The following is a 221282-nucleotide window of genomic DNA, read 5'->3' as shown; positions in this document are numbered from 1 at the left end:
TGGTCCCCGAGACCGCGATCTGGAACGTCGAGACGTACAACGCGGTGTTCACGACCCACGGGTTCACGATGCTGTTTTTCTTCGTGACGCCGGTGTTCACCGGCATCGCGAACTACGTGTTACCCCTGTTGCTCGGCGCCGACGACCTCGCGTTCCCGCGGATCAACGCGATCGCGTTCTGGCTGCTTCCCCCGTCGCTTCTACTGGTTCGGGGCGGGCTGATCACGGACGTTATGGGGATGGTCCTCGGCGTGCTTCCGCTCGACGTCTCCGCGCTCGAGGCCCTCGAGCCGGTCGGGATGGGGTGGACGATGTACACGCCGCTATCGGTCGAGATGGCGAACCCCCAGATCAGCGTCGCGTTGCTCGGGTTACACCTGAGCGGCGTCGCCACCACCATGGCGGCGATCAACTTCATCGTCACCGTCCTCACGGAGCGGCCGGACGACCTGGGCTGGGACAGGTTGGACATCTTCTCGTGGAACATCCTCGTCACGAGCGGGCTGATCCTGCTTGCGTTCCCGCTGCTCGGCAGCACGTTGATCATGCTCCTGCTCGATCGGAATTTCGGGACGACGTTCTTCGCGATCGAGGGCGGCGGGCCGATGCTCTGGCAGCACCTGTTCTGGTTCTTCGGTCACCCCGAAGTGTACATCCTGGTGTTGCCGGCGTTCGGGCTGATCAGCCTCATCCTCCCGAAGTTCTGCGGCCGACGGCTCTTCGGCTTCCGGTTTATCGTCTACTCGACGATCGCGATCGGGGTCATGTCGTTCGGCGTCTGGGCCCACCACATGTTCGCGACGGGGATGGACCCGCGGCTGCGCGCCAGCTTCATGGCCGTCTCGCTGGCGATCGCGATCCCGAGCGCCATCAAGGAGTTCAACTGGATCGCTACGATGTGGAACGGCCGGCTCCGGCTCGACGCCCCGCTGATCTGTATCATCGGCGGCCTGAGTACGTTCGTCGTCGGGGGGATCACGGGCGTCTTCCTCGCGGCCGTGCCGGTCGACCTGGTGCTGCACGACACCCACTACGTCGTGGGCCACTTTCACCTCATCGTCGTCGGCGTCATCCCGCTGGCGATGATCGCGGCGAGCTACTACTGGTTCCCCCTGATCACCGGCCGAATGTACAACCAGCGGCTCGCGAGGGTACAGTCCCTGCTGCTCGTCGTCGGGAGCTTCGTCACGTTCCTGCCGCTGCTGGTGCTCGGCTACGAGGGGATGCCCCGCCGGTACGGCGTCTATCCCGCGGAGTTCATCACCCTCAACCAGATCGCCTCGCTCGGCGCCCTCGTCCTCGGCGTGAGCGTGGTGCTCTGGCTGGTGAACATGGTCCAGTCGGCCCGCGTCGGTCCGGTCGTCCGCGACGCCGACGTCTGGAACCTGAAAGAAACCGGCCAGTTCACCCGCGAGTGGCAGTGGTTCGAGGAGCGCCTCGAGGACCGTCGCGCGGATTCGACGCGGCCCGAGTCGAGCCCGGAACGGACTCGAGCGGGGGAGGGCACCGATTCCGACTCCGGGACCGACTGAAAGCGCCCGCCGACCCGCGCTACACGGAGTGTTGGGGGACGTACGCGAGCCGCTGCATCACCGATCCGAGCACGTAGCCGTAGACCCAGTGGGCCGCAAGCGACAGTCCGAGGAACAGCACGCCGGCGTACTCGCCGGGCCAGAAGGCGAGGACGAAGCCGGTCCACATGATCGTCGCGAAGGTGATCCCGCGGGCGGCGCGGGGCTGTCGCGGCGGTAGGAACGCGCCGGCGACGACGAACAGCAGCGGCAGGGCGATGGTCCCGCCGGCGACGAACACGAGAACCCCGAGCAGGAGGTTCGGCTCGAGGCCGAGCACCCGGCCGAGTTCGGCGACGTCGACGAGCGCCTCCGCCCGGAAGAGGTCGAAGAAGAAGGGCGGGACGAAGAGGATCGGCACCATCGCGACCAGGCCGACGGCGCCGCCGACGAACGCCGAGAGCACGACGCGGAGGGTGATGTCGAGTTCCGCGCCCAACTCGTCCCGGTCGACCGGCGCACCCGAGACCGCCTCGGCCTGCTCCGCGGACGCGTCCGGACCCGGCTCGTCGGCTCCGCTCATCGGTTTCCGGATGTACCACGTTGCGGGTAATAACTGTCGGGCAGTCCGTGGCCTGCCGGGCGGACGCTTCGAGTTCGGTATTCCGGCACGAACGACGGCAACCGCGGGAACGGTGACGACGGCATCGTTTTACGTCGCCGCGTTGGAGCGCCGGTATCGGTATGCCTCGGAAGGAAACGCTCGGACTACTGCTGGCCGGCGTCGCGCTCGGCGTCTTCGCGACCGCGTTCGTCGTCGCGTTGCTCTGACGGCGGCATGGCGGGTCGAACTCACTGCTCGAGATCCCCGTACGATCCCCCGCGGCGACTCGAGACCGCGGGTCCGGCGACGCCGGCGACGATCAACAGCGCTGCCGCGGCGAGGACGACGGCCGCCCGGACGGCGATCCCGTCGGTTGCGGCGGCGTCGACGAGTGCCGCCGGCGTTACCGCGGGTGCGACGGCGATCCAGACCGCCCCACTGAGGCCGGCGACGGCCACGCCGACGAGCCGCAGCGGCCGCCACGGATCCGCCGCATACCCGGTTTCGTGGAGCAGGCCGGCGACGCTCGCCCCGACGGAGAGGACGCCGATCACCGCGATCACCATCAGCCCGAACAGGACGCCGGCCTCGGTCGCCACGATCCCGATCGCCGCGACCAGCGGCCACGCGCTCGAGCGCTGCTCTGTCTCGCGGTCCCGGTCGTGTTCCATGCTCCGGCCGACCACGCGAAGGGGTATGAAGCTACTCCCGGCCGACCTCGCGCGGCCTCTCCGCTCGATTCGCCGGCCGGACGTTTTTGCGAACGGTTCCCGTATTCGGCGGTATGGGGTCCGCCGTCGACGCCGAGGGCGAACCGAACGCGCAGGGGGATCGCGAACACGGACACGGCGACGGACACGACGGTGACGGCGGCCACGACCCGCCGGCGCCCGAGGACTGGCCGCGGGGGTTCGGCGAGGCGAGCTGGTGGCCCCTCGTCACCGCCGTCGGGATCGCCGGGCTCTATTTCGGCGTCGCGCTCGTCCTCCTCGCCCGCGGCGACGACCCGCTCGTCGGACGGCGGCTGCCGCCCGTCGTACTCGTCGGCGGTACCGCGCTCTTTCTCGCCGGCCTGTACGGATGGACCTACCACGGGTTCGTTCGCTCCTACTGGGAGCGGGCCGAGCCGGCGGTCGGCGAGGCCATCGACCTGCGCTGGGGGATGGTCCTCTTTCTGGCCACCGACGTCATGACCTTCAGCGCCGGCTTCGTCTACTACTTCTTCGTTCGAACGGGGTCGTGGCCGCCCGGCGAACTCCCGCCGCTGCTCTCGTCGCTCGTGCTCGTCAACACCGCCGTTCTGATCGCCAGCAGCGTGACGTTACACATCGCACACGAGGGGATCCGCGACGGTCACAGGCGGCGGTTTCTCGCCCTGCTCGGGCTAACAGTGCTGCTCGGACTCGTCTTCGTCGGGGGGCAGTTGCTCGAGTACTACGAACTCCTGGTCGTCGAGGGGACGGGCGTTACCGACGTCTTCGGGAGCGCCTTCTTCGCCCTGACGGGGTTGCACGGGCTCCACGTCGGCCTGGGCGTGGCGTTGCTCTCGATCGTCTTCGTCCGGGCCCTCGCGGGCCAGTTCTCCACGGAGCGGCACACGGCCGTCTCGACGGTGTCGATGTACTGGCACTTCGTCGACCTCGTGTGGGTGATCCTGGTCGCGACGCTGTACGTCGGGTCAGTCGCGTAGCGTGTCCCCCTGGTCACCCCCTCCCCGTTCGGGCGACCCGTGTGACCGCAGGCGACCGTCGCCGGCCTGAGTTTCTATACCCCCCGCGTGGTAGGCCGGCACGTCACCCGCCATGACGGCGTGTACCCTCTGCGGACTCCCCGTCGGCGACCGCCCCGTTCGCGAGGACGATCTCGAGGGAGCGTTCTGCTGTCGCGGCTGCCTCGAGGTCCACCGGATTCGAGACGGCGCCGACGACGGCCCGTCGCCGGACGAGGTCGACCGCGAGGGATCCCTCCTCCCGGCGGACACGAGCGATGCCGATGGGCCCGGGACCGGCGACGGGGACGAGACGCTGGAGACCGCCTTCCTCGCCCTCGAGGGGATGCACTGTACCACCTGCGAGCGGTTCCTCGAGACGGTCGCCGTGGGAACGGCGGGGATCCGTGAGGCGCGGGCGAGCTACGCTACCGAGATGATCCGGCTCCGGTACGATCCGGAGACGATCGACCGCGAGGAACTGCCGGCGGCGCTCGAAGGGGTCGGCTACCGGGCTCACGACCCCGGGGACGACCGGGAACGGGAGGGAAGCGGCTTCGACTTCGGGGAGTACCGGACGGCCTTCGCCGTCCTCCTCGCGATGCCAGTCATGGCGCCGTACCTGCTTTTCATCTACCCGACGTACCTGGGGCTGTACCCGCCGTCGTTCCTCCATGGCTCCACGATCCGGACGATGGTGTTCGTGCCGCTCGCCCTCTGGAGCACGCTCGTCCTCCTGGGGTTGGGGTATCCGATTTTCAGGAGCGGCTACGTCAGCCTGGCCGTTCGGCGGCCGAACGTCGACGTCCTCGTCTCGATCGCCGTACTCGCGGCGTACGCCTACTCGCTCGCGGCCTTCGCGGTCGGTTCCCGGCACGTGTATTTCGACGTCGCGGTGATGGTGCTGGTCGTCGTCACCGTCGGCAACCGCCTCGAGACGGCGGTCAAACGCCGGGCGGCCGACGCCCACTCCGACCTCGCCGCAGCCCGCGAGACGACGGCCCGGCGGGTCGCGGGGGACGGCTCGCTCGAGGAGGTTCCGCGGGAGGCCTGCGACCCCGGCGATCGGGTGGTCGTCAACTCCGGGGACCGGCTCCCCTTCGACGGGACGGTCGTCGACGGGACGGCGACGGTCGACGAATCGTTCGTGACCGGCGAGTCGATCCCCCGGTCGGTCGCGAGCGGCGACGCAGTCGTCGGCGGAGCCGTCCTCACGGACGGAACGCTCACCGTCGCCGTCGACGACTCGAGCACGCTGGATCGGCTCGTCGAACTGCTCTGGGAGGTCCAGAGCACCGAGGTCGGCCCCCAGCGGCTCGTCAACGGGTTCGCCCTGGCGTTCGTCCCGCTGGTGATCGTGCTGGCGGGCGTCGCCGCCGCCCTCTGGCTCGCCGCCGGAGCGTCGGCGGAAACCGCGCTGTTGATCGGCCTCTCCGTCCTCGTGGTTTCCTGTCCGTGTTCGCTCGGGATCGCCACGCCGCTCGCGCTTGCCGCCGGAAGCGGCCGTGCGGCCGAGGCGGGAGCCGCCGTACTCTCGGCGAACGCGCTCGAGCGGATCACGGACTCCGAGATCGTCGTCTTCGACAAGACGGGAACGCTCACGACCGGCGAGATGACGGTCGAACGCGTCGCCGCCGACGACCCGGAGGCGGTCCTCGAGCGAGCGGCCGCCGTCGAGTCGCGGTCGAGCCACCCGATCGCGGAGGCGATCGTCGAGGTGGCCCCGGCGACGGACCGGGCGGTCGACGGATTCGAACGGGATCCGCGGTCCGTCTCGGCGACCGTCGACGGGCGACGCGTGACGGTGGGACATCCGGCGGCGTTCCGCTCGGACGGGGCGTGGACCCTCCCCGACCGCTTCCGCGAGGCGATCGAGTCCGCACGCGAGGACGGCTGCCGCCCGACCGTCGTCGGCTGGGACGGCGTCGTCCGCGGCGTCGTCGCGGTCCGCGACCGGCCGCGGGAGAACTGGGCGGACGTCGTGGCCGCGCTGGCGGCCGACGGCCGCCGGATCGTCGTCCTCACCGGCGACGACGAGCGCGCGACGGGGTGGCTCCGGAACCACCCGGACGTCGACGACGTGTTCGCCGGCGTACGCCCCGCCTCGAAGGAGGCCGTCGTCAGGGGACTCCGGGAGGACGGCACGACGACGATGATCGGGGACGGCACGAACGACGCGCCGGCGCTCGCGCGGGCCGACATGGGCATCGCGCTCGAGGAGGGCACGGACGTCGCGATGGACGCGGCCGACGTCGTCGTGCGGGGCGACGACCTCGAGGCGATCCCGACGGTGTTCGCGGTGTCGCGATCGACCCGTCGCCGGATCCGAACGAACCTCGGCTGGGCCGTCTGTTACAACCTCCTCGCGATCCCGCTGGCGATGGCCGGCGCGATCAACCCGCTCGTCGCCGCGCTGCTGATGGGGGCAAGCAGCCTCGTCGTGGTCGCCAACTCGTTCCGGAGCGCGGGCGGTTTCGGGCCGGGTTGGCTCCGAAGATCCGAGCCGGAATCCGCGACCGAGTCAGGACCCGAGCCTGGGATCTCGGCCCGGTAACGGCTGCCGATTCGGACGTCGTCGGTGTTCGTTGGGTGGAAGCCGGCGGTATCGCGGGACGAACTGCACGCCCGGGAGGTCGGGGCGTCGGGGCCACCGATGATCGGATCGACGCCGCCGGCCGGTCAGTATCCGCCGGGAAGCGAGAGCACGAGCCCCAGGACTGCGAGCGGGACGGCAAACAGCGCCGCGTACCAGGCCCCGCCCGCACCGAGGAGCGCCCACGTGGACGCGTCGTAGCCGTGTGGGTCCCAGTCGATCCCCAGCCGTGGCAGCGCCAGCGCGCCGACGAGGGGCGTCCCCGCTGCGTAGCCGACGAACAGCACGGCGGTCACGCCGAGTATCGCCGGCCCCCAGAGGGCGTCGGGCCCGGCCCTCGTCACGGCGACCAACGGCCCGAGAACGAACGGCAGCGACGCGGCGACGCCGACGAGCGCGTAACTCGGTAGCAGCGAGCCGGACGGCGGCAGCCGGACGAACAGGGTCCGGATCCGACTCGAGAGCAGAAACGGCGTCCACAGCAGAGCCGCTATCGCGCCGGGAACCAGCAGGGACGCGGCGAGAAGTAGCCACCCGACCGCGTTCTCGACCGCCGTTCCCGAAAGGAGGAGCGCGTCGTCCACTACGACACGGAAGTCACTTCAGTGACAACTATCTTCCGGTCCGCCGACGGGATCGGCGATTCGGCGGCGGGACCGCCGTCGAACTCGAGCGGCGGCCGGGTCGAGTCGGTGTCCGAAGGCAGGGAGTACGGACCGGGAACCTAGAGACGAAGACGACTGGGCGGTCACCAGCGGACCGATTCCGCGCGTTGTCCGACTCTTCACACCCGCTCGATCACCGTCGCGATCCCCTGCCCGAACCCGATGCACATCGTCGAGAGGCCGATCTCGCCCCCCGTCCGCTCGAGTTCGTGTGCCAGTTTCCCCAGCAACGCCGCGCCGGTCGCGCCCAGCGGGTGGCCGTGGGCGATCGCACCGCCGTTGACGTTGGTCCGCTCCCAGGGGGCGCCGGTCTCCTCGAGCCAGGCCGCGACGACCGAGGCGAAGGCCTCGTTGACCTCGAAGAGATCGACGTCCTCGATCGTGAGTCCGCTCTTCTCGAGGACCTTCTCGGTGGCCGGAATCGGCCCGGTGAGCATGGTGGTGGGATCGACACCGACGACCGCGGTGTCGACGATCCTGGCCATCGGTTCCCAGCCGTGTTCGGCGGCTGCGTCCTCGCTCGCGATCAGCAGCGCAGCCGAGCCGTCGACGATTCCCGAGGCGTTGCCGGGGTGATGGACGCCCTTGCCCTCCTCACGGAAGGACAACGGGAGGTCGCCGAGCGTCTCGAGGTCGGTGTCGGGCCGCGGGTGTTCGTCCTTCTCGACGACGACCGTCTCACGGGCCGGTTCACTCCCCGTTCGACCGTCCTCGCCGTTCTCCCGCTCGAGTTCGGTCTCGACGGGGACGATCTGGTCGTCGTACCGTCCGTCCTCCCAGGCTTCGGCCCACCGCCGCTGGGAGTCGACGGCGAGTTCGTCGACGTCGCGCCGGGAGAGGTCGTACTCCTCGGCGATCCGTTCGGCCCCTTCGCCCTGCGTCGTCAGTTCGTCGAAGTGCTCGAAGTAGGTGTCCGTGACGGTGTCGTCCCCGGCGAGGCCGTCGACGCCGTCCGACCCCAGCGGTACCCGGGTCATGTGTTCGACGCCGCCGGCGACGAGGACGTCGTGCTGGCCGGCCATCACGTTCGTCGCGGCGAAGTTGACCGCCTGCTGGCCCGAGCCGCACATCCGGTTGAGCTGGACGCCCGGGACGCCGTCGCCCCAGCCGGCGACCATCGGCGCGATACGACCGACGTTCAGCCCCTGCTCGTCGACCGGCGTCACGCAGCCGTAGATCACGTCCTCGATCGTCTCCGGGTCGAAGCCGTTACGCTCCTCGAGGGCCTCGAGCGGTTTCGCCGCCAGATCCTGCGGGTGGGTGTCGCGAAAGGATCCGTTCCGGTCGCCGAACGGGGTGCGGACCGCGTCCACGATGACCGCGTCGTGCATACTCGATAGCTGTCGCCGTGCCGATATAGGAGTTCCGCAGCGTTCGACGCTCGGGACCGAGAACACGTGAAACCGCTCGAGCGGAGCCGCCCCGTCCGTCACCGAACAATTATCCGACCGCCGACCGAACGTCCGGCGATGACCGAACCCGACGTCTCCGACATCCGCGAACAACTCGTCGACGCGTTCGACGGGGCCGACTATCCGGTAACGACGCCGATGGACCTGTTGCCCGCCCTCCCGAACGGGCCCGCGACGACCTTCGAATCGGGCGAGTTCTCGATGTCGATGATGCAGATCCACAGTACGGCCGACGTGGATCCGAAAGAACGGTTCCCCTACGAGAGCCCGGAGGCGCTGGCGGACGACATCATCGACGGACTGCAGGACGCCGGAGAACTGCCGGAGTGAAGGGACGACCCCCGTACTGACCGATCGTCACCGATCAATACATCTCAATATCACAACTAGCAGCTGCTTTTACCGTCCGATCGGGAGTCGTATCCGTCGAAACAGTCATGACGGGACCCTCGAGCGGACACGACGGACGCGATATCGACGGGGACTGCCACCGCCGGCGCCAGCGAGACCGGCGATCTCGCTCGACCGACACCCCCTCTCGACCGGTCGAGTCGGATCTCGAGGCCGTCGTCGTTCGGTACGAGGACGGTCCGGACCGTCGGACGATCACCCCCCGGGAGTGCGACGACGCCGAACGGCTCACGACGTGGCTGTCAGCAAACGCTGACGCGTTCGTGGAACTGGGGGCCGTACGATAACGGGGCCGTAGGCGACGATCGGCGACGGCTCGCTCCCGCGAGCGGACGACGCTCGCGGGTCGCATCCGGGTGGGTTACTTCAGTCGCTCCTGCAGGAAAGAGGGGTGTGCCGCCGTGACCCCCTCGATCTCGAGCAGTTCCTCCGAGATGAACTCGCCGAGGGAGTCGCCGTCCTCGGCCCGTACTTCGGCCATCAGCATGTGGTCGCCGCTCGAGCTATACAGTGCCTCGATCTCGTCGAGTTGCTTCAGCGCCTTCGTCGCCTCGACGTAGCGTTCGCTCGCGACGTCGAGTCCGACCATCGCGATCGTCTGACTCGAGAGCTTCTTCGGGTCGATCTCGGCCGAGTAGCCGACGATGACGCCCTCGTCCTCGAGTTGGTTGATGTACTTGCGAACCGTCGGCTTCGAGACGCCGGCCCGCTCGGCGATCTCGGCGTACGAGGCCTGGGCATCCTCTTCGAGAACCTCGAGGATGCGATCTTCCGTCGCCTGGGTACTCATGTGAGACAGTTTTGCTCCGACAGGAAAATATCTTTTGTATACGAAAACGTTGGATCTCCTAACGGAAGCCCCCGAGAGCTGCCGGTTTCGGGCCGTCGACGGCGGCGTCATCGTCGGACTTATTCGAACCGTCGCACCAGTTCGGAACGAATGGTCGATCCCAACTACGTCAGCGGCGGCGTCTGGCTCGTCTGTGGGCTCGTGATCTGTTACCTCGGCTATCTCATCGGGATCCGGGGACGGGCGGACCTCCACACGGATTACGACGAGGACAGCGGCGTCGATCCGGCGTACGTCTCCCGCTGGGCCGGCGGCACGGCCCTGGCGATGGGGCTGCTGGTCGTCGGCTACGGGATCCGTGAGGCAATCTATGGCTTCCAGCCGTACGCACTCGGCGCGTTACTCGTCGCGTTGCTCGTGTTGAGCTACGTGACGAGGTTGTTCGCTCGCGGGTACGGCTACCGCGAGTGAGACGACCTGTTTCTCACCGCGCCCGTCAGGGATCCGTCGCCCTCGTCCCGAGGAACGATCCCGTCGGCGTCTCGAGGCCGTCGATCTCCGCCCGCAGATCGCCGCTCTGGGCGTCGAAAACGAGGAGTTTCCCGGCGTCCCAGAGGCTGACGTAGACCGAGTCGCCGTCGCGCGTGAACTCGGGATGAAGCGACCGACCCTCGCCCCACTTGCTCGTGTCGATCACGTCCGCGACCTCGAGGGTGTCGGGGTCGATCCGGTAGAGCAGGTCGTTCCGATCGCCGGAGTCGAAGATGACATCGCCCCAGACGGCGTCGCAGTCGGGGTGAGAGTTGAGGAACATGCCGTCCCCGGGGACCTCTATGTCGGCGACGGGTTCGAACCGTTCCAGGTCCCAGGCCGTCACGGCGTCGGTCATCACGGTCGCGGCGAACCCCAGGCCACGGTCGCGGTCGATCGCGCCGGGACTGGGATGGGGTGGCCCGGCGGTCGGGATCCGGTCGACGACTTCGCGTCGTTCCGTATCGAGCACGAACAGGCACTCCTCGCCCTGCGATGCCAGGACGCAGTGCCGCCCGTCGGGTGCGAACAGCGCGTCGTGGAGCACGGGACCGACCGGAACGTCGTCGACGACCGGGAACGAGTCGGAACCGTCGTCCGTGCCGTAGTCGACGAACCAGACCCGACCGGCGTCTTTCAGCGCCACCAGGAAACACCGCTGGCCCGGCACGTCGAGTACCGTACAGACTCGAGAGGGAACGCTTTCGCCCTCCGGGTCGATCCCGTGGGTCCGGATTCGCGTTAGCGGCTCGAGGGTGTCGGCGTCGAAGACGACGACGTGGTTCGGGTTGTAGTACCCCGCACAGACGTACCGCGAGTCGGCCGAGACGGCGATCGACCGCCCGGATGTTCCCCCGCGGGCGCGGGCGACGAGGCGGCCGCCGTAGAGGTCGATCTTCGACACCCACCCCTGTCTGGACTGGACGTAGGCGTAGGCCCCCTCGCGGGTATTCTCGGGGAGCGATCGGTGAAAGGCGATCGAGTGGGGCGCACGGCCGACGCCCTCGACGCGGGCGATCCGCTCGTGGCGGACCGTATCGACCAGTGAGACCGCACCGGGTCGGCGTTCGGCGACCGCGAGCAGATCCCGGAGATCCGCGAGGTCGTGTCCGTGTCGCGGCGTCGCCGGAAGCGCACCGTTCGCGTCGTCGACCGGCCGCTCCCGCGATTCGGCGATCTCCTCGAGGCTCCGATCGCCGAACGACGGGGGTCTGACCGTGCTGGCGGCGAGTTGCTGGCTCATCGCTGTGGTCGGTTCCGGTTGCCACCGGAGGGGCAAATAGTCGGGCCGGAACACGTTCGCCTCGCTCGCTCCTTTCCCGAGTCGTCGCCCTTATGACTCGGCCTGCCCTACCGCGACCAATGGCAGAGCCCCGCGTACCGGGTTCGGATCCCGATCGCTCCCTCGAGCTTCCCTGCGGGAAGACGCTCGATCCTCACGACGTCGGCCTCGGGATGCGCGACTACGACTGTTCCTGCGGCGCGTCCCACGCCGTCGTCACCGACGCCCACCCGCCGTCGCGGTTCTTCCCCGAATCGCTCGTCGCGGTCCTCCAGGAGACGATCGAGACCGACGACGAGTTCGAGCAGTTCGGCACGCCCCACCTCATGGGCGTCGCCATGGAGGAGTTGCCCGAGAAGACCGTCACCTACGACGGCAGCGACGACGGCGCGGTCGGCTACGCGATGCTGTGGGTCTTCGACTTCGACTCCCGGCGGCTCCACGAGATCGTCGTCGAACTCGTCGTCGAACTGATGGAGCACGCGATCAGCCACGCCGAGGACGACGACGCGATCACCGAGTTCGAGTCCCAGATGCTCGAGTTCGACGTCGCCGAGTTCGTCGAGCAGTACCGGGCCCAGCGGGACTTCGAGAGCGCACACGACGGCCCGGTTTGACGGTCCAGGCGAGACGGGACCGCGACCCCGAACGGAGAGGCTCGTAACCAGACCTTTGTTCGTCGGGTCGAAATCGTACTCGTATCACGATGCCATTCGATCTCGATCCGACCCGGATCGTACTGGTGCTCGCGGCCCTGCTCGCTCTCGGCTTCGTCTGGTACGCCGAGGGGCGGGGACGGTGGCGGGCGCTGGTCGCGGACCGATTTCTCTACGGCGTTCCGTGGGGGACGCTGGTTACCGTCGCGCTTCTCGTCGCGTTCTACGCCGTCGTCCAGGCCGGCCTGCGGACGTGGAGCGAACCGCTGACGCTGCCGTTCATCACGTGGTCGTACTTCTACCCGACGGGGCTGCTCACGGCGGGCGTCGCCCACGGCTCGCCGGCCCACCTGGCGTCGAACACCGCCGGGACGGTCGCATTGGCTCCGATCGCGGAGTACGCCTGGGGCCACTACCCGCCGGGGAGAACCGATCGCGGAGGCCGCGACGCCGGGACTGCGGCGGGCGGCCCGCTGGCCCGACCCTGGTTCCGCGCGGTCGTCGTCTTCCCGGCGGCGTTGCTCCTCGCCGCGTTGCTGACGGCCGTCTTCGCGCTGGGTCCGGGACTGGGGTTCTCCGGGGCCGTCTTCGCCATCGCCGGCTTCGCAGTGGTGAACTACCCCGTCGCGACGGTCGTCGCCGTCGTCGCCACGAGCGCGCTCCAGGTCCTGTACGAGGCCCTGACCCAGCCGGTCGTTCGGGAGGTCCTCGAGGTCGGGCCGCCGAGTCCGCCCGCGTGGGCCGGCGTCGGCTTTCAGGCGCACCTCCTCGGGTTCCTGCTCGGCGTCCTCGCGGGACTCGCGCTGCTCCGACGGCGCGGCCGTCGACCTGCGGGGGATCGGATCTTCTTCGGCGTCCTGCTGTTCGGGATGGCCCAGGCGCTGTGGCTGCTGGTGTTGACCGACGACGACGTGTTCTTTCTCTACCGGGGGGCCGGCGTCGTCATGGTCTTCGGGCTCGCGGCGGTGACGATGGTCGCCGTCGCCGGGAGCGAGCGACCTGTACCGCAAGTCCTCGCGGCGCTGCCGACGTCCCGGGTGCCCAGTCGCCGACGCCTCGCCGTGGGCTGGCTCCTCGTGCTCGCCGTCGGCTTCCTCGCCGGCGTCGTCGGCGCGTTCCTCGACGAGTACTCCCCCATCGTAACGATCGCGCCGCTCGCACTGCTCGTCGGCCTGCTCGCGCTCCCGGCCTTGCCAGCCGTCCTCCCCGACCGCTGGATCTCGAGTCCGCTCTCCCGGCGACAGGCCGCGGTCGGCGTCATTCTGGCGTTTACGGTGCTCGTCGCGGTGCCGAGCGTCCCGCTGAACATGCTCGTGGTCGACGGCGGCCCGCCCGGTGACGGCGAAGTCGAGGTCGGCGGCTACGCCGTCACCTACGAGCGAAACGCGACGGTCGGCCAAACGCCGGTCATCGATCCGGGTCCCCTCCCCGCCGAAGACGAGACGGAAGACCAGTTCGAGAGCGAACTGAGCGGCGTGATCGTCGTCAACGACGACCGCGAGATCTGGACTCTCGGCGCACGGGACTACACTCTCGAGCACGGCGGGAACGCGACGGTCGAGGTCGGCGGCCTCGACTGGCGCGAAACCGTCGCCGTCTCGCGAACCGGCTGGGACGTAATCGGGAACGACACCGCGTACGCGGTCGACCTCGAGGTCGGGACCGACACCGTCTCGGAATCGGGCGACGCGACACGCTCGTTCGCCTCCGAGCCGATCGAAGCGGCGGTCCGGATCGACGGGCGCTCGGTCGCGCTCGCTCCGGGCGACGGCGCGGGCGACCCGTTCGAACTGCGCGTCGACGACGGGGACTCCGTCGACGCGGTCGCGGTGCCGTCGGTCAACGAGACGGCGACGATCGGCGACCTCGAGTTCACAGCGGAAGAGGGCGAGGACGGGATCCGCCTGTTCGCGACGCCGGACGCGAGCGATACCGAGGTCCTGGTCGCCGAACGGGAGACCTACGAGTAGCGCACCCACTGCTTCGATATTCGTACCGGGTCGCGACGCACGAGTTTGCCTGCGACTCGAGACGGCGACTTCACTGCGTTTTCTCGCGGTTTCACGGTCCGGACAGTTCGGTAGCCGAGCGACTGTCGGTGTCCGGGCCCCGTCGTCCGTCGTCACCGCGCGATCGGATTCCTGCCTCCGACCGTTCGTGCGGGCCGAAACGCGGACGATCGCGCAATCTATTCGAAATTCGAAATTCGATTGCGAGATTCGTACTGTATCGTGGGGCTTATTACGATGTACGAACTCCGGACGAACAAGACAAATGAGTACGGACACCGACGAAGCGACAGGGGACGGCCGCAAGATCCTGCTCATCGGCAGTGGACCGATCCAGATCGGGCAGGCTGCCGAGTTCGACTACTCCGGCGCACAGGCCTGTCGCGCGCTCCGGGAGGAAGGCGCGGAAGTGGTCCTCGTCAACTCCAACCCGGCGACGATCATGACGGACCCGGAAATGGCGGACCAGGTCTACATCGAACCGATCACGACCGACGCCATCGCCGAGATCATCCGGGAGGAGAACCCCGACGGGGTCATCGCCGGCCTCGGCGGCCAGACGGGGCTGAACGTCACCGCCGAACTCGCCGAGGAGGGCGTCCTCGAGGAGCACGACGTCGAGATCATGGGGACGCCGCTCGATACGATCTACGCGACGGAGGACCGCGACCTCTTCCGTCAGCGCATGGAGAAGATCGGTCAGCCGGTTCCCGGCTCGACGACCATCTCGCTCGAGGAGGGCGAGTCGGTCAGCGAGCTAACCGAGGAAGACCTCACGGAACGTGTCCAGGCGGCCGTAGACGAGGTCGGCGGCCTCCCCGTGATCGCCCGCACGACCTACACGCTGGGCGGGAGCGGTTCGGGCGTCGTCGACGACTTCGACGAACTCGTCGAGCGCGTCCGCAAGGGACTGCGCCTCTCCCGCAACAGCGAGGTGCTGATCACCGAGTCGATCGCGGGCTGGGTCGAGTACGAGTACGAGGTCATGCGCGACGCCGACGACTCCTGTATCATCATCTGCAACATGGAGAACATCGACCCGATGGGGATCCACACCGGGGAGTCGACGGTCGTCACGCCCTCCCAGATCGTCCCCGACGAGGGCCACCAGGAGATGCGCACCGCGGCACTCGACGTCATCCGCGAACTCGGTATCCAGGGGGGCTGTAACATCCAGTTCGCCTGGCGCGACGACGGTACTCCCGGCGGCGAGTACCGCGTGGTCGAGGTCAACCCGCGCGTCTCCCGCTCCTCCGCGCTCGCCTCGAAGGCGACGGGATACCCGATCGCCCGCGTGACCGCGAAGGTCGCCCTGGGCAAGCGCCTCCACGAGATCGAGAACGAGATCACCGGCGAGACCACGGCGGCCTTCGAGCCGGCGATCGACTACGTGGTCACGAAAGTTCCGCGCTGGCCCAAGGACAAGTTCGACGACGTCGACTTCGAACTCACCACCGCGATGAAGTCGACCGGCGAAGCGATGGCCATCGGCCGCAGCTTCGAGGAATCGCTGTTGAAGGCGCTGCGCTCTTCCGAGTACGAACCCGACGTCGACTGGGCCGACGTCTCGGACGAGGAACTCGAGGAACAGTACCTCGCCCGCCCGTCGCCGGACCGTCCGTACGCGATGTTCGAGGCCTTCGAGCGCGGCTACACGGTCGAGGAGGTCGTCGAACTCACGGGCATCTTCGAGTGGTACACTGAACGCTACGCACGCATCGCCGAGTCGACCCGCGCGGCCCAGGAGGGCGACTTCACCGAGGCCGCGGTCGCCGGCCGCACGAACGCCGCCATCGCCTCCGCGGCCGGGGCGGACGTCGACACCGTCGAACAGCAGGTGCCCGGCCGCTCGTACAAGCAGGTCGACACCTGCGCCGGCGAGTTCGAGGCCGAGACGCCGTACTACTACTCCGCCCGCAAGAACGAGTTCGAGTCCGGCCCGCTCGAGGGCCAGGCCGCCGCGGGCGAACTCGAGGTCGATCCCGACGTCGAGAGCGTGATCGTCGTCGGCGGCGGCCCGATCCGCATCGGCCAGGGCGTGGAGTTCGACTACTGTTCGGTCCACGCGGTCCGCGCGCTGCGCGAACTCGGCATCGACGCCCACGTCGTCAACAACAACCCCGAAACGGTCTCGACCGACTACGACACCTCCGACGGACTGTTCTTCGAGCCGATCACCGCGGAGGAGGTCGCCGACGTCGCCGAAGCGACCGGCGCGGACGGCGTGATGGTCCAGTTCGGCGGACAGACCTCCGTCAACATCGGCGAACCGCTCGAGGCGGAACTCGAGCGCCGCGGCCTCGACTGCGAGATCATGGGGACCTCGGTCGAGGCGATGGACCTCGCCGAGGACCGCAACCGCTTCAACGCCCTGATGGACGAACTCGGAATCGCCCAGCCGGAGGGTGGCACAGCCTTCTCGAAGGAGGAAGCCCTGCAACTGGCCCACGAGATCGGCTACCCCGTGCTCGTGCGTCCCTCTTACGTGCTCGGCGGCCGCGCGATGGACGTCGTCTACGACGACGACGAACTCGAGACCTACATCGAGGAGGCCGTCCGCGTCTCCCCCGAGAAGCCGATCCTCGTGGACGACTTCCTCGAGGACGCCGTCGAACTCGACGTCGACGCCGTCTCGGACGGCGACTCGACGCTGATCGGCGGCATCATGGAACACGTCGAGAGCGCGGGTGTCCACTCGGGCGACTCCGCGTGTATGATCCCGCCGCGCTCGCTCGACGAAGCCACCCTCGCCCGCATCCGCGAGGTCACGGAGGACATCGCCGAGGCGCTGCAGACCGAGGGACTGTTGAACGTCCAGTTGGCTGTACGCGACGGCGAAGTATACGTGCTGGAAGCGAACCCGCGCTCCTCGCGTACCGTCCCCTTCGTCTCGAAGGCGACGGGTGTCCCGATCGCCAAACTCGCGGCGAAGGTCATGGCCGGCGAGACGCTCTCGACGCTCGAGGCCGGCGAGCAGATCCCCGAACACACCTCGATCAAGGAGGTCGTCCTGCCGTTCGATCGCCTGCCGGGGTCGGATCCGCGTCTCGGCCCGGAGATGAAATCGACCGGCGAAGTGATGGGCACCGCCGAGGAGTTCGGCACGGCCTACTGGAAGGCCCAGCAGGCCGCCCACAACGCGGTCAGCGAGGGGACCGCCGTCGTCGACCTGGACCTGGACGTCGACGGCTTCGAGGAGCACTTCGAGGTCGAAACGTTCGACGACGTGCCGGGAGCGATCCGCGAGGGCAAGGTCGACTTCGTCGTCAGCCGCGACCGCGACACCCTCGAGATGGCGGTCGAGGAGGAGATCCCTTACCTCTCGACCGAAGCGGCCGCGGAGGCCTACGCCGAGGCCCTGGCGTCGTTCGACGGCGAACTCGAGGTCGACTGCGTGAGTGACCGTCCGAAACGCGCCGCGCAGTGGGGCGACGAGTAGCGACGGACTGATCGACCCGCGGTTTTTCTCCGTTCTCCGTTCTCCGTTCTCCGTTCTCCGTTCTCCGTTCTCCCGTTCTCCGTTCCCTGTCACTCCAGGACGTACCGGTCGAACCGTTCGACAGCGTAGAGGTAGGCGACCGGCGGCGCGACCAGCCCCGCGACGAGGACGACCCACGCGGCGGTCTCGACCCCGGTCGGCGAGACGGTCGCTGCTTCCCCCAGCGGCGTCACCGCGAGCAGGGCGGCCGAGACCTCGGCGATGAGCGGCGCTGCCTCGGTGTAGAGCAGGCCGGCCGCGCCGGCGGGGAGGACGATCCCCGCGGTGTAGACCACGAACGCGGACTTGCTCGGCATCACCGCCTCGCGGTTGTTGGTCACCGTGACGCTGCCGAACCGGGGGAACGCGGCCCCGATGCCGGCCGCCAGCGCCGGTGAGGCGACCGCGCCGATCGACGTTCCGACGAGCAACGCGGCGGTCACCTCGAGCGAGAGGGGGCTCGCGACTCCGGCACCGAGCGCGACGAGGACTGCGAGCGGGACGCCGACGAGCGAGCCGGCCAGCATCCGGCCGCGAACGGCGTCCCGCCCGGAGAGGGTCGAGGTCAGGACCGCGGGTAACGCCCGTCCGAGGTCGCCCAGCGGGTTGAGAGCGAAAAGGACGCCGGTGCCCCAGACCGCGTACAGACACAGCAAAACGGCGACGTACGCCGGCAGTCGACCCATCCGGATCACGTCCTGGACGAAAAACAGCGCGCCGAACAGCGGGTAGGCCGCGTAGGCGAGCCGGATCGGTGCTCGCCGCGTTCGGCGGATCGCGGTCACCGCCACGGTCCGCGCCGGCCGCGAGATCACACGCGAAAGGGTACGCTCGAGGCGACTCGAGCCAGCCGTGCTCGAGCCGGAGACCGTCCCATCGTCGGTTCGCGCCGGATCGGCGAACCAGTGGACGCGGGCGGAGGGGACGGCGGCCGCGACGGCGACTCCAGCGATCCCCACTGCCCCGACGACGGCAGCTGCTGCAGCCACGCTCGAGCCACCGACGTTCGGGACGGCGAGCAGGACGAGGTGCCCGGGCCAGCCGAGGGGGCCGTCGCCGAGCAGCGAGAACAGCTCCGCGGTGACGACGTCGAACCAGCCCGTCGCGATCGAGCCGAAGTAGGCGACCGCGAGGACGACGAGCAGGGGCGTCCGGAAGCGAGCGATCGGCTCGTAGACGGTGATCAGGTGCCGAAACCAGATTCCGACGAGGAAGCCGACCGGGAGGGAACCGGCGAGCAGGACGACCACGAACACCGGCACGACGACGACCGGAAGCACCGTGCCGGCCCCGGACGCGAACGCGGCGGCGAAGACGATCGCCGCGGGCAGGAACCACAGCGAAAACAACACCAGTTCGGCCCCGATCACGCCCACGACGACGGAACGGAGCCGGGTCGAGACCAGCAGACAGGCCGGCTCGTCGACGTCTGCGACGGTTGTCACGGTCCGGATGGCGGCCATCAGGGTCAGGAAGAGCCAGCCGATGGCGGCCCCGCTGGTGGCGACGTCGGTCGCGGTCGCGACCGCCTCGGCGTCGAACTCACCGGCAGCGATGGTCTCGCCCAGCGCGGGCAACAGAAGGAGACTGATCGCCATAATCGGGCCGAACGCCACCACCGCGATACCGGCCAGTACGAGGAGCTTCGTTCGGTCGCCAGCGACGGTCCGGATCGTCCGGCGACACTCCGTGCGGGTGACCGCCGTCGCCGGGCCGCTCACTGTCGACCACCGCTGGGGCTCCGTCCGTCACGTTCGGGGACCGGTTGCATGATCGCTAGCGCGTGATGCTCCCAGTAAACGTTTTGGATCGCTGTCACTCCTCGAGCGGTCCGCTCGAGTTAGAACGCTGAAACTATACGGGTCGGCCGCCAATCCCCGGTCGATGGCCGGCTGGCAGATCGCCGCTCGGATCGGCGCGTACTCCGCGGGAGCGACGCTCGGGAGCCTCCTCGTCGCGTACGGGATTCGGGAGGTGCTGTTCGCGACGGGGCAGTCCTGGTATCGGTACGCTGCCGTTCAGGGAAGCGGCGCGTTGATCACGTTCGTGGGCTGGGTGATCCTCTTGCTGACGTTTGTCAACCTGTACGGGGACCTGGCCGAATCCGGGGTCGAGCGACCGAAGCGCTCGAGTCGGTGAGCCGCCGGACACCACAGGAGCTGTTCTCGGTGTCTCATTGGTTCGGTACAGGTTGGCTGTTCTCGACAGGCTTCGTCCGGCTCCGGGCGATTCCGTCGAACACCCGGCGAGGCTTTCAGTACGCTTCGCTCGAGTCGAGTACCACCGTCTCGCCGGCCGTCATCGAATCGCCGGGTTCGACCGCGAGATCGTCGGGGTCGACGGACGGTGGGAACACGAGGTCGACCCGGCTGCCGAAGGCGATGTGGCCGAGTCGGTCGCCGCGCTCTAAGTCGTCTCCGGGGTCGACGTAGGGGAAGATACGGCGGGCGAACGCGCCGGCGATGAGGGTGAGCGTGGCGTCCCCGGCTGTGTCGCCGTTTCCATCCGCCTCGACGTCGTCCATCCCCTCGTTTTCGTCCGTCTCGGGCCTCGGTTCGATCGCGACCGACGGCAACTCCGGTGAGTCCGTCTCGAGGCGCACGTGGACCCGTTCGTTGCGGTCCGACTCCTTCGAGAACGCGGGGCGGTTCGCCCCGGAGACGTGCTCGAGATCGGTGACGGTGGCTGCGAACGGCGAACGGACGACGTGGACGTGCCAGACGTTCATGAACACGCCGAGGCGGACGCGGTCGCCTTCCTCGCGGAGGACCGACACCGTGCCGTCCGCCGGTGAGACGACCCCGGTCGGGGGCGGCGTCCGCTCCGGGTCGCGGAAGAACGCGAGCGTGCCGACGCCGACGGCCAGCGCGAGCAGGCTCGCGGCGACGCTGTACAGGAGCGCGAAGGGGGCGGCGAGCAGCGGGAGGATCGCGTACTTCCAGCCGCCCGGCGCGACGTTCATGTCCCAAACGAGGGGAGCGATTCGTATGGTCGTTACGGACGGCCCCGGTTCGGTGGCGGCCGAGATTCACACCCGCTCGCCCGATCACTCGGCGGCCTCGATCGCCAGCCGGATCCGGTTCGCGAAGACGTTCATTTCCCCCGTCGCGTGGTTGCTCTTGCTGACGAACGCCGAGACCCCTGCCTCGAGCGCTTCCTCGACCAGCGGTTCGAGCGGGTTCCCGGTAAAGAGGATGAACGGGACAGACGCCCCGTCGACCGCCTCCTCGAGCGACGCCGCGAGGTGGATCCCGCTCTCGTTGAGGAGTTCGTAACTCGAGATGACGCAGTCGAACGTCGACGTATCGAAGACCGCGCGCGCTTCGTCCGCGGTCGCCACGGCTTCGACCTCGAACCCGTGTTTCCCCTCGAGCGCCTGGCTCACGTGTTCGATCATGAACTCGCTGTCTTCCACGAGGAGAACGGAGTACGATGACATTGAAAGGATAACTCTGCCGACTTCTCATAAATCGTTTGGCAACTCGAATTCCCTCTTCGTGTGCCTTCTACGGCCCGAGATACGTGAATGCGGTGGAAAATTTCACCGATGATTACGGGATCGAATCGGGGCCGGACTCGACCCCGGGCAGCGTAACGGTCACCGCCGTCCACTCCCCGGGTTCGGACTCGACGCTGATTTCGCCGCCATGTCGGTCGACGATCCGTCGCGAGATCGCGAGCCCGATTCCGGTGCCGTCCTCGACGTCGTGGCCACGGTCGCCACGCTGGAACACCCGGAAGATGCGGTCTCTCGCGTCCGGTTCGATGCCGATCCCCTCGTCGCGGACGGTGATCGCCCAGCGGTTCCCGTCGCGGGTTGCAGTCACGTCGATCCGCGGCGGCTCGTCGCCGCTGTACTTGATCGCGTTGCTCACGAGGTTCTGGAAGAGCTGCCGGAGCTGACTGGCGTCGCCCTCGACGACCGGCAGCGGCTCGACCGCAAGCTCGGCATCGCTGTCGGCGATCAACACCCCGATGTCCGTCGTTACGTCCTCGAGAACGGCCTCGAGATCGACGGGTTCGAACGGCTCGCCCCTGGTGTCGATCCGCGAGTAGGCGAGCAGGCCGTCGATCATCTCCTTCATGCGATCGGCTCCGTCGACGGCGAACTCGATGAACTCGCGGCCGTCGGCGTCGAGTTCGTCGCCGTACCGGCGCTCGACGAGCTGGAGGTAACTCGAGATCATCCGCAACGGTTCCTCGAGGTCGTGGGAGACGGCGTATGCGAACTGCTCTAACCGCTCGTTCGACGCCTCGAGTTCGTCGACGGTTTCGTTGAGCCGGCGTTCGTACTCGCGGCGCTCGATCCCGGTCGCCAGCAGCGAGGCGACGCTCTCGAGGAAGTCCAGGTCGTGGTCCGCGAACTCGTCGGGATCGGTCTCGGCGTCGTAGATCTCGAGGACGCCCCAGGGATCGGCCGCGGAACCGATCGGGACGGCGACGGTGCTCGTCACCTCGGCCGCGGTTCCGGGCGGCTCGGGACCGCTCGCGTCGAGGACGACGGGCTCGGTGGCCTCGAGCGCTTCGCGGGCGAGGGCCATTGCCGGGCCCGGGGCCGGCTCCGGCTCCGGCTCCGGCTCCGTCCCACTCGCACCCGCGCTTACGCCCGCTCTTGCTGTCGTGCCCTCGTTCGTGTTCGCGTTTGCGTTCGAGCGCTCGAGAAGATCCGTACGGCCGGCGCTCGCACGCAGGGAGAACCGCTCGGGGTCGATCCGGTCCGCGTCCCCGCCGAGTTCGAACACCGCACAGCAGTCCGTGTCCAGCCCCGCGTCGACGAGTTCGGCCGCCTCCTCGAGGAGGGAATCGACGTCCGACGGATCCAGCGCCCGCTCTCCGAGGTAGGCGACCGACTCGAGTTGGGCGACCTTCTCCTTCAGGGAGCGTTCGGCCTCCCTCCGCGGCGTGATGTCGCGGAAGAGCCCGACGAAGTACCGCTCGCCCTCGTAGACGAAGTCGTTGATCGACACGCCCAGGGGGACCTCGTGGCCGTCCGCGTGCTGGCCCGGAAGTTCGACGTACGGCCAGTTCAGGTTCCGCTCGCCGGTCTCGAGGTACCGCTGCAGGGCTTCGAGGTGAGTCCGGCGCAGCCGCGGCGGAATGATGGTGACCTTGCTCGAGCCGACAAGTTCCTCGGGCGCGTGGCCGAGAATGCGCTCCACGGCGGGGTTCGCGTACCGGATGTCGCTGTCCGTATCGAGCACGATGATCCCGTCCGGGAGCGCGTCGGCCAGCGCACGGAACGTCTTCCCGTACGAGAGGTCGGCGTCCGACGTCTGGCTCGGCGCGGTCGCCGCGTTCGGGGAACTCGGATCGGGGTCGACGGTCCCGGCGATCCAGGGCTCGTCGCCGTCCGGGCGGAACGGCTCGAGGTGGACCTCGGCCGGAACGACGGTGTCCGTCGCGGTCCGTATCGAAAGACGTCGCGACGCGGGCTCGGCCGGGTCGTCGATCAGGGATCCGAGCGGGAGTTCGTCCTCGTCGAGGATCGACTCGAGCGGCCTGCCGCGGAGTTCGGCGCGGTCGTAGCCGATCAACGACGCGAACGCCGCTGTCGCCTCGACGATCGTTCCGTCGGGCGTCGCGCGGAACCCTGCGACGTCGGCAGCCGACAGTAATCTGTCTACTCGAGCGGGCGCGACCGCGGGAGCGGAGCGATCCGACTCGGAACGGTCGTCCCGCTCGTCCGACGGTCTCGAGGGTGGCCCGAATCCCATCGCCCCGGTTTGGGAACGGTCGCAGGAAAAGAACACGGGTGCGGTTTCAAGCAACCGGGTCGTCTCCTGCCGTCGGGAGTTCAGTCCCAGAACGACTGTGTCCGCGCGTACTCCCGTTCTTTCGAGAGGATATCGCGGTAAAACGCCGATTCGTCCTCCCGGAGCTTGTTGATGATCTGGGCGGCGTTGTGCGGCCCGACGCCGCGGGCGGCCATCGCGATGACCGCCTGCTTGCCGTGGCTCTGGACCAGGCTCGCCGCACGATAGGCCCGCTCGGTCATCTTCTCCTGTTCCTCGTCTTTCTCCTCGGCGCGGACCGCCTGCACGACCTCGTCGGCCCACGGGTTCAACGACGCGATTCGGGTCGACCCACACTCGGGGCACTCGGGCTGGTCGCGGACGCGTTTGACCTTCGTCTTGACCTTCCAGTCCTTGCAGTGGGTACACAGGAGGATGACTCGGTCGTTCTGCAGTCGCTCGCGGACGGTCTCGATGACGCTCGCGTCGGCGTTCTCCGGCGCGAGCAGTTCCTTGCCGCCGGAGGAACGCCCGCCCTGTCCGACCGGGGTCCGGCCGCGGTGGGTCACGAGATCGATCTCGCCCGACTGGATCCCCTCGAGCACCGCACTCGCGCGCTCGGCGTCTAAATCCTCGTGGAAGACCTCGCGGATCGCCTCCTCGTACATCGGGGTGTCCTCGAGGGCGGCCAGCAGCCGTTCGTTGGAGATCCGGCCCGACCCCTGGCCCTGCCAGCGCTTGAGCGCGCCGAACTTGGCGGAGACCTGTGCCAGCCGGAACGCCAGGGCATCCGAGTTCTTCAGCCCGAGTTCGACGATCGTCTCGACGTGGTCGGGGTCGGTCCCCTCCAGTACCTCCAGGACGTCGCTTGTCGCGATCGAGGTCGGGACCTCGAGTTCGATCCGGTAGGGATCGGTCTCGAGGCCCACGGAGGAACCGGCCCGTTGCCCGAGCAGCGACGAGAGGACCCGCCCCAGCGTCTCGTTGGCGGTATGGCCGAACGGCGCGTTGAGGACGATCGTCCGACCCTGTCGCTCGAGAACGAGTCGCTTCGCCGTGGGCATCGGCGACTCGCTTTCGACCTGACGCTCGAGTTGTTCGCAGGCCTCGCCGAGGGTGTACTCGTCGGCCGGGTATCGGTTCGACAGTTCGCGGCCGACGGCCGTCGCGTCCGCGCCCGCCTCGAACTGGGGGCGCGCGACCTCGCGGATCTCACCGACCTCGCCCGCGACGGCGGCGGGGACGGGGATCTCCTGGCCGATCCAGGAGGGGACCTCGCCGGCGGGGTCCTCGATCGGGCTGACCTTCACCCGGCCCTCCTCGTCGTCGATCTCGCTGATGCGCCACATCTCCCCGCGCTGGACGAAGACCTCGCCGGGTTCGGCGAAGTTGACGACGAACCGCTCGTCGAGGGTCCCGATCTGTCCCCCGGAGGCGATGTCGTGGACCTCGTAGGTCTCCTCGTCGGGGATCATCGAGAGGTTGGCGTAGACGTACTGCCAGGTGCCGCCGGTCGTCTCGATCCGATCTTCGCCCTCGTCGAACCAGACGATCCGGTTGCGGTCGAGTTCGGAGACCACTTCCCGGAATGTCTCCTCGCGGAGGTTCCGGAACGGGTACGCCCGGGAGACGGTATCGTAGGCCTCCCGGAGGTGCGTGTCCCCGCGACTCTGGACGATCCCCGGCACCTGGTTCGCGACGACGTCGAGGCTGCCCTCGTGGATCGCCGCCGGTTCGACCTCGCCCTCGCGGGCGCGGCGCGCGATCGAGAGCGCCTCGAAGGTGTCGTCCGGCCGGGTCGTGACGATGGTCCCGCGCGAGACCTCGTCCTGGCGGTGGCCGGCGCGCCCGATCCGCTGGAGCAGCCGGGTAACCTGACGGGGGCTCTTGTACTGGATGACGTGATCGACGCTGCCGACGTCGATCCCCAGTTCCATCGACGAGGTACAGAGCAGGCCGTCCAGTTCGCCCGACTTGAACCGGTCCTCGACGTCGATCCGGGCCTCCTTCGAGAGCGAGCCGTGGTGGACGCCGATCGGCAGGTCGAGTTCTTTGAACCGCGAGCCCACCGCCTCCGCCGTCTGGCGGGTGTTGACGAAGATCAGCGTCGACTCGTGTTCCGCGACGAGATCGCGGATCAGCCGGACGTGACTCGCCGTGTCGGGTTCGGTCATCAGTTTCCCGGCGAGTTCCTCGTCCTCTTCGGTGATTTCGGGCTTGCGGACGTCGACGTCGACGTTGCTCCCGACGTCGATCTCGCGGATCTCGCAGGGCCGACCGCCGGTGAGGAACCCGGCCACCTCATCGGGGTCGCCGACCGTCGCCGAGAGTCCGATACGCTGCATCTCGCCCGCGAGGTCCCGCAGACGCTCGAGGCCGATCGCAAGCTGGGCGCCGCGTTTCGAGGCCGCGAGTTCGTGAACCTCGTCGATCACGACGTGGGAGACGTCCTGCAGGGCCTCCCGCAGGCGTTCGCCCGTCAACATCGCCTGCAGCGTCTCGGGGGTCGTGATCAGGACGTCCGGCGGGTCCTCGGCCTGCTTGCTCCGCTGGTAGTCGGTGGTGTCCCCGTGGCGGACGTCGACCTCGAGGTCGAGGTAGTCGCCCCACCACTCGAGGCGCTCGAGCATGTCGCGGTTCAACGCCCGCAGCGGGGTGATGTAGAGCGCGCCGAACCCCTCGGGTGGCCCACCGTCGGGGGTTTCCGCCGACGAGGGTCGCCTCGCCGTCCTCGGCTCACTCTCGCCCTCGCCCTCGCCCTCGCCGGCGACGAGATCATCGAAGACGGGCAACATCGCCGTCTCGGTCTTGCCGCTCCCGGTGGGCGCGATCACGAGGGTGTTCTGCCCGGCGGCAAGCGGCGGAATCGCCACCTGTTGTGGTGCCGTCGGCGTGGAGAATCCGCGTTCGGAGAGCGCACCGCGGACCGTCGATCCGAGGCGTGTAAAGGCCGCGACGTCCCCGTCTGTCATCAACCGGCCTACGGGCGAGCGGCGGATAAGGGCCACGCTCTCGGGGGATTACTCGTTTTTCCCTTGCTCGCCGCCTTCTTCCTCGTCGCCGTCGCTTTCCTGCTCCCCGTCCGCTCCCTCGAGGTCGTCCTCGTCGATCAGTTCCTCGGCGACCTCCTCGTCGACGGCCATCTCGCCCGGTTCCGGTACCTCCTCGTCGGCTCGCTCGGCGATCTCCTCGGCGGATCGCTCGCCCTCGGTGACGTCGATCGAGGTCTCCACGTCGTCGATCGGATCCGTTCCGTCGGTGTCTTCCGTTTTCTCCCGTGCTCGCTCCTCGTTCTCGCCCCGATCACCGATGGGGATCGGACGGAACTCGTCGGAGACGGCGTCGGCAGTCTGTTCGCGGAGTTCCTCGGCCGACGGCGCGCGGTCCCGCACCTCGTCGACTGACGGCACGGCACGGTCGCTCACGTATCGCGAGACGAGGTAAGCGACGGCAACGGTGCCGGCCGCGAGGAGTAGCAGGCGTCGGAGACCTGACCCTGACGCTGACCCCGATCCCGACCGCTCGCGATCGTCTATCGATTGCCCGCCGGTCGATTCCTGTTCCCGTGCTGGGAGTCGAATACGCATCGACGTCCGTACACCCTCGAGCGGAAAGTCGATTGGGGTGGGGACGCAAGGATCCCGAAATTCTCAATTCTCGAGAAATCGGTCGGTATGCGGTGACTACGCGCCGTTACGCGGCTCATATATAGGACGAATAACTCGGTATTTCGTTCACATGATAGTTCCCCAACGACGACTGTCACGGATCCCGAACGATCCCCCGACGCTCCCGGATCGACGCGTTCCGTCCGCGACCGGCAACGCTCCCCCGTCGGTCACGCGAGCCGAGGTGATCACGAAATGAGATCGGCCTTCTCCGATCGCGCGCAGTCGACCCTCGCGACGGCGCTTTTCGTGGGTCTCGTCGCTGTCGTTTTCGCAGGCATCGTCGCGATCGGTGCCGTCGCCGGCGCACCGGCACCCGACTCGAGCGCGGACGACGGGGCGTCGCTCCCGGCCGCGGCCCAGGTGCAAGACGGCGTCAGCGAGGAGGAGTACGTCGAAGAAGTCCCCGAGGAGGGCGACCCGTACTTCGAGGCCGCCGCCAACGACGGCAGCTGGATCAGCTACATCAACCCGCGCGACGAGTACCGCAGCCCGTATCTCGGCGACGGCTCCGGGAAGATGTGTGCCACGCTGCTGAACGAGAACGGCGACCCCGTCGTCGGCGAGAGCGTCCCGGACGCGACGGTGACGGTCCCGACGGGCGACTCCCTCGAGTGGCACGACGGAGCCGACCCGTTCACGGTCGAGTACCCGCTGACCGAGAACTACGAGCGGCCGCTCGACGCCGACCAGTTCGGCACGAACGAGAGCCTCCCCCAGGGCAGCGGCTACCTCGATTCGCACTGCATCGAGTTCCACGGCCTGCCGGAAGACGGGACGATCGAGTACGGCGAAGCGCAGATCGAGGGCGAGGACGCGGAAGACATCGAACTCGTCGGGTACATCCAGAGAGCACACGACACCTGGGAGACCGACATCGACCCGCTCGAGGCCGCCGAACCGTACGAGCAAGCGGGCGGATGGACCTACCACGAGGGTGGTTCGCACGGACAGGCGGTCGTCGTACTCCAGCTAGACGGTGACATCGACGAGGACGGGAGCAACGGTGCGGGCGACGGGAACGACGGATCGAACGGCGGTGATAACGACGAAGATACCGACACCAGCACCGGCACCGACGACGGTGACGGCGACGAGAGTGACACCGACGACGAGTCGACCCCCGCGAACGCCGAAGCCGACGACGTGCCCGGATTCGGCCCGCTCGTTGCGGTCGTCGCCCTGGCGTCGGCCCTCCTCGCCCGCCGCGTGACGGGGTGAATCCATACCCATCTGCGACCGGGACCGCGCACACGACGACCGGATGGGCCGGGCGGAACCAATTAGATTTTGACGGTAGCCGCGAGACATCCGTCAAATGGCTCCCACCGATACCGATCCCGACGGGGACGGGTCCGAGGACGATCCGCGCGTCCCGGTCGTCTGCCCCGAGTGCGAAACGACTTCCCGGGTCCCCCTGTCCGATCTGGCCGACTCGATCGAGCGCCACAATCAGCAGCTGCACGACGGCGAGGACGTCGCCGAGGTCGACCCCGACGTCGCCGAGAGCATCGCCGACCTGATCGCGACCGACCTCGGACTGCTCGAGGACTCGGACTGAGACCGATCGGTTGGCCGAATCACGCGGCGAGTTCCGGACGCTCCTTCGCCGCGGTCTCGAGTTCGTGATTCACTCCTGGCACGGATCCGGCGCTGTAGACTTGGGTAAGGTCATCTCACGAATTGACTGATGACACGACTGATTCTAGTCATTCAAATGTCATTACCGGGTTCCAGCTATACATCCTTCGATATATTATAAATCTGATACATTCTACGACCCTCAGTCACTAATCTGGCCCGGACTTTAACACCATAAGTACAGATTGAACAGGCCAGAAAAGAATCCAAATACAGCACCGTTGAAGACTCTCCTAAGATGACCAACCTCACTGGGTTCCAACGCGACCTCCTGTACGTGATTACAGGAGCCGATCGCCCGTCAGGCCAGGACGTCAAGGAACGAGTCGAGCAGCCCTGGATTATCCTCTACTAACAATAGATCAAGACATTGACTCGGCTGTGAAGACGAATTGTGCATAGGTATCGTCATCGGGTTGTAGATACACGAAATTGAGGAACTATACTGCGAAAGAAGAGTTAGCGTCTGCTGGCCGGCTATCTACTGGTATTATTCTACCGCGTACTCTTCGAACCGATCGGTGACTGCCGGCAGCGTGACCGAGAACGTCGATCCTTCACCGGGTTCGGATTCGACCCAGATTTCTCCACCGTGTCGTTCGATGATCCGTTCACAGACTGCAAGACCGATCCCCGTACCCGTATAGTCATCGGCGGCGTGTAACCCCTCGAAGACCTCGAAAATCCGGTCCTGATCCTTCGGATCGATACCGATTCCGTTGTCAGAGACTGAGACTGTCCAGTCCGTCCCGTTCCGTCCAGCGGAGATATGCACCTTGGGTGGCCCCTCACCACTGTATTTGATCGCGTTGGAGAGGAGATTCTGGAATACCTGCCGTAACTGCTCCTCATCTCCGGTGACCCGGGGAAGCGACTCCGCGGTGATCTTGGCATCGCTCTCCTCGATTTTCATCCGTAGATCCTCACGGACGTCGTCGAGAACGTTCTCGAGATCCACTGGCTCGAATTCGCTTCCCTGTGTTTCGACCCGTGAGTACTGGAGCAGGCCGTCGATCATCGATCGCATCCGATCAGCGCCATCCACGGCGAATTCGAGGAACTCCTCGCCGTCCTCATCGAGTTCATCACCGTAGCGACGCTCGATCAACTGGAGATAGCTGGAAACCATCCGCAGCGGCTCTTGCAAGTCGTGTGACGCTGCGTACGCGAACTGTTCGAGACGTTCGTTGGACTCCTCCAGGTCAGCTACCAGCTGTTCGAGATCGTTTTGATATTGATTCCGTTCGATCGCATCTGCGAGAATCGTCGCCACGCTCTGGACGAACGTGACGTCCTCCTCGGTGAACGTCTGCGGATTCGTATCGTACGCGGCGATGAGACCCCATGGATCGTCGGTCGTCCCGATAAGCGTACTAATACCACTGCGAATATCGTGGCTCGTCAGCAGTTCAGAGCCGCTAAATCGTGTTTCTGTCTCGAAATTTTCGACGACGACTGGATGATCGTTCGCCAATGTATATGCAGCCTGAGAATCCGTCTCATCAGTCGAGATCGATACGTCCACAGTTCCTTCGTCGTCCCAACCAACACCTTGTCGAAGCTGGAGTTCTTCACGGGAAGAATCAAAATCGAGTACCATGCAGTACTCGTTGTGAAGAGCCGCTGCTACCTGCTGGGCCGCTTCAGCCATCACTTCGTCGAGATCATCCCGTTCAAGCGCGAGTTGCCCGATCTCTGCCACCACTTCCTGCTGTTTGACTCGATTCTCGAGTTCACGTTCCCATTCTTTCCGTTCGGTGATATCTCGTCCAATGCCCGCCAGCACGCTCTCGTTATCGGGATTTTCGACCGTTGACGCGACAAATTCGTACGGAATAGGCTCTCCTTCCTTGGTGAGTAGCTCTGCTTCAAGCTGAATACTGCCCGTTTCGAATCCGTCCGCGATCGTCTCCGCTATCAACGGGTGCTCATCGTCATCGAAAAAATCGACCGCCGTCATCGACGAAATTTCGGCCTCCGAATAGCCTGTTACCTCACAGAGACTTTCGTTCCACCGTCGAAGCGAGCCCGCGTCGTCAAGCACATAGAAGATATCATCGATCGCATCCAGCACGTGATCCGTGTACTCTCTGTAGCGCTCGAGGCGTTCGTTCGCGTCTTCGAGTTCGTCCACCGTCTCCTCGAGTTCTACCTGTGTTTCTTCCAGTTCCCGATTACGTTGCTCGAGCTGATCTGTTCGCGTCTTCGCTTGGGCATCGTGAATCCCTACTCCGAACCCTGCAACAGTGCTAAGCGCCGTCAGGATCGGTGGAGATGTTGCTGGCGTGGAGATTCCGCCTTCCGGCTGGAGATGGTAGAGAAGGAGGATGATTGCCATTGCACCGAATCCAATCAGACACCAGCGAGCGATATCAGAGTAGAACTTCGATCCGATATCAGTGTGAGAGAGCCAGTAGCTACCGTATATGAGACCGAACCCGGGAAAAGCAATCAATAGGGTTACGACAAGGATGTTGCCAGGCGGTACATCTCGAGTAAACCGGACAAACCCCCGTCCGACAGCGAGTACGACATACAGCCCGCCGAGAACTGCGATGATCCGTCTCGGGCCGAGGGCCTCGAGAAGATGTTTCTGAAAACTCACTGGGTGGCCAGTAGGACAATCCCATTAATGGACGTTACGGTGAGGGGATTCTCGTCTCGCGGACGAGCTGCATAATGCCTGGCACCTGTCCGAGCATTCTTTCCATCTCCTGGATCGTTTGTTCCGATGCCAGTTTGGAACGTCCCCTCGCAGCGATACCACGACTGGGGAGGGGTAAAAACCATCTCGCGAAACTCTCGCACCGTCCGCCGGTGACGTAGCCACTGAAAATCAGTCAGCACCGACGACCGGAACGCACACCATCACGTTCGTGAAAATCACCGCCTCATCCGGCGTGAACAGGGGACTGTACTTTTCAGTCATTGATTCTCGAAGGCGACCACGTTGGCGAACTCGAAGACGCGAAGAACAGGGAGCAGGCCGTCGTTGACCGTACCCCCGGCCGTAATCGGATCCCGGCACACTGGGTCAAGGGGCGAAAGCCGGCATCGAGGGAAGTCCTCACGGACCCACGCGACGACGGCAAACTGGGGGAAGGCATGACCGGTGGTGGAGAACGATCTTCGACAATGGCCAGTGCTACGGGACGCCTCCGCCGACGGCACGCTCGTCGATCGACTCGGCCTCGGGACCGAACTCCCGCTCGAGCAGGTCGGGGACGTCCGCAGGCGTCACGTCGGAGTACCACTCGTCGCGGGGCTGGATCGCGATCGCCGTTCCGTCCTCACTACAGAGGCCGAGACACGCTGTCTCGATGACGGCGATCGGCGACCAGAAAGCGTTCCGGTCGCGGAGCCACGACTTGACCGCCGCGACGACCTCGTCGGCACCGACGTCCGCACAGCAGGCGTACTCCGAGTCGCGATCGTTCGTACAGACAAGCACCTGTGCCCCGATTCGATCGCGCTGTTGCTCGGTGCGTCTGTTCATGCCGCCACTGAGTGGTCGTCCTCGAGGGCGGCCGTTCCGTCGGTCGATTCCACGTGGTCGGTGAGCCACGAGAAACTCCCCGCCACGATCGCCCAGACGGCGGCCTGACTCAGGACGGTGAGCCCTCTGAAGGCGGTGACGAGCTCGGCCGGCATCGTGCCGGCGGTCGTAATCGTCGGCGTTACCGTAGGGAGGATCGCGACGGTTGCGACCACCGGCACTGCTGCGGCGGCGACGCCGTAGTACCGGTTCCCGGTTCGCGCCGTCGTTCGGTCGTAACCGAGGATCGCCGTGGCCGCGACGACGGCACCGAGGGCCATCAGCCCGGCATAGATCACGAGCCGTGGGTTCGGCCCGAGCGACTGTTCGGCTCCCGGTGTCGCCGGCGGGAGGACCAGCCACGGGGTCACGGAGACGGTCAGGAATCCAGCACCCGCGAGTACGTACGCGGAGACACGCTCCGCCCCAGGTAGTGCCGGCTCGAGGAAGTAGAACCCAAGCGCGAACAGGCCCCCCAGGAAGATTCCCCAGAGCACCCCGCTGCCGACGCTGACGACCTCCGTCGTGGCCTCGCTGACTGCGTGGGCGTGTGCGGGATCGGCCGCGTGCCCGTGATCGTGTTCTCCGGCGTGGTGGGACACGGTTTCCATATACTCGATCAAGGGGTTCGCCACGACGGCCATGTAAACTCCGTAGAGGAGGCCTGCGATAGCCCCCGCGACGACACCTCGCTGGAGGTAGTTGACCAACATCAGTGGCAGGTGATCCCGGCACCGTGGCGGAAGTTGTGCATCGCGTCGTGAGCGATCGGTTCCTGCAGGAACAGGAGCGTGAATCCGATCGCGGCCGCGAAGACGAGAATCGTCGCTAGTTGCATCGGTGTGAGATCCGTCCGGGCCGTTTCGATTCGATCGTGAACGGTATCGTTCGTCGCTGTCATAAACTCAGCTTGCACTACAGAAAGTTAGATTGTAAAAGTTCCGGTGCCTCCCGTCCGGGCCGTTCCGCATCGGGGCGGAGTACCCATCGGCCGTCGGCTCGATGATCCGGTCGCTCGAGCACGAACCTCCAAAAGCTGGATTCCGCTCGGTCAGGCTAGAGAAATATCCTTCTCCTAACACATAACCCGATCCCGCCGCTACTATCATTCGCCCGTCTCAGGGCGCGACCACGCGACGTAGTGGTCGGTGAGCGACGAAAGAAGCGGAGACGGGGAACCGGCGAACCGGCGAACTGGGTCTCATGGGTGGCACCAATGCTCACAACGAGCCACACGAACAGCAAGCCCGAGCGCACCGGGCCGGAGAGGACAGCATGACGGCCAAAGAACACAGGGAACCGAACCGCGTGCTCGATTTCGGGGAGTTTCCCGGCCGCTGGGAGATCACGCGTTCGACGGAGGACACGAACGGCGAGCTACTGGAGATGCGATTCGAGATCGAGTCCGTCCCCGAGGAGGGGCCGTTCGTCCATACGCATCCACACGCCGAAGAGCGCTATGAAGTGCGCTCCGGCGTGCTGGAAGTGTACGTAGACGGGGATTGGACGGACGTGTCGGCCGGTGAAGAACACACGGTTGCGCCAGGAACGCCGCACACCTTCAGGAACAAGACGCCCGTGGAACTCATCAACGTCCACGAGCCCGCGTTACGGCACGAGGAGTTCTCCGGCGGTTCCATCGCCTCGTTACGGAGCGAGGCGTGTCGTTCCCTCCGGATGGCTTCGACGACGTCGTACTGTTGGCGATGCTGACGACGGAACACGAGGGGGATATCCGTGCGGTCAACCCACCACACTGGGCGTTCAAGGGCCTGGCTGGCCTCGGGCGCTTGCTCGGTTACGATCTTCCCGAGTGATCGGCGACGCCGACGCTGGCCCGCGCCGACGCCTGCTGCCCGCCACACCGGTGCCCTCCGTTTTCAGCAACGGGAACTGCGGGCAGACGTTTTATCGCCTCGAGTCCGTACGGAACGGGTATGACCCGTTCCACGCACAGGTGCGTCTGCGGCGCCCGACTCAGGTTCAGGCAGGACATGGAGAAGGAACCGGGTGCGGCTTCCCCGACCTGGAAGTGCAAGGACTGCGGGACGCCCGTTCCGGGGACGGTCGCGGAGAAGATCAGCCACCAGCACCCGTCCTGACGGGGCGCCGGTGCGGCGATCCCGATGCTTCTTGAGCGGTCGCCGACTAGGGACGCGTATGACTCCGGATGCGAACGAGAACGATAGCGACGCTGGTTCCGGGGCCGATGGCGATTCCGACCTCGACCCCGACCCCGACCAAACGACTGGCCGGTCCCCCACACCCACCGGCTTTCGGAGCTTCGAGGCGGAGTCGCCCGGCCCCGACTGGCTCGAGCCGGAGGACGAGGAGATCCTCGCGGTGCTGCGGGAGGACCACAACTTCGCGCCGAGCCACGCGGCCGAGGCGGACGTCTGTCGCGGCCCAGTGGCCAGCCACCGCTGTCGCGAACTGGCGAAACGGGGGCTCCTGAAGAAGGTGGCGACGGGGATGTACGACGTGACGGAACTGGGGGAACGGTTCCTCGACGGGGAGGTTTCGCTCGAGAAGTTGGCCGCCGAAGCCGACGATGTCGACGTCGACGTCGACGCCGACGAGTAGCGTGACTCGGGCCGACCGATCGACGTTTCCTCGAACCTCGTTCGAGCACTCCGGTCAGGAGACCGACGCCGGCGGCCGACGCCGCTCCTCTTCGCTCTCGCTCGTCTCCTCCGAGGCGGCCGTCGGCTCGAGATCGGCCAGCTCCGCCCCGCGTTCGCCGAGCAGGGCGTCGATCACGTCGGTCGCTGCGGGGCCGTACAGCGGCCGGTTGTCGTTCCCACAGCGGTCACTCATGAGACAGGCCGGACATCCCTCGTCGCGGCCGCAGTCGCAGTCGACGATCAGCTCTCGAGCGCGGCGGGCGACGTCCTCGAACTCCTCGTAGATCCGCCGGGAGAACCCCAGTCCGCCCTCGACGCCGTCGTAGATGAACCAGCCGCTGGTGTCCGGCGCGTCGGGCAGTCGGTTCGTCGCGAGCCCGCCGAGGTCGTTCGAGTCGACGGTCAACTCGAGGGGCGCGACGCCGATCATGGCGTGTTCGATCGCGTGGATGCCGCCGAGATAGCCGTGCAGCCGCGGCGGGAGGTCGACGCACTCCTCGTTGCGATAGTCGGAGTGGGTCTCGGTCACCGCCCGTTCGACCCCGGTCGGCACCTCCGCCCAGCACAGTTGGGTTCGCATCTCGACCGGCAGGGTGCCAGTCTCGAGGCCGGTCTCGAGTACCTCGCCGGTTTCGACGTCGCGTTTGGTGTATGTGGGGTAGCGGACGGTGACAGTGCCGTAGCCCCTGTTGAGTTGGAACCCGTTTTCGGCGGCGGCCTCGACCGCCCGCGACTCGCGGACCTCGGTGTCGTGGATCGCCACCCGCCGCTGGGACTGGGTGTAGTAATCGACGTCGACCGGCTCGAGTTCGACGGACGGCTGCGGTCGATCGGCTCGGAGTTCGCGCACCTCGTACCGGTCGCCCCGGTGGAGCACCGTCGCACCCTCGTGGTAGTCACGGTACGCGCGGGCTTCGCCGATCGGTTCGTGGTCGATCGATCCCTCGCCGGCCACGCGGACGTCGAACGTCGTACCGCCGGTGGCGTAGAGGCTGATATCGTCCTGGGGGCGGTCCCGCCGGGCGTAGGTTACCCCGCCGGCGAGCGATCCCTCGAGGTCGCCCGTCTTGCGTCCGTACGCGACGGCCCGCTCGAGGCGGTCGCGTCCGCCGAAGGTGTCCGCGTCGTCGCGGGTGACCGGCAACTCCTGGGCCGCACAGCGGAGGTGTTGCAGGAAGACCGGGTGGTTCTCGAGGTCGACGACGGCGTCCTCGGGGTCGTTCTCGAGGAGGTACTCGGGATGGCGGCTGACGTAGCCGTCGAGGGTAGCCTGATCGGGGACGAAGACCGACAGGGCGTCCCGGGTTCCGCGTCCGGCGCGGCCGATCCGCTGCCAGAAGGAACTCCGCGAGCCGGGATAGCCCATGAGCAGGGTCCCGTCGATCCCGCCGACGTCGATCCCGACCTCGAGGGCGCTGGTGGTCGCGACCCCGTCGAGGTCGCCGGACTTCAGCCGGCGTTCGGTCTCGCGCCGCGCGCGTTTGCCGTGGCCCGCGTTGTACGGCTCGAGGGCGACGCTCCCGGCGTAGGGAAACGTCGGGTTCTCGACGAAGTCAGTCGCCCGGTCGACGGCCAGTTCGGTCGCCTTCCGCGAGTCGCAAAACAGCAGCGAGGGGACGCCGTGGTAACAGCAGTGGGCCCACAGCTCCGGCGCTTCGACGGTCGCGGGCCGCTTGCTGGGGATCTCCCCGTCGTCCCCGCTTCGCTCGGGCGGCTCCCAGAACACGAGGTGCCGGCGACCCCTCGGGGAGCCGTCCCCGTCGATCACCGTCGCCGGTTCGCCGGTCAGCGCCGCGGCGTGCTCGCCGGGGTTGCCGATCGTCGCGCTGGTCAGGACGTACTGGGGATCGCCGCCGTACCAGTCGATCACGCGCCGGGCCCGTCGGAGAATCCAGGCCGCGTGCATACCGCTCACCCCCGTCCAGGAGTGGGCTTCGTCGACGACCACCAGTTCGCAGTTCGCGTGGAACCCGGCCCAGCGGTGGTGACCCTCGAGGTACTGGTTCAGCCCTGCGACGTTCGTGATGACGACGTTCGCCTCCTCGCGGATGCGGGCCTTGTCGCCGGGGTCGGTGTCGCCGTCGTAGACGCCGACGGTCAGGTCCAGTCCGAGGTCGTCGAACAACTCCGCGAGTTCTCGCCGCTGGTCGCGGCTGAGCGCCTTGGTCGGGTAGACGAGCAACGCGCGGACGTCCGGGTTCTCGAGGGCGCGACGGGCGATCTCGAGCCCGTAAACGTAGGTCTTCCCCGACGAGGTGGACGTCGAGACGCAGACGTTCTCGCCATCGGCGAGCGCCTCGAGGGCCTCGGCCTGGTGGCTCCAGAGGTCGACGGGGAGCCGCGCGGCGAGCGTCGCGGGGAGGACGTCGTCGGGCGGGACGTGATCGGCCGACCGTGTGGGGATCGTGATCCGCTCGCGGATCTGGCCGCGATAGCGGTCGGTCGGGTAGCTGTCCCGGAGGTTCGCTGGAGTGAGCGCGAGATCGGTGGCGTCAGTGCGGTCGTCCATGGCTGGTGTCAGAAGTCGGTGAGTCCGGTCTGGGTCGTCTCCCGCTCGTCGTGCGATTCGTCCGTCGGTTCCGCTGCTGCGATGGCGTCGTACACAGCCGCCAGTTCCCGAACGTCGGCCTCGCAGTAGCGGCGGGCGCGGGTCCAGTCGACGCCGACGGCATCGGAACCGTCCGCAGTTCCGTCACCGTCGGCCTCGAGCAGCCGACGGATCCGTGTCCCCAGCGTTCGGCCGTCGATCGCTGCGACCTCGGGGCCGCAGTCGCAGTCCAGCGCCGCGGCCACGTCGCCGAGGCGGTTCGTTCGCCCCGGCAGGACGGCGTTGTCGCGCCGGACCGCCCAGTCGTAGGGGTCGTACGTCGAGACGTGCTCGCGCCAGTACTCCCGGAACGTGGGCGCGAATTTCGCGACGAACCGCTCGAGGTTGGGGAAGTCGAACTCGTGACCGTTCCAGGCGACCAGCGCGGGCCGGTCGTACTCGGCGGCCAGCCAGTCGACGAACTCGCGGGTCGCGCGGCCGGGGTCGTCCCGCGAGGGATCGCGGTCGACGAAGTCGACGTAGGCGTCGCGGTCGGGGTCGTAGACGCCGATCAGGGGGATCACCGTCGGGTGGAGCCCATCGGTTTCGATGTCGACGAACAGCGGCGTGCCCTCGGCGGGCGGGACCGACTCCCCGGTGCGGCGTACGACTCGGCCCTCGGCGACGGCCCGTGCGCTCCCGCGGATCGTCTCGGCCGTCGCAGTCCCGATCCCGTGGACCGATCGGAGGTCCGCGAGCGCGGCGTCGGAGACCGCCTCTCGGTCGTCGTACCCCGCTGCTCTGAGTCGATCGGCCGTTTCGGGACCGACGCCCTCGAGGGCCGTCAGGCCGAACCGGTCGGCCGGAACGGACGAGACCGCGACCGACCCGTCCGGACGGCAGGCGAGGCAGGCGAGTTCGGCGGCCGCGGCACGACGGATCGGGCCGACGCCGCGGACCGGGAGGCGCACACGGCTCCCGTCGACCGTCGCCGTCCACACGTGGTCGTAGGTTGCCTCGAGCGCGCCGGTGAGGACGGTCGGACCGCCGTCGCCCGCCCGCTCGTCCGCTACCCGTGCTCGGTACGCCGCGATCGCCGCCCGCCCAGCGAGGTCGACCTCGAGCGAGACGGCGTCCGTGCGAGTCTCGATGGCGTCACAGACGACGTAGTCGACGTCCGCTGGCGGGTCGTCCGCAGAGTCCGTCAACTGCTCGGGAGCGTCCGCGAAGAGAAAGCGGATCCCGGCGACGGCCTCCACTCTCCAGCCGTCCCGCCGAGGGTCGTCGGCGCGGACGACGGGGCCGTCGAACGTGCGCCGGAACCGGCTCGCGATCCGTGGGTCGAACTCTTCTCGGAGCACGTAGACGAGGTCGGGGTCGAAATACTCGAGGGCGTCCGACAGCGCCGGGTCGCCCCGCTCGGCGAGGGTCTCGCAGCGAACGGCGAGCAGGGTCGCGCCGCCTCGAGTCGTCACACGTGGTGGGTTCGGGCGGGGACGCTTAAGATTTCGTGGACGCGGGCGCGGTTAGACTGTACTCGCCCCGTCGACCGCGTCCGGGGCGTGGTCCGCGAGAAACGAGGTGAGTTCGTCGCCGCCGACGAAGCCGTCGGCCAGGTGGGCGACACGTTCCCCGTCGCGGAATACGACGAGGGCAGGCACGGACTGGACCTCGAATCGCTCGACGAGCCGCGGGTCGTCGCCGAGGTTGACGAGGCCGACGGGGACGCCCGTCGAACGGGCGACGTTGCCGAGTACCGGCTCCATCGCCTGGCACTTCGGACAGCCGCTCGTGAACAGTTCGACGAGCGCGACGTCGTGGTTCGCGACGAACGCGTCGAGTTCGTCGGCGTCCTCGAGTCGCTGTGGTCTGGTCCTGGGGTCGGTCATACCCAGTGTAGGGGACGACCGCTGAAACGGCTGACGGGTAGCGCGACGAACCGGATTAACCGTTATAAAAAGGGCCTATACCGCTCGAGCCCGTACTATCGGTTATGACACGATCCGCCCCTTCGACCGACGACGCCGCCACGTCGGATCGTCGCAAATCGGTCCTGTTCTGCTGGGCGTGCGCTCACGCGAGCACCATCGACGGCGACTGGGTTCGCCGCTCGAGCGACGGCGTCGTGGAGTACGTCTGTCCGGTCTGTGATACGACGATCGACGAACGACCGGGCCACGAACGCACGGACGGCGGCTCCCGGCACCCAATCGCGTCCGGATAGATCCGGCCGATCAGCGACTCGGCGAGACGTTTCTCGAATTTCGCGCCTCGTTTTCCGACGCACTCCGACCGCGCTCGCAGATATTGCCACACGGGTTTACAGTCGTCCACTCTCTAGCAGATTGTCGGATATTCGCCCACAACAATAGAGCTTTAATAGTAGAAGTCGATGCACTACTCGAGCAAAAGATGGCAAACGGAAAACTGACTTCGGCGGAACAGGACGTACTGGACGAAATCGAAGAGCAAGACGTCGACTTCCTTCGGTTACAGTTCACCGACATCCTGGGAACGGTGAAAAACGTCGCCGTCCCCGCCCGCCAGGCGGAGAAGGCGTTCACCGAGGGGATCTACTTCGACGGCTCGTCGATCGAAGGGTTCGTCCGCATCCAGGAATCGGACATGCGTCTGGTTCCCGACCCGGAGACGTTCGCCGTCCTCCCGTGGCGCCAGGACGAGGAGAGCGCCGCGGCCCGGATGATCTGTGACGTCTACGACACCTCGACCGGCGAGCCGTTCGAGGGCGACCCACGGTACGTACTCCGCCAGGCCCTCGAGCGGGCCAAGGAGATGGGGTACGAAGTCAACTTCGCGCCCGAACCGGAGTTCTTCATGTTCGAGGAGGACGAGGAGGGACGGGCGACGACCGAGACCGCCGACCACGGCGGCTACTTCGATCTCGCGCCGAAAGACCTCGCGAGCGACGTCCGCCGGGACATCATCTACGGCCTCGAGGACATGGGCTTCGAGATCGAAGCCAGCCACCACGAGGTCGCCCGCGGCCAGTACGAGATCAACTTCGAGTACGACGACGCGCTGGCGACGGCGGACAACGTCGCCACCTTCCGCACCGTCGTCCGCGCTATCGCGGCCCAGCACGACCTTCACGCGACGTTCATGCCCAAGCCGATCCCGAAGATCAACGGCTCGGGGATGCACACCCACATGTCGCTGATGGAGGCCGGCGGCGAGAACGCCTTCCACGACGAGGACGACGAGTTCGACCTGAGCGACACCGCACGGTCGTACCTCGCCGGCATCCTCGAGCACGCGCCGGCGATTACGGCGGTCGCGAACCCCACTGTGAACAGCTACAAGCGCCTGGTGCCCGGCTACGAGGCACCGGTGTACGTCGCCTGGTCCGACCGCAACCGGTCGGCCCTGGTCCGCAAGCCTGCGGCCCGCGTCCCGGCCGCCTCGCGCATCGAACTGCGCTCGCCCGACCCGTCGTGTAACCCCTACCTCGCGTTCGCCGTCATGATCCACGCCGGCCTCGACGGCATCGAGAACGACCTCGAGTGCCCCGAACCGATCCGGGAGAACATCTACGAGTTCGACGAGGAGACCCGCGAGGAGTACGGTATCGACACGCTGCCGTCGAACCTCGGCCAGGCGGTCGACGCCCTCGAGGAGGACGAAGTCGTCTACGACGCGCTTGGCGACCACGTCGCGCCGAAGTTCGTCGAAGCGAAGAGCCAGGAGTTCGAGGAGTACCTGGTCGACGTTTCCGAGTGGGAACTCGACCGCTACCTCGAGACGTTCTAAGCCGACACAACGGCCTACTCCCGTTCGGCCTTCCGACCGCTCGCTACTGTGTGCCGCGTCCGTCAGCGGTCGCGCCGAAAACCGACTGCGCCTCAGGACGCGACGTACTCGTCGCCGTCCCGTTCGATCACGCCCGCGGTCGACAGCGAGTTCAGCACGCTCAACACGTCGATTTTCTTCAACGTTAGTCCGTCAGCCAGTTCGTCGACCGTCGCGCCGCCGACCGCCTCGAGGTAGATGTAGACGAGTTTCGCCTGTGCCGACTCGACTCCTTCCGGGACCGGTTCGATCCGTTTCTCGGAACGGTGCTCCTGTGATAGCATTGTCACTACGACCGGACCACGTTCCGGTATATAGGCGCACCGGCCATTGTGTTTAAATGTAACGCTACGTCCTAGTAGGACCGTTGTCACCGTCTCTCGTGACACGCCGTCGCTCGTGGCCCGGAGGACGCGACCGTTTTACGGCCGCACCCATCGAACGACGAGACGCATGACCGATCCCGGCGACGAGGAACCGACGGTGCCCGCGACGATCACGGACGAGGATCTGCGGAGCGCACTCGAGGAGTTACGGGAGTACGATCCGGAAACGATCCGGGACGTCGCGCTGTACGCCGCCGACCTCGCGGACTGGCTCGAGGCGGGCGGCGGTTCGGGAGACGGTGATGGTGACGATGACGGTGACGGTGACGGTGACGACTACCCGCCGGGCGTCCCCGAGCGAGCGACCGTCACCGAGACCGAGATCGCCGGTACCGAGTACTGGTACTACCAGTGGCGCGAGGGCGACGAGATCAGGTCGAAAACGGTCGAGCGCTAGGCCTCGCCGTAGACCGGCACCGCCGCGCCGCTCGTTACCGCCGCGCCGTCGCTGCAGAGAAACGTCATCGTCTCGGCGATCTCGCCCGGTTCGACCCACGAGTCGTGGTCCGCGTCGGGCATCATCTCCCGGTTCATCGGCGTATCGATGACGCTCGGCATGACGCAGTTTGCACGGACGGTCCCGAGGTTCTCCTCGGCGAGCGTCTCGGTGAGTAGCCGAATGCCCGCCTTCGAGATCCGGTACGGGCCGTCCCCCTCTCCGCCCTCGAGCGACGACCGGGCGCTGACGTTGACGATCGATCCCTCCGTCTCCTCGAGGTGCGCAAGTGCGTGTTTCGAGGCCAGGAACGCGGTTTTCAGGTTGACGTCCAGCAGGAATTCGAACTCCTCGAGGTCGGTGTCGGCGATCGGATCGCCGCCGCGCCAGGTACCGGCCACGTTGAGCAGGTGATCGATTCGCCCGTGATCGTCGACGATCGTCTCGACGAGGCCGGCGACCTCGCTCTCGTCGGTGAGGTCGGCCTCGTAGAAGTGGGTCCGGTTGTCGGGCTCGAGCAGGCTGTCATCGTCGTCGGGTTCGACCACGTCGACGGCACAGACGGTTGCGCCCGCCTCCCGGAACCGGTCGACGGCTGCGCTTCCCAGGGCTCCGCTGGCACCCGTAACGACGGCGACGGTTCCGTCGAAATCGACGTCGAAGTCGGTAGACGGCATGCCGGAACGTACGGGCCCCTGACGCATCAATAGCGGGGGCTATAGTCGCTACTGGAGTCGGTGCGCACCCGATCGCGTGACAGCTGTGCGATCAGTGTGCAAACAGTTTCAGTTGGTACTATAGAGCGGATGTATGGCCGGGACGCCGACACGCGAGACGATCAGTTAGGCGGACAGCGTCGGCAGTGCGGCGCGTTTGAACCAGAACTCAGCGACCGACTGTACCATCGACGCGTACTCGCCCGGATCGGTCGGCTTGGTCAGGTAGGCGTTGGCCGACAGTTCGTAGCTCTCGAGGACGTCGTCGCTGGCCTCCGAACTCGTCAGGACCAGGACGGGAACCCGTGCGAGGTCCGAATCGTCCCGCACGGCCTCGAGGAACTCGAATCCGTCCATTCGCGGCAGGTTCAGGTCCAACAGGACGAAGTCGGGTACAGACGCGGCCGCGTCCTCGACGCGCTCGTACAGGAAGTCGAGTCCTTCGTCCCCGTCGGAGACGGCCTCCAGCGTGACGGTAATCGAGAGTTCCTTGAACGCCTCTTCGATGAGTCGAACGTCCCCCGGATTGTCTTCGACGAGAAGGATCTCGACCCGTTCCCCGTTCCCCGTCATCGTCGACCTCTCACTGTAAGGTTCCCCATTTTGATACTCGTGATGTGGTCACTGCGACCGAATCCGTTCCAACGTAGCGACCGTACACGGTTAAAGATAGTTACTAAAATCTTTGGAGCCCAGCAGGAATCGACACCCGCGACGGGGGCGTGGTTGCGTGTTTCGATCGCCAGCGAGCAATATAACCCCGGTGCCCCCGTTTGTGCGGTCGAATGCGACTCATCGCCCATCGAGGGTTCGCGGCGACGGCACCGGAGAACACGATCGCCGCGGTTCGCTCGGCGGCCGCCCGCGCCGACGCCGTCGAATTCGACGTCCGCCGCTGTGGGTCGGGCGAACTCGTGGTCGTCCACGACGAGACGATCGACCGGGTGACCGAGGGCACCGGCCCCGTCGCGGAGAAATCCCTCGAGGAACTCAAGCGATACACCGTCCTCGACTCCGAGGAACGGATCCCGACGCTCGAGGAGATGCTCGCGGCCGTCCCCGACACCGTCGAGATCAACCTCGAGATGAAATCGTCCGGGATCGCCGCCGACGTGCTCGATGCCCTGACCGACGCCGGTCTCGACAACCGCGTCGTGACGACCTCGTTTCTCGAGTCCGAGTTGCGGGCGATCCGCGAACACGACCGCAGCCAGCCGACGGGCCTGCTGGCCAGCCGCCGGCTCGAGACGCCCGTGACGACCGCGATCGAACTCGACTGCGACGTGATCGGCGCGAACTACGGACGCTGCCTGACGACGCGGCTCGTTCCCCGCGCGAAGCGGCTGGGGCTCGAGATTCACGCCTGGTCGCTCGAGCGGCGACTCACGGCGAGGGTGCTCGGCGTGTGGGGCGTCGACTGCGTCTCGGCGGATCGACCGCTCCGGGTGTGATCCGGGCTCTCGGTGGTCCGAACCGGCCACTTAGTCCCCGACCGTCGTCACCGACACCGTCCGGGTGCGTGGCCCGTCACACTCGACTAGCAGGAGCGACTGCCAGGTGCCCAGCGCGAGGTCGCCGTCAGCCACCGGAAGCGTCGCCTCGGGACCGAGCAGCGTCGCGCGGAGGTGTGAGTCCGCGTTGTCGTCTATCCGGTCGTGAGCGTGGCCCTCGTCCGGCACGAGATCGGCGAAAAACGACTCGATGTCCTCCCGGAGCCGGGATTCGTTCTCCTGGACGACGAGCCCGGCCGTCGTGTGCTCGAGGAACGCCGTGCAGGTTCCCGACGAGCGGTCGTCGGGCACGGCGTTTGCGACCCGATCGGTGACGTCGACGGTCGTCAGCCTCGCGTCGGTCTCGACGGTGAACGTGGTCCGCATACCGTCCCCTACGGACGCGAGTGAGGCGTCTCTTGCGGTCGCCGAGATCGAGAAATCCGCCCGCTACGCTTCCGGGAATCGCTCGAGCGCCCACTCCGCCCGTTCGCGAACCGCGGGCACGGAATCCCCGTCCGCCAGCCCCGCGAGTCGGTCCCGGACGGTGCCGACCTCGACTTCGATCCCCAGTTCGGCCGCGAACCCGATCGCTCGACACGCGTTCTCCCGGACGCGTGCCAGGTCGTCCTCGAGGGACTCGAGCACGCGCCCCCACGGGAGGGTCGCGTCGACGTCCCCGGCCTCGATACTGGCTACGTCGTCGTCGCTCGCTCCCTCCGCGACGCGGCTCAGCGCCGCCGCGGCGTCGGCCCGCGCGGCGGGCGACTCGTGGTCGAGACCGACGGCGAGGGTCTCGAGGTGGTCGCCGACCGCGGCGGGCCGCTCGGCGGCGACGGCGGCGAGACAGCGAAGCAAGTCGGGCGTCGCCGCGTGCGAGTCGTGAGCGTCGACGAACCCGGCGATCGCGTCGGTCGACGGCGCGACGTCCGTCGGCGACTCGGCGGCCAGTTCCGCCAGACAGTACGCGACCTCGTCGTGATAGTCGATCTCCGCTGTCGATTCCTCGAGTAGCGTTCGTAGCTTCGGGACGGCCGGCAGACAGCGTTCGGGACGCTCGTCGTGGTCGATGGCGTCCCGGATCCGGTCGACGGCCTCGCGGCGCGTTGCCGGCGTCGGATCGTCGAGTCGAGCGAGGACCGACGGCAGGTCGAACTCCGACGCCCCTGGCGAGACGTCCGCGCTCGAACCGACGCTGGAGTCGGCGCCGGCCCCCGAACCGGCGTCTTCCTCCCCTTCGGAATCGCGGTGCTGTCCCACGGCGTTTCCCCCTTCCCCGTCCATGGTGTCCGCTCAATGTTCCATCGTAAAGAAAAACCTTCCGTCAGTTCAATCCGAACTGCAATCGAAGAAAGATATTTCAGGCGAGCCAATCCTCGGGCTTCGTGTCGTAGTCGACGTCGTCGGCCGCCAGATGTTCGACTTCCTCCCAGGGGACGGTCTCCGTCGTCACCTCGTCGCCGTCGTAGCGGATCAGTTTCCCGCGTTCCTCGGCCTCGGGTTCGCGGTTGCGTCGCTTCGCGACCTCGACGTCGTGTTCGTCGACTTCCTTGACGATCGTCAGGAGGTTCACGGGCCGACCCCACAGCTCGAAGATCCGCTTGAGGGTCTCCTGGGCCTGCCCGATGTCCAGCATGACGCCGTTGTACTGGTGTCCCAACAGGAGTTCGTTGGCGTTGTTGTAGTTGCCGTCGTAGACGGCGATCGTCGGCTTCCCGAAGTTGGTGAACTGCAACAGGAGCTTCTTCTTGACGTCCTCGGCGGCGTCACTGGCGACGTGGAACTGGCCGGTCGCCTTCGAGTGCTCGTAGGTGAAGTAGTGGTTCTCGGTGATGAACTCCTCCGTGAGGAACTCGTCGAGGAAGGTAACGTCGTTGTGGCTCTCCCGGACGTCGAACATACGATCCCAGCCCGCGGTGTACTCGACGTCTTCGAGGGCTTCCTCCACCGACGCGTAGCGGGCGTCGTCGAACAGGTAGCGGCCGATCCGCTCGAGTTCGTTCTGGGAGACCCGCGAGAGGAACCCGCGGTGCTGGCGCTTGACCAGCGAGTAATGTCGACGGGCCAGCCCCTCGTAGGTCAGCACCTTCCAGGGGTACTTCGCGACGTCGATCTCCCCCTCCTGGGCGGCCTCGAGGGCCTCGCGGTCGATCCACTCGTCGGGGAGTTCCTCGAGGTCGTCCAGGGTTTCCGGCGTGATCTCGGCGATCGCTGCCGGCGGCTCGAGCGTCTCGAGGACGTCGTCGAAGTCGACGACGTCGGTGAGGTTACGCCAGGAGATCCCCTCGACGCGCAGCAGGCGCTCCAGAACCTCGCGGCGGTTCGTCGTGTTCTCGACGTACTCCCACAGCTCCATGCCGAGACTGTAGGGGTTGAGTCCGCCGGAGGCGAGCACCTTCGCCATGTGGTCCGCGTAGTTGAGGAACTCGTCGTCGCCGGCGAACCGTTCGTCGGTCATCATCGTCGACTCCCAGTAGGCGGCCCATCCCTCGTTCATCACCTTCGTCATCTTCTGGGCGGCGAAGTAGTACGCCTCGGCCCGCATCATGTCGAGCACGTCGCGTTGCCACTCGGCCATCTCGACGGCCCGTTCGGCCTCCTCGTCGTACTGCTTGCCGTGCTCGCGGACGAACGCCAGCAGGTCCTTCTGGGGCTGGTCGGGGAACGTGACCTGCTCGTCGCGTTCCTCGAGTTTCTCGACCCACTCCTCGTCGAACACTTCGCCTTTGATCTCGTCGGAGAGTTCGAGTTCCTCCAGTTTCGCCGCGAGGTCCTCGTCGAGGTCGTCCGGCGGGCCCTCGACCTCGAGGCGGCGCTCGAAGACGCGGTGTTGATCGATGTTGTCCTCGAGCGAGAGGCAGTGGTCGATCCACTTCTCGACCTCCGCGCGGTCGATCTCGGGATCGGACATGTAGTCGTCGATCGCTCGCGCGTGGCGCTCGAGCATGGCGGCGGCGTTGACCTGCTCCTCGTCGGCCCGGCCGTCGGTGAACAGGCCGAACCACTCGTTCTTCGCGAAGAAGTCGGAGTGGGCCTCGACGTGGGTGATGACGGCCTTCTGGTCGGCCAGCGTGTTCGACTCCTGGAGGAAGGCGTGGGCCGGGTTGTCGTTGTTGACGATCTCGAAGGCCTTGCCCCCGCCGTACTGGCCCTGTTTGCGCTGCTTGTCGTACTGCATCCCCCACCGCCAGTGTGGGTAGCGACTCTGGAAGCCGCCGTAGGCGATGAGTTCGTTCATCTCGTCGTAGTCGATGATCCAGTACTTGACCGGGTAGGGCTCGAGGCCCAGTTTTCTCGCGAGGTTGCGGGCCTCCGCGACTGGCTCCTCGAGGTCGCCCGCGATCGCCTGTTTGCGGAACCGATCCGCGTTGGAATTGCGCTTACTCATGACAACCACCGGTTTTCGTGGGTTCGATGCGCGCTTCGCGTGCCATCGAAAGGGTCCTCGCGCTTGCGCGAGGGCCGAAGCGAACGAAGTTCGCTTCGTTACTCATCGGTCTCACCCTCGGTACTGAGGATCTCGTAGATCGCGTCCGTCACGTCCCCCTTGCTGTTGACGTAGGCCACCGCGACGTCGTCAGCGTCGGGGCCGAAGTGGCGCTCGAGTTCCTCGGCGTGGGTGGCGTTGATCGCGTTGCCGCTGGGCTGGGTCTCCACGTATGCGTGGAGGTTCGCCGGGATCTCCTCCATCAGCGGGATCACCCGCTCTTCGGTGTCGTTCGAGGAGTTCTCCGAGTCGCCCGCGGCGAAGACGTACCGGTTCCAGTCGGTCCAGGGGTACTCCTCGAGCAGTTCCTGGGCGAGTTCGTACGCGCTCGAGATCTTCGTCCCGCCGCCGCTGCGGATGCCGAAGAAGTCGTCGCGTTCGACCTGCCAGGCGTCGGCGTCGTGGGCGATGTAGACGAACTCGGCATTGTCGTACTTCCCCTGGAGGTACCAGTCCAGCGGGGTGAACGTCCGCTCGACGAGTTCGCGCTTCTTCTCGCGCATCGAGCCTGAGACGTCCCGGATGTTGACGACGACGACGTTCTTCTCTTTCTCCTCGATGATCTCCGGGTAGCGGTACCGCTCGTCCTCGCGGCGGAAGGGGACGTGTTTGATCCCCTCCCGGCGGATCTGTTGCTGGATCGATTCGCGTTCGACTTCGGACTCGAGTTCGTCGACCGACGACCACTCGTCGCGCTGCTCCTCGGGAATGTCGGCGTAGGCCTCCTCGATCCAGGCCATCGAGACGGGGATGCTCTCGCTGCGGGCCCACTCGAAGACGTCACGGGGGCCGAAGCCCTCGACCTTGCAGACCTCGCGCAGGAAGTCCTCGTCGAAGTCCATCGCGAGTTTGCGCTTGAGCCCCTCTTTGAACATCCGCTCGAAGTCGAGCGTGCTGTCGGGGCCCGTCCGGGTCATATCGGTGAACGGGCCTTCCTTCTCCTCGATGACCTTCTTCCCCTTGGGATCGAGATCGAGCCCGAGTTCCTCGTCGAGTTCCTCGGCGAACTCCTCGGGGTCCATCTCGTAGTACTCGTGCTCGCCGCCCTCCTCGCCGGGTTCGCCGTCCTCGTCACCGTCGCCGTCGCCCGGCTGGGGTTGGGGCTGGCCGACCGGCTGGCCGGTGTCGGGCGTGTCGCCGTCGCCCTGGCCGACGCCGCCCTTGTCACGCTGATCGTACTCGAACTCCGGCAGGGAGACGATCTTTACCGGGATGTTGATCTGGCTCGCGCCGCTTCCCCCAAGGTCGCCGTACTGGATGAAGTCGGCCAGGTCTTCGCGGCGCTTTTCGCCCACTTCGCGGAATCGTTCGAGGTCGTCTCTCAGTCCCATGGTCGGTTCTCGTTGTTCAGTCCCATCGGTAGCTCACCTGTCCCATGACGTGTCTGCTGGTCAGTTCGGCCGACGCCTCGGAGTAGTCGAACTCCTCGACCAGCGTCTCGATCGTATCCGCCTTGACCGACGCCGTCTCGGTCCCGCTCGGCGGGTCGTCCCACTGGCGAGGATCGAAGTCCTCGAAGGTCCGCTTGACGTCGTCCCAGTCGTGGCTCTCGAGGACGCTCTTGATGACCGGGATCGCCGTGAGGTCGACGTCCTGGACTGAGAAATCCTCGTCGCGGTGCTCCCAGGCGTGGCGGTTCAGCGAGGTGATGACCTTCTCGCGGCGGAAGTTCCGGACGCTCTCGCGGGGGAGGTTCCCCTCGTAGTCGTCCTCGGAGAACCGTCCGAGGTGTTCGACCTCGAACAGCTTCATCTTCAGCGGGTCCGGTTCGACCTCCTCGCCGCGGTCGTTGTACAGCGGTTCGTCCGTCTCCCACGCGTAGACGTGTTCGACGTACTCCCCGACGGTCTCCTCGTCGACGCGTTTCTCGTGCATGATGGCCTCGATGACGTCGGCCTCCTGTCGGTCGTAGATGTAGTTTTTCACCGGCACGACGCGGTTCTCGAACTCCGAGCGCTCGCCCGTCGAGAAGACGGGCGCGTCGCCCAGTCCCTCCGCCATCGTGTTCAGCACGTCGCGAGGCATGACGACGTTCTCGACGGGGAGTTCGGCGTGGTGTCGGTCGCGGTCGGTCTGGAGGAGTTCCGCGAGGGTGTCCCGGGTGTAGGTGACCGGGATCCCGTGTTCGCCGTCCTCGCCGTCGTCGTCGAAGTCGAACTCCTCTTTTTCGCGGCGGGTGTCGCCCTCCTGGAGGTAGCCCTGATCGTAGATCTTGGCTTTGTCGACCAGGTCCAGCCCATTGGGCAGGTTCTCCTCGTCCAGCCGGGTGACGACCGCGTACAGCGCGGCCGCCTCGATGGCGTGGGGCGCGAACTCCTGGGTCCGGACGTCGCCGTCCTGGTCCTTGATCGTCACCCTCACCGGCTCGCGGATGCGATTCTCGAGTTCGTCGTAGCTGTCGGCCTCCCAGACCTCCGTCTCGTTTGTCAGTTCCCGGCGGATCAGCTCCGTCTCGAGGCTGAGGTTCGTCAGGTAGCCGAAGCGGTGTTTGTCGAGCCGCCGTTTGAGCGCCTTCAGCGGGTCCATCCCGTTGCGATCCGAGTGCTGGTTCAACTGGGCCTCGAGGTCGGGGTTCGAGATGATCAGCATCTGGGTGTCGACGTCCATCCCGATCCCCTTGTCCAGTTTCACGGACTGTTCGTCGGGGACGTTCAGCAGCTTCTGGAGCAGGTCGGCGTGCTGTGCGGCGTCCTCGACGATGGTGAGGACGCCGTTGCCCTGCGAGAGCACGCCGTCGTAGCTGAACGCCTGCGGGTTCTTGCGCCCCCGCGAGTCGAGTTCCTGGAGCATGCCGTGCATCCAGGAGCCGACGAGTCGCTCCTTGGGGCGACCCTCGTCCTCGCTGTGGAGGACGCCGACCCCCTGCCCGACGTCGACGACGTAGTTCTTGACCCGGAGGTGGTTCTCGTCGGCGATGGCCGAGAACAGTTCCTCCTCGCCCTCCCGACGGTACCGCTCCTCGAGGTAGTCGTAGGCCTCCCGCGAGAACGGGTCGAGTTCGGCGTCGACCCTGACGGGGACGTGGTCGTCGAGGCCGTCGTTCAGGTCGTCGAGCAGTCGCTCGCGGACCTCCTCGGGGAACACCGAGAGCGGGTGGGCCTGGACGGGACTCTCGTACCAGTTCTGCTCGTCCGTGGCGGTCGGATCGCTGCCGTAGCTCAGTCCGCGTTCGCCGGCCTCGGCCGTCGCGACGTTCCACTCGAGGGTGTACCGTCGACCCTCGGGGGTCTTCGAGTACTCCCGGAGGCCGTTGACCAGACAGCGCTTGAGTTCGGACTTGCCGGTTGCCGTAGGGCCCTCGAACCAGATGATCTTCTCGTCTTTCGCCCGGCCGGCGGCGATCGACCGGAGGTCGTCGACGAACCCGTTCAGGACCTCGGTGTTGCCGAGGATGGCGTGCTCGCCGTCGTTGTGTGGGTCGTCGAAGAAGCGATAGCGCTCTTTCTCCTCGCCTTCTTCGACGACGGTCCGGGTACCGGCGGCCTCGATCGCCTCGAGCAGATATTTCGAGGCGTGGGAGGCGATCGTCGGGTTCTCGAAGATCCGGTCGACGTACGCCGCGAGGCTCATCGGCTCCTCGTAGGTCGCCTCGAGTTCGCGGTCGGCCTCGGTGACGTAGTCGTTGCCGGTCATGTTAGTCTTCCATCTCTGCCTTGGCGACCTCCGCGCCGGCGAACTCGAGCACTTCCTTCGCGCCGCCCTCGGAGTAGCCCTGTTCCATCAGGGCGTCGATCCACGAGGACCGTTCGTCGTCGTCGAACTCGTTGGCCGACACGAGCGCGGAGAAGTTGATGTTGTGCTTCTTGTCCTCCCAGAGCTTGCGCTCCAGGGCGCGGCGCAGGCGCTCGTTGTCCTGCGGGTTGAACGCCTCGCCCTCGCGGGCCCGACGGGAGACCCAGTTCGAGACCTCCTGGCGGAAGTCGTCCTTGCGGTCCTCCGGGATGTCGAGTTTCTCCTCGACCGAGCGCAGGAACGTCTCGTCGGGCTCCTGTTCCCGGCCGGTCAACTCGTCCTCGATCGTGTCGTCGTCGATGTAGGCCATGACGTGGTCCATGTACTTCTCGCCCTGGCGCTGGATCTCGTCGACGTCGTAGGCCAGCGCGTGGCGGACGTCCTCGATGGCGCGTTCCTTGTACTCCTCGCGGACCGTCTCGAGGTAGCGGTAGTAGGTCTGGAACTGGTCTTCGGGGATCGAACCGTGGTGCTCCAAGTTCTCCTCGAAGAAGTTGAACACCGTAAGCGGCGAGAGGAAGCCCCGGGAGCGGTGTTTCGAGTCCATAATTGCCTCGGCGATCTCGTCGCCGATGAACCGCGGCGAGACGCCGATCATGCCCTCGCCGATCTCGGCCTTCCCCTCGGCCTCCTCGCGGAGTTTCTTGACGTCGATGTCGTCGCCCTCGTCGATCTCCCCGTTGTAGGCCTTGGCCTTCGAAAGCAGGTCGACGGTCTCGGCGTCGGGCTCCTCGACCCGGGTGAGGACGCCGAACAGCCCCGCCATCTCGAGCGTGTGGGGCTCGACGTTGATGTCGGGGACGTCGGCGTTGTTGAGCATCTTCTCGTAGATGCTTGCCTCGTCCTCGTAGGACAGGACGTACGGGAAGTCGATCCGCTTGGTACGGTCGTTGAACGCCTCCATCTTCTCGTCGCCCTTCTTGTCCTTGTACTCGGGCATGTTCGTCCGGCCGACGATCACCTGGTCGATGTCGATCCGGGGGTTGTTCTTCGGCTTGATCGTCTGCTCCTGGGTGGCGTGCAGGAAGTCGTAGAGGAACTCCCGCTGGAGCTTCAGCAGCTCCTCCCCGGAGAATATCCCCCGGTTGGCGTTACAGAACGCCCCCGAGTAGTCGAACGCCCGCGGGTCCGACTCGCCGTAGATGGCGATCTTCGAGTAGTTGACGTCGCCCGTTAGCTCGGTCTCGTCCTGGTTCTTCTTGTCCTTGGGCTCGAAGGTCTCCAGGGCCTGGCGCTTGTTCTCGTCGGCGACCAGGCGGACGATCTCGACGTGGTTCTCGAGGACCTGCTGGAGGTCGTCCTCGTAGTACGCCAGCAGCTTGTCCATGTAGAACTCGCTTTCGGGGTCCAGCGACTGCTCGTTCTGGATCGTGTACGGCGCGTCGAGTCGCTCGTTGAGGTCGTCGATGACCCGCTGGCGCTGCTCCAGTGGGAGAAGCACGAGCGGGTCCTGGTTCATCGGGGAACGGACGGTGTCGTCGGCCGGGTCCTGGTCCTGGACGACGTCACAGAGGTTCCGCCACTCGAAGGTGTACATCCGCCCCTCCTCGCGCAGCGTGTAGTCCTCGAAGTACTGGCGGACCTGCTTGTCGAAGTGGGACTTCCCCGAGCCGACCGGCCCGAGCAGGAGCTTGATGCGCCGTTCGGGACCGAGTCGCCTCGCACCCGACTTCACCTTGTTGACGAACTCGTGGATCGACTGGTGGATCACCCGTCCGTAGAACGTATTCTCGCCGTCGTTGAGCGGGTCCTCGCTCGCCAACTGGTACTCGACCACCCCTTCGGTCTCGTCGTAGGTGGTCCCGTAGTAGTCGAACATGTCCGCGACGCGCTGGTGCGCGTTGCGGGCGATCTTCGGGTCCTCGTACACCTCCTCGAGGTACCAGTCGAAGGACTTGGTTTCCCGCAGGTCAGCGGGCATCGATTCCTTGTATTCAGTGCTCAGCTCTTCGAGCGTCTCGATGTCACCGGTCATGGTATCGTTGAAGTTGTCTCCCCCGCCTGTCGGTCGTCCGCCTGCGCGCCTCGGTCGTTCGCGGCTCCGTCACGTCGCCCGGATCGCGGCCGCCGGTCGTCGCTGTCGCGGCTGCTGCAGTTGCGGTCGCGGTCGTGCGGGGCGTGTGTAGAGTCCATCGTCGGCCGACGGGTTCGTCGTCGCACCGCACCGATCTCCACGGTCCCGTCGCCGCCCACGCGCCGAGCGCTCTCGACGGGTGGCTCTCGTCGGTCGGCGTCGGTCTTCCATGTCATGTGTGACCTTCCACCACTCTTCGTTGCGCGACGACCGGTTCTTCGGTCTCGCGTTATCTGCGCCGGGGACGGGCGCCGAGTGGATCGGTCCGGCGATCGGATACCGATAGTATTTAATGAGTGAGTAATCCAGGTACTTAACCTTGGCCCCAAAAGGTATTTGACAGGAGTTAATTCCAGGCGATTTCTGCCAGAACGACGGATTGTCACTTGGTATCTCACCTCATTTTCGGCGACCGATGGCATAAACGAACGGCCTGCAATGCCGTGTCTGGCTCGCGCGCGCTCGGTCATCGACAGTTACAGGTACGGAGCGTTATACGTCCCTTCGATCTGCACTGACTGAGAGACGCGACGGGCCGGACGACGCCCATTTAGGCGCGCCCCGCCAACTCGCTGCCATGAGCGATCCCACGGAGCCCCCAGCGGGGACGGAGTTCCCCGACGCCTGGACCGTCTGGTCCCAGGGCGACGACGGTCGCCTCGTCCTCGCCTATCGACCCGACGTCTTCGATGGCGACGAGTTCCCTGCGGCCTGTCTCCCTACGCTGTACCTGACCCACGGGAAGCGAACGCGACGTCCGGGTACGAACCCGACGACGACCGGAGCGAGTGACTGGTTCGTCACCTTCTATCTCGAGCCCGACGTCACCCTCGAGGGCGCTCGTCGGTTCTCCACCAGGGGGGACGCGCTCGAGCGCTGTCGCGAACTCGCGCGGGCGTTCGACGACGGTGAGATCGATTACCGCGACTGCTACCAGGTTCCTCGGGAACGGTACTTCGAAAAGCTGGACGAACTCACGGGGAGGGAACTGGACGGGCGAGTCGACGACTGAGTCCCTCGGCACGACGCGACGTGAGGCTTAACCCCGCGTGGTGAGTACGGACCTCTATGTCGACCGTCACGCTCGTCGGCACCCGGCTCGCGGAGCCGGGGACCGAGTTCGTCTACGAGGGGGAAGCCGACGGCTGCGCCGGCTGTCCCTACCGCAGCCAGTGTCTGAATCTCTCGACCGGCACGAGGTACCGGGTCACCGGCGTCCGCGAGAAGGCCCAGACCCTCGAGTGTGCGATGCACGACGGCGGCGTCCGCGCCGTCGAGGTCGAGCCAGTTACCATCGAGGCCAACGTCACGTCGAAAGGCGCGTTCGCCGGCAGCAAGACGAGCCTGCCCGGGTCCTGCCCGTACGTCGAGTGTCCGAGTCACGAGTATTGCGAGCCGGCCGGCCTCGAGTTCGACGAGGAGTATCGCATCCGGGACATCCTCGGCGATCCGCCCCACGAGGTCTGTCACCTCGACCGGTCGCTGCAGTTGGTCGAACTGGACGCCGACGAGTAAGTCCCGTACGTTCATATCTCTGTAGCGGAGTCTCGAGCCTCGAAACCAGGAATTAAAATCACGACAGCAATTCCAAAACTTGGCTCGTCACGTCGTCGTTACTCTTCCTGGAGCACTGAATACGACGGCATTCCTCAACCGTCCAAAACCACAGAAGTACCAGACAAACGACGGCGACTACCCTGTAAGCGTCGAGCCGATCGGAGTGTCGGTACGCTCCTCGGAGTTTTTCAAGCGACTGAGGAAGTATACATATGATGAGATACCGGATTTTGGATGCGATCTATACTGTATCGACGGACGACAGCACCTTTCGGGCGAAGTAGGCATCCATCGAGACGAGATCGTCGGACGACATCGACTGGAGTGTTTTGGGATCGAATAGCCCGATGTCACGGTTGAATTCGCCGTCGGCAAAGGTAAGTGATGACGCAAATTCGGGAGAAGGGGTAATTCGGAGGACAAACCGGAACTCGAGCGTGTTGGCGTCCGTATCATAGTAAGTCAAGAGATCGTCCCGGAAGTGACGCCCGTCGTATTTCGTCCGCACAGTCGAGAAGTAGGAGCGAAACGATTCCGGGGTCTCCGCTCGGACCGTTTGCCAATCGTTTATGGGCTCGTTCTTGCCAAGCTCGGAGAGCGCGTTCCGGTAGGTCTCGAAGTGTTCGTCCGAACACCCACACCACTGGACGAACACGGGCCGCTCGTTGGCTGTGATAACGAGCTCTTCGTAGAACTCCTTGAGCGCGGTGGTACCGGGGTCGTGTTCACATCGGCCAGCAGGGGACGTCCACTTCCCTGGATCGGCCGGGGCTTCCTCGTCCCGTTGGAGGAGGGCGATCCGGTCATTCACGAGAAATATTACGCCTGCTGAGAATAGGATTTTGCCCTCGTAAATCTCACGAGTACCCTCCGTAGTTACGGTCGGGTCGGCGTTCCGGATCTCTTCCAGCGGAGTGTTGTCGACACCGGCGAGACGATTATCCGGATCGATATGGACGATCCAGGTATCCGTCTCTGTATTGTGGACGACCTTTGAAGCGTAGAGGAAAACGGTATCATCGTCGTACGTCTCAGGAACCAGACGGGTCATAGTTGATTTCGAGGTTACAGTCTTTGAAGGATAGGCCCCGTCGGTTATTATTCTGTTCGGTTTGGTCGCCTCCCGAACCATCTGGGGAGGTCGTTTCAACGCCGTTCTGGGTCCGCTCATTCGAGGAGAGTGGCTGTCGGTCGAACTCGAGGGAGACGTCACCGGTTCGCCAGGGTCGTGGATTGGCGTAGAGGTGGCCGATATCCTCGAGCCCATCGATAGCTGTGGCTCCTGGATGGCGAATCAGATAGCCTGTATCGAGAGATACGTCGGGAAACCCATCGTCGTACTGATCGAGCCAATATAGGAAGCCGATTTTCGTAGCGACTGCACTAAATCCGATGATCACGTGAAAAAAGATCTCCGTATCGGTGTCATCGGAAGGTGCTTCGTGACTGAATAGGAGGAACGTATCGTCGTCCGATCTGAAGAATTCCGTTCCCCCGAAGACACCGGACACGAAGTATTCCGTGGGAAAGAAGGCGGGCTCCTCGATAGCGTTTTTCTCGAGTGGTAGACCCGGCTCCCACCATTCGGTAAGACTCTTCCAAAATTGTGATAGGTCTTTATTGTCGAGAGCGGTACTAATCGACAGTTCTTCGGTCGGCTGGGTGCTTGCAAAGGCGTTTTCGAGGACGTCGACGTTTTCGTATCCAGCAGCCTTCATCCCCAGGATGAGTTTGTTGATCGCCTGCTGATGTTCGCCCCCACCAAGGAGGACATAATGACGCGTATCCTCGTTCCAGGCTAACTCCGTTCCCTCTGCATCGTCGAACTGATACACTTCCGGAACGGGCTTCGGGGGATTACGGACCGTTTCAGGGGACAATTCGTGCGGAACACTCATGAATTTCTTTACAGGAAGTCGGATTCCGGAGGCTCGACCCGCTCGTTCTTTTACGAATATCTCCTCGGTTTCGGAGCGGCCTTCGGATTCAGGCTCCGACTCTGATGATTCGTCCGAGGGAGCGACAGTCCCGTTTTCATCGTCGCGTTTTCGGCCCTCCAACCTGTTAAGCAGTCGGGCAAGTAGGCTCCGTTTCCTTTCGGTAACGGTGTAATAGTCCACGCCCGATAGAGAAAGGGTAATGTCCTCGTTCTCACCGCCCTCTCGGACCGATTCCCGTGGGACCGCTGACCAGAGCAGTTCGCGGCCTGCCGCCACGGCATGTTCCGAGGTCGGATGCTCGTAGGCTTCGGGGCGGAAAGATGGATCCCCGTTTTCGTCGGAGGTATCAGTCGAGGTACGCTGTGATTTTTCGGTTTTTTGTCCGGTACCGTCGGCCCGTACTTCTCTATTAGGCTGTTCCGGGAGTAATTCTGCCTCAAGTGATACGTTATAGCGTTGATATCCGAATATCTGGTAGAGGAATTCGCTGACGAAGAACAGACCATAGCCACACAGGGAGTTACTGAGGCCTATTCTCCCATCACTACGCTCTGAATCTTCCGCATCGGGTTCGTTAAGCAGTCGCTTGTATCGGGACAGACCCGCCGACTCACCTAGGAAGCCTACGAGAAATTGTGGGTAGCGGGTTATCCACATTGCACTGCCAAGAATGACCCAGAGGAACACGGCGCCGAAGACGAGACGACTCCATGGGACGGTTTCTCCCATTGGTGTGGTCGGGATCTCGAGGAACGGATCAATCGTCCACATTCCGACGATAAGAGCGCTCAACCCCAAAAGAATCCTCCACCCCCACCGGACTCGATGATCGTATAGGTAGGTGAAAAGCCGTTGTCGATATCCGAGATCCCCCTCTATTTCGACGTACACGCTATCAACGAGGACATTACCGTAATATGGACTGTCAGAGAATGTGCCAGAAATCGACTGATCCGATCCGTGGTTGAGAACGACGAGCGGATCTCGATCTGAAAGATGGCTCATGAATGGATTCCAGTAGTTCGATTTCTGCCAGGTCTCGGGATTGACACTCCGGCTTGCCCGAACGAAACCACGTCCGATCTTGAAAATAGAGGTTATGACCGCTGCAATTGCCTTTTTTAGGAATATAGGCAGTCCAGTTACGAGGAGCCAAACGACGACAGGGAGGAGTACGAACCAGTGAGCGTTGTCCAGGACGAGCCCGTACAAGACGGATAGGTCCGTTTGTGCCGTTCGTTCACTGATCGTATCAAAAGTCCCGATGAGTGACGCGCCTGTAACACCGTTTCGGAGTTGCATCCCAATATAAATCAGAGAGATACCTGACAGAACTACCCACAATGGAGGGCCAAGCCAAGCGATTTTGCGGAGGTCCCAGTCACGAGCCATCGTCTTTCTCGCCTCGTGGAAGTACTGTTTGTCCAGGTATTGGCCGTTAGCAATGACGATGCGATCAGTGGCCTCCGTCTCTATATCGCCGTTGCTGGCCTCCTCCATATGTGTTCACTGATGTATTTGTTATTGATTTAGCTCTATCGCAATACCGTTACTATGATTTTCGCGATTCACTACTTGTGAAAGGAAAAGATTCTCCAGCAAAGGGATGAGAGCTAGCTACATGACCGATCGAGTCGCTTTCGTCACCGGTGCAGGTGGAGGAATCGGTCGTGGGATAGCAATACAATTAGCGGAATCGTATGCCGTTGCAGTCAATGACATCAGCCCAGAGGCCGCTGAGAAGACTGCCGAAAAGATCCGGAACGATGGGGGAACAGCAAACGCCGTACCAGGGGATGTCTCCGATTCTGGGCAAGTAGAAAGAATAGTAGCGGAAACTATCGACCAACTCGGCCCAATTGAGGTCCTCGTGAACAATGCCGCAGTGGAGACAGTACACCCCTTTACTGAATTACCCGAATCCGAGTGGGATCGAGTACTTGACGTAAACCTGAAAGGACAGTTCTTGCTCGGTCAGGCGGTCGCTAATCACATGATCGAAGAAGGGATCGAGGGAAACATCATTAACATCTCCAGCTATCACGATACCGTCCCACGGACCGAAAAAATCCACTACGACAGCTCGAAGGCCGGCGTACATATGCTCACCAAAGATATGGCCTTGGAGCTCGCTGACCACCGAATTGCAGTCAACTGTATTGCGCCAGGAATCTTTGAAACTCCCATGAACGAGGAAATTCTGTCGGATCCGGAGCGGACTCAGGCAATGCACGAGCGAGTTCCGTGGGGACGGATGGGCGTTCCCGAGGACATTGCCAACGTCGTCGAATTCCTTGTGTCAGATAAGGCAGAATACCTAACGGGCATCCGGATTCCTGTCGATGGCGGATTACGGCTGGATCCGTGAGAGACGGGTTTCGAATCAGCTGTTGCGGGCAGTCCCGGATTTAGAATCGTTTTCGCGACAACTACTACCGGCTTAACTCGTCACCCTCGAGCCAGCTACCCGCCCAGCAGTCGATCTCGTCGAACACCGGCTCGAGCGACTCCCCCTTCGCGGTGAGACTGTAGTAGGTCGCGATGGGGGCGTCTTCTTCCATTCGTCGTTCGACGAACCCCATCTCGCCGAGGTCGTCGAGCACCCGCGAGAGAGTGCGTGCGTTCGCGCCCGTCGATCGCTTGAGTTCGTTGAACCGCTGTTCGCCTTCGAGCAGTTCGTGTAGTACGGCCAGTCGCCACTTCGAACCGATCTGCTCGAGGGACGCGATCACGGGGCAGGCGTCGGATTGTTCCTCCTGGGGCGGGGTCTGGGGTCGTGACATCGTCTGAATCCGGATTGGGACTCGAACGGTATAGCAGTTCGGAACCGAACCAGGTTGTATCGGGTTACGAAGCTACGCGTTCGCGTCGACGTCAGTGCCGGCGTTCCCGCCGACGTCGGTCCCGGACCGCTCGTCCTGCACGTCGTCGCTGTCGTGGCCGGGTTCTTCGAGCACTGCCGCGATCGATTCGAGGGCCTCGAGACAGACCGGCGCGTATCCGGCCGCGCCGAGCGGGAGTTCGAACGCGACACGGCAGCGGTCGGGCCCGAGGTCGTCGACGCGGTGGCCGGGTCCGGGGAGCCCGACCACGCGCCACTCCCAGCGGCGTTCGGCCTGGTCGACGTGAGTCACGCGAAACGGGAGCCAGACGCCGGGAACGCGGACCCGTCCCCTGGTCCCGGCGCGGATCCTGCGGTCGGTAGCCTCCACCTCACGGATCGTCGGGGACCACTCGGGCCAGCGGGTCGTGTCGACGAGGAGATCCCAGGCCTCGTCGGCCGGGGCGGCGATCACGTGCGAGGCCTCGAGCTGGCGGCCGTCCGAGGTACGTACGGGGTGGAGTCGGGTCATCGTCGAGACTACGGTCCGAACCACAATGGGCGTTACCCGCGGGGTTCCGAGCGACGACTCGAGGGCCGAGCCGCAAAGCATCGACCGTTCGGATCGCACGACTGTCCCCGGTCGCTAGACTTTACTGGAGTCGCTCCCTCCATCGACCAACGAATGGCGATACTCGAAGTGGAGGGGCTCCGCAAGGAGTACGACGGGTTCACCGCCGTCGAAGGCAGTAGCTTCTCGATCGAACGCGGCGAGGTGTTCGGCGTCGTCGGACCCAACGGCGCCGGGAAGACGACGACGCTGAAGATGCTCGCCGGCCTCGTCGAACCGACCGCAGGGACCGCCGTCGTTGCCGGACACACGCCCGGCGAGCGGGCGATGCAACGGCGGCTCGGGTTCCTCCCGGAGGAGTCCCCGCTGTACGAGGAGATGACCGCGACCGACTATCTGGAGTTCTTTGCGGATCTCTACGACGTGCCCGGCCACGTTGCGGCCGACCGCATCGAATCGTCGCTGGATCGGCTCGACCTCGAACACCGCGACCGCCGGATCGGCAACATGTCGAAGGGAATGAAACGCAAGGTCGCGATCGCCCGCGCGCTGATCAACGATCCGGACGTCCTCATCTTCGACGAACCCGCTTCCGGGCTCGATCCGCTGACGACCAACCACGTGATCGAGTTTACCGAGGAGTTGAGCGAGGAGGGCAAGACGGTCGTCTTCAGCGCGCACAACCTCTATCACGTCGAAAGCGTCTGCGACCGGGTCGTCATCATGAACGACGGCCGGATCGTCGCCCGGGGCACCCTCGAGGGAATCCGCGACGACCACGGCGGGACGGAGTACCACGTGTACGCGACGGTCGACGCGAGCGATGCGGTCTCGCGGGTCTCGGCCGAACCCGCCGACGAGGGGATTCGCCACGTCGTCGCGGACATGGACGCGGTGGAGTCGATCAGGACGGCCGTCGAGAAACGGGGCGGCCGCGTGACCGACATCCAGACGGAGACGCCGAGTCTCGAGGACGTCTTCCTCGAGGTGGCAAGCGGCGACGCGGAGAACGCCGAACGGCGGCGCGAAGCGGAACAGGAACGCGCCGACGGGCAGCGCGAGCAGGTGGTCGATACGTGAGCGGGGATCACCAGTCCGGCGAAGGCGACCGCGGCGACGGTCCCGGTGCCCTCCGACGACGCGCCCGACGCGTTCTCGAGTCGGTCTCGAGAATCGCTCGCGTCGCCCGCTGGGAAGTCTCGCGGACGACCGGGACTGTCGACCGGAAGACGCTTTTCGTCCTCGCCGTGGTTGCCATCGCGGTCGCGACCGTGGGGCTCTCGGTCGCCGACGAGGGACTCGGCCTCGAGGACGAGATCTACGTCGTCGGCGTCGACGAAGACGATCCGTACTACGACGTCGCGGCCGCGAGCGACCAGTTCAGGACGGTGCCGCTCCACGAGAGCGGACTCGACGGGGTCTACGCCGCCGACGACCCGGACGTCGACGTCGTGATCGAAGACGGGCAGATTGGCTACGTCGGGGAGAACGGCGAGGCCGCCTACGACGCCTTTCGGGACGCGATCGACCGGTACAACGAGGGGCTGATGGCTCAGGAGGAAGACGAGGCGGCGGCCTACCCGGTGCTCGTCGAGATCGACTACCAGGACCGGAGCTTCGAGGGGGCGATCGAGCCCTCGAGCGATGGCGAAGACGCTGGCGCGCCAGCCGACTCGGCCGGCGACAGCGACGGCGAGGCCACCGACACCCGGGAGAAAGACGGAGACGGGACGGAGGCCGGGACAGACGGCGGCGGGAGCGCCGACGGTGGCGACGCTACCGGGGACACCGACTCGAGCGGCACCCAAAGCGGGAGCGGAGAGGGAGACGGAGACGAACGCGAGAGCGAAAGCAGCGACGCGGGCAGCGATTCCGACGGTGACACGAACACGACCGACCTCGAGACCGAGACGCCGAGCGTCGCGGATTCCTCGGACGGGGCCGTTGCGGTTCCCGGGTCGCCGAGCACGCTCTCGCCGCCATTCCCGTTCCGGTCGCTGGTCCTCGCGTTCCTGTTCGTCGTGCCGATGAACTTCGTCATCCAGGCCTACGGAAGCACGATCATGGACGAGCGGATCAACCGCCGGGGCGAACTCCTGCTGGTCTCGCCGGCCTCGAGCCGCGAGATCGTCGCGGGCAAGACGGTGCCGTACCTCGGCGCACTCGTCGCGATCGTCGTCGCGATCACGGTCGCCATCGATGGCGGGCCGCTGTCGGTGGCGGCCACCCTCCCGGTGGCCCTCCTCTTCCTCGCGGCCACGTTCTCCGGCGCGATGTTCGCGCGGTCGTTCAAGGAACTGACCTTCGTCACCGTCGCGATCAGCGTCGGGCTCACGACCTACGCGTTCATCCCGGCGATCTTCACGGACGTCACCCCGATCGCGCTGATCTCGCCGCTGACGCTGGTCGTGATGGACCTCCAGGGCGAGACGCCGACGCTCGGCGCGTACCTCGTCTCGACCGGACCGGCGTATCTCACCGCCGCGGTGCTCTTCCTGCTCGGGATCGGCACCTACCGCGAGGAGGACATGTTCGCCCAGAAGCCGGTGCCGTCGAAGGTCGTCGACGCCATCGCGGTCCGAGTTCGGGGGAAACGTAGCGTTCCAGTCCTCTCCGTCGTGTTTCTCCCCTTCGTCTTCGCGGCCCAGTTGCTCACGGTCGCCCTGCTGTTCGCCGCACCCCCGTTCGCGGCCGTCCCGATCATCCTCGTCGTCGCGGCGGTCCTCGAGGAGGTCGCGAAGAGCATCCACGTCTACGCCGGCTTCAGTCGGGCCCGGTTCGAACCGACACTCGAGGTCGCCGCGGTTCTCGGGACGCTCTCGGGTGCCGCGTTCTTCGTCGCCGAGAAGGCGACCCAGATCATCCAGCTCGTCGGCCTCCAGGAGTTCGAGGGTGCAGTCGCGGCCTTTGGGCCGGAGACGGCGGCCCCGGCGGTCGCGGACGGCCCGTTCGTCTTCGCCGGCATCGTGCTCGCGCCGCTCGTACTCCACGTGGTGACGGCGGTCGTCTCAGCGGCCGGCGCGACCCGCGGTCGAACGAGCTACGCCGTCGCGCTGGCGGTCGCAACCGCCGTTCACGTCGGCTACAACCTCGGGGTGATCCTCCTTGTCGCGTGATCAGCCGTCTCGAGGCGACTCGAACGAGACGGGCCACGATATTGGCAGTTCGGCGGACTCCATCCAGCGGGGACCGAACCCACCGAAACCGTCCGAACACGCAGCCGCGAGCGGCGCCGGGCGCGAGTCCCGGTTCGGGCCCCGAATGGCCGTCGTCCGCCGGGAACTGCGTTCGCTGCGCTCCGAAAAAACGATCGTGCTCGCGATCGCGATCCAGTTGTTCATCGCGGCGTTTTCCTCGTTTCTCGTCGTCGGCTTCGTCTCCATGTACGATCCCGACGGGCTCGGCGGTCAGGAGATCGACGTCGCCATCGTCGGCGAGGACCGGGCGGCGCTCGAGGCCGCGGCCGACGAACAGGAGGGGCTGAATACCGTCAGATACGACAACCGTGACGCGGCTTATGGCACTTTCGAGAACGGACAGGTAGCCGCCGTCCTCGAGACCACCAGAGACGATCAGGGACGATTGCTCGTCGACGTCGCCGCGCCGGAGGAGGGGATCGAGACGACCCTGCTCGTCGTCCAGCTCCGGGAGACCCTCGAGGCCGTCGAACACGCCGAACGCGTCGGGAACGCGGACCGGCTCGAGTCGCTCCCGCTATCGGTCCCCGACGAGGTCGACGCGAGCCCGTACGTCGGGTTCACGTACACGATCCTGCTGCCGCTGTTGCTGTTCCTGCCGGCGTTCATCAGCGGCTCGATCGTCGTCGACTCGCTGGTCGAGGAACGCGAACGGGGTACGCTCGAGTTGCTCCGGGTAACGCCGCTGTCGCTGGGCGACGTAGTCGACGCGAAACTCGCTGCGACGGCCGCGCTCGCGCCCGTCCAGGCCGTCGCCTGGCTCGCCCTGCTGGCGGTCAACGGGACGACCGTCGCCCACCCGGTCGCACTGATCGGGCTCGTCGCCGCGCTGGCCTTGCTGGTCGTCGGCCTCGGGACGGTCGTCGCACTCGTCGCGCCGGATCGCAGACAGGCCCAGTTGCTGTACTCGGTCGCCATCGTCGGCGCGCTGGTGGTGTCGACGCTCCTGCCCGAGCACCCGGCGAACAGCGTCGCGAAGCTCGGGCTCGGGAGCGCGACGGTCACGACGTGGCTGTTGCTCGTGCTCTACGGAGCGCTCGGCGTCGGTGCGTTCTTCGCGGTCCGAGCGACGGTCGAACGGGTCGATCCGGCGGACCTGTAGCCCTCTTTCGGGCCGGACGGGGAGAGGTGGCGATCGGACCGCGGCGACAGCAGAGTTATGTAGGATCGGAGAGACGTAGGGGACGGTAATCGTGAGCAATGACACCACGCGTCGAGGACTACTCGCCGGCGCGCTCGCCGCCGGCGTCGGGGGGCTGACCGTCAGCGGCGCGAGCGAACTCCTCGAGTCGTTCGCGCCGCTGTCGGGGTCGGCGTGGGACGCCGCGGACAGGGAGCTGTCGGAGTCGGTAGAGAACCCGTATGGCGACGCTACCGTCCGGTACGACGGGTACGGCGTGCCGACGATCGAGGCCGACGACGAGGCGGCCGCGTACTTCGCCGTCGGCTACGTCCAGGCGTTCGACCGGGCCTTCCAGCTCGATCTACAGCGGCGGGTCATGCGCGGCCGATTGTCCGAACTCGTCGGCGAGGCCACCCTCGAGGACGACGCGTTCCACGTGGCGATGGACTTCGCGGGGGCCGCCGAGGCGACGTGGGAGCGCGTCGCGGACACCCCCGCGGGGCCGCTCGTCGAGGCGTACGCCGAGGGGGTCACCGCCGCGATGGAAACCGAGCAACTCCCCCTCGAGTTCGAACTGCTGGGCTACGAGCCCCGCGAGTGGACGCCCGTCGACACGATCCTGATGGAGAAACAGATCTCGTGGGACCTGACGGGCAACTTCGGCGAACTCCGTCGGGCGGTGATCGCCGACCGGCTGGGCGCGGACGCCCTCGAGGAACTGTATCCCGAGCGACTGAACCACGACGTGCCGATCCTGCGGGAGAGGGTCGATGGGGAGCGGCTCGACGGTGACAATGAGGACGACGGGAACGACGGGAACGACGGGACCAGGAACTCACGGTCCGGCGCCCTCGAGACCGACGCCGTCGACCGGGAACTGGCGAGCTGGCTCTCACGGTTCGAATCGCCTACGGGGGTCGGATCGAACAGCTGGGTCGTCTCGGGCGAGCACACCGACAGCGGCGGCCCGCTCGTCGCCTACGACCCCCACCTCACGCTGATGACGCCGCCGCTGTGGTACGAACAGCACGTCGAGACGCCGGAGACGTCGGTCCGCGGTGCCACGTTCCCGGGGGTCCCGTTCGTCATCACGGGCGCGAACGAAACGGGGACGTGGTCGTTCACGAACGTCGGCGCGGACGTGCTAGACTGCTACGAGTACGAGATGCGGGGCGACGACGGCTCGAGTGCGGGCCACCGGCGCCTCTCGAGCACCGACGCCGACGAGTACCGCTACGGCGACGAGTGGCGCGCGTTCGAGACCGAGGAGCGGGCGATCCCGGTCGCCGACGGCGAGGACCGGACGTTCACGATCAAGAAGACCGTTCACGGCCCCGTCCTCGAGCGCGAGGGACAGACGGTCGGCGTCGCCTGGACGGGCCACACCGCGACACGGACGACCGAAGCCATCTACGAGTTCGAGCGCAGCGACGGCCTCGAGGATCTCCTCGAGTCGACCCGCAAGTTCGACCTGCCGACACAGAACCTCGTCTACGCCGACGCGGATGGGCGAACGATGTACTACGTGACTGGGAAACTTCCGATCAGACGGATCGACGGCGATCCCGTCTCGGGCAACCGGCTCTTCGACGGCTCCGCCGGCGAGGGCGAGTGGTCCGGGTTCACCCCGTTCGGCGAGTCCTCGTGGGACGGGTTCGTCCCCTTCGAGGAGAAACCCCACGCGATCGATCCAGACGTCCTCGCGACGGCGAACCAGCGCGTCGTGGACGACCCCAACCACTACGTGGGGGTCGCATACGCCACGCCGTACCGCGGCGGCCGGATCTACGAACGGCTCGACGAGCGCCTCGAGTCCGGCGAGCCTGCCGACCACGACTTCCACCGTGAGTTGCAGGACGACACCTACGACGGCCGTGCCGCGCAGTTGGTCCCGGACCTCGTCGACGCCGTCGCGAGCCACGACGGGGCCTCGGACGGCCTCGAGGACGCCGCCGACGAGCTCGCCGACTGGGACTACCGCATGGAACGGGACTCATCTTCGGCGCTGGTCTTCGACCGCTGGCTCGAGGGCTTCCGGCGGGAGGTCTTCGAACCCGCGTTCGAGGACGCCGATCTCGATGAGTCGTACTACCCTAACGACTGGGTGCTCGCAACGTTGCCTGCCGACAGCGACTGGTTCGACGGATCGCGGCCCGAACGCATGGTCGACGCGCTCGAGGCCGCGCTCGCGGAGATCGACGAGGAAGGATGGGAGACCTACGGCGATCGGAACACGACCGGTCCGATCGAGCATCCGTTCGGCGTCGAGGCACCGTTTCTGGACTACGACGATCGGCCGGCCGACGGCTCGGCGGCGACGGTCAAGAACTACCGCGTCGACGACGCCGTGGGCTCGAGCTGGCGCATGGTCGTCGAACCGGGCGGCGACGCGACGGCGATCCTCCCCGGCGGCAACTCGGGCGATTACTTCTCCGAACACTACGACGACCAGTTCGAGGCGTGGCTCGACGGCGAGCAGAAACCGATGGATCGCTCGGTCGATGATGGGGATCCGGACGTCGTCTTCGAGGCGGCAGAGACGGAGGGATCACAATGACCGCGAGCGACTCGCCGGCCGCGGACGAGCCGACCGACGAGAGCGAACGCGGGACCGACGGGAACGGGAACGAGAACGGGAACGTCGAACCCGCAACCGACGAGCGCACCGGCGAGGCAAACGTCGGGACTCGAACCTCGGATCGGCAACACCAGGACGGCCTCGAGCGGGTTCGGACGGACTCGACGGTCCACGCCGTCGCGCTCTTCGTCGCGGTCGCCGTTGGCCTCGCGCTGTCGTGGCTCCACTGGCTCGGGTTGATCGTCGGGGGCGCGCTCGTGGGACTCGTCTCGGCGACGCCCAAGCGGGCCGTGCTGGGGGGACTCGGCTTCGGCGTCCTCGTCCTCGCCGTCTTCGCGGCGACCCTCGGCGACTCGGCGGTCGTCGCGGCGGAGACGACGCCGATCGTCTACGTTGCGGTCGGGGCGGCGCTCGGGCTCCCGGTATTCGGGTCACTGATCAGGTTGGTTCGCTAAAAAACGACGCCACTCGGCCGGTGGCGGCCGAACGAACGATCAGTCGCGACTGAAGACGCTCTTGATTCGCGAAACGATGCCTCGGTCGTCGTTTCGGTTCGCGTCTCGATCGTTGTGTTCGTCCGCCATACGTCAGTATGCAATACTGAACTGCTGAACTAAAACGTAACGGAGCGGAGCGACCGATCGCCGGGACAGCCACCGTTTTTTACCCGGTCGTTCTACCGCTGTCCATGGAGTACACGACGCTCGGTTCGACCGGCATGGAGGTCAGTCGGCTCTGTCTCGGCTGCATGAGTTTCGGCTCGAGCGACTGGCGCGAGTGGGTTCTCGACGAGGACGAGAGCAAAGAGATCATCGAGCGAGCGATCGACCTCGGAATCAACTTCTTCGACACGGCCAACATGTATTCGAAGGGCGAATCCGAGCGGATCCTCGGCGACGCCCTCGAGGGCTACCGCGAGGAGTCGGTCGTGGCCACGAAAGGGTATTTCCAGATGCGCGAGGACGACCCCAATTCGGGCGGGCTCTCGCGGAAGGCCATCGAGCAGGAACTCGCGGCCAGCCGGGAACGGCTGGGAATGGACACGATCGACCTCTACCAGATCCACCGCTGGGACGACGACACGCCGATCGAGACGACGCTGCGGGCGCTGGACGACGCAGTCCGTCGGGGCCACGTCCGGTACGTCGGCGCGTCCTCGATGTGGGCCCACCAGTTCGCGGAGTCGCTGTACACCAGCGATCGGCTGGGCCTCGAGCGGTTCGGGACGATGCAGAACCACTACAACCTCGTCTACCGCGAGGAGGAACGCGAGATGCTGCCCCTCTGTGAGAAGGAGGACGTCGGCGTCCTTCCGTGGTCGCCGCTGGCCCGGGGCTACCTCACGCGGCCCCACGAGGAGATCGACGCGACGACCCGCGGCGAGACCGAGGAACACCTCTACGACCACCCCTACCGCGAGGGCGGCGGCCGGGAGATCAACGAGCGCGTCGCCGAACTGGCCGCCGAGAAGGGCGTGACGATGGCCCAGATCGCGCTCGCGTGGCTACTGCACAAAGACTGGGTCGACGCGCCGATCGTCGGGACGACGAGCGTCGAGCACCTGGAGCAAGCCGTCGAGGCGCTCGAGATTTCGCTGTCGGCCTCGGACATCGCCTACCTCGAGGAGCCCTACGAGCCGGTGGCGGTGTCGGGTCACTCCTGAGCGGGTGTCGGGTCGGGCGAGCGCCTGACGGTCGCGTCAGGGGATCCGTTCGACCGCATCCAGGAGGTCGTCCTCGGTCCGCCACTCGTAGAGTCGGTCCTCAGCCTCGAGCAACTCGAACACGGCGTCCTCCATCCAGCCGTAAGGGTGATCCTCGTCGGCGTCGGGATAAGTGCGTTTGAGCACGTGGCTCTTGTCGAAGTACTCCTCGCTGCCGACGAGCAGGCCCTGCTCGACGAGGAAGCCGCTCGGCTCCCGCTCGGCGACACCGACGACGTGGGTGACCATGTCCGCGAGCAGACAGAACTTCTGGATGCCGTTGTCCCAGCCGCCCCGGACGTCGGACATCAGGAAGGCGTACGTGTCCTCCCGGCGCTCGAGACGGTCGACGACGAGTTCGAGGCGGCGGCGCTGCTCGGGGTCGTAGTTCCCGAGGACGAAGTACGACCGCTCGCGCTCGTACAGCGGCGCCAGGTCGCTCAGGGCCTTGAGCAGTTCCTCGTTGTCGGCCAGGGAGAGTTCCTCGTCCTCGAGACGGTCGGTGACGCTCGTCAGGACGTCGTCGGGAACGGGCGGCGACTCGTCGGTCATGGAGTTACGTTCAGACGGTACGGAAATAGCATTTACCCCACTGGTTCCGTTTCCGAAAGTTTCCGTTGGATCGGGGCGGGTCGAACCACCAGCTTACGCGAGAGTAATTTACCCCAGGGTGGTTTACTCCAGGGTAAACTACTTGGTGATCGGCTCCGTACGTAGCCCCATGAGTACCGACGCGGGCGTCGGTGGGGGATCGAAGACGGAAGCTGAGACCCGCGAACTCCTCCACTTCGTCACGCAGGAGACCCGCTTTGCCATCGTGAGCAACATCCTCCAGCACCCGGAGCAACTGCCCTCGATGTACGAACTCGAGCAGTTGAATCCGAGCGTGAGCGAGGCGACCGTCTACAAGCACGTCCAGAAGCTGATCGAGGCGGGCATCGTCGAGGAGGTCACCCTGCCCGAAGACGAGCGCCGCCAGGGCTACCCCTGGAAGTTCTACGGCCTGACCGACGAGGGCCGGGCGTTCCTCGAGGCGCACAACCTGCTCGAGGCCGAGGAGACGCTCCAGCGGATCTACGAGACGATCTCGGACAAGCCGAAGAAGATGGTCAAATACGAGAACGCGCCGCGGCCGGACCGCGAGTGAGAGTCGGAAACGGAATCGGAAACTCAACTCATGAACAGCCGCCGGCCCGCCCGTTCGTGTCGCATGCCCATGATCTCCGCGAGCGGCGCGAACGAGGCCATCGCGGCCGGTTCGTCGTCGACGTGGCGCGTACACACCTCGGCGATGATCGGCTCGAGCGCCTCGAGCACGGCCTGGATCTCCGTGTGGCCGAACCGCCCGAGTCGCTGGGCCGCGCCGAGCAATCCCGTGACGAACGAGTAGGCGTGGGAGAGACACGCCTCGCGCCGCGAGAGCCCTCGTCGCTGTGCGACGACGCCGTAGACGACCGGGTAGTGACCGGGCGTGGCGTCGGTCGCGACCGCGTCGGCGACCGCGTTCTCGAGGTCGCCGTTCCCGGCCCCGTCGGTCGTGTCGCCCACCAGTAACTCGCAGAGTTTTGCCCCCGCTTTCGTCGAACTCTCGCGGAACTCCCGGGGCATCGTCACCGCGTGGAGCCGTTCGTCGACCGCGAGCAGGGCCTCGAGATCGCCAGCGGCGCTCGCCGCGTGTGCGTTCGCCAGCGCGACGGTCTCACAGGGACCGACGATCCGCCGGAGGTAGGCCGCGAGCAGTTCCCGGAGGTCGTCGCCGTCTTCGATCCGGCCCTCGTTGACGTACTGCTCGAGGCCGTAGGAGGCGGTGTACCCGCCGACCGGCAGGAACGAGTCCGAGAGGCGGAGCGCGGTCAGGAACGCGCTCGCGTCGGGATCAGGGGTCGTGGTCATGGTGGGTGTGTGAGTGGTCGCCGTCGCCGTGGTCGTGGGTGCTGGAGTGATCGTGGTCGTGGGTGCCGGAGTGATCGTGGTCGTGGGTGCTGGAGTGATCGTGGTCGTGGGTGTGCTCGTGCCCGTGTTCGTGACCACCGCCATGGCCGTGCCCTGCCTTCGCTCCGTCGGCGTCCGTGACGAACAGGTCTGCCTCCACGGTCGTCTCGCTGACCGTCGATCCCGGAACCACGTCCGATACCACCCGCTCGACGATGTGTCGGTCGGCCGCGAGCGGGACGTACGCCACGCCGTCCTCGACCGCCAGATCCCAGTGCTGGTTGCCGATCCGGTGGCCGAGTTCGATCGCCGCCTCGAGCCGTTCGTCGGTCGCCCGAGGGAGGTCGACGGCGAGGGCGTCCCGGGGTTCGAACGCGACGACGATCATCCGCTCGTCAGTGAGGTGGAGGACGTCCCCCGCCGATACCGCGGCGCGATCGACCACGACGCCGACGTCCGTCCCGGCGTCGGTCGTCGCCCGGAACCGCGACCGGCGGCGCTCGTCCGCGTCGACGACGACGCGCTCGAGCGTGCCCCGCTCGTCGTGGGCGTCGCGGGCGGCCACGAGGTCGTCGTCGGCGTGGACGTTGCCGACGATGCCGTCGATTCGCTCCATCAGTATCGCCGGTCGGCGGGTACGCCGACCCCCAGCAGGGTTCGCCGCGCGGCGTCCCACGCGGCCCGCAGCGTTTCGGTCACGTCCGCCTCGCGGCGGCCGAGCAGCCGGACGATCACCCCGGACTCGCGGGGGAGCGTCGAGACGCCGGCCTCCACGGCGTCGCGGTCGCGATCCGGGAGCCGGTCGCGGACGTCCGCGAGGAGCCCGTCGACGCTCGAGGGAGGCGCGAAGACGTACAGCGAGCCGACGACGCCGTCCTCGCCGACGCTGGCGGGGTCTCGCGGGTCGCGCTCGTCGGGGCGGAGGTCGACGGCGTCGGCACAGACCAGTTGCCCGTCGCGCTCGGCCTCGAGGCGCGCGTGGTAGTGATCGAAACTGAACGGTTCGTGATCGCTCAACCCGTCCGGGACGAGGACGTCGGCGACGACGGCGCGAGCGTCCTCGGCGAGGTCGACCGTCACGGTCTGGAGACAGCGTGCGCCCTCGTTGACGATCGTCGCTCCGGGGAGGTACTCGAGGTAGCCGCCGGACTCGACCCGCAGGGCGGCGTCGAGGTGGGCGTAGTTGTCGGTCATGCTGTGGACCTTCGTCGCGCTCTGGGTCGTCACGTGAGCGCGGGCGTCGGCTCGAGCATCCAGCGCGATCCGGTGGCGATCCCCCTGGGCGACGCCGCCGGTCGGCTCCTGGGCGACCAGGGTCGTCAGTCCCGGCGCGGGGTCGGTCTCGAGGGTGCCCGTCAGGTGGTACGGGACTTCGACCCGATCCCGGACGAGGCGGGTCGGGCCATCCCCGCGACGGGCGAAGGTCGCCTCGAGCAAGCCGTTCTTTCCGGGGCCGGCGGCGGGAGCCTGCGCGAGCGGTTCGTCCGCGTAGGTCTCGAATGCGGGCGGGATCGGCGGGCGGACGGCCGCCGCAGGACGCGAATCGGCGCTCATGCGAACAGCACCTCGCGTTCGACGTGCTCGAGGACGCTGTCGACGCCCGTGCCGTCCTTGCAGTTCGTGAAGACGAACGGGTCGTTTCCTCGAACGGCCGCCGCGTCGTCCTCGATCACCTCGAGGTCGGCGTCCACGTGGGGCGCGAGGTCGGTCTTGTTGACCACGAGCAGATCGGCCTGGGTGACACCGGGCCCTCGCTTGCGGGGGATGTCCTCGCCCTCCGCGACCGAGATGACGAACAGGAAGTAGTCCGCGAGTTCGGGGTTGAACGTCGCGGCGAGGTTGTCGCCGCCGCTCTCGACGAGGACGACGTCGAGGTCCGGGTGGCGCTCGGTGAACTCGTCGATCTTCGCGAGGTTCATCGAGGGGTCCTCCCGGATGCCGGTGTGCGGACACGCGCCCGTCTCGACGCCCGCGACGAGGTCGGCGGGCAGCAGGTCCGCGAACGACTCCCGGAAGACGTCGGCGTCCTCCTGAGTCATGATGTCGTTGGCGATGACGCCGACGTCGTAATCGCGGGCGACGAGTTCGGGGACGAGCCGTTCGACGAGCGCCGTCTTCCCGGAGCCGACGGGACCGCCGAGCCCGACCTTGGCGACGTCTCGGTACCCCATCAGCGGCTCCCCTCCGTCTCGAGGTCCGCGTCCGGCGCCGGATCGACCGTCTCGAGTTGCTCCGGGTCGTCGGCCCGGATCGGGTCGTGGATGGTGACGAGCTTCGTCCCGTCCGGGAAGACGGGCTCGACCTGTATCATGTCGACCAGTTCCGGGACGCCCTCCATGACGTCCTCGCGGGTGAGCAGTTGGGTCGCCTCCGAGCGGATCCGCGAGACGGACTTCCCCTCGCGGGCGGCCTCGCAGGCCCAGTCGGAGATGTACGCGACCGTCTCGGGGTGGTTGAGCTTCACCCCGCGGTCCTTCCGCCGGCGGGCGAGTTCGGCCGCCATGAATACCGTGAGTCGCTCCATCTCCTTCGGAGAGAGGTTCATGCCCATCGGCTCACCTCCCCGCGGTGGCTCGAGCGAGCGGGTGGTCGGCTCGTCGGTGCTGGTACGTCCGTGGTGGGTGTGCTGTGGTCCATGATCGGAGTCAGAGCAGGTATCGCTGTGCGAGCGGCACTTCCTCCGCCGGGTCGCAGGTGACGTGCTCGCCGTCGACTTTCACTTCGAACGTCTGGGCGTCGATCTCGATGTCGTCCGGGCAGTGGTCGTTGTGTAGCATGTCCGACTTCCGGACCTCCCGCGTGTCGCTGACCGGCCGGACCGGCGTCTCGAGGCCGTAGGCCTCGCCCACGTCGTTCTCGCTCGCCGCCTCGCTGACGAACGTCACCGAGAGGCCGTGTCTCGCCCGACCCTGTGCGCCGGCCCGTTCGCGGCCGATTACCGGTTCGCAGGTCATCAGCGAGCCGTTCGCCTCTCCCATCTGGGACCAGACCGGGAACCCGCCCTTGAGGACGACCTCCGGCTTGATCCCGAAGAAGCCAGGCTCCCAGAGGACGATGTCCGCGAGCTTTCCGGGCTCGAGCGAGCCGACGTAGTCGTCGATCCCGGCGGTGATCGCCGGGTTGATCGTGTACTTGGCGACGTACCGTTCGATGCGGGCGTTGTCCGCGTTCGTCCCCTCGTCGGCCGGCAGCGGCCCGCGCTGGTTCTTCATCTTGTGGGCGGTCTGCCACGTGCGGCTGATGACCTCCGCCATGCGTCCCATCGCCTGGGAGTCGGAGGTCATCATGCTGATCGCGCCGGTGTCGTGGAGCACGTCCTCCGCGCCGATGGTCTCCGCCCGGATCCGGGACTCGGCGAACGCGACGTCTTCGGGGACGTCCGGGTTGAGGTGATGACAGACCATCACCATGTCCAGGTGCTCGTCGAACGTGTTCTCGGTGTAGGGCATCGACGGGTTCGTCGAGGACGGCAGCATGTGCTCGTGGCCGATCAACTCGAGGACGTCCGGCGCGTGACCGCCGCCGGCGCCCTCGATGTGGAACGTGTGGATCGCGCGCCCGTCGATCGCATCGAACGTGTGCTCGACGAAGCCCGACTCGTTTAACGTGTCCGTGTGGATACAGACCTGGACGTCTTCCTCGTCGGCGACCTCGAGGCAGGTGTCGATCGCGGCGGGCGTCGACCCCCAGTCCTCGTGGAGTTTCATGCCGCACGCGCCGGCCTCGATCTGTTCGCGTAGCGCCGCGGGCCGACTGCTGTTGCCCTTGCCGTAGAGGCCGACGTTGACGGGCCACGCCTCGGCGGCTTGCAGGAACCGTTTGACGTTCTCGGGTCCGGGCGTGCAGGTCGTCGCGCCGCCGCCGAAGCCGCCGCCAAGCATCGTCGTCACGCCGGAGCCGAGGGCGTGATCGACGAGTTGCGGGCTGTTGAAGTGGACGTGAATGTCGAGCGCGCCGGGCGTCGCGATCAGCCCGTCGCCGGGGATCGTGTCCGTGCTCGGGCCGATCACCATATCGACGCCGTCCATGGTATCGGGGTTGCCGGCCTTCCCGATGCCGGCGATCTCCCCGTTTCGGACGCCGATGTCGCCCTTGCGGACGCCGAGGACGGGGTCGACGATCACGGCGTTCGTCACGGCCCAGTCGAGGGCTCCCTCGGCCTGCGTAACGCCGGACTGCATTCCCATCCCGTCCCGCATCGTCTTCCCGCCGCCGAAGACGGCCTCCTCGCCCGGGACGGCGTGGTCGCTTTCGATCCTCGCGAACAGGTCCGTATCGCCGAGCCGTAGCCGGTCGCCCTCGGTAGCCCCGAACAGGTCGGTGTACTCCGACCGGGGGAGGTCGCGGCTCACGGACGGTCGCCTCCGCTCGTATCAGGCTCCGACTCCGCGATGTAGCCCCGTTCTCGAGCCCGTTCCAGCGCTCGCTCTTTCACGGCGTCGTCGTCGAGTTCGCCCTCGACGAGGCCGGCCATCCCGCGGACGATACGGTCGCCGCCGATCGCGACGAGGTCGACGTCGCGTTCGACGCCGGGTTCGAACCGGACCGCCGTTCCGGCGGGAACGTCCAGTCGCATCCCGTAGGCCGACTCGCGGTCGAACTCGAGGCCGGGGTTGACCTCGAAGAAGTGAAAGTGCGAGCCGACCTGGACCGGTCGATCGCCGATGTTCTCGACGGTGACGGTCGCCGTCGGTCGCCCCTCGTTGATCCGGACCGGGTCGCCTGCGGGGTCAAGTTCTCCCGGCACGAGGTTCGTCATCCCACCACCGCGCCGACCGGGCGGTCGGCACCCTCGAGTCTGGTATGTGTCATCATGAGCCGGGATAAGGAGACGAACGATGTAAGTACTCCACTGCGTGCCAATACTTGCCCAGCGGACCCCCGATTCGTGTTATACTGTCCAGAAATCGCTCGTCATTTTCGGCATTCCTCCTGTCACTCCTCCTGATCGGCGTGTGTGTCGGTCGAATGGACACCCTCGAGAACGCGTGGCCGGGTACAGCGGTCCCGACGGGGACGCTCGACCGGGACGGCGCGACTCGAGTTACGAGTCGGACTCGGGCCCCGGATCGGCGAAACGGGACGGCCGTGAACGCGGTCAGTCGTCGGCGTTCGTCGCCGCCTCGCCGACGCTATCGACGCTGACGGTCTCCCACTCGTCGTCGGTGTGAGCGCCTTCGCGTTCCTGGGCGCTGGCCGCGACGCGGATGAACTCCGCCTTCTCGCGGGCCGCGGGGATCGTGTGCCCGCCGCAGTACGAGAGGCCGGACCGGATGCCCGCACAGAACTCCTCGGCGACGTCCGCCGCGGGTCCCTTGTACGGCGTCAGCCCCTCGACTCCCTCGTCGGCGTCGACGTTTTCGGGCTTGTCGTCGCGGTCCTCGGCGGCCGCCGTCGTCGCCATCCCGCGGGATCGCTTGTACCTGACGCCGTCGACCGTGACGATCTCGCTGGGTGCCTCGTCGGTCCCCGCGAAGAGGCTCCCCATCATCACCGTGTCCGCGCCGGCCATCAGGGCCTTGACGGCGTCCCCCGAGGTCCGGATCCCGCCGTCCGCGACGATGGTAATGCCCAGATCCCGCGCGACCTCGGCGCAGTCGTCGACCGCAGTCAACTGCGGGACGCCCGCCCCTGCGACCTTTCGGGTCGTACAGTGCGATCCCGGGCCGATCCCCACCTTGACGCTGTCGGCACCCGCTTCGTAGAGGTCCTCGACGCCGTCCGGCGTCGCCACGTTCCCCGCGATCAGTTCGGCACCCGGGAACTCGGACCGGAGTTCCGCCGTCGCGTCGAGCGCCCGCTCGAGGTGGCCGTGGGCGACGTCGACGACGATCGCCGACGCGCCGGCCTCGAGCAGCGCCGCCGTCCGGTCGACGTAGTCCTCGTTGATGCCGACGGCCGCCGTGACGGGGTGGCCGGCGTCGGCGACCGTCTCGACTTCCGCGGCCTGCTCGTCGACCGTGAGGAACCGATGGATCGTCCCGATCCCGCCGCTCTCGGCGAGCGCGATCGCGAGATCGCTCTCGGTAACGGTGTCCATCGCGGCCGAAACCAGCGGCGTCTCGAGTTCGATGTTCGGCGTGAGGTTCGTAGAGAGATCGACGTCGCTGCGGCTGTCGACGGGCGATCGCTGCGGAACCAGTAGCACGTCTCCGTAACTGAGTCCCGTCCTGAGTTCGTCCATGACCCTCAAAAAAGAGGGAGTCGATGGAAATAAGTTCGTCGGATTTCCCGCCGCCTCGGCAGCTCCCGGCGTCTCAGGACGCCAGAAACTCCGCGAGGTGCTCGGTGTAGGCGTCGGGCCGATCCTCCGGCACCCAGTGATAGGCGTCGTTCAGTCCGACCACCTCGGCGTCGTCGACGTCGTCCGCGAGGCGTTCGGCGTACTCGATCGGCTGGAACTCGTCCTCGGCCCCCCAGAGCAGGAGCGTCTCGGCCGTCACGTCGGCCGGATCGATCTCCGTCGTGTGGCTGGTGTTGGTCCCGATCGCGTTTCGCGACAGCGAGACCATCGCTTCCTCGGAGTCCCACTGCGAGACCATACCCTCGACGAACGCTTCGTCGGGATCGTCGCCGTAGAGGGTCTCCCTGTAGAGGCCGCGGAGAGTTTTCTGGAGGTCGTCGACGCTCATCCCCTCGATCGTCGCCGGCAAACCGAGATCGACGATCTGCTCGATCGGCCAGGAGTCGTAACAGACTGCGTTCGAGAGCACCAGTTTCGACACCTCGTCGGGCCGATGGGCCGCGTACCGGAGGCCGACGCCCCCGCCGAGGTCGTGGCCGACGAACGAGACCGTCCCGAGATCCAGTCGATCGACCAGGCCGGCGATCAGCTCCTCCTGGGCGCGGATCGAGCGATCGAACCCATCGTGGGTCGCCGAGTTTCCGTACCCGACCATGTCGGGCGCGATCACCCGATAGTCGTCGGCCAGTTCTGGCGCGGCGTGGCGCCACAGGAACGAAGCGGTCGGAATTCCGTGACAGAACACCACCGGTTCTCCCGACCCCTCGTCGTAGTAGGCGACCTCGAGGTCGTGCTCGTCGACCCCGATCGTCGTCGACTCCTGTCTCTCGGACCAACGCTCGTAGTCCATGGCCGACCTGCGGGTCCGACGCCGAAAGGGGTTGCCGCGGCGACTGCGTGTCCGGGAGTCCCCTCGGCGACCGATTCCGGCGTTGGCGTGTGCTTTCGTCTACTACGGTTCGCCTTTTTGCTGTTGGTCGTGGAACGGGACGACATGACCATCGACCCCCGTCCAGGTCGCTTCGAGTCCGGCAACCCCGTACTGAAGGGTGGTGTCGATGACTGACTCCGAAGCGTACCCGCCGATCGAGTCCTACGGCGTCGTCGGGAACCTCGAGACGTGTGCGCTCGTCGGCCCGGACGGCTCGATCGACTGGTTCCCGTTTCCGCACCTCGAGTCGCCGACGATCTTCGCGGCGATCCTGGATCACGACCGCGGCGGCCGGTTCCGGGTGGCGCCCACCGATGCCTTCGAGTCGGAGCGTCGGTACGTCGGGGACACGAACGTCCTCGAGACGACCTTCCGGACCGAGGGCGGCACGGCGACGGTGACGGACTTCATGCCGCCGGCCGGTCGGGTCGACGACCCGAAGAAGGTCCTCTACCGGAAGGCCGCCTGTGCGGAGGGGCGGGTCGAACTCGGGGTCGATCTCGAGCCGCAGTTCGACTACGGCCGCACGGAGCCGACGATCGAACCCGTCGAGGACGGCATCCTCGCCGCGGGCGCGGAGGAACGGACCCTGCTCGAGGCGCCGATCGACCTCGCGATCGAGGACGGCCGGGTCACCGGCGATCTGACGCTCGAGGCGGGGGAGGACGCCTGGTTCCTGCTGCGGTGTACCGGAGCCGAGGACGCGAGCACCGATCCGGAGGCCGCGCTCGAGGAGACGATCCGGTTCTGGACCGACCGGGCGCACACCTGCGGGGCGGACGACTGCACGTTCGCGGGCCCGTGGCACGACGAGATCGTTCGCTCCGAACTCGTCCTGAAGCTCCTAACTCACGCCGAGTCCGGCGCGATCGCGGCCGCGCCGACGGCGTCACTGCCCGAGGACGTCGGCGGCGTCCGCAACTGGGACTACCGGTTCAACTGGCTGCGCGACGCCGGGTTCACCGTCCAGGCGCTGCTGAACCTCGGTACGACCGACGAGGCGAACGACTACTTCGACTGGTTCATGGACCTCTGCCAGGCGGACGAGCCGGCGGCGATCCAGCCCCTGTACGGCCTCCACGGCGAGTCCGACCTCGAGGAACGGGAACTGGATCACCTCGAGGGGTATCGCGGCTCGCGACCGGTCCGGATCGGCAACGGGGCCGTCGAGCAACGCCAACACGACGTCTACGGCGAACTTCTGCTGGCAGTCGACGAAATGTGCCGTCACGGGCGAACGCTCGCGGACGACGAGTGGGTTCGAATCCGGGACATCGTCGAGTACGTCCGCGGGATCTGGACCGAGCCGGACGCGGGCATCTGGGAGGTCCGGGGCGGCGACCGCCACTTCGTCCACTCGAAGGTCCTGTGCTGGGCCGCGCTCGACCGGGGAATCGCGATCGCGACCGACGGCGACTTCGACGCGCCGCTGGACGCCTGGCGGGAGACGCGCGCGGAAATCCGGACCGAGGTCCTCGAGCGCGGGTACGACGAGGACGTCGGGGCCTTCGTCCAGTCCTACGGAGCAGACGCCCTCGACGCGACGGCCCTGCTGTTCCCGATCGTCGGCTTCCTGCCGTTCGACGACGACCGGATCCAGGGGACGATCGAGGCCATCGAGGCGGAGCTGGTCGAGGACGACGTCTTCGTGTCCCGCTACGACGGCGACGACGGTCTACCGGGCGAGGAGGGAGCGTTCGTGCTCTGTTCCTGCTGGTTGATCGACGCGCTCGCGCTCTCGGGCCGCATCGAGGAGGCGACCGCCCGGTTCGAGACGTTGCTCGAGTACGTGAACCCGGTCGGCCTCGTCGCGGAGGAAATCGACCCCGAAAGCGGCGCACACCTCGGGAACTTCCCCCAGGCGTTCAGCCACATCGGGATCGTCAACAGCGCCCTCTACCTCGGCTACGTCCGGGGGTACGAGACCCCGGGGCCCGCTCCGATGGGAATTCGCCTCGGGGACCCGATCGTGGACCTCGAGGAGTGATACGGTTTACTGGACGTCATCTCCGGTGCAACAGCGACCCGGGCGGCGGTTGCACCGACAAATCGGTACGGCGATCCGTATGAGTCGATGCGTCCGGTCGCGGTCAGGCCTCAGCCCTCAGTCCTCAGCCCTCGACTTCGATCGACCCGCGCATACTCCCGGGGTGGACCTGACAGTAGTACTCCGACATCTCCGCCGTCGCCGTGAACGTGACCGTCTGGGTCGCCCCTTCCTCGCCTAGCAACTCCGACGCCTGCAGGTCCGACCCGTCCTCGTCTTCGATCGCGAAGTTGTGCTGGAGGCCGTCGGCGTTTTCCCACACCAGTTCGTACTCGGCCCCCGCCTCGAGGCTGAGCGTCGGGTTCTCTTCGCCCGCGATACCGTCGGGCGCTTCGCCCTGCCAGGCCGACGCGTCGCCGAGGAACCGGAAGTCGGGTCCCGAATCGTCGGCCGTATCCTGATCGTCCGGCTCGGCCTCGGCGGGCTGATCGGGAAACTCCCAGTCGGCGAACGGTCCCTCGACGAGTTCCTCCTGTTCCCACATCGCGTGGATGAACGGCTGGGTCTCGCCGCTGGGCAGTTCCATCGCGGTTGGGACCGGGTCGTACACGGGCCCGTCGGGCGTCGGCCTGATCGGCAGGACGACGCCGTGGGTGTGGTGGATCTGTCCCGCGATCGTCTCGTCGGGGGCGAGCGGCATCTCCTCGTCGAGCGCCATTCGGTACCGTTCGTCTCGAACGGTCTGGGTCGTCATGAAGTGGATGACGCGGAACCCGTCTTCGGTCGCCAACTCGCCGTTGATACGGACGTCGCCGACGCCCCACGACCCACCGTAGGTGTACGTTTCCGTCAACAGCGGCGAACCCGTCCCCGTGATCCCGTGGAGCCAACTCCCCGTCAGGACGCCGCCGCCGGTCTCGTAGCCGGGGATCGGTGGTTGCACGACGTGGTCGTGTTCGAGTTCGTACTCGTTGCCAGCCGGGTCGGTGAACTGTGCGTCGAGTTCGATCGAATCGGTCGTGTCACCCGGTGCCCCCGGAAGATCGTAGGGCTGGTGATCCTGATACGAAATCTCGAACGAGCCGCTGGTCACCTCGGCATCGTCGCTGTACAGCGTCGGCTCGGTGAATCGCTCCTGGGCGATCCCGTCCGATTCCCCGTCTTCGATCGGTTCCCGGCCCGCTTCCGGTGCGGCCACGAGCGGCGGGAGGTCCTCGAGCAACTGCGGGATCGCTTCGTCGAGCGGTTCGGGAAACCCCTTTGCCTGTTCGATCCGTGACTCGAGCAGGGCACTCCCGCGCCGTGGATTCTCTGGCGTGCCGAAAACCTGCGGACTCAGTCGTCGTTCGCCGGGTAACACCCAGTAGAAGGCGTTTCCCGGCTCCTGCCGTACCGTGACTTCCCGGCTCGGTTCATCGGTCCCATCGCCGTCGCTATCGCCGCCGGCGTCGGTCTCGTGCTCGTCTAGCCTGGCTCCCGCACGTCCCGCGAGCGCCCCGATCGTCGCCGTGCCACCGGCCGCCAGCAGGGTCCGTCGTGCTACGCCGTGGTTCGATTCGTTATCGTCCGTCATATGGTACCACAGGAATCGGTGAGGAAGTTCGAGGGAAGAAAGGACCCCATCGTTGTGGCGTGATAGATACCCGTTCGCGCAAGATTTTAATAGCGGATCCTGCCCGCCCTTACGGCGGGAGTCGGCGTCGATCGGTCGGGTGCCGGGCTAATCCGACCTTACCGAGGACAGCGTGTGATTTCGTGAATCGAGGGTTCCGTGTCGAGCCGTTCCCTCGGTCGATTTCGGTCCCGGGCGAGAGCGTGCACCGTTCGACCCCGGAACCGGAACGGCTCGCGGTCGGTACGTCTCCGACCACTCCGTAGACCAGGTGCGAGCGGACGGGGTGGGGTAGAACGGAGCCGTCACGGGTCGAGGATGAATGGCAGAGGGGTACCGACATCGCGCTAGTTGACCGGGATCGACTCCGACGCCGAACTCACGACGCGGCTCGAGACGGAATACCCGGATCGCGTCTCCTATCAGTCGCCTTCGGCCGGTGCGTGGGCGTTCGCCTGCCGTCGCAGTTCGGGTGCGATGGCGGGGACGTCCTCGAGACCGACCGCGCCTTCGGCCTCGAGTTCCGCGAGCGACTTCGGGAACGCGCGGAGGCTCTTGTGGATCGCGATGCCCGCCTTCGCCCCCTGGCCCATCGCGACGGGGATCTGGTTGTGGCCGGGCGTCAGGTCGCCGACGGCGTAGAGCCCGTCGACCGACGTGCGGCCGTGGTCGTCCACCGCAACCGTGCCGTCGTCGTTCAGTTCCGCGCCGAGCGACGCCGCGAGCCCGTCGTTGTAGTCGGAGCCGTACATCGCGAACCCGCCTGCGTACTCCCGGACCGAACCGTCCGCGAACTCCAGGGCCTCGAGCCAGCCGTCCTCGCCGTTCCGGACGCCGGTGACCTCCTCGCGGACGACGTCGACGGGGTGGTTCTCGAGCAGCGTCGCGGTCTCGTCGCTCCAGGTCGGGTCGTCGTCCCGCAACAGCAGATCGACATCGTCGGTGAAGTTCAGCATGATCATCGCCACGTAGGCGGCGCTGTCTCCGTGGCCCATCACGTAGACCGGCTCGTCGACGAACATGTAGGCGTCACAGTGGAGGCAGTAGTGCAGACCGCGGCCGGTGCGGGGCAGCGGCGGCTCCGGACGACCGTCGGAGAAGCCGGTCGCGAGCACGACCCGATCGGCGACGGCCGTTCCCTCCGTCGTCTCGAGCACGAACTCGTCGTCGCGCCGGTCGACGCCGGTCACGAACTCCTGGCGGTAGTCCGCGCCGTACGACCGTAGCTGGTCGACGGCCGTCTCGAGGAACTCGGTGCCCGAGACCGACTCGGGGACGCCGATGACGTTGTGGGTCTCCTGCATCATCGCGGCGCGGCCGCCGCCACGGTCGAAGACCGCGGTCTCGTGGCCGAGTCGGGTCGCGTACAGTGCAGTCGTCAGTCCGGCCGGTCCGCCGCCGACCACGGCGACTTCGTACCGGCGCTCGTCCGGAGTGGATGGCGTCGTCATTGGTGGTTTCGTCTCGTAACCGGATTACGACTCGTTAGTAATAAACTCGAGCCAACCGGCCCCACACCGGGTTACGAGCCGGTAACCGGGATCGCCAGCGGCTATTACAGCGGTAGTGAGGCGAAAGCCCACCCGTTTACGGGTGGGATGAAGCCGACGACTGGGAATCTATCCACGTTCGTAGCCACGGCTGTGGTTAGATGCTTACGTAATATCTTTAGGTGAATAGTTTCTATATACTGATGATGCCTCGTGGGTTCGACAGGGAACGTACCAACGTCCACAAACTCCAGTACCACTTCATCTGGTGCCCGAAGTACCGCAAATCGGTACTGGAAGGCGAGGTACACGACCGTCTCGAAGAACTCATCGAGGAGAAAGCCGACGAACTCGGCTTAGAGATACTGGAGTTGGCGATTCGCCCCGACCACGTACACTTGTTCATCACGGGCGACCCGACGCTCGCGCCGAACAAGATAATGCAACAGGTCAAGGGCTACTCCTCGCGCCACCTCCGTGACGAGTTCGACTTCGGCCTGCCCTCGCTGTGGACGCGCTCATACTTCGTGTCGAGCGCGGGTGACGTATCCAGCGAGGTCATCGAAGAGTACATCGACGCCCAAGCAGGTGAATAGCCATGCAACGAAACGTCTCGACCACGGTGCGGGTCAAACTCCACTCGCTGACCAACAGGAAGGCTGACCTACTCGCCCGTGAGTACGAGGCGTTCCAACGCGAGGTTCACGGTGGAGACGCCGACCTCTACTCTGCGACCAAACAGCAGGCGTCGAAAGTCCAGCGACAGAAAGACCCGAACCACGACACCGAACAACCCGTTGTTCTCCGCAACGACGTGTTCGACGTAGCCCACGACGAGAACACCGTTCTCTCGTCGTGGTGGGTCAAAGTCCCTGTCTTCGACCCCGAGCGTGGACGGGGCAACTCCATCTGGTGTCCCGCCTACCTCCCGCATAAGGACGAACAACTCATCCGTGAGGGCGATATTCGGGACAGTGAGTTGGTGCGCCGTGACGGTGACTGGTACGTTCATCTCGTCGTCAAGCGGTCTGTGACTGTTCGAGACGAGTATGACGACGTACTGGCTATCGACATGGGCGCACGGTGGGTCGCCACCTGCGCGTTCCTCTCTGACCGCAAAACCACGTTCTACGGCGAGGAAGTTCGCCGTATCCGCGAACACTACAAGCAACTCCGAAAGTCCATCGGGAAGGCGAAACCTCGACAGGGGCAACAGGTGGTTGAGCAAATCGGTGACGCGGAAGCGCGGAAGGTGGACGACCGCCTCCACAAGATTGCTCGACAGATTGTGGAGGACGCCGAGGAGCGGAACGCAGTTATCGTCGTGGGCGACCTTGGTGGGATTCGTAAGGACAACGACAAGGGACGGTACGTCAACGACAAGACCCACAAGATGCCGTTCGCCCGCCTCTTGAACTACATCGAGTACAAGGCCCACGACGCGGGTATCGACGTACAGTTGGTCAAAGAATACGACACGTCGAAGACGTGCAACCGTTGTACCTGCGAAGGCGACCGCGAGACGCAGGGGCGGTTCAAGTGTCCTGCGTGTGGACTGGACGACAACGCGGACAAAAACGGTGCGCTGAATATCGGCAAACGAGCCTTGGGCAAGTTCTCGAAACCGCTGTCCGAGGCGGGGGCTGTACTGGCACAGTCCGAAACGCAGGTCATCGTCCAACGTGACGACGAACCTGCGAACCTCTCCGTATCCGTGGGTTCAACCCCCAGTGGGGGAACCCCACGGCTTTAGCCGTGGGAGGATGTCAGTCGGTAAGTGGATTACGTGAGGTAACGTTAAATCCGTCAGCCCCGTTGGGTGACCCATGACTGAACCGACTGACGACCTTCAGGTCTGGTGTGCGGGCGAGGACTGGTGTCCCGTCACCTCTACCGCGACGCTGATCGGCAAGAAGTGGCACCCAGTGATCGTCCAGCGACTGCTCGCGAACGGCCCGCTCGGATTCAACGCGTTGCAGGACGAAGTCGGCGGCATCTCGAGCAAGGTGCTCTCGGAGGTGCTCGACGACCTCGAGGAGAAGCGACTGGTCGACCGCGAGATCGTCAACGAGAAGCCAGTCCGGGTCGAGTACTCGCTGACCGACCTGGGCAAATCGCTCGAGCCGGTGATCGAAGCGATGACCGAGTGGGGGAAAGAACACCTCTCGGAGGCATCGGACCGGGACGGATCGATCGCGTAACTCGTCGAACGGCCGGTCGGAGCCGACGCCGCGACGGCCCGACTACTCGCTTGCCGTCACCTTCCCGTCGAACTTCTCGCGGACCTTCTCGACTTTCGGGGCCGCGTGCATCGTACAGTAGGCGTCGTTGGGGTTCTTCTCGAAGTAGTTCTGGTGGTACTCCTCGGCCTCGTAGAACGTCTCGAGCGGCTCGATCTCGGTCACGATCCCCTCGTAGAGTCCTTCGTTCTCGAGTTCCTCGGCGAACCGGCGGGCGGTCTCGAGTTGGTCTTCGTCGTGAGCGTAGATCGCCGAGCGATACTGCGAGCCGACGTCCGGACCCTCGCGGTCCTTCGTCGTGGGGTCGTGGATGGTAAAGAAGACCTCGAGCAGGTCCTCGTAGGCGACGGCCTCGGGGTCGTACTCGAGCTGGACGACCTCCGCGTGGCCGGTCTCGCCGGAACAGACTTCCTCGTAGGTCGGGTCTTCGACGTGGCCGCCGGCGTAACCGGAGGTCACCGATTCGACGCCCTCGAGTTCCTCGAAGGCCGCCTCGACACACCAGAAACAGCCGCCACCGAATGTCGCGCGTTCCATGCTCGAGTGGACGGGCCCGGCGAGGAAAGATGTGACGGGACGTCGCGGGAAGCGGTCAGCCTTCGCTCCAGTCGTTTGCCGCCGTCGCGTCCGGCTCCACCCGCCAGCTCAGCAGGATACCCTCGTCGATCCGTTCGACGTCCTCGAGTGCGAGCCGGGGGAACTCTTCGACGAACCCCTCGCCGTCGGCCAGCGTCGGCGCGTCGCGGCCGCCGATCACTTTCGGCCCGACGAAGACCTGGAGTTCGTCGACCAGTCCGGCCTCGAACAGCGAGAAGATGAGTTCGCCGCCGCCCTCGACCATGATTTGCTCGAGTCCTTCCTCTTGCAGCGCGGCGAAGGCGGGCAGGAGGTCGACCCGCTCCTCCCCGGCAGTCACGAGTTCCGTGTCCGCTCGCTCGGACAGCGCCAGCCGGCGGTCGACCGGCGCGGCCTCGCTCACGCAGACGTAGGTCGTCGCCGCGTCGTCGGCGACCTCGGCGTCCGGCGGAGTGCGAGCCCTCGAGTCGACGACCACTCGCGCGGGATTTCCGGGCTTGCCGGCCTCCTGCCGTCGTTTCCGCCGCTCGGCATCCTTGACGGTGAGGCTCGGATCGTCGGCGAGAACGGTCCCGACGCCGACGACGACGGCGTCGCTGTCGGCCCGGAGCCGGTCGACGCGGTCGAAGTCGGCCTCGCCGCTGATGGCGATCTGTTCGCGCCGCCTCGAGGAGAGCTTGCCGTCCGCGCTCGCGGCGGCGTTGACGACGACGTGCATACCGGGGTCTGCGCACGAACGGTAAAGAAGCCACCGCGTTCCCGCTCGCAGTCGTTCCCGTCGGCGGCCACGCACCCTGTTACCGAGAGCGACCGCATTTCAGGGGATTGATTACGGCCCGTATCCAGACTCGAGTGATGAGTATCCCGTCGTTCGTCATCGGGATCGCCGGGGGCACGGGGGCCGGCAAGACCACCGTGGCGCGGACACTCGCCGAGGAAGTCGGCGAACCCGTCACCCGAATCCCGCTTGACAACTACTACGAAGACCTCTCGAACCTCGAGTACGAGGAACGAGCCGACGTCAACTACGACCACCCCTCGGCATTCGAGTGGGAACTGCTCCGCGAACAACTGGACACGCTGTTGATGGGCCAGCCTATCGAGATGCCCCAGTACGACTTCGAGATCCACAACCGCAAGGACGAGCGCGTCACCGTCGAGCCGACCGACGTGATCGTCGTCGAGGGCATCTTCTCGCTGTACGACGAGGAGATCCTCGACATGCTCGATCTGCGGATCTACGTGATGACCGACGCCGACGTCCGCATCCTGCGACGGATCGAACGCGACGTCGTCGACCGCGGCCGGGACCTCGAGGGCGTCATGGACCAGTACTTAGAGACGGTCAAGCCGATGCACGAGCAGTTCGTCGAACCGACGAAGAAGAACGCGGACGTCATCATTCCCGAGGGGGCAAACCGGTCGGCCCTGGAGTTGCTGCTCGAGAAAATCGACGCCGAACTGACCGACGACGAAGGTGGCGAGCGAGAACTGGAAGGCGACGCGGATCTGGACCTCGATCGCGGTCTCGGCCGGGACCGCGAACGGGACGAGGACCGCGAGGGCGACGCGATCATCGACGGCTCGTCGACGAACTGACCCCAGTCGGCCGTCCGTGGTCGGTTCTTTTCTCTCCGCTCGTTCGTATCAGGGATCGGGTTCCGGATCAGGCTCCGGCTCCGCATCGGTTCCGGCACCCGCACTCGTCTCCGATCCCTCGTCGCCGGGATCATCCCCCTTCCGGCGCTCGCGTTCGATCGTCGTCACGTAGATCCCTGCGAGGACCACCGCGCCGCCGACCAGCGTGATCGCGTCGGGGACTTCCGCGAGCAGGACGAGCGCGAGGATCGTTGACCCCACCGGCTCGCCGAGCCAGGCGACGCTGACCACGACCGACTCGAGGTGTTTCAGCACCCAGTTGACGATCGTGTGCCCGAAGACGCCGGGCCCGAGGGCCATCCCGAGAAAGAGGAGCCACTCGCGGGCCGGGTAGGCGACGAAGTCGTGGCCCTGGGCGCCGACGAGGACCGCCAGTGTCACCGCACAGGCGGTGTAGACGACGGTGACGTACGGGAACAGCGAGACGCGCTGGCGGATCGACCGCCCGGCGAGCACGTAGCCGGCCACGGTGATAGCCCCGAGCAGCGCCAGGGCGTTGCCGTAGACCGTCGCGTCGGAGATCGGCGCCTCGCCGGCGTCGCCAAGCGACATGGCGGCCGCGCCGACGATCGCGACGGCGATGCCGACGACGGTCTCCCGGGAGACCCGCTCCCCGAGGACGAGCGCGGCCCCGACGGCGACGAAGATCGGCTGGGTCTGGACGAGCGTCACGCTCGCGGCGACGCTCGTGTGGTTCAGGCTCTCGAACCAGGCCGCGAAGTGAATCGCGAGCGCGACCCCGGCGACGACGGCGAACCCGAAGTCCGGGACGGAGAGCCGGGCGAACTCTCCGCGATACCGCAGGACGGCGACGGGTGCGACCATCGCCGTCGTGAACAGGACCCGGTAGAACGCTGCCACCGAACTCGGGGCCCCGCTCCAGCGGACGAGGATGGCGCTCGTGCTCGCCGCGAAGACCGCGAAAGCGAGCGCGACGTACGGTGTGGCCTCGAGATCCGCTCCGATCCCGACCCTGGTTCCGGTCACGTCAGCAGAACGCCCGCGGGACGGCAAACGCTTTCCGGAACCGGCCTGTCGCTCGGTCAGTTCGGGAGCCGGTTCCCTCGGTAGATCTCGGCGTGCCCCCGGTCGATGTCCTCGAGTCGGATCACGTCGTCCTCCGTCAACGGTTCGGCCTCCCACTCCTCGAGGTAGGCCACGGCGTCCTCGCGGTCGGCGAACGGCCGGGGGTTGAGTTTCATCACGTCGTCGTCGGCTTCCTCGGCAGTGTCGTCGGTCACGACCACGTAGTAGGCCTCGGTGGCGTCGATGAGTTCGCGCTGCTCGTATTCGGTCACCCAGCCGGCCGTCACGGGCGAATCGATCGGCAGGAACGCGTAGTACGCGAACAGACAGCCGGGCGTGTCGAAGGCGACGCCGTCGCCGTTCTCGTGGGCGAGTTGACACCGCCAGTTGGGATACATCAGCGGCGTCATGGTACAGACTGGACAGCGCTGGCTCTCGGTGAACTCGACCGGTTCCTCGCCGGGGTGGGAGAACGCGTTCCGGTCGTAGACGTGGTCGTCGTCTTCGTCCTCGCCGGTGGAGTCGTCCCCGTTCCCATCCTCACCCTCACCGTCGCCCCCATCGTCGCCTCCGAGACAGCCCGCGACGCCGGCAGTCGTCCCGGCCGCGAGCAAGCCGAGCAGGCGACGGCGGTCGACCGCTCCGCTCGTGCTCCCGATCATACCCGTCATACGACCCGTCGGGACAAAACGGGTGTGGTCCGTCCGTCGAACGGCTCGCTGCCCGTCACGGCTCCAGGTGGGCCTTCGTCCGGCGGTGACGATCGCGGAACATCGCCTCGAAACCGACGCCCGACAGCGGGGACGCGGCTTCTCCGAGCGCACCCAGCGGAAGTTCGTACTCGACGCGGTCGCGGAGGACCGTCCGATCGCCGTCGGCGTAGAACGCGTGGGTGTGCTCCCAGCGCTCGAACGCGAACGGCGAGTGAACCATCTCGTCCCGGAAGTACGCGGAGCCGTCGCCCCGCTCGCGCTCGGTGATGAGCGAGGTCCAGTGCTGTCGCGGCCCGACGTCGAACGGTTGCATCGAAAGCGAGATCTCGGTCCCCACCTCGAGAACGTCCGGGTCCGGCTCGCCGTCCGGTCCTAGCAGGCCCTCGACGCGGAGGTTCATCCAGTCGGCCGTTACCGCCTCGAGGCCGTCGATCCGGGAGTGAAACTCCCAGACCTCCTCGAGCGGGGCCCGAACTGTCGTCCGTCGCTCGTAGGTCGGCATAGGTGAAACGAGACTACGAGAGACAGCGTGAAAACCCCGTGGCCTCGATCGACGCGCGTGGACATCGTCCCCATCGGCTCGAGGTCGGCAAGAAACGATACGTAACTACGCTACGGGCTGGGTGCCGCCTTCTGCAGGGCCGTCTCGGCGACGTTCCCGCCGTAGTCGGCGCTTCGGGAGAGCGAATCGAGGATCAGCCCGAGCGACTGGGCCTGGACTGACTCCTGTTCGCGGAGCATGTCGTCGATGTGGCGCGTGTGTTCGTCGATGCTCAGAACCGACTCGAGCGCGTCGTGGCCCAGTTCGGTCGCCTCACCGCTCTCCTCGGCGAACAACGCGTCCATCGACTTCTCGAGGATGTCCGAGGCGTCCGCGTGGAGTTCGAGCAACGCGTCCGCGACGTCCTCGGGGATCTCCTCGAGTTTGAGCGCGAGCTGGCTGATCTTGACGGCGTGGTCGGCGACGCGCTCGAGTTGGCGGGCGCTGGAGTGGAAGTCGAAACAGTCCTCGCGGGAGACGCCGAGTTCCTCCGCCGCCCCGGGCGAGCGCAGCGTCGCGCGGAAGATCCGCGAGACGACGAGCCAGAGTCGGTCGACGTCGTCGTCGCGTTCGATGACGTCGTGAGCGATGTCGTCGTCGTTCTCGACCAGCGCCGTCACCGCGTCCTCGAGCATCGACGTCGCGATCAGGCGCATTCGCGTGACGGCGTTGACGATCGACAGCTCCGAGGAATCGAGCAGGTCCTGAATGACGACGCCGTCGGTCGTCTCCTCGACGACCTCGACGCCGATCAGCCCCTGGATCGCCGACCGGATCGCCCGCCGCTGTTCCGTCGTGATCCGGCCGGCTTCGAGTCGGATCACGTCGAAGCCGCTGACGTACATCGTGAGCACGGCCCGGGTGAGGCGCTCGCCCTCGAGCGTCGAGACGTCGAGCGTCCCTTCCTGATGGTCGGCGTCGCTCCGCGGCGTGACCAGCAGCGTATCGTCCTCGGAGTAGATCTCGACGGTATCGCCGCTCGAGACGCTGTTTTCCGTTGCCCATTCCTTCGGCAGCGAGACCGTGTACGTCGACCCCCCGGTCACCTGGACCTTACGAGTCTCCATAGCGGAACGTTTCGTCAGGGGGGATATAAATCCCTTCGAATCTATTGAGTAAATCCATTTACCCCGTATTTATCCCGAGCGTTGTCCGTTTTCGAACGTGCGAATCATACCAATATATAGTACTATATATTAATATATCGGTGAAGGTATTGCCCTATACGAGACGTCAATTGCTGACCGCGTTACGCAGACCCGGAATATCGATGGGTGAAAGACCCCTCAAATCAGTCGTCTCCCTTCGAACGACGGGTCAGCAGTGGAGGCCGATCGATCGGTCGTAATACCGATATCTACGTTGCCGAAAATAGTACTCTATTGGCGTATCTGGTTGAGTATATAGATATTAGAATCCTCTTTATACGTGTCCTGATTGCTCTCAGGTGATGACGGACGACACGTCCCAGTCCGGTATCGGTGTATCGCGACGACGATTCATTTCGGTGGCCGGTGGCGCGGGGGCCGTCGCACTTGCAGGGTGTACCGAGGAGGAGGGAACGAGCGGGGAAACCGGTAGTGACAGTGGCAGCGGTAACAGCGTTTCCGGAACTATCCGAATTTCGGGTAGCAGTACCGTTTATCCGGTGTCCGAAGCGGCCGGCGAAGAGTTCGCCCGTGAACAGGACGGGTTCGATTACGAACTGTCCAGCGATGGGAGTACGGGCGGGTTCGAGAACTTCTTCTTGCCCGGAGACAGCGACATCAACGGTGCGAGCCGCCCGATTATGGAAGAAGAAATCCAGGAAGCGAGCGATACCGGTTTCCAGCCGGTCGAGTTCCAGTGTGCTGGTGACGCGCTGACGGCCGTCGTCAACAACGACAACGACTGGCTCGACTGTGCGGATCTGGACCAGCTCAGCGAGATCTGGCATCCCGACAGCGCTCCCGAGACGTGGGCCGACATCAACTCCGACTGGCCCGACGAGGAGATCGAACTGTTCGGTGCGGCAACGACGTCAGGAACCTTCGACTACTGGACCGAAGAGGTCGTCGGCGAGCTCCGGGTCATCCGCGAGGACTTCGACGGCACCGAGGAAGACGATGAGATCGCCCAGGGTGTCGCCGGGAACGAGTACGCCCACGGCTACCTTCCGTACGCGTACTACGACAACAACCCCGACAGCGTCAAAGCCCTCGAGATCGACGCCGGCGACGGCTGTACCGCGCCGAGCCTCGAGGCGGCCTCCGAGGGATCGTATCCGCTCGCACGTCCGATCTTCTGGTATGTCAACCAGCAGAAACTACAGGAGAACGAGGCGCTCCAGGAGTTCATGCGGTTCGCGATCGAACTGAGCGGCGACCGGAGTATCGTCTCGGAGGACATCGGCTACGTTGCGATGAACGATCAGGAGGTTCAAGAGAACCTCGATCGACTCGAGGCTGCCATCGACGGGGATCTCAGTGAAGACGAGGCGATCCCCTCGATGAACTGAACTAAACTGCCGATCCGTCTTCTACCAATGATCGAACCGCAAACGCAGATGGTGGTGAGTTATTGTGAGTAGCGATACTATCGAGTCGGAGTGGCAACGCCCGGCCGAGACGGTGAGACGTGAACGGCTCTACGAGTACGTCCTGTTCGGCTGTATGACGCTGACGGTGTTGATCACCGTCGGTATCATCTACAGCCTCTTCTCGGACGCCATCTACTTCGTTGACCAGTACGCGGGCGTGCTCGAGACGTCCTGGACGAACGCGATTCGTGACTTCCTGTTCGGGACGAACTGGCGGCCGACGATTCAGCCGTACCGGTACGGTCTGTTGCCGCTGTTGAGCGGAACGATCGTCGTCACCGTCGCCTCCGCTGCAGTCGCGCTTCCCTGCGGGCTGGGGGCCGCGATCTATATCAGCGAGTATGCGACCGAACGAACGCGAGCGTACCTCAAACCCGCCCTCGAGATTCTCGCGGGCGTTCCGACGGTCGTCTACGGCTACTTCGCGCTGGTGTACATCACGCCGTGGCTCCAGAAGATCTTGCCGCTGAGCACGTTCAACGCGATGTCGGCGTCGATCATGGTCGGAATCATGATCATTCCGATGGTCTCCTCGATCAGCGAGGACGCCCTGAGTTCCGTCCCGGACGAACTCAGACAGGCCGGATACGGGCTGGGCGCGACGAAGTTCGACGTCTCCACGCGGGTCGTGGTTCCGGCGGCGCTGTCGGGGATCTTCTCGTCGTTCATCCTCGCGATTTCGCGAGCGATCGGCGAGACGATGATCGTGACGATGGCGGCCGGACAGAACCCGCAGATGTTGATCCTCGAGCCGACGAGTATCCACGAGAACCTCTACGACTCGATTCAGACGATCACGGCAGCGATGGTCCAGGCCGCTGGCTCCGACGTCGTCGGTGGCACGCCGGTCTACTGGTCGATGTTTGCCCTCGGTCTGGCGCTGTTTGCGTTCACGTTCACGATGAATCTGGTGGCAGAGTACGTCAAACGACGGTACAGGGAGGTGTACTGATGCAACGACGACCAGACCAACTATCCGACGACCGTCGAGGTGAGTTTGATGAGTACTGAAACCGAGCGCCACGACTGGGCCGGTGCGTCGAACGTCGCCGCTCGCATCAAGGGAAGCGCGTTCAAGTACGCCTGCCTCTCCGCAGCGCTTTTCGGTATCGTGACTCTCCTCGTGTTACTCACGTACGTCACGATCGACGCCTTCCAGCTAGCCGAGGCGAGCACGGAATGGTACGCGGTGTTCGTACTCTCGATCGGGGCTCCGATCACAGCGTACTGGTGGCGAATTCGCGGAACGCCTGCGATCGACGTCGCGAAGACGACGACGGGAGGACTGTTGCTGAGCGTCGGATTCGGGCTCTTCCTCGTCGTCGTGTCCATCATCGTTTCACCCCAGATATGGGCGGCATACTTCCTGCTGGCGATCTTCCCTGCAGGTGCCCTCCTCGTCTACGGTGACCGAATCGAGCAGGTATCCGACGCACACAGATGGGCGCTCGGCGTCGCCGTCGTCGGGGCCCTCGTCGCCTCGGTCGCCCGTGCTCCGCTGACCGGGGTCCTCGCGCTCATCAAACCCTGGCTGTTGTACTTCTTGACGTTCGCAGGTCCGACCGCGCTCGCGTTACGGCAGTGGTCAGTCTCCCGCGAGGGCCGAAGTCGAATCGGAGAACTAGCCGCCGCTGGTGTCGTCGGCGGTAGTCTTCTCGTCGGGGGTCTCGTCGAAATCGGGGTACTCGTTGCTGGTGACCTGGCGATCGTCTTCCTCGGTGGGCTGTCGATTCCTGCCGTGATCGTACTGACCGGCCAGCGGGAAACGATAGCCGAATCGTCGACGGCCCGGCTTGGACTCGGCGCACCGGTCGTCATCGCAGGCAGCGTTCTCCTTGCTGTGTTCCTGCCCGACCTTCTGGGTAGCAGTTCGCCGGATCCCTGGGTCCGCTCGGCATTCTTCCAGCAAGGACCGTCCCGTCTCCCCGAGCGATCCGGACTGTATCCGCCGATCATCGGTTCGGTCTTCATGCTTGGCGTGATGATCGTTGCAGTCTTCCCGCTCGGCGTCGGCGCAGCGATCTACCTCGAGGAGTACGCGGGCGACAATCGCCTCACACAACTGATTCAGGTCAATCTCTCGAACCTTGCTGGCGTTCCATCGGTCGTTTACGGGTTGCTCGGACTGGCAGTTTTCGCCCGAGGAGTTACCCTCGAGGCTGGGTCGGTTTCCATCGATCTGGGTCTCGGACTCGGAACGGTCTTAACGGCCGGTCTGACCGTCGGATTGCTGGTCCTGCCGATCGTCATCATCTCTGCTCAGGAAGCGATCAGATCGGTTCCGAAGTCGGTACGACGTGCCTCCTACGGAATGGGAGCGAGCCGCTGGCAAACGACTCGCAACGTCGTCCTCCCTGAAGCGTTCCCCGGCATTCTCACAGGGACGATCCTCGCGCTCGGCCGAGCGATCGGCGAAACCGCACCGCTGATCATGATCGGTGCGGCGACATCCGTCTCGAGTCCACCCGAATCGCTGTTCTCGACTGTCACCGCGATGCCGTTGCAGATCTACGCGTGGCGAGGGAGCGTCCAGCCGGAGTTCAGATACGGGGTCGTCGCAGCCGGTGTCGTGACACTGCTCGTCGTGTTACTCGGGATGAACGCCGCGGCGATCGTACTGCGCGACAGGTTCGAACGCCGATGAGAGGTCGCACACATCCCGGACGGGACGGCCGTCTTCCTCACGGCGGTCGTCTCGTCGAGTTCGACGAGACGGACGGGACCTTCGAGAACGAACACCGCGTCGAGGACGACATCACCAGCAAATTCGGCTAACTATGTCACGAGAGGAGTACCAGCGACGACTCGAACGGCTCCGTGCGAACGTAGTCGAGATGAGCGACCTCGTGTGTGCCCGCCTCCGGACCGCCCTGGAGGCCCGCGAGCGAAACGACGACGAACTCGCCCGGGAGGTGATCGAGGGCGACGACGAGATCAACGAACTGTACCTCGATCTCGAGGGCGACTGCATCGAGTTGTTCGCGCTCCAGCAGCCGGTCGCGGGCGATCTCCGCTTTATCGCCGCGTCGTTCAAGATCATCACCGATCTCGAGCGGATCGGCGACCTGGCGACGAACGTCGCGGGATACGCCGGTTCCGCCGGCGGAACGAGCCACGATCGGTACCCCCAGATCGACGTCCAGCACATCGGCGAGCGCACGGTCGAGATGGTCGAGGCGGCGGTGCGAGCGTACGCAGACGACGACGCGAACGCCACCTACGACGTCGCGGCCGCGGACGAGGAGATCGACACCCTCTGCGAGCGGGCGAGCGAAGCGATCGTTCGTGATCTCCTCGAGACTGGGACCGGAGCCGGGACCGAGTTGGGAACCACATCGGGAACCGCTGCCGATGCCGACGACGATGGAAGCGCGTACGCATACACGGACGATACCGACATCGATACCGCCGAAACCCGCACCGACATCACGCCCGACGAGATTCTCCTTGAGGACGTCGAACGGCTCCTGCTGACGATCCGCGACCTCGAGCGGGTCGGCGACCACGCAGTCAACATCGCCGCACGGACGCTGTACATGGTCGAAAACGACGACGAACTGATCTTCTGATCGATGAGCGCGAACCGAACCCCGGACACCGACGACGTCCGAACCCCCGTCGAGCGGAAAGTACAGATCGCCGGCAACTCGACGTTCGTGGTTTCGTTGCCGAAGGAGTGGGCCACCGAACAGGGCCTCGAGTCCGGCAGTTCGATGTTCCTCTACCCGCTCGAGGACCGGCTCGTAGCCGCAGCGGGAACCGTCTCCTGCCGGGACCGGAGCGTCGCCATCGACGCCGAACCGATCGACGACGAATCGGTCCTCCAGCGTGCACGTGCGGCCTACCTGGCCGGCTACGACCGGATCACTGTCGAGAACGCGGACGCGCTCGAGCCGGACGCGCGTCGTACCCTGGAACGGGCGATCGGTCGGCTGGTCGGGATGGAGATCGAAACGGTCGCGGCCGACGCGCTCACGGCGACGAGCGTACTCGACGTCGGCGAGGTGTCGCTCCCCCAGACCGTCGCCCAGGCCCGCCAGCTCGCCCTCGAGATGCACGAGGATGCCGTCCGCGCCGTTCGAGACGACGACGAGGACCTCGCCCGACGGGTGATCGGCCGCGACGACGACGTCGACCGCCTCTTCGCGTTCGTGAGCCGGGGCTTCCACCGCGGACTCGAGGACGTCCACGAAATCGATCGCCTCGGCACGGATCGTACCGCGGCCTTCCGACAGTACCGCATCGCCCGTCAACTCGAACGGGTCGCGGACCACGCCGAACGGATCGCGGAGGTCCCGGCCCGGCAATCGTCGCCGCCCGAAGCGGAGCTGGCCGATCGCCTCGAGACGATTGGCGGCGACGCGCGACGGGTGGTCGAACTGGCCCTGGCCGACGAGATCGAACCGGCGCTTTCGGCCCGATCCGAGGTCAGGCGATCGATTTCGGAGCTCGATCGCCGGTTGTACGACCGGGGCGGCTCCGACGCATTCCTCTACGGGACCGTCCTTCGAAGCCTGGAACGGACCGCCGAAATCGGCGGTAACGTCGCTCGAGCGACGGCGGAGTCGACGATCGATGAGTAGCGCGGGTGCGGTCGAGGCCAACCGCCTCGAGGATCCGGCGCTCGTCCGAGAACTCTACGAAGCGTCGATGGCCGGCGTCGAGATCGACCTGATCGTCCGGGACATCTGTCGCCTCCGACCGAACCTCGAGGGAGTGAGCGAGACGATCGACGTCCACAGCATCGTCGGTCGCTTCCTCGAACACTCCCGGATCTACTACTTCCACGCGGGTGGCGAGGAACGCTACTACGTCGGATCGGCCGACTGGATGGAGCGAAACTTCGACAACCGTGTCGAAGCGGTGGCACCCATCCGCGATACGAAGTTACAGTCACAACTCGAGACGATCATCGAAACGCTGCTCGCGGATACGGAAAACAGGTGGTGCATGGCGGCCGACGGGAGCTATCACCGCGCCACAACGTCGGCGGATGGCTCATCGGTCGACGTTCACGAAGCGTTCATGGAGCGGGCGCGCGACGGCGAATCGTACTGACTTGGGCGGGGTTCCCGGTTCGCGGGGAGTCGAAACCGTTGTGGACCCCCGGTCACGGTCAGAGCCGCGGCGCGAAGCGGACGGGTTCCGGTCACCGTCGCCCGGTTGGACCCGTACCGAACGGCTACGTACCGGTACGGGCCGGTCGATGGGGTTCGATACTTCTCCTAGCAACTGCCTTGTGTCGACTCATCGTGTATTCACTCGAGATGGTATCCGATCCCCCGCAGTCCCGCCGTGACGGACCGAACGTCGAGACGGACGCGCTCGCGGTAGCCGACCAGACGACTGCCCATCGGCAACCCCGAGACACCGCAACTGATGAAACCCGAGACGACAGCCGCGAGCGGACCGATCCGGAGACCGACCTCGAGGGGGACTCGAGCCGGGGGTGCCCGCTATGTGCGTTCGGGGGGACTGGTCCCGACAGGGATCGGGACTGGGACCGGGACCGGAACGAAGACGACGTCTACAAACACCTGCTCGTCAGCCACAGAAAAAGCGCCATCGTCGATGCGCTGCTCACGGAACGCTGCGAAGCCGGGGACGACGACCGGTCGGGTAGCCGATAGAGAGCGCGGAGTTGCCCCGTCTCGTACTCGGAGAAGTGCTCTTCGCAGGTCGTCGCCCTCCGGCAGCCACTTTTCGTCCCACACCGATCGGTGACGGGACCGATCGGCTATTCACGATTTCGATAGCGTGTCGATTTCGTGCCGAGTCCTCTGGCACCGTCCGTACCATGGCCGTCGCCCCGCCGTGAAGCGGTAAATTCGGGCCGTCTCACCGTTCCTGGCGACGACTGGCGATCGACCGGCGGTGATTGCGGGTGCAACAAGACATATAGTGTGGTAACACATAACACGACATGAGGTGATCGACGTGTCCACCCGTGTGAACGACGACGAAACGACGGATCGAGGCGAACCGAGTAGCGCACCCGCTGGAACCGAGACGATCGAGTCCTACGAGACCGAAGACGGCGTCGTCTTCTACGACGCCGAGAATCCGCTCGCATGGGTGGAAACCTCGCGAACCCTAACTCTCGAGGACCTCGCCTGATGCGGTGTACTGTGAGCCATATCCAGCACGACCGCCGCCCAGCTCGCGGTTGAGCGGGACATCGGTACAGCAATCCGTACTGGTCCAGTTCGAACGCGAATCCTTTTCTTCCCGGTTGCCCTCGTGGCGACTGTGGGATTCGACCGGAGCGAGCGCGACCACGAACCCGACGAGCCCGAGGAGTACGATCCGGAGGCGGAGTTTCGCGATCCGGACAGCGACTCCCTGACGATCCCCGACATCGATGCCGAGCCAAGCGACGAGTCGAACGAGCACATCGGGCCGCCGATCCCCGAAGTCTCGACCGACGAGATGGACGTCCCGCCGGAACTCGCGAAGACGTTCTGGGCCGTCGTGCTCGTAGTCAACGCAGCGCTTCTCGCCCTGTCGGTCGGGCTTCTCCTGTTGCTGTTCGAGGGGCCGACGAGCCACGGCGGCTGGCTGGTCGCCGGCGGCATCGTCCTCCTGGGCTTTGCGGTCCATCGCTACCGGTCGTACGACGGTCCCGAGTCTTCGGGGCCGACGCCCGATCGAGCCGAGGAAGCGACCGACGATCGCGCAACCGAACGGGCGACGAACGGCGGCCAGCACCGATCCGAGACGGGTGAGGCGGCCGACGCCGACCCCGACCCCGACGCCGATGCCAATGCCGACGGCACACCCCCATCCGACAACCCATGAACACAGTCCGAGACGACCGCGGCAACCGATACCTGCTTCTGAAACGCTCCGAGAGCGCGAGCCTGGTTCGCGACCCCGCGACTGGCGACGAGTGTTACATCCGGAACGACCGCCTCGAGTTCGTCGATCAGTCCGGCCTCGAGACGGCGGCCGCGACGGTCGACGACTCCGTCCGAACCCTGCTCACGAACGTGCACGACGAGGAGACGCTGGGTCTGCTGATCGAACTCGCTGATCGCGGGCCGATGGGCGTCCGGCAGTTGCTCGACTCGTACGACCTCTGCGAGAGCGATCTGCACGGGCGGGTGACCGTGCTCGCCACCGCCGGATTGCTCGAGGAGACGGAAGTCGAGGGGGCCGTCGCCGCCGAGCGCGGGTATCGCGTCACCGAGGAGTGTCGGCGGGCGCTCGAGGTGCTTCGGCCGGGGACGGACTCCGATGGCGAAGACACAGACGACGCTGTGAGGGGAGACGCGGAGCCGAACCCCGACGGTGACGAACCCGGCCCAGAAACGGTTCCCGACGAGTAAGGGTGTTCACCGTCCCGTTCAGTTCGACGCAAGCAGTTCCGCCTCCGGCGGCTCCCCGCGCTCGAGGCGCGAGCGGTTCGACGTGGCGTCTTTCTCGACCCGGACCAGCGAGTCCGCGGCACCGACCAGTTCCTCGTCGTGGCTGACGACGACGATCTGTTCGACACCGAGGTCCCGCATCGACTCGACCAGCGAGACGAGTTGCGTGACGTGTCCCGAGTCGAGGAACACCGTCGGCTCGTCGAGGATCAACGGCGGCATCGGGGCCGTTCCCTCGACGCCCTCCGCGAGCAGGCGGTAGATCGCACACCGCAGGCTGAGGTTGAACAGCGCCCGCTCGCCGCCCGAGAGCTGCTCGGGCTCTAGGGCCTCGCCGTCCTTCTGGTAGACCGTCAGCCGGTAGTCGCCGTCCAGTTCGATGGAGGCGTAGGAGTCGTTCTGGTAGACCAGATCGAACGTCTCGTTGAGCAGCCGCTCGAGGGTCTCGACGTTGCGCTGGCGCAGTTCGGACCGCAACTCGCCGTAGGTCGTCTGGAGCGTCTCGGCCTCGTCGTACAGCGATTCGAGCCGCTCACAGCGCTCCTCGAGCGTCTCGAGGCGCTGACGATCCTCCTCGAGTTCCTCGATCTCGCGTTCGACCGCGCCGATCGCGTTCTGGAGGTTCGTCCGCCGTTCCTCGAGTTCCGCGAGCTTTTCGTCGACCTGATCGAGGTACTCCTCGGCGTTTCGCTTGTCCTCCCGTGCGGTCTCGACGCGTTCCTCGTCGAACTCCGACTCGAGGTCACGCTTGCGGTCGCGCTTGTCCGAGAGCGTCTCGCGGCGCTCGTCGTTGAGTTGCTGCCAGTTCCGCCGGCGCTCGCGGCAGTTCTCTATTTCCCCCTCGAGGTCGTCGCGCTCGCCGTCGATCTCGACGATGCGGCGTAGCGCCTCGAGCGACTCCCTGATATCGCTCCGCTCGGCGTTGATCTCGCCGAGTTCGGCGCGTTTCTCCTCGACGTCGTCCTCGAGGTCGTCGGCGTCTTCGCGGGCCTCCCTGGCGTCGGCTTCGTACTCCTCGGCGTCCTCGAGCAGTCCCTCGCGCTGTTCCCGTCGCTCGGCAAGGCTCTCGCGTTTCTCGGCGAGCAACTGCTCGACGTTGTCCCGGTTCTCCTCGAGGCGGTCGACGCGGCGCTCGGCTTCGCGCAGGTCCTCGGCGCGGTCGATCCGCTCGTCGAGATCGTCGCGTTCGGCCTCGAGGTCCGCGAGTCGGTCCTCGAGGGCCGCGAGTTCCTCGCGTCTGTCGTCCAGAACGTCGACGTGCGGCGAGTCCTCGACGGGCTGGCCACACTCCGGACACTTCCCCTCCTCGAGCAGCCGCTCACCCTCCTCGATGGCGTTCTCGGCGGCCCGGATGTCGGCGGTGACGTCGCCGATCTCCTCGGTCAGCTCCTCGCGTTCGGCTTCCAGATCCTCGAGGTGGGCCCCAGCTTCGCCGAACGCGATCGGTGCCGTCTCGAACCGGTCGCGGACCGACTCGATCTCCTCGGCGAGTTCCTCGAGTTTCGCCTCGCGGTCGTCGATATCGTTCTCGTCGCGTTCGATCCGCTCGGCGAGGTCTCCTGCCTCCTCGCGGGCCTCGTCGGCCTGGGTCTCGAGGTCGTCGGCCTCCTCGCGGAGCCGTTCGATCTCGCCGTTGGTCTCCGTGATCGCGACGCGGACGTCCTCGAGGTCGTCCCGCAACTCCTCGTCGCGGGCCTCGAGGTCGTCGACGCACTCCTCGACGGTGGCGGTATCCGCGTTCGGATCGAGGTCGGCGTCGGCCTCGACCTCGACCTCGGCGAGCAGGTCGGCGCGCTCCTCGGCCAGTTCCTCGCGCTCGGCCTCGAGTTCGCGGATCCGTGCTTTCGCGTCCTCGCGTTGCTGTTCGGTCTCGGAGATCTTCGATCGAAGCTCCTCGATCCCCTCCTCGAGGTCCGCGATCTCCTCGCGGGTCTCGGCGTGGCGCTCGATGACGTCCGTCGCGGCCTCGAGCGTCTCTCGGGCCTGGTCGCGCTGGCTCTCGTAGTGGTCGATCTCCTCGTCGACCTCGCCGCGTTGGGACTCGAGTTCGTTCAGTCGGTCGTGGAGCCCCTTCTCTTCCTTTCGTTCGACCTGTTTACGGACGTCCTCGAGGACCTCGCGCTGGCCGTCCAGCACCGACTTGACGCCGAGGCGGGCGTCGCTTGCGCGCTCGCGGTAGTCCTCGAGCGCGCCGAGCTGGAGCAGGTCGTCGATCATGTCCTGGCGGTCGCCCGGCGAGGCGTGGATGAGCTTGTTCACCTCGCCCTGGCGGACGTACGCGCAGTTGACGAACGCCTCGGCGTCCATTCGCAGGAGTTCGGTGACCTCGTGGCGGACGTCGCGAGCGCCCTCGACCGTCGCCGACGGCGTCTCGAGGACGCACTTGGTCGTCGTCGCGCGGTCGCCCCGGAGTTTGAGCCGGCGCTCGACGTGGTACTCCCGGCCGTCGTGGGTGAACCACAGTTCCACCTCGGCCTCCTCTTCGCCGGTGGTGATCACGTCGTCGAGCGTGCGGTCGTCCAAGGCCTTCGAGCCGTACAGCGCGAAGAAGACGGCCTCGAGCAGCGTCGACTTGCCGCTGCCGTTGACGCCGTGGACGACGGTGACGCCGCGCTCGAGCGAGAGGTCGGCGTCGCCGTAGCACTTGAAGTTCCGCAGGCGGACGCGGTCGACCCTCATTCGAAATCACCCAGTGAGGCGTGTTCGACGGGTTCGTCGGTCGGTTCCTCTGTGGGTTCATTTGCCGATTCGTCCGCTGGGTCGTCGCTCGAGGCGGCCGCGGCTTCGGGTTCGGCTTCGACGTCGTCGCCCTCCGCGGACGCCGACTCCGGACCCGACAACTGGTCCGCAACCGTCGTCACCTCCTCGTCGTCGGGCTCCCGTTCCGGCGCGGGGGTAAAGGCCGACTCGTCGTCCTCGAGCAACTCCCGAACCCGGCGCTCGACCGACTCGCGGACGTTCGAATCCGCGACCTCGCCGTCGCGGACCGTCCCGTCGATCTCGAGGGCGGCGTCGCTCAGCCCGAGGTCGCGGACCCGCTCGCGGACGGCCTCGTCGGGATCGGCGAAGCTCACCGACATCTCCTCGTCCTCCTCGGGCAACTCGCGGCGGTCGTTGACCCGGGCGACCAGCGCGCCCCGGTCGATCGCCAGTTCCTCGATCGCGGCGGGGGTGATCGGCTTCCCCTCGCCCTCGATCGTGACGATGACGACGGCGTCCTCGAGGTCGGGGTCGTGCTGGCGGACTCGCTCCTGGACGCGGTCGATCCCTTCGCCCTCCTCGAGGGAGACGTCGACGAAGACGAAGTCCCGCGTCGAGGGGAGCCCGCGTCGGCTGATTCCGACGGTATCGTCCTCGAACGTCACGAGGTTGTACCCCCGGTCCTCCCGCTCGCTGGCGCTGGCCCGTTCGGTCGAGCCACAGTAGGTGACCCAGGTGTCGTTCACCTCGGCGGTGTCGGGGTGGTGGTTGTCCCCCAGGAGGACGGCGTCGAACTCGACCGTCGACTCCTCGAGGAGCCGTTCGGTGTCCCAGTCGGCGTGGGCGAACGGCTCGAACAGGCCGTGGCTCACGAGGGCGGCGTGTTCGGCCGCCTCGGGCGGGGCGGCGAACTCGTACTCGAGGTCCTCGCGGCGCGACCGCGGGACGAAGTCCAGGCCGTAGACGGCGACGTCGCCGACCAGTTCGGGCTCGGCCCCGAGCCGGGTCGCCAGCTCGAGGTCGGCGAAGAGGTCGAGCCACTGGGCGTCCCGTTTCCCCTCGTGGTTGCCGACGACGGCGAGAAAGGGGATGTCGGCGTCGGCGAGCCGACGGAGGACGTCGACGGTACCCTGGAGGTCAACCAGGGTCGGCCGGCGGTCGTGAAAGAGGTCGCCGGCGTGGAGCACCGCGTCGACGTCGTCCTCGATCGCGTCCTCGATCACGGCCTCGAAGGCCGCGAGGAAGTCCCGCCGTCGCTCGGGCGCGTTGTACTGCTGGTACCCGATGTGGGTGTCGCCCGTGTGTATCACCCGCGTCATCTATTTCTACCGATCGTTCGAGACCGGCCCCTATAGGAGTTCTGCGACCGGACTGAAAGTAAAGCGAGGCGAACGCTTCGGGCTGGGCGAAGAGTTAACAGTCGATGTCGAGCGTGTAGAGTCGCTTGCGAGCGTCCGCAAAGGAAAAGCGGGAGTCGACCACGTTCTCCTCGTCGAGACGGTTCAGCGCGTAGCGGACCGTCCGCGAGGGCAGCAGGGTCTCCTCGGCGATCTGCTGTTGGGTCATCGTGTCGTTGTACTCGAGTACCTTCGCGACCAGTTTGGCGCTGGGCGGGAGGTCGCGCACGTCTTCCCAGGTTCCGCGCTCGTCGGCGTCGTCGGTCCCCTGTCGAACAGGCTCTGATGCACTCATCGTATACCCATATCGAATACAGCGTGATAATATTTTCTGTTTCTTCTAATGCACATCAGTTATCAAACGGGCGTGGATCGAACTCGAGCAGCCGCGGCGATCGGTCGGCTCTCGGACCGTCCCGGTGGGCGAACTGTTTTGACGAAGGGGCGTCCCTCTCCGCGTATGCCTTCGTGGAAACGGGTCGCGATCGTCGTACTCGTGGGAGTCGTGCTCGTCGTTGGCGGCGTTGCGGCCTATTTCTCCGTTCCGTACCACGGCTCGCAGTCGTCGATCGAGACGGTCGAGGACGATCCGCAGGTTTCAGTCACGAGGGAGGACGGGGTGACCACGCTCGAGCCGGCGGACGGGACCTCGAGCGTCGGCCTCGTCTTCTATCCGGGCGCACGGGTCGCACCGGATGCGTACTACAGTTCCCTCGCCCCGCTCGTGACGGAGGCAAACGTAACGGTTGTCGTTCCGGAGATGCCGCTCAACGTCGCGCTGCTCGATACGGACGCCGCCGACGATATCCGGAGGGAACGGACCGAGGTTCGGACCTGGTTCGTCGGCGGCCACTCCCTCGGCGGCGTCGCCGCCTGCGAGTACGCGGCGTCGAACGAGGTTCGTGGCCTCCTGCTGTTTGCCTCCTACTGCGACGCCGACGTGAGCGACCGGTCGATGGCCGTCCTGAGCGTGACCGGAAGCGCGGACGGCGTCCTCGACCGCGAGGCGTACCGCGAGAGTCGGGCGAAGCTCCCGCCGAGCGCGGAGAGCCACGAGATACGGGGGATGAACCACACGCAGTTCGGCTCCTATCACGGCCAGCGCGGGGACCGACCCGCGTCGATACCCTACGACGAGGCACACGATCGGCTGGCCGAGGTCGTCGTCCCCTGGGTCGTCGAACACTCCGAGGCGACGCGGTCTTCCTCCTCGTCCGCCTCCTCCTCTTTCTCCTTCGGCCGGATCGAACCGGCGTGACACCCTCGAGAAACGACGCTGGAACCGACGGGAAAACGACCGTCAAGCCCCCCGGATTTACCGCGATACGGACACGTATGCCCTCATAGGGGGCGGTCAGTCCGTCACGCGGGGTGTCCCGACCCGAAGTCTCTTATGAGCCAACACCCAAAGCAACGATGATGACCGACACCGTGGACGACGTCGACCTCCCGTACGACGAGGACGAGGCGTCCCAACAGGAAAAGATTCAGGCACTCGAGGAACGTCTGGAGGTCCTCGAGGCCCAAAACGAGGAGATGCGCGACAAACTCCTCGACGCGAACGCCGAGAACAACAAGTACCAACAGAAGCTCGAGCGACTGACTCACGAGAACAAGAAGCTCAAACAGTCCCCGCTGTTCGTCGCCACCGTCCAGGAGATCACGGACGAGGGCGTCATCATCAAACAACACGGGAACAACCAGGAAGCTCTGACCGAGGTCACCGAGGAGATGCGGGAAGACCTCGATCCCGACGACCGGGTGGCGGTCAACAACTCGCTGTCGATCGTCAAGAGCCTCTCGAGCGAGACGGACGTCCGCGCCCGCGTGATGGAAGTCACCGAGAGCCCGGACGTCAGCTACGAGGACATCGGCGGCCTCGAGGACCAGATGCAGGAGGTCCGCGAGACCGTGGAAATGCCGCTGAAGAACCCCGACATGTTCGACGACGTGGGGATCGACCCGCCGAGCGGCGTCCTGCTGTACGGCCCGCCGGGGACCGGGAAGACGATGCTCGCGAAGGCCGTCGCGAACCAGACCGACGCCACCTTCATCAAGATGGCCGGCTCGGAACTGGTCCACAAGTTCATCGGCGAGGGTGCGAAACTCGTCCGTGACCTCTTCAAGGTCGCCCGCGAGCACGAGCCTGCCGTGATCTTCATCGACGAGATCGACGCCATCGCCGCGAAGCGAACGGAGTCGAAGACCTCCGGCGACGCCGAGGTCCAGCGGACGATGATGCAGCTCCTGAGCGAAATGGACGGCTTCGAGGAGCGCGGCGAGATCCGGATCATCGCCGCCACGAATCGATTCGACATGCTCGACCGCGCCATCCTCCGCCCCGGCCGGTTCGACCGCCTCATCGAGGTGCCCAAGCCGAACGCGGAGGGCCGCGAGATCATCTTCGACATCCACACCCGCGGGATGAACGTCAGCGACGACGTCGACTTCGCGGAACTGGCCGAGGAGGCCGAGGACGCCTCGGGGGCCGACATCAAGGCCGTCTGTACCGAGGCGGGGATGTTCGCCATCCGCGACGACCGCACCGAGATCCGGATGGAGGACTTCTACGACGCCTGGGACAAGGTCCAGGCCGACTCCGACGACACCGCGGACGTCTCGAAGACGTTCGCGTAACGGAACGGCCGCTCGAGAACGGGAGGTCGACCTCGGTTCGTTCGGTTCGATTCGCGGTTTCGGATCTACCTTCTTCGACACACCCACGACGTAGCCCCGACTGCGCGAGGCTCGTAGCGGACGGCGAACGAAACGAAGGGACCGCGACGGAACGCGAGGAGACCGCGAGGTTATAGCGCGCTGAACGCGAGCCAGGGGAGGACGAACAGCGCGAGCGTCAGGAGCGCGAGGATCAGCAGATAGCCGACGCCCATCCCCGCTGCGGTGATCCACGACGGGTGGTCGAACTCGCTCAGATCGACTGGCATACGCGTAGTCTCCGGTGACTGACGCATAAACGTACCGGAACCGGGGACCGCACGCGCCGAGTTTCCGCTTCGACCGCCCGCCGTCGACGCTCGAGTCCAGCACCGGGACCGATACTCGTTTTTCCGTCGCGTCCGACGACCCTCGTATGGCGACTGCCGTTCTCTTCGACCTCGACGACACGCTCTACCCCTACCCGCCGTGCAACCGCGCCGGAAAGGAGGCCGCGAAGGAAGCGGCCCGGGAGCGCGGCTACGAGTTCGACGACGGGGAGTTCGAAGACTTCTACCGGACCGGACGCAGCGAGGTCAAGCGTCACCTCTCCGGCACCGCGGCCTCGCACGAACGCCTGCTGTACTTCAAGCACGCGCTCGAGGAGCACACGGGTCGTCCCCAGCCGGCGGACGCGCTCGCGCTCGGGGACGCGTACTGGAACGGGTTCCTGGATGCGATGGAGCCGTTCCCCGGCACCCGCGGGACCCTCGAGACGCTTCGGGACCGCGGGATCGACGTGGCGATCGTGACGAACCTCACGACCCGGATCCAGCTACGCAAACTCGAGCGACTCGGGATCGCCGACGACATCGACCTGCTGTTGACCTCCGAGGAGGTCGGCCGCGAGAAGCCCGATTCGGTCATGTACACGCTGCCGCTTGCGCGGCTCGACCGCCGGGCCTCGGAGGCCGTGATGGTCGGCAACTCCGTCGCCTCCGATATCGTCGGCGCGAACGCGGTCGGCATCGAGACGGTGCTTTTCAACGGCGACGTCGGCGACGAGGGCCTCGAGGGCCGTCGCGAACCCGACCACAGGATAGATAGTCTCGAGGAGCTAACTGAGCGGGTACTATGACACGACTTGAGGCCGAGCGGCGAGCCGTCGTCGAGCACGCGTCCGAACTGGCCGATCTCACGCCGGGCCGAACGGGGAACCTGAGCGTCCGCGGCGAGGGCGAGGACGCCGACGCGTTCGCGATCACGCCGACCGGCGTCCCCTACAATGCCTTCGATCTCGCGGACGTGCCGGTGGTCGGAACCGACGGCGAGCGAGTAGCCGGCGAGATGGCCCCGAGTAGCGAGGTCCCGATGCACAGCGCCATCTACCGGCGCGAGGACGTCGGCGCGATCGTCCACACCCACTCGCCGTGGACGACCGCGCTGGCCGTCGCCGACGAGCCGTTGCCGCCGATCCACTACATGATCGTCGCGGTCGGCAAGCGCGTCCCCGTCGCCGACTACGCGCCATACGGGACCGACGACCTCGCGGCGAACATCGTCGCCGCGATGGACGAGGCCGACTCGACCGCCGCGCTGATCGAGAACCACGGGCTCGTCGTCACCGCGCCGGACCTCCCGACAGCCCTCGAGAACACCCACCACGTCGAGAGCCTCGCGCGGCTGTACCTCGAGAGCCGTTCTGCGGGGCTGGAGCCACAGACGCTGTCCGACGAGCAACTCGAGACGGTCCTCGAGAAGTTCGAGTCCTACGGGCAGTAGTCGACGACCGGCAGCCGAGGGTGCGATCGACCGAGAGCACGTTCCGGGTCGTTTTTACCGGGTGACTGGCTATGGACGCGTAATGACGAAAATCGTCGTGGTGGACAACCACGGACAGTTCACGCATCTGGAGCGCCGGGCGCTTCGCGACCTCGGCGTCGACACCGAGTTGATCGACAACGAGACGCCACCCGAGGACGTCGACGCCGACGGCGTCGTTCTCTCGGGCGGCCCCGACATGGATCGGATCGGCCACTCCCCCGACTACCTCGAGGCCGACGTCCCCGTGCTTGGGATCTGTCTGGGCATGCAGTTGATCGCCGAGGAACTCGGCGGCCGCGTCGGCGGCGGCGATTACGGCGGATACGCGGACGTCACCGTCGACATCGTCGACGAGGACGACCCGCTGACCGGCTCCCTGCACCCGGAAACGCGCGTCTGGGCGAGCCACGCGGACGAGGTCAAGGAACTTCCCGAGGGGTTCGAACTGACCGCCACGAGCGACGTCTGCGGGGTCGAAGCGATGAGCGACACCGATCGCGACCTCTACGGCGTCCAGTGGCACCCCGAGGTCGCCCACACCGAGGAAGGCGACGAGATCTTCGAGAACTTCCTCGAGATCTGCGAGTCAGCCTGAGGACACGCTCTTTCTCTCACTCTCTCGTTCCGGTTTTCGGTCTCGATTTCGTCTTCCGGCGGTAACATCGGCAGTGACCACCAGGGTCTTGCTCGTTCGCCGGCATTCGGTTCGTAATGACGACCGATACGATCGGTCGGTTCGAACGCTCGCTCGCGGCCCTCGAAGTCACGAGCGAGGTCGTGCCGGCCAGTGCTGCGAGCGAGCGAATCGGCACGGCGGTCGACGATCCCGCAGTCGGTACCGCGCTCCCGTTCGAGGGGGCTTCGCTGCCCGACGCCGTGACCGCGGAGCCGACGCCCGCGGAACTCGAGAACGCCGCGACCGGCGTGACGCCGGCGTCGTTCGCGGTCGCGGAGCACGGAACGGTCGCGATCGCATCGAGCGAACGAGGCGACGAACCGGTCAGTCTCTACCCGGACCGTCACGTCGCGGTCGTCGCCGGAAGCGACGTCGTCGCCGACCTCGGGGACGGATTCGACCGACTGCTCGAGGGCTTTTCGGACGGCCGGGAGAGCGTCGTCTTCGCGACCGGCCGCAGCGCGACCGCTGACATGGGCGGGCTGGTCCACGGCGTCCACGGCCCCGGCGAGGGACACGTCGTCGTGCTGGAGGACCGGTGACGATGGCGAGCGACCCGTCCCGCGGCGAGACCGCAGAACGGCTGCGTCACCTGCTCGAGACCGAGGGAGAGATCGTCCGACCGCGAGCGAGCGAGGACAACGCCCGCCGCGAGGCGGCGTACGACGAACTGGCGGATCTCGAGACGCTGCGAACCGAAGCGAGAGCGATCAAGGAGGAGGCGATCGAGCGCCTGCCGGAGTTGATCCAAACCGTCCGAACGGCCGTCGAGGAAAACGGCGGCACGGTCTACGTTGCGGACGACGCCGCGGATGCGAACGCCTACGTAGCCGACGTCGTCGACGTCGCCGAGGCCGACGGCCGATCCGACCACGACCGACCGTCGGTCGTCAAGTCCAAGTCGATGACCACCGAGGAGATCGACCTCAACGACGCCCTGGAGCGGGAGGGGGTCGACGTCTACGAGACGGACCTCGGGGAGTGGGTGATCCAGGTCGCGGACGAGTCGCCCTCCCACATCGTCGGGCCGGCGATGCATCTCAGTCGCGAGCGAATCGCCGAGTTGCTTCGCGAGGAGTTCGATCCCGACGTCGAGTTCGAGACCGCTGCGGATCTCACGGCGTTCGCCCGCGACTACCTCGGCGAACGCATCCGCGAAGCCGACGTCGGAATCACCGGCGCGAACTTCGTCGTCGCCGACAGCGGGACGATCACGCTCGTCACGAACGAGGGCAACGCCCGCAAGTGTGCGGTCACGCCGGACACCCACGTCGCCGTCGCCGGAATCGAGAAACTGATCCCGTCGATGGAAGACCTCGAGCCGTTCGTGAACCTGATCGCCAGGAGCGCGACGGGCCAGCCGATCTCCCAGTACGTGACGATGCTTACGCCCCCGACGCCGTCGCCGACGCTCGAGTTCGACGGTCCCGACGCCGACGAGCCGATCACCGCGTCGGACGGGGAGTCGGACCGCGAGTTCCACCTCGTCCTGCTCGACAACGGCCGGACGGCGATGCGCGAGGACGACCAGCTCAGGGAGACGCTGTACTGTATCCGCTGTGGTGCCTGCTCGAACGCCTGTGTGAACTTCCAGTCGGTCGGCGGCCACGGCTTCGGCGGCGAGACCTACTCCGGGGGGATCGCGACCGGCTGGGAGGCCGGCCTTCACGGTCAGGACGCCGCAGCCGAGTTCAACGACCTCTGTACTGGCTGTACGCGCTGTGTCGATGCCTGTCCGGTCGAGATCGACATCCCGTGGATCAACACCGTCGTTCGCGATCGGATCAACCGCGGGAAAGACCCCGGGACCTACGATTTTCTCGTCGACGGGCTTACGCCCGACGCAGAGTCCGGGTCGGGCGTCCCCCTCGACAAGCGGTTCTTCGGGAACGTCGGGACCGTCGCGAAACTGGCGAGCGCGACCGCGCCGCTCTCGAACTGGCTCGCCGGCACGGGTCCGGTTCGCGCGCTCCTCGAGCGAACCATCGGGATCGACCGGCGACGGGACCTCCCTGTGTTCCAGCGCCAGTCGCTCGTCGACTGGTTCGAGGCGAACGGCGGCGCCGAGGCGTCCCGACGCCGCGCTCGAGTGGGGACGGCCCTCGAGCGCGAGGCGGTCCTCTACCCCGACGTCTACACGAACTACGTCGACGTCGCTCGGGGGAAGGCTACCGTCCGGACGCTCGAGGCACTCGGCGTGCCCGTCTCGGTTCCGTCTCTCCCGGAAAGCGGCCGCGCAGCGCTCTCCCAGGGGATGATCGCGACGGCGGATCGACGGGCGAGCGAACTCTACGGGGAACTCGCCGCGGACATCGATGCCGGCCGGGACGTGGTCGTGATCGAACCCTCCGACTTGGCTGCCTTTCGGCGGGAGTACGAACGACTGCTCCCCGAGGCGTCGTTCGAGCGGCTCCGGTCGAACAGCTACGAGATCTGTGAGTACGTCTACGGCCTCCTCGAGAACGGCGCTGACGTCGGGGCGCTCTCGACCGCCGACGGCGACGAACCGATCGCCTACCACTCCCACTGCCAGCAGCGCACGCTCGATCTGGAGGCCCCGACGACGGCCGTCCTCGAGCGGTGTGGCTATACACCGGAGACGACGGGTAGCGAGTGCTGTGGCATGGCCGGTTCGTTCGGCTACAAGCGGGAGTACTACGACGTGAGCGTGGACGCGGGGGAGCAACTGGCGGAGGAACTCGAGGGGAGTGAGCGGGTGGTCGCTTCCGGGACGTCCTGTAGCGACCAGCTCGAGACGCTACTCGAGCGGCCGGTACCGCACCCGATCGAGGTACTGGGGCCGGATCGCTAGGCGCGTTCGCCGGCGATCCGTTCGGCCCGCGCCCGTAACTGCTCGAGGACTCGCGGCGGGCCCCGACACCGGATCGTCACCGCGTCGTCGTAGTCGACGGTTTCGACGGACGTTCGGTCGTAGGCCCGCGAGACGAGCGTCATCGCCTCGTCGCAGTTGGGGACCTCGAGGGCCGCAGCGTCGGTGGGCAACCGCTTCAGAATCCGGTCGCGAAGGCGTTCGAGGTTCGTCCCCTCGAGTACGCTCACCGGGATCGGATTGGCGGCCGCCGGTGGCAACCGTTTCTCGGCGAGGTCCAGTCGGCGCCCTCGAGCGTCAGCCGGGAGGCAGTCGACCTTGTTCAACGCCGGGACGATCCGTTCGTCCTCGACGCCCTGGGATTTCAGTACCGCGAGTGAGACGTCGAGCCGTTCCCGAAACAGCGGTTCGGGATCGCTCGCGTCGACCACGAGCACGACGGCGTCGGCCGCACCCGCCTCGGATAGCGTCGAACTGAACGACTCGACGAGATCGTGCGGGAGGTCGTCGACGAACCCGACCGTGTCCGTCACGAGCAGCGGTCGGCCGTCGACCGTCGCCCGACGGGTCGTCGTCTCGAGCGTCTCGAACAACCGGTCCCGGACGGTTGCGGTAGCGCCTTTCTCCGTACTGGCGTCGCCCACCTCGCGGCTCGAGTTCCGGAGCGACAGCTCGTCCGCGAGTCGGCGCAGCAGCGTCGACTTCCCCGCGTTCGTGTAGCCGGCGAGCGTGACGAGGTCGAACCCCTCCTCACGGCGGCGTGCGCGGAACTGTGCCGCCGGTTCGGGGAGTTCCTCGAGTTTCCGCTCGAGTCGATCGATCCGGTCGCGCACGTCGTAGACGGGCGATCCCTTCTCGGTCATCTCGTTGAGCATGCCCTCGTCGGCCGACTCGATCAGCCGCGGCAGGTCGTACCGGAGCTGGGCGAGTTCGACCTGTCGCTTCGCCCGTCTCGAGCCTGCGCCCGCCTCGAAAATCTCGAGGACGAGTCGGTGGCGGTCGACGACCGCCGTACCGTCGGGCATCGCCGACTCGAGGGCGTGGTGTTGGCCCGGCGTGAGTTCGTCGTCGACGACGACGCGGTGGGCATCGCTCGCGGCCACGGTCTCGGCGAGTTCGGCGACCTTTCCGCGACCGAAGTAGGTTCCTGGATCCGCTCGGCCGGCCTGGGTTACGGTGGCGACGAGCTCGTCGCCTGCCGCCCGGACGAGCGCTTCTATCTCGTTCGTCTCGATGGGGGTGGTCTCCGATTTCTTCGCGACGGCTGTTCGTCTCTCTGCGTTGTGCGTTCGTGACATGGGGTTGGTGGCGTCATGGCTATCGAGTAAACGATACGGTCCGGCGGCTATCGCCGGGAAGCACGCGGCACTCACCACTCACGGAAGTGTAGCTACTATCGCGAGGCGAGAGCGCCGAACTACTGAGAAGAGGTCTCCATAGTCCTCGACGTTCGATTCACGGGAACGATACTTATCAGTTGTGGCCCACGTGAGAACGGCGAGTAGCGAGCGGTCGACCGGAAAGTCGGGTATCGATTACTGCCCGAACAGTTCGTCGACCGCCCGTCGCGCCGCAAGCGCGGCGTCGTCCGCGACTCGCTCCGGATCCGGTCCGTCCTCCTCGTCCGGAGCGTTGAGGTAGACATCGACCTCGAGAACGCCGTCCTCGAAGGTGATAGTCACGTCGTAATCGCGGACCTCGGACTGCTTGTACCGCGAGAAGATCAGCCCTTCCGCGGCGTCCGACGCCGTCTGGACGACGGTCTCGTCGGACGGCCCGTCTGTCTCGCTGCCTACGTCGGCGTCCGCGTCGGTATCCGAGGTCATGTGTCGAGGGAATCGAGTCGATTATCGGTCGCTACGAGTACGAGTTTACGCGCCACCCGCGCCCGGACCGCCCGGACCCGCGGGGCCGCCCATGCCGCCGGCGCCGCCGAGCAGCTCCTCGAGGTCGTCCTGGAGGTCCTCGAACTGCTCCTGGACGCGGTCCTCCTGCTTCTCGAGGGTCTCGAGGCGGAGTTCGAGCGTGTCGACCTTGTCCTCGAGGTCGTCCTCGGCCTCGTCGTATTCGGTCTCGACGAGGAGTTCGCCGACCTGTCGGTACATGGTCGTTCCTTCGTCGATGTTCTCGAGTTCGGTGAGGGCGTTCTGGGCCTCGGTGAGGCTGTTTTCGGCCTCCTGCTTCTGGACGGCGACTTCCTGGGCTGTCTCCTGAAGATCCTGGAGCTGTTCGATTTTCTCCTGTGCTTCCGGCGGCAGGTTTCCTTGCATATCTCGACCCTCGCCCTCCGGACTGATAAAGCCAAGCTTTGTCGTCGAGAGTGAGCGATCGTCGGCACACGGTCGATCTTCGGGGTTCGAGGTCGTCACACGAGTCCGCGGCTTGTGCGGCCCGACGTGCCCAACGCCAGGCCGTGAACGGCTCGTGTGGGCGGGGTTGCAAAGCAACACTCGTGTAGGCCCGGTTGCAAACATGGCAATCCTTTTCCCCGGCCGTCAAGAACCCGAGGGTATGACGGACGACAACGAAGCCGAATCCGGTGCGAACGGAGAAGGAGACGACAGCGAGGAGAAATCCTTCCGAGAGCGCGTCGAAGAGATCCGCGAGAAGCGCGCCGAGGAAGGCGAAGAGGGCGAGGCCCCCGAGAGTCCGTTCGGTGGCGGCGGTGGCGGTCCCGGCGGCATGGGCGGCGGCGGCAACCCCTTCGCACAGATGATGGGCGGCATGATGGGTGGCGGCCCCGGCGGTCCGGGCGGCCGCGGTGGTCAGGACGAGAGCAACGAGGAACTCGTCCGTGAGGTGCGACAGCTGCGAGACGAGATGCGCGACCAGACTCGCGCGCTCAAGCGGATCGCCGACGCGCTCGAGGACGACTAACCACGACTAGCCACGACTAACCGGCGATCGATCGGCTACGAGTGCCGGCGTGCGGGCAGCTTACGCCCGGAACGGACGAACGATCGCAGTCCTACTCCTTTCGACGACGCCTTCCGCCGACATCGATAGCACTGCCCTCGAACAGCGGTTACCCTTCCTCGCCGCTCGAGTCGGTCGGTTCGACGGCGCGGTCGCGCTCGGGGTCCCGCGTCTCTCGTGGCCTCTTTCCCGAGTGTCCGCTCGGTTCGGACTGGGGCGGAACCCGGCTCTCGAGCCAGTTTCGGACCGACCACTGCCCGACCAGCAACCCGGAGAGGGTGACGCTCACGTAGGCGAGTGCGACGCCCGCGAGGACGTCGATCGCCCAGTGGATCCCCAGGTACATCGTCGACACGGCGACCGAGAGCGCGACCCAGAGGGCGACGAGGGCCCACTTCGGATAGATCTCCCGTGTTCGGTACGCCAGGAAGGCGACGGTCGTCGCCAGCGATGTGTGCAACGAAGGGAAGACGTTCGTGTTGCGGTTGACCTGCCGCGTGAGGTGCTGGTATCGCGGGTACGTGTCGTACAGGAGGGCATCGACCAGTTCCGGCATCATGTTTCGCGGCCCGTAGGCGATCACGAAGACGTAACAGACCAGCCCGAGCGTGTAGTTCAACGTGTAGGCCGCCAGCAACTCCCGGAGCGGGCGCGTGTTCGAGAGCGCGAAGTAGGCAACGATCGGGAAGACGAGCAGGAAGACGTAGGCGTAGATGTAGACGAACGAAAAGTACGCCGTTAACTCCGGCGTCGCCTGGGACTGCAGCCAGACGATGAACGACCCCTCGAGGGCCTCGATCTGTCCCGTCCGTTCCCAGCCGATCATCCACGAGAGGTCCGGAACCGTCTGTCTGGCAACACCGTTCCCGAGCAATACGGCTACGAGAACGACCGTGATCGGTGCGGCCTCCTGTACGCGCTCGCGCCACTCGAGGCGCGTGTCCCGGAGCCGGTAGCGGCCGACGAAGGCGGCCGTCGCGGCGATCAGCATGACGGTGACGACGACGACGAGCCGAAGCAGGACCTCGAGAAGCATTACCGACTCACCCGTGTACGGAGTCGGCCGTTCGCGTCGTACCTGAACCCTGCCGCCTCGAACGCCGCCCGCGCAGCCTCGACGTCGACTTCGCCGTCCTGTCCGAGGAAGGGTGTCGCGGGGTCGCCGTTCCCGTCGGCGCCCCTGGCGAGGTCGTCCGGGACCCACTCCTGATCCACGAGCGGCGCCGTGATCGGCCGGGCGTAGCCGTCGAACACCTCGTCGACGACCCACGCCTTGTCGATCAGTCGTGCCACCGTTCGCCGGAATCGGGGATTGCTGAACGGCGCTTTACGCGCGTTGAAACCCAGATGGTAGAACGATCGCGGCGGCGACTCGAGCACCTCGAGGTCGTCGGCCTCGGCGGCGGCCTCGATCACGTCGTCGAGCACGTAGCTCTCGAGCGTCGACGTGGTGACGTCGGCGTCGTCGTCGGAAACGAGTTCGACGGCCGACGTGCTCCGGGGGTCGATGGCGACCCGCATCTCGGACGCGGTCGGCGCGGGGAGATCGACGCCCTCGCGTAGCGTGAAGTGGTCGTCGTTGCGCTCGAGGGTGACGTGTTCCCGGTCCGTTCGGTCGGCGAACGCGAAGGGGCCGCTCCCGATCGGCGGGACGTTGTCCACGACGAGCGCCTCGGTGACCCCTTCGGCGATGCGGACGCCGGTGACGTCGGCGGCCGCCGACCGCTCTCGCCAGACGTGTTCCGGCAGGATCGGGACCGTCAGCGCGGCGGCGACCGCTGGGCTCGCGTCCTCGAGCGAGCGTCGGAACCGGAACTCGACCTCGTGGTCGTTGCCGGCCGCGTCGACCGCTTCGACGGGGGCGACCTGGCCGCGATGGCGCGGCGACGGGGTCGGAACCCGGTCGTCGCCGAGGGTCGTATCCGAGAGGAACCGGTAGGTGAAGGCGACGTCGTCGGCGGTTACCTGTCGTCCATCGTGGAACGGACAGTCCTCGCGGAGCCGTACCGTCAGTACGTCGTCCTCGAGGGTCCAGGAGTCGGCGAGCCAGGGGCGGAGGTCGGGTCCCGTGGCATCGGCGTCGTCCGCATCGGTCTCCCTGTCCGGGTTTTCGTCTCCTGTCGTTCCCCCGTCTCCCTCGTCCTCCTCATCCGCGTTCTCGCCGTCCTCTCCGTCCTCCCCATCCTCACCGTCCTCACCGTCTGACTCGAGTCCCGAATCCTCGAGCAGGTCTGCATCGACCGCGAGCGTATCGTATAGCAATCCGGTGAACAGCCCCCGGTTTCGGTATTCGGCCGACAGCGGATTGAGGTTCTGCGAGGGGCGGGCGTCCGTGTGGACGGCCCGGAGTCGGCTGTCGTCGTTTCCACTCTCGTTCTCCCGGTCGAGAACCTCGAGTCCGAGATATCCCGGCGGAGTCGCCGGGTGTCGATCCTCCCAGCCGTCGAAGCGGTCGGTCCGCGCCAGTCGGTACTCCCGGGGCGCACAGATCGGGACGAACGGCTGCTCGGCGGCGAACGCCGACAGCGTCTCCGCGATGGCGTCGCGTCGCTCGCGGTCGCCGGCGTCGCGCTGGCGCTCGAGGCGCTCGTCGAACGTGAGGTTCGTGAACCCGAACGGGTTCTGCCAGCCCGCCTCGTCGGCGTACCGCGAGTGGAGTGCCTCGTAGAGGTAGGACGGCTCGGTCCCGGTCGGGTAGCGGCCGACGTACACGTCGAACTCGTGGTTGATCAGCGTCTCCCGCAGGAACTCCTCGTGGGAGCGCATCGCGATCGAGACGTCGACGCCGACCGCCTCGAGCGCGTTCCGGATCGCTCGGGAGAGCTGGATGCTTTCGCGGTCGCCGTCGGCGGGCAGCGTGGTGATCGTCAGCGACAGGTGGTCGATTCCGTCGCGGTTGACCGCGTTGCGAACTTCCCGAACGCAGCCGGCCGTCGCCGCCGTCAGCCCGGTCGCGGCGAGCATCGCGCGGCGGCTCGTCGTCGGACCTCGGCCGTGGCGGTCGCTCTCGGCATCGCGACGCGGCGTCTCGGCGGAGGGGGGAGCGGGCTCTGGCATCTCGTCTCTCGTTCGTTTGTCTCTGTTCGCCAGGGGTGATATAACAGTATTGCGCTGGAACGGCCGGTCTTTGGCTTTCGAACGCAACGCGGCCGTCACTCGAGTCCGACCCGCTCGCGAAGCGTCGACGCCCACCCTCGACCCACGAGGGACACCGAGAGCACGACCGAGACGGCCGCCAGGACGATTCCGGCGACGACGTCGGTCGCCCAGTGCATTCCCAGGTACATCGTCGAGATGGCGACCGAGACCGCGAGGACGCCGGCGACCGGAAACCACGCTGAGTACGTCGACCGCGTCCGGTAGGCGAAGATCGCTACCGTCGCCGAAAGCGAGGTATGCAGCGAGGGGAAGACGTTGGTGTAGCGGTTGACCTGTCGCGTGAGATGCTGATACTCCGGGTTAGAATTGTACAGCATCGTCTCGGCGAACGCCTCGGGCATCACGTTGCGCGGGCCGAGCGCGATCACGACCAGGTAACAGGCCAGCCCGATCGCGTAGTTCAGCGCGTACGCCGCCAGGAGCCGCCGTAACCGGACCGTGTCGGACAGCGCGACGTACGCGAGAATCGGGAAGACGAGCAGGAACGTGTAGCCGTAGACGTACACGACCGAGAAGTACGCCGTCAGTGCCGGCGTCTCGATCGACTGGAAGACGAAGACGAACTCGCCCTCGAGGTCGTAGAGCGTCGAGGTCATGTGGACGCCAACCTCGTCGGAGAGACGCGGGGCCGAGGATCGCAATAGCCGGTTCACGACGAGAACGACGGCGAGTACCGCAACGACTGGTGCGCTCTCCCGGAGCCGTTGGCGCCACTCCCGCCGGAAGGAGGCGAGACGCTCCCGCCCGACGAACGCGACCAGCGCGAGCGGCAGGAGACAGCCCACTGCGACGACGACGCGGAGCAACATCTCGGTGAACATATCCGTACGTACCTCCGTCAGTACCGCCGCAGCAGGCGGCCGTCTTCGTCGTACTGGAACCCGCGGTCTTCGAACAGCGCTCGAGCGGCCTCGACGTCGAGTTCGCCCCCTTCGCCGGGGAACGGGGCGACCGGGTCCGTACCATCCCACGTCAGATCGGGCTCCGAGTCGGGGAGCCACTCCTCTCCGACGGGCGTTACGATCGGGTCGGCCTCACCGTGGAAGACGTCGTCGACGATCCAGGCCTTGTCTATCAGGTGGGCGACCGCACGACGGAAATGAACGTTGCCGACCGGCCCCCGGCGCGTGTTGAACCCGAGGTAGTAGAACGTCGGCGAGCGGGCCTCGAGGCGGCGCACCGAGCCGTCGGCGTCGGCCACCGCCGGAATCCGATCGAGCGCGTCGGCCTCGAGCATCGACGCCGTCAGATCGGCGTCCCCGGCGACGGTTCGCTGGATCGCGGACGCGCTGCTCGGGTCGATGTCGAAGTACAACTCGTCGATCGAGGCTGTGGGAGTGCGAGAGTGCGCCGCGTCCTCGTCGCTCCCGTCGTTCCCGTCGTTCCCGTCGCTCTCCGTCCGTCCGTGGGGTTCGTCGTTCGCCCCATCTTCGTCTATAGTCGCGGTCGTGTTCCCGTCGCGGTCCGCGCTCTCGTCCGGGAACGAGGGTACCGCGAAGTGTCCCTCGTATCGCTCGAGCGTGATGGAATCACGCTCCGCCCGGTCGGCGAGCCGGTACGGGCCGCTCCCGATCGGTTCGACGTCGCCGGCGACGGGGCCCCAGCGCCCCTGCGGGGCCGAGACGGCAGCTTCCTCGTCGTCCGGTTCTGATTCGTACCCCGGGTCGAGCCCGGGATCGGTGTCGAGGGTAGTGTCCGCCTCGTCCTCGCGGCCGCGGTCCGGATCGACGCCGTATTCGGCGAGCCGCTCGATCCAGACGTGTTCCGGGAGGATCGGAACCGTCGCGATCCGGTTTGCGACCTCGGGACCGGCATCGACCGTGATCGACAGTTCGGTTTCGCTGCGAACCTCGACGTCGTCGACCGCGGCGACGCGTCCCCGGTACCGCGGTGCAGGGGAAGGGACGGGGGCGTTACCGAGGGCGGTGTCGGCGAGAAACCGGTACGTGAAGGCGACGTCCGCGGCGGTGATCGGTTCGCCGTCGTGAAAGTATGCATCCTCCCGGAGCGTGATCCTCGCGGTCGTCCGCCGAGGAGAGTCGGTTCCGTCGCGGTTCGGTTCCGGTTTGGATTCCCACTCCCACCGATCGGCGAGCCACGGCCGGATCGTTCCGGTTTCGCGATCGATCGTGCCAAGCGAGTCGTACAGGAGGTCGACGATTACGTCGCGGTCTCGCATCGTCACCGAGAGGGGGTTGCAGTTCCGGGACGGCCGAGAATCGAGGAGGAGCGCGTGGAGGCGATCCGTCGAGCCGTCGCCCGTGGTACTGGCGGAGTCGAGACCGAGATAGTCGAGTTCGGTGCCGAGCCAGCCGTCCGACCAGCCGTCGATCGACTCGGGTCGGACGAGGCGGTGCTCGATCGGCCGGCAGATCGGCTCGAACGGCTTCCGTTCGGCGACGTAGGCGAGTACCGACTCGACGGCCGCCCGCCGTTCCCGACCGTCGGCGCGACGCTGGGTCTCGAGGGCTTCGTCGAGGGCCATGTCAGTGACCCCGAAGGGGTTCTGTCGACCGGCCTCGGTCGCGAACTGCGAGTGCAACGCTCCGTAGAGGAAGTCGGGGTCGAGATCGGGACCACCGTCGACGGGGTACCGACCGACGAAGAGGTCGAACTCGTGATCCAGCAACACTGCCTCGAGAAATTCCGAGGACTGTCGGACGTCCAGCGCCACGTCGATGCCGACGGCCTCGAGGGTCGACTCGAGATGGCGGGCGATCCGGATCGCGCCGCGGTCGTCGTCGGTGGGGACGGTACCGAGCGTCACCGAGAGTTGCGGGCCGCCGTCGTCGACGACGCTGCGGACGCGGGTGGCACAGCCGCTCGTCGGCACTGCAGCGACGGCCGCGGCGGCGAGCACGGAGCGACGACTCACGCGCTCGTCGGGGAGGGTGGAGGGCGAGGATGGGGGCAGGGCGTTCCGATTCATTCGCTTCCTTCGGGGTTCTTCGTCGTTGATATATAACAGTATTGTGTACGATATTCCGGTATTGATTGTGGTTACGGACCGTCGGACCGGCCTACTTGCGGTAACTATGCGGTACTGGCTCCTGGCTGCCGGGCGCCGTTTTCACCCGTCGGTCTCGGGGGCGGAGCCTCGAGCCTCGAGTCTCGAGTCTCGAGTCTCGAACGCAACATCAATAGGCGAACCGACGAAACGACACGCCATGAGCGTCGCCGCCGAACGGATCGAACGGCTGCACGACCTGGCTCGAGCGGCGGCGACAGAGGGCGAGCAGGAGCGCGCGCGATACTACGTCCGGCTCGCGCGACGGGTCGCGGAGCGCAACCGCCTCAGTCTCCCGCGGACGTTCCGCCGGTTCACCTGCGACGCTTGCGACGCCTATCTCCGACCCGGACGGAACGCTCGAGTCAGGCTGCAGGACGGCCACGTCGTGATCACCTGCGACTGTGGTGAGCAGGCACGGTATCCGTACGAGGACTGAGCAGGTGGGCTCGAGAGTGCGAGATGTGAGAGCACGAGAGCGCCGGGTAGCGACCCGATGGAGTGTGGAACCACGATCACGACTCGGGTGCTTCCCGTATTGTCGGCCGACGGCCCCGCCCGTGTGACTACCTGTGGTAACCGGGCCGTCACGGAGCCGTCCCCGGGCTGAACGTATCGAACGCCGACGGTCCGGCGTCGGTCCGCCGTCCGCCCGCCGTCAGTCCAGTTCGCGAAGATTCAAACGGCTTGACTCCATTACTCGAGGGTATGGATAGACAGGAACTCAAGAAACGAGCGCACGACCTCGACGTCACCGTCTGGGTCGGCAAGAGCGGTATCGAATCCGTCGTCGACGAACTGGACGACCAACTCGCGGACCGGAAGCTGGTGAAGGTGAAGTTCCTCCGGGCCGCCCGGGCCGGGAGTTCGACCGAGGAGAAGGCGGCTGACCTGGCCGAACGGGTCGGAGCCGAACTCGTCGAGACCCGCGGGCACACCGCGGTGTTGCATCGATGACCGGGGCTCCCTCGCAGGCGGCCGACGAACTCGGCCCGATCGGCAGCGCACTCGAGGAGTTTATGGGTGCGACGATCGCCGATAGCCTCGAGGGACTGATCCTCTTCGTCGCCGCGTTCGTCGTCGTCTACGGCATCGGAAAGGCCGTTCTCCTGCCGATCGTTCGACGTGGGCTCGAGGCGCGCGAACTCGACGCCCACGCGCAGAAGCCACTGCTCAAACTCGCCACGTTCGGGGTCGTCTTCCTCGCGGTCGCGGTCGCGTTCGGCTTCGCTGGATTCGGCAACTTCCTGGTCTCGATGGCCGGCATCGCCGCGGCCGGCGCGCTGGCGGTCGGCCTCGCGATGCAGAGTACGATCTCGAACTTCGTCTCCGGTGTGTTCATCTACATCGACAAGCCGTTCCGGATCGGCGACTGGATCGAGTGGGAGGACCACTCGGGCGTCGTCGAGGACATCAGCCTCCGGGTCACTCGCGTTCGTACCTTCGACAACGAACTGTTGACGGTGCCGAACGCGCAACTGACTGAAAGCGTCATCAAGAACCCGGTCGAGGCGGACCAGCTCCGGATGAAGTTCGTCTTCGGCATCGGTTACGACGACGACATCGATCAGGCGCGCCGGATCATCGTCGACGAGGCGGAACGCCACCCGGATATCCTCGACGATCCCGCGCCGAGCGTGCGGTTGACCGAACTCGGCGACTCCGACGTCGGGCTTCAGTCGCGGTTCTGGATCGCGGACCCCTCGCGGGCCGACTTCGTCCGCATCAGGGGCGAGTACGTGACCGAGGTGAAACGGCGGTTCGACGAAGAAGGGATCGACATCCCGTACCCCGTCCGGACTCTCGAGGGCGGCCTCGACCTCGCGAACGAACAGGGCGTTCTCGGCGCGGCCGAGTAGGCGGTTCGGTTCCCTCTCCTCCCCTGCGATAATTCGAGGGGATCGGTGGATCACTCGAGCCGGTACACGGAATCGATCTGTTTCTCCTCGAAGCCGTTCTCGGCGTAGAACCGGCGCGCACCGCTGTTTTCGATCTCGAAGGATACCTTGAGGAGGTCACATCCCTTTTCCCGGCCCATCTCCTCGACGCGGTCGATGACCGCCGACCCGTAGCCCTCGCTTCGGTATCCCTCTTTCACGAACAGGTTCACGATACGGAGGTACTCCGAGTACTCCCTCGAGGGGTGAGTTCCCTTCCGGAGGGTGACGAAGCCGACCGTCGTTCCTGATTTCGATTCCGACTCCGACTCCGATTCCGACTCCGAGTTCGATTCCCGGAGCAGATAATTCGTGACGTCCTCGCTCTCGAGTTGGTTGCGAAACTCCTCCTCGACGGCCTCGCTCGCGGCGCCATCGGACAGTTCGTTCAGGTCGGAATACTGTACCATATCCGTGGCCAGCGCGCGCCAGAGTTCGGCCAGCGTCTCGAGGTCGCTTTCGTCCGCTTTTTGCAGTTGCAGCGTCATCCCACCGGTCCTCGTGATATCATCGAACCAACGTGAAGAACGTTTCCGTTTTTCGAAGCGTCGGCTGGAATTCCGAGGTGTCGGCTCTCCCAGTCCCGTCACTCCTCGGAGAGGTCCGTCACCGTCGCGTTCTCGGGCGGGTCGAACGCGAACGTGTCGTCGCCGACGTCCCCGTCGTTGAACGTCACGGTCTCGAACCGTTCGGTCATGACGTAGCGGTCGGCGTCGTCCGCCGATTCGGCGCTCACCACGAGTTCCTCCTTCAGCGGGTACTCGTACTCCGCATCGATCCAGAGACGCTGCTCGTCGGCGACGAGTTTCTCGGTCGGGTCGATCGTCTCGAGGGCGTAGACGAATTCGGTGTCGCCGACCAACAGCGAGATTCCCTCGGCGACCGTCTCGTTTTTCGCTTCGACGGCGAGGACGTGGGCCTCGCGGTCGGCGACCGTCTCGGTCCCCAGGTACTCGAGGTCGTAGAGGTCGCTCTGCCGGTCGGCTTGCGCTGCGCGGTCGGCCCGAACCGCGTCGTCGTCGAAGGGCTCCTCGACCGGGAAGTAGCTCGCGGACGGCCCATCGGGGTCGTACCACCACGAAACCGACGCGTTCGAGACGTAGACCTCGCCGACGCGATCGGGCGCGGACGACTCGAGGACTTCGCTGCGGTACTCGACGTAGGGGCGTTCGACGACCGCGACGCGTTCGGTTCGCGTTTCGGCGTCGCCGGGCTCGCCGATCGTCACGGTCGTCGTCCGCTCGCCGCGGACGTTCTCGAGGGCCTCCGAGTGGACGAATGCGCCCTCGAACACGGCTGCGGGGTCGGGCGATTGCTCGGACTCGGCTTCCGGGCCCGGTTTCGGCGCCGTGGTCGACGGCCCGTCGTCGCCGTCCTCGAGGACGACGCAGCCGCTCAGCGGAACGACCAGCACCAGGAGACAGAGGACGATCGCGGTTCGACGAGATGTCATCGTCCTCACCCATCATGGGGGTCCTCCTAAACTTTACTCGATCCATGAACGTACCCCAGGCGTTGAACGTCCCTTCGGCTCACCCTCGTCGACCCGGGGTCCGGTCCCCAGCAGACGCGCCGGTCGCCGTGCCGACGCCGGTGACCGTTCCGTTCCCTTCTCTCGTATCTCACGCAGGCCCCCGTGTTGCGGGCCGAATCCGGCGGCTACGCGGTCGTTCGTGTCGTCGACACCATGTAGATCCCGGCCGCCATCACCGCGCCGCCGAGGACGAACCGCGACCCTGGCGATTCGCCGAGCACTGCCGCCCCGAAGAGCGCGCCGACGACCGGCTGGGCGAAGAAAAACGCCGAGACGACGCTCGCGTCGACGTACTCCATCCCCTTGTACCAGAGGTACCACGCAGCCGCGGTTCCGAGCAGTCCCAGGTAGAGAACCGCGACGACCAACTCCGGCGTCGGCTCGATCGCCCGCAGCGACGCCCCGGTCATCGCGACCTCGACCGGGACCAGCGCCCCGAGGATCGGGACCGCGACGGCACAGGAGTAGGTGGCGGTCTCGAGGGCGGAGTAGCGTTCGATCAGCGGCTTTCCGAAGACTGTATAGACAGCCCAGGTCGCGCTCGCGACCAGGAGCATCCCGATCCCGACGGTCGCCGAGCCGGTCAACTCCGCGAGGTCGTACTGGCCCGAGAGCACGACGACGGTGCCGACGATCGCCGTGACGATGCCGACGACCAGGCGACCGGAGAGCCGTTCGCCCAGCACGGACACACCGAGCAGGATGGTAAACACGGGGGTCAGCACGGTCACGAGCGATCCCTGGCTGGCGGTGGTCAGGGCCGTCCCGAGGAACTGGGTCGCAAGCGACGCGGCGACGGCCACGCCCAGGGCGGCAAACCCCAGCAGGTCGCGACGCGAAAACCGCCGGCGCGGCGCTGTCGCCCGGACGACGACGAGCAAGGCGGCGGCGCCGACCGCCACGCGGAGGAACGCCAGCGTCAGCGGCGGGACGGCGTCGAACCCCCACTTGCTCACGACGTAGAGGCCGCCCCAGAGTGCGGCAGCGGCGAGCGGCGCCAGCGCGAACAGATACGTGGAGAGCCTCGACCACACGGGTTTGGACGACAGTCGGGGCATTCGACTCGAGCTATGGGTCCGAGGAGGATGGTCGCTCTCGTTAGAATGTTAACGCCGGTCGCGCCGCCGAGCGGACTCGACGGCCGACACCGTCGGCACGAGCAGTTTCCGTTCGGCCCGTCGCAGCGTCTTCGAGACTGCCGGATCGGACACGTCGAGCGCGTCGGCGAGGTCGCCGAGCGTCGCCGATCGGGGCACGTCGTAGTAGCCGTCTTCGACGGCCCGCCGGAGCGTCTCGCGTTCGGTGGGTGTGAGGCCCCGGGCACGCTCCAACACGGTCGATCCGACCGCCTCCGCCCGCACGTCCTCGAGGACAGTCGCGGGATCGATGACCCGACGACTCCGGAGTTCGCACTCGTCGTCCGCAGTTTCGAGCGTCTCGAGGGCCGCGTCGGCGGCGGCCTCGTCGTCGAACCCGATCTGCCAGCGTTCGCTCCCGTCGACGTTCTCGAACGGCCCGGTGAGGTAACCGCCGTGGTCGACGACCGTCCCCATTACGTCGGTCGTCCCCATCGCGAGCCGGGCCCGTCCCGTCCCGCCGCGCTTGGCGAGCAGTTCGAACCGCGTCGTCTCCTCGTGGTTCCGAACGACGTCCAGCCCCTGCTCGAGTGCGGCGCGGTCGGCCGCGTCGGCGAGGACCCGCAACTCGAGGGTGGACCGCTCGCGGTGATAGCGCCAGTGAGGGGTCACGAACGCGACGTCGTAGGCGTCGCTCGCCGCACTCAACGGACAGTCACACTGCCGGACCGTCAGGGCGAGGCTGATCATACTGGCCTCTGGACGCGGACGGGCAATCGCCTTGCGGTTACGGCGAACGCGGCACCGATCGAAACGGATCGGTCTACCGGCCTGACGGCTCGGCGGTGGTGAGGAATGAGGTATGAATGCGGATTCCGCGATTGCCCGGCGTTCCGGCCGGGGGAATCCCGGTTGCCTTCTCCACCCCGCGACCCGTCGAGCGACAGGTGTCCGGCGGTCCACTGCTCGCTTCCGCGCCTGATGGGCTGTCGCCGGCTAACCGCGATGGGACGTCCCTGCGGACGGCCACCGCGGACCGCTGTCCCCGACGGACGAGGCTTCTCTGTTGGCTCCCGGGGCCCCGGCCGGTCTGACCGGACGCCCGCGGCGTTCGGTCCCCGCTAATGACCATAGCGCGGGTTACGAGCAGGGCCAAACTGCCCGACCTATCCAGTTCTTCGTAGACGGTTACACCTTAAGGGCCTTTCGCCTCCAGAATCGCCCGACCGGACGGGGCCGCTGACCCGGACGCCTTCGCTCCGTGTGCTCGAGAACGTCGTCGGAATCGGCGGCGCTCGGCTCAGTCTCACACTCCGCAGCCGACTCGGTCGAGACGTTCTGCTCGAGGTCGAAGTCAGGGATTTCCCTGTCTTTCGTACGGTCTAACGCGGAGTGGTGTGGCCCGCAGCGGATTTCGTCGACGCACGGAAACGGGGGTGTGACCGACTGAATCACTGAAAACCAGCGGCGTCGACTGGACCCAGTTCATCGAACGGAACCGGCGTCGGTTCTTGGACCCTGAACCCGGCGTCGGAAGCAGCATCAGGGCGGAAGCGATCACTCGCCCTCGAGCGGGATGGCCTTAAATTTGCTAGGCCACGTTAGTTGATAACACACCATCTCGAGCCGGGGACTCCGATGGAGGAAAAGGCCCATTACCGAGCCGACACATCGTCCTGGCATGGGACTCGGCAGCACCGCAAAGAAACTTCAGGGGCTCTCGGATCGGGCCGAAGCGATGTACAAACAGGTACAGCAACTCCAGAAGCGGATCATCAGTCTGGAAGAGGAAATGGACGAGACCCACGACACGGTCAACCGGATCGACCACCAGCTTACCGAGCAGCGCGAACTCCTGCTGGCGATCGCCGACGAACAGGGAATCGACGGCGAGGAGATCCTCGCAGACGCGGCGATCGACGACGTGGACCTCGAGGAGGCTGAAGACGCGACTGACGGGGACGCGACCGCAGCCGACGCCGAGGACGGCGAGACCGAAGCCTAACGAGCCGTCGACGCCGAGGAACGCTCATCGGTCGCTCGCACCCGCTTCGATGGGGTTTTCGTGCCGGTTCGATCGTTCGGCAGTGCCGGACCGGGAGAGCGTAAAAGCAAGACCTAACAACAGTGGCAACATTTGCCAGCACAATGACGACCCACGAGCGACCGTTGGAGTCGGTACTCGAGACGATCGGTGACACGCCGCTCGTCCGCGTACAGGATGGCGTCGAGGGCGTACGCATCTACGCAAAACTCGAGTCGTTCAACCCGGGGGCGAGCGTGAAAGATCGGATCGGCCGCTACATGCTCGAGCGGATGCTCGAGCGCGGAGACGTCCCCGCCGGGGGAACGATCATCGAGCCGACCGCCGGGAACACCGGCATCGGGCTCGCGATCGCGGCCGAACAGCTCGGTCTCGACGCGATCTTCGTCGTTCCCGAGCGGTTCAGCGTCGAAAAACAGCAGCTGATGGACGCACTCGGTGCGGAGATCATCAACACCCCGACAGAGGACGGAATGGGCGGCGCGATCGACCGTGCACAGCAACTCGCCGAGGAACTGGACGACGCAGTCGTCCCCCAGCAGTTCTCGAACCCGCTGAACGCGGAAGCACATCACGCGACCACTGGCCCGGAAATCTACGAGGCGCTGGACGGCGAGGTCGGCGCCGTCGTCGCGGGGTGTGGCACCGCGGGCACGCTCATGGGAATCGCCCGCTACGCCCTCGAGCAGGACCCCGACACCTACGTCGGTGCCGTCGAACCGGAAGGGTCACTGTACGGCGAGGTCGTCGGCGAGGATCGCGAGGAAGGGGAGTACAAGATCGAAGGGATCGGCACGCACGATCCATCGACGAACGAACTGTTCGATCCGGAACTGGTCGACGACGTCTACGCTGTCGCCGATCGCGAGGCCCACGACGAACTCGTCCGCCTCGCACGCGAGGAAGGACACCTGGTCGCCTCGAGCGCGGGTGCAGCAAGCGTCGCGGCGAAACGCATCGCCCGCGGGATCGCCGACGGGACGATCGACGCCCCCCACGACACCGTGGTCACCGTCTTCCCGGACTCGAGCGAGCGATACCTCTCGAAGGGGATCTATCGTTCGTTCGACGAGTGGAGTTCGTAACTCGGTCCGCCGACGGCGGGTCGCCGCGCCCCCGGTTCAGAGTGAAACGGTCGATCCAGGGGACCGACGCGTCGTCGCCTGCGGCTCGGATCGACGTTCGATCCCGACCCCGATCCCGATCTCGACCGTGGCGCTCAGCGAACGTCAGCTTTACCCCGGTGCCGGTGGCTGACGGAGCGTGGTCGCGTCGACGACGTCGAGTTCGTCGTCGCGTTCGACTTCCCAGACGCGAAGCACGAGGTGGGCCTTGCAGTGATGTTCCACCATCTCCATCCCCGTATTCCGGTTCTTGAGGACGAGCTGGCACGTCCCCTCGTTCGTACAGCTCCCGGACCGGTCACACATGGGTACTGGTACCGCGTACTCCTCTGTCGAATAAGTCTCTGTCGGTAACTGGGGTCGAAACCGACGTACAACCATCAAGGACCGCCATATCGCGGTGTGGGGCGATCGCCCGTATCTCGTCGCTCGTCGTCATTTCAGCAACCGCCGGTGTTCGACCTTCATACAGCGATCCTGTACGACGGTCGTTCCCGCCCCCTCGGCGCGTACTGTCGCCTCGTCGTCTTCGATTCCCAACTGGGTCCAGATCGCCTCGACGTCGTCGCGCTCGAGCGCTTCGTCGACGATCCCTGCCACCTCGTCGCTGGGGCGGAAAATACAGACCACGTCGACGTCGACCTCCTCGTCGAGTTCCGAGAGCGAGTCGACCGCTCGTCGGCCGAGGATTTCGTCGGCGAACGGGTTCACCGGGTACACCTCGTACCCGTGGTCCGCGAGGTACGACGGGACGTCGTGGGCCGCCTTGCCCGGTGTACTCGAGCAGCCGACGACGGCGACGGTTTCGGCCTCGAGCACCGCTTCGATCTCCGCGTCGGACTCGACTGGCATACCGTAGCGTAGCGTAGCGGGTCTCGGCCCTAAACACCTATCGTCCGTTCTCCCGAGAATCTACAGATCGGCGGGGGTCCGTTTCAGGCAGAGAGTCCCGCCGTCGTGATGTCCGGCTCGTCGCCGTCGCCGTCGCCGTCCTCGAGTTCGATCACGCCATCGAACAGTTGCTTGAGCGTGTTCATCGTCTGGTCGTCGTGTGACGTCGAGTCGATAACGTACAGCCCGAGGGCGTCGGCGCTCTGGACGCGGCCGGTAAAGACGTGCAGGAATCGGAACACCGTCTGGAGGTCCGAGTACATCAACAGCGTCGAAATCGAGTGTAACAACACGCGATTCTGGGTCACGCCCCGGTTCTCGTAGAACTCCTGGAGGAACTCGGAGAGCTTGATCCCGATACCGGTCATGTCGACCGGCGAAGACGCGTACTTGATCCGCGGATCGTTCTCGACGGCACCGATACCACGCTGTTTCGTGACACAGTCGACGACCCCGACGGGAGTAGTGTCGGATGCGGACTGCTGAGTGTCCGACGACAACTGCTCGAGTACCTTGTCGGCACTGTCCTTGGTCGAAACGACGATCGTTCCGTCGCCGCTGCTCATCCCACTCCTGAGGATGTCGAACGCGATCTCCCGCTTGCCCGTGAGCGGCGGACCGGCGATAAGGATGTTCGTCCCCGGACCGAGGTCCGTGTCCGGGAGGACATCTACGAGGTCATACATACCAGATACTCACATCCGTCCGTGACCGTCTCGGCAGCCAGCACTCTGTACCAACGTCTGGTATGAAAATACAGGATCCAGTTTATAATCCTTTTGATAGGGCCCACGAACGAGTGCTTCTCGAGGCTGGAACGAGCCGAGCCCGGCGCGAAATCGAGAACCACACACCGGGAACACACTGGGTTCGGTGGTCACATACGAAGCCAGGGCCAGGGAAGCCGACCGAGACCGAACGCCGGACTAGCCCGCGGTCACGTGATCACACGGCGTCGTCCACGCGGTGCTGTCCACGCCGCTCACACGCCACCGACCTCGAGCGATGCCCTGCCGACGACGAACGCCAGTGCTGCAAGGAACATCCCGTACTTGAGCCACGACTGACCCCTGGTCGGATCGTCGAAACTCCGGACGGCCGCGGCCAGCATCACCGCGTCGGCGGGCACGACCAGTGCCAGATACACCACATCGAAGTACCCCAGCAGGTACGGGACTGGACTCGCCAGAACGCCGATCGTGAGCAGAACGGCCGCGATCCACAGCGCCCGCTGCTCGCCCACCGCGATCGGAAGCGTGTTGAGCCCCTCCTCACGGTCCCCCTCGAGATCCTCGACGTCCTTGACGATCTCGCGAGTCAGGGTCGCGATCGCCGCGAGCAAGAAGAGGACGACCGCCGGGGCGATCTCCCCGACCGCCGCCGCACCGAACAGGAACGTACTCCCTACGAGGTACGCGACCAGCGCGTTCCCCAGCCCCGGCAGTCCCTTGAACAACTCGGTGTACGCCACCAGGCTCAGGAGGTTGATCCCCGCGATCGCGATCGCCAGCGTCGGCAGCATCACCGCCAACACGACTGCGACTGCGAAAAGAACGATACTGAACGCGAGCGCACCACGCGGACTCACCGCTCCCCGCGGGATCGCCCGATCGGGGCGGTTGATCCGATCGATCTCGCGGTCGAAGTAGTCGTTGATGGCGTTTCCGGCACCCACCGCCAGGCCGGTCGCGGCTACCGCCGCCGCTACCTCGGCGGCGTGATCGGCGATCCCACCGGCAACGAACGCACCGATGAACGTCAACAGGCTCGCGGCGATCACGTTCACCGGCCGCGTCAACTCGAGCAACCCTCGGACCGTCTCCCGCGCTGTCATGGCACAGCGGTGAGTGGTCAGGCCGAGTGGTTAAACGGTGCGATCCGACTCGCAACGGAACCGCAACAGGAGAATTCGTCGACCGCGCCGTTCGGTTATCGCCACTCCTCGAGATCACAGAGGAGATCGTCCTCGACCGAGATCCACTTCGTGATCCGGTCGTCCCCCGTCGCGTCGACAGGAACCGCCGTCCAGACCTCCTCGTCGTCCGTGAGCAACTCGAGGGGCTCGTCCGCGGACTGACCATCGTCGGGAATGGGGGCCTCGTTCAGCGACATATCCGGCCGTAGGACCTCCACTTAAAGACCGCCGTCGCTGATTTTCATTGACCGGGAATTCGGGTCGAGTCGTGGCGGTGTCGGGGCCCTCGAGCCGTGTCGAATCCGGGCAGGGCGGTGTGGTTTCGCCTATCAATCGGATCGGGAATCGAGACACTTATACGGAACCCGCGGAAATGAACGGGTGCGGGCGCTTAGCTCAGTCTGGACAGAGTGCTTGGCTTCGGACCAAGTTGCCGCGGGTTCAAATCCTGCAGCGCCCATCCGTTTTTCGAACAGTCCACGTTCGCAAGACGGCGGTACGTCGTTTAATGCGTTATCTTAGCGGGCTCTCCGACGATCAGTACAGAAGGCTTATTGAGCGGATGGACTCATTCGAGATCATGTTCGTGATACACGCGTCTTCACTGGGTCTTCAGATAGGAGGCAGTCACCGGTGACCGAAGACTCTACGGTCGCTGTGGACCGCCGGACGGTTCTGGGTGCGCTCGCCGCCGCAGGTGGGACTGCTGTCGCTGGTTGTTCTGCGGTACCCGATGAGGACGACGGTCAGACCAGTCCTGTAGACGGGGAAATGGCTCGAGAGCTGGCGACGCGATTCGCCCCGGCGCTGTACTTCGACGTCCACGAGCCGTGGTTTCCGACGGATCCACGCCCATACGCCAGTGAGCGCGACGGCCAAACCGTCGTCGGCGGATTCGATGCCTTCGACGGGTATCACGAGCAGTACGAAGGGAGTAACCCGCCGAATCCGACGGTGTTCTACCACGCCGTCGAGTACGAGGAATCACCGCTTGCCGTCGTCCAGTTCTGGTGTTACTCGGTGTTCGACCAGTTTACGACAAACTTCCACTGGCACGACTGGGAAGTGCTGCACGTCTTCGTCGACACGGAGACCGGCGAACCGCAGCTGTACGTCGCCAGTTCCCACTCCCGAAGCGTCCCCAATAACGAGTTCCTGGATCCGGACCCCGGGACCACGCCGCGTATCCTCTCCGAACTCGGGTCACATTCGAGTACGCTCTCGGTCAACGACGTACCCGATCACTTCCAGCGAGTAGGCATCGAGGATCTGCTGGCAGACATCACGAACACGGCGATCGAAGGGGTCGAGGACGTCGTCGACGCCGAGATTCCGATCGCGTACGGATTGCCGCGGGACGAGGGGTCGCGACTCCCCTATCTCGTCCCGGCGTACGAGGGTGAACCGATCTACGACAACGAACGCTTGCCGTCCGTTTCCAGCGCGTCGCTGATCGACGCCGAACTCACCGTCCGATCGTACGACGCGCTGACGTCGCCACCGACGGACTTGCCGACGCGAGAGACGGGGCTCGTCTTCCGGCACGGCGACCAAGCGGACGACACCGATGTCCAGTACGAACTCGTCTCGAGCGACGAGGTCGAGCACATCGCGGAGTTCATCGGCCCCCAGTTGAGCTTCGAGTTCGACGTCCCGGACGTCCTCGAGGACGCTATCGCCGGCCACATCACGGCGACGGAAGCGCCGTGGAACCAGCCCCGCTACGAGAATCCGGCAGTGGACATCACCGTTTCCCACCACCGAGAGGCACTGGCCGATCGATACGACGTCATCGGCGAGCCGAGGTCGATCAACACCGTGGTCAGCCGGATCACCGAAGCGGTGACGAGCGATGAGGCGCCGGAAAACGAGGGGGTGACCACGGTAGAGTCGAGCGTCGAGTCGGTCGTCCTGTTCGAGAGCGACCCCGAGGCCGCCCCGACGTTCGATGGCGTCGCCGTCGTACGAGACGTCCCGGCGGGCGACCACCGGCTGACGGTCAACGGTGCCGGCCGAGCGCCACACAGCGAACGGGTCGCCGTGTCGGACGACGAAACCGTGACAGCAGCCGGTGTCGGCGGTGAGATTCCGCTCGTCGCCCGCGACCACGCGACGAAGGTGGAACTCGGAGACGAGACCGGGACGACCGACCTCTCGAGGGTGGCCGTCGAAGACGATTTTGCCGGACGGCTGTACGAGTCGGCGGTCGAGGGAAACGACGCCGTCTACGTGCACACCGGTGGCGCTTACACGACCGAAGTTCGGGACAGCGACGACGCCGTCGGCGCCTACCGGATCAATCCGCCCGCCGACCCCGGGTCGGCGGTCCGTATCGAGCGGCCCGAGACGGGCAAGGCGTCACTCGCGGAGTTTGTAGCGAACGTCGCCGAGGAGACGCGAGTGGAGGTTTCGTCACAGGGCGACGACGCTGATAACAACGGTTCGGAAAACGCCGTGCAGGGACTCGAGCGTGCGCTTGCAGCCGTCGTGGAGGCCGCCCGGCGGGCCGCCGAACGGGGACGCGCCGGCGAGCGAGGAAACGCCGACAAACAACTGGAGACCGTCGTCGAACGGCTCCAGCGGGTGGAGGATCGGCTCGCCGAGGCAAGGAACGATCTCCCGGAACCGGTCGCCAGGGCGACGAACAATAGACTGAAGCAGGCCGATCGCCGCACCGAACAGGCCCGGAACGAAACGAAACTCTAGGGTCGGCTTTTGACGACGTCGACTCGGTCCGGTGCCGGTTTGCTGGGAGGTCGAACGGTAGTCGGCCCCGGCATCCGAAACGTCGGATTGGTTCAGCGCTGGGACGTCCTCGAGAGCCTGCGGGCCTACGTACGGGACAGCGATTGCCTTCCTCTCCCCGCTTGGCAGGACTACTACGAGGACGAGACGAAAGAGGATACGGCGGTCGGAAGCTAGCACGAGACGCACGTCGTCGATCCGACGAGTACGAGACGGTTTATGACAATATGCCACCGCCCGGACTCGCCGCAAGCGACGGTAGAGATCGTTCCCGCGTCGGCCCGGCGGAAGACGGCGGCGGGCCGACTGGGCCACACCGACGGAACCGATTCGTCGCCGGCGCTCGCCGGTTCGGAGTACTTCGTGTACCCCGTCCCCCCGTCGCTCGAGCACAGAGCACCGAACTTCCGAGGGATCCGATCGCTGGGCCGGTCCGCCGTCGGTGTCACGGACGGTCGTTACGTAGTCGACGTTCGGCACCTCGTCTCGAGGTAGTCCCGGATCACCGTTGCTTCTGCCTTCCGCACCAGTTCTCCGGCTGTACTCTTCGAGCAGTCCAGGACGGCAGCGACGTCAGCGACGGTACCCTCTCGAGGGACTTCGTAGTAGCCGACCGCGGCCGCCGTCTCCAGTGCGGACTCCTGTCGATCGGTGAGACGTGACGGCGACCCCTTCCGCTCGAATTCGTGTACCCGTTCGATGGAGAGGTTCGCGAGTTCGGAGAGTTCGTCGTGGAACGTACTGAGTGCGGTCGGCTCCCCGACCGCCTCGAACCGTACCTCGCCCGTGTCCAGAAACGCGACCGGCGGGAGAAAGATCACCCGGGAACCTGCGATGGTATCCAGCAACGCCCGCGAGAACTCGTACTCGTCCTGCTGGAGGAACGCGTAGGTTCCGGTCCCGTGGGTGTCCTCGACGAAATTGCAGGCGAGGAGCGAATCGATGTTCGCGATGATCGTTTCGGCGGCTTCCCTCCCCCCGTCGCACCAGAACAGCGTCGTCGCGTCTCGAGTCGGGCTCCACATCAGTAACTCGGCCCGTGTGATCGACGTTCCCCCGATAATCTGCTGGTGAAGGGGGTGAACGAGTCGCTCTGGATAAGTGGCCGAGAACTGGATGCGTTTCATACCACGTATGCGGGTCGTTCGTTCAGGCACCGTATCAATCGAGGTGATTCCGCTCGAGCAGCCGCCTGTCTGCACGACGAGACGTGGCCGAGCGATCGGCGTCATCGCGTCCCGATATCACGGGTCTACCGTAGCGGGGGTATCGGTGGGTGAACCAGGGGAGACAAGCGGAACCGGAAGTCGTGTACACAGCACGGTTCCAGGCCGTTCATCGGGAGAAATCGATACGAGTACCCTCCGGCATTCCCCGAACCGACGGGTTCGGTCAGCGATAGTCCTCGAGAAGCCTGGGAACGCCTCGGAGGAGCGTCCGAAGGTGATCCGCGTCTTCGAGAACGTGCAACTCGGCGGTCGATATCCGCGTCTCGAGGCGGCGAGCGTCTTCTATCGGAACGTTCGTATCGTTCTCGCCGTGCCAGAGATGAACCCTCGAGTCGATGTCGGCGAAGTCGATCCCCCAGTCCGTCGCCGTGTTCCGGAACTCGGTGACCGCGCCACGGCGGTGACGGGCGAACGCCTCGAGGAAATCCGCTTTGACGATTTCCGCGACATCGTCGGGCACCGGTTCGCCGGTATCCGCTGCGGTGTACTGGTCGACGACGAACGAGGGAGCGAGGTGGTCCGCGAGCAACGCCTGTCCGCGGAAAAGCCCCCGAAGGACGACCGGCGCCGTCGTCGCCAAGCCGGCGAGAAATCGCTGCATCGCGGGCGTCGCCTCGCTCACGTCGGGTGGCGTGGCTCCGGCCACGACGTCGACTCGGTCGATCCGTTCGGGTAGGGAAGCCGCTGCGGCGAGTGCGTATGGGCACCCGCCGGAGAATCCGACGATACCGGCCGTCCCGACGTCGGCGTCGTCCAGAAGCGCGCCGACGAACTCACCGGCGTCGTCGATCGAACGATCCGGCCACGGAGACGAGCGGCCGTATCCGGGCCGGTCTGGAGAGAGTAGCCGCACCCCCAGGTCCTCTGCGATCGTCTCGAACGCCACCCCCAATCGGCGAGAGCCGGGCGTCCCGTGAAGAAAGACGACGGGGACGCCCTTCGGACACCCGTATTCGGCGTACGCGAGCTGCCGACCGTCGTCCAGGGAGACGGTTCGACCGACAAACGGTGCCGTCCCTCGAGGAGACGGGTTGTGTGGCCGCGTGGTCATCGGTTCGAGTTACTCATGGGACTAGTGAGTGACTGGCCCCGTACTAGTCCGGTGGTTTATAATAAGGGTGCTCCACGGAGGCTTCCAGCCCCATACGTCGGGTATGAAGCGGATCGACAGTCCGACCGGGAGGTTCTCGGGTCCGGAGCCGTCGGTTTCGACCCGACGGACGACGACCGCTGAATCGCTGCCGGTGATGGGGGGATCAGGAACACCGTGAGCGCGAGTGGCGACCCTCGAGAGCAGGACGTGGTTGCCGTGAGCGCGTCCGTCAGTAGCTCGGAACACCGTTGTCGATCCCGTACAACGATAAGGAACGGAAATACAGTTCTGATTAGAAATATTTAAACTCAGCTTCTCCGATATTTCGATCAGGGATTGGGGATGGACGAAGCTACACAGGACGAAGTCGACGAAGCGATTTCGGAACTCGAGGATGACGGCGACGAGAACGACGACGAGTAGCCGGACGACCTCGGAGGCCGGAACTGCGCGCGCCGGACGCCGTCCGCTTGCCGTCCGCGTCCCACGGCAGGGGAGGTGTGCCGTCGCCTTCTCGGAAATTCCTCGGCACTTCGAAGCACAGTCGCTCATTCGACGGGGAGTGTCAGACCTGTTTTCCGGGCGGACGGGTCAATTTCGTCTCGACGGCTGACGGACTGTGTGGCCGGAATCATCGGACAGCGGTCAGTGATCGTGTTCGTGGCCGGAATCCGCGACTCGTGGACCGAGGTCCGCGAACTTCTCGGGTGTCGATTCGAACGACCGCTTGCAGGTCGTCGAACAGAAGTAGAAGGACTCTCCCTGGTGGGTGGCACTCGGCCCATCGTCGTCGACGCGCATCCCACAGACCGGATCGCGGTACTCACCCGGCGCGCCGAGGCCGCGACGATACACGTACAACAGGAACCCGGAGAGGGCGAACGCGACGAGGTTGAGGTAGAAGGTGTAGTCGAGTTCGAAATAGGTTTGCTCGCTCGCCGTCGTCCCGCCCTCGAGGTTCGGAACGATTCCGAGCGCGTCGAACAGCAGTTCCATGAGAAAGCCGGTAAACGCCATCGTCACGAAGAAGACGCCGAGGATGTACAGCATGATCTTCCAGCCGTAGTACTTCCGGTAGACGTTCAACACGGGAATCGTGATGAGGTCGGCGTAGACGAACGCGATGACGCCCGCGAAGCTGATACCGCCGCCCCAGAGCGCGACGGCGAACGGGACGTTCCCCATGCTGCCGACGAAGCTGATGATGGCGATCGCGACCCCCATGATCGCGTTCTCGGCGATCATCAGGGGGCTCTCCCCCTCGAGGAACAGCGTGTTCCAGACCCACTGCGGGACGAAGACGATGACGAACCCCGAGATGAGAAAGCCCGCGACGACGTCCGTCCAGATCATCGACCACTCCTTGCGGTACTGGTTGGCGACCCTGTACCAGCCACCCCACGAGCGCAGTTGTTCGTGCCAAACGCCGCTACTCGCGGCGTGCTGACGGTAGGTCTCGAGACAGCCCTCGGAACAGAACTTCAGCCGCTCGCCCCCGTCGGTCACGAGGGTGTGTTCGTCCGAGCCCGCCATCCCACAGGTCGGATCCTCCTCGACGCCGTGTTCGTGGTCGCGTCGCTCGAGTTCGGCCCGTACCTCGTCGAACAGCGCCTCGGGGAGCGTGAACTGGACGATGATGGCCATGACGGCGATGAGGACCAGCCCGCCGAGGAGTTCCGCGAGCAGGAACTCCCAGCCGAGCAGGATCAGGATCATCAGGCCGAGTTCGACGATGAGGTTCGTCGAGGCGAACATGAACGCGAGGAAGTTCACCGCGTGGGCTCCCTTCTTGAACAGCCCCTTACCGATGGCGACGGCACCGAAGCTACAGCCGCTGCTCGCGGCCCCGAAGACCGTCGCCTTCGCGAGTCCGGAGAGATCGCCCTCGCCTAAGACCGACGCCATGCGTTCCTTCGAGACGTACACCTGCACGAGACTCGTGATCGTGAGCCCCATGATGATCGCCCAGGCGGCCGTCCAGAGGAACCCGACGCCGATGCGGAGCGACTCGAGGACGCCGTCGACGAGGGCCACGTACATGTCTAGAGTTTCGCGGGCATCTCTTTTCCCGATTCCCCTTCATGAGATGAAGTAGCGAACGGAGCGGATCTATTATTCCAAAGTATATCCGTCGCCGATCGAACCGTGCCGTTCGCGCTCGAGTCGAGCGACCGAAACGGAGGTGGAGATAGGCCGGAAACGAGGTAGTAGACTCCTCTCGAGCGGGGTTAGTGACGAAAAGTCGGCTTCACGACTATACCCATGATCGAGACCGAGACGGGGAGAGATCAGTCGTCGGACGCCGTGCCGCCCGCCGGTTCCGTGGCCGGCGCGGGCGGTTCGTGGGTCCCGAACTCGGGGTGGGTCTCCTCCATCCAGACGTACACGATACCGCCGGAGAGGAACATCAGGAACGCGGTCATGTAGAACGCGGCCTCTGCGCTGACGAACTCCATCGAGAGGCCGATCAGGATCGCGCCGACGCCGTAGCCGGCGTCGCGCCACATCCGGTAGACGCCCATGCCCGCCGACCGCCAGGTGGGGTGAGCGGCGTCGCTGGGCACGGTCATCAGGTTCGGATACAGCAGCGCCATACCGAGGCCGGACGCCCCGGAGAGTAGCGCCCACGCGAGATACCCCTCGACGAACACCATTCCGAGGACGCCCGCCCCGGCGAGGAACATGCCCGCGACGACCGGGGGACGGCGACCGATACGGTCCGCGAGCCCCCCGGTTCCGATCTGGAGGAAGTACATCGCGCTGTGGACGCCGACGACGACGCCGACCGCCTCGATCGCGAGCCCCTGACTCGTCAGGTACAGCGGCACTGCGATCCAGAACAGCGTGTCCACGAAGTTCTCGACGTGGCCCGCCTGCGCGGCCGCGAACAGCGTCCTGTCGCCGTAGGTCGCCCGCTTGAGCACCTCGTCGAACGGGAGGTTCGCGTCGTGGTGGTCGTCGTCGCCCTCGAGTTGGGCGAGTTGTACCGTCTCCTTGATGAGGAAGACCGAGATCAGGAACGCAAGCACTACGACGGCCGCGAGGAAGTAGAACGGCTCCGGACGGAGGCTCGTCCGCCCGGCGATGACGCCCGTGAGCCACGCGCCCGCGGCGACGCCGGTGTAGCCGAACGCCTCGTCGATGCCGACCGCGAGGCCGCGCTGGTCGGGGCCTGCGAGGTCGATCTTCGCATTGATCGCCATGCTCCAGGTCAGCGCCTGGTTGATCCCGAGCAGGACGTTCCCGACGGTGATCCACGACCAGGAGGGCGCGAAGATGAGGATCACCGGGATCGGGAGTGCGGTGATCCAGCCGAGCACGAGCACCGGCTTGCGGCCGTACTCCTCGCCCCACTTGCCGGCGTAGAGGTTGAGCAGCGCCTTGACGAAGCCGAAGGAGACGACGAACGAGCCGATGACGAGGAACGACTCGACGCCGAGGACGTCCTCGCCCAAAACGGGGACGACCGTTCGTTCCGAACCGATCGTCAGGCCGGTCGCGAACACCAGCAGGACGTGCAGCGAGAACTGGCCGAGGTGTTCGCGAATGCCCTGCTCGAGGGTTGATTCCTCGCTCATTCGTTACTCGGCTGCACAGCGGTTGGGGCCCAGTTCCAGGTCGGACAGTTCCTCCTCGGGGACGTCCTCCCGGCCGACGTTCGTGCGCTTGACGCGCTCGAAGTTCGGCGGGTGGTCCGGGACGTCCGACGCGAGCCGCTCGACGAACGCCTCGCGGTCGCGATCGAGATCTTCGTTCCGTGCCTCGACCTCGCCGAGCGTGGCGGCCACCGGCGGATCGGGCGAGCCGGGATCGTGCGCCGGAAGGACGACCGTCCCGTCCGGGCGATCCAGCAGGCGCTGCAGGCTCTCGTAGAGCGTGGCGGCGTTCCCCTCGACGTCTGCGTCCTCGAGGCCGGCTTCGACCCCGAGTTCGACGCGCCCGACGCTGTCGTGAAAGAGCGTGTCGCCCGTCAGGAGCGCCTCGCCGCCGACGTCGAACGAGACGCTCCCCTCGCTGTGACCCGGCGTGTGGATCGCCTCGAGCGCGACCGACCCGACCTCGAGCGTCTCGCCGTCCTCGATCGGGGTGGCGTCGATCTCGAGGGCGTCCCTCGGGTGGAGGAAGTACGGGACGTCGTGGCGGTCGGCGAGGGTCCGCCCGCCGGAGACGTGGTCGGCGTGGGCGTGCGTGTCGAAGACGCCGACGAGGTCGGCGCCGCGTTCCGCGAGGATCGCCTCGTACTCCTCGAGGTAGTGCGAGGGGTCGAAGACGGCGGCCTCGCCGTCCGAGAGCAGGACGTGGGAGAGACACCCCTTCCCGGGGCGAGCGACCTGGACGAGCGTGCCCTCGAGCTCGGTCGTGACGGGTGCGTGCCGGTGGACGCGGCTCCAGCCGTTCATCCCGTCGGTCAGCGTCGCGGCGTCGTAGCCCATCTCCTGCAGGAGTTCCGTCGCCGTCCGCGAGACGACGCCCGCGGCACAGACGGTGACGATCTCTCGATCGTCGGGCAGTCCCGCGAGTTGCTCTTCGGCGGCTTCCCGGTCGTCGACCAGTTCGTCGTAGACGTCGACGTTGACGCTGTACGGAACGTGCCACTCCTCGTACTCCGCTTCGTGGCGAACGTCGAGGACGAGGACGTCCTCGCGTTCGTCGTCGTACAACCGCTCAGCGAGTTCGTCCGGTGAGACGTCGGTCATCGTGTCTCCCCGTAGGAGTGACGTTCGAATATAGGTGGTGCCGGTCATGACCGGCACAGTTACCCGTCCGGCGATCGAACGTCGAACCATGAGCCTGTACGAGGCCTCGTTCCGCGTGAAACACGAGTGTCCCTACCGGGAGATTTCGGAACGCCACCCGGACCTCACGATACGCGAGTGGTACCTGAGCGACTGCCAGGTGCTCGAGATCACGTCCTCGGAGACGCCGACCGACGAGTTGCTCGAGGAGATCGACGCCCTCGGGACGGTCCTCCACGAGTCGGTCGACGACTCGGGGTTGCACGTCGTCACACAGGCGTGTCTCTGCTCGCTCGAGGAGTCGATCATCGACCGGTTCGAGGAGTACAACTGCCTGTACCAGCCGCCGACGATCCACCGCCACGGCTGGGAACACTACACGGTGATCGCCTTCGACGAGGGGGACGTGCGGGCCCTGCTCCGCGATCTCGAGGCGGACCGGGACATCGACGTCCTCTCGAAGACCGCCGTCGCGGAACAGACGATTCCACACAGCATGCTGGCCCCCGTCGACCAGCTCTTCGAGGATCTCACGGAGCGACAGCTGGCGGCGCTCCGGCTGGCCCTCGAGAGCGGGTACTACGAGCAGCCCCGGAAGACGTCGCTGCGCGAGTTAGCCGAGCGGACGTCGGTGGCCCGATCGACCTACGAGGAGCACCTCCGGAAGGCGGAGAACAAGCTGCTGACGAACGCGGGGGAATTCCTCCGGCTCGTGACCGCGACGACGGCCGGCGATCCGCTGCAGGTCGAGGGGGCGGCGCGGTCCGAGGGTCGGGCCGACTGACCGCTTCACAACCCGTTCGGCGTGATCAGCCAATCGTGAGGACCTCGTCGGCTTCCTCGACGATCCGGAGGTAGTCGTCCATCGACGACCGGGGTCTGAGGTCGTCGGCCTCCAGATCCCGGGAATCGAGGCAGGTGCCGCAGGCGAACAGCTCACCGCCGTTTTGCACGTACTTTCGCATCACGCCCGGGGGGTTGAACTTCTCGGTCTCGAGATCGGGCGCGTCGACCCCGTCGCCGAGGAGGAAGACCTCGACGGCGTGGTCGTCGTCGAGCGCGGTGTTGGCCAGTCGGAAGGCGTTCCAGACCCGTTCGGCGTCGTTCGTCTCGAGGACGATTCCGAGGTGCATACCCGGGCGTTCGTCCGAGATGCACTTGAAGCGTGGTGACGATTCCCCCGGCGTCGAAATCCCGCTCGGGGTCGAGGCTACCGGCCGTATCGGGTTCAGCCGGGACCGCGCTATCGCCGGTCGAGGTCGGACTCGAGGTCGACCCCCGCTCCCTCGAGGACGTCGAAGAACCCGGGGAAGGAGACGTCGACGTGGTCCGCGCCCCGGATCGTCGTCTCGCCCTCCGCGACGAGCCCCGCGAGCGCGAGGGCCATGATGACCCGGTGGTCGTCGCGGCCCTCGACGGTCGCGCCCTCGAGGGCCGACTCGCCGCCGTGGACCGTCAGCGAGTCCTGCTCCTCGGTGGTCTCGACCCCGAGTTTCCCGAGTTCCTCGGCCATCGCGCTCACGCGGTCGGTCTCCTTGTAGCGGACGTGCTCGGCATTCGCGATCGTCGTGTCGCCGTCGGCGACCGCGCCCAGCGTCGCGATCGTCGGCAGCAGGTCCGGCGTGTCCTCGACCGAGACCTCGATCCCCTCGAGCGGGGCGGCGGCGACCTCGATCGCGCCCTCCTCGCGGTCCCAGGTCACGTCGGCCCCCATCCGGTCGACGATCTCGACGATGGCGGTGTCGCCCTGGGCGCTGGGGTGGGCACCCTCGATGCGCAGTCCCTCGTCGCCGGCGATCGCGCCGGCCGCCAGCGGGTAGGAGATCGACGAGAAGTCACCCGGAACGGCGTACTCGCTGCCCGCGGGCGAGTAGGTCTGGCCACCGTCGACGGCGAACCCGTCCTCGGTACGGCGCGCGTCGACGCCGAACGCCTCGAGCACCTCGAGCGTGATGTCGACGTAGGGCGCGGACTTGAGTTCCGTCTCGAGGTCGATCTCGATCCCCTCGTCGGTCACCGCGCCGGCCATCAGCAGCGCCGTGATGTACTGTGAGGAGACGTCGCCGGGGATCGACACCTCGCCGCCCGCCAGCGGTCCCGTGACCACCAGCGGGGCCTGCCCGTTTCCGCGAGTGCTCTCGGCCTCCGCTCCGAGGTCGGCGAGGGCTTCGAGCAGCGGCCCCTGCGGCCGCGAGCGCAGCGACTCGTCGCCCGTGAGCACCGAGGTTCCGTCGGCGAGCGCGGCGGCCGCGGTCACCAGCCGCATCGTCGTCCCGCTGTTTCCGCAGTCGATGACGTCGGCGGGCACGCCCGGGCGGCCGGCGAAGCCGTCGATCTCGAGGGCGGCCGTACCGCCGTCGCTTTCCGCCTCGAGTCGCTCGACGTCCCCGCCGAAGCGGTCGACGGCACCGGCCGTGGCACGCGTGTCGGCGCTCCAGAGCGCGTCCCGTACGGTCGCGCCGTCGGCGTAGCCGGCGGCGAGGATCGCCCGGTGGGTGTAGCTCTTCGACGGCGGTGCCCTGACCGTTCCTCGAACGCGCGAGGGCGAGATGGTGACGTTCATGCTCGCGGTGTGGGTCGGCGTGCCTATACCGATACCGGTCCGGGGGAAAATTGGGACGGGAACGGATTCGCCGACCGGACGCGCCGAACGAAAGCGACCCCACCAACGCTTAATATGCGCTCCGTCGGCAGGATCCCGTGATGTCCGACTACACGACCGTCAACTACCGCGACGTCGACGACCGGGGCGGGATGCACTTCCTGCGCGACGAACTCGACTGCGAGAACCTGGGCGTGACCGTCCTCGAGTGCGACCCCGGCTGGGAGGGGAAGCCCCATGACCACGGCGACGAGGGTCACGAGGAAGTGTACGTCCTGACGGTGGGCGAAGCCACGGTCACCGTCGAGGGCGACGAGATCGAGATGAGCGAGGGCGACGCCGTCAGGATCGCTCCGGACGCGACGCGCAAGATCCACGGCGGCGATACCGAGAGCCGGTTCGTCCTGATGGGCGCGCCGTAGGCCGACCGCGGACTGCGATCGGTCCCGGGCCCGGGCTCGGCCCCGGGCCCGGGTTCAGAACCGATACCGATCGAGTATCGAGTCGTACGCCTCGAAAAACTCCACCGGGTCGCGGGTGAACTCCTCCCGGACCGCCTCGAGCCCCCGCCGCTCCTCGAGGCCGACGAGCAGGGCGCAGCCGACCCGGTACGGGAGCCGCGGTTCGGCGAACATGCGCTCGAACAGCGTCTCCCGCGGGACCGAGTCCGTTCGGAGCCGTTCGCGGAACGAATCGTACTCCTCGACGAGTTCGCACAACCGCGCGTCGTCCTCGAGGACGCGGTAGTCCTCACACATCGGATGGTCGCCGGCACCCAGGTTCCCATCGACCTCCCGCACCGCGAGCGGCGCGTACGTCGCGTAAGCCTCGCCGTGACAGATCGCGTTGAAGACCTGCCACTGGACCGATCGGGATTCCATGGGCGTCGAGCCGAACTCCGCGATGGTGCGGTGTACCCGCTCGTGGAGGACGTGCGAGCACTCGTGGAGCCCCGCGTAGAGCAACTGCCGGGGCCGTTCCAGGAACAGCGGTTCGTTCAGGCCGACGTAGGCCCCGCTTCGGGTACCGATGCCGAACTCGTAGCCGATTCCCAGATAGAGGGTCACGTCGGCGGTATCCGCGTCCGGGGCGATGCGTTCGAGGTTCCGGTCGATCCGTTCCTCCCATTCCGTTTGCCGGGCGCGAACGTGATCCAGCAGCCCCTCGATCCGATCGCGGTTCGCCCGCAGATTCTCGACGCCGGCGAACGAGAACGGCGTCTCCTCGCCGGCCACCGCTTTCCGGAGGTCCTCACGCTCGAGGTCCCGGCCGAGCACCGAGGCGTGTTCGCGCGCGACGTCGTAGGCCGGGTGTTCCCAGACTCGCTCGAGCGATACCTCGTCGTCGACGTAGTCGAGGAACAGGTCGGCCGCGGACGGATCTATCTGCACGGTCTCGGCGTTAACAACGTATTGTCATGATTCTTACGCCGCGTCGATCCGGTTCGGGTGGATCCGCGCAGCACGCGGCAGTCGGTGACGTCCTTCGAGTCTGGGCGGGGCGTGCGAGGACGGCCAGTCCGACGCCTACGAGCAGCCGACCGACGGCGCGATCTCCGACAGCGAGTCTTCTTCCATCTCGGGCCCCGCGGGGATCGAGAGCTCGTAGTTCAGGTCGCCACAGTCCCAGAAGAGGCTCTCGATGCGTCCGTCGCGCCGGTAGACGGGGTTGCCCTCGAACTCGAGGTCCGTCTCCTCGAGGACGTCCGCGTCGAACCGCCGCTGCTCCCGGACCGCGAGGAACAGGTCCCGCTCGGTGCGGTCGGGGTCGACGTACCACAGCGTCGTCGTCGTGCCGAACTCCTCGCCCTTGTCCACGACCGTCACGCGGTCCAGCGCGTACGGATCGGGGACGTCGGGGTCGGGAAGGTCGTACGGTGCGGCCGCCTCGGCGGCGGCGACCGAGTCGAAGACGCCCTCCGGCTCGGTACCGATCTCGACGACCTCGGCGTCGGCCGGCGGCTCGTACGAGAAGGTTCCCGGCGCGAGGCCCGCGTCGATCGCGAGATCCTCGTAGGTGACGGTCACCCGGTGGAGCACCTCGCCGTCGGCGTTCCGGACCGCGTTACACTCCTTGACCGGGTAGCGGTGCTCGTCGTCGATCCAGATCGCCCGCGAGACGGTCACGTCCTCGAGGTCCTCGACCGGCGTCTCCTCGAGCGGGATCCGGTAGATCGTCTCGCCGACGAGCAGGTCGATCGATCGCTCGATTTCGGCGGTCTCGGGGGTCGCGTCGATGCGGTGGGCGGGGCGGCCGTCGACGGTGTCGAGGCCGGCGTCGCCGTCGCCGTCGCCTTCATCGTCTCCGTCGCCAGTCCCGCCCACGTACTCCAGGTCGTAGTCCTCGAGCAGGTCCTCCAGGACCAGCCGCGTCCGGTCGGCGACGACCCGGTTGGGGTGATGGCGCTTGGCCACCATCCCCTCGTCCGGGTAGTACTCCCAGGTCGTCGACAGGCTCCTGACCGAGACCGTCCCGGGCGGAGTGTCGGGGTCGTCGGATTCGAGCACCTCGAGCCGTTGCTTTCCGGGGGGCTCCTGGACGATGCGGTCCGTCCGCTCGGCGGTCTCGGCCGGCGTCTCCATCGTCATCGTTCGTCGCGCCTCGAGGCTCCGCAGGCCGACCCGCGTGTGGATCGCCTCCTGGAGGAGTTCCTCGCTCGAGGGGGGCTCGTCCTCGGAGGGAGAGTCGTCGGCGTCGGGGACCGCGACGCAACCGGCGAGTCCGGCCGCGCCCGCGGCGAGGAACTGGCGACGGCGCATACCGGTGCGATCATATCGATCGTTGATAAGTTTAGGGATTCGTCACGCGGATCCAACCGTGCCGGAATCCCCGAAATTATGTGGAGACCGACCGCAGTGGTTCCCATGACAGTCGAAGCAGCCGTCGACCTCTCCCCGCTCAGGGAGCACCTCGAGGACGCCGGCGTCGACGCCTATCTCGTCGACGCCGACGGCGACGACTCCGACCAGCGGTACGTTTCCGGCTTCACCGCGCCCGACCCGTTCCAGACGCTCGTCACCGACGACGCGATCCACCTGCTCGTCTCCGGACTGGAGTACGGCCGCGCAACGGACGAGTCGGCCGCCGACACCGTCACACGGCGGTCCGAGTACGACTACACCGAACTCGTGGCCGAACACGGCGCACACGAGGGGAAGGCTCGAACCGTCGCCGCCTTCCTCGAGGACCACGGCGTCGACTCGGTCTCGGTCCCGCGAACCCTCCCGACGGGGACCGCGGACGGCCTCCGCGAGCAGGGGATCGACGTGGTCCTCGAGTCCGAGGGGATCGTCGAGGAGATCCGGGCGGTCAAAAGCGAGGCGGAACTCGAGGCGATCCGAGCGAGCCAGCGGGCCAACGAGGCCGCGATGGCCCGCGCCGAGGAACTGATCGCCGAGGCCGACGTGGCCGACGACGGGACACTCCTCGTCGACGGGGATCCGCTCACCAGCGAGCGCGTCAAAGAGGAGATCGAGGTCACACTGTTGCGCCACGGCTGCGGACTCGACGACACCATCGTCGCCTGTGGGGCAGACGGCGCGGACCCGCACAGCCGCGGTAGCGGACCGCTCGAGGCCGATCAACTGATCGTGATCGACATCTTCCCCCGGAACAAGGAAACGGGCTACCACGCCGACATGACCCGCACGTTCGCCCGCGGTGAGCCTGGCGTCGAGGCTCGCCGGCGGTACGAGGTCACCCGCGACGCCTACGAGGCCGCCCTCGAGGCCGTCGAGGCCGGCGTCACGGGCGCCGAGGTTCACGACGCGGCCTGCGACGTGATCGAGGGGGCCGGCTACGACACGCTTCGCAGCGACCCCGACGCCGAGACGGGCTTTATCCACAGCACCGGACACGGCGTCGGCCTGGACGTCCACGAGCAGCCGAGCGTCTCCCCCGTCGGCGACGAACTCGAGGTCGGACACGTGATCTCGATCGAACCCGGCATCTACGACCCCGAGGTCGGCGGCGTCCGTATCGAGGACCTGGTGGTCGTCACCGAGGACGGGTACGAGAACCTGACCGACTACCATCTGTTCTAGTTTAGCGACGGGGTGAAGCAGGATCTCAGCAGAGACTATACCAAATTGGAGTGGACTGGCTCAGGAGAGTGGGTCGCTGGAACAGGCAGTCACGGATTCGTCGTGTGATACCTTTGAGGCGGCGCACTCACGGCTGTGAGTGCGTCGCCGTTCCAGAGCTGCCGCTATTGAGACAGGGGGTTCCCCGGTCGTCAGGCGAGTTCGTTACCAGAACTCGCCTGACTTAACCTGATCACGTAATCTCGGACGATGCGGATTTGGATCACGTGACGCCCATAACAACAACTCATCTAAATCCGGGAGTTCGTACCCTAAATCGAGCATCACATACAACTGGATCAGGTGTGCGTGGCGTTCGACAGCGTGAGAACATCGCCGACGAGGGAGTTGCGGCGACGACGCTGCGGCGTCGTCGGCGCTTTCCTGTTGTTTTCTGTCTAGTTTCTGGAGTTCATCGACGATAACACGGCTCATCAGCAGTGAGATCGCGGCCATGATGACCAGCGCCTCGATGATGTACGGATCGGTCGTGTTGATCTCGTCAAGTCCGAAGCGCGATTTCAGTTCCTTGAATAGCAATTCGATCTCCCAGCGCGCCCGATAGAGCTGTGCGATATCGGGCGCGCTATAGTCGTCTTTCGAGAGATTCGTCAGATAGAGGTGGTACTCCTCAGTGTCCTCGTTCCAAACACCAACCAACCGGAACGTTCGGGGCGGGCTGGTGGACGACCCTCGCTTTCGCTCGAACGAGAGGGTAATGCGAACATCGATTTCCTGTCGCTGCAGGTCGTCAAGGACGTCCTGCAGCGACTCTCCTTCGAGCGGGATACTGTTGCCCCGCCACGTCCGGAGCTCTTCGACGATCTCGAAGTTTGCGTCGTCCTTCACACGGGAGACGAACCAGCCGTTATTCTGGTCAATGCGGTCGAACAACCAGAAGTCGTAGAAGCCGAGATCAAGCAGGATAAGTGCGCCAGCTACCCACTCGCCGGTGGGTAGCTGGCTCCGTTCTTGGGTTTTAGCGTCAGTTGTCTGGTACCGTGCCGGAAGGCCAGTTGAGAGTGATTCTGTTAGGTGAAGTTTCAGACCAGCCTGATCGTCACCGGTTGCAGCGTACACATCTGCAGCATCTTGATAGAGAGACACAATGCTCCCATCGACGATGAGGACGTCTCGAAACCGTTCGAGACGTCCGCTAAGGTCGGCACTTCTGGTATCGAGATTCTCGATGGCGTCATCGAGAATCTCTCGAAGGAGTGCAACGAACGGTGGAGAGAACCACCCGTGGAAGGTTGCATAGGAGAGTTCGTCACAGTCAGCCATCTCGACGAATCGTTCGAGAAAGGCCTGAATAGATCGGTCTGATCCAGCAGCGAAGCCGAGTGAAAGCGTGTAGAACAGCGCAACAGCGTCGAATTTCCGTTCACGCTCTACGAGATTCGTTGCGCGAGCGCGCTCGCGCAACTCATCGGAGGGAAACGCTCTTTGAATCCGATCAACAATCACTGAATCCGGTGGGGAGTAGGTCACACTATCCACCGGATTTCTCTGACTGGTAGTCACAACGATATCTAGTCAGACGGCGCTACACTCTGCTAAACTAGAACGAATGGCTAAACTAGAACGAATGGACCGACTACCGGGTCGGTCTCGAGCCGAGCGCAGGTCGACGCTGACGAGCGGTATCGAGACGCAACGAGACGAGACAAGTCGAAATGAGGCGCAACGAGACGGGACACGCCAAGTCGAAACCAGTCGAGACGACACGACGTCCCCGCCGCCGTCACGCACCGGACTTGTCGACCCGGTACCACTCGCCGTCCCAGCTAAGGACGTACTCGTAGGCACACCGGATCGTCAGCAGGCCGAATCCGGGATACACGAGCGGTACCAGCGCCAGTCCCGGCGAGAGTTCGGCGACGTGTCCCGTCCGGTAGTCGCGAACGAGAACTGGAAGGACGGTCACCGCGATGGCCGCGAACGGCAGCAGGAAGAAGGTCTCGAGGTCCGCCATGAACAGGACGGCCACCTTCGCGGTGAAGGCCACGAGGAAAACGCTGGCGGCGAGACTGGTGACGATCCGCATCGTCGAGAGTTTGCCCCGGAGGCCGCCGCGGTCGTAGCCGCCCGTGACGGCCTTGACGAACACCTCGATGTGGCCCAGCCGCCAGCGTTTGCGCTGGTGCCACAGATCACGGAGCGTGTGCGGGGCTTCCATCTCGTTGGTCAGGTTCCGCGATTGGTGGACGGTCAGCCCCTCACGGTAGCACTTGTGAGCGAAGTCGATGTCCTCGGTCAGCAGATCGTCGAGTCCGTCGACGGCTCGAAAGGCCTCGCGGGTGAACGCCGACGAGGAGCTACGACAGTACGTGAACCCGAGCGGTTCGACCAGTTTGTAGCCGGCGTGAAACAGGAGCCGCTCGCAGTAAGCCAGCGCCTCGACGGGCCCAGTTACGCGCGGGACGCGACGGGCCTGGAAAACGTCGACGTCCCGTTCGACGAGGTCGTACATCGCCCGTGGGATGAAGTCGGGATCGATCCGCTCGTCGACGTCAAACGTCGCGAAGTAATCGGTTTCCAGCCGGTCGACGGCATCGTTGATCGCGCGGGCCTTCGAGCCGGGACAGCGGTTCTCGAGCACGCGCACGTTCGGGTAGCGGGTATACTCTTGGGCCGCAGATAGCGTCGCTTCGTCGCCGGGTTCGCCGACGACGACGATTTCGAGGTTCCGATAGTTCGACTCGAGCAGCGTCTCGACGCTCTCGCCGACGACGTCGGCGTCCCGGTAGGCGGGGACGACGGCGGCGACGCGGGGTCCGTCGAGGAGCCGGTCGTCGGAATCAACCTCCCGGTACACCTCGCGGGCGAGCATCACGCCGCTGACCGTCACGAGAAGCGAGAAGAGCAGCGTCGCGGTGACCGCGTCGATCGTGATGATGCGGACTGCCAGCCAGCGGAGGTCGAACGCCACGATCTCCGTCTGCACTCCCCGGTAGCCGCCGATCGACAGGACCAACACGACCGTGGAGAGGTACCCGATTCGCTCGACGATACGCCGTAGAGGGCCAAACATGTGGGAGGGGTTTCATTTAGTCGTTATCAACCTACTGGTTTCCCCCGAACCCGTCGACTCCTGTCGCTCGCGGGTTTTCATTTTCGGGTGGTTACGCGTTGGGCCCGCGATCGAGCGCGATCCGCTCGCCGACCTCGAGTCCGTTCCGCAGAGCGGCGTGGATCCGGCCTTCCCCCGTCACCCAGTCGCCCAGACAGTACAGCCCCTCCCGCTCGGCACTCCGGAGCGGTCCGGTCGTCGCGCTCCCCTCGGGGAGCGCGTACCGCCAGCCCTGGTGGTCCGTCCAGTCCGGTTCCGTCAGCCGCTCGTCCTCGAGCAGGTCGGTCGCCACGTCGGCCAGTTCCGCGAGGTTCCGGTCTGGCGATTCGTCGTATCGATCCCGGGACCACTCGTGGCCCGCCTGGACGACCAGTACCGACTCGCCGTCGGGAACGTGGCCGGGTTTGCACTCCTCGCGGGCGATCCAGCCCACCTCGTGTTCCTTGTCGGTATTGATCAACGCGTAGTAGGGGACCTCGAGTTCGAACGGGTAGTGAAAGATACCGGTCCAGACCGTCCGGTAGGGGACGGCCTCGATCGCGTCGACGAGCGTCTCCCGAAGGTCGTCGGACGCCCAGCCGGCGGACCGAACGAGGTCGGCCGTCTGGGGGGCAGGCGGGTTGAGTAGAAGGCGGTCGAACGGCCCCCAGACCTCGCCGGCCGCGTCCTCGAGTCGCCAGACGCCGCCGTCCCGACTGATGCGCTCCACGCGCGTGCGCCGGTGAACCTCCGCGTCCGTTCGGGCGAACAGCCGTTTGGCGATCTGGGTCAGCCCGCGTCGGTAGGTCCACTTGTGCTCGTCGCTCTCCCGCCCCGGGGAGACCTCGCCGTCGCGGTCGAACGTCCAGATCGGCTCCTCGATCTCGACGAGCCCCTCCGTCTCGAGCGTCTCGGTGAGCAGGTCCGCCACCCGCTGGTCGTCCGACTTGACGTAGTTTGCCCCGTAGTCGTAAACGATACCGTCGCGACGGCGCGTCGCCGCCCGGCCACAGAGGCCGCCGGACTTCTCGAGTACCGTCACCGTCGCGTCGTCGACCGTCTCCGAGAGTACGTACGTCGCGGCCGCGGCGGCCGCACCCGCGCCCACGACTCCGATCCGTTCCCGTTCCATGCTCGTTCCTGGGGGCCGCCCTCTCAAGTAGTCACGTGCTACTTGTGTGGGCCGGGCGTGGCGACTCGAGTCCGGGTTCGCCGATCCGCTTTGGCTAGACCTGTTCGGTCTATCGAGGTCCCTGACAACATACCAAGCGTTCCCACGCCTTCAGCGAGTGTTCGTTCGAGATAGCCGAATACTGTCTGTCGGATCGACGGAACCAGACGGATGGCTACGAGAGATACTGAAACTGATTCGAATCTGATCGCACGGACTTCGTGCAGTCGTGTCGGTTTCGGGGACTCGACAGCGCCAGCCACAAGTCCACGGCGTTCGACGCCGAGACGTATGGCTCGAGAATACGACAAACTCGTCCGGGACTCGATCCCCGAGATCATCGAGCGGAACGGGGAGACGCCGGTCGTACACACCGCGGCCGAGGAGGAGTACGAACGCCGGCTCCGCGAGAAACTGGACGAGGAAGTCGCGGAGTTCCGGGAGAGCGGGGAAATCGAGGAACTGGCCGACGTCCTGGAGGTCGTCCACGCCATCCGGGAGCAGGAGGGGATTTCGGCGGAACGGCTCGAGGAACTCCGTGCGGAGAAGGCTCGCGACCGGGGGCGGTTCGAGGAGCGGATCGTGCTCGAACGGGTCGAATAGTCCGTTCACTCGAGCCCAGCGATCGAACGGCTTTTGCGACGGCGGCCGGTATGAGCGACCGATGGACGTACTGATCGTCGGCGCGGGATCGATGGGAACGTGGTTCGGGGAGGCGATCGACGCCCCGGTCGCGTTCGCCGACGTCGATCCCGACGCCGCGGCCGCGGCCGCCGACCGCGTCGAGAACGCCGACGTCACCGACCTCGAGGGCGAGGACCGCTACGACGTCGTCTGTCTCGCGGTACCGATGGGCCACGTCGGGGACGCGATCGCCGACCACGCCGGGCGGGCCGAACGGGCCGTCGTCGACGTCTCCGGCGCGATGGAACCCGCGTTAGAGGCGATGCGGGACCACGCGCCCGACCGCGAGCGGGTGAGCCTCCACCCCCTCTTCGCCCCCGAGCGCGCTCCCGGCTCGATCGCCGTCGTCCGGGACGACGACGGGCCGGCGACACGAGGGCTGCTCGCGGATCTCGAGGCCCGCGGGAACGACCTCGTCGAGACGACGGCGGCCGAACACGACGAGGCGATGGAGACCGTGCAGGCGACCACCCACGCGGCCGTGCTCGCGTTCGCGCTCTCGGCCGACCCGGCGGCCGTACCCGACGGGTTCGAGACGCCGATCTACGATCGGCTGGAGACCCTCGCCGAGCGAATGACCGAGGGCTCCCCGCGGGTCTACGCCGACATCCAGGACGCGTTCGACGGCGCGGACGACGTCGCCGAGGCCGCGGCCGAGATCGCATCGGCCGACGGCGCGGCCTTCGAGGACCTCTACCGCGAGGCCGCGGATCGATGGAACGAGCACCCTGACCTCGAGGCCGATGCCGACGACACCGACACCGACCCCCACGGAGGTGACAGCGAATGAGCGACCAGCGCGAGGCCGTCCGGTCAAACGCGAAGTACCTGCGAAACGTCAGACCGATCGACCCCGAGGAGATCTGCGAGTACGTCGAGGGAACGCCCCACCCCGCCGTCGTCCGCCAGCACCTCCGGGAACTCGCGCCCGAACGCGGCCTCGAGTTGATCGAGCGCGAGGACGGCACGTTCGTCCCCGTCGATGACGACCCGGTTTCGCCGAACCGTGGACCGGTCGAGGCGTTCCCGGCCGACTACTCGCGGGCGCTCGAGGACCTGCTGGTCGACCGCTACGGCGCGAACTGGCACGCCGACGCCTCCGGCGACCTCCTGCGGTCGACGGTCCGCCGGTTCAAGGAACGCTACCTCGAGGGGAGACGTGTCGAGTACGACGACGACGTCGCGGCCGGCTACGCGATCTATCACCTGCCGGGCTACTACGCCGCCGTCCAGTACGCGCTGGACGACCTGGCCGAGCGGGGGCTGCTCGACCGTAGCCTGCGCGTGCTCGACGTCGGCGCGGGTGTCGGCGGTCCCGCACTCGGGCTGGCGGACTACCTGCCCGACGACGCCCTGCTCGAGTACCACGCGATCGAACCCAGCGCGGCCGCGGACGTCCTCGAGGACCTGCTTCCGGAGACCGGCCGAAACGTCCACACGACGGTCCACCGGACGACCGCCGAGGCGTTCGACCCGGCGACGCTCGGCGGAGCCGGGGACGGAGAAGAGCGGTTCGACCCTACCGCACCAGACGACGGGTTCGACCTCGTGCTCGCCTGTAACGTGCTGAGCGAACTCGAGGTGCCCGCGGCGGTCGCCAGGAAGTACCTCCGGATGCTGGGGCCCGACGGCACCTTCCTCGCGATGGCACCCGCCGACAAGAACACGAGCATCCAGCTCCGGGACATAGAGCGACGGCTCGAGGACCAGCAGATGCGACCTGACGCCGACGAGGACGGCGGAACCGTAACCGTCTACGGCCCCACCGTCCGCCTCTGGCCCGGCGAGCGGCCGGACGATCGCGGCTGGACGTTCGACGCCCGCCCCGACCTCGAGATCCCGCCCTTCCAGCGCAAACTCGAGGACGCCGCGCCGGAGGGCGACCCCGACCACGAACCGGGCGAGTTCGTCAACGTCGACGTCCAGTTCTCCTACTCGCTGTTGCGCCTGGACGGCCGGCGGCGGATCGACGTCGAACTCGACACTGGAGACTGGGCGAAGATGGCCGAGATGGACCGCCACGTCCCGAACCGGATCGACGTCGTCGGGGCGAAACTCAGCCGCTCGTTGAGCGAGAGCGAGAACGGGGACGGGGACGTCCGGGGCCGGTCCGGCCCGAACCCCCTGTTCAAGATCAGCGACGGCAGCGAGGACGTCGACCACTACGCCGTGGTGACCAGGGAGACGGCGCTCAACCGGCCGCTGCTCGAGGCCGACTACGGGGAGGTCTGTTCGTTCGAACAGGCGCTCGCGCTGTGGAACGACGACGAGGGGGCGTACAACCTTGTCGTCGACGAGGAGACGATCGTAGACCGGATCGGGTGAGCCAGCGGCCTCAGCCGACCCGGCAGATGCCCCGTCCGGACCCACGCCAGCGCTTCTCGACGCGTCCGCCCACGGGAAGCGGTGATCTTTTCGCACCGGGGACCAACTCGAGGGTATGGGCGATGCCGACGCAGCCGATCTCGAGATCCTGTTGACGAACGACGACGGGATCGACAGCACGGGGATACGAGCCCTGCACGACGCCCTCTCGGCGTTCGCGGACGTCACCGTCGTCGCTCCCGCGAACGACCAGAGCGCCTGCGGGCGCTCGATCTCCCACGAGGTCGACGTCTACGACCACGAGCTCGGGTTCGCGCTCGACGGGACCCCGGCCGACTGCGTCGTTGCGGGCCTGTCCGCGCTCACCCCGGAGACGGTCCCCGACCTCGTCGTCGCCGGTTGCAACGAGGGCGCGAACCTCGGCGAGTACGTCCTCGGCCGCTCGGGAACGATCAGTGCAGCCGTCGAGGCAGCCTTCTTCGACGTGCCCGCGATCGCGACCTCGATGTACGTTCCCGTCGACGGAACGCCGCTCAGCGAGGTCGACCTCGAGCCCGAAGACTACGCCGAGGCGATCCGCGTGACCAGCTATCTGGCCGAGACCGCACTCGAGGCCGGCGTCTTCGACCACGCGGCCTACCTCAACGTCAACGTGCCGCTGGCCGACGGCGAGCCGGCACCCGTCGAGATCACGCGCCCCTCGAAGCGCTACGAGATGGACGCCGAACGCGAGGGCGACCGCATCCACATGCACGACCGCGTCTGGGAATCGATGGATCCCGAAACGCTGCCCGACCCCGAGGGCACCGACCGTCGGGCCGTCGTCGAGGGCCGAATCAGTGTCTCCCCGCTGACCGCCCCTCACTCGACGAACCACCACGAACTGCTCGAGGAACTCGCCGACGGGTACCACGAGTCGCGCGGGATCGAGACTGACGGCTGAAGTACAAGCCCGTTCTTTCAGTATCCGTTTGCAACCCGGAGTGATTTGTACCCCGATAGCGAACAGTCACGTATGGCTACTGTCGAGATCGAGTACTGCGTCCCGTGTGGGTTTCTCTCGCGCGCGGAAGACGTACAACATGCGCTCCTGTCGACGTTCGGGGAACAACTCGAGGCGGTGACGCTCAGGACGGGTGCCAACGGCGTGTTCGTCGTTCGCGTCGACGACGAGGTCGTCTTCGACAAGACCGAAGACGAGTTCGACGTCGACGAAATCAGCAGGCGAGTCCGGGACCGGCTGTGAGCTGGGTGTCGCGCTCTCGAGGAAGGAGAACGAGAGCGAGAACGAGAGCGAGAACGAGAGCGAGAACGAGAGCGAGAACGAGAACGGAAAGGGGAAGGCGACGCACGCACTCCGAGTGCAATCGCGAGCCGTTGCTGGGGCTGGGGTTCGAACGCCATCGAGTCCGATGGCCATGCCGCGACACCGGTATCGATACGAACGGACGCGGATCGGGGATCACGAGCCCCCTTACCGAAAGCTTGCAGTCAGCAAGGCAACTGCCCTTCGCCGAGGACATCGTCACCGACAGCGTGCTAATCAGTTTCGGACAGCCTCTCTTACGACACAAATATAAGACGGATGAAGGAGAAACGAAGAGTAACGACGCGTTCGCGGTCCGACGGCACCCAGTATCGACACGGGATCCAGAAACTGTACGGTATCACGTCGCTACCCGGCGTGGCTACCGGTATCGGGAACCGGGACCGGTATCGCCGTCGGCACCGACGACGATACGGATACCGAGGCCAAGACCGACACTGACACCGTCATCGTTACCAACGACAACGGAGGGCAATCACACATGGTACTGAGTTCACTCCGGGCTCGCCTCTCGTCTCTCTGGTCGGGTGATTCTAACGAGGACCCGACAGCGAACGAGTCCGGCACGACCACAACCGAAGAATCGTCAGACGAACGAAACGCCGACGACGAAACGCTGAGTTACGCCGAGGAGATCGAGTACGGCGTCGACGAACGCGAACTCCCCGACGAAGACAAGGTTCTCCGGCTACTCGTCAAACGCGGCGGTCGAGTCGACCGCTCGACCGTCCTCGAGGAAACCGGCTGGTCGGAGGACCACCTGGCGGCCGTCGTCGATCGCATGGAAGACGACGACCAGATCAGTGCGATCACGGTCGGGCGTAAACAGGTCATCTGTCGCAAAGGGTTCGAACCGAAGGGCTATCGCTCACACCTGAACGAGTAACGGCCCGCCGATCGGTTTCAGCTCGTCTATCGACGGTTTCCTTTCTTTCTCGAAGTCGAATTGGGTCGTCCGATGTGAGGCCATGGCACGTCCGTAGACGGCCACCGCCCACGGACTCGTTCTGCCCGCATTCGACAGCCGGGAGGGCAGCGTACGAAGGCCGAATTCGTTTCCCCGAGCGAACCGTCCGTTCGTCTATGCTCGAACTCGCACTGCTGTTTTTCGTGATCGCGATCGTCGCTGCCGCGCTCGGAGCAACGGGCGTCGCAGGTGTCACCATGGCCGTCGCGAAGTGGCTCATAATGCTGTTTCTCGTCCTCGCGGTCGTTTCGATGCTGTTGTGACCGCCAAAGCGATTCGATACTGCCGGACCGGCGGGACGAGCGGACCTTGCCACCCCACGCGAGGAGTCGTCGTCGCCACACCGTCGTTGGCACGATAACGGCCCCGAAGGTAAATTGCGGGGCCGTCGGTCCTCGAGAGGTACGCACTTGACCGTCGCTCCCGTACGGTCACGTATGACGTCTTCGGAGACGGCGGACGGGAGGCGCGTCTGGCTGGTCGAACGCACCTATTCGGATGATGAACAGAACCTCATCATCCTCACGTACGCGACCACGGATGGGAAGCAGTACTTTCGGAAAGAGCGTGCGCTCACATCAGGGTCGGATATTCGGGAGACGACCGCGGCGGTCGAAGCGGAGCCGTCCAATCTCGGAACCGTGAACGATCCGGAGTTACGGGAACAGTACGCGAACGAAGCCCAGCGGATGGCGGCCGAACACGACCCTGGCGACGCCATTTAGGGGGGCTCTAGGGTACGCGAATACCAGCAACTCCCTGTAAAACGAGTTGGAAAGAAGTGGACTCGCCGGGCGGGCAACCCAAATCCTCGGCTATGGACAATCTCAGTACGGCGGAGGTGTCCGCCAATGACCCGCTACTGCCCTCACTGTGGGGGCCGGATCGTAACCAAGACCTCACCCGGCGGACTCCCCCGTCGCGTTTGTGAGAACGGACCACACGATCTGTTTGGAGGGTCTGAGGACGCATGAGCGCGTTTCCGGAACCCACCGACGGCGAGGCCGTCGACTTCCTCGAGGAGCGCGACGGCGAAACCGAGTCGTGGACTCGAGCGGACCCGCGCGAGGCGTTGATCGAGTCGTTCGGCCGATTCGGTTACAAGGTCACGCTTCGCGACGGTGAGGACGTCCACTACTGCGCCCTCGGAATCGACGACGGCGAGTACGTCGGCCGCTGTGACTGCAAGGGCTGGCAGTATCACGACGGCCCTTGCGCGCATCTCTGTACGCTCCGGAAGGCCGACTTCCTCGAGTTGATCGCCGTCGAGGCGACCGACGGAAGTCCCGACGACGAAATCGAGATGCGTCAGTCGACCGGCGAGACGTTCGACGGCGAGCACCACGACGATGCAATCGAACGGTCTCGAGAACACGAACAGGAGCGGGAGGTACGCGCATGACGCGCACGCACACCCGCGCACAAGGGGCCTTCGGACGGTTGCACACCCCCCTTGCATACGAACTGTCTTTCGCCGCGCCGTCTGCGTATTCACGAGTTATGCAAATCGGGGCAATCGGGGTGAGTCGATGAGTCGAATGGATCACAACCCCTCGAGTCGCGTCTCGTTCGGTTGTCCGGACGACCTCCTCGAGCAGCTCGACGAGATCGCCGATCGCGAAGACAAGAGCCGCAGCGAGAAGCTTCGAGAACTGGTCCAGAAAGAGGTCGACGTGAAAGGCGACCTCGAAGGGCCGAACCCGGTGCTCCCCGACGACGAACGACTTGCAGAAGCCTATCGGATGCTCCACGATCGGGCACACGCACCCCACAAGACCAGGCCCCGCGTGAAACTCGAGACCGCGAAAAACAAGCTCTACGACAATCAGACGCCGAAACCGGCAGTCCTCGAAGAGATTATCAAACCACTCGAGGAACTCGGTTACGTGTCCGTCCTCCCGGGGAACCAGTACGTCTGGGTGGTCGTTCGACCGATGCAATACACCGACGGTGAAGATATCGTGGAGGGATCGACGAAGGCCTCTGCGTGAGGTCACGATAATCTAAATCACGAGGGTGTCGTAGAACACTTCGCACACTTTCTTTGCGACTACCCGACAAACGGCAAGTACAGGCGAGGTAGGTAACGGAGCGGCTATCGATCTATCCGAACTATGCCAAAAGCCGCCTGCTGAATAGAGTGCTCTGTAGGATCGCTAGACAGCGCCGCCTCAATCGCGTTATCTCCGTAGAAAGCGAAGAGGCAGAGTGTTGTGAAGTCGGAATTCCGCCTCCTCACCCGAGAATCGGTTACGAAAGCTAAAAACGTTGTCGAGAACCCGGACGAACCCGCCGACCCCGAAGGGGGTGGCGGGTTCGCCGAGTGGGCGATGCTCACCCTGCAAGCACTCCGAATCGAGCTTGGAAAGTCCTACCGCCAGACGATAGACCTGCTCAGTGAAATGCCCGGCATTCTCGAAGAAATCGGGCTCACGCGCCTTCCTCACTTCACCGTGCTCCGTGACTGGTTCGAACAGATATCGATGAAGACGTACCGTGCGTTTCTCGGCGAATCAGCCGAGAAACGCACTGGTCACGCTGCCATCGATTCAACGGGATTCGACCGTGACCAGCCCTGACGCCACTACGCCCAGCGGGCGCATTACCGTGTTCGAACGCTGAAAGTCACCGCCTTAGTTGACGTCGAAACGCTGTACGTCACCGACGTCCACGTCTCGACGAAAACACCATCCGATTTCAGAATTGGCCCGCAGGTCACCCGCCGAAATGCGGGTGACCTGCTCTCAGTGGCCGCAGACCGTGGCTACGACGACAAAGCGTTCCGAGACGAACTTCGCGCAAACGGGATTCGTCCACTGATCAAACATCGGATCTACTGGGCGCTCGATCACGCTCATAACGCCCGCATGGATCGTGATCGATACAACCGCCGCTGGATGGTAGAAACCGTCTTCTCAAGCCTCAAGCGCACGCTCGGCTCCGCCGTGCGTGCGCGAAGCTGGCATCTGGAGTTCCGCGAGATGGTGCTCAAATGTGCCGTCTATAATCTTCGCCGAACGGTCAGATATCCGTAGGATCAACCGCCGTGTCCCGGTTTCTCACTGGCGGCTGGATCAGCGGTGGCACCGAAATCAAGCCTCGGCTAGCGATCCTACGAAGCAGAATATAGAGGATGTAGTCAGCACAAGGGCTACGTTATTTTCTCCAAATGAATCCTGAATTAGCCGATAGAATGTGCCTGCGAACCAACCGCCGAGAGTTATATTCGTCTGGATCTCCTACTGTTGTATATGGCAGATGATAAACAGGGTCGAGATGAGCAAGCAGATGCTGAAGAGAATCGCCAGCGTGAGCGAGAATTAGAGGAGGCTAAAGTCCGCGGCGATGAAAAGGAACCGCTGTTTGATGACGAAAGCGTGCGGCTTGGTGATCTTGATGAAGCGCTCAAATCGCACGACTATCCAACCACGACAACTGAGTTGGTTGAGGCTTATGGCGATTATGAACTTGAAATTCAGGGCGGCAAGAAGCCCCTGGAGGAGGTACTCTCTTCAACTGATGACCAAACATATGACTCAGCCGAGGACGTTCGCAGACGGATACTGGGACTCATAGGCCGATAGCACAATCCCCAAGACACTCATCTCACAAATTAGACCGCCTGTGTTGACCGATCCGACCTGGTCGAATCAGGAAATAATTCTGTGCGAGATACGCGCCCTGTATTCATCACGACTCTTCGAATAGATGTTCTGATTGATGGGGATCCCAGCGGTCAATAAGCAAACCTACTTGTCGGTCAGTCTTCGAAGGAACAGATAGAATCAACACCGTGGGTAGAGTCCTATGAGCCCCTCTAAACCACTGTAACGACAACACCGACGATCGTTCCTCCCATCCCCAAAAAGGCGATGGCCGTCCCGATCGTCCACTTCGCCAGTCGGTACTTGCTTTTCAGCATCGTCGTGTCCTCCGTATTGGACGCCACCGCCTCCTCGAGCTCGTTCTGCTGCTCGGTGAGTCGAGAGTCGATCCGGTCGACCGTCTCGACGACGTGGTCCATCTGTTCCTCGACTCGAGTCATCCGCTGATCCAACTCGGGATTGCTCGGGACGTCGTCGATGGTACCCGATCGCGTTCGGATCGGAACCCCATCACGTTCATCGTCGGCGCTCATGCGAGGTGAATCACTCCGTCGACCGTCTGCTCGGCACTGCTCTGATCGACCACTCGCACGATTGCCTCGGGCCCGACGGTAAGCAGATCGACGTCGGTACTCTCTCCGGCAGCTACGCCGCTGGCGACAGAGTCCGTGAACAGTTCCGTTCCGTCTTCTGCGAGCCAGGCCACCTCGAGGTCGTAGGTGCCGCTCGAGGAGACGCGACCACGGAGGCGATCGGCACCGACCGCGGCCACCGAGTGCTCGATCGAGCCGTCCGCCGGCAGCGTGGCGCTGGCCCAGTCAGCACGATCGGCGTCGGGGAGATCGGTGACGTCGACGTCACCCAGGTTTCGACTGTCCCGACTCGAAACGTCGATGACCCCCTGATGCTCGACCGGCACCGTCGATGCGGAGACGTCCAGAGCGGTGTCTTCCTGGATCGGGACCGTCGTCCCGGAGACGTCCAGAGCGGTGTCTTCCTGGATCGGGACCGTCGTCCCGGAGACGTCCAGGGGGCCGTCGCTCTGGATCGGCACCGTCGATGCGGAGACGTCCAGGGGGGACGCCTGGCCCTCGAGGTTGACGTCCGTTAGGTTCGTCACTGTGACCTGGCCCAGAAGCCGCTCTTTGTCATCGGAGACGTCCACCTCGCTCGAGAGTTCCGCGTCGACCTCGACGCGATCGTCTCCTTCGATCCGTACCGCCACGAGATCGTCCGCCTGACGGGCTCCGGGGAACCCGGCCAGGTAGGCGATCACCTCTTCGCTGGTGTAGAGTTCGGACTGCTGTTGTCGTTGGGACATTTAGCGCTCACCCTGGGTTTTGGACAGCATCATCGTGCGACCAATATCCGGGTCCTCTCCCGGCTCGAGGCTGAACCGCCGCGTCCGGTAACGGTCGTCGCCCTGGCCGAGGATCACTTCGGTCCCATCCTCGACGTCGGTCGGGATCGGGACCGATAGCTCTCCGTCTTCGGTGCTCTTCGAGACGTAGCCGAGCGGTCCGACCGCTGCGGGGAGGTTGCGGATCGGCGTGCCCGCCTCGTCGATCACGTTGAACGTCAGGCCCGACAACTCGCTATACTCCTCGAGGGCGTTCGAAAAGACGACTTCGGCCAGTTCACCCTCCGAGGACAGCGTCGTCGTCACTTCGTACTCGTCCCACAGCGTCGTCGTGTAGGTCTCAAGCGGGAGCGTCGGGATTCTCGCTTTCCCGTTTTCGTCGGCCCGGACGAGGTAGTCGCCGATCTCGAAGACCGTCCCCGAGAGCGGTTCCCCGGTCGTCGGGTTCGTCACCGAGGCCTCGATCCCGGCGAACTGAAAGTCCGTCTGCTGGTCCGCGTCCGGGTCCGGTTGCTTCGTGACAGATCCGCCAAGGCTCGAGACCTCTGGATTCTCGAGTGAACCGGCGAGTTCGTAGGATCCGAGGATGTCGGTCCGGGCCCAGTCTCGCGTCGTCGAGATCCCCACGCCCTCGACCCCCTCGCCGTCGACGTCGCGAACGGTGCCGTAGATCCGGGTCGATCCCGGCGAGAGCCACCCCAGGGACGGCGGTTCGAACGCCTCGCGGACCCAGTAGTCCGTCGAGACGAGCGGCGAGAGGTTGTCCACAGCGTTGTGATCGACCGTCGCCTCTTCGTCGTCGAAGAGTTTCCCTTCCGAGTTGAGATTGGGCGTGAGAGCGGATGCAGTTCCGTTATCGACGGCGTAGACGTCCGAAGCAGACGGATCTGTGTCGTACCAGTTCGCGATATAGTACTTATCTCCGGTATCGGAGTTGGGGAGGCTCAGTTTGCCCAGAAACAGCGACGTCTCGATTGTGGTGTCTGGAGCAGGGCTGATACCGACGGACCCAACGATCCCGGAAGCCTTCGCCGTTGAATGCGTCCCCTTCGATTTGACGTTTCCGCTCGCTCGACAGTGCTCGAGGGAGATCGTGCCTTCGCTAAAAGTCGATCCGACGATTCCGCCAGCAGTCGGGTCACCGATGACGTCGGCGGAGACATCGCAACTGATGATATTGGTCGTCATGCCTCACCCCCTCCAGAGGGTTCTTCAACCCGGGCGATGATGCCGCCAGCGCCGTATTCGCCCTCAATCCGCCCAGTTACTTCGATATTCCCGACGAGGTCGGGCTGGCCCGTCGCAATGAGACCGGCGGCATACGCTCCCTGGAACCAGACGTTATGAAGGCGGACGTTTTTGATCGTACACCCGTAGGCGAGGCCGAAGAGTGCCGCGGGGCCGTCTGTGCCGTTATCGAGTGACAGGCCATCGATAGTATGGCCGTTTCCGTCGAACGTGCCGGTAAATGGTCCTTCGAACTGGTCGCCGATCGGTGTCCAGTCGTAGTCCAGTGCATCGAGATCGTCGGTCAGGACGTAATCACCGCTCAGGTCCCCCTGTATCGCCTGGAGATCGTCCATCGTGCTGATTTCTGTTGCCATGAAGATCACCTCCGTAGGTGCAGGCGTGCCGCTGCGTCGACAGTCCCTTCCGCGTTCGGTGACAGCGTTGCCTGGTACTCGATCAGGTCCGATACCTGGAGTTCCGTGTCGTACATCTTGGGGAACGAAAACGGGTCGTTGATGCTTCCCAACGGTGAGTAGGTCGTCCCGCCAACGACCCGATCGTCGTCGGCGACGAGCCTGTACGCGACGTCCATATGCTCGCTTGCACCCGCCGCGAGCAGCGAAAACGAGCCGGCTGCACGGGACTCGTACTCTGCCAGCGTCACCGTCTCACCCGGCTCGATCGTGACCGTTCCGTCCGGGTTCGCCTCCTCGAGGGCGGCCGTCTCGATGACGATGTACTCTTCAGGCGACATCCGGTCGTTGGCCGGGCCGGAGGTACCGGTTTGCGGAGTAGATGGACTACTCCCACCGCCGACGTCGTCGATCGCGCCAGTATTGGCGGCGATCTGTCGGAGCAGCGCGACCGCCTCTTCTTCGTAGTTGTCGAATCGCGGAACGGTCACGCTTGACCACCCCCAGACGGCCGGACCGAGTTAGGGACCATGCCCTGGCCCTCGTCGAGGACCTGCTGGAGGATCACGACGAGGACGACGATGGTCACCAGCAGCATCACCGGGTCCTCGGAGAGGTTCCCGAGGCCGATCGCCTCCAGGGGACCGTCGCCGTCGTTCACGGAGCCACTGTTCCCGCCGGCCTCGGCTTCAGTCGCCTCTTCGGCCATCTCTTTCTTCATTTCCGGCGGCAGATCGCTCTCGATGATCTCCTGCAAGACCTCGTTGTAGTTCTCCGACCGCTCGGCCAGCGCTTCCGCCTCGCGGACGTCCTGCTCGCGCCAGGCGTAGCCGCCAGCGCCGATCGTGCCAGCGAAGGCTGTCGCCTTTCCGCCCGGCGACTGAAGCCACCGAGCGGTTCCGCGGGCTGCATCGCTGCTCGTATCGAGGACGCGCCGGGCCGCTCGAGGGCCGGCGTCGTCGACGAAGCGGATGCCCTTCTGGACGGACGTCCCGAACTGTTCTGCGACTTTCGTACCGAGTCGGATCCTGCTCATTCGCCGTTTTCACCTCGGTTGTAGAGGTAGATGGCGGTCCCAACCAGCGCCGCACCGGCCAGGAGTTTCTTGCCGCTCACGTTGCCGCTACTGTCCGCTCCGGCTTCGCTGGCTTCCTGGCCGATCGTCTCCGGGGCAGGACTGTTGCCCGTCGGTCGACGATCGTCGGGGACGTCCCCCGACCCGGTGCGCTGGAAGTACGCCTCGAGGGCGGCCTGGACCTCGTCGATCGTCTCGAAGATCGCCGGCTCATCGACGACCTCGCCGGCGCCGTTGAGATAGACCGCACTCCCGTCGTCACTCTCACCGGCGATGAGGAACTGGGATCGATCCTCTTCGAGATGGTCACGGCCCCAGATCCACCAGGGCGCGGCCTCGTCGACGCGCTGCCATTCACCCCACGCCGGAGATTCGTCGTCGCCGTTGCCGCTTCCAGCCCCGGATCCGGCCCCAGGTTCAGGATCGTTTTCTTCGAGCCAGGTCTGGTAGGCCTCGCGAGCATCGTCCTCACGACTGGAGTGCGGAAGCTCGTCCAGAGGCGTGTCGTCAGCGTAGTCTTCGACCTGGCCGCTCGGAATCGTAAGCGCCTGGAACTGTCCCGTTTCCGGGTGGAGACGGGTGACGAAATACCGGCGGACTTCCGAGTCGTCGCGCTCTGCCTGGTAGGTCAGTGTCCAGCCGGCGATCCAATCGGTCGGCACCTGTTCGGGCGGAGCCCAGCGACCGGACTCTCCTGGTCCCGTCCCGTCGTTGGTCGTGCCGGGCTGATCGGAGTCCTCGCCGTAATAGGCCTCGAGGGCTTCGTCTTTGGTTTCGAAGTCGACTTGTACCACTTAGGCATCACCCTCGTTTTGGAGAGCGTTGGGGTCTGACGATTGCATTTCTTGGAACTGCTCGGCCTCGATCTTGGCTTCCCGTGGGTCGCCGTTCGAATCGAGGACGATGAGGTTGCGGCCCTGGGCACCGAGAAGGACCCAGTAGCCGACGTGATTCCCGCCGTCGTCGTCGACGCGGTAGAGTTCGCCGCCGTTGGGATACTCTTCGGTCGGCCGGAGCGTCTGGCTCCAGACCATCCGGTGGCCGTCCTCGGTCGTTATCACGTCATCGGCATCCGACGGGTCCATCGTTGCGAGCATCCCGGCCCCGATTGCCCCTGCGCCGAGCGTACCACCGACCAGGCTCCGGCGACGACTTGGGGCGGCATTGCTGAGACGGGATCCGGCCTCATCGAGAGACCGGCGTGCTCGCTCGAAGAGAGTATCCCCTTCATCGCTCGAGCGGGTTGCGCTGGCGGCCTCGTCGCTCGACCGAGTCGCACGGGCGGCGTCGTCACTCGAGCGGGTTGCGCTCCCGGACTTCTGTTCAGCTTGGCGGAAGACGCGCTCAGTCTCGGAGAGGTTTTCATCGGCCGATCGGGTTGCGCTGGCCGCGTCGTCGCTCGAGCGGGTCGTACTGCCAGCATCCTCGTCGATCTTGTTGCGCCAGCGCCCACCCGATTCAGCAGCCTCGTCTGCCCATCGGGTCGTGCTGGCCGCCTCGTCTGCCGATCGGGTCGTGCTGGCCGCCTCGTCGGCGTTCCGGCTCCCGCGTCCGAAGAGTTGCCGGAGGGCTCCGTCGACGACGTCACCGCTTTCGTCGGTCAGGGAGAGCTGTCCGCCGGCGGCCTCGTCGGTCGAACGGGCCGCACTCCCGGCCTCGTCCGCTGGAACCGGGAGAGCGTCGTCGTCCGCTCGAGTGGCCGCACTGCTGGCGTCCTCGGCCTCGTCGGTCGATCGGCCGAGTGAGCCCAGGAAGGTGTCGCCCTCATCGCTGCGACGAAACACGTCCAGAATCTCGTCGGAGTCGTCGGCGAGCCGGCGACCGCCGCGAGTAGCAGCGCCACCAGCGCCGGCAGTGCCGAGCGTCAGGGCGACGTCGCCGGCCTCTGCCAACCCGACATCGAAGTCCGTATCTCCCTCGCGAGTATCGATCCCGGTACTGGTTCCGATCGCAATACGGGCACTTTCACCGAGGATCGCGTCCCCAGCCCAGCGGGTACCCTCGATGACTCGGCTGTCCTCGAGGCGCGTGTCCTCCAGGCCCTCGTCGATCGTCTCGGTGATCTCCTCGTCCAGTTGACTGAAGCCCTCGGCGACCTCTTCGTCCTCGAGCCAGGTCGCCTCTCCTTCGCGGAGGCTGTAGGCCGCCGACATGGGGGCCTGGGCCAGCGTCGTCCGGCCGACCTCCTGGACGGGATCGAGAACCGGATCGGTTAGGTCGGCCGTCGCGTCGTCCATCTCGCTGAGGACGTTGGTAACGCCGCCGGAGTCCTCGGTCGAGGTGAAGTCATCGGACAGGCCGACGTCGCCGCCGCTGGCGTTGCGGAGCGTTTCGTCGACGGGGTCGCGGACGCCGTCCGGGTCGGCCATTCCGTAGTCGGCGTCTTCCCGGCTCGTTGTGACCTCGTAGTCAGTGCCAGGGATCCCGACGGAGATGCCGCCGCTGTCGCCTTCCTGCTGTTCTTCCTCTTCTTCTTCGTCCTCTTCCTCGACGGCTTCCTCGTAGGACTGGCCGCCGCCTCCGCTCGAGCCCGACGGGGTCGTGAACATTCAGGCACCACCCCGCTGGAGTTCGCGGAGGATCAGGTAGAGGAGGAGGAGCTGTGCCACCTGCATCCAGAACTCTGCCTTTCCCTTCTCGAGGCCGATCACTGGGTCCACAGCGTCGGCGACCGTCTCCTCCCGATCGGGGGGAGCTTCGGACGCCTGTTGCTGGGCCGTGAGGGCCTGGTATTCGGCAGAGCCGTGTACTTTGTCTTGGAGTCGTGAAGTCATGCTTAGATGACGTAGGTCCCCAGCCAGAACAGGCCCCGAAGCGTCTCCTTCTGATCGTCGTCGAGGCTCTGCTCGAGGTCGATCTCGTAGTTCATCGAAAACGGAGAACGGCGGTCGGCCGCCGGCTGGGAACGTTGGGGTACGGCGGACTCGTCAGTACCGTGCTCTGCTTGCTCGGCCTCGAGCACGTCCTGATAGTCCATTGTGGGGCATTCAGTGCTCGATTTCGACGTCTTGCTCGAACGTCGAGACGTAGGAACCGAGGCCGGCGTCAGTGTAGTCACCGTCTTCCCACACCAGGGCACGGGGCGACTCGAGCATGACCTCGACCGTCTCGTGGCGTTTCCAGGTAACCGAGCCGTGCATGTTGATCTCGGTTCCACGCTTGTCCTGCTCGAAGTCGTGGAACCGCTGGATCGGGAACGGCCACTCGTTGATCGGTCCCTTGTTGTGGCCGAGCGTGTCGAGACCGCGGAACTTCAGGTTCCCCTCCGTGATGATCGGGAAGACCTTGACGTCGGTTCCGTCCGCGACGTCGAGGGTGACCGTCCCCGTCGCGTAGTCGACGTCGAGAACGTCGACCTCGACGGGATCAGCACCGGAGACGTCGACTGCCTGCACCGCAGGGTACGGCTGATCGTCCAGGTCCTCCTCGCCGGCGACCGGCTGGATCGCCGCGTCGAGATCCACGTCCGGCCCCTGTCCGGTTTCCATAGTCCGGGGAACGAAGCGCGTCGGATCCCGATTGCCGATGTAGTGGATCCGCTCGAAGTTCCGGGGACAGGTGAACGAGAGGATCGCCGACTGACGCCCCTCGCTGTTTTGTTCGACGTCGACCTGTTCGTCGCCGAGTACCTGACCGGTGTGGCTGATCGTGTACGGTTGGACCGCCATCTTACTCACCTCGCTGGCTCGCCGCCTTGATCGCCTGACTCTCTTCGGCGGTCAGATCGTCGTGGTTGATGATCTCGACGGGCGTCCCGAAGTCGCTCGTGTCGTCACCGATTACCAGCGTCGAGTTCGAGGCGTCGAAAGCCTCCCCGCTGTCGGGGATCTGGACGTAGATCTTGGCGATTTCGCGCTCGTCGAGCATGAGGTCGCGCTTCGTGTAGCGCTGGTACTCCGGGTTCGTTCGCATCTTCGAGTAGTCGAACCGGCCCAGCTGCTCGTTGAAGACGTACTCCGAGATGGGATCGCCCTGTTTCGTACACTTCTGGAAAGTGACCCGAGCGCTGCCGTCCAGTTGGTTCCCCTCCGCGTCCCGGAACTCGGGTGAGAACTGCGTCCCGCCCTGGATGAAGATCACTCGGTCTCCGGGCCCCTCGATCCGGTAGGCGTAGTTGTCCTTCGTCGCGTTCTTCTCTCCGGCGGGGACGTCCTGCTTCTCGACGAACTCGAGTTCGTCGTGAAGGGGCGTCTCCTGTTCGGCGGCGGATTGGTTGATTTGCATGGTTTCGAGCACCTCTTAGACGATGTCGAAGTCGTTCAGAAGAACCCGAACCGACGTCGCGCCCATTCCGAGAGCGAGCGGTCGCGAGTACTGCTGTGGAAGAATTGCGAGGGTGACGAACGCCGTTGTGAGAGCATACACGGCGTCTCCGCCACGAATTTGTACGTCGTAGACGTTCGATCGAAGGTAGTTCGTAGCCAGCTGTGCACCGAGACTGCCCCCAACGATGAGGACAGCCGACTTGAGGAACGCCGACGACGAGAGCGTCTCCGTCGCCCGGCTGACGTTTACAGTCGCCATTGCGTTCCTAACCGAGAACGTTCCGTCGGATATACGGCCAAATTAATTGGGAATTGGCAGAATTGGGCTTAGCTACTTAAAGAAACGGACGAATGATGAGATAGGCGGCCCTCCAAGCACCGCCCAATTTCACGCCGCCCTCCATCGATGATCCGACCAGCAACTGCATTCGAGAATTGGCGAATCGCCGGTGCGTACCGTGACCACCCGTAGCGTGACGACCGATCGGCACGAGTGCCGGTACTGCTCGAGTCTTCGAGTCGTTCCGGTACTGATGAAGCGAATCGAGCGCAGCGAGAAGCCGGGCAACAAGTACCGGACGTTCTGCTGGGGATGTGAGTCCTGGGGACCGATGACTTCCGGCCAGCACTTCCGGGAGTCGCTGCATCCGCACGTTCTCCCGGCCGACGGAGATCCCGACGATCCGGAGGACGTCATTCCCCTCGAGGAGTATGACTACGAAGACGAATGGGAGGACCTCGTCGACGACGTCGTCGATCGCCGAACGGACCGCGCTCGAGCCGACGGCAGTCCTGACGACAATCCTCCCGACGACAACTCGAAATCGACCGACGAAAATCCGGTCTCGGGCGGACACGAGTTCGAGTGCCCGAACTGCGAAACGGACGTGACCGGGTATCCAGACAACTGTCCTCACTGCTCGGTCCCCTACAACTGGGGAGATAACCGCGAGGACGCCGCTTCTGCACACACTCATGAGTGACTCCATCGACGAAATCGAAGCAGCGCACGGACAGCAACAGAACCGACAGCCCCCGACGGACGGCGATGGGAGCAACTCGAGCGGCTTTTCGCTTGGAGTCTCCAAACGCACCCTCGCTCTCCTCGGCGGCATCCTGTTTCTCGCAGCGGCGGTCTACTGGTACGGGACGCGTTCTTCCGGTCAGACGGCCGGAACCGCTTCCGACGAAGCGACGGACGACAGTGAAAACACCGACGAGGACGACGTCGAAATCGACGTCTCGGCCGACGAGACGGCAGCCGTCCACAAGGGCGAGATCATCGTCCCGCAGGATCCGTCACAGCCGCTCAAGGGCGACGAGGCGGTCGTACAGGAACTCAAAAAGCGCGGTCGGCTCACGGGAGGCGATGACTGATGCCGCAGCCGGAGATCGCCGCCGACCCCGCCGAGGCCGACGATGACACCGTCCCCGACGACGAGGAACCGGATGAACCGCTCGAGAACGATAGCCCTTCACAGCGGGCCGAAACGTCCAACGACGAAAGAGATGAGAATACCGGCAGTAACAATGGCGACGACGTCGAGATCGAGGAAGTCGAACTCACCGACGACGATCTGGCGGACGGAGACCTGTTTGCGGGTGTCGACGACGTCGACGATGAGAAGACCGAAAATGGGAACGACGATACCGAAGACGAATCGACATCCGACAACGTCGATCCCGACGAGCAGTTTACGTTTTCCGGGGACAACCCGACGGCCAAGCTACAAACGTCCATCGAGGACGGAGCCGCGAAACTCGCAACCGTTGGATTGGACGACGAACAGCAGGATGCCCTCGAGGACGATCTTCGCGACGTTTTCTCGGCGTTCCGACTCGGCTACTACGGAGCCGAGTTTGCGAACGAATACATCCTCGTCGACGGAAACGACGAGGTCGATCCTGCCTGGGCACTGCTCGGCTCTTCGCTGGCGTGTGCGGCCGTTGCTGTTGCCATGCGTCCCGACAGCGACGAACAGATCGCCCGCCTCAAAGACGCCGCCAACCTCGGAGGTGCGTCGGCGTGATGGGCGATCGGAACGGGCTCGCCTCGAGCCTCGGCATCGACATGACACCCCAGGGGATCGCGAGTTCGCTGTCCGATCCGGATCAGATCGCACAGATGCTCCTCCAGGAAGGGGACAACGGCGACTCGCCGGCGGACATCATGGCCGATCTCATCAACATGCAGCGAGCGGACCTCCGCCGGATCGGTGCCGAACACGGCGTCGAGGTCGACCTCGAGATGGTGACGCCGGAGAAGATGGCGTTCTACGTCGCCGGGATCGTTAACGGCGACTGGGAACCTCTACTCGAACTGTTCAACGAGCAGGCGGAAGAACGGGAAAAGCTTCTCGACGAGCTGCTCGACGCCGACGAACTCGAGCAGTTCACGGCGGCGAAAGAGCGGGCCAAGAATACGGCCCCCGAACCGGGTGAGGCCGATGGATAGTCTGGTTCCCCCGGCAGTGTTGCCGATCGACGGCGCTGCCGAACGGTTGACGACCGAGCAGGTCGGGGAAGGCGACGTCGAGCGCCTGCTCGAGGACGGCCTCGATCGCCGCGAGTGGTTGGTCGTCAAGCGGACCTCGACGTTCGTCGGCGAGTTCGCGATCATCGCTCACGTCGACGGCGAATGGTGGACGACGATGGCGACCGCACACCCGATTCTCGGAGTCGATCGGTCCCCGCCCAGGCGAGTCGAACCGGCCGACGTCCGCGAGTGGACTGCAAGCGACCGCGTCTACCGCTGTCACCTGTAGCCGATGGCACGAGTGAGCGTAATCGGGGCGTCGGGAACCGGAAAGAGCTACTACACCGGGTCGCTCCTCGAGGACCGCGCGCCGAACTTCGATATCAGCGTTCACTTCGACCTCGAAGATGAAGAAGGCGGACTCTCGGTCGAAGGGAACGCTCTCTACGGAACTCTGATCGTCGATAGGGAGCGATTCGAATCAATTGATTGGCCGAAATGCCTGTTCAACCACCGGCAGGTCAGAGTCGTTCCCGATGCCCTGGACGACGAGGAGATTCAGGAACTGTACGGTCGTATCAGCGCCGCCGCAATGGCGCTGTGCAAAGACCTCGAAATCGACGACGCGCCGGAGTCGGCGCTCGTCTCCTGCGACGAGGCCCACCAAGTCCTCGACAAGAACAAGCTCGACAGCCGCGTGAATCGGATGCAGACCGGCGGCCGGAAGCACGGGGTGGAAACGATCCACCTAACACAGCGACCGGCGCTGATGCCGTTGACGATCCTCTCACAGTCCGATCGTCGCGTCTACTTCCACGTGAGCGAACAGCGGGACATCAAGAAGATCAACAAGGCCAGCGTCTTCGACGCCAACCGGCTGAAGGATCTGAAGGCTCGCGAGGCGATCGTCGAAAACAAGCACTCGGGCGAGTTCGAGAAAATCGACACCGACAACTGCGGCCGGGACCGGCCGCATTTCAGCGGTGACGACGGACTGTTGGACGACGCGTTGCCGGTTTAGAACTCGAGCATCGGGTCGTACACGTTCCGGTTGATCTTCACCTCGACGCCCGCGTTCTCGGGAGTGATTGGCCCGCTCACTGCCTCGGCCTCCGGGACTTCTGGCGGCCCGTCGAAGTCGATCGGTTCCTGCCCGTAAGCGTCTCGGATCCCATTGATGATCGCCATCGACCGCTCGGCGTGTTCGGGTTCGCCGTGGTATGACTTGACGGCTTCAGCAGCCTCATGGCCCTTCTTGAGCGCCTGCTTGTATGATGCCCAGGCGGTCGACAGTGCTTGCTTCGCCTCCAGGGGGAGCTCACCGTCGACGCGGCGGGCCTCGGCAAGGAGATTCTCGGCCTCGTCCTTCTCGAAGCCGCATTCTTCGACGAGAGCCTTGCAGGCGACGCGATCGCCGTCAGCACAGTTCTCTTCCTTGTCGTCGCAGTCGGGATCGTCGTCGGTAGCGACGTCAGCGTCATCCAACGTTCCCACACCAAACGCAGCCTTGACCTCGTCGGCCGACCCCTCAGCGACACCTTTCAGCTTCGTAACGTCGTCGATGTTCGTAACGGCGGTAGCGACGGCGTCCATGCTATCGTGAGCGTCCGCTAAGTGGCTCGCCGTGATCCGGTTGATTCCCTGCGCAACGAGATTGTCAGCGAGGTCGTCTGGTTTCGAGGCGTCGGAGACTTGGTCGCCGACATCGTCGAACTGCTCGAGGCCACGATACCACTCTCGGAAATCGTCAGCGTCGTGTCCGCTTCCCTTTTCCTCGAGTATCCCTGGTTCGCTGTCCTCGTGAGAAAGCGAAAACTGGTACATCGAATCAATCCGGTGTGACGGTGTGACCTCGATCGTGTATGGCTCCGAATTGGTAGTATAAGTGAGGTGGTGAGCGGCGGTATGCTCGAGCACGAACTCTCCTATTTGTCGTGGAAAATGCTCTGTTTCTCCATTTTTGGTCCCCAGCGTTTCATCAACCTGATCCCGACTATCGGGGCGGTGATGCTTGCCATCGTTGTCACTGAACTCGCCGATCGGATCATAGACGCCAGCATCTTCGGCGTTCTGAATACGCTTATCTCGATCTTGCTGTAGCGCCAAGTCTTCCGCAATCGCCTCATCTTCTTCCTCGGGGTAGTGATCCTCTCGGTGCCGGTCGTCTGGATGAGGTCCGGTCCGGTCATCCATCGTGAATGGCCCAGCGTCCTGGGGGGCGACCATCATGTCCCGTTCGGTGAGGGGCGAGCGCCTGACATACTCTGGTAGCTCCATCTCGCTCTCGAATGCCTCCTGACGCTCGTCGATTTCCTGGGCCGTCTGTTCGGCCCACTCCTCAAGGGGATCGTAGGTGTCATCCACGAGATCGAAGTCCTCGGGCATGACGTGGTCATCGCCCTCGATCAGCGCGTGAGCCGGTGCATCCGGATGGTGGAACAACGTGACGTAGTCCGCCCCGGGTGAGGTCTTCCCGGGGACGACCGCGACCTCTACGTGGTCCCGAGCCACGTCGGGGTTAGTGAAGTCCGTCCCAAACAGTACGGACATGAACTCGACGGTCGCTTTCGGCGGGTAGGCCGCACCCTCTTCGAGTCCGTCCGCCGGATAGCGGACGATGCTTCGGCCTCGGTCGGATCTCATCGCGGTCGCCGCCCCAGCTGCTGAATGTAGGCCTGACAGGACGTCGTCAGGGTCAAAATCTAGCGCCGAACGGGGGAATTCGTCGCCGGTAGCAAACGCAAACTGGTAAGTTCCGTCGGGGTTGTCGGCTTCATCCGGTCGGTGCTCCGGCGTTCGCATGTTACCATAGTACCATGCCCAGTTCGCCCGGTCCCAAGGGAATCCGCCGAAAAGCGCGTTCGGGAGTCCACCGAGTTGCTCGCCCTCCTCGTCGTAGACGATGCCGGCGGTGTAGCCGGTGAATACTCGCATGAGGTCCTGGGGATCGGTTTCGTCGACGAATTCAGAACCAAGGAGGTCCTGAAGCGCCGAATCGTGCCAGGCAGGAGCGACGCCGAAGAACGGCGCACCCATCTCCCACCATTCCCCAATAGTCTCGACGCCGTGGCCGGTAATCAGATCTGAGTTGTCCCCGATTCCGGTAACCTTGGTGATGTGATCCTCGAGGGAAAGTCCGCTACTTTCTAGCGTAGCGTCGTCGCCAAGCAGTCCGCCCGCCTCGGCAGCGTCCGGGTCAAGGATACTGGTATCGGCCACCTGCTCGATCTGGCTGCTGTACCCATCCGTGATCTCTCCAGGCTCGACGACGATCGCATCGGTCCACTCCATTCCGCGCTCGGTCACACCCAGCGGCGTGACAGTGAATTTCCCCGGTTCGTCATAATTGGCAAGCGAGTCAGGAACAGCTGTGAACTGCTGGGACTCGTCGACGTACTCATCGATTCCACCGTAGCCGGTTCCGTTCAGTGTCACAGTCCCATCGTCGAACTCTTGGGGCCGGGCGATCCGGAAGTACCGATTCTTGACGTCCTCGCTGTAAAGAATTAGTTCCCCCTTGCGCTTTTTCAGCCACTCATAGGTCGGTTCGTCGACGTCGTCCTGGAGGTTGTGTTCGTTGTCCACCTTGAGGTGACGCACGGTCTCGTAGTCGTCGCCACCGCCAGTCCGGAGCCGGACCTTCGGATCGTCGAGCATGGAACCAGACCAGGCGACCAGTACGCCTTTGTTCCGTTTCTCGTCTGGATCGTCGACCTCCTCAGGCGTGCCGATCCACCCGGTCTGGCCCGGATTCTGCTCGTTCTCTTTCTCAACGAGAAACGGCCCGAATCCGTTGACCCAGAAGCGGGAGTCTTCCCGCAACTTCTCGAACTCCGTTCTGATCGATCTGTCGGCCAGATCGTCTTCTATCTCTCGATCCCACAAATCTCGTTTTTCCGTTGGATAATCTCCTCTCATTGGTTGTCGATCTTGTCGTTCGTCGGCCGTACCGCGGGGACCCATACACGATAGGAGTAGCCGTGATGCGTCGAAATAGATTAGAGGTATGTGTTTAGCCCGGGCTGATTTCGGTACTCTCTCGTAGGAAGCGTTCAACGGACGCGATATGAACAGGCAGCAGACCTCGGATACGATTCTCAGGGATGGGCTCCGCACCGGAGCCCATCCCGTTACTTCTGCTGTCACTACTGGTTGGTGGAGTCTGTGAACGCAGACGATTTCACCAAAGAAGAGCTCCTTTCTCGGCTTCTCCAACTTGAGCAACGAGTCGAAGAACTCGAACGGGAGAACAAGCGAAAGGACAAGAAAATCGATCAGAAGGACGAGCGGATAGAAGAACTCGAAACACGCCTTCGCAAATACGAAAATCCGCATACACCGCCCAGTAAGCGACGGTCGGGGACTGACGAGTCCCCGACCTCGCAGGACGACGAAGACGAGAATGTTCGAACCGATGGCGGTACTCCCGGACGGAAGGACGGTCACGACCCTGAGTGGCGTGCAACAGCAGATCCCGACAAAGAGATCGATGTCACCTGTGACTGTTGTCCCGAGTGTGGCGAACACTTCGACGAGTCGGTGGGCGTCAGCCCCCGACTCGTCGAGGAGGTTCCCGATCCACAGCCACCAGAAATCACCCGGTACAACCGTCACTACTACCAGTGCAGCTCTTGTGGAACAGAAACCGTTGCTACACACCCCGACTGCCCCGATGAGGGGCAGTTCGGGGTGAACGTCATCTCTCAAGCAGCACTTTCTCGGTACGATCACCGCCTCCCCTACCGGAAAATCGCTGACCGGTTCGAGCAACTGCATGGATTAGAACTCTCGGGCGCGTCCGCGTGGCACGCGACCGAGCGCGCTGCGCGCGCCGGTCGCTGCGAATACGAACAGATTCGAAGACAGATTCAGCAAGCAGAGATCGTTCACGTTGACGAAACCGGTATCAAACGCGAGGGTGAGCAGGCGTGGATTTGGACGTTTCGGACGAGCGAGCACACGCTATACGCCGTAAGGGAGAGTCGTGGAAGTGATGTTCCCGCGGAAGTCCTCGGCGAGGACTTCCCGGGAACGGTCATCTGCGATGGGTGGACGGCGTATCCAGCGTTCAGCAGTAACCTTCAGCGGTGCTGGGCACATCTTCTCCGAGAAGCTGAAGACGCTGCTAGTGACCACGAGGAGGCAGAACCCGTTTACCGGTATCTCAAGCAGATGTTCGTCGGTCTCCAGTCGTGGCTGGAGACCGACCCGAGTCTTCGTGAGAGAGCACAGATGCACCGCTCATGCCAGAACGGGCTTAGATCGCTCGTGGGGCGGTCAGTAACCGACGAACCAGTGGCAACACTACTCGGGAAAATCGAAGGAGGGATCGACCACTGGCTCACCTTCGTCGGTGAGCCAGCGGTCTCCCCGACGAACAACGCAGCTGAGAACGCACTTCGTGAACCAGTCGTTCTCCGGAAAATCATCGGGACACTCCGTAACGATCGAGGTATGTTCGTTCACGAGACGATCTTGTCCCTGCTGGCGACATGGCGCCAGCAGGGACGCAATCCCTACGAAGAACTTCGCCGAGTCGTCAACAACAATGAGATGATATCACGGGCTCACACTGAACCGGCTGTTGAGACTTCGGGGTAAACACGTACGATTAGAGAAAATCCGAGAATCGAGGGACGTAATGGCGAAATTGGTGTGGGGAATTGGCCGTGCCGTGACGTTCCGATCAAGACCTGAAGGGCCGAATAGCGTCAGTAATCGAGACCGGTGAAACGCCGGAGGCGGTCGTTCTTCTCACGTCGGGTGTGACCGTCCCAGCGGGATTGAAGCTCAGTCAGATGTGACTGCCGGGCGAGGTCGATCGGGACGTGCCAGCTTGCCTGTCCCTCTGGCGTCTCGAGGTAGACGACCGCCCACTCGCCAGTGTCGGTGTTGTCCGCCTCCGAGCGATACCAGCCGCCGTCGAAGTATCTCGATTCCGGCGGGCTCAGAGAGCGCTGGAGTCGGACTGCCATTTCTGCTGCCGTCAGAGCGAGTAGGTTGCGATCAGTGTAGACCTCCTCGAGGGTTTTGTCCTTGCTCATGGGCGATAGACTCCCGACTCGTCTTTTTCGAGGACAACTTCGTCCGAGTCGTCATAATCGTCCTCAGCCGGGTCCACCTGGAGTTCTCGAGGCTGGGTCTCGGCTCGTTGCCGACCGATCGCGAACGCCGTAGTACTGGCAGCAGCGAGCAGGCCGACGGCGATGTCGGAGAGCCCAAGCCGACGGTCGGTGTCCGTCATGCGGGTAGCACCCCCAGGAGATCGAGGACGAGCCCGATCGGGACCGCCGCGACGACGCCGAGGACGGCACCGCCAACGCAGTAGTGGGGTTCCCGAGGACAGTACCGGAGGCGCTTCCGGAGCAGCCACGGAAAGATCGCGCCGGCGACGATCAGCGTCGCCAGGTAGAGGAAGGTCGGCTCGCCGAAGACGATTGCCAGGAACGTTGGTGCGAACCCGAGGGTGAACGAATGCACCTCGTCGTACTCGAGATGGCGAGCCCATTTCCGCGGGTCGACGTAGTCGGTTCCCTCGAGGCCACCGCGATCGTCGGGCGCGCAACTGCTCGAGTCAGGTTCGTCCTGGACGTCGTCGACGCCGGCGAAGAGCGAGTCTTCGTCGCGGCTCACGCTTTCCCACCCGAATAGGCGTCGGTCAGCGTCGCCGACGTCCCGATCGGACTGACGTCGACGCCGTCGACCGGGAGCGTCACCGACTCCTCGAGGGCGACCGGACGCGGACCCGTTCCACCGAAATGGTTCGCACAGGTCCCGCAAATTCGGACAGGGCTGTCTGTACGGTCCAGAATGGTCCAATCATTGGACTCGAGGCCGCACGCACTCGCCTGGGTTTCGCCGTCGACGACCGCGACGACATGGGCGGAAAGCCCGTCGGGCGTCCGGGCGAGTGCGTTCCAATTTCGGGACCAATTCATTGGGCTGGAATCGCTCATTCGTGAGTTGCGAGCACCTCGTCTCGAGGACGGTCTCCGAGATGATACGTATCCGGAATATCATAGTCTCGTACTGGTGAGACCAATGTTTAAACGGATTCGGAGACAGGTAAGAACGTAGCCATGCCGATCCACCAGTTGACACAAGTTGGTCGTACGTCGGGCGGCGTCGTGCTTCCGAAGAGCGAGCTTCGGGCGCTTGGATTGGTCGACGAAGACGGGAACGTGAAAGACCAGCCCGTTCGGGTAACCCAGACAGAGGCAGGGACGTGGGAGATCTCCGTGATCGATCCGAGCGATTACCCACCGGCAGAGGCATAATACGTCCACTGACGAGCGTTTCGGCGAAACTTCTTAGCATCTGCATACACGATGCATACACATGAGTACCTCCATCCGGGTCTCGGACGAGACGAAAGAGAAGCTCGATCGCCTCAAGCGTGAGGACGAGAGTTTCGACGAGCTGTTGGATCGCCTGGCGAGCGACGAGGAACCGATCGCCGTCGGGTCGTGGGACTCGGATACCGCCGACCGTGCCCGGGATGCTATCGATCGGTCCCGAGAGAGCTTCGAGTAATGACGTTTCTCGACTCGTCGGTTATTATCGACATGCTCGAGGGTGTCGATGAAACGGTCGCATACGTCGAAACACAGGATGAACCGTATCTGACCTCCGCGATCTGCGTTTACGAAGTTCTCGCAGGCACCCTCGGCCGTGGCGAGACGGATGTTCGGACGGAACGGGAACGTTTCGGCGGGGTCCGCGCCCTGGAGTTCAACGAGCAGATCGCACTCGAGGCTGCTCGGCTCCAGGACGAATTGCTTGCCGACGGAGAGCGAATGGCCGCTCGTGATCTGATGATCGCGGCTACAGCGCGTTCGACCGGAGATCACCTCGTCGTAGCCGATTCGGATTTTCAGACCGGTGTACTCGAGGACAAGATGGACGTCACGAACCTCCGCTCGGACTGAGGTCGTGGCTACAGCGTCATGATCGGGATCCCTATTCGGTAGAAAGTGTTAATCATAGAACCTGTGGCTGGCCGTTGATTTTTTATCTAACAGGTACGTGGGGTCTCCCGTATCGTTCGCCAAGGAATGCCACCGACTAAGAACTCTAAAATGGCATCTGACAAAACACCCCGATGCGCAAATTGTGGTAAAATCGCCGGCGACTACTCCTCCTACGATCATCGTGCGACCCATGGTGATCGCGTCTACTACTGCAGTACAAAATGTAGAGTAGACGACACGGAGAGCGAATACGCCTCGCGCACTCAGCACGGCATGGACGGGGGGTACGATCCGGACAATCCAGACTCGTACTACTGATCCAAACCGCCGGCCAAATTTCTTGTCGGAGTTGTATATCGCGGGTGCGTGTATGGGGTCTGCAGTACTATTAATTCAATTGAATTTACGGAAGATTGATAGCAGTGCGAGATACGTGCTGATATTATGGGCTGGATTCGAGACCTGCTTCCAACAATTGGAAGCACGATCGAAGACGTACAACCACAGCAAGAAGAACGGTTTCCGTTTCACACGTATGGGCCGGGATACCCGATCGCCGTCACACGTGACGAACTTGATGATCTGGCCTATCTCTTCGAGGTAGAAAGTAAAGCACCAGACAGTTGGGATAACTCTCCACTGCTAAGCCGTGAAGATATCGAAGAGACCCTTGAAGACGTTGTCGGCGATATCGGTGGGGGACTGCCCTCTCCAGAAGAGCAGCGTGAAGAGTTCGGGGAAATTTTAGAGCTGTGGCAGGAGCAGCTAAGCGGATCGAAAGACGCTGTCTGGGCGACTGAGGGCACTGACTACCACCTCGAGTTCTACATTCGTCACTGCGAGAGGCGAGCAGATCTGGAGCATGACGACTTCGAGGAGCCAGACGAACTCGAGACAGCACGCGAGATACACGCTCGTATACAAGCGACTCAAAATGACGATTCGAAACTTGCGGTAGTGCATAGGCGCGATCTCCCGCTTGATGAACCCAAGGAGGAATCGGCAGAGTCGAGTTAGTTATCTACCCAGTCGAGACGCATTCCACATTGGAAACGACATCACGTTAAGACTATTTGGGCAAAAGACTGAGATTTGCTGTGTCCGAGAAGGAGGATGTAGTGGCGGCTGGCTTGATGGCGTTTGAAGCCGGTCGCGTCGATCGCCTGAGCGTCGCCGAGTTCGTGTAGCGAGACAGATAACCGCAGCAACACCCGCCAGACCCGCATTTTGAGATCCTGTTTCCGCGTGCAGACGGTGGTGAAATCCGGCAGTTGATCCACAGAAAGTCCGAGTTTAGCGGCGATTCCGGGCATCTCGTACAGGATATCGAGCAACCGGCGATATGGCTGGTTCAGGTACTCTCGGAGGCAGTGGATCGATATAATCACCCAGTCAGCATAGCCGCCATCACCCTTCTTGATCGCTGGTGCTGGTTCGCCGATGACAGCGTTCTGGGACAAATCGACGCATCGGTCGGTGAAGCGGGCGAGTTGAGACGGCATACTCGCCGCTTCCTCGCTCAACTCTACATAATCCCGGTCAAGGCGTCAACTGAGCGGTGTCTAAACACGGCCCAGAGAGTGTATCAAGACTTCTTCGAAGGTATTATCGATTCGATTAACTATCAGGATAGACTACCTAAGCTATGGGCAGTCACACGGACTATCGCCTCTCCGAGATCGAAGGCGGCCCTCTAGAGAAGCTTGCCATCGACTTACTCACTAGAACCGACCAATATCGAGGCCTCGACCCACAGGGCGGCCGTGGAAAAGATGGGGGGAAGGACGGACTCCTTCTTGACGGCCCAGGCGGCGGGAACATCATCGTCCATGTTAGCCGCCGCAAGGACTGGTCGCAGAAATTGGAGGACGACCTCGGGAAAGCGGCCGACCACGACCGTGACTACGGAACATTCGTCTATGTCACGAACCAAATCATCTCAGGAAATCAGAAGCCGATCCCTGACGTAGCACAGCGTTTCGTCGATGAGTACGGCTGGGAGATAGATATCTGGGACGGCGAGCGACTCCGGACCGAATTAGATAACAACCACCAAGATCTCCGCGAGCGATACCTGCAAATCGCTCGCGACGAGGATCCCTCGAAGAAGGCAGCTCGACTCATCAATGAACGGCTCGGACTGATTCGGCGGAGATCTGATAAGATTCCGCGACCGATTAAAGAAGGCCCAGTTGCCGTTCTACATCTTATACCTCACGAAGCCGTCACTGGCAACACCGAGTTCAGACACGATCAGTTGCCCACACTGTCGATCCCCGGTAGGTACAGTGGTTTTTCCTACGAGAACACGGTGGACGGAAGAGTAACGTACGCTCCTGGCGGGGACATACACGAGCCTGACCTCGCCTATATCTACGTAGACTCTGAGGGGTGGGTCGAAGCGGTTGACGCGTTTGTCGGGAACGAAGAAAAGAAGACAATAGGTGGGGTCTCCTTCGAGAAACTTCTCGGCGACGCCTACGAATACGGTCGAGATGGGTTAAACGAACTGGGACTGGACGGACCGTTTGAGGTGGGCCTTTCAGTCCTCTCAGTGAAGAGGTATTCGTTCGCCACCAAGAGAGGGGGCTTCAACCGGACCGGCCCGAAGGAATTCCGGCAGAACGATATCAAGGCGAAACCGTACACAATCAAGGACCTTGACGCACCCACAGGGGAAGCGATGAAGCGCGCATTCGACCGGGTGTGGCGAGGCGCTCGATGGTCGGATGGATCGCCGTACTACTCCGAGAACGGTTGGCATTTCGAACGGTAACTTGGACTCTTCTCTTGACATCTGTCCTTATCGCATATGTTGCGTCCGAGAACTGTCGCGGTCTCGGCAAAGATGGAAGACTTCAAACCGCGATCTTTCTGCTGTCTAATGATGGTAAGTTTGAAATGAAAACTATTAACCAAGTGTCTTCAATACTCTATCATTGATGACTGTTGGCATCGGAGTAATTTCAACAGGCGGTGACACAGAACAGGCAGTCATTGCCGCTGACCGACTAGTGACTACTGGACACACGAATCGAGTAGAATTCGAGCATACACAGAGTAAAATAGAAGAAATACTCTGCACCTCGAGAGTTACTTCAATGATAGCTGCCTCAGGATCACTTTCGTTGGCAGATGATGTAATATATAAATTACAATCAGGACTTGCGGAAGACCCGCCGGAAAGTGTACGTGATGTAGCTGATGAAACTGTAAAGGCTTTTCAGAAAATGGAAAGAGAGACAATAAATAACCAAATACTAAGTCCTCTTGATATATCCCTCCAGGATTTAAAATCAGATGACACACATCTATCAGAGCAAATTGAAGCACAGTTGCTTGAGGCGATATATAATAAGAAAGAGGAAATAGAACAACAACTGACGTTATTACTATGCGGAATAGACGAAGACGGGCCACATATATTCTCAATTCAGGGTGCAGATAAGGCTCGGCACGATCAAATTGGCTATCATACAATCGGTAGTGGTAGCCAATCAGCACAGTTGACTTTCACAAGATCTCAGTATGACCTCAACTGTAGTCTTTCAAATGCACTTCTTACAACCTATGAAGCCAAGCGGAGAGCTGAAGAAGCTCAAGGAGTTGGACGGAATTTGGACATAGCTGTGATTAGAGAAGGCGAATATGAGGAACTTGATAGCAGTGAACTCCAGAATCTTAAAGAAATGCTTTCAACAATTAGGGAAGAGAAGTCTGACACAAGGCAAAACACTATTGACCAGGAGTCTATATTTGATGATCAGGGGTCAGACCAATGAACCCAGAATATCCAACCGAACATAACGTGAATAAAGAATTAGCAGACCGATTTAGTAGGATTTCGGATAAGGAAGAGGAAGACCGGAGTCTCGATGATTTGTTGGATGAACTCGGAGAATAAGTGTAGTTCATCCACTGAACTTTGGCAGGGAACAGAACCAAGGAATCGCAGGCATAGTTGCCAGTACCGGTTGGACTATTCTGGTTAGGCTCTTCCGCCGACCTACTCAGTTCAGAAAACGGTGTATTCTCACAGAGAACACTCTAGTTATTCAAATAGGCATGTCCGAGAATTGGGACAGTCTCGGACAGATTCACCCCGATCGCGGCTTCGAGCACCACCGAAAAAACTAGATTCCTGGCGATTTTTGTCCGACATGCAGGCATCACGGACACCATGAATCTCCAACAGCACGAGAAGCGCGACGACATGAAAGTGTGGCTCAGTCAGGACGAAGTGACGGCACTTCTCGAGGCTGCCGACGACACCCAGCAGCGGATCGCCTTCGCACTCGGTGCGCGTTGCGGGCTCCGGTCCCACGAAGTGCTCGACGTCGCTCCCGAGGACGTCGTCGATACCGACGCCGGAACGATGCTCCGTATCTGGCACGGGAAGGGTGACCAGTTCCGGGAGACGCCCGTCCCGCAAGAACTCGCGACGACCATCCGGACGATCGACGACTATCGCGACGCATCAGCCAGTTCGTCGCTCGTCGAGGTCTCGAGTACGCGATCGCTTCGGCGCTGGCTTCGCTCGGCCGCTGACCAGCTCTACGATGAGACCGGCGACGCTGGATGGTCCCACCTTGGGTTCCATGACCTCCGTCGAACCTGGGCGACCGCGCTCGCATCAGCCGACGTCGATCCGCTCTTGGTGTGTGACTGGGGTGGCTGGAACGATCTCGAGACGTTCCTCGAGCACTATCGAGGAAGCTACAGTCCAGAAGCCCAGCAGCGGGAAAGAAGCAAGGTCGAATGGTTATAGAACTCTCTATGAGAAGTAGTTATTCAGTAAATGTAGTGAGATCCATATCTTCGTGAGTTTCAGTTACTTCTAATTCGTCCTCAAACTTTTCGAGTGCCTGCTGTTCTTTCGTAAACTGACTTTGCTCTTCTTCTTCTTCCACACCGCTTTTTTTGTCCATTTGCTTTAGGCTGTGAACCCGCCTTGATTCACCTTCTAGAGAGTAAAGTAGATGATCCGTATCTGTATCTAACTTTTTGATATCTTCGCCAGTCAAAAAGACAATAGAAATATTCTCCTTTTGCATAACTCGGTTAGAGAACCGCTTTGCTTCCGAACTTACTCCGCCTCGAGCAATCATTAAAATAGAGTTTGTCTGTAGCATTCGAGAAATACCCACTTCTCGAGCGACGTGTTTTGATCTGATTTGCTTCTTCGTATTTTTGCACTGGATTTGTACTCGATTGAAAAGGGGCCCAATATCATCAAACACTACATCAACCTCTGATCCCCCGGTATTCCGACCGCGAACGCGCCATCCGACAAACTCCATTCCTAACGTTCGGCCGATCTTTACGGCAAGAGTCTCCAGGGCGACCCCCCTTTCATGACTATTCCCTTCATCCATCTCCTCAAGTAGTTCTTTGTAGGACTTTCGAAGAACTGATCGAGGGACACCAGTTCGCTCCGCTAGATCATCCAGTATCGGCTTGAGGATCTCTGCATCGAATTCATCCGTCGGTTCTACAAGATTCGGTTTCCCAGAAACATGTGTCCACTCGATGTATCCTGCTTCTTCGAGTGGATCTAAGGTTTTCCGGCCAATTCCGCTTTGGTCGATATCTACACCGTATGCGTTTTCAGCTATTTTTCGGACTACACTGTTCTTAATCGGTCCATCTGGATTGATGAGGGCTAAGGCGCGGAGGAAAGATTGCTGCTCATCTGTTAAGTCGTCCAAAGCGATGACCTCGTTCGAATCGACACCGATGAGTTCCTGGATCCGGGACCGATCAATATCGTAGTGATGTGTCCCAGTGTTTACAACACCGGCCTCTGAGAGCCATGCACGCATTTGAGACCAGTGATTCGAGGTTTCATCGATGTGGAAGCCGTACTGGTCACGGAATTCCTGCTTGACGTTACTATTTGTGGTACTCTTGCCTTGCGCTCGAAGATCGTCAACGATTTCGATCCCCTTGAGTCCGTGCAGGTTCCGAAGAATGTGTTGAGCAAAGCGGTCATGTAGTTCATCCGGTTGATTTCGGAGTTCATAGAGTTGCCTCCCAAGACTGGTGAATTCAAAGCCAGAACCAACTATTTGGTAGCCACTTGGCTCAAGACCGAGACGGACGTTTTTCGCTCGAGTACCATCGTCTTCGGGAAAAAACCGTTCTTGGATGGCAGTATCGAACTCTTCCGGTCTTCCCTCATATTCCTCAACCATCTCGAGAACAACCGAGAGAGGGCCACGTTCATCTTTCGTATCAAGTTGTTTTGGAGAAAAGGCATCACCAAAGGGTAGATCCGTATCCTCTCGAGCCATTAGGTGATACAAGTAATGATAGTTCTAAGATATATACTTCTAGCATTTCTTTTCTATACGGACTCAGCTTTGCACGTTGAAGTAGGTGCATGACGTAGGCGGTGGCAAGGACGGATGATGCCGATTACGGAGTTCTTGTCGTGTACGCGTGTGTTCGACGAGTTCGAGTCGCTGTCTCCAGCCCAGCGCCATCACGCGAAAACCTACGCCACCGGTCTTGTTGCGGCCAGCAACAAGACCGTGGCAGGCATCGCACGCGAAGTCCTTCCAGCCAAGGGCAAACGCGCCCTCAACAAGTTCTTCACCGAGTACGACTGGGACGAACAGCAATTCAACCACGAACGCCTCGAAGAACTCCAAAAACACGGTGAAACGCGCTGGTCACAGGGTGGTTACATCATCCTCGACGACACGATCACCGAGAAAGCCGGGGACGAAGTCCCCGGCGTCGGCCACTTCTACGATCACGCTGAAGGTGACACTGTCTGGGGCCAAGACCTCATCTACGCCTTCTACGCCGACGATAAAACCGCCTACCCACTCACTTTCCGCCTCTACGAAAAACAGGACGAAGATGACCAAGACCACGACACCAAGTACGATCTCGCCCGCGAGATCGTCACCGAACTCGAAGAAGAGGTAGGTGTGCCTGCGGACACCTACCTCTTCGACTCGTGGTTCGCTCACGATTCTGGTCTCGTTGAACACATCGAATCCTACGGCAAGGACTGGATCGGCCCGCTCCGGAGCAATCGACAGGTGACCTACGGCGGAGAAGAGCTAAGCGTCGATGCGCTGGCAGAGCGCATCGACACCGCAGAGCGCAACATCGAGGACGATACCTACCACATCTGGACGAAGAAGCTTCCCGTCTCCCAGCTGGGAGACGTGAAGCTGGTTATCGCCGAGAAAGAGACCGATGAAGACGAAGAGAATCCGGTCAAGTACCTCGCTACGAACAAAATCGACGCACCGACCGAGCACGTGATCCGCTCTTACGGGATGCGCTGGCGCATCGAGACGTTCTTCGAGGACTCGAAGCAGGATCTCGGCTTTGGAGACTGCGAGATGCAGACCGACGAAGGTGCCAGTCGTCACTGGCACCTTCTGATGGCTGCCTACAGTCTCGTTCGTCTTGATCCTGAGTCGAGCGCCTTGGGGACTGTTCGCTCGAAGGCGTCATCGCTTCGAGCGAACCTCGAACACTCCCTGAAGGAAGCCGTCTACAACCTTCTCTCGTGGGTTCGAGACAACGATGATCGCGGTATCGATGACTTGATGACCGAGATCGACCACCTCTTCGTTCACTCAACCGCTGACGCTAACGTGCAAAGCTGAGTATACGGAGTTAGATCGATAGTGGTAGAATCGAAAACAGCGGACAACGGGTTCAGTTAGTCCGTCGGCTCAATATCGGCGAAATCTTCCATCCCGCTTTGATCTTCATCCTGCATTCGCTCAATTTCCTTGATATCCATAAACCGGAATTGAGACGTCTGAAGGTACTTTTTCTGTAGTTCAAAGGCCAGCCATTCCCGTTCTAGATCCTGTGCTACACGGCCCGTTATATTAGACCCAGCAAAGATATCGAGGACAGTATCACCGGGTTCAGACAGAAACTTGATGAAGAACTCCGGAAGATCACGCGGGAAACGTGCTGGATGTGGTTCAACATCTGCCGTTCGGCAAGCCTCGAGATAATGCGTATTCGATGCCGTGTTCGCGAGTTCTAGGACATTATCTGAAACGTGCTGCGAGAGAACTGTTTCTGCCAACTCGTCGAGGACATCATGTTTTTCAGCGGCCTCAAGTAGTTTCGGAGGGATATTCGCGTTTTGTAATAGTTCAATGAAGTCAGGGGCGTAGTCTGGGCTATCGGCACTGTTCCAGAGGTTAGGACGGATGGCACCATCTGCATCCTCAGGGTCGTCAAACGTGTCGCTGATGTCGTGACCGCTCGGACGCTTTTTGTCCTTGTATCCTTCTTCCATTAGGGTCTTCTGCGATTCACTATACTCTTTCAATACGCGACGGTTGTCTGCCTTTGGGCGCTCGCTTTTCGAGAGTACCCAAACATGATTGACAGCATCTTTGACTCGAATACGCTCGATCGTCACCCACTGGGCAGGCGTTGGTAGCTTGGCAGGGTTGTACCAGTAAAAATCCTGAGCGAGGTGGAACGGTCCATCTTCACCGGCGAGTTGAGTGAGAAGTTCAAAATGATAGAGTGAACGAACGGGTTTTCCTTTTTCCCATCCACCACCAATATCAACCACGAAGGATCCGTCTTCAGTTAGAACATCGTACGCAGCCTCCGCAAACTCCAGAAACCACTCGTTGTATTCGTCTTGATCCTTATTTCCGTATTCCTTCTTTTTTTGGAGTGCAAACGGGGGAGATGTAACAATCAGATTGATACTTTCCTCTGGGAGTTCATCAAGCAACTCTCGGCTGTCGCCAAGATATGCTGCTCCGTCTCCAGTTGTGTAAAACGGGTCAGAATCGTCCAGTAAGTCCGTGACGGCTGGTTCTTTAGACATGGATATGGTGAATCTGCGTTACATACGTTGAGCCAAAGGACCCACTTAAGAATTGAGTTTCCAGACTGGAAGTAGAGTCTGATGATATCTATCTACTTGGAGATTATCGGCTCGAGAAGCTGATTGTGGTTCACCACGTAATCTTTCCATGGGTGGCTTTGACCGGCTACTGATCAACTACACGAGGAGACGGAGTACTAAACAAAATTTGTATTTATTGTTACTTACTAACATACAGATTGCCAAAAAGAACTTATAATTAGAAAAGACAATATCCAATACATGACGGTGAGAACCACTTTCCGGCTGGCGGAGTTTGATTTGGCGCAAAATGAGCTCCCCACGCCAGAGGAGCTGGCTGAAAATATAGATGATGACAAGTTCATCACACGGAAGATCGGTGAAGACCCGGTGAGTGGTGAGGAGTTAGAATACCTAGAAAAAGGTAGAGATATATACTATGAATCTGAAAGAGATTCGCACAATTTCTGCTATTTCACATATGTGACTGACACTGATGAAAGTTTCAGAATCAGGAATGAGAACAATGAAGAAGTAGAAGAAAATGAGACTGTTCTAGAATCTTCGTTTGTTGTTTACTTTGACACTGGGGAATTTGTCTTCCAAACCAGACAAGACATGGCAGAGGCATGGATTCCTGCTTTTATTGCAGAAGTCTCTGATCTCAACGTAGATAATGACTACTTCACGCGTAAATCATTTGACCAGGGCACCATAGAACAAATATATAAAAGATCTGATGCCGTTAGCAAAATAAGTTTCAATCACCCCAGTGATAATGGAGACCTAAGTGGTTCTAGTCTTGACGGTGACATGGAATATCTTGCAGAAATTTGTGAAGGACTCACCTTCAGTACGGGCCAAGGAGAAGGAGATTTAAGCGGGAATTCAATTATCGATTCCGCTGTAGAAGCCTTGGAAGTCAAGCAACTAAACACGAAAAAGGGCGATGAAAACACTGTTACTGTAAAAGAGTCTGGAAGGCTCACGATCTCTTGGAATGAAAACGATTGGGGAGAAGACGTAGCGGCACGAAATCGCGCACAGACTATTCGCTCGCGCGTCAGGCCCTATCTTTAATATTATAAATTAACCAGACCCAATATTGGCTCTCACAAGAAAGTTCAATATATCTATTCTACTGGTTATCTTCCTAGCTTTGATCTTGGAGATCAGAATTTTCATCATACATCTCTAGTAGCCTTTCCCCCATAGACGCAATATCAGTATATGTTCTAACACGAACTCTGTTCAAATAGCTGTTGAACACACGTAGTCCTTCTTTCTCATCAGAACCAAGATCAGAACCAATCACAATCGTTCCACGCGGTTTCAGAAGATCTAAGCCATCTCGCCGTAAGATATCGCCGTGATTAGCCTCAATCTCTTTAATATAATTTTCTGTTTGAGCAACTGCTTTTGACAATCTATGTGAAGGGTAGTATGTATCATGACTACTATCGTAGTTCATAACCTCATGTCCAGGGCGTTTTATTTCAAATATGTCATAATATCCATCTATGGTTTCTAGACAGAAGTCTACTTCTTCGTCTCTTGTAAACTCTCTATTTTCGGTCGGCTCGATATACCGATTTCCAAAGAGCCAGGGATGTTCTTCCAAGAAATCTTGATATTCATCTTCGACTGCATTCTCTTGTATCAGACCTTTGAATTTATTAACTGCTCTTTCGGTACGAGCATACCCTACTAAATTCTCCACTTTAAATATATCATCTGAAACATTATCTGAGAATTCCTCAAAATCATGAATGTCTTTTTCTACCTTACCAACACTTTCGATCAATAAGGCTGCTAATCTTTCTGCTTCCGCCGAATCTGCTGACTGAATACTATTAATCGCTGCAGTAGCAGCTTCTGCTGAGGGGGAATCTTTTTTCAAAAATATGTAGTCGCCTCTGTCAAGGTCTGTTACCTCTTCGATATTATCAATAAGAGCAACAAGTTTCTCTAATTCATCCGGTTGACATTCAAATTTCCGTTCTTCCACAACATTTAGTTCGTATCTATCCTTTTCCGCCTTCCAAAAACTCACTATTTTTTTACCAGAAGAAGAAGCCTTAATCTCAAAAACATTAACTGATTTATATGTCCTTGGTCCGCTCTTGATTGGATAATGAGCGACATGTCGGAGATTCTCTTTGTCCTCCATTCGAACGTCGACCTCGAAGGTCTCCCCCTCAAATTCTTGTTCTATTTTCATTACTACCTATGATAGACTCTCGAATGTAGCCCATTTATTATTTTCGTAATGTAGATTCCCGTTTAGAACAATATTAGAGATTATATATTGACCTGATGGACGGCTTCCTCGAGCGTCAGCCCTTCACTCGCTGCTACTTCGTGAGCGAGCTGTATCGCTCGCTCTTGGCGATCGCCCTCACAGTCCCAGCGGGCATATCGAACGAGTGCGTCAGCAACGAGGATGCAATCCTGCGGTTCCCAATCGTCTGGGTAGTGGATATACCTCATTCCACTGGGCTTGGTTGCGGCTTCTGATATAAACTTCCGGAATAGAATACTGAACTCAATTGCGCGTTCTTAAGCAACTGGGCGCGGCTGGTGATCTGCGTCGATCTCCCCCTCGAGATAGCGTATCCCCCACGTCGTAATTTCATACATGTCGTGGTGAACTGGTGCGATTAGTCCCGCACGAGCAAGCATTTGACAGCGTTCCCGGATTCGGGCTTTTGACGCTCTAAAGCACGACCGAGAAGCCATTACTGATACCGACGACCAAGGCTCTTCATCTAGGTGCTCGAGTATCCGATCGTCAAGTTGCTCCATCCAAGACGCGGAGTGGCGCTGTTTCATACGGGGAAATTAGGTCGAATTTTGAACACTACCTGGTGACGGGTTCCCTTCATCCCCATTCTCGCTAACTCGAGTCCAGGTCTCCGTGTCAAGTTTGCCTTCAAGATACGCTTCTCCTTCGTCAGTGATGACATAAACACCGTTACCGAGATGGGTTAGAAGGCCTTTCTCATTAAGTTTCCTACACCTACGGGCGATATGTTGCCGAGAGTAACGAATTCGTCCTTCATCCTTCATTTCTTTCGGTGACCCAGAATCATTCTCGTGGATGTATTCCAATATTCGATCGTCCACGAGGGACATCCAGTCCCCTGAATAGCGCATACTCTCGTAGACGCTTCGAAGGTGTCTAAATATACGTAAAATAGCGTTCACACACCTATAGCATTTTAGCGAGTCGTCGTAACATTCATGTTCCGAGAGGATACACATGGGAGTGCGGAGCTACCAACCCGGCTGAAGATGACTCTTGTTGGTATGTGAGACCGGGCGGCGCTGGAACGCCGCCCAGAAGGTGGCTCCGTGAGGACCAAGATGAATTCCGGAACCAATGTGGGGACCGCACCCCACGCACGGCAAGAGGCATCGCCGGCCAAAAGATCTGACGCTCGCTGCGCCTGCGGCGCGAAACCCGACGGGTACGACGTCCGCCGCAACGAACCAGCCTGTCGCTCGTGTGCGACCGTTCGAGCAGACGGTGGCCCGAACAGAGGCTCACCCGAAGCACGACAAGCCGACGCGCTCGAGCAGATCGCGACCGAACTCCGCTACCAGAACGCAGTTCTCACCGAGGTTATCAGTACGCTCGACGCCATCCACGGGGAGGGCTTCCGCTCGCCAACTGCGATCAACACCGCGATCGACGACCACGCGGTTACCCGGGACGAGCAGGGGGTGAGCCGATGAGGGGACATCCGCTCTATTCCTGCGACACGCCACAGTGTAGTGGCCTGAAGGAGATCATCACCCCCGACGGCTACGTCTGTCAAGACTGCGCTGACGAACTCGAGGCCCAGTACGAAGCCGAGCCCGAGATCGTCGCCGACGGCGGAGTCGCGTGGGGCGACCTCACCGGCTTCCAGCGCGACATCCTCGAAGAGATTGCCCGCCTCAAGGCAGCCGGCGAAGAGTGCTACGGACTCGCGATCAAAGAGGAACTCGAGCAGTACCACGACGACGTTCTCCACGGTCGGCTGTACCAGAACCTCGACAGTCTGATCGACGACGGCCTGCTCGAGAGCGGTGAACTCGACGGCCGGACGAACAGCTACACGCTGACACCCGAGGGCGAGACGCTGCTCGAGGAAAGCGTACAACGACGGGCAGAGGCCTGCGGCCTCGAGGTCGCCGACGCCGACGGAGGTGGCCGATGAGCCCGGATCCTGAGACCGTCACCTGTGCGACCTGTGGCGGAACCGCCCGCCGGGCTACCTGGGGGCCGACCGAGGCGACCTGCTACCGCTGTACTGGGTGTCACGCCGGCGGACACATCACCTACGACGATGGCGAGGAAATCCGCCACGGCGGCGTCTTCCAACCGCTTCGGAACTACGCAACTCGGAGGGTCCGAGCATGAGCGACGACGACGACGATGCGATTTCGATCACGACCGAACTCACTCGAGGGACGTCGACCGACGATCGTGACAAGATCCGCGCCGAGGTGAGCGCCGAGTCCGTCGACGAACTCGACGCCAAACTCGAGCGCGTTCGTCGCCAGCTCGAGGACTGGGCTGACGAGATCCGAAACATCCAGCCGGAGAACTCTCGCGGGCGTCGTCGACTTGCCGACGATCAGTCTGAACTCGGAGAGGTGGAAGCATGAGCGACGATCTCGAGCCGATTTCGCCACGCGAGGCGGTCGACCTCTACGTCTCGCACCGTGAACTCGAGATCAGCGAGAAGACGCTCCAGAACCACAAGTACCGGCTCAACGCCTTCGTCGAGTGGTGCAACGAGGTCGGGATCGACAACCTCAACGACCTCACCGGGCGGGACCTCCACCGGTACCGCGTCTGGCGACAGCAGGACGTGAACGTCGTCACGCTTCGCGGGCAACTCGCGACGCTGCGCGTGTTCCTCGAGTTCTGCGCGTCGATCGACGCCGTGGAACCCGGGATGCGCGAGCGCGTGAAGCTCCCTGACGTCGACCGCGGCGAGGAGGCTCGCGACGAACTGCTCGACGCCGAGCGCGCGCACAAGATCATCGGCTACCTCGAGCGGTACAAGCGCGCGAGCCGGGACCACGTCATCGTAGCGATCCTCTGGCACACGGGGATCCGCCTCGGGAGTCTCCGGGCGATCGACCTCGAGGACTACGAACCCGATGAGGGATGTTTCTGGCTTCGCCACCGTCCGGAGACTGGAACGCCGCTCAAGAACCAGGAACCGGCCGAGCGCGCGATCGCGCTTGATGACTACTACTGCGACGTCGTGGACGAGTACATTCGGTTCCATCGCCACGACGTCGTCGACGAACACGGCCGCGAACCGCTGGTGACGAGCGACCGCGGCCGGCTGAGTTCCGGACAGATCCGCTCCGAAGTGTACCGGCTCACCCAACCCTGCATGATCGAAGACTGCCCGCACGGGCGCGAGCCCGCGGACTGCGAGGCGACAGAGTACGGGCACTACTACGACTGTCCGAGCAGCCTATCGCCACACACGATCCGACGCGGAGCCATCACGCACCAACTCCGCGAGGACATCCCCGAGGAGATCGTCAGCGATCGGTGCGACGTTTCCTCGGAAGTCCTCGATCGCCACTACGACCGACGTACAGACCGTGAGAAGATGGAACAGCGACGCGACTTCATCGAAGACCTATAACAGGAACATGACTCTCGAGAACGCAGCTGTCAGCACCGTGGTATCGATAGCCGTCAGAATACCCTTAGGGAACGGAATTCTAAGGGTAGAAGGCCTGAAACGGAAAATTACGAGTGGACTCGCCGGGATTTGAACCCGGGGCCTCTCCCATGCCAAGGGAGTGATCTACCTCTGATCTACGAGCCCGCGTTCGCAACTCCCACTTTCACGCACTCGAGTATAAACCCCACGAATTCACCCGACACCGTGCGGGAATAACTGTCACGGCAGTCGCGCCGGAGTGGGTTTCGTTCCGGTCCCGACGCGGAACGGTTACGCAACCCTTTAGTCGGTGCTCACGATACGTCCGGTGGGAAGCGCACGGCCGCAAATCCGACTCGTCACCCGTCGCTCTTGGGTGGCTTGGGATTGCGGAAGTGCACCGCCAGTCGTCGGTCGATTCCAACGACTGGCGCGCTCTCGTGCGGTCAGTGCGGTTCCTATCCTCGAACAATGGCACGAATGCATACCCGCCGTCGCGGCTCGTCCGGTTCGGACAAGCCGGCGGCAGACGAACCCCCGGAGTGGAGCGACGTCGACCCCGAGCAGATCGAAGAACGGGTCGTCGAACTAGCGGAGCAGGGCCACGATCCCAGCCAGATCGGGATCAAGCTGCGTGACGAAGGCGTCACGGGCACGCCCATCCCGGACGTCAAGCTGGCGACCGGGAAGAAGATCACCGAGATTCTCGAGGAACACGACGCCGAACCCGAGTTCCCCGAGGACCTCCGGAACCTGATGAAGCGTGCCGTGCGCCTGCGCGAGCACGTCCAGCAGAACCCCCAGGACTACCAGAACAAGCGCGCCCTGCAGAACACGGAGTCGAAGGTCCGCCGTCTCGTCGACTACTACCGCGGCGACGAGCTCGAGCCGGACTTCACGTACTCCTACGAGCAGGCCAAGGAACTGCTCGAGTGAGTCGTGACGAGTCGTGACGCTGTGACGTCGACGACCGCACGCGAACCCAACGACACGTAATCGAGCCGACAACAGAATGGCAACCGAGGGTCGTTCCACCGACGCGACGAACGCCGCACCCGGTCTCGAGAGCGCCGCCTTCGTCCGGCTCGTGCCGCGAGCCGACGGCGACGCGCTGGCCGCGAGTGGCATCGTCGCGCGGGCGCTTGCCGACCGCGGGACGCCGTTTCAGGTGACGGTCGGGAGGACGGTCTCGGAGCGGACGAAGCGGGCGACGCGGACGGACGAGGCCGACGCTCGAGACGCCGTCGACGACGACAGTGACGACCTGACGATGGTCGTCGGCGCCGTCGACGGGGACGCGACACGACTCGACGAGCCCGACCGACCCGCAACCCTCGCGGCCGTCGACCGCGTCCGCGAACTCGGCGCGACGCCGGATCCGGTACTGGCCCTCGCGGGCCTCGTCGCGGCCGGCGTCGAACCCGGCGCGGGCGAAAGCGAGTGGGTCCTCGAGGCGGCCCGGAAACGGGACCTCGTCGACCGCCGGCCCGGCGTCGCGGTGCCGACCGCCGACCCGGCCGACGGGATCGCCCACTCGACCCGCCTGCGCGGACCGTGGTCCGGCGACCCGGACGCGGTCCGCGGGGCGCTGGCCGACGCCGGCGTCGCGGTCGAAGCCGACGGAACCGAACCAGCCCTCGAGTCGGACGATCACCGGACGATCGCCTCCGTCGTCGCCCTCGACGCCGTCGGGGACGAGGGGGCGACCGAGACCGCGGCCGACGCGGTCCGGCGCGGGCTCAAGCCCTACGCGACCCAGGCGACGCGCCGTTCGCCACCGTCGGCGGCTACGCCGACGTCCTCGAGGCGACGGCCGGAGCGATCCGGGGACCGGCGTCGCGCTCGCGCTGGGCCACGACGCCCGGGAGCCGGCCCTGTCCGCCTGGCGGGAGTACGGACGTCGGGCCCACGAGGCGCTCGAGGGGGCGTCGACGGGACGGTACGACGGGCTGTTCGTCGTCGGGATCGGCCAGGGCGACGGCCCCGTCGAGGCCGTCGCCCGTCTCGCCGCCGACTACCGGTCGCCGGAGCCAACCGTCCTCGCCATCGCGGAGTCGGACGGCTCCGGCGAGGCGGCGCTCGTGACCCGCGGGGAGGGACCGCTCGGTTCGACGCTCGAGCGACTCGCCCGCGAACTCCGCGGCGAGAGCGCGGCCGAGGACGCCGTCGAGTACGACGTCGGCACTCGGCGGGGCTACCTGCGGTACGACGGCCTCGAGGAATCGACCGTCATCGCGGCGGCGAGGGAGGTACTATGAGACGAGCGACGATCCGGACGGACCACGACGACCCGGACCTCCTCGCACGGGCGCTCGAGCCCGACAACACCGCGGAGATGGAGACGACCGTAGAAGACGATGGAACCCTCGTCACCCACATCGAACGGGAGACCACGAGCGGACTCCACTCGACTGTCGACGATTACGTGATCAACCTGGACGTAGCGATCGACGTTACGGCGGACGCGACCGACGGAAACGTAAAGCACCGACAACCGACGGACGCGGGACCTGCGTCCGACCAAGACCATACCAACAACAATGAGTGAACGCTCAGTTTCACGCGCGAAACAGGAAAAGCGGTGGTACACCGTCCTCGCCCCGGAGCAGTTCGACCGGGAAGAACTCGGTGAAACCCCCGCTGACGAACCGGAAAAGCTCTACGACCGAACTATCGAAACGACGCTCGGCGACCTGAAGGGTGCCGCAAGCGAGAACAACACGAAGCTCACCTTCAAGATCAACGACGTCGGCAGCGACACGGCGTACACGGAGTTCAAGCAGCACTCGCTGACCCGTGACTACCTCCGCTCGCTGGTCCGACGCGGCGCCTCCAAGATCGAGGCCTATGTCACCGTCCTCACGACGGACGACTACCGCGTCCAGATCCAGCCCGTCGCCTTCACGACCAAGAAGGCCGACGCGAGCCAGGAGAAGGCCATCCGCGAGGAGATGGTGGCGATGGTCCGGGAGGCCGCCGCCGAGCGTACCTTCGAGGAACTGATCGACAGCGTCGTCGAGGGTCGACTCTCCTCGGCGATCTACGGCGAGGCCAAGACGATCTACCCGCTTCGCCGCGTCGAGATCCAGAAGGCTACTCTCGAGGCCCACCCCGAGGAAGTCGCCGAGGAAGAGGCGACTTCCGTCGACGTCGACGACGAAGACGTCGCGACGGGCGACTAACCCGCTTCCACGTAATTCGACCGTTTTCACCATTTATTGACGGCTATCGGTTCTTACCCGAGTACGTACGCGTAGAGGAGTCCGACGACCGAGGATACGGAAAGCGGGGCCAGACTGACACTGTTAGGAACACGGGGCATCCGGATCGATGACGAAATACCGATAGAGAGTGAGAGCAGTATGAGTGACGCAGATCCGGGAGCGGATGGGTGGAACGAGAGCTGGGACGAGGCCGAACCCGAAGGGATTCCCGGCGACGAACTGGACGTGGTCGTATCTGACCTGTATCTCCTCTATAGCCCACGCCATCCGAACACGCGATGGATCGAATCCGACTACGCCGTCGAACTCGGGACGTGGCAGTGATCGCTCCCGACGGTTGATCGGCACGGTGGCGGTGTCGTTCCGACTCCGTCACGACCGTCGGAAGGCACGCAGTCGGAGACCTGTTTTGATCCTCGACCGACCCTCGACGGAGACCGCCGGCCAGCCGCTTCCACATTGGCTACGGCGAGCCGACACTCGAGCACAACGACTATCGGAGGACCACTCCCAGTGGACCGTTCGAGCGCGGTCGGTGCGGTCGAGACTCAGCCGAGATCGATCGGATCGACCTTGAGGAACTCCCGCGCCACGACCGTCGCGTACGACCCCTTCGGAAGCGCGAACGACAGCGCGAGCGGGTCCCGGTCGACCTCGAGGGCGGTCCGAAGGAGGATCGTACGCCGGGTGCCGCTCGAGTAGAACTCGCCTGGGAGGTCGAAGTCGCCGGGCGCGAGGTCGAGGTCTTCGAGCACCGCTCGTTCGATCTCGCCCTGCTCGCCGTCGGCGAGTTCGGTCTCGGTGCCGACCAGCGGCGCGGTGACGAACGCGCGGCCGCGCTCGCAGTGGCGGGTCACAGAGTCGACGCGGCGCTCGTCGACGCGCTGGAGCCTGTCGGTGTCAGGCAGGAGGATCTCCTCGGGGACGTCGCCGCCGGTGTCGGCGAAACAGACCACGTCGCCGGCGACGGGGCGGTCGAACGGGAGACCGCGCTCGAGCCGTCGGCTCAGCATCAGGTTGAACGCGTACGACTGGGCGGCGTGGACGAACAGCCGCTGGAGGTTCGACGGGACCCGCTCGAGGGCGGCCCGGAACTCGTCGGGTCCGGGTTCGCCGTCGCACTCGGCGAGTTCGTGGAGCATCGACCGCTCGTATCGCAGGCGGTTCGGGAAGCGATCGAGGGCTTCCGCCCAGTCGCGGGTCTCCTCGAGGAACGTCCGGGCCTCCTGGGTTCCCTCGGGTTCGGCCTCGGTCGGCCGGCCGAGGTACGCCATCACCGCACCCTCCCAGTCGCCGCGGACGACCTCGAGGCCGACCTCGTGAGTGATCGGGCGGCGACTGCCGAACCGCTGCTGGCCGAAGAAGTTGGGGACGCCGATCTCACGGGGCTCGTCGTCACGGCCGCCGAACGCGTGTAACTCGTCGGTGATCTCGTCGGCGTTGTCGGGTTCGGCGGGGTCGCTGACGACGACCTCGAAGGCGTTACCTGCGAGGTCGCCGAACTCGAGGCCCCGTCCCGCCCGGCCGAGTACCTCGATCTCGACGCCGTCGATCTCGGGGAGGTCGTCCGGGTCTGCGCCGTAGACGGAAAAGAGCTGGGTGGTCACGGCGTACTTGTCCTTCGTGCCGGCCCAGTCGACACGTTCGCGGGAGGTTCCCAGGGCGTCGGAGAGCCGCGCCGCGAAGTCGTTGGTGTCCCAGCCCCGCAGCGTCGCCCGGAAGACGAGGTGAGGGTAGGCGTCGACGTCCGCGTCGACGGGTTCGGTCGAGAACCGCTCGAGTTCCCAGACCCGGAACTGGTCGTCGTCCTCGCGAAGGCGGCCGCCGACGCCGTCGGTGTCGCTGACGTAGTACTCGAGGCCGACGGCTTGCTCCGTAGGGTGTGCCGGACGCATGGTCGTTACCGGCGCTTCGGCCGCGGGGGATAAATCGGTTCGTTCTCGTAGCTCCGGAACCCGGTCGCTCCGGCCATCACAGCCGACGTTCTCGGACAGGCCGCTCGAGGCGAACCGCACTCGAGGCGACTCGAGTCGACTCGTGCCGACTCGTGCTACGCTCCGGAGCCGAGGTCCGCGTCCACCCGAACCTCCGAGTCCGTGATCGTCTCGACGTTCTCGCTCGGTACTTCGGCGTCGTCGGCTCCGGCCTCGCCGCGGCCCAGACTCTCCATCCAGGCTTCAGCCAGGCCAGGATCGAGGTCGACGTACGCGACCTGTCTGTCGGGGTCGACTTCTGTAATGATCCCGATCTGTTCGCCCCTGACGTCCATCAGGAACTTGCCCTCGTCTTCGGTCGAGAGAACTGCCATCGTCCTCGAGTCGACGCCGCCGCCCAAGTAGCTGCTGCCGGCTAGAACAACGACAGATCGCCGGTCACGCGATCGACCAGGTCCTCCTCTGCGGGACCGACCGCCAGCGCGGTGACGGTCCCGGGCTCGAGTTGCGTGTGCCCCGCGTCGCGGATCAGTGCGTTCGGAATCCCCTTGCTGTCGGCGATCTCGGAGAGTTCGTGCAGTTGGCGTTCGCTTTCCCCTTTCAGGACGACTTTCTTCTGTCCCCCCTGTTTCCAGCGGTCCTGGGCCCGCCTGTCGGCCTTCTCGTAGGCCGACAGCGACGCGTGGGCGACCTGTGCGGCGAGCTTTCCCTGGCCCATCCCGACGTCCGTCCGGGCGACGATGGCCTGTTTCATACCCGTGCTCTCGAGGGCGAACGGTAAAGCAGCGACGATCCCTGTGACGCGGAGCGGGTCGGGAGTCGACACCCCTTTGACGAACGCATCGATAGGGTAGATATGGACAACACGCGGCGATCGTTCCTCGCGACGACCACCGCCCTCGCTGCTGGTGTGACTGCGGGCTGTCTGGGAAGCGACGGCGATGGCGACGATGACGATACGGTTCCCGAACCGCCGGTCGCCGGCGACCCCGACGCGGACGTGACGGTGACGGTCTACGACGACTTCGCGTGCCCGCACTGTCGGACGTTCAAACTAGAGATCTACCCGCAGCTGGTGGAGACGTACATCGAACCGGGTCGGATCCGGTTCGAGCAGCGGGACTTCCCCATCCCGGTCGACGACACCTGGTCGTGGGCGGTCGCCAGCGCGGCCCGCGAAGCCTACGAGAGCGAGGGCGACGAGGCGTTCTGGTCGTTCTCGAGCGCGATCTTCGAACGCCAGATGTCCTACTCCTACGACACGATCGAGGGGGTCGCCGAGGAGCAGGGACTCGACGCGGCGGCCGTCCGCGAGGCCGCCGAGGACGTCACGCACCGGTCGACGCTCGAGGCCGACAAGTCCTACGGACGGGAGAACGGCGTCCGGGGGACACCCGCGATCTTCGTCGACGGCGAGCAGGTCGAACTCCAGGCACTGTCGTTCGAGCGGGTGTCCGCGCCGATCGACGCGGCCCTCGAGTAAACTCGAACGAGGGCCGTACCGGATCGAACCGTTTACACCCGCGCCGTTCGACTCGACGGGTATGATCCTCTCAGACGCGGACATCCTCGATCGACTCGAGGAGGGCGACCTGGTCGTCGAACCGCTCGACGATCCCGAACTGCAGATCCAGCCGGCCAGCATCGACCTGCGCCTTGGCCGGGAGTTCCTCGAGTTCCAGCGAACGAACATCTCCTGTATCCACCCCGACTCCGAGCAGGAGGTCGACGAGTACGTCAACGAGACGGTCGTCGACGACGGCGACGACTTCATCCTCCACCCGGGCGACTTCGTGCTCGGGACGACCCACGAACGCGTCGAGATCCCGCCGGACCTGATCGCCCACGTCGAGGGCCGGTCCTCCCTGGGCCGACTCGCCGTCGTCGTCCACGCCACGGCAGGGCTGTGTGACCCCGGCTACCGCGGCCAGATCACGCTCGAACTCTCGAACCTCGGGACCGCGCCGGTCGCGCTCACGCCCGGGATGCGCATCTCCCAGCTGACGTTTACGGAACTCAAAACCGAGGCCGACCGACCCTACGGAAGCGAGCGTGGGTCGAAGTACCAGGACCAGGACGGCCCGCAGGCCTCCCGCATCCAGGGCGACCACGAGTTCGGCGGCGACCAGCTCGAGGATTGAAACGGTCCGGCTCTTTTCGTGTTGCTCGAGTCGGGGTGGGGACTACTCGACGACGTCGCTTTCCGGGGCCGTCCCGAACCCCGACCGCGAGACGGCGTAGGCACCGACGATTCCGAGCGCGAGCCCGGCACCGATCGACTGGATCGTGCCGAGGTGGGCGACGACGACGCCGCCAACGACCCCGACGAAGAACCCCGCGCCGAACCCCGTCACGGCGCCCGCGGCGCGGCGGCGGCCCGGCGGCGAGTCCGGCGTGAAGGCGATACTGACGGCGACCGTCGCGACGAGGCCGGCGAACGTACCGGTGAGCAGACCGAGCAGCAGTTCGAACTCGACCATCGGGCCGGTGATCACGGTCGTGGCGATACCGATGCCGAGGAACGCGGTGAGACCGGAGACGAGCGCGAGTACGGCGGCTTTGGCGGACATCGATCGTCTGGACGGTCATCCCGAGGCCCGATAAGTGTGGATCTTTTCGGTCCGCGTTCGTCGGCCCGAGGGCCAACAAGTTATCCCCTGGGCGGGCGTAGAGCCGTTGAATGCAATTCGTCGAGGAAATCGTCGTCGACGAGTTCCTGCCGACCGTCCGGTCGATGCTGGCCGGGAAACTCCGCGAGCAGGGACTCACCCAGAGCGAAGTCGCCGAAGTGCTTGGAATCAGCCAGAGCGCGGTCTCGAAGTACGCTCACGGCGACGTCACGATCAACGATCGCATCGCCGAGGACGAACGCGTCGAAGCCCTCGTCGAGGACCTCGGAGCGGGACTCGCCGCCGGCGACGTGACGCCGGTCCAGGCGCTAATCGAGATCGAGGTCCTGATCCGCGACCTCGAGAGCGGCGGCGACCTGCTGGCTCAACTCCACGAGGAGGCGGTCCCGGAACTCGCCGATCACGGCTCGGGCTTTCGGGTTCACGATCCCGAGAGCGACCTGCGGACCAGCGAACGGGTCCTCTCGTCGCTGCGGCGCGGGCTCCGTATCCTCGAGAACGCGAGCGGGTTCGCGCGACTGATCCCCGCGGTGGGGTCGAACCTGGTCGCCTGCACGCCGGACGCCGAGGACGTCGACGACGTCGCCGGAGTTCCCGGGCGGATCTTCGACGTGAAAGGCCAGACGACGGTGCCCTCCGACCCGGAGTTCGGCGTCTCCGAACACGTCGCGACCGTCCTGCTCGCGGCGCGGGAACACGGCACGGACGCCGCGGCGGCGATCAACATCGCGTACGATCCCGACCTGCTGGCGGCCCTCTCCGATGCGGGCCACGTCACCGCGGAGTTCGACGAGGGAGACGACGTGGCCTCGAGCGTCGGCGCGGCCATCGAGGAACAGCCGGAGGCGACGGTGCTCTACCAGACCGGCGGCATGGGGATCGAACCCCTGATCTACGTTCTGGGCACTGACGCGGAGTCGGTCGCGGACACCGTGCGGTCGCTGCTGTAAATGAGCGCGAGCGAGCGTCCCGAGTCCGCACGGGAGTTCTACGGCCGCTGGGCGGCCCTCTACGACCTGATCGCACGGAAAACGCCCGGCGTTGCGCACCTGCGCCGCCGGGCCGCCGCGGCCTGCCGGCTCGAGCCCGGCGACACGGTCGTCGAGATGGGCTGTGGCACCGGCGCGAACCTGCCCTATCTCCGCGAGGCGGTCGGCCCTGAGGGGACCGTGATCGGGATCGACTTCACGGGCCCGGTGCTCGAGCGGGCCCGCGACCTGGTGAGCGGGTACGACAACGTCCACGTCGTCCGGGGCGATGCGACGCGACCGCCGCTCGACGCGGCCGAGGACGTCGACGCCCTCCTCGCGACGTTCGTCGTCGGCATGCTCGAGGACCCGGCCGGCGCGGTCGACGACTGGTGTGACATGGTCGGCGACGGCCACGTCGTCCTCGCGAACGCGGCTCGGAACGACGGCGGGGAGTGGTACGCGCCCGCGGTCAACGCCGCCTTCCGGGCGATCGTCGTGCTCTCGACCCCGCCCACCACTCGGCTTCGGTACGAGGACGATCCGACCGGTCGCCTGGACGCGAAGATCGACGCCGCTCACGGGCGGCTGCGGGAGCGCTCGAGCGCGGTCGCCGACGAGCGCCACCTCTTCGGCGTGGTGCGGCTGACCGGCGGCCGGCTCGCCTGAGAGGAACGGTACCCTGACCTGCGCTAGACGCTAGGCCGACGCCTCGACCGCGCCGGACATCTCGAGGGCCTCACGCGTTTCCTCGGGAAGCGGCGACGGCCCCTTCGAGTCGGGATCGACGTGGACCATCGTCGTCTCAGCGGTCGCCGCGACCTCGCTGCCGACCCGGATCTCGTACTCCATGGTACAACTCGAGTCGCCCAGCCGGGAGACCCACAGCGCGACCTCGGGATCGTCGCCCTTGACGATCGGACGCCGGTAGTCGATCTCGAGGTTCGCGATGACGAAGTTGATCTCCTCGGGCGCGACGTCGAGGGCCGCCTCGAGGTAGTCGGTACGGGCGGCCTCGAGGTAGCTCGCGTAGACCGCGTGGTTGACGTGATCCAGCGGGTCGAGATCGCGATAGCGGACGACGATATCGGTCGTGAACTCGCACTCGTTCATCGTCTGTCGGGACTCGGCTGAGAGAAAAGAGGGTACCGGTTCCGGCACTCCCTGATCGAAACCGACGGCATCGGCGTCGCTCGCTACTCGTACAGCCGCGCGTGTTCGGCACAGAACTCCGGCTCGGACAGTTGCGCGCGGATCAGGTCCTCGTGGTAGTGGGCGTTGTAGAGCCGGCATTCCTCCCGTTCGCAAAAGGCCTCTCCCGTCTCGAGGTAGTGGTACGCCTGCAGGACGTACCCCTTCAGGGCGTCGGTGGTCCGCGGATCGTCCTCGATCAGGAACTCGCCGTCGACCTGGTTCTCGAGGACCTCCCGGGGCGGCGTATCGCCCGAGAGGAGGGCGTGACGTTGCTTTTCCTGGTAGTACTCCTCGGGCTTTGCCGGCGCCTCGTAGAGCCCGGGCACCGACACGAGCGCGGGTTGACCGAGCACGTTCACCCGCTTGTGCCAGCGGCCGTCGTGGTCCCCCCAGGTGCCGATCGCCCGGTCCAGAATCGGGACGTGCAACCGCTCGAGGCCGCGTTCCCCGTCCGGGAGGGCGCTGTTGAGCGCCCGCTGGACGGCGACGCCGTCGTAGAGGACGCCGCCCGCCCGTTCGGGGTTCTCGAGGGCGCGTTCCTCGTACCGGATCGTCCCGAGCATCGTGTTGCCCGTCTCGCGGTCGTACGGCGAGGTGATCCGAGCGGCGGCGAACCGCTCCGGGAGGTCGTCGTTTCGGTGAACCTCGAGGAACCGATCCCGGACCTCGATCTCGGCGTCGACGCGGCCCGCGAGCCAGTCCGCGATCTCGTCCGTGTCTACGACTCCGTCCTGCCCCGCCCGCTCCGGGCGCTCGCTATCCCCGTCCGCGACGGTCTTCGGGCGATAGAGCGTGACTCGATCGACCATGTAGTACCTAGTTGTATCACACGGTGAATCAGTTGCGGTCCCGCCCGGTTCCGCGAATCAGTCCGCGAGAAACGCCGGACCGTCGACGGCCGCCGTCTCGGCGTCCCGCCAGGAGTGGGCGGGCTCCCAGCCGAGGTCACGGCGCGCTTTCGCCGTCGAGAACGCCGACTCCTCGCCCTCGAGGGCGCAGTCCTCGGGGAGGTCGCCGAAGGCGGCCTCGATCGTCTCGGTGGTCGGCCGCCCGAGGTAGTTCTCCGCGGCCATCGCGTGGTAGGCCTCGTGGCCGTCGACGTCGGCCTCGAGGGCGGCCTCGACGATCGAGACGACGTCGCGGACGTCGACGTACGACCAGAAGTGGCCGGCGGGGTCGGCCGTTTCGGGGTCGAACGCCTCCCGTTCGTCCGCGGTGTGGTACTCCCCAGGGTACTGGATCCACGACGGGCGGATCGAGGCGACCGAGATGCCGTGTTTCCGGACCGTCTTCGCGGCGAGTTCCTCGCCGACGAGCTTCGAGGTCCCGTAGCCGTCCTCGGGTCGCTGGGGGTGGGCCTCGTCGATCGGGAGATAGTCGGGAAGGAACGGCTCCGCGGCGAAGGCCGTTCCGTAGAGGCTCTCGCTCGAGGTCCAGACCACGTCCGCGCCGGCCCGGCCCGCGGCCTCGAAGACGTGGTAGGCCGTCTCGACGTTGGTCAGGAACGTCTCCGTCCCCGTCGTCTCGCCCATGCGGGGAATTCCCGCGGCGTGGACTACGGCGTCGGGATCGTGCGCGAGGATGGCCTCCCAGGCCTGCCCCTGCTCGGCGAGGTCCACCGCGAGGAAAGAGGCGTTCTCGTGCTCGCCCGCCGGCCGCTCGAGGTCGAGTCCGAGAACCTCGTGGCCCTCGATCGCGAAGTGGTCGACGATCCAACTGCCAGCGCCGCCGGTCGCACCGGTGACGACGATCTTCATGCAGGAGGGCTACGTTCGAACCGCGAAAACGGTGTGGGTTCGCGACCGTACTGGCGGCGTTACTCCACGTCGACCCGTCCGACGTGGCCGGCGGCCTCGTGGGGGATACAGCAGAACTCGTGGGTACCCGTGGCCTCGAACGTCCGGACGTACGACTGCCCCGAGACGACGGCCCCGCGGCCGTCTTTCCAGCCCTCGCGGGCCGCGTCCTCGTCCTCGAAGCCGCCCGACGCCCAGTAGGCGGCCCCGTCCGGAACCCCGTCCTCGTAGGCCGTGACGGTGTGGGGTTCGCCCTCCACGTGTTCGAAGGCGACGGTCTCGCCGGCCTCGATCGTCAGTTCCTCGGGTTCGAAGCTCGCGGCGTGCATCTCCACGACGTGGTCGGCGTCGTCTGGGACGCCCTCCACGACGTTCGGGCCACCCTCGAGATCGTCGTGATCGCCGTGGCCGTGCTCGCCGTCGTGACCGCCGCCGTCGCCCGGTGCCTTCTCGAGCGCACCGGCGACGGCGAACTGTGCCCGCAACGCGGCGTCGGCGAACTCGGCCATCGCCTCGTCGACGCCCTCGTCGGCCGACAGGGCGTCTGCAACGGCCTCGAGTTCGCCCTCGAAGGCCTCGTAGGTGTCGTGGTCGGCCGCCCCGACGGCGTCGTGGGCGCGGGAGGCTTCGAACCGGGCGAGGGCCCCGCGGGCGACGTCGGCGGCCGTTTCCGGCTCGACCCCCTCGAGCGAGGCGAGAACCGCCGCGTCCCAGGCGCGTGCCTGCATCGCCGAGAGGGTGGCCGCGTGGGCCGCCGCGTCGTCCTCCGAGAGGACGTACGCCGCGTCGAACGCGGCCGTGATCGCGGCGTCGGCACCCTCCTCGAGCGCCTCGAGGTCCTCGTCCTCTGCGGCCTCCTCGAGTCCGGGGAGTTCGCCCTCGAAGGCGGCGTACAGGTCCCCGTCGGCCGCGCTGACCTCGTCGTGGACGATCGAGTTCTCCCAGCGCTCGTCGGTCTCGTGGGCGATCTCCGCCGCCCCGTCGAACTCACCCGCGATTCCGAGCGTCGCCACGTCGGCGATCCGTGCAGCGAACAGCCCCATGTCGAACGCCAGGGCGTTCCGGTGTGAGAGGCGCTGTCGCTGTGCCTCCCGGAGCTGTTCGTCGGCGATTTCGGCCTCCGTGTGGGCGCGCTCGAGGTCCTCCTCGTCGAGGGCCTCGAGTCGCAGTTCCTCGAGGGCCTCCTCGAACTCCTCGTAGGCGTCGTGGTCGGTCTCCTCGAGTTGCTCGTGTGCGCCCCACTCGTCGGTCGCGGCCTCGAACCGGGCGAGCGTGTCGCCCGTGACGGCCGCGCCGACCGAGAACTCCTCGGCGATCCCCAGCGCGAGCGCGTCGTCGACGCGCGACCGGATGGCGTTCCACTCGGCCGCAACCCCGAGTTCGGCACCGAGGGCGTCCTCGGTCCCGTCATCGTCGTCCTCCTCGTCGGGACTCTCCTCGGCCGCTTCCGCGCCGGAGTCGTCGGTACAGCCCGCGATGCTCGTCCCCGTTACCGCTGCGGCGACCGCCAGTACGTTCCGTCTCGTTGGCATAGTTTTAGGTCAGCCTAAAAAAGTAGTATGGGTTTCGGTCGTTCCCACGAACTGGGCAGAGCCGATAGAACGAGTCAGCGTAGGATCGCTTTCGACGCCGTCCGCAGAAAGGTTTCGGTCGCGGTCCGCGTGAACCGGCGAATTGCGGACGAAAGCGGTGGGCTGGCGATCGCTCGTTTCAGTCGTCGGCCGGCGTCGCTCGCGACGTGATGTCGACCGGTTCGGCGTCGACCTCGAGTTCGTCGAGGGCTTCCTGGGCCGCGCGCTTGCCCGAGACGAGCATGGCCCCGAAGGTCGGGCCCATGCGGGGCAGGCCGTAGGTCGTCGCGGTCGCCATGCCGGTCGCGATCAGGCCGTCGTGAACGAGGCCGGTGTGTTCGACGACGGCGTCCTCCGACTTGCCGACCCACATCGAGTCGTGGCCGGGCGAGTCGTGGCCGGGCGCGCCGTAGCTGTCGTCGCCCGTCTGGTCCATGCCGGTGGCGTTGGCCTCGGCGTCGCCGATCCCCGGGGCGTCGAGCACCCCGCGCTCGTCGAGTTTCTTGACGGCCATCGCGTCGTGGCCAGTCGCGTCGATGACCAGGTCCGCCTCGACGGCGATCGGATCGACGCAGGTGATCTCGCGGGGCAGGGCGTGGACCGGCGTCCAGTTCATCACGATCCCCGAGACCTTGTGGTCCTCGCGGATGACGATGTCCGTGAACTCGGTCATGTTCTGCATCTTCGCGCCCGCGTCACAGGCGGCCTTGATGAGCCCGGAACAGGCCTCGGGCCCGTTCGCGACGTAGAGGTCCTCGCTGTCCTGGGACTCCTTGTAGGAGACGTCGAGTTCCTCGAGGATCGACTGGGCGGGGTCGCGGACGGTGACCTTGTTCATCAGGAACCCGCCGAGCCAGAACCCGCCGCCGAGGTAGTTGTTCTTCTCGACGACCATCGTCTTGACGCCGCGCTCGGAGAGTTCCTTGGCCGCGGTCAGCCCCGAGGGCCCCCCGCCGACGATGATGACGTCCGAGTCCGAGAAGTCCATGAACTCCTCGGTCCACTCCTGTCCGATGGCACGCGTTACGTCGGCTTCGCCGACCTGACTGAACTGATCGAAGTCGCTCATACAACTAGGTGGTATCTTTTGGTGGTGAAAAGTCTGTCGTGACGAGTACCGTGGCTGGACGGTGTCGAAAACCGAACTGAGAGATCCCGTCCGGGGATGTTACGGTAGCCCCGAACGGAACTGATGGAAAACGGATCGCTCGCGAGAAGGCTGAGCGTTCGCGGGAGTAGCTGGGTGGATGCGACGCTCGAGACGTGGTGCAGACGTCTCGAGGCGGCGGCAAATCGACTTCAGCCCGTCAGTCGTCGGTCACGACGATCGTCCCGACCATTCCGGCGCGTTCGTGCGGAATACAGACGTACGTGTACTCGCCCGGCACCGTAAACGTGTGCTCGAACGTCTGGCGGGTCCCGAGCCGTCCACCGCGGTCGTCGAACCACGCGTCGTAGGCGGCGTCTTCGTCCTCGAAATCGCCCGTCGAGAAGTACTCGGCCCCGTCCGGGAGCGTCCCCTCACGCGCCGTGACCGTGTGATCGGCACCGCTCGTGTTCTTCCAGACGACGGTGTCGCCGACGCGTACCTCGTACTCCTCGGGGACGAACGCGTTCCTGGTCATCCCGATGTCACACGCCTCTCCATCACAGCCCTCGTCCTCGAGGATTCCGAGAGCGGACGTACACCCCGCCAGCCCGCTCGTGGCGGCGGTGCCGACGGCCGCGAGATAGACGCGCCGGTTCATGCGAAATCGTTAGCAGAGGCGCAATATAACCGGCCCGGTTCGCGGAAGCAGCTCGATTTCGTGATCGCGCCAGCACACGCGTTACCGTTACCTGACTCGCGTTCCTCCCCTCGAGTCTCTCCCCCCCGAACCCCCTCCAGACACGGGCGAAACGAAAACACGTAAGGCACCCGCCCGCCGAATCCGCGAGTATGCTCCCGCGGTTCGTCGGCCGGTTGGGCGTCGCCGACGGGGTGACGGTCGCCAACGCCGCCCTGGGGTTCGTCGCGACCGTCATCGCCTTCGTCGACATCGATCTCGCGGCCCGGTTGATCCTGCTCGCTGCGGTCGCCGACGGGCTGGACGGCATTCTCGCGCGGCGCTACGGCGGCACCGAGGCCGGCCCCTATCTCGACTCGCTGGCCGACGTCGCCTCCTTCGCGGTCGCGCCCGCCGTCCTCGCGTTCGTCGTGGTGACCGACGGGTTCGGCATCGGCTTCGACGGCGGGGTCACCCTCGAGTTGGCGCTCGTAACCGCCGTCTGTGCGCTGTTCGTCGCGACGGCGGTCACCCGCCTGGGGATGTACACCGCCTACGACACGGCGGCCAACTACACGGAGGGGATCCAGACCACGCTGGCGGCGACGATCCTCGGGGCCGCCATCCTCGCGCGGGTCGCCGACGCCTGGCTCGTCCTCGCGATCACGGGCGCGTTCTGTTACCTGATGGTCTCGCGGATCACCTACCCGGATCTGCTGGCCCGCGACGCGGGGATCATGGGCGTCGTCCACGTCCTGGCCGTGGTCGTCCCCGAGTTCGCGGACCGGTCGTTCCCTTTCGCGTTGCTCCTGCTGGGACTTGCCTACATGACGCTGAGCCCCTGGTTCTACTGGCGTACCGATCCGCGCCCCGCCGAACTCGACGCGCATGGAAACGCTTAGGGCGATCCTGCCACGACCGTAGCGTATGGACTCTGTCACGCGTCGGCGTCGTCTCCCAGCGACGGTGGTACCATGAGCGAAGACGAGGGGAACGATGACGAGAACGGGACCGAGTCGGTCGACCGCGACCGCGACCGCGACCTCGAGGCGATCCGGGACCGCCTCGAGCGCTTCGAGAGCGACCTCGAGGACCTCGAGGCCGACCTCGAGGCCGCCGAGACCGAGGACGATCTGGACGTCGTCGAGGCCGACCTCGACGCGTTCCGCGAGGAACTCGAGGACGTCGAGATTCCCGACCCGCCGGAAACCGAAGAGGAAGACGAAGACGAGGACGAGGACGACGAACCCGCACCCGAGGAGGAACTGCAGGACCGCTACGACGACATCGAGAGCGACCTGGGCGACCTCGAGGACGACCTCGAGGACCAGCGCGGGCCCTACGCCGAGGACGTCGTCGGCGAGATCGACGGCGTCAGCGGGACGATCACGGGCACCCGCTGGACGGTCGAGGGCGACGAGGAACTGATCGAGGCGACCGACGCCTTCCTCGCCGAACTGAACGACCTGCTGGGCAGTTCGGTGTCGCTCCCCGAGGACCTAGAGCCCGCAAGCGGCGCGGAACTCGGGGAGAAGGGCGACGAGGAGAAGACCGTCCCCGACGACCTCGCTGCGACCCTCGAGGACGCCACGGACGCCGTCGAGGACGCCGACCTCGATCCGGACGAGGACGCCGAGACGATCGCCGGCCTGCTCGAGGCGACCGACGACTACGAGAGCGCGGTCGACGACGCGACCGAGTGGACCGACCTCGAGGTCCGCGAACAGCTCCGCCGCGAGGGGTTCTACGACGTCCTCGATCACGTCAAGGACTTCCCGCCGGAGTGGCACGCGCTCAAGGTCCACGAGAAACGCGGCAACGTCGACCAGATCCTGCTGGCCTACGACTCGCTGGGCTCCGAATTCATGGAGGAACACTGCCTCGAGGCTCTCGAGCGCATGGGCCCCGAGGAGGCGATCGAGCCGATGGTCCAGAAGGCCGGCCGCCGCGACCAGGCCGCGATCCGCATTCTCGGCAAGATCGGCGTCGCCGACGACCAGGTCGTCGATGCTCTGGTCGACTACGTCGACTCCAACCCCGACCTCCAGAAGCCGGCGTTCCGCGCGCTCGGTGAAATCGGTGCGGAGGAGGCCGTCCAGCCGCTGGCCGAACAGTTGGTCGCGGAGAACCCCGACGTTCGAAGCTGGGCCGCCCGCGCGCTCGGTCTGATCGGCGACACCCGCGCCATCGAGCCGCTAGCGGACGTCCTCGAGGACGACGAAGCGGACCGCGTCCGCGCCAGCGCGGCCTGGGCGCTCAACCGAATCGGTACGAAAGACGCCGTAGAGATCGTCGCCGAGTACGAGGACGACCGGGCGTACCTCGTCCAGGTCGAAGCCGAGAGCGTCGACCTCTCGGAGGAGCCCGCGGCCTGATACGGATCTCTGTGCCGATTTTCCCGGCGCAATCGTTACCTGGAGGGGTTGCGGCGGAACTGACGGACAGCTGAGTTGGACCGGGCCAACGGACCGTAATCGATCGATTCGCGCCCGTTCCCGTCCGTCGGGGAGACCGGTGGCTTGTTATATTTCGCGGCCCTGTTCGTCTGCAGAACGGAGAATGGCACCGGATCTCGACAGAGCTCACCTCGAAGCGTTCTTCAACCGCTCACCCGACGCGATCGTCATCGTCCGGGAGAACGGCGAGATCAGCCACGCGAACGATCGCGTCGAAGACCTCTTCGGGTACGCTCCCGAGGAACTGGTGGGCGAACCTGTCGAGCGACTCATCCCCGAGGAGGACCGCGAGGATCACCCTCCCTTGCGCGAGGCTTACATGTCGGACCCGGAAACGCGCTCGATGGGGGCCGGCCTCGATCTGCGCGGGAGGCGAACGGACGGGTCGACCGTCCCGGTCGACATCAGTCTGAGTTCGATCGAAACCGAAGCAGGCTCGGATCGCCTGGTCATGGCGTCGATCCGCGACATCAGCCGGCGCGAAACCCTCGAGCGAAAGTACCGGGCGGTCTTCGAGGTCGCCCCGGACGCCATGTTCATCGCCGACGCCGAAACCGGCGAACTGCTCGAGGTCAACCGGCGCGCGGCCGATCTGATCGGCGCTCCCAAAGACGATCTCGTGGGGCGACACCAGACGGAGTTGCACCCGCCGGACGAGCGCGACCGATACCGGGAACTGTTCGAGACTGCCACGGAGTCGGACGAACCGGTCCAGTTGCGCTCGTGTGAGGAAGACGACGAACTCCACATCGTCACCGACGACGACGAGCGCATCCCCGTCGAAATCAGCGCCCGGGTGCTCGAGTCCCGGGTCGAAAGTGAGGGGTCGATCGTCATCGGCGCCTTCCGGAACATCGCGCCCCAGAAAGAGTACGAGCAAAAGCTCCACCATCAGATCGATCGACTGGAACGGTTCGCACACCTCCTTTCCCACGACCTCCGGAACCCCCTGTCGGTCGCCAGCGGCTACCTCGAGCAGGCCCGCGAGACCGGCGATCCCGACTACCTCGATCGAGTCGAAGCCGAACACGAGCGCATCGAGGACATCGTCGACGACGTGCTGACGATGGTCCGGCACGGCTACGAGGTCGAGTCCGTCGATCCCCTCGACGTCGAGTCGGTCGTCACGGAGTGTTGGAACCGAGCAGGAGCCGACGTCGACCTCGAGATCGAGTCCGAGGGGCTCGTCTACGCCGACCCGGACCGGGTCAGGAACCTCTTCGAGAACCTCTTTCGCAACGCTGCCGAGCACGCCGGAACGGATGCGACCGTCAGAATCGGCCTGCTCGAGGACGGCGACGGCTTCTACGTGGAGGACAACGGTCCGGGTATCCCGCCGGCGGACCGCGACGACGTGTTCGAACCGGGCTGGACGACCGCCGCCGACGGCACGGGACTCGGCCTGAATATCGTCTCCGAGGTCGCTCGCGCCCACGACTGGACGGTCGAGATCGAAGACGGCCGCGACGGCGGCGCACGGTTCGTCTTTACCGGTGTCAGGACCGCCGTCGCGGACGGGTCTTTCGAGGGCGACGTCTGACGCGTCGCACACACGTTTAAATACGATCGCGGGGCCACCGTCGGTGATGGTTCGGGACCCGACCCCAGCTGTCCCCACGATCGTCCTCGCGGTCGCAATCACGTGTATCGTCGCTCTCGGAGGCGGGATCTCCGTCGCGGCGTCCGCTCCCGCGACCGACGGGGTCGTCGGCTGCCCCCACGAAGAAACCGTTCTCGAGCCGGGCGGAACCGAGCCCGAACCCGAACCCAAACCCGAACCCGTCTCGGAGCCACAGATTATCGAACTCTACCCCAACCCGACGACCCACGGAAACGTCGGCGAATACGTGCTCCTCGAGACGCCCCCCGACACGCCCGTCGGGAACTGGACGCTCACGGACGGCTACCGGACCGCGTCGTTCCCGAACGAAACCGTTTCGGGCAGGGTTGCGGCCAGCGTCGATCCCGACGCCACGGAACCGCTGACCGACGTCCCGATCGTCGAACTCGAGGGTGCGGTCAGACTCGCCGTCGACGGCGACGACCTCGAACTCCGGACCGAGGCCGACGGGGGAACCGAACGCCTCGACGCGGTGAGCTACGACCGGGCACCGACGGGGGACCGGTGGTACCGGGCGGACACCGAAGCCACTGCGGACGCCGCCACTCCCGCCAGCGGCTACTGGTGGCCCCGTGACGCGACGTGTCGCCCCGTCGTGACCGGCGACGCGGACGAAGCTACCGCGTTCGTCCTCCCCGACTCACCCGGAATTCCGCTCGAGACGATCCGGAGCGCCGACGAACGCCTCCTGCTGGCCGGCTACACTGTCACCTCCGAGGCGGTCGCGGACGAACTGATCGCGGCCGCCGAGCGGGGCGTCGACGTCGCCGTGCTCCTCGAGTCCGGTCCGGTCGGCGGCACACCGAAAGACACCGCACCGGTCCTCGAGCGCCTCGAGAACGCCGGCGTCGACGTGCGGGCAATCGGCGGCGAGGGCGCGCGATACCGGTACCACCACCCGAAGTACGCGGTCGCGGACGACCGACTCCTCGTCACCACCGAGAACTGGAAACAGTCCGGGGTCGGCGGCGAGTCGAACCGCGGCTGGGGGATCGTCCTCGAAGACGAAACCCTCGCCGCGGAGCTCGCGACGGTGTTCGAAACCGACTTCGAGGGACGGGACACCCGGAGTGGAGCCGAGTTCCGCCGCGAGACGTCGTTCGTCGCCGACGACGGGCCGCCGCCACGGGAGTTCCCCGCAGTCCACGATCCGACAGCGGTCGAACTCGAGTCGGCCGAACTGCTGATCGCGCCCGACAACGTCGAGCGACGGCTGGTCGAACTCATCGACGGGGCCGACGACGAACTCCTCGTCGTCCAGGGCAGCATCGACCCCGACGCGCGGGTACTCGAGGCGGCCGTCGACGCGGCCCGTCGCGGCGTCGACGTCCGGATCCTGCTCGACTCGACGTGGTACCGGGAGGACGAAAACGCCGCGCTCGCGACGGAACTGGAGCGGATCGCCGGAAACGAAGCGCTACCGCTCGAGGTACGACTCGTCGAGGACACCGATCGGTTCGAAAAGATCCACGCCAAGGGAGTGGTGATCGACCGCGAGGTCGCGGTCGTCGGCAGCGCCAACTGGAACGACAACGCCTTCCGGAACAACCGCGAGGTGCTCGTCGCCGCCCACGGGACCGAGGTCGCCGAGTTCTACGCCGCGGTCTTCGAGGACGACTGGAGCGGCGACGGCGGGTGGACACTTCCGCTCGAGTTCGGCGCGACTGCCGTTCTCGTCCTCGTCGCCGCAGCACTCGTCGGCCGCCGGTACCTGCGGTTTGGGGACGAGCAACCGCCCGGTGCGTGAGTTGGTCGGTGCGCTTCCCGGTTCGTCGATCCCAACGATATCCGACACGACGAGGAGCGTCCTGTCGGGAACGAGGCGAGGACGTCCCCGTGTCCCCGGGGCTCGATTCCGTCGCCGAACGCGACGTGTACCCGCTGACTACTAAAGCCGGACCGCGGCATCGGTCGACCCGTCTCCATGTCCGGCACCGGACCCGGTACCGACGCCGACTCGCCGACCTCGAGCGCGTACCTGATCGCAGTCGTCTGTCTCGTCGGGGCATCGATGGCCGCCGTGACGTGGCTACTGGTCCCCGAACTGACCGTCGACGAGGGCCCCGAAGCGGAGGTGACGGAGCCGCCCGAGTTCGAGGAGACGAACGACCTACCGACCGAACCCTCGAGCGGGGACGGTTACGGTTCCGGGAGCACAGCAGGCCAGGTCGACGAGGACGACGGGACGGAGACCGAAACGACGAATTTGGCCGCGAATAGCGCGTCGGAGACGGATTCCAGCGACGAGGACGATGGCGACGCAAACCCGGCCGATCGATCCGACGCCCCGCCGGGCGGAGGACTGGAGTCGGCACCCGACGAGCGAGGGTCGGATGCACAGGCGGCCGTCGGATCGGAGGGCGAGGTATCCGTCCCGCCGAACGAGCCCGGGCCGCTCGACGACGAACCGCCGGTCGACGACGGGTCCGCCGATGGTGCGGGACAGCCGAGCGATTCGGGGGAGTCAGACAACGATGGTCCCTCTACTGACGATGATCAACGGAGGAATTCGGGGCCGGCGGACGATCCTGGCCCACCGATTGACGCCGGACCGCCGGAGGATGGTGGACCGGCGGATGACGCCGGACCACCCGATAACGCTGGCCCCCCTGATAGCGCCGGACCACCCGATGACGCCGGACCGTCAAACGACGGAGGGCCGCCGGGACGAACCGGCCAATAGACAAACCAAACGGAAGGAGACGAACGAATCAGTCAGCGCAACCGCTCAACTCGGCCTCGAGTCGCTCACAGCAGTCCTTCTCGGGGTCGAAACAGTCGGGACACTCCTCCGGGCGGTCGATGATCGTATCAAGCCGCTCCGCGACCGTATCGTCGATGACGCTCTCCAGCGCGCGGGCCTCCTCCCGAAACTCCTCGACCTCGAGGACGTTCGCGAGGAACCGCTCGATGATACAGTACGTCTGGAGGGCGTCGTGAGCGCGCTCGAGTCCCTCGTCGGTCAGGCTGGCGCCCTTGTACTTCTCGTGGTCGACGAGGTCGCGGTCCTCGAGTTTCCCGATCATTTCGTTGACGCTTGCCGGACTCACCTCGAGCAGGTCGGCGAGCGTGCCGGTCGACGCGGGGCCGTCTTCGATTCGCTGGGCGAGGTAGATGGCCTTGAGGTACTGGTCTGCGGTGTTCATCGCATCCCTCCGTCGGTGACGTGCGCGTGCGCGTTCGCGTGCTGTCTCTCGCGGGCGGTCGATCCCGGACTCGTTCCCGTCGTCGCGGTCGCCCCGATCATGCTCTGTGCTCCATGATCTCGGTGACCTCTTCGACGCCCTCTTTCTCCTCCTCCCGAATGCCGTACAACGTATCGAGAAGCCTGTCCTCGTCCAGGCCGTAGTCGGCGTCGGAGGCCTCGATCGCGTCGATGAGGTCGTCGTAGAACTTGTAGGCAGTCTCTTCGTTGGCCAACTGGTCGTAGAGGACGCCGTCCGTGTCCTCGGGCGGCCCGTACTGGGCATCGACCAGGGCGTTTATTTCCTCGTAGGCGACCGTCTCGGCGTCGAGATCGTCGATCAGCGCCTCGAGTCGCTCGCGGTGTTCGGCCGACTCCTCGCTGGCCTCGACGAGCAACTCCCGCACCTCCTCGTGGACGTCCGCACGCTCTTCCGGCGAGAGCGAATCGAGGTGGTGGGCGGCGCGTGACTCGACGACCTCCTCCAGCACGACCCCGATCTGGAGCAACCGGGCGAGCTGGTGGTCGCTCGAGACGCGCTGTCCCAGACTCATATCCCCACAAGAGAGCCGGTGGCACTTAGTCGTCCCGGACCGTGGTTTCGGGGATCGAGAGATACTCGACAATGGAGAGACGAACGCCGGAGACGGTTCTCCGGGTCTGGGGTCTGGGGTCTGGGGTCTGGGGTCTGGGTCTGGGTCTGGGTCTGGGGTCTGGGATTCGGGGAGAGAAGCGAAACGAGGGAAACGGAACCGAGAGTTGAGAGGAGAGACGAGAACGGAGACGGGAGTCGAGTCGTTCCGTCAGTCCCGCTGGCGGAGACGAGCCGCGACCAGTTCCTCGAGGTCGTCACGAAGCTCGTCGACGTCGATCTCCTCGAGGACGGGCACGAAGAAGCCCTCGACGAGCATGTTGCGCGCGGAGCGCGGATCGAGGCCACGGGAGGTCATGTACAGCATGTCCTCCTGGTCGATCTGGCCGACCGTCGCGCTGTGGGACGCTTCGGTGTCGTGGTTGTTGATGATCAGCTTCGGCGAGGCGTCGGCCTCGCTCTCGTCGCTCAGCATCAGCGTGTTCTCGCGCTGGTAGGAGCTGGTGTCCCAGGCCTCGCTGCCGACGTCCTGGACGCCCTCGTAGACCGAGCGGGCGACGTCGTCGGTGACCCCGCGGGTGACGAGGTCGGCCGTCGTGTGCTCGGCGCGGTGCCAGACCTTCGTGTCGAGGTCGAAGTGCTGGTCGTTGTGGCCGTAGAAGGCCCCGACGATCTGGGTCTCGGAGGAGTCGCCGCTGAGCTCCGTCGAGACCTCGGTCTTCGTGAGCTGCGTGCCGAGGTTGGCCTCGATCCAGTCGATCGTCGCGTAGGTGTCGGCGTCACCGCGCTTGACGGTGAAGTTGTAGGCGTCTTCCGAGAGGTTCTGGAGGCTGCCGTACTGGACGCGGCTGTTCTCGCCGGCGACGACCTCGACGATCCCGCTGTAGTACTGCTCGTCCTGCTTCTCGCCGGTCGACTGCCGCTCGAGGATCGTGACCGAGGACGACTCCTCGGTGACGACGAGCGTGTAGTTGAACAGCGAGCGGGAGTTCTGCTCGGTGCGGATCGTGACGTCCTCGGCGTCGACGCCCTCGGGGACGTAGACGACGGTCCCGGTGCTGAAAAGCGCCGTCGACAGCGCCGTCAGATAGTTCTCCTGGGGATCGACGATGGAGCCGAACTGTTCCCGGATGAGGTCCTCGTGCTCGGCGACTGCCTCGGACCATGGCAGGACCTCGGCCTCGTCGGGACCGACCTGGTCCTTGTCCTCGGCCGCGTTCAGCGGATCCACGAGCGACTCGAAGTCCAGTTCGTGGAGGTTCGTCCAGTCTCGGCCCGGCGTCCGGATGACGTCGGGCATGTCCAGTTCCTCGAGGGCCTCGAGGGCCTCGAGGCGTCGCTCGAGGAGCCACTCGGGCTCGTCGAGTTCCTCGCTGATTTCGCGTACCTGTTCCTCCGTCAGATTGGCGTGTACCTGCGTCGTGCTCATATTATCCGAGGCTTCCCTCCATCTCGAGCTCGATGAGGCGGTTGAGTTCGACCGCGTACTCGATGGGCAGTTCCTCCGTGATCGGCTCGATGAAGCCGGCGACGATCATCTTCTTGGCGTCGTCGTCGTCCAGTCCGCGAGACTGTAGATAGAAGATGTCCTCGTCGCCGATCTTGCCGACGGTCGCCTCGTGGGCGACGTCGACCTTCGACTCCTCGATCTCCATGTACGGCATGGTGTCCGAGGTGGACTCGTTGTCGAACATCAGCGCGTCGCACTCCACCGCAGTGGAGGAGTTCTCGGCGCCGTCGGCGATGTGGACGAGGCCGCGGTAGTTGGTGCGGCCGCCGTCCTTGGAGATCGACTTGGACTCGATGGTCGAACTCGTGTCGGGCGCGTTGTGGTAGACCTTCGCGCCGGTGTCGATGTCCTGGCCCTCGCCCGCGAAGGCGATGGTGATGTGGGTGTCAGTCGCGCCGCGACCTTTGAGGATCGAGCTCGGGTAGAGCATGGTGGCCTTCGAGCCCATGGAGCCCGAGACCCACTCCATCGTTCCGTTCTCCTCGACGATGGCGCGCTTGGTGTTGAGGTTGTAGGTGTTCTTCGACCAGTTCTGCACCGTCGAGTACTGGACGTGAGCGTCCTCCTTGACGAACACTTCGACGCCGCCGGAGTGGAGGTTGTGGGTCCCGTACTTGGGTGCGGAACAGCCCTCGATGTAGTGGACCTCGCTACCGGGCTCGGCGATGATGAGCGTGTGCTCGAACTGGCCCATCCCCTCCGAGTTCATCCGGAAGTAGGCCTGGACGGGCATCTCGACGGTGACGTCCTCGGGGACGTAGACGAACGAGCCGCCGGACCAGACGGCCCCGTGCAGCGCGGCGAACTTGTTGTCGCTCGGCGGCACGCAGGTCGTCATGAAGTGCTCCTTGACGAGGTCGGGGTGCTCCTGGACGGCCTCGTCCATGTTCATGAAGACGACGCCTTTCTCCTCCCACTGCTCCTGCATGTTCTGGTAGACGACCTCGGACTCGTACTGCGCGCCGACGCCCGAGAGCGCCTTCTTCTCGGCTTCCGGGATGCCCAGCTTGTCGAAGGTGTCCTGGATCTCGTCCGGCAGTTCGTCCCAGTCGTCGACGCCTTCGCGCTTGTCGACGTCCGGGCGGATGTAGGGGACGATCTCCTCGATGTCGAGGCCGGAGAGGTCCGGCTGGCCGGGCCAGTCCGTCGGCATCGGCATGTTCTGGTACTGCTTGAGCGCGCGGAGACGACGCTCGAGCATCCAGTCGGGCTCGTCCTTGTCCTCGGAGATCATGCGGATGATCTCCTCGGTCAGCCCCTTCTCGGATTTCACCGCGGCGTTCTGGTCTTTCTTGAACTCGAACCGCGCTTCGGTGTCGGTTTCTTTGAGGTGGTCTTGTTCGGAACTCATAATTTGATTGTGTATGTGGTTACGGCTGTAGGGTTATTACCGTTGTTCTAGCCGAATCCGGTTACGCGGTGCCGTAGACCTCTTCGCGGACCCAGTCGTACCCCTTGTCCTCGAGCTGTTCGGCGAGCTCGGGACCGCCGCTCTTTGCGATCTGACCGTCGAGCATCACGTGGACGTGGTCGGGCTCGACGTAGTCGAGGATGCGCTGGTAGTGGGTGATCTGGAGAATGCCGGTGCCCTGCTCGTCGCGAAGGGCGTTGATGCCGTTCGAGACGTCCTGCAGTCGGTCGATGTCGAGCCCGGAGTCGATCTCGTCGAGGACGGCGATCGAGGGCTCGAGGATGGCAGCCTGCAGCACTTCGTTTTGCTTCTTCTCGCCGCCGGAGAAGCCGGCGTTGAGGTAGCGCTGGGCGAACTTCTCGTCCATGTCCAGTTGCTCCATCTTCTCCTGGAGGATCTCCTGGAACTCGGCGACGCCGACCTCGCCTTCGTCGACGTCCCCTTCCATCGGCGAGGACTCGAAGCCTTCCTCCTCGTCTTCGTCCGCTTCGCCTTCCTCTTCCTCGAAGAGCTCCTCGCGCTCCTCGATCTTGGCGTTCAGCGCCGTCCGCAGGAAGTTCGTCATCGTGACGCCCTCGATCTCGGCCGGGTACTGGAAGCCCAGGAAGATGCCGAGCGCCGCACGCTCGTTGGGCTCGAGGTCCAGCAGGTCCCAGGTGCGCTGGTCCTCGTCGATCTCGACGTCCTCGCCGAACTCCTCGTCCTCGAGGTGCAAGAGAACCTCACCTTCGGTGACCTCGTAGGCAGGGTGGCCCGCGATGACCTTCGCGGTCGTGGACTTCCCGGAGCCGTTCGGCCCCATCAGCGCGTGGATTTCGCCCGACTCGACCTCGAGATCGACGCCCTCGAGGATCTTCTCGTCGCCCTCTGCTACTTCAGCGTGCAGGTTGCTCAGTTCGAGACGTGCC

General features: G+C 64.7%; 224 protein-coding genes, 2 tRNA genes, 1 other RNA gene and 5 pseudogenes (2 of these 232 cut by a window edge). 111 read left to right on the top strand and 121 right to left on the bottom strand.

Features of this window, described 5'->3' with window-relative positions; all coding sequences use genetic code 11:
- Positions 1–1532 carry the 3' portion of a cbb3-type cytochrome c oxidase subunit I gene (locus CHINAEXTREME_RS18050; protein ID WP_394295315.1) on the top strand. It extends 277 nt beyond the left edge of the window, so the window shows 1532 of its 1809 coding nt (coding positions 278–1809); the start codon falls outside the window, past its left edge; the stop codon is at positions 1530–1532.
- 19 nt (positions 1533–1551) lie between these two features.
- On the opposite strand, the gene CHINAEXTREME_RS18045 is transcribed toward CHINAEXTREME_RS18050, so the two are convergent.
- The gene (locus CHINAEXTREME_RS18045) at positions 1552–2094 is read right to left on the bottom strand and encodes a DUF6789 family protein (RefSeq protein WP_007142591.1); all 543 of its coding nucleotides are present in this window, start codon (positions 2092–2094) and stop codon (positions 1552–1554) included.
- 269 nt (positions 2095–2363) lie between these two features.
- Positions 2364–2786 (bottom strand): DUF7541 family protein, encoded by a 423-nt coding sequence (locus CHINAEXTREME_RS18040; protein WP_007142590.1) that lies wholly within the window; start codon positions 2784–2786, stop codon positions 2364–2366.
- A gap of 113 nt (positions 2787–2899) precedes the next feature.
- Between CHINAEXTREME_RS18040 and CHINAEXTREME_RS18035 the strand changes: the two genes are divergently transcribed.
- A complete protein-coding gene (locus CHINAEXTREME_RS18035) occupies positions 2900–3805 on the top strand; it encodes a cytochrome c oxidase subunit 3 (RefSeq protein ID WP_007142589.1) in 906 nt (301 codons plus the stop codon).
- Between the two features lie 112 nt (positions 3806–3917).
- Positions 3918–6377 carry a heavy metal translocating P-type ATPase gene (locus CHINAEXTREME_RS18030; protein WP_007142588.1) on the top strand — a complete coding sequence of 820 codons (2460 nt, stop codon included), beginning with the start codon at positions 3918–3920 and terminating at the stop codon, positions 6375–6377.
- 125 nt (positions 6378–6502) lie between these two features.
- On the opposite strand, the gene CHINAEXTREME_RS18025 is transcribed toward CHINAEXTREME_RS18030, so the two are convergent.
- Both CHINAEXTREME_RS18025 and CHINAEXTREME_RS18020 read right to left on the bottom strand, forming a co-directional pair.
- On the bottom strand, positions 6503–7000 hold the full coding sequence (locus CHINAEXTREME_RS18025; protein WP_007142587.1) for a hypothetical protein: 498 nt from the start codon (positions 6998–7000) through the stop codon (positions 6503–6505).
- Positions 7001–7200: 200 nt separating this feature from the next.
- Entirely contained in the window at positions 7201–8412 is a 1212-nt protein-coding gene (locus tag CHINAEXTREME_RS18020) for a thiolase family protein (protein ID WP_007142586.1), read from the bottom strand.
- Between the two features lie 138 nt (positions 8413–8550).
- On the opposite strand from CHINAEXTREME_RS18020, the gene CHINAEXTREME_RS18015 reads away from it, so the two are divergent.
- The gene (locus CHINAEXTREME_RS18015) at positions 8551–8823 is read left to right on the top strand and encodes an MTH865 family protein (RefSeq protein WP_007142585.1); all 273 of its coding nucleotides are present in this window, start codon (positions 8551–8553) and stop codon (positions 8821–8823) included.
- 107 nt (positions 8824–8930) lie between these two features.
- Positions 8931–9191, top strand: a complete 261-nt coding sequence (locus tag CHINAEXTREME_RS18010) for a DUF7511 domain-containing protein (RefSeq protein ID WP_007142584.1) — start codon at positions 8931–8933, stop codon at positions 9189–9191.
- A 74-nt stretch (positions 9192–9265) separates the two neighbouring features.
- On the opposite strand, the gene lrpA1 is transcribed toward CHINAEXTREME_RS18010, so the two are convergent.
- Positions 9266–9694: an HTH-type transcriptional regulator LrpA1 gene (gene lrpA1, locus CHINAEXTREME_RS18005; protein WP_007142583.1), complete on the bottom strand. Its 429-nt coding sequence runs from the start codon at positions 9692–9694 to the stop codon at positions 9266–9268.
- 150 nt (positions 9695–9844) lie between these two features.
- On the opposite strand from lrpA1, the gene CHINAEXTREME_RS18000 reads away from it, so the two are divergent.
- Positions 9845–10165 (top strand): hypothetical protein, encoded by a 321-nt coding sequence (locus tag CHINAEXTREME_RS18000; RefSeq protein WP_007142582.1) that lies wholly within the window; start codon positions 9845–9847, stop codon positions 10163–10165.
- Positions 10166–10190: 25 nt separating this feature from the next.
- Here CHINAEXTREME_RS18000 and CHINAEXTREME_RS17995 read toward each other — a convergent pair whose 3' ends face one another.
- Positions 10191–11468, bottom strand: coding sequence for a cytochrome D1 domain-containing protein (locus CHINAEXTREME_RS17995; protein ID WP_007142581.1), 1278 nt, complete (start codon positions 11466–11468; stop codon positions 10191–10193).
- Positions 11469–11587: 119 nt separating this feature from the next.
- On the opposite strand from CHINAEXTREME_RS17995, the gene CHINAEXTREME_RS17990 reads away from it, so the two are divergent.
- The 3 genes from CHINAEXTREME_RS17990 (at position 11588) to carB (ending at position 17611) form a co-directional block, all read left to right on the top strand.
- Positions 11588–12124 carry a DUF5815 family protein gene (locus CHINAEXTREME_RS17990; RefSeq protein WP_007142580.1) on the top strand — a complete coding sequence of 179 codons (537 nt, stop codon included), beginning with the start codon at positions 11588–11590 and terminating at the stop codon, positions 12122–12124.
- Positions 12125–12213: 89 nt separating this feature from the next.
- Positions 12214–14133, top strand: a complete 1920-nt coding sequence (locus CHINAEXTREME_RS17985) for a rhomboid family intramembrane serine protease (protein ID WP_007142579.1) — start codon at positions 12214–12216, stop codon at positions 14131–14133.
- Between the two features lie 304 nt (positions 14134–14437).
- Complete coding sequence (gene carB / locus CHINAEXTREME_RS17980; protein ID WP_007142578.1) at positions 14438–17611, top strand: carbamoyl-phosphate synthase large subunit; 3174 nt, start codon at positions 14438–14440, stop codon at positions 17609–17611.
- Positions 17612–17700: 89 nt separating this feature from the next.
- Here carB and CHINAEXTREME_RS17975 read toward each other — a convergent pair whose 3' ends face one another.
- Positions 17701–19371: a hypothetical protein gene (locus tag CHINAEXTREME_RS17975; protein WP_007142577.1), complete on the bottom strand. Its 1671-nt coding sequence runs from the start codon at positions 19369–19371 to the stop codon at positions 17701–17703.
- Positions 19372–19534: 163 nt separating this feature from the next.
- Between CHINAEXTREME_RS17975 and CHINAEXTREME_RS17970 the strand changes: the two genes are divergently transcribed.
- Entirely contained in the window at positions 19535–19789 is a 255-nt protein-coding gene (locus CHINAEXTREME_RS17970) for a hypothetical protein (protein WP_007142576.1), read from the top strand.
- 115 nt (positions 19790–19904) lie between these two features.
- Here CHINAEXTREME_RS17970 and CHINAEXTREME_RS17965 read toward each other — a convergent pair whose 3' ends face one another.
- The 5 genes from CHINAEXTREME_RS17965 to CHINAEXTREME_RS17945 form a co-directional block, all read right to left on the bottom strand.
- Positions 19905–20612 carry a protein sorting system archaetidylserine decarboxylase gene (locus CHINAEXTREME_RS17965; RefSeq protein ID WP_007142575.1) on the bottom strand — a complete coding sequence of 236 codons (708 nt, stop codon included), beginning with the start codon at positions 20610–20612 and terminating at the stop codon, positions 19905–19907.
- Positions 20613–20696: 84 nt separating this feature from the next.
- Complete coding sequence (locus CHINAEXTREME_RS17960) at positions 20697–21089, bottom strand: response regulator (RefSeq protein ID WP_007142574.1); 393 nt, start codon at positions 21087–21089, stop codon at positions 20697–20699.
- 112 nt (positions 21090–21201) lie between these two features.
- Positions 21202–23364 carry a PAS domain-containing sensor histidine kinase gene (locus tag CHINAEXTREME_RS17955; protein WP_007142573.1) on the bottom strand — a complete coding sequence of 721 codons (2163 nt, stop codon included), beginning with the start codon at positions 23362–23364 and terminating at the stop codon, positions 21202–21204.
- A gap of 80 nt (positions 23365–23444) precedes the next feature.
- Positions 23445–26354: a DEAD/DEAH box helicase gene (locus tag CHINAEXTREME_RS17950; RefSeq protein ID WP_007142572.1), complete on the bottom strand. Its 2910-nt coding sequence runs from the start codon at positions 26352–26354 to the stop codon at positions 23445–23447.
- A gap of 48 nt (positions 26355–26402) precedes the next feature.
- On the bottom strand, positions 26403–26807 hold the full coding sequence (locus CHINAEXTREME_RS17945; protein ID WP_238593313.1) for a hypothetical protein: 405 nt from the start codon (positions 26805–26807) through the stop codon (positions 26403–26405).
- Between the two features lie 438 nt (positions 26808–27245).
- Here CHINAEXTREME_RS17945 and CHINAEXTREME_RS17940 point away from each other — a divergent pair, with 438 nt between their 5' ends.
- The 3 genes and pseudogenes from CHINAEXTREME_RS17940 to CHINAEXTREME_RS17930 form a co-directional block, all read left to right on the top strand.
- Positions 27246–28271 (top strand): PGF-CTERM sorting domain-containing protein, encoded by a 1026-nt coding sequence (locus CHINAEXTREME_RS17940; protein ID WP_007142570.1) that lies wholly within the window; start codon positions 27246–27248, stop codon positions 28269–28271.
- A 97-nt stretch (positions 28272–28368) separates the two neighbouring features.
- Positions 28369–28611 carry a hypothetical protein gene (locus CHINAEXTREME_RS17935; protein WP_007142569.1) on the top strand — a complete coding sequence of 81 codons (243 nt, stop codon included), beginning with the start codon at positions 28369–28371 and terminating at the stop codon, positions 28609–28611.
- 318 nt (positions 28612–28929) lie between these two features.
- Positions 28930–29025, top strand: a pseudogene (locus CHINAEXTREME_RS17930) (PadR family transcriptional regulator); the annotation flags it as partial.
- Positions 29026–29181: 156 nt separating this feature from the next.
- Here CHINAEXTREME_RS17930 and CHINAEXTREME_RS17925 read toward each other — a convergent pair.
- The 4 genes from CHINAEXTREME_RS17925 to CHINAEXTREME_RS17910 all read right to left on the bottom strand — a co-directional run bounded on the left by CHINAEXTREME_RS17925 (position 29182) and on the right by CHINAEXTREME_RS17910 (position 33127).
- Positions 29182–31296 (bottom strand): ATP-binding protein, encoded by a 2115-nt coding sequence (locus CHINAEXTREME_RS17925; protein WP_076738765.1) that lies wholly within the window; start codon positions 31294–31296, stop codon positions 29182–29184.
- Between the two features lie 540 nt (positions 31297–31836).
- The gene (locus tag CHINAEXTREME_RS17920; protein ID WP_007142564.1) at positions 31837–32187 is read right to left on the bottom strand and encodes a (2Fe-2S) ferredoxin domain-containing protein; all 351 of its coding nucleotides are present in this window, start codon (positions 32185–32187) and stop codon (positions 31837–31839) included.
- Positions 32184–32939 carry a CbtA family protein gene (locus CHINAEXTREME_RS17915; protein WP_007142563.1) on the bottom strand — a complete coding sequence of 252 codons (756 nt, stop codon included), beginning with the start codon at positions 32937–32939 and terminating at the stop codon, positions 32184–32186. Before CHINAEXTREME_RS17915 ends, CHINAEXTREME_RS17920 begins: the two co-directional genes overlap by 4 nt.
- The gene (locus CHINAEXTREME_RS17910) at positions 32939–33127 is read right to left on the bottom strand and encodes a CbtB domain-containing protein (RefSeq protein ID WP_007142562.1); all 189 of its coding nucleotides are present in this window, start codon (positions 33125–33127) and stop codon (positions 32939–32941) included. The genes CHINAEXTREME_RS17915 and CHINAEXTREME_RS17910 overlap by 1 nt, the downstream gene beginning before the upstream one ends.
- 374 nt (positions 33128–33501) lie before the next feature.
- Between CHINAEXTREME_RS17910 and CHINAEXTREME_RS17905 the strand changes: the two genes are divergently transcribed.
- The 3 genes from CHINAEXTREME_RS17905 (at position 33502) to CHINAEXTREME_RS17900 (ending at position 34809) form a co-directional block, all read left to right on the top strand.
- Positions 33502–33939 carry a cupin domain-containing protein gene (locus tag CHINAEXTREME_RS17905; protein WP_007142561.1) on the top strand — a complete coding sequence of 146 codons (438 nt, stop codon included), beginning with the start codon at positions 33502–33504 and terminating at the stop codon, positions 33937–33939.
- Between the two features lie 224 nt (positions 33940–34163).
- Entirely contained in the window at positions 34164–34328 is a 165-nt protein-coding gene (locus CHINAEXTREME_RS21945) for a hypothetical protein (protein ID WP_007142560.1), read from the top strand.
- 58 nt (positions 34329–34386) lie between these two features.
- Positions 34387–34809 (top strand): hypothetical protein, encoded by a 423-nt coding sequence (locus CHINAEXTREME_RS17900; RefSeq protein ID WP_007142559.1) that lies wholly within the window; start codon positions 34387–34389, stop codon positions 34807–34809.
- Positions 34810–34863: 54 nt separating this feature from the next.
- On the opposite strand, the gene CHINAEXTREME_RS17895 is transcribed toward CHINAEXTREME_RS17900, so the two are convergent.
- Genes CHINAEXTREME_RS17895 through CHINAEXTREME_RS17885 form a run of 3 tightly spaced genes read right to left on the bottom strand, consistent with a single transcriptional unit; the run spans position 34864 to position 39266 of the window.
- A complete protein-coding gene (locus CHINAEXTREME_RS17895) occupies positions 34864–37359 on the bottom strand; it encodes a DEAD/DEAH box helicase (protein ID WP_007142558.1) in 2496 nt (831 codons plus the stop codon).
- A gap of 8 nt (positions 37360–37367) precedes the next feature.
- Positions 37368–38852, bottom strand: a complete 1485-nt coding sequence (locus CHINAEXTREME_RS17890; RefSeq protein WP_007142557.1) for a ribonuclease H-like domain-containing protein — start codon at positions 38850–38852, stop codon at positions 37368–37370.
- 51 nt (positions 38853–38903) lie between these two features.
- On the bottom strand, positions 38904–39266 hold the full coding sequence (locus CHINAEXTREME_RS17885) for a thioredoxin family protein (RefSeq protein ID WP_007142556.1): 363 nt from the start codon (positions 39264–39266) through the stop codon (positions 38904–38906).
- A 104-nt stretch (positions 39267–39370) separates the two neighbouring features.
- Here CHINAEXTREME_RS17885 and CHINAEXTREME_RS17880 point away from each other — a divergent pair, with 104 nt between their 5' ends.
- Entirely contained in the window at positions 39371–39601 is a 231-nt protein-coding gene (locus CHINAEXTREME_RS17880; protein ID WP_007142555.1) for a hypothetical protein, read from the top strand.
- A 188-nt stretch (positions 39602–39789) separates the two neighbouring features.
- Entirely contained in the window at positions 39790–41145 is a 1356-nt protein-coding gene (gene glnA, locus CHINAEXTREME_RS17875) for a type I glutamate--ammonia ligase (RefSeq protein WP_007142554.1), read from the top strand.
- A 92-nt stretch (positions 41146–41237) separates the two neighbouring features.
- On the opposite strand, the gene CHINAEXTREME_RS17870 is transcribed toward glnA, so the two are convergent.
- Entirely contained in the window at positions 41238–41468 is a 231-nt protein-coding gene (locus tag CHINAEXTREME_RS17870) for a hypothetical protein (protein WP_007142553.1), read from the bottom strand.
- 169 nt (positions 41469–41637) lie between these two features.
- On the opposite strand from CHINAEXTREME_RS17870, the gene CHINAEXTREME_RS17865 reads away from it, so the two are divergent.
- Positions 41638–41967 carry a hypothetical protein gene (locus CHINAEXTREME_RS17865; protein ID WP_007142552.1) on the top strand — a complete coding sequence of 110 codons (330 nt, stop codon included), beginning with the start codon at positions 41638–41640 and terminating at the stop codon, positions 41965–41967.
- On the opposite strand, the gene CHINAEXTREME_RS17860 is transcribed toward CHINAEXTREME_RS17865, so the two are convergent.
- Positions 41964–42683 carry an SDR family oxidoreductase gene (locus CHINAEXTREME_RS17860; protein WP_007142551.1) on the bottom strand — a complete coding sequence of 240 codons (720 nt, stop codon included), beginning with the start codon at positions 42681–42683 and terminating at the stop codon, positions 41964–41966. The two genes, CHINAEXTREME_RS17865 and CHINAEXTREME_RS17860, sit on opposite strands and share 4 nt — an antisense overlap.
- 165 nt (positions 42684–42848) lie before the next feature.
- On the bottom strand, positions 42849–43295 hold the full coding sequence (locus tag CHINAEXTREME_RS17855) for a response regulator (RefSeq protein ID WP_007142550.1): 447 nt from the start codon (positions 43293–43295) through the stop codon (positions 42849–42851).
- Between the two features lie 212 nt (positions 43296–43507).
- Between CHINAEXTREME_RS17855 and CHINAEXTREME_RS17850 the strand changes: the two genes are divergently transcribed.
- Positions 43508–44173 carry a glycerophosphodiester phosphodiesterase gene (locus tag CHINAEXTREME_RS17850; RefSeq protein WP_007142549.1) on the top strand — a complete coding sequence of 222 codons (666 nt, stop codon included), beginning with the start codon at positions 43508–43510 and terminating at the stop codon, positions 44171–44173.
- 30 nt (positions 44174–44203) lie between these two features.
- On the opposite strand, the gene CHINAEXTREME_RS17845 is transcribed toward CHINAEXTREME_RS17850, so the two are convergent.
- The 6 genes from CHINAEXTREME_RS17845 to CHINAEXTREME_RS17820 all read right to left on the bottom strand — a co-directional run bounded on the left by CHINAEXTREME_RS17845 (position 44204) and on the right by CHINAEXTREME_RS17820 (position 53406).
- The gene (locus CHINAEXTREME_RS17845) at positions 44204–44599 is read right to left on the bottom strand and encodes a secondary thiamine-phosphate synthase enzyme YjbQ (RefSeq protein WP_007142548.1); all 396 of its coding nucleotides are present in this window, start codon (positions 44597–44599) and stop codon (positions 44204–44206) included.
- Positions 44600–44662: 63 nt separating this feature from the next.
- Entirely contained in the window at positions 44663–45496 is an 834-nt protein-coding gene (locus tag CHINAEXTREME_RS17840) for a hypothetical protein (protein WP_007142547.1), read from the bottom strand.
- 76 nt (positions 45497–45572) lie between these two features.
- Positions 45573–47600 (bottom strand): SpoVR family protein, encoded by a 2028-nt coding sequence (locus tag CHINAEXTREME_RS17835; RefSeq protein ID WP_007142546.1) that lies wholly within the window; start codon positions 47598–47600, stop codon positions 45573–45575.
- A 98-nt stretch (positions 47601–47698) separates the two neighbouring features.
- Entirely contained in the window at positions 47699–49030 is a 1332-nt protein-coding gene (locus CHINAEXTREME_RS17830) for a YeaH/YhbH family protein (RefSeq protein WP_007142545.1), read from the bottom strand.
- Between the two features lie 16 nt (positions 49031–49046).
- Complete coding sequence (locus CHINAEXTREME_RS17825; RefSeq protein WP_007142544.1) at positions 49047–51332, bottom strand: PrkA family serine protein kinase; 2286 nt, start codon at positions 51330–51332, stop codon at positions 49047–49049.
- Between the two features lies 1 nt (position 51333).
- A complete protein-coding gene (locus CHINAEXTREME_RS17820) occupies positions 51334–53406 on the bottom strand; it encodes a PrkA family serine protein kinase (RefSeq protein WP_007142543.1) in 2073 nt (690 codons plus the stop codon).
- Positions 53407–54082: 676 nt separating this feature from the next.
- On the opposite strand from CHINAEXTREME_RS17820, the gene CHINAEXTREME_RS17810 reads away from it, so the two are divergent.
- Both CHINAEXTREME_RS17810 and CHINAEXTREME_RS17805 read left to right on the top strand, forming a co-directional pair.
- The gene (locus CHINAEXTREME_RS17810) at positions 54083–54517 is read left to right on the top strand and encodes a DUF5820 family protein (RefSeq protein ID WP_007142541.1); all 435 of its coding nucleotides are present in this window, start codon (positions 54083–54085) and stop codon (positions 54515–54517) included.
- Between the two features lie 56 nt (positions 54518–54573).
- Positions 54574–55020 carry a UPF0179 family protein gene (locus CHINAEXTREME_RS17805; protein ID WP_007142540.1) on the top strand — a complete coding sequence of 149 codons (447 nt, stop codon included), beginning with the start codon at positions 54574–54576 and terminating at the stop codon, positions 55018–55020.
- Positions 55021–55303: 283 nt separating this feature from the next.
- Here CHINAEXTREME_RS17805 and CHINAEXTREME_RS17800 read toward each other — a convergent pair whose 3' ends face one another.
- On the bottom strand, positions 55304–56113 hold the full coding sequence (locus CHINAEXTREME_RS17800) for an NUDIX hydrolase (RefSeq protein WP_007142539.1): 810 nt from the start codon (positions 56111–56113) through the stop codon (positions 55304–55306).
- Positions 56094–58502 (bottom strand): hypothetical protein, encoded by a 2409-nt coding sequence (locus CHINAEXTREME_RS17795; protein ID WP_007142538.1) that lies wholly within the window; start codon positions 58500–58502, stop codon positions 56094–56096. The genes CHINAEXTREME_RS17800 and CHINAEXTREME_RS17795 overlap by 20 nt, the downstream gene beginning before the upstream one ends.
- A 121-nt stretch (positions 58503–58623) precedes the next feature.
- Between CHINAEXTREME_RS17795 and CHINAEXTREME_RS17790 the strand changes: the two genes are divergently transcribed.
- Positions 58624–59370 carry an SDR family NAD(P)-dependent oxidoreductase gene (locus tag CHINAEXTREME_RS17790; RefSeq protein WP_076738789.1) on the top strand — a complete coding sequence of 249 codons (747 nt, stop codon included), beginning with the start codon at positions 58624–58626 and terminating at the stop codon, positions 59368–59370.
- A 64-nt stretch (positions 59371–59434) separates the two neighbouring features.
- Here the strand turns inward: CHINAEXTREME_RS17790 and CHINAEXTREME_RS17785 are convergent, their stop codons facing one another.
- Together CHINAEXTREME_RS17785 and CHINAEXTREME_RS17780 are read right to left on the bottom strand one after the other, a co-directional pair.
- On the bottom strand, positions 59435–59785 hold the full coding sequence (locus CHINAEXTREME_RS17785) for a winged helix-turn-helix transcriptional regulator (protein ID WP_007142536.1): 351 nt from the start codon (positions 59783–59785) through the stop codon (positions 59435–59437).
- Between the two features lie 72 nt (positions 59786–59857).
- Positions 59858–60355: an SRPBCC family protein gene (locus CHINAEXTREME_RS17780; protein WP_010546664.1), complete on the bottom strand. Its 498-nt coding sequence runs from the start codon at positions 60353–60355 to the stop codon at positions 59858–59860.
- Positions 60356–60508: 153 nt separating this feature from the next.
- Between CHINAEXTREME_RS17780 and CHINAEXTREME_RS17775 the strand changes: the two genes are divergently transcribed.
- From CHINAEXTREME_RS17775 to CHINAEXTREME_RS17750, 6 genes are all read left to right on the top strand, one after another.
- The gene (locus tag CHINAEXTREME_RS17775) at positions 60509–61474 is read left to right on the top strand and encodes an ABC transporter ATP-binding protein (protein ID WP_007142534.1); all 966 of its coding nucleotides are present in this window, start codon (positions 60509–60511) and stop codon (positions 61472–61474) included.
- Positions 61471–63510 carry a hypothetical protein gene (locus CHINAEXTREME_RS17770; protein ID WP_007142533.1) on the top strand — a complete coding sequence of 680 codons (2040 nt, stop codon included), beginning with the start codon at positions 61471–61473 and terminating at the stop codon, positions 63508–63510. Before CHINAEXTREME_RS17775 ends, CHINAEXTREME_RS17770 begins: the two co-directional genes overlap by 4 nt.
- Complete coding sequence (locus CHINAEXTREME_RS17765; RefSeq protein WP_394295313.1) at positions 63500–64693, top strand: ABC transporter permease; 1194 nt, start codon at positions 63500–63502, stop codon at positions 64691–64693. The genes CHINAEXTREME_RS17770 and CHINAEXTREME_RS17765 overlap by 11 nt, the downstream gene beginning before the upstream one ends.
- A 91-nt stretch (positions 64694–64784) precedes the next feature.
- Positions 64785–67271, top strand: coding sequence for a penicillin acylase family protein (locus CHINAEXTREME_RS17760; RefSeq protein ID WP_007142531.1), 2487 nt, complete (start codon positions 64785–64787; stop codon positions 67269–67271).
- Positions 67268–67747: a hypothetical protein gene (locus CHINAEXTREME_RS17755; RefSeq protein ID WP_007142530.1), complete on the top strand. Its 480-nt coding sequence runs from the start codon at positions 67268–67270 to the stop codon at positions 67745–67747. The genes CHINAEXTREME_RS17760 and CHINAEXTREME_RS17755 overlap by 4 nt, the downstream gene beginning before the upstream one ends.
- Positions 67748–67980: 233 nt before the next feature.
- Positions 67981–68955: an aldo/keto reductase gene (locus CHINAEXTREME_RS17750; RefSeq protein ID WP_007142528.1), complete on the top strand. Its 975-nt coding sequence runs from the start codon at positions 67981–67983 to the stop codon at positions 68953–68955.
- 36 nt (positions 68956–68991) lie between these two features.
- Here the strand turns inward: CHINAEXTREME_RS17750 and CHINAEXTREME_RS17745 are convergent, their stop codons facing one another.
- Positions 68992–69546, bottom strand: coding sequence for a hypothetical protein (locus CHINAEXTREME_RS17745; RefSeq protein WP_007142527.1), 555 nt, complete (start codon positions 69544–69546; stop codon positions 68992–68994).
- 169 nt (positions 69547–69715) lie between these two features.
- Between CHINAEXTREME_RS17745 and CHINAEXTREME_RS17740 the strand changes: the two genes are divergently transcribed.
- Positions 69716–70141 (top strand): winged helix-turn-helix domain-containing protein, encoded by a 426-nt coding sequence (locus tag CHINAEXTREME_RS17740; RefSeq protein ID WP_007142526.1) that lies wholly within the window; start codon positions 69716–69718, stop codon positions 70139–70141.
- 23 nt (positions 70142–70164) lie between these two features.
- Here CHINAEXTREME_RS17740 and CHINAEXTREME_RS17735 read toward each other — a convergent pair whose 3' ends face one another.
- The 9 genes from CHINAEXTREME_RS17735 to CHINAEXTREME_RS17695 form a co-directional block, all read right to left on the bottom strand.
- Positions 70165–70887 carry an urease accessory protein UreF gene (locus CHINAEXTREME_RS17735; RefSeq protein ID WP_007142525.1) on the bottom strand — a complete coding sequence of 241 codons (723 nt, stop codon included), beginning with the start codon at positions 70885–70887 and terminating at the stop codon, positions 70165–70167.
- Positions 70871–71542, bottom strand: coding sequence for an urease accessory protein UreE (gene ureE / locus CHINAEXTREME_RS17730; RefSeq protein ID WP_007142524.1), 672 nt, complete (start codon positions 71540–71542; stop codon positions 70871–70873). The genes CHINAEXTREME_RS17735 and ureE overlap by 17 nt, the downstream gene beginning before the upstream one ends.
- Positions 71542–72480 carry an urease accessory protein UreD gene (locus CHINAEXTREME_RS17725; protein ID WP_007142523.1) on the bottom strand — a complete coding sequence of 313 codons (939 nt, stop codon included), beginning with the start codon at positions 72478–72480 and terminating at the stop codon, positions 71542–71544. The genes ureE and CHINAEXTREME_RS17725 overlap by 1 nt, the downstream gene beginning before the upstream one ends.
- Entirely contained in the window at positions 72477–73097 is a 621-nt protein-coding gene (gene ureG / locus CHINAEXTREME_RS17720) for an urease accessory protein UreG (RefSeq protein WP_007142522.1), read from the bottom strand. The genes CHINAEXTREME_RS17725 and ureG overlap by 4 nt, the downstream gene beginning before the upstream one ends.
- Complete coding sequence (locus CHINAEXTREME_RS17715) at positions 73097–73477, bottom strand: urease subunit gamma (protein ID WP_007142521.1); 381 nt, start codon at positions 73475–73477, stop codon at positions 73097–73099. The genes ureG and CHINAEXTREME_RS17715 overlap by 1 nt, the downstream gene beginning before the upstream one ends.
- A gap of 94 nt (positions 73478–73571) precedes the next feature.
- On the bottom strand, positions 73572–75278 hold the full coding sequence (gene ureC / locus CHINAEXTREME_RS17710) for an urease subunit alpha (RefSeq protein WP_007142520.1): 1707 nt from the start codon (positions 75276–75278) through the stop codon (positions 73572–73574).
- Positions 75275–75685, bottom strand: coding sequence for an urease subunit beta (locus tag CHINAEXTREME_RS17705; protein ID WP_007142519.1), 411 nt, complete (start codon positions 75683–75685; stop codon positions 75275–75277). The genes ureC and CHINAEXTREME_RS17705 overlap by 4 nt, the downstream gene beginning before the upstream one ends.
- 339 nt (positions 75686–76024) lie before the next feature.
- A complete protein-coding gene (locus tag CHINAEXTREME_RS17700) occupies positions 76025–77110 on the bottom strand; it encodes a guanosine monophosphate reductase (RefSeq protein WP_007142518.1) in 1086 nt (361 codons plus the stop codon).
- 73 nt (positions 77111–77183) lie between these two features.
- A complete protein-coding gene (locus tag CHINAEXTREME_RS17695; protein ID WP_007142517.1) occupies positions 77184–78020 on the bottom strand; it encodes an alpha/beta fold hydrolase in 837 nt (278 codons plus the stop codon).
- 208 nt (positions 78021–78228) lie between these two features.
- Between CHINAEXTREME_RS17695 and CHINAEXTREME_RS17690 the strand changes: the two genes are divergently transcribed.
- A complete protein-coding gene (locus tag CHINAEXTREME_RS17690) occupies positions 78229–80088 on the top strand; it encodes a glycoside hydrolase family 15 protein (RefSeq protein ID WP_010546660.1) in 1860 nt (619 codons plus the stop codon).
- 124 nt (positions 80089–80212) lie between these two features.
- On the opposite strand, the gene CHINAEXTREME_RS17685 is transcribed toward CHINAEXTREME_RS17690, so the two are convergent.
- Both CHINAEXTREME_RS17685 and CHINAEXTREME_RS17680 read right to left on the bottom strand, forming a co-directional pair.
- Complete coding sequence (locus tag CHINAEXTREME_RS17685; RefSeq protein WP_007142515.1) at positions 80213–81661, bottom strand: cupredoxin domain-containing protein; 1449 nt, start codon at positions 81659–81661, stop codon at positions 80213–80215.
- A gap of 461 nt (positions 81662–82122) precedes the next feature.
- Positions 82123–83151 (bottom strand): NAD(P)/FAD-dependent oxidoreductase, encoded by a 1029-nt coding sequence (locus tag CHINAEXTREME_RS17680; protein ID WP_007142514.1) that lies wholly within the window; start codon positions 83149–83151, stop codon positions 82123–82125.
- 245 nt (positions 83152–83396) lie between these two features.
- Between CHINAEXTREME_RS17680 and tnpA the strand changes: the two genes are divergently transcribed.
- From tnpA to CHINAEXTREME_RS17665, 3 genes are all read left to right on the top strand, one after another.
- Positions 83397–83786, top strand: a complete 390-nt coding sequence (gene tnpA, locus CHINAEXTREME_RS17675; RefSeq protein WP_029601579.1) for an IS200/IS605 family transposase — start codon at positions 83397–83399, stop codon at positions 83784–83786.
- Between the two features lie 2 nt (positions 83787–83788).
- On the top strand, positions 83789–84943 hold the full coding sequence (locus CHINAEXTREME_RS17670) for an RNA-guided endonuclease InsQ/TnpB family protein (protein WP_007142512.1): 1155 nt from the start codon (positions 83789–83791) through the stop codon (positions 84941–84943).
- 73 nt (positions 84944–85016) lie between these two features.
- Entirely contained in the window at positions 85017–85391 is a 375-nt protein-coding gene (locus CHINAEXTREME_RS17665; RefSeq protein ID WP_007142511.1) for a winged helix-turn-helix transcriptional regulator, read from the top strand.
- Positions 85392–85433: 42 nt separating this feature from the next.
- Here the strand turns inward: CHINAEXTREME_RS17665 and msrA are convergent, their stop codons facing one another.
- Positions 85434–85967: a peptide-methionine (S)-S-oxide reductase MsrA gene (msrA, locus tag CHINAEXTREME_RS17660; RefSeq protein ID WP_007142510.1), complete on the bottom strand. Its 534-nt coding sequence runs from the start codon at positions 85965–85967 to the stop codon at positions 85434–85436.
- A gap of 55 nt (positions 85968–86022) precedes the next feature.
- Positions 86023–86724 carry a 2,5-diamino-6-(ribosylamino)-4(3H)-pyrimidinone 5'-phosphate reductase gene (locus tag CHINAEXTREME_RS17655; RefSeq protein ID WP_007142509.1) on the bottom strand — a complete coding sequence of 234 codons (702 nt, stop codon included), beginning with the start codon at positions 86722–86724 and terminating at the stop codon, positions 86023–86025.
- Positions 86725–86861: 137 nt separating this feature from the next.
- Between CHINAEXTREME_RS17655 and udk the strand changes: the two genes are divergently transcribed.
- Entirely contained in the window at positions 86862–87605 is a 744-nt protein-coding gene (gene udk / locus CHINAEXTREME_RS17650; protein WP_007142508.1) for a uridine kinase, read from the top strand.
- A 48-nt stretch (positions 87606–87653) separates the two neighbouring features.
- Here udk and CHINAEXTREME_RS17645 read toward each other — a convergent pair whose 3' ends face one another.
- The 4 genes from CHINAEXTREME_RS17645 to CHINAEXTREME_RS17630 all read right to left on the bottom strand — a co-directional run bounded on the left by CHINAEXTREME_RS17645 (position 87654) and on the right by CHINAEXTREME_RS17630 (position 91012).
- Positions 87654–88652, bottom strand: a complete 999-nt coding sequence (locus tag CHINAEXTREME_RS17645; protein ID WP_007142507.1) for a DMT family transporter — start codon at positions 88650–88652, stop codon at positions 87654–87656.
- Positions 88653–88708: 56 nt separating this feature from the next.
- Positions 88709–89353 carry a nitrous oxide reductase accessory protein NosL gene (locus tag CHINAEXTREME_RS17640; protein ID WP_007142506.1) on the bottom strand — a complete coding sequence of 215 codons (645 nt, stop codon included), beginning with the start codon at positions 89351–89353 and terminating at the stop codon, positions 88709–88711.
- A gap of 64 nt (positions 89354–89417) precedes the next feature.
- Entirely contained in the window at positions 89418–89906 is a 489-nt protein-coding gene (locus CHINAEXTREME_RS17635) for an SRPBCC family protein (protein WP_007142505.1), read from the bottom strand.
- A gap of 110 nt (positions 89907–90016) precedes the next feature.
- Complete coding sequence (locus tag CHINAEXTREME_RS17630) at positions 90017–91012, bottom strand: phosphate signaling complex PhoU family protein (RefSeq protein ID WP_007142504.1); 996 nt, start codon at positions 91010–91012, stop codon at positions 90017–90019.
- A gap of 383 nt (positions 91013–91395) precedes the next feature.
- Here CHINAEXTREME_RS17630 and CHINAEXTREME_RS17625 point away from each other — a divergent pair, with 383 nt between their 5' ends.
- The 11 genes and pseudogenes from CHINAEXTREME_RS17625 (at position 91396) to CHINAEXTREME_RS17580 (ending at position 99851) form a co-directional block, all read left to right on the top strand.
- Positions 91396–92442 (top strand): PstS family phosphate ABC transporter substrate-binding protein, encoded by a 1047-nt coding sequence (locus tag CHINAEXTREME_RS17625; RefSeq protein ID WP_029601578.1) that lies wholly within the window; start codon positions 91396–91398, stop codon positions 92440–92442.
- A gap of 64 nt (positions 92443–92506) precedes the next feature.
- On the top strand, positions 92507–93475 hold the full coding sequence (pstC, locus tag CHINAEXTREME_RS17620) for a phosphate ABC transporter permease subunit PstC (RefSeq protein WP_010546659.1): 969 nt from the start codon (positions 92507–92509) through the stop codon (positions 93473–93475).
- Between the two features lie 48 nt (positions 93476–93523).
- On the top strand, positions 93524–95167 hold the full coding sequence (gene pstA / locus CHINAEXTREME_RS17615; protein WP_007142501.1) for a phosphate ABC transporter permease PstA: 1644 nt from the start codon (positions 93524–93526) through the stop codon (positions 95165–95167).
- Positions 95164–95298, top strand: a complete 135-nt coding sequence (locus tag CHINAEXTREME_RS22035; protein WP_007142500.1) for a hypothetical protein — start codon at positions 95164–95166, stop codon at positions 95296–95298. The genes pstA and CHINAEXTREME_RS22035 overlap by 4 nt, the downstream gene beginning before the upstream one ends.
- 2 nt (positions 95299–95300) lie before the next feature.
- The gene (gene phoU / locus CHINAEXTREME_RS17610) at positions 95301–96092 is read left to right on the top strand and encodes a phosphate signaling complex protein PhoU (protein ID WP_007142499.1); all 792 of its coding nucleotides are present in this window, start codon (positions 95301–95303) and stop codon (positions 96090–96092) included.
- 3 nt (positions 96093–96095) lie between these two features.
- Complete coding sequence (locus CHINAEXTREME_RS17605; protein WP_007142498.1) at positions 96096–97106, top strand: phosphate uptake regulator PhoU; 1011 nt, start codon at positions 96096–96098, stop codon at positions 97104–97106.
- A gap of 16 nt (positions 97107–97122) precedes the next feature.
- Positions 97123–97581, top strand: a pseudogene (locus tag CHINAEXTREME_RS17600) (phospholipase D-like domain-containing protein); the annotation flags it as partial.
- Positions 97582–97790: 209 nt separating this feature from the next.
- Positions 97791–98153: a hypothetical protein gene (locus CHINAEXTREME_RS17595; protein WP_007142496.1), complete on the top strand. Its 363-nt coding sequence runs from the start codon at positions 97791–97793 to the stop codon at positions 98151–98153.
- A 298-nt stretch (positions 98154–98451) separates the two neighbouring features.
- Positions 98452–98640: a DUF7331 family protein gene (locus tag CHINAEXTREME_RS17590; RefSeq protein WP_007142495.1), complete on the top strand. Its 189-nt coding sequence runs from the start codon at positions 98452–98454 to the stop codon at positions 98638–98640.
- A 132-nt stretch (positions 98641–98772) separates the two neighbouring features.
- Positions 98773–99321, top strand: a complete 549-nt coding sequence (locus CHINAEXTREME_RS17585; RefSeq protein WP_007142494.1) for a DUF7322 domain-containing protein — start codon at positions 98773–98775, stop codon at positions 99319–99321.
- Positions 99318–99851 (top strand): DUF7346 family protein, encoded by a 534-nt coding sequence (locus tag CHINAEXTREME_RS17580; RefSeq protein WP_007142493.1) that lies wholly within the window; start codon positions 99318–99320, stop codon positions 99849–99851. The genes CHINAEXTREME_RS17585 and CHINAEXTREME_RS17580 overlap by 4 nt, the downstream gene beginning before the upstream one ends.
- 18 nt (positions 99852–99869) lie before the next feature.
- On the opposite strand, the gene rad50 is transcribed toward CHINAEXTREME_RS17580, so the two are convergent.
- The 3 genes from rad50 to CHINAEXTREME_RS17565 form a co-directional block, all read right to left on the bottom strand.
- The gene (gene rad50, locus CHINAEXTREME_RS17575) at positions 99870–102569 is read right to left on the bottom strand and encodes a DNA double-strand break repair ATPase Rad50 (RefSeq protein ID WP_007142492.1); all 2700 of its coding nucleotides are present in this window, start codon (positions 102567–102569) and stop codon (positions 99870–99872) included.
- A complete protein-coding gene (gene mre11, locus CHINAEXTREME_RS17570) occupies positions 102566–103909 on the bottom strand; it encodes a DNA double-strand break repair protein Mre11 (RefSeq protein ID WP_007142491.1) in 1344 nt (447 codons plus the stop codon). Before mre11 ends, rad50 begins: the two co-directional genes overlap by 4 nt.
- Before the next feature lie 94 nt (positions 103910–104003).
- The gene (locus tag CHINAEXTREME_RS17565) at positions 104004–104282 is read right to left on the bottom strand and encodes a MarR family transcriptional regulator (protein WP_007142490.1); all 279 of its coding nucleotides are present in this window, start codon (positions 104280–104282) and stop codon (positions 104004–104006) included.
- A gap of 165 nt (positions 104283–104447) precedes the next feature.
- Here CHINAEXTREME_RS17565 and CHINAEXTREME_RS17560 point away from each other — a divergent pair, with 165 nt between their 5' ends.
- Positions 104448–105245, top strand: coding sequence for an alpha/beta hydrolase (locus CHINAEXTREME_RS17560; protein WP_007142489.1), 798 nt, complete (start codon positions 104448–104450; stop codon positions 105243–105245).
- Between the two features lie 161 nt (positions 105246–105406).
- Positions 105407–106624: a proteasome-activating nucleotidase Pan1 gene (gene pan1 / locus CHINAEXTREME_RS17555; RefSeq protein WP_007142488.1), complete on the top strand. Its 1218-nt coding sequence runs from the start codon at positions 105407–105409 to the stop codon at positions 106622–106624.
- Between the two features lie 170 nt (positions 106625–106794).
- Here the strand turns inward: pan1 and CHINAEXTREME_RS21940 are convergent, their stop codons facing one another.
- Positions 106795–106932 (bottom strand): hypothetical protein, encoded by a 138-nt coding sequence (locus CHINAEXTREME_RS21940; protein WP_007142487.1) that lies wholly within the window; start codon positions 106930–106932, stop codon positions 106795–106797.
- Between the two features lie 146 nt (positions 106933–107078).
- On the opposite strand from CHINAEXTREME_RS21940, the gene CHINAEXTREME_RS17550 reads away from it, so the two are divergent.
- The 5 genes from CHINAEXTREME_RS17550 to CHINAEXTREME_RS17530 all read left to right on the top strand — a co-directional run bounded on the left by CHINAEXTREME_RS17550 (position 107079) and on the right by CHINAEXTREME_RS17530 (position 111954).
- The gene (locus CHINAEXTREME_RS17550) at positions 107079–107780 is read left to right on the top strand and encodes an HAD family hydrolase (RefSeq protein WP_007142486.1); all 702 of its coding nucleotides are present in this window, start codon (positions 107079–107081) and stop codon (positions 107778–107780) included.
- Complete coding sequence (locus CHINAEXTREME_RS17545) at positions 107777–108424, top strand: class II aldolase/adducin family protein (RefSeq protein WP_007142485.1); 648 nt, start codon at positions 107777–107779, stop codon at positions 108422–108424. The genes CHINAEXTREME_RS17550 and CHINAEXTREME_RS17545 overlap by 4 nt, the downstream gene beginning before the upstream one ends.
- Positions 108425–108506: 82 nt before the next feature.
- Positions 108507–109061 carry a GMP synthase subunit A gene (locus tag CHINAEXTREME_RS17540; RefSeq protein WP_007142484.1) on the top strand — a complete coding sequence of 185 codons (555 nt, stop codon included), beginning with the start codon at positions 108507–108509 and terminating at the stop codon, positions 109059–109061.
- A 116-nt stretch (positions 109062–109177) separates the two neighbouring features.
- A complete protein-coding gene (locus tag CHINAEXTREME_RS17535) occupies positions 109178–109684 on the top strand; it encodes an LUD domain-containing protein (protein ID WP_007142483.1) in 507 nt (168 codons plus the stop codon).
- Positions 109685–109686: 2 nt separating this feature from the next.
- Positions 109687–111954: an LUD domain-containing protein gene (locus tag CHINAEXTREME_RS17530; protein ID WP_044961758.1), complete on the top strand. Its 2268-nt coding sequence runs from the start codon at positions 109687–109689 to the stop codon at positions 111952–111954.
- On the opposite strand, the gene hflX is transcribed toward CHINAEXTREME_RS17530, so the two are convergent.
- The 3 genes from hflX to CHINAEXTREME_RS17515 all read right to left on the bottom strand — a co-directional run bounded on the left by hflX (position 111951) and on the right by CHINAEXTREME_RS17515 (position 114242).
- Complete coding sequence (hflX, locus tag CHINAEXTREME_RS17525; RefSeq protein ID WP_007142481.1) at positions 111951–113270, bottom strand: GTPase HflX; 1320 nt, start codon at positions 113268–113270, stop codon at positions 111951–111953. The two genes, CHINAEXTREME_RS17530 and hflX, sit on opposite strands and share 4 nt — an antisense overlap.
- A gap of 237 nt (positions 113271–113507) precedes the next feature.
- Entirely contained in the window at positions 113508–113798 is a 291-nt protein-coding gene (locus CHINAEXTREME_RS17520; protein ID WP_007142480.1) for a hypothetical protein, read from the bottom strand.
- A 45-nt stretch (positions 113799–113843) separates the two neighbouring features.
- Positions 113844–114242 carry a prefoldin subunit beta gene (locus tag CHINAEXTREME_RS17515; protein ID WP_007142479.1) on the bottom strand — a complete coding sequence of 133 codons (399 nt, stop codon included), beginning with the start codon at positions 114240–114242 and terminating at the stop codon, positions 113844–113846.
- Positions 114243–114444: 202 nt separating this feature from the next.
- Between CHINAEXTREME_RS17515 and CHINAEXTREME_RS17510 the strand changes: the two genes are divergently transcribed.
- The gene (locus CHINAEXTREME_RS17510; RefSeq protein ID WP_193790380.1) at positions 114445–114849 is read left to right on the top strand and encodes a hypothetical protein; all 405 of its coding nucleotides are present in this window, start codon (positions 114445–114447) and stop codon (positions 114847–114849) included.
- Positions 114850–114997: 148 nt separating this feature from the next.
- Here the strand turns inward: CHINAEXTREME_RS17510 and CHINAEXTREME_RS17505 are convergent, their stop codons facing one another.
- The 4 genes from CHINAEXTREME_RS17505 to CHINAEXTREME_RS17490 all read right to left on the bottom strand — a co-directional run bounded on the left by CHINAEXTREME_RS17505 (position 114998) and on the right by CHINAEXTREME_RS17490 (position 120976).
- The gene (locus tag CHINAEXTREME_RS17505) at positions 114998–115924 is read right to left on the bottom strand and encodes a phosphatase PAP2 family protein (protein ID WP_007142477.1); all 927 of its coding nucleotides are present in this window, start codon (positions 115922–115924) and stop codon (positions 114998–115000) included.
- A complete protein-coding gene (locus CHINAEXTREME_RS17500) occupies positions 115924–117945 on the bottom strand; it encodes an ABC transporter substrate-binding protein (RefSeq protein ID WP_007142476.1) in 2022 nt (673 codons plus the stop codon). The genes CHINAEXTREME_RS17505 and CHINAEXTREME_RS17500 overlap by 1 nt, the downstream gene beginning before the upstream one ends.
- Before the next feature lie 95 nt (positions 117946–118040).
- Positions 118041–118868: a phosphatase PAP2 family protein gene (locus CHINAEXTREME_RS17495; RefSeq protein WP_007142475.1), complete on the bottom strand. Its 828-nt coding sequence runs from the start codon at positions 118866–118868 to the stop codon at positions 118041–118043.
- 17 nt (positions 118869–118885) lie between these two features.
- Positions 118886–120976 (bottom strand): ABC transporter substrate-binding protein, encoded by a 2091-nt coding sequence (locus CHINAEXTREME_RS17490; RefSeq protein ID WP_007142474.1) that lies wholly within the window; start codon positions 120974–120976, stop codon positions 118886–118888.
- A 238-nt stretch (positions 120977–121214) separates the two neighbouring features.
- Here CHINAEXTREME_RS17490 and CHINAEXTREME_RS17485 point away from each other — a divergent pair, with 238 nt between their 5' ends.
- The 3 genes from CHINAEXTREME_RS17485 (at position 121215) to CHINAEXTREME_RS17475 (ending at position 122913) form a co-directional block, all read left to right on the top strand.
- Complete coding sequence (locus CHINAEXTREME_RS17485; protein WP_007142473.1) at positions 121215–121493, top strand: ribonuclease P protein component 4; 279 nt, start codon at positions 121215–121217, stop codon at positions 121491–121493.
- Positions 121494–121762: 269 nt separating this feature from the next.
- The gene (locus CHINAEXTREME_RS17480; protein ID WP_007142472.1) at positions 121763–122011 is read left to right on the top strand and encodes a YhbY family RNA-binding protein; all 249 of its coding nucleotides are present in this window, start codon (positions 121763–121765) and stop codon (positions 122009–122011) included.
- Positions 122008–122913, top strand: a complete 906-nt coding sequence (locus CHINAEXTREME_RS17475) for a mechanosensitive ion channel family protein (RefSeq protein ID WP_007142471.1) — start codon at positions 122008–122010, stop codon at positions 122911–122913. The genes CHINAEXTREME_RS17480 and CHINAEXTREME_RS17475 overlap by 4 nt, the downstream gene beginning before the upstream one ends.
- A gap of 50 nt (positions 122914–122963) precedes the next feature.
- Here CHINAEXTREME_RS17475 and CHINAEXTREME_RS17470 read toward each other — a convergent pair whose 3' ends face one another.
- From CHINAEXTREME_RS17470 to ffs, 5 genes are all read right to left on the bottom strand, one after another.
- Complete coding sequence (locus tag CHINAEXTREME_RS17470; protein WP_007142470.1) at positions 122964–123479, bottom strand: GNAT family N-acetyltransferase; 516 nt, start codon at positions 123477–123479, stop codon at positions 122964–122966.
- A gap of 98 nt (positions 123480–123577) precedes the next feature.
- On the bottom strand, positions 123578–124444 hold the full coding sequence (locus CHINAEXTREME_RS17465) for a LolA family protein (protein ID WP_007142469.1): 867 nt from the start codon (positions 124442–124444) through the stop codon (positions 123578–123580).
- Positions 124445–124650: 206 nt separating this feature from the next.
- Entirely contained in the window at positions 124651–125583 is a 933-nt protein-coding gene (locus tag CHINAEXTREME_RS17460; RefSeq protein ID WP_007142468.1) for a DMT family transporter, read from the bottom strand.
- 48 nt (positions 125584–125631) lie between these two features.
- Positions 125632–126351, bottom strand: a complete 720-nt coding sequence (locus CHINAEXTREME_RS17455; RefSeq protein WP_007142467.1) for a helix-turn-helix domain-containing protein — start codon at positions 126349–126351, stop codon at positions 125632–125634.
- 115 nt (positions 126352–126466) lie between these two features.
- An RNA gene (ffs, locus tag CHINAEXTREME_RS17450) (signal recognition particle sRNA) lies at positions 126467–126778 on the bottom strand.
- A 504-nt stretch (positions 126779–127282) separates the two neighbouring features.
- Between ffs and CHINAEXTREME_RS17445 the strand changes: the two genes are divergently transcribed.
- Positions 127283–127606, top strand: a complete 324-nt coding sequence (locus tag CHINAEXTREME_RS17445) for a DUF5798 family protein (protein ID WP_007142466.1) — start codon at positions 127283–127285, stop codon at positions 127604–127606.
- A 143-nt stretch (positions 127607–127749) separates the two neighbouring features.
- Positions 127750–128730, top strand: coding sequence for a PLP-dependent cysteine synthase family protein (locus tag CHINAEXTREME_RS17440; protein ID WP_007142465.1), 981 nt, complete (start codon positions 127750–127752; stop codon positions 128728–128730).
- A 150-nt stretch (positions 128731–128880) separates the two neighbouring features.
- On the opposite strand, the gene CHINAEXTREME_RS17435 is transcribed toward CHINAEXTREME_RS17440, so the two are convergent.
- The 5 genes from CHINAEXTREME_RS17435 to CHINAEXTREME_RS17415 form a co-directional block, all read right to left on the bottom strand.
- Positions 128881–129075 (bottom strand): hypothetical protein, encoded by a 195-nt coding sequence (locus CHINAEXTREME_RS17435; RefSeq protein WP_007142464.1) that lies wholly within the window; start codon positions 129073–129075, stop codon positions 128881–128883.
- 129 nt (positions 129076–129204) lie between these two features.
- Positions 129205–129621, bottom strand: a complete 417-nt coding sequence (locus tag CHINAEXTREME_RS17430) for a CoA-binding protein (RefSeq protein ID WP_007142463.1) — start codon at positions 129619–129621, stop codon at positions 129205–129207.
- Positions 129622–129704: 83 nt separating this feature from the next.
- Positions 129705–130346 carry an RAD55 family ATPase gene (locus CHINAEXTREME_RS17425; protein WP_007142462.1) on the bottom strand — a complete coding sequence of 214 codons (642 nt, stop codon included), beginning with the start codon at positions 130344–130346 and terminating at the stop codon, positions 129705–129707.
- Positions 130347–130642: 296 nt separating this feature from the next.
- Entirely contained in the window at positions 130643–131494 is an 852-nt protein-coding gene (locus CHINAEXTREME_RS17420; protein ID WP_076738764.1) for a geranylgeranylglycerol-phosphate geranylgeranyltransferase, read from the bottom strand.
- 95 nt (positions 131495–131589) lie between these two features.
- Positions 131590–131772 (bottom strand): DUF7511 domain-containing protein, encoded by a 183-nt coding sequence (locus CHINAEXTREME_RS17415; protein WP_007142460.1) that lies wholly within the window; start codon positions 131770–131772, stop codon positions 131590–131592.
- Between the two features lie 188 nt (positions 131773–131960).
- Here CHINAEXTREME_RS17415 and CHINAEXTREME_RS17410 point away from each other — a divergent pair.
- Both CHINAEXTREME_RS17410 and CHINAEXTREME_RS17405 read left to right on the top strand, forming a co-directional pair.
- Positions 131961–132035, top strand: a tRNA-Arg gene (locus CHINAEXTREME_RS17410).
- Positions 132036–132346: 311 nt separating this feature from the next.
- Complete coding sequence (locus tag CHINAEXTREME_RS17405) at positions 132347–134281, top strand: hypothetical protein (protein WP_007142459.1); 1935 nt, start codon at positions 132347–132349, stop codon at positions 134279–134281.
- Between the two features lie 497 nt (positions 134282–134778).
- Here the strand turns inward: CHINAEXTREME_RS17405 and CHINAEXTREME_RS17395 are convergent, their stop codons facing one another.
- The 5 genes from CHINAEXTREME_RS17395 to CHINAEXTREME_RS17375 all read right to left on the bottom strand — a co-directional run bounded on the left by CHINAEXTREME_RS17395 (position 134779) and on the right by CHINAEXTREME_RS17375 (position 141339).
- A complete protein-coding gene (locus CHINAEXTREME_RS17395) occupies positions 134779–135447 on the bottom strand; it encodes a helix-turn-helix domain-containing protein (RefSeq protein ID WP_007142457.1) in 669 nt (222 codons plus the stop codon).
- A 265-nt stretch (positions 135448–135712) separates the two neighbouring features.
- Positions 135713–136600, bottom strand: a complete 888-nt coding sequence (locus tag CHINAEXTREME_RS17390; protein WP_007142456.1) for an alpha/beta fold hydrolase — start codon at positions 136598–136600, stop codon at positions 135713–135715.
- A gap of 687 nt (positions 136601–137287) precedes the next feature.
- A complete protein-coding gene (locus CHINAEXTREME_RS17385; protein ID WP_007142455.1) occupies positions 137288–138682 on the bottom strand; it encodes a permease in 1395 nt (464 codons plus the stop codon).
- A gap of 248 nt (positions 138683–138930) precedes the next feature.
- Entirely contained in the window at positions 138931–140220 is a 1290-nt protein-coding gene (locus CHINAEXTREME_RS17380) for an MFS transporter (protein WP_007142454.1), read from the bottom strand.
- Positions 140221–140223: 3 nt separating this feature from the next.
- Positions 140224–141339 (bottom strand): MBL fold metallo-hydrolase, encoded by a 1116-nt coding sequence (locus tag CHINAEXTREME_RS17375; RefSeq protein ID WP_007142453.1) that lies wholly within the window; start codon positions 141337–141339, stop codon positions 140224–140226.
- An 88-nt stretch (positions 141340–141427) separates the two neighbouring features.
- On the opposite strand from CHINAEXTREME_RS17375, the gene CHINAEXTREME_RS17370 reads away from it, so the two are divergent.
- Entirely contained in the window at positions 141428–142162 is a 735-nt protein-coding gene (locus CHINAEXTREME_RS17370) for a helix-turn-helix domain-containing protein (RefSeq protein WP_029601575.1), read from the top strand.
- A 25-nt stretch (positions 142163–142187) separates the two neighbouring features.
- Here CHINAEXTREME_RS17370 and CHINAEXTREME_RS17365 read toward each other — a convergent pair whose 3' ends face one another.
- Both CHINAEXTREME_RS17365 and aroA read right to left on the bottom strand, forming a co-directional pair.
- Positions 142188–142511, bottom strand: a complete 324-nt coding sequence (locus CHINAEXTREME_RS17365; protein WP_007142451.1) for a DsrE family protein — start codon at positions 142509–142511, stop codon at positions 142188–142190.
- A gap of 110 nt (positions 142512–142621) precedes the next feature.
- On the bottom strand, positions 142622–143941 hold the full coding sequence (aroA, locus tag CHINAEXTREME_RS17360) for a 3-phosphoshikimate 1-carboxyvinyltransferase (protein ID WP_007142450.1): 1320 nt from the start codon (positions 143939–143941) through the stop codon (positions 142622–142624).
- Between the two features lie 140 nt (positions 143942–144081).
- On the opposite strand from aroA, the gene CHINAEXTREME_RS17355 reads away from it, so the two are divergent.
- The gene (locus CHINAEXTREME_RS17355; protein ID WP_007142449.1) at positions 144082–144402 is read left to right on the top strand and encodes a cupin domain-containing protein; all 321 of its coding nucleotides are present in this window, start codon (positions 144082–144084) and stop codon (positions 144400–144402) included.
- 54 nt (positions 144403–144456) lie between these two features.
- On the opposite strand, the gene CHINAEXTREME_RS17350 is transcribed toward CHINAEXTREME_RS17355, so the two are convergent.
- Both CHINAEXTREME_RS17350 and CHINAEXTREME_RS17345 read right to left on the bottom strand, forming a co-directional pair.
- Entirely contained in the window at positions 144457–145371 is a 915-nt protein-coding gene (locus CHINAEXTREME_RS17350) for a hypothetical protein (protein ID WP_007142448.1), read from the bottom strand.
- Between the two features lie 135 nt (positions 145372–145506).
- A complete protein-coding gene (locus CHINAEXTREME_RS17345) occupies positions 145507–146739 on the bottom strand; it encodes a LolA family protein (RefSeq protein ID WP_007142447.1) in 1233 nt (410 codons plus the stop codon).
- 105 nt (positions 146740–146844) lie between these two features.
- Between CHINAEXTREME_RS17345 and CHINAEXTREME_RS17340 the strand changes: the two genes are divergently transcribed.
- Entirely contained in the window at positions 146845–148023 is a 1179-nt protein-coding gene (locus CHINAEXTREME_RS17340; protein ID WP_007142446.1) for a M24 family metallopeptidase, read from the top strand.
- Positions 148024–148227: 204 nt separating this feature from the next.
- On the opposite strand, the gene CHINAEXTREME_RS17335 is transcribed toward CHINAEXTREME_RS17340, so the two are convergent.
- From CHINAEXTREME_RS17335 to CHINAEXTREME_RS17325, 3 genes are all read right to left on the bottom strand, one after another.
- Positions 148228–149562, bottom strand: coding sequence for an IS4 family transposase (locus tag CHINAEXTREME_RS17335; protein WP_076738684.1), 1335 nt, complete (start codon positions 149560–149562; stop codon positions 148228–148230).
- Positions 149563–149806: 244 nt separating this feature from the next.
- A complete protein-coding gene (locus CHINAEXTREME_RS17330) occupies positions 149807–151096 on the bottom strand; it encodes a glycosyltransferase (protein ID WP_007140827.1) in 1290 nt (429 codons plus the stop codon).
- A 91-nt stretch (positions 151097–151187) separates the two neighbouring features.
- A complete protein-coding gene (locus tag CHINAEXTREME_RS17325) occupies positions 151188–152246 on the bottom strand; it encodes an NAD(P)/FAD-dependent oxidoreductase (RefSeq protein WP_007140828.1) in 1059 nt (352 codons plus the stop codon).
- Between the two features lie 330 nt (positions 152247–152576).
- Between CHINAEXTREME_RS17325 and CHINAEXTREME_RS17320 the strand changes: the two genes are divergently transcribed.
- The 12 genes and pseudogenes from CHINAEXTREME_RS17320 (at position 152577) to CHINAEXTREME_RS17265 (ending at position 161172) form a co-directional block, all read left to right on the top strand.
- The gene (locus CHINAEXTREME_RS17320; protein WP_007140829.1) at positions 152577–152888 is read left to right on the top strand and encodes a nucleoside triphosphate pyrophosphohydrolase; all 312 of its coding nucleotides are present in this window, start codon (positions 152577–152579) and stop codon (positions 152886–152888) included.
- 61 nt (positions 152889–152949) lie between these two features.
- Positions 152950–153759 (top strand): prephenate dehydrogenase/arogenate dehydrogenase family protein, encoded by an 810-nt coding sequence (locus CHINAEXTREME_RS17315; protein WP_007140830.1) that lies wholly within the window; start codon positions 152950–152952, stop codon positions 153757–153759.
- Positions 153756–155294 (top strand): small ribosomal subunit Rsm22 family protein, encoded by a 1539-nt coding sequence (locus CHINAEXTREME_RS17310; RefSeq protein WP_007140831.1) that lies wholly within the window; start codon positions 153756–153758, stop codon positions 155292–155294. Before CHINAEXTREME_RS17315 ends, CHINAEXTREME_RS17310 begins: the two co-directional genes overlap by 4 nt.
- Positions 155295–155409: 115 nt before the next feature.
- Positions 155410–156237 (top strand): 5'/3'-nucleotidase SurE, encoded by an 828-nt coding sequence (gene surE, locus CHINAEXTREME_RS17305; RefSeq protein WP_007140832.1) that lies wholly within the window; start codon positions 155410–155412, stop codon positions 156235–156237.
- Between the two features lie 72 nt (positions 156238–156309).
- On the top strand, positions 156310–156540 hold the full coding sequence (locus tag CHINAEXTREME_RS17300; RefSeq protein WP_007140833.1) for a SelT/SelW/SelH family protein: 231 nt from the start codon (positions 156310–156312) through the stop codon (positions 156538–156540).
- A 562-nt stretch (positions 156541–157102) separates the two neighbouring features.
- Complete coding sequence (locus tag CHINAEXTREME_RS17295; RefSeq protein ID WP_007140834.1) at positions 157103–157507, top strand: helix-turn-helix transcriptional regulator; 405 nt, start codon at positions 157103–157105, stop codon at positions 157505–157507.
- 197 nt (positions 157508–157704) lie between these two features.
- Positions 157705–157851 (top strand): DUF1328 domain-containing protein, encoded by a 147-nt coding sequence (locus CHINAEXTREME_RS17290; RefSeq protein ID WP_007140835.1) that lies wholly within the window; start codon positions 157705–157707, stop codon positions 157849–157851.
- 174 nt (positions 157852–158025) lie between these two features.
- Positions 158026–158313, top strand: a complete 288-nt coding sequence (locus CHINAEXTREME_RS17285; RefSeq protein ID WP_007140836.1) for a hypothetical protein — start codon at positions 158026–158028, stop codon at positions 158311–158313.
- A gap of 245 nt (positions 158314–158558) precedes the next feature.
- Positions 158559–158990: an SWIM zinc finger family protein gene (locus CHINAEXTREME_RS17280; protein ID WP_007140837.1), complete on the top strand. Its 432-nt coding sequence runs from the start codon at positions 158559–158561 to the stop codon at positions 158988–158990.
- 136 nt (positions 158991–159126) lie between these two features.
- Complete coding sequence (locus CHINAEXTREME_RS17275) at positions 159127–159579, top strand: ribbon-helix-helix domain-containing protein (RefSeq protein WP_007140838.1); 453 nt, start codon at positions 159127–159129, stop codon at positions 159577–159579.
- 222 nt (positions 159580–159801) lie between these two features.
- Positions 159802–160623: pseudogene (locus tag CHINAEXTREME_RS17270) on the top strand (IS5 family transposase).
- A gap of 216 nt (positions 160624–160839) precedes the next feature.
- Entirely contained in the window at positions 160840–161172 is a 333-nt protein-coding gene (locus CHINAEXTREME_RS17265; RefSeq protein WP_076738763.1) for a DUF5789 family protein, read from the top strand.
- Positions 161173–161405: 233 nt separating this feature from the next.
- Here CHINAEXTREME_RS17265 and CHINAEXTREME_RS17260 read toward each other — a convergent pair whose 3' ends face one another.
- Genes CHINAEXTREME_RS17260 through CHINAEXTREME_RS17200 form a run of 13 tightly spaced genes read right to left on the bottom strand, consistent with a single transcriptional unit; the run spans position 161406 to position 169795 of the window.
- Positions 161406–161726, bottom strand: coding sequence for a hypothetical protein (locus CHINAEXTREME_RS17260; RefSeq protein ID WP_007140841.1), 321 nt, complete (start codon positions 161724–161726; stop codon positions 161406–161408).
- Positions 161723–162514, bottom strand: coding sequence for a hypothetical protein (locus CHINAEXTREME_RS17255; protein WP_007140842.1), 792 nt, complete (start codon positions 162512–162514; stop codon positions 161723–161725). The genes CHINAEXTREME_RS17260 and CHINAEXTREME_RS17255 overlap by 4 nt, the downstream gene beginning before the upstream one ends.
- Positions 162515–163741: a hypothetical protein gene (locus tag CHINAEXTREME_RS17250; protein WP_007140843.1), complete on the bottom strand. Its 1227-nt coding sequence runs from the start codon at positions 163739–163741 to the stop codon at positions 162515–162517.
- On the bottom strand, positions 163738–164157 hold the full coding sequence (locus tag CHINAEXTREME_RS17245; RefSeq protein WP_238593312.1) for a ZmpA/ZmpB/ZmpC family metallo-endopeptidase-related protein: 420 nt from the start codon (positions 164155–164157) through the stop codon (positions 163738–163740). The genes CHINAEXTREME_RS17250 and CHINAEXTREME_RS17245 overlap by 4 nt, the downstream gene beginning before the upstream one ends.
- 5 nt (positions 164158–164162) lie before the next feature.
- Complete coding sequence (locus CHINAEXTREME_RS17240; protein WP_007140845.1) at positions 164163–164687, bottom strand: hypothetical protein; 525 nt, start codon at positions 164685–164687, stop codon at positions 164163–164165.
- Positions 164684–165232, bottom strand: coding sequence for a hypothetical protein (locus CHINAEXTREME_RS17235; RefSeq protein WP_007140846.1), 549 nt, complete (start codon positions 165230–165232; stop codon positions 164684–164686). The genes CHINAEXTREME_RS17240 and CHINAEXTREME_RS17235 overlap by 4 nt, the downstream gene beginning before the upstream one ends.
- Positions 165229–166065, bottom strand: a complete 837-nt coding sequence (locus CHINAEXTREME_RS17230) for a hypothetical protein (protein ID WP_007140847.1) — start codon at positions 166063–166065, stop codon at positions 165229–165231. The genes CHINAEXTREME_RS17235 and CHINAEXTREME_RS17230 overlap by 4 nt, the downstream gene beginning before the upstream one ends.
- On the bottom strand, positions 166066–167820 hold the full coding sequence (locus tag CHINAEXTREME_RS17225) for a hypothetical protein (RefSeq protein ID WP_076738762.1): 1755 nt from the start codon (positions 167818–167820) through the stop codon (positions 166066–166068). It lies immediately after the preceding gene.
- Positions 167821–168045: a hypothetical protein gene (locus CHINAEXTREME_RS17220; protein WP_007140849.1), complete on the bottom strand. Its 225-nt coding sequence runs from the start codon at positions 168043–168045 to the stop codon at positions 167821–167823. It lies immediately after the preceding gene.
- 2 nt (positions 168046–168047) lie between these two features.
- Complete coding sequence (locus CHINAEXTREME_RS17215; RefSeq protein WP_007140850.1) at positions 168048–168248, bottom strand: hypothetical protein; 201 nt, start codon at positions 168246–168248, stop codon at positions 168048–168050.
- A 10-nt stretch (positions 168249–168258) separates the two neighbouring features.
- The gene (locus tag CHINAEXTREME_RS17210) at positions 168259–168939 is read right to left on the bottom strand and encodes a hypothetical protein (protein WP_007140851.1); all 681 of its coding nucleotides are present in this window, start codon (positions 168937–168939) and stop codon (positions 168259–168261) included.
- A gap of 1 nt (position 168940) precedes the next feature.
- Positions 168941–169495, bottom strand: a complete 555-nt coding sequence (locus tag CHINAEXTREME_RS17205; protein ID WP_007140852.1) for a hypothetical protein — start codon at positions 169493–169495, stop codon at positions 168941–168943.
- 15 nt (positions 169496–169510) lie between these two features.
- Entirely contained in the window at positions 169511–169795 is a 285-nt protein-coding gene (locus CHINAEXTREME_RS17200) for a hypothetical protein (protein WP_007140853.1), read from the bottom strand.
- 199 nt (positions 169796–169994) lie between these two features.
- Here CHINAEXTREME_RS17200 and CHINAEXTREME_RS17195 point away from each other — a divergent pair, with 199 nt between their 5' ends.
- The 6 genes from CHINAEXTREME_RS17195 to CHINAEXTREME_RS17170 are packed head-to-tail and all read left to right on the top strand — an operon-like array spanning position 169995 to position 173033.
- Positions 169995–170519, top strand: coding sequence for a hypothetical protein (locus tag CHINAEXTREME_RS17195; protein ID WP_238593311.1), 525 nt, complete (start codon positions 169995–169997; stop codon positions 170517–170519).
- The gene (locus CHINAEXTREME_RS17190) at positions 170512–170913 is read left to right on the top strand and encodes a hypothetical protein (protein ID WP_007140855.1); all 402 of its coding nucleotides are present in this window, start codon (positions 170512–170514) and stop codon (positions 170911–170913) included. Before CHINAEXTREME_RS17195 ends, CHINAEXTREME_RS17190 begins: the two co-directional genes overlap by 8 nt.
- Positions 170913–171566, top strand: coding sequence for a hypothetical protein (locus CHINAEXTREME_RS17185; RefSeq protein WP_007140856.1), 654 nt, complete (start codon positions 170913–170915; stop codon positions 171564–171566). Before CHINAEXTREME_RS17190 ends, CHINAEXTREME_RS17185 begins: the two co-directional genes overlap by 1 nt.
- Complete coding sequence (locus CHINAEXTREME_RS17180; protein WP_007140857.1) at positions 171566–171991, top strand: hypothetical protein; 426 nt, start codon at positions 171566–171568, stop codon at positions 171989–171991. Before CHINAEXTREME_RS17185 ends, CHINAEXTREME_RS17180 begins: the two co-directional genes overlap by 1 nt.
- Positions 171984–172301: a hypothetical protein gene (locus tag CHINAEXTREME_RS17175; RefSeq protein ID WP_238593310.1), complete on the top strand. Its 318-nt coding sequence runs from the start codon at positions 171984–171986 to the stop codon at positions 172299–172301. Before CHINAEXTREME_RS17180 ends, CHINAEXTREME_RS17175 begins: the two co-directional genes overlap by 8 nt.
- A 3-nt stretch (positions 172302–172304) precedes the next feature.
- Positions 172305–173033 carry an ATP-binding protein gene (locus CHINAEXTREME_RS17170; RefSeq protein WP_029601750.1) on the top strand — a complete coding sequence of 243 codons (729 nt, stop codon included), beginning with the start codon at positions 172305–172307 and terminating at the stop codon, positions 173031–173033.
- On the opposite strand, the gene CHINAEXTREME_RS17165 is transcribed toward CHINAEXTREME_RS17170, so the two are convergent.
- Positions 173030–175930 carry a hypothetical protein gene (locus tag CHINAEXTREME_RS17165; protein ID WP_007140860.1) on the bottom strand — a complete coding sequence of 967 codons (2901 nt, stop codon included), beginning with the start codon at positions 175928–175930 and terminating at the stop codon, positions 173030–173032. The two genes, CHINAEXTREME_RS17170 and CHINAEXTREME_RS17165, sit on opposite strands and share 4 nt — an antisense overlap.
- 246 nt (positions 175931–176176) lie before the next feature.
- On the opposite strand from CHINAEXTREME_RS17165, the gene tnpC reads away from it, so the two are divergent.
- Complete coding sequence (tnpC, locus tag CHINAEXTREME_RS17160; RefSeq protein ID WP_029601814.1) at positions 176177–177613, top strand: IS66 family transposase; 1437 nt, start codon at positions 176177–176179, stop codon at positions 177611–177613.
- A 110-nt stretch (positions 177614–177723) separates the two neighbouring features.
- Here tnpC and CHINAEXTREME_RS17155 read toward each other — a convergent pair whose 3' ends face one another.
- Genes CHINAEXTREME_RS17155 through CHINAEXTREME_RS17140 form a run of 4 tightly spaced genes read right to left on the bottom strand, consistent with a single transcriptional unit; the run spans position 177724 to position 178968 of the window.
- Positions 177724–178056, bottom strand: coding sequence for a WDGH domain-containing protein (locus tag CHINAEXTREME_RS17155; RefSeq protein ID WP_007140861.1), 333 nt, complete (start codon positions 178054–178056; stop codon positions 177724–177726).
- Complete coding sequence (locus CHINAEXTREME_RS17150) at positions 178053–178256, bottom strand: hypothetical protein (RefSeq protein ID WP_007140862.1); 204 nt, start codon at positions 178254–178256, stop codon at positions 178053–178055. The genes CHINAEXTREME_RS17155 and CHINAEXTREME_RS17150 overlap by 4 nt, the downstream gene beginning before the upstream one ends.
- Positions 178253–178645 carry a hypothetical protein gene (locus tag CHINAEXTREME_RS17145; protein ID WP_007140863.1) on the bottom strand — a complete coding sequence of 131 codons (393 nt, stop codon included), beginning with the start codon at positions 178643–178645 and terminating at the stop codon, positions 178253–178255. The genes CHINAEXTREME_RS17150 and CHINAEXTREME_RS17145 overlap by 4 nt, the downstream gene beginning before the upstream one ends.
- Positions 178642–178968, bottom strand: a complete 327-nt coding sequence (locus CHINAEXTREME_RS17140; RefSeq protein WP_238593309.1) for a hypothetical protein — start codon at positions 178966–178968, stop codon at positions 178642–178644. Before CHINAEXTREME_RS17140 ends, CHINAEXTREME_RS17145 begins: the two co-directional genes overlap by 4 nt.
- Before the next feature lie 123 nt (positions 178969–179091).
- Here CHINAEXTREME_RS17140 and CHINAEXTREME_RS17135 point away from each other — a divergent pair, with 123 nt between their 5' ends.
- The 4 genes from CHINAEXTREME_RS17135 to CHINAEXTREME_RS17120 all read left to right on the top strand — a co-directional run bounded on the left by CHINAEXTREME_RS17135 (position 179092) and on the right by CHINAEXTREME_RS17120 (position 180999).
- Positions 179092–179289, top strand: a complete 198-nt coding sequence (locus CHINAEXTREME_RS17135; RefSeq protein WP_007140865.1) for a hypothetical protein — start codon at positions 179092–179094, stop codon at positions 179287–179289.
- Positions 179290–179350: 61 nt separating this feature from the next.
- Complete coding sequence (locus CHINAEXTREME_RS17130; protein WP_007140866.1) at positions 179351–179545, top strand: DUF7557 family protein; 195 nt, start codon at positions 179351–179353, stop codon at positions 179543–179545.
- Positions 179545–179940 carry a PIN domain-containing protein gene (locus CHINAEXTREME_RS17125; protein ID WP_007140867.1) on the top strand — a complete coding sequence of 132 codons (396 nt, stop codon included), beginning with the start codon at positions 179545–179547 and terminating at the stop codon, positions 179938–179940. The genes CHINAEXTREME_RS17130 and CHINAEXTREME_RS17125 overlap by 1 nt, the downstream gene beginning before the upstream one ends.
- A gap of 486 nt (positions 179941–180426) precedes the next feature.
- On the top strand, positions 180427–180999 hold the full coding sequence (locus CHINAEXTREME_RS17120; protein WP_007140868.1) for a hypothetical protein: 573 nt from the start codon (positions 180427–180429) through the stop codon (positions 180997–180999).
- Between the two features lie 77 nt (positions 181000–181076).
- Here CHINAEXTREME_RS17120 and CHINAEXTREME_RS17115 read toward each other — a convergent pair.
- Positions 181077–181484, bottom strand: a pseudogene (locus CHINAEXTREME_RS17115) (IS5/IS1182 family transposase); the annotation flags it as partial.
- 143 nt (positions 181485–181627) lie between these two features.
- On the opposite strand from CHINAEXTREME_RS17115, the gene CHINAEXTREME_RS17110 reads away from it, so the two are divergent.
- From CHINAEXTREME_RS17110 to CHINAEXTREME_RS17105, 3 genes are all read left to right on the top strand, one after another.
- The gene (locus CHINAEXTREME_RS17110) at positions 181628–182758 is read left to right on the top strand and encodes a hypothetical protein (RefSeq protein ID WP_007140870.1); all 1131 of its coding nucleotides are present in this window, start codon (positions 181628–181630) and stop codon (positions 182756–182758) included.
- 166 nt (positions 182759–182924) lie between these two features.
- Positions 182925–183764 carry an Ntn hydrolase family protein gene (locus tag CHINAEXTREME_RS21565; RefSeq protein WP_152423885.1) on the top strand — a complete coding sequence of 280 codons (840 nt, stop codon included), beginning with the start codon at positions 182925–182927 and terminating at the stop codon, positions 183762–183764.
- 398 nt (positions 183765–184162) lie between these two features.
- Positions 184163–184750 carry a tyrosine-type recombinase/integrase gene (locus tag CHINAEXTREME_RS17105; protein WP_007140871.1) on the top strand — a complete coding sequence of 196 codons (588 nt, stop codon included), beginning with the start codon at positions 184163–184165 and terminating at the stop codon, positions 184748–184750.
- 19 nt (positions 184751–184769) lie between these two features.
- Here the strand turns inward: CHINAEXTREME_RS17105 and CHINAEXTREME_RS22030 are convergent, their stop codons facing one another.
- The gene (locus tag CHINAEXTREME_RS22030) at positions 184770–186275 is read right to left on the bottom strand and encodes a restriction endonuclease (protein ID WP_193790370.1); all 1506 of its coding nucleotides are present in this window, start codon (positions 186273–186275) and stop codon (positions 184770–184772) included.
- Positions 186276–186389: 114 nt separating this feature from the next.
- Between CHINAEXTREME_RS22030 and CHINAEXTREME_RS17090 the strand changes: the two genes are divergently transcribed.
- Complete coding sequence (locus CHINAEXTREME_RS17090; protein ID WP_007140874.1) at positions 186390–187613, top strand: IS701-like element ISHala1 family transposase; 1224 nt, start codon at positions 186390–186392, stop codon at positions 187611–187613.
- Between the two features lie 56 nt (positions 187614–187669).
- On the opposite strand, the gene CHINAEXTREME_RS17085 is transcribed toward CHINAEXTREME_RS17090, so the two are convergent.
- Positions 187670–188815 (bottom strand): DNA-methyltransferase, encoded by a 1146-nt coding sequence (locus CHINAEXTREME_RS17085; RefSeq protein ID WP_238593308.1) that lies wholly within the window; start codon positions 188813–188815, stop codon positions 187670–187672.
- 282 nt (positions 188816–189097) lie between these two features.
- Between CHINAEXTREME_RS17085 and CHINAEXTREME_RS17080 the strand changes: the two genes are divergently transcribed.
- Positions 189098–189916 (top strand): hypothetical protein, encoded by an 819-nt coding sequence (locus tag CHINAEXTREME_RS17080; RefSeq protein WP_007140876.1) that lies wholly within the window; start codon positions 189098–189100, stop codon positions 189914–189916.
- A gap of 73 nt (positions 189917–189989) precedes the next feature.
- Here CHINAEXTREME_RS17080 and CHINAEXTREME_RS21290 read toward each other — a convergent pair whose 3' ends face one another.
- Positions 189990–191006: a Shedu anti-phage system protein SduA domain-containing protein gene (locus tag CHINAEXTREME_RS21290; protein WP_160165589.1), complete on the bottom strand. Its 1017-nt coding sequence runs from the start codon at positions 191004–191006 to the stop codon at positions 189990–189992.
- Between the two features lie 1196 nt (positions 191007–192202).
- Between CHINAEXTREME_RS21290 and CHINAEXTREME_RS17055 the strand changes: the two genes are divergently transcribed.
- Genes CHINAEXTREME_RS17055 through CHINAEXTREME_RS17035 form a run of 5 tightly spaced genes read left to right on the top strand, consistent with a single transcriptional unit; the run spans position 192203 to position 194496 of the window.
- The gene (locus tag CHINAEXTREME_RS17055) at positions 192203–192574 is read left to right on the top strand and encodes a hypothetical protein (protein ID WP_238593307.1); all 372 of its coding nucleotides are present in this window, start codon (positions 192203–192205) and stop codon (positions 192572–192574) included.
- Positions 192571–193041 (top strand): PadR family transcriptional regulator, encoded by a 471-nt coding sequence (locus CHINAEXTREME_RS17050; protein ID WP_007140880.1) that lies wholly within the window; start codon positions 192571–192573, stop codon positions 193039–193041. Before CHINAEXTREME_RS17055 ends, CHINAEXTREME_RS17050 begins: the two co-directional genes overlap by 4 nt.
- Positions 193038–193244 carry a hypothetical protein gene (locus CHINAEXTREME_RS17045; protein WP_007140881.1) on the top strand — a complete coding sequence of 69 codons (207 nt, stop codon included), beginning with the start codon at positions 193038–193040 and terminating at the stop codon, positions 193242–193244. Before CHINAEXTREME_RS17050 ends, CHINAEXTREME_RS17045 begins: the two co-directional genes overlap by 4 nt.
- Entirely contained in the window at positions 193241–193492 is a 252-nt protein-coding gene (locus tag CHINAEXTREME_RS17040) for a DUF7389 domain-containing protein (protein ID WP_007140882.1), read from the top strand. The genes CHINAEXTREME_RS17045 and CHINAEXTREME_RS17040 overlap by 4 nt, the downstream gene beginning before the upstream one ends.
- The gene (locus CHINAEXTREME_RS17035) at positions 193489–194496 is read left to right on the top strand and encodes a tyrosine-type recombinase/integrase (RefSeq protein WP_007140883.1); all 1008 of its coding nucleotides are present in this window, start codon (positions 193489–193491) and stop codon (positions 194494–194496) included. The genes CHINAEXTREME_RS17040 and CHINAEXTREME_RS17035 overlap by 4 nt, the downstream gene beginning before the upstream one ends.
- Before the next feature lie 114 nt (positions 194497–194610).
- On the opposite strand, the gene CHINAEXTREME_RS17030 is transcribed toward CHINAEXTREME_RS17035, so the two are convergent.
- A tRNA-Ala gene (locus CHINAEXTREME_RS17030) sits at positions 194611–194682 on the bottom strand.
- 306 nt (positions 194683–194988) lie between these two features.
- On the opposite strand from CHINAEXTREME_RS17030, the gene CHINAEXTREME_RS17025 reads away from it, so the two are divergent.
- The 5 genes and pseudogenes from CHINAEXTREME_RS17025 (at position 194989) to CHINAEXTREME_RS17005 (ending at position 198065) form a co-directional block, all read left to right on the top strand.
- Positions 194989–195453, top strand: coding sequence for a 30S ribosomal protein S15 (locus CHINAEXTREME_RS17025; protein ID WP_010546847.1), 465 nt, complete (start codon positions 194989–194991; stop codon positions 195451–195453).
- Between the two features lie 76 nt (positions 195454–195529).
- Positions 195530–196775 (top strand): annotated as a pseudogene (locus CHINAEXTREME_RS17020) (exonuclease).
- Positions 196772–197065 carry a KEOPS complex subunit Pcc1 gene (locus tag CHINAEXTREME_RS17015; RefSeq protein WP_007140886.1) on the top strand — a complete coding sequence of 98 codons (294 nt, stop codon included), beginning with the start codon at positions 196772–196774 and terminating at the stop codon, positions 197063–197065. Before CHINAEXTREME_RS17020 ends, CHINAEXTREME_RS17015 begins: the two are co-directional and overlap by 4 nt.
- Positions 197058–197699, top strand: coding sequence for a 30S ribosomal protein S3ae (locus CHINAEXTREME_RS17010; protein ID WP_007140887.1), 642 nt, complete (start codon positions 197058–197060; stop codon positions 197697–197699). Before CHINAEXTREME_RS17015 ends, CHINAEXTREME_RS17010 begins: the two co-directional genes overlap by 8 nt.
- A gap of 180 nt (positions 197700–197879) precedes the next feature.
- A complete protein-coding gene (locus CHINAEXTREME_RS17005; protein ID WP_007140888.1) occupies positions 197880–198065 on the top strand; it encodes a hypothetical protein in 186 nt (61 codons plus the stop codon).
- A gap of 224 nt (positions 198066–198289) precedes the next feature.
- On the opposite strand, the gene truD is transcribed toward CHINAEXTREME_RS17005, so the two are convergent.
- The 3 genes from truD to pth2 all read right to left on the bottom strand — a co-directional run bounded on the left by truD (position 198290) and on the right by pth2 (position 200429).
- Entirely contained in the window at positions 198290–199636 is a 1347-nt protein-coding gene (truD, locus tag CHINAEXTREME_RS17000) for a tRNA pseudouridine(13) synthase TruD (protein ID WP_007140889.1), read from the bottom strand.
- Positions 199637–199791: 155 nt separating this feature from the next.
- Positions 199792–200049, bottom strand: a complete 258-nt coding sequence (locus CHINAEXTREME_RS16995) for a hypothetical protein (protein WP_007140890.1) — start codon at positions 200047–200049, stop codon at positions 199792–199794.
- 41 nt (positions 200050–200090) lie between these two features.
- Entirely contained in the window at positions 200091–200429 is a 339-nt protein-coding gene (pth2, locus tag CHINAEXTREME_RS16990; protein WP_007140891.1) for a peptidyl-tRNA hydrolase Pth2, read from the bottom strand.
- Between the two features lie 102 nt (positions 200430–200531).
- Here pth2 and CHINAEXTREME_RS16985 point away from each other — a divergent pair, with 102 nt between their 5' ends.
- Both CHINAEXTREME_RS16985 and dcd read left to right on the top strand, forming a co-directional pair.
- Entirely contained in the window at positions 200532–201158 is a 627-nt protein-coding gene (locus CHINAEXTREME_RS16985) for a DsbA family protein (RefSeq protein ID WP_007140892.1), read from the top strand.
- A gap of 61 nt (positions 201159–201219) precedes the next feature.
- A complete protein-coding gene (dcd, locus tag CHINAEXTREME_RS16980; protein WP_007140893.1) occupies positions 201220–201816 on the top strand; it encodes a dCTP deaminase in 597 nt (198 codons plus the stop codon).
- 42 nt (positions 201817–201858) lie between these two features.
- Here the strand turns inward: dcd and CHINAEXTREME_RS16975 are convergent, their stop codons facing one another.
- Positions 201859–202245 (bottom strand): hypothetical protein, encoded by a 387-nt coding sequence (locus tag CHINAEXTREME_RS16975; protein WP_007140894.1) that lies wholly within the window; start codon positions 202243–202245, stop codon positions 201859–201861.
- A gap of 110 nt (positions 202246–202355) precedes the next feature.
- Here CHINAEXTREME_RS16975 and CHINAEXTREME_RS16970 point away from each other — a divergent pair, with 110 nt between their 5' ends.
- Both CHINAEXTREME_RS16970 and CHINAEXTREME_RS16965 read left to right on the top strand, forming a co-directional pair.
- The gene (locus CHINAEXTREME_RS16970; RefSeq protein WP_007140895.1) at positions 202356–203255 is read left to right on the top strand and encodes a thiamine-phosphate synthase family protein; all 900 of its coding nucleotides are present in this window, start codon (positions 202356–202358) and stop codon (positions 203253–203255) included.
- Positions 203256–203942, top strand: a complete 687-nt coding sequence (locus tag CHINAEXTREME_RS16965) for a class I SAM-dependent methyltransferase (RefSeq protein ID WP_007140896.1) — start codon at positions 203256–203258, stop codon at positions 203940–203942. It abuts the gene before it with no gap.
- 30 nt (positions 203943–203972) lie between these two features.
- Here CHINAEXTREME_RS16965 and CHINAEXTREME_RS16960 read toward each other — a convergent pair whose 3' ends face one another.
- The 6 genes from CHINAEXTREME_RS16960 to CHINAEXTREME_RS16935 form a co-directional block, all read right to left on the bottom strand.
- Complete coding sequence (locus CHINAEXTREME_RS16960; RefSeq protein ID WP_007140897.1) at positions 203973–204386, bottom strand: acyl-CoA thioesterase; 414 nt, start codon at positions 204384–204386, stop codon at positions 203973–203975.
- An 83-nt stretch (positions 204387–204469) separates the two neighbouring features.
- Positions 204470–205276 (bottom strand): DUF7001 family protein, encoded by an 807-nt coding sequence (locus CHINAEXTREME_RS16955; protein ID WP_007140898.1) that lies wholly within the window; start codon positions 205274–205276, stop codon positions 204470–204472.
- A 57-nt stretch (positions 205277–205333) separates the two neighbouring features.
- Entirely contained in the window at positions 205334–206224 is an 891-nt protein-coding gene (locus CHINAEXTREME_RS16950) for an NAD-dependent epimerase/dehydratase family protein (protein WP_007140899.1), read from the bottom strand.
- Positions 206225–206283: 59 nt separating this feature from the next.
- Entirely contained in the window at positions 206284–207795 is a 1512-nt protein-coding gene (locus CHINAEXTREME_RS16945; protein WP_007140900.1) for a DUF5059 domain-containing protein, read from the bottom strand.
- Between the two features lie 178 nt (positions 207796–207973).
- A complete protein-coding gene (locus CHINAEXTREME_RS16940; RefSeq protein WP_007140901.1) occupies positions 207974–208903 on the bottom strand; it encodes a sulfide-dependent adenosine diphosphate thiazole synthase in 930 nt (309 codons plus the stop codon).
- A 238-nt stretch (positions 208904–209141) separates the two neighbouring features.
- Positions 209142–209582, bottom strand: a complete 441-nt coding sequence (locus CHINAEXTREME_RS16935; protein ID WP_007140902.1) for a cupredoxin domain-containing protein — start codon at positions 209580–209582, stop codon at positions 209142–209144.
- 191 nt (positions 209583–209773) lie between these two features.
- On the opposite strand from CHINAEXTREME_RS16935, the gene CHINAEXTREME_RS16930 reads away from it, so the two are divergent.
- The 5 genes from CHINAEXTREME_RS16930 (at position 209774) to CHINAEXTREME_RS16910 (ending at position 216360) form a co-directional block, all read left to right on the top strand.
- Positions 209774–210502, top strand: a complete 729-nt coding sequence (locus CHINAEXTREME_RS16930) for a protein sorting system archaetidylserine synthase (RefSeq protein WP_007140903.1) — start codon at positions 209774–209776, stop codon at positions 210500–210502.
- A 72-nt stretch (positions 210503–210574) separates the two neighbouring features.
- Entirely contained in the window at positions 210575–211975 is a 1401-nt protein-coding gene (locus CHINAEXTREME_RS16925) for a HEAT repeat domain-containing protein (RefSeq protein WP_007140904.1), read from the top strand.
- Between the two features lie 184 nt (positions 211976–212159).
- Positions 212160–213596 carry a sensor histidine kinase gene (locus tag CHINAEXTREME_RS16920; RefSeq protein WP_010546850.1) on the top strand — a complete coding sequence of 479 codons (1437 nt, stop codon included), beginning with the start codon at positions 212160–212162 and terminating at the stop codon, positions 213594–213596.
- 46 nt (positions 213597–213642) lie between these two features.
- Positions 213643–215424 carry a phospholipase D-like domain-containing protein gene (locus tag CHINAEXTREME_RS16915; protein ID WP_007140906.1) on the top strand — a complete coding sequence of 594 codons (1782 nt, stop codon included), beginning with the start codon at positions 213643–213645 and terminating at the stop codon, positions 215422–215424.
- A 177-nt stretch (positions 215425–215601) separates the two neighbouring features.
- On the top strand, positions 215602–216360 hold the full coding sequence (locus tag CHINAEXTREME_RS16910) for a midas domain-containing protein (protein ID WP_007140907.1): 759 nt from the start codon (positions 215602–215604) through the stop codon (positions 216358–216360).
- Between the two features lie 28 nt (positions 216361–216388).
- On the opposite strand, the gene CHINAEXTREME_RS16905 is transcribed toward CHINAEXTREME_RS16910, so the two are convergent.
- From CHINAEXTREME_RS16905 to CHINAEXTREME_RS16885, 5 genes are all read right to left on the bottom strand, one after another.
- Entirely contained in the window at positions 216389–216823 is a 435-nt protein-coding gene (locus CHINAEXTREME_RS16905; protein ID WP_007140908.1) for a metal-dependent transcriptional regulator, read from the bottom strand.
- A gap of 97 nt (positions 216824–216920) precedes the next feature.
- Positions 216921–217415 carry a M41 family metallopeptidase gene (locus CHINAEXTREME_RS16900; RefSeq protein ID WP_007140909.1) on the bottom strand — a complete coding sequence of 165 codons (495 nt, stop codon included), beginning with the start codon at positions 217413–217415 and terminating at the stop codon, positions 216921–216923.
- A gap of 249 nt (positions 217416–217664) precedes the next feature.
- Entirely contained in the window at positions 217665–218882 is a 1218-nt protein-coding gene (gene sufD, locus CHINAEXTREME_RS16895) for a Fe-S cluster assembly protein SufD (protein ID WP_007140910.1), read from the bottom strand.
- 1 nt (position 218883) lies between these two features.
- Positions 218884–220314, bottom strand: coding sequence for a Fe-S cluster assembly protein SufB (gene sufB, locus CHINAEXTREME_RS16890; protein ID WP_007140911.1), 1431 nt, complete (start codon positions 220312–220314; stop codon positions 218884–218886).
- A gap of 61 nt (positions 220315–220375) precedes the next feature.
- On the bottom strand, positions 220376–221282 hold the 3' portion of the coding sequence (locus CHINAEXTREME_RS16885) for an ABC transporter ATP-binding protein (RefSeq protein WP_007140912.1). It continues 2 nt past the right edge of the window; the window shows 907 of its 909 coding nt (coding positions 3–909); its start codon straddles the right edge of the window (only 1 of its three bases is visible, at position 221282); it ends in the stop codon at positions 220376–220378.

This window comes from Halobiforma lacisalsi AJ5 (genome assembly GCF_000226975.2).
Lineage (GTDB): Archaea > Halobacteriota > Halobacteria > Halobacteriales > Natrialbaceae > Natronobacterium > Natronobacterium lacisalsi.
This window is presented reverse-complemented; position numbering and strand designations above follow the sequence as displayed.

Coding starts and splice junctions, on each gene's coding strand:
- CHINAEXTREME_RS17740 (WP_007142526.1), top strand. CDS start 69,716: ATGAGTACCGACGCGGGCGTCGGTGGGGGATCGAAGACGGAAGCTGAG.
- CHINAEXTREME_RS17435 (WP_007142464.1), bottom strand. CDS start 129,075: ATGTGTGACCGGTCCGGGAGCTGTACGAACGAGGGGACGTGCCAGCTC.
- CHINAEXTREME_RS16925 (WP_007140904.1), top strand. CDS start 210,575: ATGAGCGAAGACGAGGGGAACGATGACGAGAACGGGACCGAGTCGGTC.
- CHINAEXTREME_RS18045 (WP_007142591.1), bottom strand. CDS start 2,094: ATGAGCGGAGCCGACGAGCCGGGTCCGGACGCGTCCGCGGAGCAGGCC.
- CHINAEXTREME_RS17465 (WP_007142469.1), bottom strand. CDS start 124,444: ATGACATCTCGTCGAACCGCGATCGTCCTCTGTCTCCTGGTGCTGGTC.
- CHINAEXTREME_RS17655 (WP_007142509.1), bottom strand. CDS start 86,724: ATGCACGTCGTCGTCAACGCCGCCGCGAGCGCGGACGGCAAGCTCTCC.
- CHINAEXTREME_RS17545 (WP_007142485.1), top strand. CDS start 107,777: ATGACACGACTTGAGGCCGAGCGGCGAGCCGTCGTCGAGCACGCGTCC.
- CHINAEXTREME_RS16900 (WP_007140909.1), bottom strand. CDS start 217,415: ATGAGTCTGGGACAGCGCGTCTCGAGCGACCACCAGCTCGCCCGGTTG.
- CHINAEXTREME_RS17235 (WP_007140846.1), bottom strand. CDS start 165,232: ATGAGCAGGATCCGACTCGGTACGAAAGTCGCAGAACAGTTCGGGACG.
- CHINAEXTREME_RS17850 (WP_007142549.1), top strand. CDS start 43,508: ATGCGACTCATCGCCCATCGAGGGTTCGCGGCGACGGCACCGGAGAAC.
- aroA (WP_007142450.1), bottom strand. CDS start 143,941: ATGAACGTCACCATCTCGCCCTCGCGCGTTCGAGGAACGGTCAGGGCA.
- CHINAEXTREME_RS17785 (WP_007142536.1), bottom strand. CDS start 59,785: ATGTCACGACCCCAGACCCCGCCCCAGGAGGAACAATCCGACGCCTGC.
- CHINAEXTREME_RS17025 (WP_010546847.1), top strand. CDS start 194,989: ATGGCACGAATGCATACCCGCCGTCGCGGCTCGTCCGGTTCGGACAAG.
- CHINAEXTREME_RS17130 (WP_007140866.1), top strand. CDS start 179,351: ATGAGTACCTCCATCCGGGTCTCGGACGAGACGAAAGAGAAGCTCGAT.
- CHINAEXTREME_RS17520 (WP_007142480.1), bottom strand. CDS start 113,798: ATGACCTCGGATACCGACGCGGACGCCGACGTAGGCAGCGAGACAGAC.
- CHINAEXTREME_RS17510 (WP_193790380.1), top strand. CDS start 114,445: ATGGCAATCCTTTTCCCCGGCCGTCAAGAACCCGAGGGTATGACGGAC.
- CHINAEXTREME_RS17245 (WP_238593312.1), bottom strand. CDS start 164,157: ATGGCAACAGAAATCAGCACGATGGACGATCTCCAGGCGATACAGGGG.
- CHINAEXTREME_RS17690 (WP_010546660.1), top strand. CDS start 78,229: ATGACTGACTCCGAAGCGTACCCGCCGATCGAGTCCTACGGCGTCGTC.
- CHINAEXTREME_RS17705 (WP_007142519.1), bottom strand. CDS start 75,685: ATGACGAACCTCGTGCCGGGAGAACTTGACCCCGCAGGCGACCCGGTC.
- CHINAEXTREME_RS17805 (WP_007142540.1), top strand. CDS start 54,574: ATGTCGACCGTCACGCTCGTCGGCACCCGGCTCGCGGAGCCGGGGACC.
- CHINAEXTREME_RS17855 (WP_007142550.1), bottom strand. CDS start 43,295: ATGACGGGGAACGGGGAACGGGTCGAGATCCTTCTCGTCGAAGACAAT.
- msrA (WP_007142510.1), bottom strand. CDS start 85,967: ATGGAACGCGCGACATTCGGTGGCGGCTGTTTCTGGTGTGTCGAGGCG.
- CHINAEXTREME_RS17935 (WP_007142569.1), top strand. CDS start 28,369: ATGGCTCCCACCGATACCGATCCCGACGGGGACGGGTCCGAGGACGAT.
- CHINAEXTREME_RS17205 (WP_007140852.1), bottom strand. CDS start 169,495: ATGCAAATCAACCAATCCGCCGCCGAACAGGAGACGCCCCTTCACGAC.
- CHINAEXTREME_RS17120 (WP_007140868.1), top strand. CDS start 180,427: ATGGGCTGGATTCGAGACCTGCTTCCAACAATTGGAAGCACGATCGAA.
- CHINAEXTREME_RS17430 (WP_007142463.1), bottom strand. CDS start 129,621: ATGCCAGTCGAGTCCGACGCGGAGATCGAAGCGGTGCTCGAGGCCGAA.
- CHINAEXTREME_RS17325 (WP_007140828.1), bottom strand. CDS start 152,246: ATGGAACGGGAACGGATCGGAGTCGTGGGCGCGGGTGCGGCCGCCGCG.
- CHINAEXTREME_RS16905 (WP_007140908.1), bottom strand. CDS start 216,823: ATGAACACCGCAGACCAGTACCTCAAGGCCATCTACCTCGCCCAGCGA.
- CHINAEXTREME_RS16950 (WP_007140899.1), bottom strand. CDS start 206,224: ATGAAGATCGTCGTCACCGGTGCGACCGGCGGCGCTGGCAGTTGGATC.
- CHINAEXTREME_RS17680 (WP_007142514.1), bottom strand. CDS start 83,151: ATGACGACGCCATCCACTCCGGACGAGCGCCGGTACGAAGTCGCCGTG.
- CHINAEXTREME_RS22035 (WP_007142500.1), top strand. CDS start 95,164: ATGAGAGGTCGCACACATCCCGGACGGGACGGCCGTCTTCCTCACGGC.
- CHINAEXTREME_RS17905 (WP_007142561.1), top strand. CDS start 33,502: ATGACGGCCAAAGAACACAGGGAACCGAACCGCGTGCTCGATTTCGGG.
- CHINAEXTREME_RS17295 (WP_007140834.1), top strand. CDS start 157,103: ATGGTACTGAGTTCACTCCGGGCTCGCCTCTCGTCTCTCTGGTCGGGT.
- CHINAEXTREME_RS17280 (WP_007140837.1), top strand. CDS start 158,559: ATGAGCGCGTTTCCGGAACCCACCGACGGCGAGGCCGTCGACTTCCTC.
- CHINAEXTREME_RS17165 (WP_007140860.1), bottom strand. CDS start 175,930: ATGAGAGGAGATTATCCAACGGAAAAACGAGATTTGTGGGATCGAGAG.
- CHINAEXTREME_RS17695 (WP_007142517.1), bottom strand. CDS start 78,020: ATGGACTACGAGCGTTGGTCCGAGAGACAGGAGTCGACGACGATCGGG.
- CHINAEXTREME_RS17700 (WP_007142518.1), bottom strand. CDS start 77,110: ATGGACGAACTCAGGACGGGACTCAGTTACGGAGACGTGCTACTGGTT.
- CHINAEXTREME_RS17915 (WP_007142563.1), bottom strand. CDS start 32,939: ATGTTGGTCAACTACCTCCAGCGAGGTGTCGTCGCGGGGGCTATCGCA.
- CHINAEXTREME_RS17640 (WP_007142506.1), bottom strand. CDS start 89,353: ATGATCGGGAGCACGAGCGGAGCGGTCGACCGCCGTCGCCTGCTCGGC.
- CHINAEXTREME_RS16975 (WP_007140894.1), bottom strand. CDS start 202,245: ATGTCCGCCAAAGCCGCCGTACTCGCGCTCGTCTCCGGTCTCACCGCG.
- CHINAEXTREME_RS17320 (WP_007140829.1), top strand. CDS start 152,577: ATGGCTCGAGAATACGACAAACTCGTCCGGGACTCGATCCCCGAGATC.
- CHINAEXTREME_RS17535 (WP_007142483.1), top strand. CDS start 109,178: ATGACGACCGATACGATCGGTCGGTTCGAACGCTCGCTCGCGGCCCTC.
- CHINAEXTREME_RS17080 (WP_007140876.1), top strand. CDS start 189,098: ATGACGGTGAGAACCACTTTCCGGCTGGCGGAGTTTGATTTGGCGCAA.
- CHINAEXTREME_RS17735 (WP_007142525.1), bottom strand. CDS start 70,887: ATGACCACGACCCCTGATCCCGACGCGAGCGCGTTCCTGACCGCGCTC.
- CHINAEXTREME_RS17475 (WP_007142471.1), top strand. CDS start 122,008: ATGACCGGGGCTCCCTCGCAGGCGGCCGACGAACTCGGCCCGATCGGC.
- CHINAEXTREME_RS17715 (WP_007142521.1), bottom strand. CDS start 73,477: ATGGGCATGAACCTCTCTCCGAAGGAGATGGAGCGACTCACGGTATTC.
- CHINAEXTREME_RS17265 (WP_076738763.1), top strand. CDS start 160,840: ATGGCAGATGATAAACAGGGTCGAGATGAGCAAGCAGATGCTGAAGAG.
- CHINAEXTREME_RS17420 (WP_076738764.1), bottom strand. CDS start 131,494: ATGACAGCGCGGGAGACGGTCCGAGGGTTGCTCGAGTTGACGCGGCCG.
- glnA (WP_007142554.1), top strand. CDS start 39,790: ATGGCAAACGGAAAACTGACTTCGGCGGAACAGGACGTACTGGACGAA.
- CHINAEXTREME_RS17940 (WP_007142570.1), top strand. CDS start 27,246: ATGAGATCGGCCTTCTCCGATCGCGCGCAGTCGACCCTCGCGACGGCG.
- CHINAEXTREME_RS17630 (WP_007142504.1), bottom strand. CDS start 91,012: ATGGAGACTCGTAAGGTCCAGGTGACCGGGGGGTCGACGTACACGGTC.
- CHINAEXTREME_RS17880 (WP_007142555.1), top strand. CDS start 39,371: ATGACACGATCCGCCCCTTCGACCGACGACGCCGCCACGTCGGATCGT.
- CHINAEXTREME_RS21940 (WP_007142487.1), bottom strand. CDS start 106,932: ATGCCAGTCGATCTGAGCGAGTTCGACCACCCGTCGTGGATCACCGCA.
- sufB (WP_007140911.1), bottom strand. CDS start 220,314: ATGAGTTCCGAACAAGACCACCTCAAAGAAACCGACACCGAAGCGCGG.
- carB (WP_007142578.1), top strand. CDS start 14,438: ATGAGTACGGACACCGACGAAGCGACAGGGGACGGCCGCAAGATCCTG.
- CHINAEXTREME_RS17085 (WP_238593308.1), bottom strand. CDS start 188,815: ATGTCTAAAGAACCAGCCGTCACGGACTTACTGGACGATTCTGACCCG.
- phoU (WP_007142499.1), top strand. CDS start 95,301: ATGTCACGAGAGGAGTACCAGCGACGACTCGAACGGCTCCGTGCGAAC.
- CHINAEXTREME_RS17190 (WP_007140855.1), top strand. CDS start 170,512: ATGAGTGACTCCATCGACGAAATCGAAGCAGCGCACGGACAGCAACAG.
- CHINAEXTREME_RS17155 (WP_007140861.1), bottom strand. CDS start 178,056: ATGAGCAAGGACAAAACCCTCGAGGAGGTCTACACTGATCGCAACCTA.
- CHINAEXTREME_RS17090 (WP_007140874.1), top strand. CDS start 186,390: ATGATGCCGATTACGGAGTTCTTGTCGTGTACGCGTGTGTTCGACGAG.
- CHINAEXTREME_RS17310 (WP_007140831.1), top strand. CDS start 153,756: ATGAGCGACCAGCGCGAGGCCGTCCGGTCAAACGCGAAGTACCTGCGA.
- CHINAEXTREME_RS17625 (WP_029601578.1), top strand. CDS start 91,396: ATGACGGACGACACGTCCCAGTCCGGTATCGGTGTATCGCGACGACGA.
- CHINAEXTREME_RS17885 (WP_007142556.1), bottom strand. CDS start 39,266: ATGACCGACCCCAGGACCAGACCACAGCGACTCGAGGACGCCGACGAA.
- CHINAEXTREME_RS17860 (WP_007142551.1), bottom strand. CDS start 42,683: ATGCCGTCTACCGACTTCGACGTCGATTTCGACGGAACCGTCGCCGTC.
- CHINAEXTREME_RS17845 (WP_007142548.1), bottom strand. CDS start 44,599: ATGCGGACCACGTTCACCGTCGAGACCGACGCGAGGCTGACGACCGTC.
- CHINAEXTREME_RS17865 (WP_007142552.1), top strand. CDS start 41,638: ATGACCGATCCCGGCGACGAGGAACCGACGGTGCCCGCGACGATCACG.
- CHINAEXTREME_RS17380 (WP_007142454.1), bottom strand. CDS start 140,220: ATGAGCGAGGAATCAACCCTCGAGCAGGGCATTCGCGAACACCTCGGC.
- CHINAEXTREME_RS17200 (WP_007140853.1), bottom strand. CDS start 169,795: ATGGCGACTGTAAACGTCAGCCGGGCGACGGAGACGCTCTCGTCGTCG.
- CHINAEXTREME_RS17665 (WP_007142511.1), top strand. CDS start 85,017: ATGACTGAACCGACTGACGACCTTCAGGTCTGGTGTGCGGGCGAGGAC.
- CHINAEXTREME_RS17560 (WP_007142489.1), top strand. CDS start 104,448: ATGCCTTCGTGGAAACGGGTCGCGATCGTCGTACTCGTGGGAGTCGTG.
- CHINAEXTREME_RS18000 (WP_007142582.1), top strand. CDS start 9,845: ATGGTCGATCCCAACTACGTCAGCGGCGGCGTCTGGCTCGTCTGTGGG.
- tnpA (WP_029601579.1), top strand. CDS start 83,397: ATGCCTCGTGGGTTCGACAGGGAACGTACCAACGTCCACAAACTCCAG.
- CHINAEXTREME_RS17970 (WP_007142576.1), top strand. CDS start 19,535: ATGGCCGGCTGGCAGATCGCCGCTCGGATCGGCGCGTACTCCGCGGGA.
- CHINAEXTREME_RS17460 (WP_007142468.1), bottom strand. CDS start 125,583: ATGCCCCGACTGTCGTCCAAACCCGTGTGGTCGAGGCTCTCCACGTAT.
- CHINAEXTREME_RS17285 (WP_007140836.1), top strand. CDS start 158,026: ATGACGTCTTCGGAGACGGCGGACGGGAGGCGCGTCTGGCTGGTCGAA.
- CHINAEXTREME_RS17055 (WP_238593307.1), top strand. CDS start 192,203: ATGAATTCCGGAACCAATGTGGGGACCGCACCCCACGCACGGCAAGAG.
- CHINAEXTREME_RS17830 (WP_007142545.1), bottom strand. CDS start 49,030: ATGGGACTGAGAGACGACCTCGAACGATTCCGCGAAGTGGGCGAAAAG.
- CHINAEXTREME_RS17900 (WP_007142559.1), top strand. CDS start 34,387: ATGACTCCGGATGCGAACGAGAACGATAGCGACGCTGGTTCCGGGGCC.
- udk (WP_007142508.1), top strand. CDS start 86,862: ATGAGTATCCCGTCGTTCGTCATCGGGATCGCCGGGGGCACGGGGGCC.
- CHINAEXTREME_RS17800 (WP_007142539.1), bottom strand. CDS start 56,113: ATGACCCGTCTGGTTCCTGAGACGTACGACGATGATACCGTTTTCCTC.
- CHINAEXTREME_RS17835 (WP_007142546.1), bottom strand. CDS start 47,600: ATGAGTAAGCGCAATTCCAACGCGGATCGGTTCCGCAAACAGGCGATC.
- CHINAEXTREME_RS17175 (WP_238593310.1), top strand. CDS start 171,984: ATGGATAGTCTGGTTCCCCCGGCAGTGTTGCCGATCGACGGCGCTGCC.
- CHINAEXTREME_RS16935 (WP_007140902.1), bottom strand. CDS start 209,582: ATGAACCGGCGCGTCTATCTCGCGGCCGTCGGCACCGCCGCCACGAGC.
- CHINAEXTREME_RS17010 (WP_007140887.1), top strand. CDS start 197,058: ATGAGTGAACGCTCAGTTTCACGCGCGAAACAGGAAAAGCGGTGGTAC.
- CHINAEXTREME_RS17415 (WP_007142460.1), bottom strand. CDS start 131,772: ATGTCGCTGAACGAGGCCCCCATTCCCGACGATGGTCAGTCCGCGGAC.
- CHINAEXTREME_RS17670 (WP_007142512.1), top strand. CDS start 83,789: ATGCAACGAAACGTCTCGACCACGGTGCGGGTCAAACTCCACTCGCTG.
- CHINAEXTREME_RS17635 (WP_007142505.1), bottom strand. CDS start 89,906: ATGCCGACCTACGAGCGACGGACGACAGTTCGGGCCCCGCTCGAGGAG.
- CHINAEXTREME_RS22030 (WP_193790370.1), bottom strand. CDS start 186,275: ATGGCTCGAGAGGATACGGATCTACCCTTTGGTGATGCCTTTTCTCCA.
- CHINAEXTREME_RS17825 (WP_007142544.1), bottom strand. CDS start 51,332: ATGACCGGCAACGACTACGTCACCGAGGCCGACCGCGAACTCGAGGCG.
- CHINAEXTREME_RS17840 (WP_007142547.1), bottom strand. CDS start 45,496: ATGGACGGGGAAGGGGGAAACGCCGTGGGACAGCACCGCGATTCCGAA.
- truD (WP_007140889.1), bottom strand. CDS start 199,636: ATGCGTCCGGCACACCCTACGGAGCAAGCCGTCGGCCTCGAGTACTAC.
- CHINAEXTREME_RS17455 (WP_007142467.1), bottom strand. CDS start 126,351: ATGATCAGCCTCGCCCTGACGGTCCGGCAGTGTGACTGTCCGTTGAGT.
- CHINAEXTREME_RS17685 (WP_007142515.1), bottom strand. CDS start 81,661: ATGACGGACGATAACGAATCGAACCACGGCGTAGCACGACGGACCCTG.
- CHINAEXTREME_RS17390 (WP_007142456.1), bottom strand. CDS start 136,600: ATGACCACGCGGCCACACAACCCGTCTCCTCGAGGGACGGCACCGTTT.
- CHINAEXTREME_RS17505 (WP_007142477.1), bottom strand. CDS start 115,924: ATGCTTCTCGAGGTCCTGCTTCGGCTCGTCGTCGTCGTCACCGTCATG.
- lrpA1 (WP_007142583.1), bottom strand. CDS start 9,694: ATGAGTACCCAGGCGACGGAAGATCGCATCCTCGAGGTTCTCGAAGAG.
- CHINAEXTREME_RS18020 (WP_007142586.1), bottom strand. CDS start 8,412: ATGCACGACGCGGTCATCGTGGACGCGGTCCGCACCCCGTTCGGCGAC.
- CHINAEXTREME_RS16985 (WP_007140892.1), top strand. CDS start 200,532: ATGGACAACACGCGGCGATCGTTCCTCGCGACGACCACCGCCCTCGCT.
- surE (WP_007140832.1), top strand. CDS start 155,410: ATGGGCGATGCCGACGCAGCCGATCTCGAGATCCTGTTGACGAACGAC.
- CHINAEXTREME_RS21290 (WP_160165589.1), bottom strand. CDS start 191,006: ATGGAGGACAAAGAGAATCTCCGACATGTCGCTCATTATCCAATCAAG.
- sufD (WP_007140910.1), bottom strand. CDS start 218,882: ATGAGCACGACGCAGGTACACGCCAATCTGACGGAGGAACAGGTACGC.
- CHINAEXTREME_RS17375 (WP_007142453.1), bottom strand. CDS start 141,339: ATGACCGACGTCTCACCGGACGAACTCGCTGAGCGGTTGTACGACGAC.
- CHINAEXTREME_RS17365 (WP_007142451.1), bottom strand. CDS start 142,511: ATGCACCTCGGAATCGTCCTCGAGACGAACGACGCCGAACGGGTCTGG.
- CHINAEXTREME_RS17225 (WP_076738762.1), bottom strand. CDS start 167,820: ATGTTCACGACCCCGTCGGGCTCGAGCGGAGGCGGCGGCCAGTCCTAC.
- CHINAEXTREME_RS16960 (WP_007140897.1), bottom strand. CDS start 204,386: ATGAACGAGTGCGAGTTCACGACCGATATCGTCGTCCGCTATCGCGAT.
- CHINAEXTREME_RS17955 (WP_007142573.1), bottom strand. CDS start 23,364: ATGGGATTCGGGCCACCCTCGAGACCGTCGGACGAGCGGGACGACCGT.
- CHINAEXTREME_RS17250 (WP_007140843.1), bottom strand. CDS start 163,741: ATGACGACCAATATCATCAGTTGCGATGTCTCCGCCGACGTCATCGGT.
- CHINAEXTREME_RS17775 (WP_007142534.1), top strand. CDS start 60,509: ATGGCGATACTCGAAGTGGAGGGGCTCCGCAAGGAGTACGACGGGTTC.
- rad50 (WP_007142492.1), bottom strand. CDS start 102,569: ATGAGGGTCGACCGCGTCCGCCTGCGGAACTTCAAGTGCTACGGCGAC.
- CHINAEXTREME_RS17445 (WP_007142466.1), top strand. CDS start 127,283: ATGGGACTCGGCAGCACCGCAAAGAAACTTCAGGGGCTCTCGGATCGG.
- CHINAEXTREME_RS17290 (WP_007140835.1), top strand. CDS start 157,705: ATGCTCGAACTCGCACTGCTGTTTTTCGTGATCGCGATCGTCGCTGCC.
- CHINAEXTREME_RS17015 (WP_007140886.1), top strand. CDS start 196,772: ATGAGACGAGCGACGATCCGGACGGACCACGACGACCCGGACCTCCTC.
- CHINAEXTREME_RS21565 (WP_152423885.1), top strand. CDS start 182,925: ATGACTGTTGGCATCGGAGTAATTTCAACAGGCGGTGACACAGAACAG.
- CHINAEXTREME_RS17870 (WP_007142553.1), bottom strand. CDS start 41,468: ATGCTATCACAGGAGCACCGTTCCGAGAAACGGATCGAACCGGTCCCG.
- CHINAEXTREME_RS17965 (WP_007142575.1), bottom strand. CDS start 20,612: ATGAACGTCGCGCCGGGCGGCTGGAAGTACGCGATCCTCCCGCTGCTC.
- CHINAEXTREME_RS17530 (WP_044961758.1), top strand. CDS start 109,687: ATGGCGAGCGACCCGTCCCGCGGCGAGACCGCAGAACGGCTGCGTCAC.
- ureG (WP_007142522.1), bottom strand. CDS start 73,097: ATGGGGTACCGAGACGTCGCCAAGGTCGGGCTCGGCGGTCCCGTCGGC.
- CHINAEXTREME_RS17515 (WP_007142479.1), bottom strand. CDS start 114,242: ATGCAAGGAAACCTGCCGCCGGAAGCACAGGAGAAAATCGAACAGCTC.
- CHINAEXTREME_RS17810 (WP_007142541.1), top strand. CDS start 54,083: ATGAGCGATCCCACGGAGCCCCCAGCGGGGACGGAGTTCCCCGACGCC.
- CHINAEXTREME_RS16940 (WP_007140901.1), bottom strand. CDS start 208,903: ATGAGCGACTTCGATCAGTTCAGTCAGGTCGGCGAAGCCGACGTAACG.
- CHINAEXTREME_RS17210 (WP_007140851.1), bottom strand. CDS start 168,939: ATGGCGGTCCAACCGTACACGATCAGCCACACCGGTCAGGTACTCGGC.
- pstA (WP_007142501.1), top strand. CDS start 93,524: ATGAGTACTGAAACCGAGCGCCACGACTGGGCCGGTGCGTCGAACGTC.
- CHINAEXTREME_RS18010 (WP_007142584.1), top strand. CDS start 8,931: ATGACGGGACCCTCGAGCGGACACGACGGACGCGATATCGACGGGGAC.
- CHINAEXTREME_RS17565 (WP_007142490.1), bottom strand. CDS start 104,282: ATGAGTGCATCAGAGCCTGTTCGACAGGGGACCGACGACGCCGACGAG.
- CHINAEXTREME_RS16910 (WP_007140907.1), top strand. CDS start 215,602: ATGTCCGGCACCGGACCCGGTACCGACGCCGACTCGCCGACCTCGAGC.
- CHINAEXTREME_RS17045 (WP_007140881.1), top strand. CDS start 193,038: ATGAGCCCGGATCCTGAGACCGTCACCTGTGCGACCTGTGGCGGAACC.
- CHINAEXTREME_RS16930 (WP_007140903.1), top strand. CDS start 209,774: ATGCTCCCGCGGTTCGTCGGCCGGTTGGGCGTCGCCGACGGGGTGACG.
- CHINAEXTREME_RS16920 (WP_010546850.1), top strand. CDS start 212,160: ATGGCACCGGATCTCGACAGAGCTCACCTCGAAGCGTTCTTCAACCGC.
- CHINAEXTREME_RS17485 (WP_007142473.1), top strand. CDS start 121,215: ATGAGCGTCGCCGCCGAACGGATCGAACGGCTGCACGACCTGGCTCGA.
- CHINAEXTREME_RS17185 (WP_007140856.1), top strand. CDS start 170,913: ATGCCGCAGCCGGAGATCGCCGCCGACCCCGCCGAGGCCGACGATGAC.
- CHINAEXTREME_RS17950 (WP_007142572.1), bottom strand. CDS start 26,354: ATGACAGACGGGGACGTCGCGGCCTTTACACGCCTCGGATCGACGGTC.
- CHINAEXTREME_RS17550 (WP_007142486.1), top strand. CDS start 107,079: ATGGCGACTGCCGTTCTCTTCGACCTCGACGACACGCTCTACCCCTAC.
- CHINAEXTREME_RS17050 (WP_007140880.1), top strand. CDS start 192,571: ATGAGGGGACATCCGCTCTATTCCTGCGACACGCCACAGTGTAGTGGC.
- CHINAEXTREME_RS17405 (WP_007142459.1), top strand. CDS start 132,347: ATGGCTCGAGAGCTGGCGACGCGATTCGCCCCGGCGCTGTACTTCGAC.
- CHINAEXTREME_RS17755 (WP_007142530.1), top strand. CDS start 67,268: ATGACCGCGAGCGACTCGCCGGCCGCGGACGAGCCGACCGACGAGAGC.
- CHINAEXTREME_RS17910 (WP_007142562.1), bottom strand. CDS start 33,127: ATGACAGCGACGAACGATACCGTTCACGATCGAATCGAAACGGCCCGG.
- CHINAEXTREME_RS17215 (WP_007140850.1), bottom strand. CDS start 168,248: ATGGACTATCAGGACGTGCTCGAGGCCGAGCAAGCAGAGCACGGTACT.
- CHINAEXTREME_RS17355 (WP_007142449.1), top strand. CDS start 144,082: ATGTCCGACTACACGACCGTCAACTACCGCGACGTCGACGACCGGGGC.
- CHINAEXTREME_RS17440 (WP_007142465.1), top strand. CDS start 127,750: ATGACGACCCACGAGCGACCGTTGGAGTCGGTACTCGAGACGATCGGT.
- CHINAEXTREME_RS17595 (WP_007142496.1), top strand. CDS start 97,791: ATGGTATCCGATCCCCCGCAGTCCCGCCGTGACGGACCGAACGTCGAG.
- CHINAEXTREME_RS16970 (WP_007140895.1), top strand. CDS start 202,356: ATGCAATTCGTCGAGGAAATCGTCGTCGACGAGTTCCTGCCGACCGTC.
- hflX (WP_007142481.1), bottom strand. CDS start 113,270: ATGTCACGAACGCACAACGCAGAGAGACGAACAGCCGTCGCGAAGAAA.
- CHINAEXTREME_RS17035 (WP_007140883.1), top strand. CDS start 193,489: ATGAGCGACGATCTCGAGCCGATTTCGCCACGCGAGGCGGTCGACCTC.
- CHINAEXTREME_RS18030 (WP_007142588.1), top strand. CDS start 3,918: ATGACGGCGTGTACCCTCTGCGGACTCCCCGTCGGCGACCGCCCCGTT.
- CHINAEXTREME_RS17340 (WP_007142446.1), top strand. CDS start 146,845: ATGACAGTCGAAGCAGCCGTCGACCTCTCCCCGCTCAGGGAGCACCTC.
- CHINAEXTREME_RS17470 (WP_007142470.1), bottom strand. CDS start 123,479: ATGACGCTGCAACTGCAAAAAGCGGACGAAAGCGACCTCGAGACGCTG.
- CHINAEXTREME_RS17820 (WP_007142543.1), bottom strand. CDS start 53,406: ATGACCGGTGACATCGAGACGCTCGAAGAGCTGAGCACTGAATACAAG.
- CHINAEXTREME_RS17990 (WP_007142580.1), top strand. CDS start 11,588: ATGGCAGAGCCCCGCGTACCGGGTTCGGATCCCGATCGCTCCCTCGAG.
- CHINAEXTREME_RS17150 (WP_007140862.1), bottom strand. CDS start 178,256: ATGACGGACACCGACCGTCGGCTTGGGCTCTCCGACATCGCCGTCGGC.
- CHINAEXTREME_RS17790 (WP_076738789.1), top strand. CDS start 58,624: ATGACCGATCGAGTCGCTTTCGTCACCGGTGCAGGTGGAGGAATCGGT.
- CHINAEXTREME_RS17370 (WP_029601575.1), top strand. CDS start 141,428: ATGAGCCTGTACGAGGCCTCGTTCCGCGTGAAACACGAGTGTCCCTAC.
- CHINAEXTREME_RS17895 (WP_007142558.1), bottom strand. CDS start 37,359: ATGGACGACCGCACTGACGCCACCGATCTCGCGCTCACTCCAGCGAAC.
- CHINAEXTREME_RS17345 (WP_007142447.1), bottom strand. CDS start 146,739: ATGCGCCGTCGCCAGTTCCTCGCCGCGGGCGCGGCCGGACTCGCCGGT.
- CHINAEXTREME_RS17135 (WP_007140865.1), top strand. CDS start 179,092: ATGCCGATCCACCAGTTGACACAAGTTGGTCGTACGTCGGGCGGCGTC.
- CHINAEXTREME_RS17985 (WP_007142579.1), top strand. CDS start 12,214: ATGCCATTCGATCTCGATCCGACCCGGATCGTACTGGTGCTCGCGGCC.
- CHINAEXTREME_RS17490 (WP_007142474.1), bottom strand. CDS start 120,976: ATGAATCGGAACGCCCTGCCCCCATCCTCGCCCTCCACCCTCCCCGAC.
- CHINAEXTREME_RS18015 (WP_007142585.1), top strand. CDS start 8,551: ATGACCGAACCCGACGTCTCCGACATCCGCGAACAACTCGTCGACGCG.
- CHINAEXTREME_RS16955 (WP_007140898.1), bottom strand. CDS start 205,276: ATGGTCGATCGAGTCACGCTCTATCGCCCGAAGACCGTCGCGGACGGG.
- CHINAEXTREME_RS17495 (WP_007142475.1), bottom strand. CDS start 118,868: ATGTTCACCGAGATGTTGCTCCGCGTCGTCGTCGCAGTGGGCTGTCTC.
- CHINAEXTREME_RS17260 (WP_007140841.1), bottom strand. CDS start 161,726: ATGAGCGCCGACGATGAACGTGATGGGGTTCCGATCCGAACGCGATCG.
- CHINAEXTREME_RS17605 (WP_007142498.1), top strand. CDS start 96,096: ATGAGCGCGAACCGAACCCCGGACACCGACGACGTCCGAACCCCCGTC.
- CHINAEXTREME_RS17140 (WP_238593309.1), bottom strand. CDS start 178,968: ATGAGCGATTCCAGCCCAATGAATTGGTCCCGAAATTGGAACGCACTC.
- mre11 (WP_007142491.1), bottom strand. CDS start 103,909: ATGACGCGGGTGATACACACGGGCGACACCCACATCGGGTACCAGCAG.
- CHINAEXTREME_RS17960 (WP_007142574.1), bottom strand. CDS start 21,089: ATGTCATCGTACTCCGTTCTCCTCGTGGAAGACAGCGAGTTCATGATC.
- CHINAEXTREME_RS17725 (WP_007142523.1), bottom strand. CDS start 72,480: ATGAGCGCCGATTCGCGTCCTGCGGCGGCCGTCCGCCCGCCGATCCCG.
- pth2 (WP_007140891.1), bottom strand. CDS start 200,429: ATGAAACAGGCCATCGTCGCCCGGACGGACGTCGGGATGGGCCAGGGA.
- dcd (WP_007140893.1), top strand. CDS start 201,220: ATGATCCTCTCAGACGCGGACATCCTCGATCGACTCGAGGAGGGCGAC.
- CHINAEXTREME_RS17180 (WP_007140857.1), top strand. CDS start 171,566: ATGGGCGATCGGAACGGGCTCGCCTCGAGCCTCGGCATCGACATGACA.
- CHINAEXTREME_RS17220 (WP_007140849.1), bottom strand. CDS start 168,045: ATGACTTCACGACTCCAAGACAAAGTACACGGCTCTGCCGAATACCAG.
- CHINAEXTREME_RS17040 (WP_007140882.1), top strand. CDS start 193,241: ATGAGCGACGACGACGACGATGCGATTTCGATCACGACCGAACTCACT.
- CHINAEXTREME_RS17920 (WP_007142564.1), bottom strand. CDS start 32,187: ATGAACAGACGCACCGAGCAACAGCGCGATCGAATCGGGGCACAGGTG.
- CHINAEXTREME_RS17385 (WP_007142455.1), bottom strand. CDS start 138,682: ATGTACGTGGCCCTCGTCGACGGCGTCCTCGAGTCGCTCCGCATCGGC.
- CHINAEXTREME_RS17005 (WP_007140888.1), top strand. CDS start 197,880: ATGAGTGACGCAGATCCGGGAGCGGATGGGTGGAACGAGAGCTGGGAC.
- CHINAEXTREME_RS17480 (WP_007142472.1), top strand. CDS start 121,763: ATGGATAGACAGGAACTCAAGAAACGAGCGCACGACCTCGACGTCACC.
- CHINAEXTREME_RS17745 (WP_007142527.1), bottom strand. CDS start 69,546: ATGACCGACGAGTCGCCGCCCGTTCCCGACGACGTCCTGACGAGCGTC.
- CHINAEXTREME_RS17540 (WP_007142484.1), top strand. CDS start 108,507: ATGACGAAAATCGTCGTGGTGGACAACCACGGACAGTTCACGCATCTG.
- CHINAEXTREME_RS17330 (WP_007140827.1), bottom strand. CDS start 151,096: ATGTTTGGCCCTCTACGGCGTATCGTCGAGCGAATCGGGTACCTCTCC.
- CHINAEXTREME_RS17500 (WP_007142476.1), bottom strand. CDS start 117,945: ATGCCAGAGCCCGCTCCCCCCTCCGCCGAGACGCCGCGTCGCGATGCC.
- CHINAEXTREME_RS17300 (WP_007140833.1), top strand. CDS start 156,310: ATGGCTACTGTCGAGATCGAGTACTGCGTCCCGTGTGGGTTTCTCTCG.
- CHINAEXTREME_RS17995 (WP_007142581.1), bottom strand. CDS start 11,468: ATGAGCCAGCAACTCGCCGCCAGCACGGTCAGACCCCCGTCGTTCGGC.
- CHINAEXTREME_RS17105 (WP_007140871.1), top strand. CDS start 184,163: ATGAATCTCCAACAGCACGAGAAGCGCGACGACATGAAAGTGTGGCTC.
- CHINAEXTREME_RS16995 (WP_007140890.1), bottom strand. CDS start 200,049: ATGGCAGTTCTCTCGACCGAAGACGAGGGCAAGTTCCTGATGGACGTC.
- CHINAEXTREME_RS17275 (WP_007140838.1), top strand. CDS start 159,127: ATGGATCACAACCCCTCGAGTCGCGTCTCGTTCGGTTGTCCGGACGAC.
- CHINAEXTREME_RS17795 (WP_007142538.1), bottom strand. CDS start 58,502: ATGGAGGAGGCCAGCAACGGCGATATAGAGACGGAGGCCACTGATCGC.
- CHINAEXTREME_RS16965 (WP_007140896.1), top strand. CDS start 203,256: ATGAGCGCGAGCGAGCGTCCCGAGTCCGCACGGGAGTTCTACGGCCGC.
- CHINAEXTREME_RS18035 (WP_007142589.1), top strand. CDS start 2,900: ATGGGGTCCGCCGTCGACGCCGAGGGCGAACCGAACGCGCAGGGGGAT.
- CHINAEXTREME_RS16915 (WP_007140906.1), top strand. CDS start 213,643: ATGGTTCGGGACCCGACCCCAGCTGTCCCCACGATCGTCCTCGCGGTC.
- ureE (WP_007142524.1), bottom strand. CDS start 71,542: ATGGAGCGAATCGACGGCATCGTCGGCAACGTCCACGCCGACGACGAC.
- CHINAEXTREME_RS17125 (WP_007140867.1), top strand. CDS start 179,545: ATGACGTTTCTCGACTCGTCGGTTATTATCGACATGCTCGAGGGTGTC.
- CHINAEXTREME_RS17395 (WP_007142457.1), bottom strand. CDS start 135,447: ATGAAACGCATCCAGTTCTCGGCCACTTATCCAGAGCGACTCGTTCAC.
- CHINAEXTREME_RS18040 (WP_007142590.1), bottom strand. CDS start 2,786: ATGGAACACGACCGGGACCGCGAGACAGAGCAGCGCTCGAGCGCGTGG.
- CHINAEXTREME_RS17315 (WP_007140830.1), top strand. CDS start 152,950: ATGGACGTACTGATCGTCGGCGCGGGATCGATGGGAACGTGGTTCGGG.
- CHINAEXTREME_RS17425 (WP_007142462.1), bottom strand. CDS start 130,346: ATGTATGACCTCGTAGATGTCCTCCCGGACACGGACCTCGGTCCGGGG.
- CHINAEXTREME_RS21945 (WP_007142560.1), top strand. CDS start 34,164: ATGACCCGTTCCACGCACAGGTGCGTCTGCGGCGCCCGACTCAGGTTC.
- CHINAEXTREME_RS17110 (WP_007140870.1), top strand. CDS start 181,628: ATGGGCAGTCACACGGACTATCGCCTCTCCGAGATCGAAGGCGGCCCT.
- CHINAEXTREME_RS17750 (WP_007142528.1), top strand. CDS start 67,981: ATGGAGTACACGACGCTCGGTTCGACCGGCATGGAGGTCAGTCGGCTC.
- CHINAEXTREME_RS17780 (WP_010546664.1), bottom strand. CDS start 60,355: ATGACCCGACTCCACCCCGTACGTACCTCGGACGGCCGCCAGCTCGAG.
- pan1 (WP_007142488.1), top strand. CDS start 105,407: ATGACCGACACCGTGGACGACGTCGACCTCCCGTACGACGAGGACGAG.
- CHINAEXTREME_RS17170 (WP_029601750.1), top strand. CDS start 172,305: ATGGCACGAGTGAGCGTAATCGGGGCGTCGGGAACCGGAAAGAGCTAC.
- CHINAEXTREME_RS16945 (WP_007140900.1), bottom strand. CDS start 207,795: ATGCCAACGAGACGGAACGTACTGGCGGTCGCCGCAGCGGTAACGGGG.
- CHINAEXTREME_RS17580 (WP_007142493.1), top strand. CDS start 99,318: ATGAACACAGTCCGAGACGACCGCGGCAACCGATACCTGCTTCTGAAA.
- CHINAEXTREME_RS17255 (WP_007140842.1), bottom strand. CDS start 162,514: ATGTCCCAACGACAACAGCAGTCCGAACTCTACACCAGCGAAGAGGTG.